General features: G+C 60.2%; 184 protein-coding genes, 1 tRNA gene, 1 other RNA gene, 1 pseudogene and 1 riboswitch (2 of these 188 only partly in view). Of the genes and pseudogenes, 85 read left to right on the forward strand and 102 right to left on the reverse strand.

Features of this window, described 5'->3' with window-relative positions; all coding sequences use genetic code 11:
- The 19 genes from nuoJ to G5182_RS00350 all read right to left on the reverse strand — a co-directional run.
- On the reverse strand, positions 1-216 hold the 5' portion of the coding sequence (nuoJ, locus tag G5182_RS00260) for an NADH-quinone oxidoreductase subunit J (RefSeq protein WP_005359828.1). The gene continues 336 nt to the left of window position 1, outside the view; 216 of the gene's 552 nt are visible here — the first part of the coding sequence; the start codon lies at positions 214-216; its stop codon lies beyond the left edge, outside the window.
- A 10-nt stretch (positions 217-226) separates the two neighbouring features.
- Complete coding sequence (gene nuoI, locus G5182_RS00265; protein ID WP_005337245.1) at positions 227-769, reverse strand: NADH-quinone oxidoreductase subunit NuoI; 543 nt, start codon at positions 767-769, stop codon at positions 227-229.
- Between the two features lie 10 nt (positions 770-779).
- A complete protein-coding gene (nuoH, locus tag G5182_RS00270) occupies positions 780-1,748 on the reverse strand; it encodes an NADH-quinone oxidoreductase subunit NuoH (protein ID WP_421254051.1) in 969 nt (322 codons plus the stop codon).
- Positions 1,745-4,483 carry an NADH-quinone oxidoreductase subunit NuoG gene (nuoG, locus tag G5182_RS00275; RefSeq protein ID WP_421251778.1) on the reverse strand — a complete coding sequence of 913 codons (2,739 nt, stop codon included), beginning with the start codon at positions 4,481-4,483 and terminating at the stop codon, positions 1,745-1,747. Before nuoG ends, nuoH begins: the two co-directional genes overlap by 4 nt.
- Positions 4,484-4,524: 41 nt before the next feature.
- Complete coding sequence (gene nuoF, locus G5182_RS00280; RefSeq protein WP_005359832.1) at positions 4,525-5,910, reverse strand: NADH-quinone oxidoreductase subunit NuoF; 1,386 nt, start codon at positions 5,908-5,910, stop codon at positions 4,525-4,527.
- On the reverse strand, positions 5,907-6,455 hold the full coding sequence (gene nuoE, locus G5182_RS00285) for an NADH-quinone oxidoreductase subunit NuoE (protein WP_421254052.1): 549 nt from the start codon (positions 6,453-6,455) through the stop codon (positions 5,907-5,909). Before nuoE ends, nuoF begins: the two co-directional genes overlap by 4 nt.
- Positions 6,456-6,535: 80 nt before the next feature.
- A complete protein-coding gene (gene nuoC / locus G5182_RS00290) occupies positions 6,536-8,341 on the reverse strand; it encodes an NADH-quinone oxidoreductase subunit C/D (RefSeq protein ID WP_040067274.1) in 1,806 nt (601 codons plus the stop codon).
- 2 nt (positions 8,342-8,343) lie between these two features.
- Positions 8,344-9,018 (reverse strand): NuoB/complex I 20 kDa subunit family protein, encoded by a 675-nt coding sequence (locus tag G5182_RS00295; protein WP_005344917.1) that lies wholly within the window; start codon positions 9,016-9,018, stop codon positions 8,344-8,346.
- Between the two features lie 29 nt (positions 9,019-9,047).
- Complete coding sequence (locus G5182_RS00300; protein ID WP_005344919.1) at positions 9,048-9,452, reverse strand: NADH-quinone oxidoreductase subunit A; 405 nt, start codon at positions 9,450-9,452, stop codon at positions 9,048-9,050.
- A 377-nt stretch (positions 9,453-9,829) separates the two neighbouring features.
- On the reverse strand, positions 9,830-10,399 hold the full coding sequence (locus G5182_RS00305) for a DUF1566 domain-containing protein (RefSeq protein WP_204483749.1): 570 nt from the start codon (positions 10,397-10,399) through the stop codon (positions 9,830-9,832).
- 13 nt (positions 10,400-10,412) lie between these two features.
- Positions 10,413-11,852 carry a DUF1566 domain-containing protein gene (locus G5182_RS00310; RefSeq protein WP_421254053.1) on the reverse strand — a complete coding sequence of 480 codons (1,440 nt, stop codon included), beginning with the start codon at positions 11,850-11,852 and terminating at the stop codon, positions 10,413-10,415.
- Between the two features lie 59 nt (positions 11,853-11,911).
- On the reverse strand, positions 11,912-14,347 hold the full coding sequence (locus tag G5182_RS00315; protein ID WP_421254054.1) for a proprotein convertase P-domain-containing protein: 2,436 nt from the start codon (positions 14,345-14,347) through the stop codon (positions 11,912-11,914).
- Positions 14,344-16,350: a prolyl oligopeptidase family serine peptidase gene (locus G5182_RS00320; protein WP_421254055.1), complete on the reverse strand. Its 2,007-nt coding sequence runs from the start codon at positions 16,348-16,350 to the stop codon at positions 14,344-14,346. Before G5182_RS00320 ends, G5182_RS00315 begins: the two co-directional genes overlap by 4 nt.
- Entirely contained in the window at positions 16,350-18,488 is a 2,139-nt protein-coding gene (locus G5182_RS00325; RefSeq protein WP_236095579.1) for a TonB-dependent hemoglobin/transferrin/lactoferrin family receptor, read from the reverse strand. Before G5182_RS00325 ends, G5182_RS00320 begins: the two co-directional genes overlap by 1 nt.
- 163 nt (positions 18,489-18,651) lie before the next feature.
- Positions 18,652-19,527 carry a flagellar motor protein MotB gene (locus G5182_RS00330; RefSeq protein ID WP_101529948.1) on the reverse strand — a complete coding sequence of 292 codons (876 nt, stop codon included), beginning with the start codon at positions 19,525-19,527 and terminating at the stop codon, positions 18,652-18,654.
- Complete coding sequence (locus G5182_RS00335; protein ID WP_042056089.1) at positions 19,505-20,263, reverse strand: flagellar motor protein; 759 nt, start codon at positions 20,261-20,263, stop codon at positions 19,505-19,507. The genes G5182_RS00330 and G5182_RS00335 overlap by 23 nt, the downstream gene beginning before the upstream one ends.
- A gap of 364 nt (positions 20,264-20,627) precedes the next feature.
- A complete protein-coding gene (locus G5182_RS00340) occupies positions 20,628-21,950 on the reverse strand; it encodes a Na+/H+ antiporter family protein (RefSeq protein ID WP_005344933.1) in 1,323 nt (440 codons plus the stop codon).
- A gap of 273 nt (positions 21,951-22,223) precedes the next feature.
- Positions 22,224-22,901, reverse strand: coding sequence for a ribonuclease T (gene rnt / locus G5182_RS00345; protein ID WP_216953912.1), 678 nt, complete (start codon positions 22,899-22,901; stop codon positions 22,224-22,226).
- Positions 22,902-23,001: 100 nt separating this feature from the next.
- Positions 23,002-23,745 carry a phosphatase PAP2 family protein gene (locus tag G5182_RS00350; protein WP_421231462.1) on the reverse strand — a complete coding sequence of 248 codons (744 nt, stop codon included), beginning with the start codon at positions 23,743-23,745 and terminating at the stop codon, positions 23,002-23,004.
- Positions 23,746-23,993: 248 nt separating this feature from the next.
- Here G5182_RS00350 and G5182_RS00355 point away from each other — a divergent pair, with 248 nt between their 5' ends.
- From G5182_RS00355 to G5182_RS00390, 8 genes are all read left to right on the forward strand, one after another.
- Complete coding sequence (locus tag G5182_RS00355; RefSeq protein WP_421231463.1) at positions 23,994-25,115, forward strand: 4-phosphoerythronate dehydrogenase; 1,122 nt, start codon at positions 23,994-23,996, stop codon at positions 25,113-25,115.
- Positions 25,116-25,308: 193 nt separating this feature from the next.
- The gene (locus tag G5182_RS00360; protein WP_421231464.1) at positions 25,309-26,325 is read left to right on the forward strand and encodes an aspartate-semialdehyde dehydrogenase; all 1,017 of its coding nucleotides are present in this window, start codon (positions 25,309-25,311) and stop codon (positions 26,323-26,325) included.
- Between the two features lie 271 nt (positions 26,326-26,596).
- A complete protein-coding gene (locus tag G5182_RS00365; protein ID WP_421254056.1) occupies positions 26,597-28,789 on the forward strand; it encodes a FimV/HubP family polar landmark protein in 2,193 nt (730 codons plus the stop codon).
- Between the two features lie 188 nt (positions 28,790-28,977).
- On the forward strand, positions 28,978-29,787 hold the full coding sequence (gene truA / locus G5182_RS00370) for a tRNA pseudouridine(38-40) synthase TruA (RefSeq protein WP_227340735.1): 810 nt from the start codon (positions 28,978-28,980) through the stop codon (positions 29,785-29,787).
- A gap of 119 nt (positions 29,788-29,906) precedes the next feature.
- Entirely contained in the window at positions 29,907-30,770 is an 864-nt protein-coding gene (gene accD / locus G5182_RS00375; RefSeq protein ID WP_005344944.1) for an acetyl-CoA carboxylase, carboxyltransferase subunit beta, read from the forward strand.
- Between the two features lie 2 nt (positions 30,771-30,772).
- The gene (folC, locus tag G5182_RS00380) at positions 30,773-32,032 is read left to right on the forward strand and encodes a bifunctional tetrahydrofolate synthase/dihydrofolate synthase (protein ID WP_421254057.1); all 1,260 of its coding nucleotides are present in this window, start codon (positions 30,773-30,775) and stop codon (positions 32,030-32,032) included.
- Between the two features lie 74 nt (positions 32,033-32,106).
- Positions 32,107-32,895 carry a cell division protein DedD gene (gene dedD, locus G5182_RS00385; RefSeq protein WP_421204757.1) on the forward strand — a complete coding sequence of 263 codons (789 nt, stop codon included), beginning with the start codon at positions 32,107-32,109 and terminating at the stop codon, positions 32,893-32,895.
- 171 nt (positions 32,896-33,066) lie between these two features.
- Entirely contained in the window at positions 33,067-33,384 is a 318-nt protein-coding gene (locus tag G5182_RS00390) for a heavy metal-binding domain-containing protein (protein WP_216953896.1), read from the forward strand.
- A gap of 116 nt (positions 33,385-33,500) precedes the next feature.
- Here the strand turns inward: G5182_RS00390 and cysG are convergent, their stop codons facing one another.
- The 5 genes from cysG to G5182_RS00415 form a co-directional block, all read right to left on the reverse strand.
- Entirely contained in the window at positions 33,501-34,880 is a 1,380-nt protein-coding gene (gene cysG / locus G5182_RS00395; protein WP_421254058.1) for a siroheme synthase CysG, read from the reverse strand.
- A gap of 197 nt (positions 34,881-35,077) precedes the next feature.
- Complete coding sequence (gene asrC / locus G5182_RS00400) at positions 35,078-36,088, reverse strand: sulfite reductase subunit C (protein ID WP_421254059.1); 1,011 nt, start codon at positions 36,086-36,088, stop codon at positions 35,078-35,080.
- Positions 36,089-36,099: 11 nt separating this feature from the next.
- A complete protein-coding gene (gene asrB / locus G5182_RS00405) occupies positions 36,100-36,939 on the reverse strand; it encodes an anaerobic sulfite reductase subunit AsrB (RefSeq protein WP_021229668.1) in 840 nt (279 codons plus the stop codon).
- A 1-nt stretch (position 36,940) separates the two neighbouring features.
- Positions 36,941-37,999 (reverse strand): anaerobic sulfite reductase subunit AsrA, encoded by a 1,059-nt coding sequence (asrA, locus tag G5182_RS00410; protein ID WP_421254060.1) that lies wholly within the window; start codon positions 37,997-37,999, stop codon positions 36,941-36,943.
- A gap of 200 nt (positions 38,000-38,199) precedes the next feature.
- Positions 38,200-39,042 (reverse strand): patatin-like phospholipase family protein, encoded by an 843-nt coding sequence (locus tag G5182_RS00415; RefSeq protein ID WP_005333746.1) that lies wholly within the window; start codon positions 39,040-39,042, stop codon positions 38,200-38,202.
- Positions 39,043-39,306: 264 nt separating this feature from the next.
- Here G5182_RS00415 and G5182_RS00420 point away from each other — a divergent pair, with 264 nt between their 5' ends.
- On the forward strand, positions 39,307-40,323 hold the full coding sequence (locus G5182_RS00420) for a S66 family peptidase (RefSeq protein ID WP_421254061.1): 1,017 nt from the start codon (positions 39,307-39,309) through the stop codon (positions 40,321-40,323).
- Between the two features lie 134 nt (positions 40,324-40,457).
- Here the strand turns inward: G5182_RS00420 and G5182_RS00425 are convergent, their stop codons facing one another.
- A complete protein-coding gene (locus G5182_RS00425; RefSeq protein ID WP_421254062.1) occupies positions 40,458-42,053 on the reverse strand; it encodes a methyl-accepting chemotaxis protein in 1,596 nt (531 codons plus the stop codon).
- Between the two features lie 253 nt (positions 42,054-42,306).
- On the opposite strand from G5182_RS00425, the gene hutW reads away from it, so the two are divergent.
- Positions 42,307-43,668 carry a heme anaerobic degradation radical SAM methyltransferase ChuW/HutW gene (gene hutW, locus G5182_RS00430; RefSeq protein ID WP_216953862.1) on the forward strand — a complete coding sequence of 454 codons (1,362 nt, stop codon included), beginning with the start codon at positions 42,307-42,309 and terminating at the stop codon, positions 43,666-43,668.
- A gap of 98 nt (positions 43,669-43,766) precedes the next feature.
- Here hutW and G5182_RS00435 read toward each other — a convergent pair whose 3' ends face one another.
- Positions 43,767-45,167 carry a DEAD/DEAH box helicase gene (locus G5182_RS00435; RefSeq protein ID WP_421254063.1) on the reverse strand — a complete coding sequence of 467 codons (1,401 nt, stop codon included), beginning with the start codon at positions 45,165-45,167 and terminating at the stop codon, positions 43,767-43,769.
- A gap of 161 nt (positions 45,168-45,328) precedes the next feature.
- Positions 45,329-45,805, reverse strand: coding sequence for a glutathione peroxidase (locus G5182_RS00440; RefSeq protein ID WP_040066373.1), 477 nt, complete (start codon positions 45,803-45,805; stop codon positions 45,329-45,331).
- A 338-nt stretch (positions 45,806-46,143) separates the two neighbouring features.
- On the opposite strand from G5182_RS00440, the gene G5182_RS00445 reads away from it, so the two are divergent.
- Positions 46,144-46,752, forward strand: a complete 609-nt coding sequence (locus G5182_RS00445) for a 2OG-Fe(II) oxygenase (RefSeq protein ID WP_040066372.1) — start codon at positions 46,144-46,146, stop codon at positions 46,750-46,752.
- Between the two features lie 204 nt (positions 46,753-46,956).
- Positions 46,957-47,946: a D-alanine--D-alanine ligase gene (locus G5182_RS00450; RefSeq protein ID WP_058057457.1), complete on the forward strand. Its 990-nt coding sequence runs from the start codon at positions 46,957-46,959 to the stop codon at positions 47,944-47,946.
- A gap of 164 nt (positions 47,947-48,110) precedes the next feature.
- Here the strand turns inward: G5182_RS00450 and mngB are convergent, their stop codons facing one another.
- Complete coding sequence (gene mngB, locus G5182_RS00455; protein ID WP_421254064.1) at positions 48,111-50,765, reverse strand: mannosylglycerate hydrolase; 2,655 nt, start codon at positions 50,763-50,765, stop codon at positions 48,111-48,113.
- A gap of 86 nt (positions 50,766-50,851) precedes the next feature.
- The gene (gene mngA / locus G5182_RS00460; protein ID WP_421254065.1) at positions 50,852-52,798 is read right to left on the reverse strand and encodes a PTS 2-O-a-mannosyl-D-glycerate transporter subunit IIABC; all 1,947 of its coding nucleotides are present in this window, start codon (positions 52,796-52,798) and stop codon (positions 50,852-50,854) included.
- Positions 52,799-53,045: 247 nt separating this feature from the next.
- On the opposite strand from mngA, the gene G5182_RS00465 reads away from it, so the two are divergent.
- Entirely contained in the window at positions 53,046-53,765 is a 720-nt protein-coding gene (locus G5182_RS00465) for a GntR family transcriptional regulator (RefSeq protein ID WP_005337027.1), read from the forward strand.
- A 116-nt stretch (positions 53,766-53,881) separates the two neighbouring features.
- Here G5182_RS00465 and xseA read toward each other — a convergent pair whose 3' ends face one another.
- Positions 53,882-55,261: an exodeoxyribonuclease VII large subunit gene (gene xseA / locus G5182_RS00470; protein WP_421254066.1), complete on the reverse strand. Its 1,380-nt coding sequence runs from the start codon at positions 55,259-55,261 to the stop codon at positions 53,882-53,884.
- A gap of 290 nt (positions 55,262-55,551) precedes the next feature.
- Here xseA and G5182_RS00475 point away from each other — a divergent pair, with 290 nt between their 5' ends.
- The 5 genes from G5182_RS00475 to G5182_RS00495 all read left to right on the forward strand — a co-directional run bounded on the left by G5182_RS00475 (position 55,552) and on the right by G5182_RS00495 (position 63,023).
- Positions 55,552-56,103, forward strand: coding sequence for a cytochrome b (locus G5182_RS00475; RefSeq protein ID WP_421254067.1), 552 nt, complete (start codon positions 55,552-55,554; stop codon positions 56,101-56,103).
- A gap of 443 nt (positions 56,104-56,546) precedes the next feature.
- On the forward strand, positions 56,547-58,010 hold the full coding sequence (gene guaB / locus G5182_RS00480; protein WP_317102131.1) for an IMP dehydrogenase: 1,464 nt from the start codon (positions 56,547-56,549) through the stop codon (positions 58,008-58,010).
- An 84-nt stretch (positions 58,011-58,094) separates the two neighbouring features.
- Entirely contained in the window at positions 58,095-59,684 is a 1,590-nt protein-coding gene (guaA, locus tag G5182_RS00485; protein WP_421254068.1) for a glutamine-hydrolyzing GMP synthase, read from the forward strand.
- 379 nt (positions 59,685-60,063) lie between these two features.
- Complete coding sequence (locus tag G5182_RS00490) at positions 60,064-60,336, forward strand: hypothetical protein (RefSeq protein ID WP_005337011.1); 273 nt, start codon at positions 60,064-60,066, stop codon at positions 60,334-60,336.
- A gap of 404 nt (positions 60,337-60,740) precedes the next feature.
- Complete coding sequence (locus tag G5182_RS00495; protein ID WP_124929297.1) at positions 60,741-63,023, forward strand: AAA family ATPase; 2,283 nt, start codon at positions 60,741-60,743, stop codon at positions 63,021-63,023.
- A 349-nt stretch (positions 63,024-63,372) separates the two neighbouring features.
- Here G5182_RS00495 and G5182_RS00500 read toward each other — a convergent pair whose 3' ends face one another.
- From G5182_RS00500 to G5182_RS00520, 5 genes are all read right to left on the reverse strand, one after another.
- Complete coding sequence (locus G5182_RS00500) at positions 63,373-64,200, reverse strand: bifunctional transcriptional activator/DNA repair enzyme AdaA (protein WP_421208327.1); 828 nt, start codon at positions 64,198-64,200, stop codon at positions 63,373-63,375.
- A 51-nt stretch (positions 64,201-64,251) separates the two neighbouring features.
- Positions 64,252-65,016 (reverse strand): SDR family oxidoreductase, encoded by a 765-nt coding sequence (locus tag G5182_RS00505; RefSeq protein ID WP_201988134.1) that lies wholly within the window; start codon positions 65,014-65,016, stop codon positions 64,252-64,254.
- 392 nt (positions 65,017-65,408) lie between these two features.
- Positions 65,409-66,482 (reverse strand): lipocalin-like domain-containing protein, encoded by a 1,074-nt coding sequence (locus G5182_RS00510; RefSeq protein WP_421251766.1) that lies wholly within the window; start codon positions 66,480-66,482, stop codon positions 65,409-65,411.
- On the reverse strand, positions 66,479-68,908 hold the full coding sequence (locus G5182_RS00515) for an FtsX-like permease family protein (RefSeq protein WP_421251765.1): 2,430 nt from the start codon (positions 68,906-68,908) through the stop codon (positions 66,479-66,481). Before G5182_RS00515 ends, G5182_RS00510 begins: the two co-directional genes overlap by 4 nt.
- 30 nt (positions 68,909-68,938) lie before the next feature.
- The gene (locus tag G5182_RS00520) at positions 68,939-69,619 is read right to left on the reverse strand and encodes an ABC transporter ATP-binding protein (protein ID WP_150995785.1); all 681 of its coding nucleotides are present in this window, start codon (positions 69,617-69,619) and stop codon (positions 68,939-68,941) included.
- A 197-nt stretch (positions 69,620-69,816) separates the two neighbouring features.
- On the opposite strand from G5182_RS00520, the gene G5182_RS00525 reads away from it, so the two are divergent.
- Together G5182_RS00525 and nhaD are read left to right on the forward strand one after the other, a co-directional pair.
- On the forward strand, positions 69,817-70,284 hold the full coding sequence (locus G5182_RS00525) for a DUF4357 domain-containing protein (RefSeq protein ID WP_005333716.1): 468 nt from the start codon (positions 69,817-69,819) through the stop codon (positions 70,282-70,284).
- Positions 70,285-70,391: 107 nt separating this feature from the next.
- Positions 70,392-71,816, forward strand: coding sequence for a sodium:proton antiporter NhaD (nhaD, locus tag G5182_RS00530; RefSeq protein ID WP_421208331.1), 1,425 nt, complete (start codon positions 70,392-70,394; stop codon positions 71,814-71,816).
- A gap of 80 nt (positions 71,817-71,896) precedes the next feature.
- On the opposite strand, the gene G5182_RS00535 is transcribed toward nhaD, so the two are convergent.
- The 11 genes from G5182_RS00535 to G5182_RS00585 form a co-directional block, all read right to left on the reverse strand.
- Complete coding sequence (locus G5182_RS00535) at positions 71,897-73,108, reverse strand: Bcr/CflA family multidrug efflux MFS transporter (protein ID WP_421172186.1); 1,212 nt, start codon at positions 73,106-73,108, stop codon at positions 71,897-71,899.
- A 113-nt stretch (positions 73,109-73,221) separates the two neighbouring features.
- Positions 73,222-74,916, reverse strand: coding sequence for a hypothetical protein (locus G5182_RS00540; protein WP_421254069.1), 1,695 nt, complete (start codon positions 74,914-74,916; stop codon positions 73,222-73,224).
- 58 nt (positions 74,917-74,974) lie between these two features.
- Entirely contained in the window at positions 74,975-76,303 is a 1,329-nt protein-coding gene (locus G5182_RS00545; protein WP_227343065.1) for a hypothetical protein, read from the reverse strand.
- A gap of 106 nt (positions 76,304-76,409) precedes the next feature.
- On the reverse strand, positions 76,410-76,970 hold the full coding sequence (locus tag G5182_RS00550; protein ID WP_227340711.1) for a hypothetical protein: 561 nt from the start codon (positions 76,968-76,970) through the stop codon (positions 76,410-76,412).
- A 34-nt stretch (positions 76,971-77,004) separates the two neighbouring features.
- Positions 77,005-78,429: an NAD(P)/FAD-dependent oxidoreductase gene (locus tag G5182_RS00555; protein ID WP_421254070.1), complete on the reverse strand. Its 1,425-nt coding sequence runs from the start codon at positions 78,427-78,429 to the stop codon at positions 77,005-77,007.
- 102 nt (positions 78,430-78,531) lie between these two features.
- A complete protein-coding gene (locus G5182_RS00560) occupies positions 78,532-79,371 on the reverse strand; it encodes an FTR1 family iron permease (RefSeq protein WP_227340709.1) in 840 nt (279 codons plus the stop codon).
- Complete coding sequence (locus tag G5182_RS00565) at positions 79,371-82,361, reverse strand: hypothetical protein (protein ID WP_227340708.1); 2,991 nt, start codon at positions 82,359-82,361, stop codon at positions 79,371-79,373. The genes G5182_RS00560 and G5182_RS00565 overlap by 1 nt, the downstream gene beginning before the upstream one ends.
- A 4-nt stretch (positions 82,362-82,365) precedes the next feature.
- The gene (locus tag G5182_RS00570; protein ID WP_100653541.1) at positions 82,366-82,815 is read right to left on the reverse strand and encodes a hypothetical protein; all 450 of its coding nucleotides are present in this window, start codon (positions 82,813-82,815) and stop codon (positions 82,366-82,368) included.
- Between the two features lie 299 nt (positions 82,816-83,114).
- Entirely contained in the window at positions 83,115-83,591 is a 477-nt protein-coding gene (locus G5182_RS00575) for a DUF2919 domain-containing protein (protein WP_216953818.1), read from the reverse strand.
- Between the two features lie 149 nt (positions 83,592-83,740).
- Entirely contained in the window at positions 83,741-84,688 is a 948-nt protein-coding gene (corA, locus tag G5182_RS00580; RefSeq protein ID WP_005337059.1) for a magnesium/cobalt transporter CorA, read from the reverse strand.
- Between the two features lie 293 nt (positions 84,689-84,981).
- Positions 84,982-86,625 (reverse strand): electron transfer flavoprotein-ubiquinone oxidoreductase, encoded by a 1,644-nt coding sequence (locus G5182_RS00585; protein WP_421254071.1) that lies wholly within the window; start codon positions 86,623-86,625, stop codon positions 84,982-84,984.
- 169 nt (positions 86,626-86,794) lie between these two features.
- Here G5182_RS00585 and G5182_RS00590 point away from each other — a divergent pair, with 169 nt between their 5' ends.
- The 5 genes from G5182_RS00590 (at position 86,795) to aroG (ending at position 92,571) form a co-directional block, all read left to right on the forward strand.
- Positions 86,795-87,547 (forward strand): electron transfer flavoprotein subunit beta/FixA family protein, encoded by a 753-nt coding sequence (locus G5182_RS00590; protein WP_069553891.1) that lies wholly within the window; start codon positions 86,795-86,797, stop codon positions 87,545-87,547.
- A complete protein-coding gene (locus G5182_RS00595; protein ID WP_216978614.1) occupies positions 87,544-88,470 on the forward strand; it encodes an electron transfer flavoprotein subunit alpha/FixB family protein in 927 nt (308 codons plus the stop codon). Before G5182_RS00590 ends, G5182_RS00595 begins: the two co-directional genes overlap by 4 nt.
- 225 nt (positions 88,471-88,695) lie before the next feature.
- On the forward strand, positions 88,696-89,784 hold the full coding sequence (gene serC / locus G5182_RS00600) for a 3-phosphoserine/phosphohydroxythreonine transaminase (protein WP_216978615.1): 1,089 nt from the start codon (positions 88,696-88,698) through the stop codon (positions 89,782-89,784).
- 227 nt (positions 89,785-90,011) lie between these two features.
- Complete coding sequence (gene aroA / locus G5182_RS00605; RefSeq protein WP_227340703.1) at positions 90,012-91,295, forward strand: 3-phosphoshikimate 1-carboxyvinyltransferase; 1,284 nt, start codon at positions 90,012-90,014, stop codon at positions 91,293-91,295.
- Positions 91,296-91,515: 220 nt separating this feature from the next.
- A complete protein-coding gene (aroG, locus tag G5182_RS00610; protein ID WP_144713523.1) occupies positions 91,516-92,571 on the forward strand; it encodes a 3-deoxy-7-phosphoheptulonate synthase AroG in 1,056 nt (351 codons plus the stop codon).
- Positions 92,572-92,663: 92 nt separating this feature from the next.
- On the opposite strand, the gene G5182_RS00615 is transcribed toward aroG, so the two are convergent.
- Positions 92,664-94,919 carry an LTA synthase family protein gene (locus tag G5182_RS00615; protein ID WP_227340702.1) on the reverse strand — a complete coding sequence of 752 codons (2,256 nt, stop codon included), beginning with the start codon at positions 94,917-94,919 and terminating at the stop codon, positions 92,664-92,666.
- Positions 94,920-95,174: 255 nt separating this feature from the next.
- Here G5182_RS00615 and G5182_RS00620 point away from each other — a divergent pair, with 255 nt between their 5' ends.
- Positions 95,175-96,260, forward strand: coding sequence for a hypothetical protein (locus tag G5182_RS00620; protein ID WP_227340701.1), 1,086 nt, complete (start codon positions 95,175-95,177; stop codon positions 96,258-96,260).
- An 82-nt stretch (positions 96,261-96,342) separates the two neighbouring features.
- Here G5182_RS00620 and lysC read toward each other — a convergent pair whose 3' ends face one another.
- Together lysC and argA are read right to left on the reverse strand one after the other, a co-directional pair.
- Complete coding sequence (gene lysC, locus G5182_RS00625; RefSeq protein WP_227340700.1) at positions 96,343-97,695, reverse strand: lysine-sensitive aspartokinase 3; 1,353 nt, start codon at positions 97,693-97,695, stop codon at positions 96,343-96,345.
- A gap of 90 nt (positions 97,696-97,785) precedes the next feature.
- A riboswitch (Lysine riboswitch) is annotated at positions 97,786-98,009 on the reverse strand.
- Between the two features lie 107 nt (positions 98,010-98,116).
- Positions 98,117-99,445 carry an amino-acid N-acetyltransferase gene (gene argA / locus G5182_RS00630; RefSeq protein ID WP_216953805.1) on the reverse strand — a complete coding sequence of 443 codons (1,329 nt, stop codon included), beginning with the start codon at positions 99,443-99,445 and terminating at the stop codon, positions 98,117-98,119.
- Between the two features lie 268 nt (positions 99,446-99,713).
- On the opposite strand from argA, the gene msrA reads away from it, so the two are divergent.
- Entirely contained in the window at positions 99,714-100,346 is a 633-nt protein-coding gene (msrA, locus tag G5182_RS00635) for a peptide-methionine (S)-S-oxide reductase MsrA (RefSeq protein WP_227340699.1), read from the forward strand.
- A gap of 261 nt (positions 100,347-100,607) precedes the next feature.
- On the opposite strand, the gene G5182_RS00640 is transcribed toward msrA, so the two are convergent.
- The 3 genes from G5182_RS00640 to G5182_RS00650 are packed head-to-tail and all read right to left on the reverse strand — an operon-like array spanning position 100,608 to position 101,869.
- Positions 100,608-100,943, reverse strand: a complete 336-nt coding sequence (locus G5182_RS00640) for a DUF3802 family protein (RefSeq protein WP_005333735.1) — start codon at positions 100,941-100,943, stop codon at positions 100,608-100,610.
- 57 nt (positions 100,944-101,000) lie between these two features.
- A complete protein-coding gene (locus G5182_RS00645; protein ID WP_227340698.1) occupies positions 101,001-101,489 on the reverse strand; it encodes a GNAT family N-acetyltransferase in 489 nt (162 codons plus the stop codon).
- On the reverse strand, positions 101,486-101,869 hold the full coding sequence (locus tag G5182_RS00650) for an MmcQ/YjbR family DNA-binding protein (RefSeq protein ID WP_100645628.1): 384 nt from the start codon (positions 101,867-101,869) through the stop codon (positions 101,486-101,488). The genes G5182_RS00645 and G5182_RS00650 overlap by 4 nt, the downstream gene beginning before the upstream one ends.
- Before the next feature lie 118 nt (positions 101,870-101,987).
- Here G5182_RS00650 and G5182_RS00655 point away from each other — a divergent pair, with 118 nt between their 5' ends.
- The 3 genes from G5182_RS00655 to G5182_RS00665 all read left to right on the forward strand — a co-directional run bounded on the left by G5182_RS00655 (position 101,988) and on the right by G5182_RS00665 (position 105,332).
- The gene (locus G5182_RS00655) at positions 101,988-102,779 is read left to right on the forward strand and encodes an alpha/beta fold hydrolase (RefSeq protein WP_040066426.1); all 792 of its coding nucleotides are present in this window, start codon (positions 101,988-101,990) and stop codon (positions 102,777-102,779) included.
- 251 nt (positions 102,780-103,030) lie between these two features.
- Entirely contained in the window at positions 103,031-104,401 is a 1,371-nt protein-coding gene (locus tag G5182_RS00660; protein WP_421254072.1) for a leucine-rich repeat-containing protein kinase family protein, read from the forward strand.
- Between the two features lie 283 nt (positions 104,402-104,684).
- A complete protein-coding gene (locus G5182_RS00665) occupies positions 104,685-105,332 on the forward strand; it encodes a thiopurine S-methyltransferase (protein WP_005337003.1) in 648 nt (215 codons plus the stop codon).
- A 331-nt stretch (positions 105,333-105,663) separates the two neighbouring features.
- On the opposite strand, the gene G5182_RS00670 is transcribed toward G5182_RS00665, so the two are convergent.
- Positions 105,664-108,450 (reverse strand): insulinase family protein, encoded by a 2,787-nt coding sequence (locus tag G5182_RS00670; protein WP_266133915.1) that lies wholly within the window; start codon positions 108,448-108,450, stop codon positions 105,664-105,666.
- A gap of 162 nt (positions 108,451-108,612) precedes the next feature.
- Between G5182_RS00670 and sixA the strand changes: the two genes are divergently transcribed.
- From sixA to G5182_RS00685, 3 genes are all read left to right on the forward strand, one after another.
- Positions 108,613-109,080: a phosphohistidine phosphatase SixA gene (gene sixA / locus G5182_RS00675; protein ID WP_021230584.1), complete on the forward strand. Its 468-nt coding sequence runs from the start codon at positions 108,613-108,615 to the stop codon at positions 109,078-109,080.
- 133 nt (positions 109,081-109,213) lie between these two features.
- Positions 109,214-109,420 carry a DUF1107 domain-containing protein gene (locus tag G5182_RS00680; protein ID WP_005336998.1) on the forward strand — a complete coding sequence of 69 codons (207 nt, stop codon included), beginning with the start codon at positions 109,214-109,216 and terminating at the stop codon, positions 109,418-109,420.
- 164 nt (positions 109,421-109,584) lie between these two features.
- Positions 109,585-110,502: a DMT family transporter gene (locus tag G5182_RS00685; protein ID WP_266133916.1), complete on the forward strand. Its 918-nt coding sequence runs from the start codon at positions 109,585-109,587 to the stop codon at positions 110,500-110,502.
- Between the two features lie 104 nt (positions 110,503-110,606).
- Here the strand turns inward: G5182_RS00685 and G5182_RS00690 are convergent, their stop codons facing one another.
- A complete protein-coding gene (locus G5182_RS00690; RefSeq protein ID WP_124929635.1) occupies positions 110,607-112,223 on the reverse strand; it encodes a peptide ABC transporter substrate-binding protein in 1,617 nt (538 codons plus the stop codon).
- A gap of 382 nt (positions 112,224-112,605) precedes the next feature.
- Between G5182_RS00690 and fbp the strand changes: the two genes are divergently transcribed.
- Positions 112,606-113,640 carry a class 1 fructose-bisphosphatase gene (gene fbp / locus G5182_RS00695; RefSeq protein WP_005336993.1) on the forward strand — a complete coding sequence of 345 codons (1,035 nt, stop codon included), beginning with the start codon at positions 112,606-112,608 and terminating at the stop codon, positions 113,638-113,640.
- Positions 113,641-113,882: 242 nt separating this feature from the next.
- Here fbp and mfd read toward each other — a convergent pair whose 3' ends face one another.
- Positions 113,883-117,365, reverse strand: a complete 3,483-nt coding sequence (gene mfd, locus G5182_RS00700) for a transcription-repair coupling factor (RefSeq protein ID WP_421254137.1) — start codon at positions 117,363-117,365, stop codon at positions 113,883-113,885.
- A gap of 56 nt (positions 117,366-117,421) precedes the next feature.
- Entirely contained in the window at positions 117,422-117,997 is a 576-nt protein-coding gene (locus G5182_RS00705; protein WP_064336238.1) for a hypothetical protein, read from the reverse strand.
- Between the two features lie 76 nt (positions 117,998-118,073).
- Between G5182_RS00705 and G5182_RS00710 the strand changes: the two genes are divergently transcribed.
- The 3 genes from G5182_RS00710 to lolE all read left to right on the forward strand — a co-directional run bounded on the left by G5182_RS00710 (position 118,074) and on the right by lolE (position 121,337).
- A complete protein-coding gene (locus tag G5182_RS00710) occupies positions 118,074-119,309 on the forward strand; it encodes a lipoprotein-releasing ABC transporter permease subunit (protein WP_421254073.1) in 1,236 nt (411 codons plus the stop codon).
- An 88-nt stretch (positions 119,310-119,397) separates the two neighbouring features.
- Positions 119,398-120,096, forward strand: coding sequence for a lipoprotein-releasing ABC transporter ATP-binding protein LolD (lolD, locus tag G5182_RS00715; RefSeq protein WP_005336988.1), 699 nt, complete (start codon positions 119,398-119,400; stop codon positions 120,094-120,096).
- Entirely contained in the window at positions 120,096-121,337 is a 1,242-nt protein-coding gene (gene lolE / locus G5182_RS00720) for a lipoprotein-releasing ABC transporter permease subunit LolE (RefSeq protein WP_421254074.1), read from the forward strand. The genes lolD and lolE overlap by 1 nt, the downstream gene beginning before the upstream one ends.
- A gap of 88 nt (positions 121,338-121,425) precedes the next feature.
- On the opposite strand, the gene yfbR is transcribed toward lolE, so the two are convergent.
- Positions 121,426-122,016: a 5'-deoxynucleotidase gene (gene yfbR / locus G5182_RS00725; protein ID WP_047436789.1), complete on the reverse strand. Its 591-nt coding sequence runs from the start codon at positions 122,014-122,016 to the stop codon at positions 121,426-121,428.
- A gap of 92 nt (positions 122,017-122,108) precedes the next feature.
- Positions 122,109-122,543 (reverse strand): YccF domain-containing protein, encoded by a 435-nt coding sequence (locus G5182_RS00730; protein WP_005336982.1) that lies wholly within the window; start codon positions 122,541-122,543, stop codon positions 122,109-122,111.
- 441 nt (positions 122,544-122,984) lie between these two features.
- Here G5182_RS00730 and tig point away from each other — a divergent pair, with 441 nt between their 5' ends.
- The 6 genes from tig to ppiD all read left to right on the forward strand — a co-directional run bounded on the left by tig (position 122,985) and on the right by ppiD (position 131,423).
- Positions 122,985-124,295, forward strand: a complete 1,311-nt coding sequence (gene tig, locus G5182_RS00735; RefSeq protein ID WP_005345092.1) for a trigger factor — start codon at positions 122,985-122,987, stop codon at positions 124,293-124,295.
- 86 nt (positions 124,296-124,381) lie between these two features.
- A complete protein-coding gene (gene clpP / locus G5182_RS00740; protein ID WP_005336979.1) occupies positions 124,382-125,005 on the forward strand; it encodes an ATP-dependent Clp endopeptidase proteolytic subunit ClpP in 624 nt (207 codons plus the stop codon).
- Positions 125,006-125,075: 70 nt separating this feature from the next.
- On the forward strand, positions 125,076-126,350 hold the full coding sequence (clpX, locus tag G5182_RS00745) for an ATP-dependent protease ATP-binding subunit ClpX (protein ID WP_005336977.1): 1,275 nt from the start codon (positions 125,076-125,078) through the stop codon (positions 126,348-126,350).
- 141 nt (positions 126,351-126,491) lie between these two features.
- A complete protein-coding gene (gene lon, locus G5182_RS00750) occupies positions 126,492-128,846 on the forward strand; it encodes an endopeptidase La (protein ID WP_227340692.1) in 2,355 nt (784 codons plus the stop codon).
- A 240-nt stretch (positions 128,847-129,086) separates the two neighbouring features.
- A complete protein-coding gene (gene hupB, locus G5182_RS00755; RefSeq protein WP_005315375.1) occupies positions 129,087-129,359 on the forward strand; it encodes a nucleoid-associated protein HU-beta in 273 nt (90 codons plus the stop codon).
- 150 nt (positions 129,360-129,509) lie between these two features.
- Positions 129,510-131,423, forward strand: a complete 1,914-nt coding sequence (ppiD, locus tag G5182_RS00760; RefSeq protein ID WP_227340691.1) for a peptidylprolyl isomerase — start codon at positions 129,510-129,512, stop codon at positions 131,421-131,423.
- 193 nt (positions 131,424-131,616) lie between these two features.
- Here ppiD and G5182_RS00765 read toward each other — a convergent pair whose 3' ends face one another.
- The 5 genes from G5182_RS00765 to G5182_RS00785 all read right to left on the reverse strand — a co-directional run bounded on the left by G5182_RS00765 (position 131,617) and on the right by G5182_RS00785 (position 137,857).
- Entirely contained in the window at positions 131,617-133,209 is a 1,593-nt protein-coding gene (locus tag G5182_RS00765; RefSeq protein WP_069527276.1) for an ABC-F family ATPase, read from the reverse strand.
- A 165-nt stretch (positions 133,210-133,374) separates the two neighbouring features.
- Positions 133,375-135,027, reverse strand: a complete 1,653-nt coding sequence (locus tag G5182_RS00770; RefSeq protein WP_040068108.1) for a cation acetate symporter — start codon at positions 135,025-135,027, stop codon at positions 133,375-133,377.
- Positions 135,024-135,335: a DUF485 domain-containing protein gene (locus G5182_RS00775; RefSeq protein ID WP_040068110.1), complete on the reverse strand. Its 312-nt coding sequence runs from the start codon at positions 135,333-135,335 to the stop codon at positions 135,024-135,026. The genes G5182_RS00770 and G5182_RS00775 overlap by 4 nt, the downstream gene beginning before the upstream one ends.
- A gap of 105 nt (positions 135,336-135,440) precedes the next feature.
- The gene (locus G5182_RS00780) at positions 135,441-136,067 is read right to left on the reverse strand and encodes a 3'-5' exonuclease (protein WP_227340689.1); all 627 of its coding nucleotides are present in this window, start codon (positions 136,065-136,067) and stop codon (positions 135,441-135,443) included.
- Between the two features lie 2 nt (positions 136,068-136,069).
- The gene (locus G5182_RS00785; protein WP_227340688.1) at positions 136,070-137,857 is read right to left on the reverse strand and encodes a putative nucleotidyltransferase substrate binding domain-containing protein; all 1,788 of its coding nucleotides are present in this window, start codon (positions 137,855-137,857) and stop codon (positions 136,070-136,072) included.
- Positions 137,858-138,025: 168 nt separating this feature from the next.
- Between G5182_RS00785 and G5182_RS00790 the strand changes: the two genes are divergently transcribed.
- Complete coding sequence (locus G5182_RS00790; RefSeq protein WP_201933353.1) at positions 138,026-138,832, forward strand: crotonase/enoyl-CoA hydratase family protein; 807 nt, start codon at positions 138,026-138,028, stop codon at positions 138,830-138,832.
- Positions 138,833-138,902: 70 nt separating this feature from the next.
- On the opposite strand, the gene G5182_RS00795 is transcribed toward G5182_RS00790, so the two are convergent.
- A complete protein-coding gene (locus tag G5182_RS00795; RefSeq protein WP_421254075.1) occupies positions 138,903-140,402 on the reverse strand; it encodes an alanine/glycine:cation symporter family protein in 1,500 nt (499 codons plus the stop codon).
- Between the two features lie 348 nt (positions 140,403-140,750).
- On the opposite strand from G5182_RS00795, the gene G5182_RS00800 reads away from it, so the two are divergent.
- Both G5182_RS00800 and G5182_RS00805 read left to right on the forward strand, forming a co-directional pair.
- Positions 140,751-141,188, forward strand: a complete 438-nt coding sequence (locus G5182_RS00800) for a GNAT family N-acetyltransferase (protein WP_164536694.1) — start codon at positions 140,751-140,753, stop codon at positions 141,186-141,188.
- 76 nt (positions 141,189-141,264) lie between these two features.
- Positions 141,265-142,029 (forward strand): zinc-dependent peptidase, encoded by a 765-nt coding sequence (locus G5182_RS00805; RefSeq protein WP_421254138.1) that lies wholly within the window; start codon positions 141,265-141,267, stop codon positions 142,027-142,029.
- 81 nt (positions 142,030-142,110) lie between these two features.
- On the opposite strand, the gene G5182_RS00810 is transcribed toward G5182_RS00805, so the two are convergent.
- The 9 genes from G5182_RS00810 to G5182_RS00850 form a co-directional block, all read right to left on the reverse strand.
- A complete protein-coding gene (locus tag G5182_RS00810) occupies positions 142,111-142,707 on the reverse strand; it encodes an acetate uptake transporter (protein ID WP_421254076.1) in 597 nt (198 codons plus the stop codon).
- Positions 142,708-142,931: 224 nt separating this feature from the next.
- Positions 142,932-145,934, reverse strand: coding sequence for a DUF748 domain-containing protein (locus G5182_RS00815; protein WP_421254077.1), 3,003 nt, complete (start codon positions 145,932-145,934; stop codon positions 142,932-142,934).
- 52 nt (positions 145,935-145,986) lie between these two features.
- Positions 145,987-146,748, reverse strand: a complete 762-nt coding sequence (locus G5182_RS00820; RefSeq protein ID WP_421254078.1) for a substrate-binding periplasmic protein — start codon at positions 146,746-146,748, stop codon at positions 145,987-145,989.
- 36 nt (positions 146,749-146,784) lie between these two features.
- On the reverse strand, positions 146,785-147,195 hold the full coding sequence (locus G5182_RS00825) for a MerR family transcriptional regulator (RefSeq protein ID WP_421254079.1): 411 nt from the start codon (positions 147,193-147,195) through the stop codon (positions 146,785-146,787).
- Between the two features lie 2 nt (positions 147,196-147,197).
- Positions 147,198-148,166: a hydroxymethylglutaryl-CoA lyase gene (locus G5182_RS00830; protein WP_421254080.1), complete on the reverse strand. Its 969-nt coding sequence runs from the start codon at positions 148,164-148,166 to the stop codon at positions 147,198-147,200.
- Positions 148,163-150,133 carry a biotin carboxylase N-terminal domain-containing protein gene (locus tag G5182_RS00835; RefSeq protein ID WP_421254081.1) on the reverse strand — a complete coding sequence of 657 codons (1,971 nt, stop codon included), beginning with the start codon at positions 150,131-150,133 and terminating at the stop codon, positions 148,163-148,165. The genes G5182_RS00830 and G5182_RS00835 overlap by 4 nt, the downstream gene beginning before the upstream one ends.
- Positions 150,130-150,966 (reverse strand): enoyl-CoA hydratase-related protein, encoded by an 837-nt coding sequence (locus G5182_RS00840; protein WP_236290234.1) that lies wholly within the window; start codon positions 150,964-150,966, stop codon positions 150,130-150,132. The genes G5182_RS00835 and G5182_RS00840 overlap by 4 nt, the downstream gene beginning before the upstream one ends.
- A gap of 11 nt (positions 150,967-150,977) precedes the next feature.
- Positions 150,978-152,579, reverse strand: coding sequence for a carboxyl transferase domain-containing protein (locus G5182_RS00845; protein WP_216953759.1), 1,602 nt, complete (start codon positions 152,577-152,579; stop codon positions 150,978-150,980).
- Positions 152,576-153,718, reverse strand: a complete 1,143-nt coding sequence (locus G5182_RS00850) for an isovaleryl-CoA dehydrogenase (protein ID WP_421254082.1) — start codon at positions 153,716-153,718, stop codon at positions 152,576-152,578. Before G5182_RS00850 ends, G5182_RS00845 begins: the two co-directional genes overlap by 4 nt.
- Positions 153,719-154,022: 304 nt before the next feature.
- Here G5182_RS00850 and G5182_RS00855 point away from each other — a divergent pair, with 304 nt between their 5' ends.
- The 8 genes from G5182_RS00855 to ffs all read left to right on the forward strand — a co-directional run bounded on the left by G5182_RS00855 (position 154,023) and on the right by ffs (position 161,902).
- Positions 154,023-155,180 (forward strand): acyl-CoA dehydrogenase family protein, encoded by a 1,158-nt coding sequence (locus G5182_RS00855; protein ID WP_421254083.1) that lies wholly within the window; start codon positions 154,023-154,025, stop codon positions 155,178-155,180.
- 134 nt (positions 155,181-155,314) lie between these two features.
- Positions 155,315-156,097 carry an enoyl-CoA hydratase gene (locus G5182_RS00860; protein ID WP_005336930.1) on the forward strand — a complete coding sequence of 261 codons (783 nt, stop codon included), beginning with the start codon at positions 155,315-155,317 and terminating at the stop codon, positions 156,095-156,097.
- 18 nt (positions 156,098-156,115) lie between these two features.
- The gene (locus G5182_RS00865) at positions 156,116-157,228 is read left to right on the forward strand and encodes an enoyl-CoA hydratase/isomerase family protein (RefSeq protein ID WP_421254084.1); all 1,113 of its coding nucleotides are present in this window, start codon (positions 156,116-156,118) and stop codon (positions 157,226-157,228) included.
- Between the two features lie 51 nt (positions 157,229-157,279).
- A complete protein-coding gene (mmsB, locus tag G5182_RS00870; RefSeq protein ID WP_421230765.1) occupies positions 157,280-158,182 on the forward strand; it encodes a 3-hydroxyisobutyrate dehydrogenase in 903 nt (300 codons plus the stop codon).
- A gap of 52 nt (positions 158,183-158,234) precedes the next feature.
- On the forward strand, positions 158,235-159,014 hold the full coding sequence (locus G5182_RS00875; RefSeq protein WP_139429631.1) for an SDR family oxidoreductase: 780 nt from the start codon (positions 158,235-158,237) through the stop codon (positions 159,012-159,014).
- Between the two features lie 358 nt (positions 159,015-159,372).
- Positions 159,373-160,809 carry an arginine-ornithine antiporter gene (gene arcD, locus G5182_RS00880; RefSeq protein WP_005336921.1) on the forward strand — a complete coding sequence of 479 codons (1,437 nt, stop codon included), beginning with the start codon at positions 159,373-159,375 and terminating at the stop codon, positions 160,807-160,809.
- Between the two features lie 105 nt (positions 160,810-160,914).
- A complete protein-coding gene (locus G5182_RS00885) occupies positions 160,915-161,703 on the forward strand; it encodes a sulfite exporter TauE/SafE family protein (RefSeq protein ID WP_270817185.1) in 789 nt (262 codons plus the stop codon).
- Positions 161,704-161,805: 102 nt separating this feature from the next.
- Positions 161,806-161,902: signal recognition particle sRNA small type (gene ffs / locus G5182_RS00890), an RNA gene on the forward strand.
- A 320-nt stretch (positions 161,903-162,222) separates the two neighbouring features.
- Here ffs and G5182_RS00895 read toward each other — a convergent pair.
- Positions 162,223-164,049 (reverse strand): ATP-binding protein, encoded by a 1,827-nt coding sequence (locus G5182_RS00895; protein WP_216953740.1) that lies wholly within the window; start codon positions 164,047-164,049, stop codon positions 162,223-162,225.
- A gap of 8 nt (positions 164,050-164,057) precedes the next feature.
- Positions 164,058-164,549 carry a molybdopterin-dependent oxidoreductase gene (locus G5182_RS00900; protein WP_043819743.1) on the reverse strand — a complete coding sequence of 164 codons (492 nt, stop codon included), beginning with the start codon at positions 164,547-164,549 and terminating at the stop codon, positions 164,058-164,060.
- 338 nt (positions 164,550-164,887) lie between these two features.
- On the opposite strand from G5182_RS00900, the gene G5182_RS00905 reads away from it, so the two are divergent.
- The 6 genes from G5182_RS00905 (at position 164,888) to G5182_RS00930 (ending at position 171,041) form a co-directional block, all read left to right on the forward strand.
- Positions 164,888-165,238 carry an STAS domain-containing protein gene (locus G5182_RS00905; protein ID WP_005333409.1) on the forward strand — a complete coding sequence of 117 codons (351 nt, stop codon included), beginning with the start codon at positions 164,888-164,890 and terminating at the stop codon, positions 165,236-165,238.
- Positions 165,235-165,651, forward strand: coding sequence for a hypothetical protein (locus tag G5182_RS00910; protein WP_019445317.1), 417 nt, complete (start codon positions 165,235-165,237; stop codon positions 165,649-165,651). Before G5182_RS00905 ends, G5182_RS00910 begins: the two co-directional genes overlap by 4 nt.
- Positions 165,652-165,669: 18 nt before the next feature.
- Complete coding sequence (locus G5182_RS00915; protein ID WP_421254085.1) at positions 165,670-167,775, forward strand: SLBB domain-containing protein; 2,106 nt, start codon at positions 165,670-165,672, stop codon at positions 167,773-167,775.
- A gap of 1 nt (position 167,776) precedes the next feature.
- Entirely contained in the window at positions 167,777-168,445 is a 669-nt protein-coding gene (locus tag G5182_RS00920; protein ID WP_194496151.1) for a capsular biosynthesis protein, read from the forward strand.
- 23 nt (positions 168,446-168,468) lie between these two features.
- Positions 168,469-169,959, forward strand: a complete 1,491-nt coding sequence (locus G5182_RS00925; protein WP_421254086.1) for a SpoIIE family protein phosphatase — start codon at positions 168,469-168,471, stop codon at positions 169,957-169,959.
- Between the two features lie 80 nt (positions 169,960-170,039).
- The gene (locus G5182_RS00930) at positions 170,040-171,041 is read left to right on the forward strand and encodes a glycosyltransferase family 4 protein (RefSeq protein ID WP_421254087.1); all 1,002 of its coding nucleotides are present in this window, start codon (positions 170,040-170,042) and stop codon (positions 171,039-171,041) included.
- Between the two features lie 292 nt (positions 171,042-171,333).
- Here the strand turns inward: G5182_RS00930 and G5182_RS00935 are convergent, their stop codons facing one another.
- The 3 genes from G5182_RS00935 to G5182_RS00945 are packed head-to-tail and all read right to left on the reverse strand — an operon-like array spanning position 171,334 to position 174,306.
- The gene (locus G5182_RS00935; RefSeq protein ID WP_042052827.1) at positions 171,334-171,969 is read right to left on the reverse strand and encodes a sugar transferase; all 636 of its coding nucleotides are present in this window, start codon (positions 171,967-171,969) and stop codon (positions 171,334-171,336) included.
- On the reverse strand, positions 171,966-173,159 hold the full coding sequence (locus tag G5182_RS00940) for a glycosyltransferase family 2 protein (protein ID WP_042010803.1): 1,194 nt from the start codon (positions 173,157-173,159) through the stop codon (positions 171,966-171,968). Before G5182_RS00940 ends, G5182_RS00935 begins: the two co-directional genes overlap by 4 nt.
- Before the next feature lie 31 nt (positions 173,160-173,190).
- Entirely contained in the window at positions 173,191-174,306 is a 1,116-nt protein-coding gene (locus G5182_RS00945; protein WP_421254088.1) for a glycosyltransferase, read from the reverse strand.
- A 157-nt stretch (positions 174,307-174,463) separates the two neighbouring features.
- On the opposite strand from G5182_RS00945, the gene G5182_RS00950 reads away from it, so the two are divergent.
- The 3 genes from G5182_RS00950 (at position 174,464) to G5182_RS00960 (ending at position 177,960) form a co-directional block, all read left to right on the forward strand.
- Positions 174,464-175,879 carry a GumC family protein gene (locus tag G5182_RS00950; protein ID WP_368194806.1) on the forward strand — a complete coding sequence of 472 codons (1,416 nt, stop codon included), beginning with the start codon at positions 174,464-174,466 and terminating at the stop codon, positions 175,877-175,879.
- A 378-nt stretch (positions 175,880-176,257) separates the two neighbouring features.
- Positions 176,258-177,088, forward strand: a complete 831-nt coding sequence (locus G5182_RS00955; protein WP_421254089.1) for a hypothetical protein — start codon at positions 176,258-176,260, stop codon at positions 177,086-177,088.
- Between the two features lie 245 nt (positions 177,089-177,333).
- Positions 177,334-177,960 carry a hypothetical protein gene (locus tag G5182_RS00960; protein WP_421254090.1) on the forward strand — a complete coding sequence of 209 codons (627 nt, stop codon included), beginning with the start codon at positions 177,334-177,336 and terminating at the stop codon, positions 177,958-177,960.
- Between the two features lie 103 nt (positions 177,961-178,063).
- Here G5182_RS00960 and G5182_RS00965 read toward each other — a convergent pair whose 3' ends face one another.
- On the reverse strand, positions 178,064-178,909 hold the full coding sequence (locus tag G5182_RS00965) for a DUF1194 domain-containing protein (protein ID WP_421254091.1): 846 nt from the start codon (positions 178,907-178,909) through the stop codon (positions 178,064-178,066).
- Between the two features lie 166 nt (positions 178,910-179,075).
- On the opposite strand from G5182_RS00965, the gene G5182_RS00970 reads away from it, so the two are divergent.
- Together G5182_RS00970 and G5182_RS00975 are read left to right on the forward strand one after the other, a co-directional pair.
- Positions 179,076-179,843, forward strand: a complete 768-nt coding sequence (locus G5182_RS00970; protein ID WP_206901772.1) for a hypothetical protein — start codon at positions 179,076-179,078, stop codon at positions 179,841-179,843.
- 90 nt (positions 179,844-179,933) lie between these two features.
- A complete protein-coding gene (locus G5182_RS00975; RefSeq protein ID WP_236768154.1) occupies positions 179,934-180,380 on the forward strand; it encodes a hypothetical protein in 447 nt (148 codons plus the stop codon).
- On the opposite strand, the gene G5182_RS00980 is transcribed toward G5182_RS00975, so the two are convergent.
- Genes G5182_RS00980 through G5182_RS00995 form a run of 4 tightly spaced genes read right to left on the reverse strand, consistent with a single transcriptional unit; the run spans position 180,358 to position 185,340 of the window.
- Positions 180,358-180,834 carry a hypothetical protein gene (locus G5182_RS00980; protein ID WP_421254092.1) on the reverse strand — a complete coding sequence of 159 codons (477 nt, stop codon included), beginning with the start codon at positions 180,832-180,834 and terminating at the stop codon, positions 180,358-180,360. The two genes, G5182_RS00975 and G5182_RS00980, sit on opposite strands and share 23 nt — an antisense overlap.
- An 11-nt stretch (positions 180,835-180,845) precedes the next feature.
- The gene (locus tag G5182_RS00985; RefSeq protein WP_421254093.1) at positions 180,846-183,392 is read right to left on the reverse strand and encodes a hypothetical protein; all 2,547 of its coding nucleotides are present in this window, start codon (positions 183,390-183,392) and stop codon (positions 180,846-180,848) included.
- Positions 183,389-184,588, reverse strand: a complete 1,200-nt coding sequence (locus tag G5182_RS00990) for a glycosyltransferase (RefSeq protein WP_421254094.1) — start codon at positions 184,586-184,588, stop codon at positions 183,389-183,391. Before G5182_RS00990 ends, G5182_RS00985 begins: the two co-directional genes overlap by 4 nt.
- Entirely contained in the window at positions 184,585-185,340 is a 756-nt protein-coding gene (locus G5182_RS00995; protein ID WP_421254095.1) for an acyltransferase, read from the reverse strand. The genes G5182_RS00990 and G5182_RS00995 overlap by 4 nt, the downstream gene beginning before the upstream one ends.
- 299 nt (positions 185,341-185,639) lie before the next feature.
- Here G5182_RS00995 and G5182_RS01000 point away from each other — a divergent pair, with 299 nt between their 5' ends.
- From G5182_RS01000 to G5182_RS01070, 15 genes are all read left to right on the forward strand, one after another.
- Complete coding sequence (locus G5182_RS01000; RefSeq protein ID WP_337072156.1) at positions 185,640-186,959, forward strand: lipopolysaccharide biosynthesis protein; 1,320 nt, start codon at positions 185,640-185,642, stop codon at positions 186,957-186,959.
- Complete coding sequence (locus tag G5182_RS01005; protein WP_421254096.1) at positions 186,947-188,353, forward strand: O-antigen ligase family protein; 1,407 nt, start codon at positions 186,947-186,949, stop codon at positions 188,351-188,353. Before G5182_RS01000 ends, G5182_RS01005 begins: the two co-directional genes overlap by 13 nt.
- On the forward strand, positions 188,350-189,621 hold the full coding sequence (locus G5182_RS01010; RefSeq protein ID WP_421254097.1) for a glycosyltransferase family 4 protein: 1,272 nt from the start codon (positions 188,350-188,352) through the stop codon (positions 189,619-189,621). The genes G5182_RS01005 and G5182_RS01010 overlap by 4 nt, the downstream gene beginning before the upstream one ends.
- 12 nt (positions 189,622-189,633) lie before the next feature.
- Positions 189,634-190,770, forward strand: a complete 1,137-nt coding sequence (locus tag G5182_RS01015) for a glycosyltransferase family 4 protein (RefSeq protein WP_421254098.1) — start codon at positions 189,634-189,636, stop codon at positions 190,768-190,770.
- A 971-nt stretch (positions 190,771-191,741) separates the two neighbouring features.
- Positions 191,742-192,875, forward strand: coding sequence for a hydrogenase 2 small subunit (gene hybO / locus G5182_RS01020; RefSeq protein WP_421254099.1), 1,134 nt, complete (start codon positions 191,742-191,744; stop codon positions 192,873-192,875).
- Positions 192,876-192,877: 2 nt separating this feature from the next.
- Positions 192,878-193,924, forward strand: coding sequence for a hydrogenase 2 operon protein HybA (gene hybA, locus G5182_RS01025; RefSeq protein WP_421254100.1), 1,047 nt, complete (start codon positions 192,878-192,880; stop codon positions 193,922-193,924).
- On the forward strand, positions 193,917-195,104 hold the full coding sequence (gene hybB / locus G5182_RS01030) for a Ni/Fe-hydrogenase cytochrome b subunit (protein ID WP_421254101.1): 1,188 nt from the start codon (positions 193,917-193,919) through the stop codon (positions 195,102-195,104). The genes hybA and hybB overlap by 8 nt, the downstream gene beginning before the upstream one ends.
- Positions 195,101-196,804 carry a hydrogenase 2 large subunit gene (hybC, locus tag G5182_RS01035; protein ID WP_421254102.1) on the forward strand — a complete coding sequence of 568 codons (1,704 nt, stop codon included), beginning with the start codon at positions 195,101-195,103 and terminating at the stop codon, positions 196,802-196,804. Before hybB ends, hybC begins: the two co-directional genes overlap by 4 nt.
- Positions 196,804-197,334, forward strand: coding sequence for a HyaD/HybD family hydrogenase maturation endopeptidase (locus G5182_RS01040; RefSeq protein WP_421254103.1), 531 nt, complete (start codon positions 196,804-196,806; stop codon positions 197,332-197,334). The genes hybC and G5182_RS01040 overlap by 1 nt, the downstream gene beginning before the upstream one ends.
- Entirely contained in the window at positions 197,316-197,843 is a 528-nt protein-coding gene (gene hybE / locus G5182_RS01045; RefSeq protein ID WP_421254104.1) for a hydrogenase-2 assembly chaperone, read from the forward strand. Before G5182_RS01040 ends, hybE begins: the two co-directional genes overlap by 19 nt.
- Before the next feature lie 131 nt (positions 197,844-197,974).
- Positions 197,975-199,585, forward strand: a complete 1,611-nt coding sequence (locus G5182_RS01050) for an ABC transporter substrate-binding protein (protein WP_421254105.1) — start codon at positions 197,975-197,977, stop codon at positions 199,583-199,585.
- Complete coding sequence (locus G5182_RS01055) at positions 199,570-200,580, forward strand: ABC transporter permease (protein WP_421254106.1); 1,011 nt, start codon at positions 199,570-199,572, stop codon at positions 200,578-200,580. Before G5182_RS01050 ends, G5182_RS01055 begins: the two co-directional genes overlap by 16 nt.
- Positions 200,570-201,385: an ABC transporter permease gene (locus G5182_RS01060; RefSeq protein ID WP_421208423.1), complete on the forward strand. Its 816-nt coding sequence runs from the start codon at positions 200,570-200,572 to the stop codon at positions 201,383-201,385. Before G5182_RS01055 ends, G5182_RS01060 begins: the two co-directional genes overlap by 11 nt.
- Positions 201,379-202,170, forward strand: a complete 792-nt coding sequence (locus tag G5182_RS01065) for an ATP-binding cassette domain-containing protein (protein ID WP_421254107.1) — start codon at positions 201,379-201,381, stop codon at positions 202,168-202,170. Before G5182_RS01060 ends, G5182_RS01065 begins: the two co-directional genes overlap by 7 nt.
- Before the next feature lie 100 nt (positions 202,171-202,270).
- A complete protein-coding gene (locus G5182_RS01070; protein ID WP_227340652.1) occupies positions 202,271-202,912 on the forward strand; it encodes an ATP-binding cassette domain-containing protein in 642 nt (213 codons plus the stop codon).
- 419 nt (positions 202,913-203,331) lie between these two features.
- Here the strand turns inward: G5182_RS01070 and hypB are convergent.
- Positions 203,332-204,096: pseudogene (hypB, locus tag G5182_RS01075) on the reverse strand (hydrogenase nickel incorporation protein HypB); the annotation flags it as partial.
- On the opposite strand from hypB, the gene G5182_RS01080 reads away from it, so the two are divergent.
- The gene (locus G5182_RS01080) at positions 204,019-204,429 is read left to right on the forward strand and encodes a hypothetical protein (RefSeq protein ID WP_421254108.1); all 411 of its coding nucleotides are present in this window, start codon (positions 204,019-204,021) and stop codon (positions 204,427-204,429) included. The pseudogene hypB and the gene G5182_RS01080 overlap by 78 nt on opposite strands.
- Here G5182_RS01080 and hypA read toward each other — a convergent pair.
- The 18 genes from hypA to G5182_RS01170 all read right to left on the reverse strand — a co-directional run bounded on the left by hypA (position 204,407) and on the right by G5182_RS01170 (position 224,915).
- The gene (gene hypA, locus G5182_RS01085) at positions 204,407-204,748 is read right to left on the reverse strand and encodes a hydrogenase maturation nickel metallochaperone HypA (RefSeq protein WP_024944968.1); all 342 of its coding nucleotides are present in this window, start codon (positions 204,746-204,748) and stop codon (positions 204,407-204,409) included. The two genes, G5182_RS01080 and hypA, sit on opposite strands and share 23 nt — an antisense overlap.
- A 69-nt stretch (positions 204,749-204,817) precedes the next feature.
- Positions 204,818-205,822: a hydrogenase expression/formation protein HypE gene (hypE, locus tag G5182_RS01090; RefSeq protein ID WP_421208430.1), complete on the reverse strand. Its 1,005-nt coding sequence runs from the start codon at positions 205,820-205,822 to the stop codon at positions 204,818-204,820.
- On the reverse strand, positions 205,819-206,931 hold the full coding sequence (hypD, locus tag G5182_RS01095; protein WP_421208432.1) for a hydrogenase formation protein HypD: 1,113 nt from the start codon (positions 206,929-206,931) through the stop codon (positions 205,819-205,821). Before hypD ends, hypE begins: the two co-directional genes overlap by 4 nt.
- On the reverse strand, positions 206,925-207,176 hold the full coding sequence (locus G5182_RS01100; RefSeq protein WP_421208434.1) for a HypC/HybG/HupF family hydrogenase formation chaperone: 252 nt from the start codon (positions 207,174-207,176) through the stop codon (positions 206,925-206,927). The genes hypD and G5182_RS01100 overlap by 7 nt, the downstream gene beginning before the upstream one ends.
- A gap of 5 nt (positions 207,177-207,181) precedes the next feature.
- Positions 207,182-209,620 carry a carbamoyltransferase HypF gene (gene hypF, locus G5182_RS01105; RefSeq protein ID WP_421254109.1) on the reverse strand — a complete coding sequence of 813 codons (2,439 nt, stop codon included), beginning with the start codon at positions 209,618-209,620 and terminating at the stop codon, positions 207,182-207,184.
- On the reverse strand, positions 209,617-211,500 hold the full coding sequence (gene selB / locus G5182_RS01110) for a selenocysteine-specific translation elongation factor (protein WP_421254110.1): 1,884 nt from the start codon (positions 211,498-211,500) through the stop codon (positions 209,617-209,619). Before selB ends, hypF begins: the two co-directional genes overlap by 4 nt.
- 4 nt (positions 211,501-211,504) lie before the next feature.
- Positions 211,505-212,974: an L-seryl-tRNA(Sec) selenium transferase gene (gene selA, locus G5182_RS01115; protein ID WP_421254111.1), complete on the reverse strand. Its 1,470-nt coding sequence runs from the start codon at positions 212,972-212,974 to the stop codon at positions 211,505-211,507.
- Positions 212,975-213,289: 315 nt separating this feature from the next.
- A tRNA-Sec gene (locus tag G5182_RS01120) sits at positions 213,290-213,381 on the reverse strand.
- A 213-nt stretch (positions 213,382-213,594) separates the two neighbouring features.
- A complete protein-coding gene (gene hycI / locus G5182_RS01125) occupies positions 213,595-214,086 on the reverse strand; it encodes a hydrogenase maturation peptidase HycI (protein ID WP_421254112.1) in 492 nt (163 codons plus the stop codon).
- On the reverse strand, positions 214,086-214,499 hold the full coding sequence (locus G5182_RS01130) for a formate hydrogenlyase maturation HycH family protein (RefSeq protein WP_421254113.1): 414 nt from the start codon (positions 214,497-214,499) through the stop codon (positions 214,086-214,088). Before G5182_RS01130 ends, hycI begins: the two co-directional genes overlap by 1 nt.
- On the reverse strand, positions 214,492-215,307 hold the full coding sequence (locus G5182_RS01135) for an NADH-quinone oxidoreductase subunit B family protein (protein ID WP_005301886.1): 816 nt from the start codon (positions 215,305-215,307) through the stop codon (positions 214,492-214,494). Before G5182_RS01135 ends, G5182_RS01130 begins: the two co-directional genes overlap by 8 nt.
- Positions 215,307-215,864, reverse strand: coding sequence for a formate hydrogenlyase complex iron-sulfur subunit (locus tag G5182_RS01140; protein ID WP_257725418.1), 558 nt, complete (start codon positions 215,862-215,864; stop codon positions 215,307-215,309). The genes G5182_RS01135 and G5182_RS01140 overlap by 1 nt, the downstream gene beginning before the upstream one ends.
- A 9-nt stretch (positions 215,865-215,873) precedes the next feature.
- Positions 215,874-217,592, reverse strand: a complete 1,719-nt coding sequence (locus G5182_RS01145) for an NADH-quinone oxidoreductase subunit C (RefSeq protein WP_421254114.1) — start codon at positions 217,590-217,592, stop codon at positions 215,874-215,876.
- A gap of 79 nt (positions 217,593-217,671) precedes the next feature.
- Positions 217,672-218,625: a respiratory chain complex I subunit 1 family protein gene (locus G5182_RS01150; RefSeq protein ID WP_069527319.1), complete on the reverse strand. Its 954-nt coding sequence runs from the start codon at positions 218,623-218,625 to the stop codon at positions 217,672-217,674.
- A 1-nt stretch (position 218,626) separates the two neighbouring features.
- Entirely contained in the window at positions 218,627-220,510 is a 1,884-nt protein-coding gene (gene hyfB / locus G5182_RS01155) for a hydrogenase 4 subunit B (protein WP_421254115.1), read from the reverse strand.
- Complete coding sequence (locus G5182_RS01160) at positions 220,510-221,175, reverse strand: 4Fe-4S dicluster domain-containing protein (RefSeq protein WP_270905730.1); 666 nt, start codon at positions 221,173-221,175, stop codon at positions 220,510-220,512. Before G5182_RS01160 ends, hyfB begins: the two co-directional genes overlap by 1 nt.
- A 545-nt stretch (positions 221,176-221,720) precedes the next feature.
- The gene (gene kup, locus G5182_RS01165) at positions 221,721-223,589 is read right to left on the reverse strand and encodes a low affinity potassium transporter Kup (protein ID WP_024944982.1); all 1,869 of its coding nucleotides are present in this window, start codon (positions 223,587-223,589) and stop codon (positions 221,721-221,723) included.
- A 612-nt stretch (positions 223,590-224,201) separates the two neighbouring features.
- On the reverse strand, positions 224,202-224,915 hold the full coding sequence (locus G5182_RS01170; RefSeq protein WP_162184372.1) for a DUF2971 domain-containing protein: 714 nt from the start codon (positions 224,913-224,915) through the stop codon (positions 224,202-224,204).
- A 710-nt stretch (positions 224,916-225,625) separates the two neighbouring features.
- On the opposite strand from G5182_RS01170, the gene G5182_RS01175 reads away from it, so the two are divergent.
- From G5182_RS01175 to G5182_RS01190, 4 genes are all read left to right on the forward strand, one after another.
- Entirely contained in the window at positions 225,626-226,225 is a 600-nt protein-coding gene (locus G5182_RS01175; protein WP_043850912.1) for a 4Fe-4S dicluster domain-containing protein, read from the forward strand.
- Between the two features lie 46 nt (positions 226,226-226,271).
- A complete protein-coding gene (gene fdhF / locus G5182_RS01180; protein WP_227340644.1) occupies positions 226,272-228,416 on the forward strand; it encodes a formate dehydrogenase subunit alpha in 2,145 nt (714 codons plus the stop codon).
- Positions 228,417-228,512: 96 nt separating this feature from the next.
- A complete protein-coding gene (locus tag G5182_RS01185; protein ID WP_123174147.1) occupies positions 228,513-228,911 on the forward strand; it encodes a hypothetical protein in 399 nt (132 codons plus the stop codon).
- A gap of 417 nt (positions 228,912-229,328) precedes the next feature.
- Positions 229,329-230,686, forward strand: the 5' portion of a protein-coding gene (locus G5182_RS01190) for a sigma 54-interacting transcriptional regulator (protein WP_227340642.1). It continues 775 nt past the right edge of the window; the window shows 1,358 of its 2,133 coding nt (coding positions 1-1,358); the start codon lies at positions 229,329-229,331; its stop codon lies beyond the right edge, outside the window.

Consider the following 230,686-nt stretch of genomic DNA (forward strand, 5'->3'; position numbering starts at 1 on the left):
CATCACCACGAACACGAATAGCACCATGATGGCGCCGGCGTAGACGATCACCTGCAGGGCGCCCGCAAAAGCGGCACCCAGGCAGAAGAAGATCATGGCCACGGCGATGAGGGAGATGATGAGATTGAGCAGCGCATGCATGGGATTGCTGGTGCTGATCACCCGCAGCGTGCTGTAAATGGCCACCAGGGCCGAGGCATAAAATGCCAGTTCCATGATTGACTCCTCAGGGCAGCAGGCTCTTGACATCGATGGGCTTGGCTTCGTTTTCGGCATCCCCTTTCGGCTTGCCGTCGATGGCCATCCCGCTCATGCGATAGAAGTTGTAGTCCGGGTATTTGCCGGGCCCGCTGATCAGCAGATCTTCCTTCTCGTACACCAGATCCTGGCGGCGATACTCACCCATCTCGAAATCCGGTGTCAGCTGGATGGCGGTGGTGGGGCAGGCCTCTTCACACAGGCCGCAGAAGATGCAGCGAGAGAAGTTGATGCGAAAGAACTCCGGATACCAGCGACCATCTTCCCGCTCGGATTTTTGCAGCGAGATGCAGCCGACCGGGCAGGCAACTGCGCAGAGGTTGCAGGCCACGCAGCGCTCGTCCCCGTCGGGGTCGCGGGTCAGCACGATGCGACCGCGGTAGCGGGGGGCCGCATAGACTGCCTGCTCCGGATAGTTGAGGGTTTCACGGGGCCGCCAGGCATGGGAGAAGACCATGGCCAGACTGCGTAACTGGGTGCCGACACCCTGAATAATGCTAACAATTTTCATATTGAGTGCCTCACTGCGTACTTATCAGTACAACTGCCGCGGTGACCAGCATATTGATCAGGGTCAGCGGCAAGCAGACTTTCCAGCCAAACGACATCACCTGGTCAAAGCGCGGGCGAGGCAGGGAGGCCCGCAGCAGGATGAAGAACACCATGAAACAGGCGGTCTTCAGGGCAAACCAGATGAAGGGGGGCAGCCAGGGGCCGTGCCAGCCACCGAAGAAGAGGGTCACGATGAGCGAGGAGATCAGCACGATGCCGATATATTCGCCCACGAAGAAGAGACCCCACTTCATCCCCGCATACTCGATGTGATAGCCGTCGGCGAGCTCCTGCTCGGCTTCTGGCTGATCGAACGGGTGACGGTGGGTGACGGCGACACCGGCAAACAGGAAGGTGACAAAGCCCAGGATCTGGGGCGCCACGTTCCACAAGTCTGCCTGTGCCTCGACGATATCCCGCAGGTTGAAACTGCCGGTCTGGATCACGATCCCCATCAGCGACAAGCCCAGAAACACCTCGTAGGAGAGGGTCTGGGCCGAGGCGCGCAAGCTGCCGAGCAATGAGTATTTGTTGTTGCTCGACCAGCCGGCGAACAGCACCGCATAGACCGCCAGCCCCGCGATGGCCAAGATGTAGAGCAGCCCCACATTGAGATCCGCCACGCCCCAGGTGGGGGTGATGGGCACCACCGCAAACGCCAGAATAAAGGCAGTGAAGGCGATGATGGGGGCCAGGATAAAGATCCGCCGATCAGCGAAGGGCGGGATCCAGTCCTCCTTGAAGAACATCTTGATCATGTCGGCGGCCAGCTGGAGCAGGCCAAACGGCCCCACCCGGTTGGGGCCGTAGCGATCCTGCCACAGGGCCAGCAGACGGCGCTCGATGAAGCTCATGAAGGCGCCAGCCCCCACGATCCCCACCAGCACGACCAGTGCCTTGCCCACCTCCAGCAACAGATCGATCAGCGACTCGCTCATGCGATCACCTCCTGCAGGTTAGTGATTGAGGCTTGTTGCAGGGCCGTCGGCAGGCCGTTCACCCCAAGGGGGAGCCCCACCAGACCGGCGCTCAGCTGCTCGCTCAGGCGCAGACGCAGTTGCCAGTGGCTACCGCCCCAGGAGAAGGAGACCTGACTGCCCCCGTGGAGGGCCAGACGTTGCGCATCAAGGGGATTGAGCACCAGCTCGGGTTCGTTCATCCGGGCCTGAATGACCGGGCTGCGAGCGGAGAGCTCCTCGCCGCCAAACAGCTGGGCATAATTGACCACTTGCAGCGCATCCTCTGCCTTGAAGGGGGAGGGGATGGTAGTAAACCAGCCAAGGGTATCTTCGCTTGCTTCCAGCAGACGGCGACCCGGATCGCCAGCACGCAGTTTGCCACCCACTTCATCCTGGAACTTGTTCCAGGCGGAGGGAGAGTTCCAGCCCGGCGCCCAGGCGAACGGTACTTGCGGCAGCGGCTGACGGGCTCCGGCATACCCTTCCATGGAGAAGTTGAAGGGGGAGTCGGGATCTTGCGCTACCCGCGGCTCGCTGACGTTCTGATCCGCCAGCATGGAGGTGCGACCGCTGTAACGATGCGGCTCACGGGCCAGCCGCATGCCACGGATCCGCAAGCCTGCGTTGGGCGCCGCTTCCAGCATGGTAGCGAGCAGCGGATTGCTGGTGGCGCAGTCATGATTGACCTGGTCGAAGTTCTGCCAGCGCAGCGGCTTGCGTTCTATCGCCCCTTGCAGCGCTGCCAGCCAGCGCCACCCTTCACGCACCTGAATATCGGCGTTGTAGAAGGCGGGCGCATAGACCTGGAAAAAGCGCTGGGCGCGTCCTTCCATATTGACCAAGGTGCCATCGGCTTCGGCAAAACTGGCCGCTGGCAGCACCAGATCAGCCTTGTTGGCGGTCGGGGTCGCCTGATGGTCGATGACCAGCAGGTATTGCAGCCCTGCCAGCGCAGCATCCACCCGGTTGCGCGGCGCGCGGCGGTAGAGATCGTTCTCCAGGGTGACCAGCGCCAACCCCTCTTCTGACTCGATACGCGCAAGGGCGGCTTCGAGCGACTTGTCTGACAAGGTTTGAGCGCCCTGCATGGCCAGACCCAGCGAGTTGGCCTCCTGGCCAACCAGCGCGATGCTGGCTTCCTGTCCACGGTCTTTCAGGGCGCGGGCAATGTTGCTGGCCGCCTCAAGCAGCGCCACCTCGCGGGCAGTGGAGCCTGCAATGATAAGCGGCTTCCTGGCGTTGCCGAGCAGTTCGGCCCAGCGAGCCGCTTGTGCCTGCTGTTCGGGGTCGAGATCGGCCACGGCCGGTGCTACTGGGTCGAGCAGATTGGCGATGGCAAAGCCAAGGCGCGCCTGATCAGCATAGGGGGCGTGCAGCTTGTCGGCCGCCACATCATCAAGACGGGTGGTGTCGAGACTGGTGATGAGCAGCGGGTAGCGCTCGTTCTGACCCAGGGTCTGAACGGCGGCGACTTGCCACAGATCGACCTTCATCTTGCGAGCCAGCTCGCGAGCCTTGCCCTTGACCGCTTGGCGCAGCGCCAACGCGATACGGGCGGCGCTCATGGTGACATCTTCGCCGAGCAGCAGAATGGCATCAGCCTCTTCCATGTCCCGCAGGCTCGGAGTCGGCACGCCGCCCTGTTGCAGGATCTGCAGCATCTTCAGCTGACAGGCCCATTCGGCCTGCTCGACGCCTGCGTAGAAGTTGGCTTCACCCACCAGCTCGCGCAGGGCAAAGTTGCTCTCCAGCGAGGCGCGGGGCGAGCCGATGCCGATGAGGTCGCGGGCCGTGCGCAGGGCATCGGCGGCTCGGTTGAGGGCGCCATCGACCGTGATGGTAAGCTGGTCGTTGCCATCTTTGAGCAGCGGTTGGCGCGGGCGGTCGGCCAGATTGACATAGCCATAGCCAAAGCGGCCACGGTCACAAAGGAAGTAGTGGTTGACGCTGCCGTGGAAGCGGTTTTCGATGCGGCGCAGCTCGCCATAACGCTCGCCCGGGCTGATGTTGCAACCCACGGAGCATTGCTGGCAGATGCTGGGGGCAAACTGCATGTCCCACTTGCGGTTGTAACGTTCGGAGTGGGTCTTGTCGGTGAAGACGCCGGTGGGGCAGACCTCCACCAGGTTGCCGGAAAATTCACTCTCCAGGGTGCCATCCTCGACCCGCCCGAAATAGACGTTGTCGTGGGCACCATAGACCCCGAGATCCTCGCCACCGGCATAATCCTTGTAGTAACGGACGCAGCGGTAGCAGGCGATGCAGCGGTTCATCTCGTGACCGATGAAGGGGCCCAGCTCCTGATTCTGGTGGGTGCGTTTGGTGAAGCGGTAGCGACGGCTGTTGTGGCCGGTCATCACCGTCATGTCCTGCAGGTGGCAGGCGCCGCCCTCTTCACACACCGGGCAGTCGTGAGGGTGGTTGGTCATCAGCCACTCCACCACGCTCTTGCGAAATTCTTTAGCCTCTTCATCCTCGATGGCGATGTAGCTGCCATCGGTGGCCGGGGTCATGCAAGACATGACCAGACGACCGCGTTTATCATCGGCATTCTGATACTGTTTGACTGCACACTGGCGGCAGGCGCCAACGCTACCCAGCGCCGGATGCCAGCAGAAATAGGGGACGTCCAGACCCAGCGACAGACAGGCTTGCAGCAGGTTATCTGCTCCGTCTACCTCGTACTCTTTGCCGTCTACATAAATGGTTGCCATACAACTTCCCTGAAACCTGTTTTGTGAAATCTGTGGTGTCGTTACCAGCGCTCGCCCAGCAGATTGGGCTGGATCCCTTTGACCGGCTTGCGGTTATCACCGCTGCCTTTGATCCCGGCCTCGAATTCGGAGCGGAAATATTTGATGGCGCTGGCCAGCGGCTCGACGGCGCCCGGTGCGTGGGCGCAGAAGGTCTTGCCCGGGCCAAGGAAACCGCAGAGTTGTTCCAGAGTCGCCAGATCGCCGGATTGCCCTTCGCCACGTTCCAGTGCCCGTAGCAGCTTGACGCTCCAGGGCAGGCCATCGCGACAGGGCGTGCACCAGCCACACGACTCGCGGGCGAAGAACTCCTCCATGTTGCGCAGCAGGGAGACCATGCTGATGGAGTCATCCACCGCCATGGCGAGGCCAGTCCCCATCCGGGTACCGACCTTGCCGATACCGGCGGTATACATCTGGGCATCGAGGTGCTCCGGCAGCAGGAAGCCGGTGCCTGCGCCGCCCGGTTGCCAGGCTTTCAGGCGATAGCCGCTCTTCATGCCGCCGGCGTAATTTTCAAACAGCTCGCGGGCGGTGATGCCAAACGGCAGCTCCCAGACCCCGGGGTTGTTCACCTTGCCGGAGAAGCCCATCAGCTTGGTGCCGTGATCTTCCGAGCCCGGCAGCGCCAGCCCGTGATACCAGGCGACCCCGTTGCCGATAATGGCGGGGACGTTGCAGAGGGTCTCGACGTTGTTGACGCAGGTGGGTTTGCCCCAGACGCCGGAAACGGCGGGGAAGGGGGGTTTGGCGCGCGGGTTGGCACGGCGCCCTTCCAGCGAGTTGATCAACGCCGTCTCTTCACCACAGATGTAGCGGCCGGCGCCGGTGTGGACGAACAGCTCGAAGTCAAAACCGGATCCCAGAATGTTCTTGCCCAGCAGACCGGCGGCCTTGGCCTCTTCCACCGCACGGCGCAGGTGGATGGCGGCATCAACGTATTCGCCACGCAGGAAGATGTAGCCGCGATAGGCCTTGAGCGCCCGGGCACTGATGATCATCCCCTCGATCAGCAGATGGGGCAGTTGCTCCATCAGCAGGCGATCTTTCCAGGTGTTGGGCTCCATCTCGTCGGCGTTGCAGAGCAGGTAACGAATGTTCATGCTCTCGTCTTTGGGCATCAGCCCCCACTTCACGCCAGTGGGGAAGCCTGCACCGCCGCGCCCCTTGAGACCGGCATCCTTGACGGTACTGACAATCTCGTCCGGGCTCATCTGGCCGAGCGCCTTGCGCACCGCTTCATAGCCCTGTTTGGCCTGATACTCCTCCAGCCACACCGGCTGGCCGTCATCCCGCAGCCGCCAGGTGAGCGGGTGGGTCTCGGGGGCACGCGGGGTGCGATTGGCGGTGCCAAGAGAGGCGAGGATTTTGTTCTGCGGCAGGCTCATGGGTAAGCCTCCAGCGTTTTCAGCAAGGTCACCGGATCGAGGCCGCCATAGGTGTCGTCATCGATCATGATGGCTGGCCCCTTGTCGCAGTTGCCAAGACAGCAGACCGGCAGCAGGGTGAAGCGGCCATCCGGGGTGGTTTGACCGGGGCCGAGGTTCATCACCTCCTTGAGACCGGCCATCAGATCTTCATGGCCATTGATGTAGCAGACCATGCTGTCGCAGACGCGAATGATGTGGCGCCCCACCGGCTGGCGGAAGATCTGGCTATAGAAGGTGGCAACCCCCTCCACGTCGCTGGCGGGAATGCCGAGCTCGGCCGCGATGGCGTGAATGGCGCCGTCGGGGACCCAGCCTCTGGCCTGCTGCACGATCTTGAGCGCTTCGATGCTGGCGGCGCGGGGATCTTCGTAGTGGTGTTTCTCGTGTTCGATGGCATCGCGTTCAGCCTGGCTCAGAACGAAGTCGTCCTGTTTGCTGCTGCATGCCCCTTGCCCCTGTGGGGTCTGATTATTGTGACACTGACACTGACATTGCTGGCTCATGACTTGACCTTTGGTGGCTTGTCCTTTTACTGCTCGTCCGGCGATCCCAATTCCCGGCCATGGCCGGGAGGGCGGATCACTTAACGGTCCACATCCGACATAACAAAATCGATACTGCCCAGATAGACGATGAGGTCCGACACCATGCTGCCCTTGATCACCGAGGGGATCTGCTGCAGGTGAGCAAAGCTCGGGGTGCGGATCCGGGTCCGGTAGCTCATGGTGGAGCCATCGCTGGTCAGGTAGTAACTGTTGACCCCCTTGGTCGCCTCAATCATCTGGAACGATTCGGCTGCCGGCATGACCGGGCCCCAAGACACTTGCAGGAAGTGGTTGATCAGGGTCTCGATGTGCTGCAGCGTGCGCTCTTTGGGCGGCGGAGTGGTGAGGGGGTGATCCGCCTTGAACGGCCCCTCCGGCATGTTCTTCATGCACTGCTCGATGATCGACATGCTCTGGCGGATCTCCTCGATCCGCACGGTGGCTCTGTCGTAGGCATCGCCATTGCTGCCGACCGGCACTTCAAAGTCGAACTGGTCATAGCCCGAATAGGGACGCCACTTGCGCACGTCGAAGTTGAGGCCGGTGGCGCGCAATCCGGCCCCCGTGGTGCCCCAGGACAACGCCTGCTCGGTGGTGTAGGCCGAGACGCCTATGGTTCGACCGCGCAGAATGCTGTTGCGCATCGCCGCTTTTTCGTAATCCATCAAGCGCTTGGGCAACCAGCTCAACAGGTTGTCCTGCACCAGCCGCTGCCATCCCTTCGGCAAGTCGTGGGCCACACCACCGATACGGAACCAGGCCGGATGCATGCGGGCACCGGTGATCGCTTCGATGATGGTGTAGATCTTCTGCCGATCGGTGAAGGTGAAGAAGACCGGGGTCATGGCCCCCACGTCCTGGATATAGGTACCGAGGAACAACAGGTGGCTCTGGATACGGAACAGCTCCGCCATCATCACCCGGATCATGTCGACCCGCTGGGGCACCTTGATGCCGGCCAGCTTCTCGACCGCCAGCACATAAGGGAGGTTGTTCATCACCCCGCCCAGATACTCGACCCGGTCGGTATAGGGGATGTAGCTGTGCCAGGACTGGCGCTCGCCCATCTTCTCGGCACCACGATGGTGGTAGCCGATGTCGGGCACGCAGTTGCGGATCTCCTCGCCATCGAGCTGCAACACCAACCGGAAGGCGCCGTGAGCAGAGGGGTGGTTGGGGCCGAGGTTGAGGAACATGTAGTCCTCGTTCTCGTTGCCGCGGGCCAGGCCCCACTCTTCCGGTTTGAACAGCAGGTTCTCCTGCTCCATGTCCTGTTTGGCGGCATCGAGCATGAAGGGATCGAATTCGGTGGCGCGCGCCGGGTAATCCTTGCGCAGCGGGTGACCCTGCCAGCTCTTGGGCATCATGATCCGGGTCAGATGGGGATGGCCATCGAAGGTGATGCCCATCAGATCCCACACTTCCCGCTCGTACCAGTTGGCATTGGGGAAGTGGTTGGTGATGGTGGGCAGATGCAGGTCACTCTCGGCCAGCGCCACTTTCAACATCACATCGGCGTTACGGTCGATTGAGATGAGGTGATAGAAGACGGTGAAATCGCTCTGGGGCAGACCGTCGCGATGGCTGCGCAGCCGCTCGTCAGTCGCACTCAGATCGAAGAGCATCACGAACGGGGAGGGCACCTTGCGCAAAAAGCCCATCACATCCTGCAGCAGTTCGCGGGGGAGCCAGACCACCGGCACGCCGGTGCGCGTGGTCTGCACGGTGAAGTGCTCTGCCCCGAAGTGGGCAAACAGTTCGCCAATGACTTTGGCATCCTTGTGGTCGCTGGGCTGCCACTGGGCCATGGCGTAATTGCTGGGAAAATCACGAGTCAGTTTCATGGTCAGATCTCATCCGGCGTGCGCAGGTTGGTCACATTGATCCGTTCGCCGCGCTTGCGCTCTTTTTCGGCCTGCATCTGGGGACGGTAGATCCCCTGATCGCCCACCACCCAGGAGAGGGGGCGGCGCTCTTTGCCGATGGAGTCCTGCAGCAGCATCAGGGCTTGCAAAAAGGCTTCGGGACGGGGCGGGCAACCCGGAATGTAGACGTCGACCGGCAGGAACTTGTCCACCCCCTGCACCACGGAATAGATGTCATACATGCCGCCGGAGTTGGCACAGGCCCCCATGGAGATCACCCACTTGGGTTCGAGCAGCTGTTCATACAGGCGCTGGATGACTGGCGCCATCTTGATGAAGGGAGTCCCTGCAATCACCATGAAATCGGCCTGACGGGGCGAAGCGCGGATAACTTCGGCGCCGAAGCGGGCCACATCGTGGGGGGAGGTGAAGGCGGTACACATCTCCACGTAGCAGCAGGAGATGCCGAAGTTGTAAGGCCAGAGGGAGTTTTTGCGGCCCCAGTTGACTGTGTCTTGCAGCACCTCCTCGAGGCGGCCCATCATGATGCCGCGCGTCGCTTCTTGCGCCAGTGGGTCATCGACGGTCTGGCGCTGCTCTTGGGGGTAGCGCTCAACGGGTGCATCCGGGTCAATCCGGGTCAGGGTGTACTTCATGGTGCAACCTCAAGGAAAGGGTCTGTGGTTCAATCACTGTTTTTGTTGTTCAGCTGCGGTTTGCGCGGTGACCAGTCCAGTGCGCCGATGCGCCAGAGGTAGATCAGGCCGATAAGCAGCAGTCCGATGAAAATGGTGGCTTCAATAAAGCCGACCCAGCCGCTCTCCCGCACGGAGACAGACCAGGCAAACAGGTAGAGCGCCTCGACGTCGAAGATGACGAAGAACATGGCGACCAGATAGAACTTGGCGGAAAAACGCAGGCGGGCACTGCCGACCGAGTCGACACCAGATTCAAATGGCTTGTTCTTGGTGCGGCCGTAGGCGCGACCTCCCAGCAGGGCGGCGAGACCTATCATCACCAGACAGATGGTGATGGCACCGATGACATAAATGGCAAAAGCCCAATGTTGAGCAGAAATATCAGCAAACATAGAGGTTTTTCCTAACCAAATTAATCAAGTGACTTAACAATAATGTTACGCATTATGACACTTTCGCACTGATTTACATGTCATTTTTACGGGTTAATTATTAATCGGTTAACCGGTAATTAAATTTTGTTAAGAAGCGCACTTTTTTGTTGGTTATGGTGGGCGAGAAAGGCCTGGAAAGCGCAGAGAGCTGCTCCTCGTCATCACCTGAAAGGGGTATGTCGCGTGCGAAGCAAGATCAGGTCGGTATCGCGGGCAGGGGGCACAGGCGGGAGAAGAGCGTGATGGCGTGTGAGGTAGGGGGACGGCAAGAGCAATAAAAAGAGAGGCTTTCAAGCCTCTCCTGTCATCGCGTTCCGGTTTCGAGCGTGGGGCGGTCAGGGTTTATTGGCGACCAGCAAGACCTGATCCGGGTAGGCGCCAATGGCGCGAAGACCGATATCTCCCGAGGTGATATCCAGATACGCCCGCTGACCATTGGCGGAGGTTACCGTGCTGCTCATCAGATAGACATAGCCCTCATTGACCTCTTTACCGCCCCCCGCCATGGCGCGCGGGAAAATGGCTTCATTGAGAGAGGGCTTGTAGCAGGCATGCTCGACCAGGGTCGCTAACTCCTTGATGTCGGGCAGACGCCACTGGCTGATACCGCCGAAGTGATAGAGAGCATGACTGCTGTCACTGCGGATCCGCTCCGCCACTTGCAGCCCCTGCTGCCAGTAGTAAACGGTCGGTTCCCCCAGGCAACTGCTGCCACTCCATGTCTGTCCCAGTTTGCAGCGCATCCAGGTGAGGCCGGTGTGTTGATCCGTGACGGTGCCGTTGCCATGGTCAAGAAAACGGGCAGAGGGGGCGGTGCGATCCATGGTGTCATCACAGATGGCAGCACCGTGGGCCAGGGGGGCCATCAGTGCCAGCATGGCGAACGAAAAGCGATAAAGGCTCATGATATTCCTCGGATTATTGGGGAGTGGCGACCAGTCGTACCTGCATCAGCTCGATATAGGTATCTTGCTGCACCAGCGCGGGATAGGTGGTGCCCGCATCTTCTCCCAAGAGCAGGACTGTGCGTTTGCTGATGGGGCCACCGGAGAAGCGCTGGGCGGTGTTGCTGGTGGCGCTCCAGTAGTAGCCATGGTAGGTGTCATCTTCCGAGGAGGCGATATCCGGGAAGTAACGGGTATCCACGATGATGCGTTGACCCAGCGGGTCCTTGGCCAGGCTGCCGTAGTGCATCAGTGACATCAGCTCACCCATGGTGGGCAGCCGCCACTGGCTGATGCCGCAGCGTTGCTCGCCATTGAGCCACTGCTGATACGCGCGGGTGGTCAGCATGGTGGTCAGCGCCTGTGCCCGGGCTAGGGCCGCCAGATCTCCTTCGGCGGTGAGCTGTTCGATCCTCTTATGAATATGCTGGTAGGCCGCTTGCTGCTCGCCTGCGGTCGCCTTGAACTGCTCATCCTCATAGGCAAAGGGTCTGCTTTTCCAGGCCGGGCTCAAGGGATCGTCCGATTTGACCTCCCACACCAGACCGGTATTGAGATCCTTGACGCACTGCCAGCTCGGCGCGTTGTCGGGGAGCACCTGACCGCGATCATCGAGTTTGCGATAGGCAAGCTGGGGACGAGTGCGATTCCAGCTGGCATCTTGTCCCGGATAGTCGGCGGGTTCCTGTTCCAGCAGCGGGTCGTTGCCATCGCTGAAGGTGGTGACGCCGGTGACGGTTAGCAGGTTGCGTGGCTGCTGCTGCACCAGCAGGGTCAGTAGCTCTCTTTGTGTCTCTTCAGCAAACTGGCCGTTGCGCTGCCACTCCTGAGCCAATTGCGCCAGCATCAGGCTGATGGCGCGATAGCTGGTGGTGAGCAACTGGGTCTCCTTGGCGGTGGCAAGGCGTGTGCGGGCCTGTTGCTGCAAGCTGATCGCCACCTGCTGTAGCGCCTGATCAAACTGTCCTAGACCTGCGAGGGCTGCGCGGTCGCTGCCCGGTTGCAGCGGCGCGAGATCGGTCAGCAGCTGCGTCAGTGCGCGATCGGCGGCCACCCCTTCGGCAACGCGGCTCTGCCACAGGGTGCTGAGCAGGGTCGGTTGTAGCCGTTGTGGATCCCCTTTGGCGGCCGGATGTGCCAGCAGCAGACCTTCGCTCCTCGGTACGAACAGCAGGGGCGAGTTGACGATGTTGGCCGAACGGCTGACCAGGGCCACAACTCCTTCGCCGCTGACGGCAGGGTCGGCAGGATCACATTGCCAGTTCTGATCCAGATCGGCGCACAGGGTACCGGCGGTTGGCAGGGCGACATCGACCCGGTAGTCCGGGATCGCCAGTGGTGCGTTATCTTCCCCGCCGCCACAGGCGCTGAGCAGGGCTGAGAGGGTTGCAATAACCAGTACGGATGGTTTCACTTCACATTCCTTGATTCGGTCACAGGTTCACGGGGGCGGTAACCCCCGTGGTACAGGATTCAACGGCGCGGGGTGCTCCGGCGCCAGAGGGCCAGCAACAGCAGCAGGGGGGAAGCCGTGCCGCCCCCCCCTTCATCCTGCTCAAGGGGAATGATGCCGGTGTTGGGCAGGGCTTCATCCTTGTCGCAGCGGGCGCCTACTTGCTGGGCGACCCGCCAGTTGCGCAACTGACCGGTGTCACCGGCGCTGGTGTCGTTGATCTCCAGCAGCCAGCGGCCAGCGAGCGGTTCGCCGTGCAGCTTGTCCAGCGATTCGAACGGTACCAGTTCACGGGGAAACTCCCCCTTGAGCCGGGTATGGCTGGCGTAACCCTTGTTCCACAGGCTGATCCGGGTGCCGTAAGGGGAGGTGAGCCAGATCTCCAGCTGCTCCAGTTTGCTGTGCTCCAGATCGAGGGCAACTACGAATCCGCTGTCGATGCGGGCCTTGCTCTCGGGCAGGGTGAGAGTGAAGCGGGACAGGCCGTGCCGTTCATCGCTCACCGCATCCTTGATCTGGCCACCCTGGCCGATGGCCCGCTGCCAGAGCGGTTCACCGATCGGCAGTTGCAGGTCAAGGCGGGTCTGGCGCTCGGTGGGGCTGGGCAGGGTGAGCTGGAACTGCAGCGGCAAGGTGACTGCCTCGCCACAGGTCAGGTTGCTCGCTGCTTCCAGCGGCAGGGTCCAGCGGGCGGTGCCATCGGCGTTGAGCTCTCCTTGCCAGTGACCGTCACCCATGAGCCCCTTGCTCGGGAGCAGGCTGGCGTCAGCCACGGTCAGGGGGCGGCCGCTCTGGTTGGTCAATTCGATGGCGAGGCTCTTTTTCTCCCCGGGCAACAGGTAGCTGTCATCGGCAAGGCGGGCCGCGATGGGCGTGGGCAGCAGGGCGTGATGGCGGAAGGCCTGCTCCAGCAGCTTGCCATAGCTGCGATCCGGATAGAGGCGGTTGGCGGTATCCACGGTGACCCGCGCCAGCTGGGGCATCCGCACCTGCGGGCCGAGGCCGAAGTGGGATTCAATCAGCAGGGTATCGAACTCGTCACGGGCTACCTCGCCATACTGTTCAACGGCCTGGCGCAGCGCGGTGAAGAGCGGGGTGCCCCACAGCTGGTCGCCGTTGCTGCCGTTGATGGTGAGGTGAGCCGGATAGAGGAAGCCCGGATGATAGCGCGCCCGCAGATCATCGAGCTGACGGGGAGTCCGGCCGCTGATCCTGGCATCCCAGTTGAAGACCATGAAAGGCTCGAATTGGCGAGCCTCTGGACTACGCTGGCGCCAGCTGGCGGCCAGATAGTCGCTAAAGCCCTCGCCGATGGCGCCCCAGTCACCCTCTTCTCCCATGTCGGGCAGGATATGGTGCTGCACCGCATGGCCAAACTCGTGCCAGATCACCATGGGATCTTCCGCATCGGGTACCCCTATCCGGCCAATCTCCAACCGGCGCAGGAAGGGGTCATAGAGAGAGTTGTCCTGCTCCCCGGCATCGGTATCGATGGCCAGGGGGCCGCCCATCAGTGTTGGGTAGCCCAGGGATTCCACATGGCGCTGGGCCAGATCCAGATGGTAGTAGCCATTGATATCGAGGAAGGCGGGCTGCTGGTGATCCAGCTGGAAGCCATCGGCATCAGGGCTGCTAAAGGGGGCAGTTTCCGGCGCCGTGCCATCCACGACCCGCGCGCGAGGGCCATTTAGCTGGTAGGTGTCATCCACCTTTTGTACCGTGAGCGGCACGGTGCGATAGGCCCGGTTGTCCAGCACCAGATCGTGGCGCCACAGCAGGTTGCCCTCTTGCAGCTGGGTGCGTGGGTCGAGGGCAAAGATGCGGGCCTGCACCGTAGCCGCTTCCCCTGCCAGCGGGACAGCTTCGGCACGGGTGTTGGCCTCTTGCAGCGTGCGCCCCAGCAGGGCGCTGCCATCGCAGGTGACAAACAGTTGCCAGTGGCTGCTTTTGCTGTTGCCCGGCTGGCTTTCCACCGCCAGCAGGCGCCAGGCCGCAGTCAGTGTGTCGCCATCCTGCCAGTACCAGGGCTGGGCTTCGTCACTGCCAGCGAATTTCCACACCGTACCATCCAGCGTGGCGGTATAGGCATCCACCCCGGCGCGGCTTGCTTCATCACATGGAGCCGCCTGTGCCTGCATCAGCCGGGTATTGTGATAAAGGCGCCACGGGCGACCCTGCTCATCGAGACTGACGGCGGCCATCAGGCCGGCGATCGGTGCGCCATTGAGCTGCTGGCTATAATGCAGATAGTGGCCCAGCTTGCCTTGGCGCTGATAGGCCGGGGCATCACTCAGGGTGACGCCGAGCTGCTGTTCGAGCCAGAGGCGGGTATCGGCCGGGGCGTCCTGTTCGACAAAACGCAGTTCGGCGGCCTGAGTGGAAAAGCCAGCCAGCCCCAGCAAGAGGGCGGGCAACAGGGGTTTCATAGTGGTACTCCCAATCAGCGGCAGGGTCATTGATTGATCCCCGCCAGATGCAACAAGAAGGCAAATTCACGAGCCCGATCGCCACCACCGGCGCGGTGGCCTCCCTCCAGTTCGGTCAGCAGCAGGTAGGGGCCGGAGCCCGTGCTGTGTTCCCGCAGGCGGGCCAGCCACTTGACTGGCTCCCAGTAGGGCACCTGGCTGTCGTGCAGGGCGGTAGTGACCAGCAGGGGCGGGTAGGGGGCGCGGTGCAGGTTGTCGTAGGGGCTGATGCGACGCATCGCCTGATACTCTGCGGGCTTGGCCGGATTGCCCCACTCCTGGTACTCCTGACGGGTCAAGGGGAGGGCCGGATCGCTCATGGTGCCGAGCATATCGACGAAGGGAACCTGCAACACGGCGCCGCTAAAGAGTGTCGGTTGCTGGTTGAGGGCCGCAGCAACCAGCGTGCCCCCCGCGCTGCCCCCCATGGCAAACAGGGGCAGGGGAGCGGCGTCGGGCGACCAGTGGCGCAGGGCGTGACCGGCTGCGATAAAGTCGCTAATGCCGTTCTGCTTGTGGATGCCCCGTCCGTCGCGGGTCCACTGCTCCCCCAGCATGCCGCCGCCGCGCACATGGGCGATGGCGTAGACAAAGCCCCGATCCAGCAGGCTTAACAGCTCTTTCTGGTAGTAGGGGCGCATCGGCGTGCCATAGGCGCCATAGCCGTAGAGCAGTACAGCACGAGGGGCCAGATCTTTGCGCCACACCAGCGAGACAGGCACCCGGGTGCCATCGGCAGAGGTGATCCAGCGCCGCTCGCTCTGATAGGGCAATGCTTTATTGCCTGCGGTGTGCTGGTCGTTGATCCAGTGGCCGCTGTTCAAATCCAGCCAGCGTTGGCCGGGGGGCTGGCTCAAGCCCTGACTGCGCACCAGAATACGGTCGCTGGCCGGGTCATGTTCTCCTTGCAGCCAGCCGGTACCGGCGCCACTGGCCAGCGGCAGGCGCTGGCGTTCATGGCCGTTGCGGTCGAGCAGGGCGAGGCAATCCTCCCCCTGCTGGCGAAACTGCACCACCAGATGGCGATCAAACAGTCGCCACTTCTCGGGATCGCCGAGATCCTCCCCTTTGGCGGGCCACAGGCGCTGCCACTCACCGAGCGGCGTGCTGGCTGAGTAGAGGGCAAACGCCCCCTCCCGGTTGCTCTTAATCACCCAGCCGGATTGACTGTCCAGATAGTATTCCACCCCGCGCTGGCGGGGTTTGACCTGCTGCGGCTTGCCCGAGTCGAGCAGGTACTGCTCCGAACTGTCGTGGTTGTTGCCCTGCAACACCAGATGTTGGCCATCCGTGGTGCGATAGAGGCTGAGCAGCCATGCGGGATCCAGCTCCTCATAGAGAGTCTGCTCCTGGCCATCCTGCCAGCCGCGCAGCTGCCAGGGGCGCAGGGTGTAGCGCTCGTTGGCGATGGTGTAGAGGGTGCGACCATCTTGTGACCAGGCGAGATCAGCGCTGCGCTGTGCCAAACTGGCCAGCACCTTGCCGCTCTGGAGATCGAGCAGGGTGACCTGATAGTCGAGATCGCCGCGCCTGTCTTCGGCGATGGCCAGTGTGAGGTTATCCGGGCTCAGTGCCCAGCCGCCCGCTTCGTAATAGCCCTCACCCGCTCTGGCGGGAAGCCGCTGCTGCACCTTGCCCCCGTGGCGTTGCCAGAGTGAGCCATCCGGGCGCAGCTGCCATGCCTGATCGCCGCGCACAAGCCAGTTGTCTGGCACGGGTTCCCCCGCCGGATGGCTGGCAAACTCGGCGCGCAAGGTTGCTTCCAGCGGCTGCTGCGCGGCGAGTTGCTGCTCGCTCCAGCGATTTTGCTGCTTGAGCAGGGCGAGTATGGCCGGGTTGCTGCGGCTCTCGTCCCGCAACCAGAAGTAGGGATCCTGGCGTACGGGATTGCCTGAAATCAGGTGTGGCTGGGACGGGATCGGCGGTGGCAGGGCCTCTTGCGCCCACGCCAACGGGACGGCCAACAGGGCCGCCATGATTGCATGATGTTTCATCACATCCCCACGAAACGGTAGCTGAGGCTGGCTGACAGGTAGCGGCCGCTCTGGCTGTAGAGGGAGGTATCGCTGCCAGCCGGGAGTCCGGCCACATCCTGATAGCGGACGTAGCGGGTATCGAGCAGGTTGCCGATGGTGGCATTGACCTTGAGCGCCTCGGTGATCTGCCAGTCGCCGGTGAGGTCCAGGCTGAACCAGCCTGCGCTGCTCTGGCAGGCACCGTTGTAGCCAGTCTGCGCATTGGCGCACTGGGGCACCTTGGTCATGGCGGCGGCATAGTTGCCACTGAGCTCAACCCCCCAGTCGAGCTGTTGCCAGCGCAGGGTGGTGTTGCCTTCCAGCGGTGTCTGGGTGCGCAGCGGCTCACCACGGTGATCCTTGCCATCCATCCAGGCCAGATTGGTCGAAAGCTCCCACTCGTCGCTCAGCCAGAGGCTGGCGGCCAGCTCGGCGCCCCAGGTTTCTGCTTTGGCAACGTTGCGATATTGGCGCAGGAAGACACCATCATCGAGGCGAAAACCGGTCTGGCGCCAGTCGATGAAGTTGTAGTAGCGGTTGTAGAAAACGGCCGGTTTGACGCTCCAGTTGTCGCTTTGGCCATTCACTCCCCACTCCAGACTGTGGCTGGTCTCCTCCTTGAGGTTGGGGTTGGCAATGATCTCGAATGGCGGCATGGCAAAGTAGTGGGGAATGTTGCCGTAAACCTGATCGTAAGCGGGGGCGCGGAAGCCGTTGGCATAGCTGAGCCAGCTGCGCCATGTCTCGTTGAAGCGGTAACTGGCCGCGACACTGGGGGAGATGTGGTCGCTGTGGTTCTCGGCCAGATTGCTGTCCGGTGCGCGCAGGCGCTGGCGGTCAAAGCGCAGGGTCGGGGTAAACTGCCAGTTGCCCAGATCGATCACATCGCTCAGCCAGATGCCATCGCGGCGGGTCTCGGCCTTGCTGAAGGGGGCTTTCTGTCCTTGGGTGGTGATGCCATCTTCCAGGGTCAGATTGCTGACCGGTCGCTCGTGGTTGGCCTGCTCCACTTCCACACCGTAGCTGAAGGTGTGATCCAGCGAGCCGGTGCTCAGCTTGCTCTGCAGCTCCAGCTCACTGCCAAGGCGCAGCTCCTCGAATGTGGAGAGGGTGCGCTGGCTGCGATATCTGGGATAGCCGCTCAGGGCATCGTTGCGCAGCAGCTGGCGCTGGTTGGCTTCGTTGCGTGACTGGTTGCCAAACAGGCTCCAGTTGAGGGTATCGATCATGCCCAGATCGTTGGCTTCCCAACTGAACTTGCCGCCCTGGGTGCGCTGATCGCCATCTTCCTGAAAACCGACCACGTCCCAGCTGCCATCGGGTTGGGGCACCGCTTTGGGCCCCATCTGGCGTTTGGCGTGATCCTCGTAGTAGTCCAGCTCCAGCCGCAGAGCGTGATGGGCATTGAGGGGGAGGCGGCTGCTGGTGGAGGCACTCATGCCATCCAAATCAGCCGGAATGCGGTTCTCCTCAAAGTTGGCGGTTTCGTTGCCACGCCAGCCGGAGAGGCGCAACAGATGTTCGCTCTCCAGTGCCCGCACCGCGCTGGTCATGCTGAGCTTCTTCTTATTGCTGTCGCCACCGTAGAGGGTTTTGGCCGCCAGATAGCTATCTTGCTGTTGCAGATAATCTTCCGGCTGCTTGGTATTCATCACCACGGTGCCGCCGATGGCATCGGAGCCATGCAGGGAGGAGCCGGCCCCCTTGGCCACCTCAATCTGCTTGATGTCATCAAGGTCGAAGTTGAAGCGACCCACCTTGTCATTGATGTTGTCGGCGCCAAAGCCGTCGCTGACGCGCACCCCATCCTTGATCAGCAGGATACGGTTGCCACCGATGCCGCGCACGCTGATGTTTTGCGGTCGCCCGGCAGAGCCGGTGACCGAGACACCGGGGATCTTGCGAAACACATGAGTCAGCTCGCTGGCGACCTGACGGTCCAGCTCTTCCTGAGTGATGACGGTGATGGAGCCGGAAACATCGGAGAGTTTCTGTTGTACCCGTTGCCCGGTGACAATGATGGTGTCGTCGCTGCGAGCCTTCTCCACAGGGGGAAGATCGGCCGCGCCAGCGGAGGCACACAGGAGTGCCGGCCATGCCTGAAGCAGTTTGTTCATAATGATAATTGTTTTTATTTAAGCCTGAGGGGCGGCATTATTGCAGAGGCCTGACCACTTGACAATAAATGGCAATCATTATCATTAAGATCTTATGGTGTTGATATTATTGAGTTATTTGTTTTTAAAAAAGAGGCTCCCGCGCGAAGCGGGAGCGGGGGGATCAGGGCTTGAGCAGTTGCAGTGACTCTTCTGCTGCCTTGCCTTGAGAGAGGGTGATATCGACCCGGCGGTTCGCCTGGCGATGTTCGGGGGTGTCATTGGCAAAGCGGGGTTGGGTGTCGGCAACACCCTGAGCGATGACTCGTCTGGCATCGAGCTGGGGATTGGTCAGCATGGTCTGCACGATGGAAGAGGCCCGCAGCACCGAGAGCTCCCAGTTGTTGCGATAGAGCTCCACCGGCGCCTGGGAGTTGTCGGTATGACCGGTGACCACTACCTGCCCCGGGATGTTGGCCAAAATGCCGGCGATCTTGTTGACCAGCGGGATGAACTGGGGCTGAAGGAACGCCGAATCGGCGGGAAACAGCGCCTTCTCGCCGATGCGGATCACCAGCTGGCTGCCAAGCTGCTCGACCTCGAGATCCTTCGATTCGATCTGGGCCTTGAGTTGCTGCTCCAGCTTCTGCTTGGTCACCTGCACCCACTCCTGCTCCTTGGTCTTGTGGGGCCAGGCTTCGGTGGCGCTCGGTTTTTCCGAGGCACCTATGGTCTCGTTGAAGGGGTCCGATGCCGCCATGGGGGCATCTTTTTCCAGTACAGTCTCTTCTTTCGGGCTGCTCGGCGTGGTCTTCGATTCCGGCTCGAGAATCCCTGTTCCCCCCTGCATCAAGGGTGAGCCGGCAGGCGGGGAGATGAGGCCGATTTTACCCAGCGACTCGATAAAGCCCTGGATAAGCACCCGGGTTTCGGACTGCTTGGCCATGGCAAAGGAGTAGAGCACCACAAACAGGGCGAACAGCAGGGTCATGAAGTCGGCATAGGAGACCAGCCAGCGTTCATGGTTCTCCGGTGCTTCAGCCTTTTTCTTTTTGGCCACCGTGACCTCCCAGATAAGGTTCGAGGGTAACTTGCAGGCGCGCTTGGGATTCGCCATCAACGATGCAGAGAATGCCGGTCAGGGTCATCTCCTTGTAGTGGCGGATCTGGTGGGCAAACCCTTTGTAGCGGTTGCCGAACGGCAAGAAGATCAGGTTGGCTGCGGATACCCCGTAGATGGTAGCGATAAAGGCCACCGCGATGGCGCCGCCCAGCTTGTCGGGGGCATCTAGCAGACCCATGGCGTGGATCAGGCCAAATACCGCCCCGACGATCCCCATGGTCGGGCAGTAGCCGCCCATGGCTTCGTAGAATTTGACCGTCTGTTCGAGATCTTCCTGCTCGAACTCGATCTCGTTCTCCAGCACCTCGTGTATCTTGGTCTTTTCGTAACCATCAACCATCATCTGCACCCCTTTCTTCAGGAAAGGATCCTTGATCTCGTCGATCATCCCTTCCAGCGCCAGCATGCCGCTGCGGCGGGCGTTGCCTGCCAGGGTCTCCAGCAACTGGGCCTGTTCATGCATATCGAGCTTGAGGGGGGAGAGCAGCCATTTGAAACGCTTCATGGTGCTGCCGACGACGGAGAAAGGGAACTGGGTCAGCGCAGCACCTATGGTGCCACCGATCACAATGAGGAATGCGGGCAGATCGAGCAGTGCACTGGGGTGCCCCCCCTCGATCATGTTGCCGCCAAGGATGGCGATCAACGCCAGCACCAAGCCAATCAAGCTCATTTTTTACACGTCCCTGTATGGTGATAATCGCTAGTGTAGCTAGTTAAGTATCAGTTTTTCAAAATGATATCCAATCGCTGAGCAATTAATCGGCGTGGTATGTGGCAACGGGTGTGGCGCACAACGCTGGGGGTGCTGAGTGCTGTTATGGCATCTGTGGCTAGAGACTGATCCCATAAGAGCAAGGAGCGAAACAAGCAGTGCGCAATCATCCAGATCCGGGAATCCATGTCGCCCAATAAAGAGCTTCTCCTCTCGGGACCATGTCCTAGTGATTAGGTGAACGTGCTTATAAAGAAGGCGACCATAAGGTCGCCTTCTTGTTTCGTATTTTGCAGAGCATGGTTCGATGCCAGAGTGGCTATCAGAGCACCATGGCGGCAATCCAGCCGAAGATCACCAGCGGGATGTTGTAGTGAATAAAGGTGGGCACCACGCTGTCCCAGATATGGTCATGCTGGCCATCGGCGTTGAGGCCGGAGGTGGGGCCCAGAGTTGAATCAGATGCAGGTGAACCCGCATCCCCCAGCGCGCCTGCGGTACCGACCAGGGCGATGATCGCCATCGGTGAGAAGCCGAGCTGCAGACAGAGCGGCACATAGATGGTAGCGATGATGGGCACGGTGGAGAAGGAGGAGCCGATCCCCATGGTGATGAGCAGGCCAACCAGCAGCATCAGGAAGGCGGCGATCCCCTTGTGCTGACCGATGCCGGAGGCGACCACCTGAACCAGAGAGTCGACCCCGTGGGTCGCCTTCATCACAGCGGCAAAACCGGCGGCGGAGATCATGATGAAGCCGATCAGCGACATCATCCGCACCCCCTGGGTGAAGGCATCCTGGCTTTCGCGAAACTTGATGACGCCGCCGCAGGTGAAGATGACAAAACCGGCTAGCGCACCCAGTACGATGCTGTTGGTCATCAGTTGCAGCCCCAGCGCTACGCCAATGGCCAGCAGGGCCACCCAGATGTGGGTGAGGTTGAGCTCGACCGCTTCGGGCTCGGCATCCAGGATCTTGGCCAGATCGTACTGGCGCGGTTTGCGATAGCTGATGAATACCGCAATCAGCAGGCCCAGTACCATACCGGCAACCGGAATGGCCATCGCCAGCGGGATCTGGCTGGTGGTGATGGGCACGCCGTTATCGATCAGGTTCTTGGCCAGAATGTTATTCAGGAAGATGCCACCAAAGCCGACCGGCAGCACCATATAGGTGGCGGTCAGGCCAAAGGTGATGACACAGGCCACCTGACGACGGTCGATCTGCATCTGCGCCATCACATGCAGCAGCGGCGGGATCAGGATGGGAATAAAAGCGATGTGAACCGGGATCAGGTTCTGGGACGAGATAGCCACGGCCAGCACGGAAGAGAGCAGCAGGGTTTTGACCCACATGATGCGGGTCGAGCTGGCATCCTTGCCCAACTGGCTGATCACCTTGCGGGCCAGCAGGTCGGTGATCCCGGAGCGGGAGATGGCAACTGCAAAGGCGCCCAGCATGGCGTAGGAGAGGGCAATCTCGGCGCCACCGCCCAGGCCACCGCTGAAGGTGGTGAGGGTATCTGTCAACGACAACCCGCCCACCAGACCGCCCGCAATGGCACCCAGCGCCAGCGAGACCACCACATTGATCCGCAGCAGACTGAGCACTAGCATCAGCCCGACCGCGATAACAACTGGATTCATTTGATTTCCTTATAGTTTGTTATTGCTGTCTGTCATGTGAAGGGGAGTTAGTTTGCGAAAAATGTGACAAATGTCGAGAAAAAAATCAGTCAAACCCCTCATATTGCAGCAGCATGTGGCACAAGGTTGCTCAACCTGAGGGTTTGTGACCTACTTGACTCCGTGTGTCCCGTGCGCAGCGGTGGATAGTGACCTTGATAGCGATTTCCGGTGCGCTGTGCAATCAATCACTTCCCCAAAAAGCGAAGGCTGCCAGTGGCAGCCTTCATCCGTTTATTCTTGTCCCTCATCATCGGTAGGGGCATCGGTTGTGTCATCATCCGGATGCGCAGGCGGCCAACCCCCCATGCTCTTCCAGCGGTTAACGATATGACAGAACAGCTCTGTGGTGCGTTCGGTGTCATAGAGGGCAGAGTGCGCCTCTTTATTGTCAAACGGGATGCGGGCGCTCTGGCACGCTTTGGCCAGCACGGTCTGCCCCAGCGCCAATCCGGAGAGAGCAGCGGTGTCGAAGGTGGCAAACGGGTGGAACGGATTGCGCTTGAGGCCAGCGCGCTCGGCGGCAGCCATCACGAAGCCGTGATCAAAGGTGGCGTTGTGGGCCACTATGATGGCGCGGCCGCAATCCTGCTCCTTCATCCCCTTGCGGATCCCCTTGAAGATCTCGGTCAGCGCCTCTTTTTCCGAGACAGCGCCACGCAACGGGTTGTAGGGGTCGATGCCGGTGAACTCCAGCGCGGCCTTTTCCAGGTTGGCCCCTTCGAAGGGCTCGACATGAAAGTGGAATATGTGATCGGGAACGAGCCAGCCCTGCTCATCCATTTTCAGGGTGTAAGCCGCGATTTCGAGCAGGGCATCGGTCTTGGCGTTGAACCCGGCTGTTTCAACATCGATGACGACGGGGTAAAAACCACGAAAACGGCCCTTGAGGGTATGAACTGCGTCGGTCATGGGATCTCGGTCGGGATAAAATGAGGCGGCATTATGGCAAAAAAGCACAGGCTTGTCCTCCCATCCCATTACAGGAAGCCGCTGCAGGATGGCGCAGGCTTCAGTATCTGTGCAGCCACCAGCGAGCGGCAATCAGCGCTGTGACAGTGCCAAGCAGGGCACTGGCCAGCACATCCACCGGCCAGTGCATGCCGAGTACCATGCGCGACAGGCCAACCCCCAAGGCCCACAGTGGTAGCAGCCAGACGCCAGCCGGGGCGCGGGCCAGCCAGATCAGGCCGAAGAACTGGGCCAGACTGATGGCGGCGATGCTGTGGCCGGAGGGGAAGGCGTAATTGACCTCCTTTTGCCAGTGGTGGCCGAGCCATTCTGGAAGGGCCAGCAACTGGCTGGCGGCATGAACCTGTTCACTGCGCACATTGATGCTACTGGCGTAGAAGTGCTTGATGGCCGGGATCAGCGACTGACTCTCAAGCCAGAGCAGATAGGGTCTGGGCTCTTCGGTCAGGTGTTTGATCAGGCTCTTGAGCACCCAGTCGCTGGCGAGCAGGGCTGCCAGCGCACACCCCAGTGCAATGAAGGGGGACAGCTCCAGTTTGAGTTTGTAGCGGGTCAGCAACAGCAAGAGGGCGCCACTGACCCCGATCCCGGGAATATCGACCATGCGGGTGAGGGCGTATGACCACCATAGCCAGCCTGATTGAAGTGAACCGGTCAGAAAAGGCTGCCAGGGCAATGTGGCGAGTAGTAACAGGGGCAGGATTAACAGGGCTGTGAAGCCAAGCACCTGACTGCGGGTGAGTGAGGCGGTTGACATTGGGAGCGGCGGAGCGTGTGGCGGCATGGTGGGTATGGGCGATCGCGAAAAAAGAGGGGCATTGTGCCACCGTGACATGCCCGGACAAAGCCGAGCAGCACGTTTGTTACCTCTGCTTACACATTTGTGGCGATATCCTCTGTTTGAGCGGGCGGATGGAGCGGCTGCCGCGCAATGTGGTCCCGTTTCGCGCCGGATTGCATCACAGGCTGAAATCTCAGGCGGCTTTGCGCTAGAATGGCGCCCCCGTGGCGGTTGTGACCAAAGAGAGCCCGATGAAGATAGTCGTTGATGAGAATATGCCCCATGCCGTGGAGCTGTTTGCCGAATTTGGCGAGGTGATCCCCTTGCCCGGACGGCAGATGCAGGCCCGCGATCTGCTGGATGCCGATGTGCTGCTGGTGCGTTCGGTCACCCGCGTCAATGGCGATTTGCTGGCGACCAGCCCCAAACTCGGGTTTGTCGGCACCGCCACCATAGGCACCGACCATGTGGACAAGGCGTTGCTGGCAAGCCGCAATATTCCCTTCTTCAGCGCCCCCGGTTGCAACAAGTATTCGGTGGGGGATTATGTGCTCTCAGCCCTGCTGGTGCTGGCGGAGCGTTACGAACTCGAGCTCTCGGCCATGACTTTGGCGGTGATTGGCGCGGGCAATACCGGCGAGTGTGTGGCTGGCAAGGCCGAAGCGCTCGGCATGCGGGTACTGCGCTGCGATCCACCCAAGGCGCGTAATACCCCCGATGCGGGCTTTGTCGATTATCAGACCGCTCTTGGCGCCGATATCGTCAGCTTCCATGTGCCCATTACCCGTGAAGGGCAGGATGCCACCTACCATCTGCTGGATGCCGAACAGATTGCCGCGCGCCCTGCCGGGCAGATCCTGATCAACGCATCCCGTGGCGAGGTGTGGGATAACCGGGCCCTGCTGGCGCGTCAGTTGGGCGATGCGCCTTTGCGACTGGTGATGGATGTGTGGGAGAACGAGCCCGAGCCACTGGCAGCGCTGGTGCCCCATACCGAGATTGCCACCCCCCATATCGCCGGTTACAGCCTGGAGGGGAAGGCTCGCGGTACCTGGATGCTCTATCAGGCGCTCTGCCAGCAGCTGGGGCGCCAGCCTCGTCAGGATTTGAGTCGGCTGTTGCCTGCCCCCGATGTGCAGGTGGTGGTGCCGGGCCGCGCACCGGATCAGGCGCTGATCAAGCAGCTGGTGCATCTGGTTTACGACGTGCGTCGCGATGATGCCCGTTTCCGGGCCCGACTCGGCCTGTCCGGCAGCTTTGACGAGCAGCGCAAACATTATCCCGAGCGCCGTGAACTATCCTCCCTGCAGATCGAGGGCGCGTTTGCCAGTCAGGATCTCGGTGCGTTGGGATTTGCGCGGTCACGTCCCTGAATCGGGGATCAAGAGCTGGAAGATAACCGGAAGGGGTGAGCCGAGCTGGCCACACCAATCCCCTTTTTTACTGAGCTGGCGCAGATGCTATTGCGGCGGTTCAGCCATATCTGGCAGCGTCATCTCGCAGCGCGGGAGCCTGTCGACCATGGCGCCAGCCGGCGCCATTGCAGCATTATCAGAGGAGAACAGAATGAGCCAGCAGTTTAACGTAGCGGTATTGGGTGCCAGTGGCGCCGTGGGTCAGGCGATGATCGAGATCCTGGAAGAGCGTGAATTCCCGGTGGCGACCCTCTATCCGCTGGCCTCCAGCCGCAGTGCCGGTGATACCGTGCGTTTTGGCGGCAAGAACCTCGAGATCCTCGATGTGGAGGAGTTTGACTGGAGCCAGGTGCAGATCGCACTCTTCTCCGCCGGTGCCGAGGTTTCTGCCAAGTGGGCGCCAATTGCTGCCGAGCACGGCTGCATCGTCATCGACAACACCTCCTGCTTCCGTTACGACGAAGATATCCCGCTGGTTATCCCGGAAGTGAACCCGAATGCGCTGGCCGATTTTCGCAATCGCAACATCATCGCCAACCCCAACTGCTCCACTATCCAGATGCTGGTGGCGTTGAAGCCGCTGCACGATGAAGTGGGCATTGCCCGTATCAATGTGGCTACCTATCAATCCGTGTCAGGCTCCGGCAAAGAGGGGATCAGCGAGCTGGCAGGCCAGACCGCTCATCTGCTCAACGGTCGTCCGGTAGAGCCCACCCTCTATCCGCAGCAGATCGCCTTTAACCTGATCCCGCAGATCGACAGCTTCACCGACAACGGCTACACCCGTGAAGAGATGAAGATGGTGTGGGAAACCCAGAAGATCCTGGGGGATGCCAGCATAGCCGTGAACCCGACTTGCGTGCGGGTGCCGGTTTTCTACGGCCACGCCGAGGCGGTACACGTCGAACTGCACCAGCCGCTCGATGCCGAACAGGTCAAGGATCTGCTGCGCAGTGCGCCGGGCGTGACCCTGTTTGATGACGAAGGGGATTATCCGACCCCGGTGCGCGACGCAACCGGCAAGGATGAGGTGCTGGTGGGTCGGGTGCGTCAGGATATTTCTCATCCGAGTGGTATCAATATGTGGATCGTGGCCGATAACGTTCGTAAGGGCGCGGCAACCAACAGTGTACAGATTGCCGAGCTGCTGGTTCGCGACTATCTGTAAGGCTAGACATCTGCCACAGATGGGCAGCAGGGAGTGCTGCCCATCCGGACTGTGATAGATCGGGGGTGTGACCCATGCCGCACTCCGCTACATCAAGATTCTGTTGCGATATCAACTGATTAAGTTTTTTCCTACACTCAGAGTCAAGTCGGGTGCTAAATGTGTCGGACTACTGGCTTGCGACGCGAGCCTGATTTATATTGAACCGACTGTTTTGGGGTAACTATCCAGATTTTTCAATGTGATAGGGCCGTCATACGAAGGAACGAATATGGGACATTCCCGCATAACATTGGCAACGCTACTCGCATTGGGTCTGCTGGGCTCCGTCCAGGCTGAAGACGCTGCGCGGGAGCCTTTTTTTGTCGAGCTAAAAGGCCCTGACGAGCCCGCACCTCCCGCCGTCAATTCCCAGCCGCTGGCGCAACCGGTCGCCAGACCCGTTGCGCAACCGGTACGTGCAACCGCCCAGCCTGTGGTACGTCAGGTCACGGCCAATGCCGGTAGTTATGGCCCTGTTCGTCCAACCGATACCCTCTGGAGTCTGGCGAGCAAATATCGTCCCTCCAGTAGTGTCAGCGTCTACCAGACCATGGTGGCGATCTACGAGAAAAACCCCCGCAGTTTTGCCGATGGCAATATCAACCACATTCTGGTGGGGTCACGCATCCTGCTGCCGACCGTGGCTGAAGCGAGCGTCATCACCGATGCCCAGGCGCGAGCCAGATTCCGCAGTGACAACGCCAGCTGGAAGGGGCTGAGTCCCAAGTATCTCGCCGAGAAGCATGCCCATGGCGCCAAACCAGCGGCCAAGCCCGTGAAGGTTGAGACTGCCAAAGCCGAACCGGTGAAAACCGCGCCAGCTCCCTTGCCTGCGGCAAAAGCGGCACCCATTCCTGCTCCTGTCGTAGCACCGCAACCGTCTGCTGAAACCAAAGATGTTGTCAAGGCGAGCGAGCCTGCGCCAAAAGAGGCGGTGGCCCCAGTCCCGGCGACGAGCGCCGCAGCAAGCACCACACCGGCACCTCTGCCTTCCGATCTGGAAAAACCGGTGGGCAAACCGGCCACCGAGATGGCGCTGGCACTGGAAGATGCCAATGCCCAGCTCGGTCAGGTGACCGAGATGAACCACAGGCTCAAGCTGCGTCTGCAATCCCTGACCGAAGAGGTCGAGACCCTAAAGGCCCAGTTGCAGGATCAGACCGCGCTGCAAAAAGAGCTCGCCGAGCTGAAGGCCAGACCTGTCCCCCCCGTGGTGGCAGAGCCTGAACCCAAGCAGCACTGGCTGATGGAGCTGCTCTCCTCACCGCTCAACCTTGCCATGATCATCCTGCTGCCGGTGCTGCTGGTATTGGCGCTGGTGACCCTGTGGCTGCGGGCCCGTGCCCGTCGCGAGCTGGAGGAGCAGGAGAAGAGCCTCTCCGAGTCCACCGCCATGATGATGGATCAGGAGCAGAGCGAGTTTGACGATCTGCTGAGTGTCGATGTGACCGACAACGAGCCGGTACGCCCGGTGCCGGATCTCAATACCCCTGATGGCTTTATGCCGGTCGAGCCAGATGAACCGGCTAAAAAGCCGGATGTTGATCTGGTTTTCAGCGACGATGGTGAGATCGATCTGCAAGGTTTCGAGCCGGAGCGAATGGCTGCCCAGTCAGCCAGTCGTGACCCGGATCTGGTGCCGGATCTCGATCTCTCGCTGGATGAGCCTGTCGCGTTGGCCAATGAACCCGACATGGATCTGGCCAGCGAGTTCAATCCCAAGTCCAGGGATGCTGATGAGCTCATGAGCGAAGAGGAGCTGCAGGCAGCCCTGTTTGCCGAGCTGGATGCGGATCTTTCGGCTGATCTGGAACCGGAGTTGAGTGCAAGCAGCAAGAGTACGGCTGCTGATGATCTGGCCAGTTTTGATCTGGGTGATTTTGAAAATGAGCTGGATAAACCGGCTGCGGGCGAGGGCAATAATGCCATCGACTTGAGCGTGGATGGTTCGGCTGATGATATGTTGGCCGAGTTGGGGCTTGAGCCAACCAAAGGCAAGGAGACCGAGCTCGATCTTGAGTGGGATCCCAACGAACTGGCGCTCTCCGATTTCGAGGATGCCTTTACCGAAGTGGAGTCTCATCCGGCAGAATTGCAGCCAAGGGAACAGGCCCAGGCAAGCGGTTACGTCGAGATCGACAAGCTGCTGGCCGATGCGGATGCCACCGCGCCGGAGCAGGAGCCCTATCAGGGTCTCTCGCTGGACGTGGGGCTCGATGGTTTCCCCGAGGTGTTGCCTGAATCCACCGGCTTTGATGTGGATGCCGATGACGGCGGTGTGGGGGCCAAGCTGGATCTGGCCCGCGCCTACCTCGAGATCGACGACAAGGATAGCGCCCGCGAGCTGCTGCAAGAAGCGGCAGAGCAGGGCACCGAGCATCAGCGTGCCGAGGCAGAAAAACTGCTCAAGCGGTTGGGGTAAAATTGTCCCTGTCGCGGGATCAGCAAGAAGGGGGCAGCCATTGGCTGCCCCCTTCTTCATGGCAATTTGCACAGGGTGAATTCTCCGCCCATGCAAGCCAATCAGGCGGTTTGTGGGACTTTTCGAGTTGAGCGCGTATAATCCGCCCCGTTTCTTTCACTGCGTTTCACAACAAGACAAGTTTATCCATGCGAATTGCCCTAGGTATTGAATATGACGGCAGCCGGTATTTCGGTTGGCAGCGTCAGCGTGAAGTGATCAGCGTGCAGGAGGAGTTGGAGAAGGCCATCAGCCGGATCGCCAACCACCCTGTCTCCATCCAGTGTGCCGGGCGCACCGATGCCGGCGTCCATGCGACCGGCCAGGTGATCCACTTCGATACCGAGGCGAACCGTGCCGAAGGGGCCTGGACCCTGGGGCTCAACTCCAACCTGCCGCCGGATATCGCCGTGCGCTGGGTCAAGGAGGTGGACGAAACGTTCCACGCCCGCTTCAGCGCCACCGCCCGTCGCTACCGCTACGTCATCTACAACCACAACTTCCGTCCGGCGATCCTCGGCAGTGGCGTCAGTCACTACCACGAGACCATCGATGCCGAGTTGATGCACCTGGCGGGCCAGAGCCTGCTGGGGGAGCACGACTTCAGCACCTTCCGTGCCGTTGCCTGCCAATCCAACACCCCGTGGCGCAATGTGACCCATCTGTGCGTCAGCCGCTCCGGCCCCTACATCGTGCTCGACATCAAGGCCAACGCCTTCCTGCACCACATGGTGCGCAATATCACCGGCTCCCTGCTGCTGGTGGGGCAGGGGCTCAAACCGGTGGAGTGGATTGCCGAGGTGCTGGCTGCCAAGGATCGCAATCTGGCCGGGCCGACCGCCAAGGCCGGTGGCCTCTATCTGGTCGACGTGGATTACCCGGCCGAGTTTGCTCTGCCGCAGTTGCCGCTCGGCCCGCTGTGGCTGCCGGACTCGGCACCGGGTACGACCAGTTTTTAGTAACTGCGCCCGAAAAATTGTGGTTTAATGACCCGTCATTTGTTGCCATCGAGCTATTAAGTCATTGAACAATCTAGGCTCGATGCGTTTTGTCAGGCACAAAAGCATTAAGGAATTCCATGAGCTGGCTTGAGAAGATTCTTCCCAAGAGCAAGATCACTGCACCCCGTCGTCACAACATTCCGGAAGGGGTGTGGACCAAGTGCAGTGCTTGTGAACAGGTGCTCTACCGGGCAGAGTTGGAGCGCAACCTCGAAGTGTGCCCCAAGTGTGATCATCATATGCGCATCAGCGCTCGCGCCCGTCTCGAGAGTTTCCTCGACGAGCAGGGTCGTACCGAGATCGGTGCCGAGCTGGAGCCGCAGGATGTACTGAAATTCAAGGATTCCAAGCGCTACAAGGATCGTTTGTCTGCCGCCCAGAAAGCGACAGGAGAAAAAGATGCGCTGGTGGTCATGAAAGGGACCCTCAAAGGGGTGCCGGTTGTCGCCTGTTCCTTTGAGTTCTCCTTTATCGGTGGCTCCATGTCCTCCGTGGTCGGTGCCCGCTTCGTGCGCGCTGTCGAGGAGTGCATCAAGGAGGGCCGCGGTCTGGTCTGTTTCTCCACTTCTGGTGGTGCCCGCATGCAGGAAGCCCTCTTCTCCCTGATGCAGATGGCCAAGACCAGCGCGGCGCTAGACCGACTCTCCAAGGCTGGCCTGCCCTTTATCTCTGTGCTGACCGACCCCACCATGGGGGGCGTTTCCGCCAGTCTGGCGATGCTGGGTGACATCAACGTGGGCGAGCCCAAGGCGCTGATCGGTTTTGCCGGCCCGCGCGTTATCGAGCAGACCGTACGCGAGAAACTGCCGGAAGGCTTCCAGCGCTCCGAATTCCTGCTGGAGAAGGGGGCCATCGACCTGATTATCGATCGTCGCGACATGCGTAACCGTCTGGCCAGCCTGCTCGCCAAAATGCTGAATACTCACGTCATCGAAGAGTGAAGATGAGTTCAAACATGCAACAATCCCAAAGCCGGTCGCTTGTCGACTGGCTTTCTTATTTGGAGCAGATCCATCCGGTCAATATCGACATGGGTCTGGATCGGGTCGGTGCCGTTGCCCGGCGTATGGGGCTGACCCAACTGCCGTTCAAGGTGATCACGGTGGCGGGTACCAACGGCAAGGGCTCCAGCTGTGCCATGGCGGCCAGCATTCTGATGGCCGCAGGCTATAAGGTCGGCGTTTACTCCTCGCCCCATCTGCTGCACTTTACCGAGCGGGTGCGGGTCAACGGGCAGGAGCTGCCCGACAGCGACCACTGCGCCGCCTTTGCCGAGGTGGAAGCGGCTCGCGGCGAGATTGCCCTCACTTTCTTCGAGTTCGCGACACTGGCTGGGCTGTGGCTCTTCTGCCACGCCGCGCCCGATGTGCTGCTGCTGGAGGTGGGGCTGGGTGGTCGGCTCGACGCCACCAATGTGGTGGAGTCCGATGTGGCGATGATCACCTCCATTGCCCTCGATCACTGCGACTGGCTGGGTGATACCCGTGAAGCCGTGGCGGTGGAGAAGGCTGGGGTCTATCGCGCCGGCAAACCCGCCATCAGCGGTGAGCCCAATCCACCTGCGACTATCGCGAGCGAAGCACAGCGTCTTGGCGCCAACCTGCGTCAGGTCGGTCTCGATTTTCGTGGCGATGAGCACGAGAGCGGTTGGGATTATCACGGCCTCAACCAGTGGCGGGATCTGCCAAAACCGGCGCTGCCGCTGATGAACGCGGTGACCGTGCTGGCGGCGCTGGAATCCCTCGGCTTGCCGCTGCCGGAGTCCGCCATTCGTGACGGGCTTGCCAATGCCCGGCTGGCTGGCCGGATGCAGCAGTTGCAAAGTGCGCCGCTGGTGATCGTCGATGTGGCCCATAACCCCCATTCGGCAGCCTATCTGGCCGCGCAATTGCGCAAGATGCCCTGCACGGGTGTGCGCCGCGCCGTGGTCGGCATGCTCAAAGACAAGGACATGGCGGGGTCACTTGCTGAGCTCGACGGTCTGATCGGCGAGTGGTATCTGGCCAGCCTCACCGGCCCGCGCGCCGCCACCGCTGCGCAACTGGCTGCGGCGTTGGGAGAGGGCAAGGGGCCTGCCAGGGAGTTTGATGATGTCAGCGCCGCTTATCAGGCAGCGTTGGCCGCATCGAGTCCGGACGATATGGTCATTGTGTTTGGTTCGTTTTACACTGTCGCCGACATTCTGGCGGGTGTCGCCGTCTAGGCCACACCCCGGCTCCCCAGCCCTTTGGCGGGGAGCCAAATCGCATATTGAGTTACGTAAAGGTAGGATTCAACTTGGCCTCGAAGTTTCAAAACCGTCTGGTGGGCACCGTCATCCTGGTGGCCCTGGTTGTTATTTTCCTGCCGGACTTGCTGGATGGTCACAAGCTGGCACAAAAGGAGGAGGCCTTTGCCAAGATCCCGCTGCGCCCCGAGCTGGAGCCTGCCAAGCCTGCGCTGCAGGTCTCGGCAGCCAGCAGCCTGCCCGCCGATCATCTGGCCAGCCAGCAACAGGCCTCTGCGGCCCAGCAGTGGCAAGTGGAAGAGGTGGCTGACCCCATGACCCTCGCCGGTCAGGGCAACGGCGCGCAGCCGGCGACAACCCCTGCCGCACCGGTCCAGTCGCAACAGAATGCCCAACCCAAGCCACAGCCCAAGCCAGAAGTGGTGGCCAAAAAACCGGTCGAACCGCCCAAGCCAGCACCCAAGCCGACGCCAGCCAAACCGGTTGAAGTGGCCAAGGCACCTGCGCCAGCCAAACCACAGGCGGGTCAGATCAAGTCCCTCGATGATCTGATTGAAAGCAAGATGAATCAGTCGACCACACCTGCACCCGCGGCCGCGCAGGGTAGCTGGATCCTCCAGCTTGGTGCCTTCAAGAACGTCGACAGCGTCAACGCGCTGGTGAGCAAGCTGCGGGCGGCGGGCTACTCTGCCCACACCTCGCCGCGCACACCGGTGCAGGGTCAGCTCAACCGTGTCTTTATCGGGCCGGATGTCTCCAAGGCCAAACTGCAGGGGATGCAGGGACGGATCTCCCAGATGACCGGCCTCAGTGGCTCGGTGGTCTCCTACAACCCGTAATGGCGTTGCCGTTTGCAATGGCCCTCTGAAACAAACACCGCGCCCCGTGCGCGGTGTTTTTTATCTGACCGTCGTGATTTTTAATGACGGCGTCGTACAGGCCACCACCCGGTTGGGATTTGCTGTCAGTTGGGGTAGTCTGGGGCCTTCTGCTACTCACAGGAGTTCAAGATGATCCTCTCGACGACCCCCACGCTGGAAGGCAAAACCATTCGTGAATACCGCGGCATCGTGGTTGGCGAAGCCATTCTCGGCGCCAACATTTTCAAGGATCTCTTTGCCGGGATCCGCGACATCATCGGCGGCCGCTCCGGCGCCTATGAAAAAGAGCTGGCCCGTGCCCGCGACATCGCCTTCGATGAGCTGAAAGAGCGCGCTGCCGCCCTTGGCGCCAATGCGGTGGTCGGTATCGATATCGACTACGAAGTGGTGGGGCAAAACGGCAGCATGCTGATGGTCAGCATCAGTGGTACTGCCGTGCTGGTGTGATGCGCCACGCAAGGGTTGCCGACAACTGCCGTCGCAGGCAGGGTCACGGATAAAGTGGATAACTGCTGGCTGCCCAAGGGCCGACAACCCGGTTGTCGGCCCTTCTCGTTTATTGATCAATTTCTGTCGTTGCTATACCAGTCGAGCTGGTCGGCCAGAGTGACCACCGAGCCGATGATGATGAGGCTCGGGCTCTTCACCTGACGGGCCAGTTCGGCCAACTGCTGCAGCTCGCCGCGCACCACCCGCTGACTGAGCTGGGTGCCTTGCTCCACCAGCGCCACCGGGGTATGACCGGGCATGCCGTGGGTTTGCAGCTCATCCTGAATGCGGGCAGCGTGGGCCAGCCCCATGTAGAAGACCAGAGTCTGGCGGCGGGCCGCCAGCGCCGACCACTCCTGGGCGATATTGCCCTCCTTGTCGTGGCCGGTGATGAACTGCACCCGCTGGGCATGATCGCGGTGGGTGAGGGGAATGCCGCTGTAGGCGGCGCAGCCCGACGCAGCCGTAATGCCCGGTACTACCGAGAAGGGGATGCCCGCCTCGGCCAGGGTTTCCAGCTCCTCGCCACCCCGGCCAAAGATAAAGGGATCGCCCCCCTTGAGCCGCACCACCTGTTTGCCGAGGCGGGCCTGCTCCAGCAATAGCTGGTTGATCGCCTGCTGGGGCACACAGTGGCGGCCCGCCTCCTTGCCAACAAAGATCCGCTCGGCATCCCGGCGCACAAGTGCCAGCACCTCCTGCGACACCAGCCGGTCATAGACCACTACATCCGCCTGCTGCAACTGCTGCAGACCGCTTAGGGTAAGCAGTCCCGCATCGCCAGGGCCGGCGCCCACCAGGGTTACGCTTCCCTTGCTCTGCAGTGGCTCATTCAATAGCTCTGCGACGCTCTGCTCGGCAGCTTGCTGCTGGCCGCGGGCCAGCTGGCATGCCAGTCGCTCATGGCTAAAGAGTCGCTCCCAGAAGCGGCGGCGGGCCAGCTTGTCCGGAATGAGTTTGACCCGCTCGCGCAGCTTGCCCGCCAGCGCCGCGAGCTGGCCGAGGTGTTGCGGCAGCATGGCTTCAAGTTTTTCCCGCAGCTGGCGGCTTAGAACCGGGGCCGCGCCTGCGCTGGAGATGGCCACCATCAGCGGCGAGCGGTCGATGATGGCAGGCATGATGGCGCTGCAGTGGGCCGGAGAGTCCACCACATTGCAGAAGATCTGGCGCAGGCTCGCCTCATGAAAGACCTGATGGTTGACCTCTGGATTATTGGTGGCAGCGATCACCAGCCACTTGCCATCGAGCAGTTCGGGATGAAAATTGGCAGCGCAGATGGTCAGGCGGCCCTGCTCGGCCCAGCTCATCAGCTGGGGTTCCAGATGCGGGGCATTGATGGTGATCTTCGCCTTGGTATCGAGTAGCAGGCGCGCCTTGCGTACCGCCACCTCACCGCCGCCGACGATCAGGACCGGTTTGTTTTGCAGCTGACAAAAGAGAGGGAGAAAGTCCATAACAGGCTCCGGATGCTGGCCCGCTCGCAATGCCGCGCCGGGCGAGATAGCAGGGCGCGCCGTGACGCACCCCGGATGGTCGGGGGAAAGATCCCCCGACGGGAATAAAAAAGGGGAAGGGTGATCTACGCCCGGGCCAACGACAGATCCCCACCGGTGTCGGCCACTTGATCACGCTTCCCCAAACGAGGTTTTTCCTATGGCACTGCTTTGACGTGCATGTTGGCGACGTACTGATCTTCGGCCCAGAAGATGCGGTCAGCGACCATGGCTTCCGGATTGAGGGTGACGCCGCGCAGCACCCGCTCCTTGAACTTGTGATAACCGGCCCGGTCGATAAGGTGACCCATGTGCAGATAGATGGGTTTGCCATCCAGCATCTCGGTCTCGAACTCGAACAGGTTCTTGATCACCGCATGCAGCACCTCTTCGGTGACCCAGTTGAGAAACAGCTTGCCGGTACGGGGAGTCTTTTTGCTGGTGCGTCCTCCCAGCTTGACCATGTAGAGCTGCTTGGGATCCCGCTGCCAGGCCAGGGTCGGGCAGGCCAGTACGCACTCGCCACAGCCGATGCACTTGCTCTCCTCCTTGACCGCCTTGCCATGCTTGATGGCGAGGCAATCCACCGCGTGGTGGCTGCATGCCTTGACGCAGGCGCCGCAGCCGATGCAGCGCTCGGCATTGAAGTGGATTTTGGCGATGCCGAGGATGCCGAAGTCGGCCATGTTGGCCTTGGCGCAGTCGTTGGGACAGCCGGCGATCACCATCTTGAGGTGATAGGGGTTGGGGTAGAGGTGCTTCTCCATCCGCTGGGCCAGCCCGGTGCAGTCGATATTGCCCTTCTGGCAGATGGTATTGCCCTGACAGGCAACGATGTTGCGTCCGCCGATGGTCTGGTAACCGGCTTGGGTGTCCTCCACCTCGATGCCGCAGGTCTCCACCTCGATCTCCTTGATAAAGGGTTCGAGGGCGGCGTTGACCTTGTCCATGTCCTGATACTTGATGCCGGGCATCGCCAGCTTCTGGCGGGTGGTGAGGTGGATCAGGCCGTTGCCGTACTGTTCGGCGATCTGCTGGGCCACTGCCAGCAGGTGGGCGGGCATGATCCCGCCGGGAATGCGTACGCTGATCATCGCTTCGCCGCGCACCTTGGAGAGGCGGTATTCATTCTTGGCGCGGGCCTTGATGATGTCGATATCGAGACTCATGGTGTTCTCCCTCAGTCGATCAGATGCTGGGCCTGGTCAAAACGAAAGACCGGTCCATCCACGCAGATATAGGTGTCGCCCATCCGGCAGTGGCCACACTTGCCCACGGCGCAGGCCATGCGGCGTTCGTAGTCGACCCAGATGCGATCCTTGGGGATGCCCCGCTCGAGGAAGGCGAGCACCACGAAGCGGATCATGATGGGGGGGCCGACCACGATCACCTGGATATCCTCCTTGTCAGCGAGATCCAGCTGGTCGATGTAGTCGGTGACCCGGCCAATGCGAAACTGCTCGCTCTCCTTGCCCTCATCCAGGGTGACGATGAGGTTCTGCTGCTCGGCCCAGAGCGGCATCTCGTGGCGATAGAGCACCGCCTGCTCGTTCTTGAAGCCGAGGATCATGTCGAGGGATTTCACCTCTTCCGGATGTTTGCTGAAGCGGCGCAGCAGCCCCTTGACCGGCGCGACGCCGGTGCCGCCCGCCACCACGATGAGGTGCTGGTTGCGGTAGGTCTCCAGCGGGTAGCCGTTGCCGTGGACGCCGCGCATCCACACCTTGTCGCCCACATCAAGGGCAAACAGCGCATCGGTCACCTTGCCGACCTTGCGGATCAACAGGTCCACATAGCCATCGCCATAGTCGGAGACCGAGATGGGTGCTTCGCCGACGGTGGGCAGGGAGATCTCCACAAACTGGCCGTAGTGAACATCAAAGTCGCGTGATACTCGAAAGTTCCACTCCAGCTCGGTGTGGCGCTCGATGGCCAGAATGGTGTAGGCCTTGGGCAGCAGGCGGTTTTCGACCACGTCCTGCTGCGGTTCTGCTGTTGCGGTTTGCTGGCACTGGCACATATCAGTTCGCCCCCTGCGCGTTGTCGGCTGCGATGGTCTGTTCGACCACATCGGTCATCTTGTTGATGATGTTGCTAAAGGAGATGTAGTGAGGGCAGCGATCGTCGCAGCGGCCACAGCCGACGCACATGTGCTCCTCTCCCTGACGGGCCTTGTAGTCGTTGACCTTGTGCAGGGCGCGATAACGCAGGCGCTCGCCATGTTTGGGGCGAAAACCGTGGCCACCGGCCATGTCGCTGAAGCCATCCACCATGCAGCTGGCCCACTGGCGACGGCGCTCGCCCTGCTTGGGGTTCTCCGCATAGGTGAGGTCATGCACGCTGTAGCAGCTGCAGGTCGGGCAGGAGGTGGTACAGCGGCCGCAGCCGATGCAGCGGCTGTCGTACTCGGCCCAGACCGGATGAGCGGTGAGGACCTGGCGGATCCGCTGGGGGTCGTCACAGACGCTGTCCGGGGTGCGAACCTTGACCGGATTGCTCTGGACAAATTCCGGGGTGAAGTCATCGGATTCACCCAGTTCGGCAAAGTAGCCGAGCAGCTCGGGATCCTTCACCTCAATACGGGCACCCTCATCGCTCAGACGAATGGCGGCGGCGTAGTCCTGGGTCTCGTTGCTGCCCATGGAGACGCAGAAGCAGTTCTCGAAGCTCTCACGGCACTCCAGCAGCACCAGCTTGAGCTTGCTGCGCAGCCGGGCGTAGTAGACGTCGCTGTTCTGGCCATTTTTCAGGTAGACCTGATCCAGCCTGCGCAGAGCGTGGATATCACAGCTGCGCAAGAACAGCAGGGTGGGCTTGGCCTCCACCTTTGATTCGCGCAGCTCCAGATTGTCGAAGTGGAACAAGGTCTGGGTGATGGGGAGCACCACCTCTTTCGGGGAGAAGTGGGACTTCTCCTGCCACACCAGCTCGGCCGGATGGCGGATGCTGTGGTAGGTGACGTTATCGGTGTCGGAGAAGCGGCCGCCCCGATATTCGGCCGCGGGCGCCATGATCCGGTAATCGGGCAGCAGCCGCTCGAACAGCTGCGCCAGCGCGGGATGGGTGAGAAGAAACGACATAAATAAACACCTTGTATGAGGGTGAGATGCCCTGGCATAGGGATGAGGCGCGGGCCGGTCAGGGTGTCTGGCACCGGTTCTGGCCGCGCTTGCCTCGCCACGGTCTGTTTTTATGACTCATGTTGCTCAACTGACCCGATTGTTATTGTGTTGGCGGCGCGAGCGTCGCGGCAGGTCGGGTCATGCCTGTAAAACCCTTATCAATTGAGCAGGGCGGCCTGATAGCCTGCGCACTTGCCCATCACGTATCCCATCTCCAGCTTGTTGATATCGCGGGTAAAACGGGAAACGGGGAAGTAGTCGGCCGGGGCGATCACCTCGATCTGGCAGTCCTCCGGCGGATTGGCGATAAAATCGAGCGCCTCGTTGTAGCTGCGATCCCGCTGCTCCAGCGCCTGTGCCAGCGCGGGGCGGGTCTTGAGCAGGGTACGGATCATCCAGGGGAAGGGCATCGGCTTGAGCCGATAGCCAAGGGGCTCGGAGAGGATCACCGTCAGGTGACGGGCACCGCGGCGGTAGGCCTCGATCACCGGGATGGAGTCGGCCACCCCGCCATCTGTCATCGGTACCCCGTGCACCTCTGGGTATTCGTGGGAGGCGAGGGGAATGGCGCAGCTGGCGGGCAGCACCTCGTTCATGTTCTCCGGCTTGACCCGGATGTACTCCGCCTTGCCGGTCAGGGTATTGGTCACCACCGCATAGAAGGGGATGCCGGTCTCCCGGTAGGCGTGAATGTCGAGGGGATACTTGCGGCAGCTGGTGTTCCACAGCCAGTGGATGTCCACCAGATTGCCCCCCTTGGCAAAGCGCAGGGGGTCCATAAACTGCTGGCTGCACGCCAGTTTGGTCAGGATCTCGTGGCTGCGGCCATGCTGGCTGGCGAGATAAGCCAGCAAGTTGGTGGCCCCCGCCGAGACGCCGATGGCGAAGTCAAAGGGGCGATAGTCATGCTCGATAAACGCATCCAGTACGCCGCTGGCAAATATGCCGCGCATGGCGCCGCCTTCTACAACCAATGCGCTGGGGGATGCGTTTTTGTTCATGACAGGCACCTCATTGATAAGTCAGAGAGAAAAAGTGGGAAAGAGAACGTTCGGGCTGTCAGGCCGACCATTCTGACAACCAACCGGGTTGGCCATCGCAATGAGGTCATTCTAGGAAGGGGATAGTGTTTAGAATATCTGTTAATAATGAATCAAGTGTTTTGTATTTCTAAACGATGGTGATAAACCCGTTGTGATCAAAGGGGTTGTGTAGGAGTCTCAACGACTCTGTGATGGCTGGATATTGGCAAGGATGAGTGTGTCATGACGTTATTGGTTCCCCCGCTGCTTAAACGTGGCGATACCATCGCTTTTTTCTCCCCCTCCAGCGCGGCGACCGCCTGGGCTCCCAACCGTTTTGCCCGCGCAAAAGCCTTTCTTGAAGGGCAGGGCTTTAGGCTCAAGGCGGGCAGCCTCACCGGCCAGCAGGATCACTGGCGATCCGGCTCCATCGCCGCACGGGCCGAAGAGCTCAACGCCCTTATTCGCGACCCCAAAGTACGCTGCATCATGTCGGTGATTGGCGGCAGCAACTCCAACTCTCTGCTCCATTACCTCGATTTTGATGCGCTGAGGCGCGATCCCAAGATCATCGTTGGCTACTCCGATGTGACGGCACTGCTGCTCGGCATCCATGCCCAAACTGGCCTGGTTACCTTTTATGGCCCGGCGCTGGTGGCCTCCTTTGGCGAGTTGCCGCCGCTGGTGGATGAGACGCTGGCCAGTTTTTTACAGATTGCATTGGCCGACGAAGTTGGTGTCCCCTGCACGCTGCCTACGCCAGCGCAGTGGAGCGATGAACGGCTGGATTGGGAGAACCAGACCCGGGCCAAGCAGTGCCAGCCCAATCGGCTGATCTCGGTGGGTTCTGGCCGGGTAGTGGGGCGACTGATGGGCGGCAACCTCAACACCATGGCGGGGATCTGGGGCTCCCCCTATATGCCCGTCATCGAGCACGGCGACATTTTGCTGCTGGAGGACAGCCTGAAATCTGCCGAGACGCTGGAGCGCTCCTTTGCTCACCTCAAGCTGTGCGGGGTGTTTGAGCGGATCGGTGCGCTTATCCTCGGCAAGCACGAGTTGTTCAACGATCAGGGTAGCGGCAAGCGCCCCCTCGATATCCTGCTGGAGGTGGTGGGGGAGCCGAACTTCCCCATTCTGGCGGAGTTTGACTGCGCCCATACCCACCCCATGCTGACGCTGCCGCTGGGTATCGAGGTAGCGCTCGATCTCGACCGCCAGCAGCTCACCTTGCTGGATCCCTGGTGGGATGACTGTTGAGGCTATGTTGCCGAGGGAGATGAAGCACACATGCTATGTGCTGAAGAGGATTGATGAATGCTCGACACCGCCCATCAAGGGTAGTTTGTGGCAACAAGCGCGACTCGGGAGCGCGCTTGTTGCCATTGGCTGGATTACCAGCGGTAGGTTTTCAGCAAGGCCTCCAGTTTTTGACACTGCTCGACCAGCTGGATACTGGCGAGGTTGGCGGCATGGGCCTGACCCAGAGTGTCATTGGACGTATTGCGAATGTCGCTGACCGCGTGATCCACTTCGCTGCAGACCCTGTCCTGCTCTTCTGCTGATTGTGCCATCTGGGCGTTGAGGTCATTGATGCTGGCAATGCGTCCAATGATGTTTTGCATGGCCGCCAGGGTTGCCTCTGTCTTGCTGATGCTCTCACCGGCTTTGCTTTTTGCATCCCCGATCACCACAACGGCGCTTTGGGCCTCGTTTTGCAGGGCGGCGATCATCTGGGAGATCTCCTCGCTGGCGGCGCGGCTACGGTTAGAGAGGGCCCGCACTTCATCGGCTACCACCGCAAAGCCACGGCCCTGCTCGCCGGCCCTGGCCGCTTCAATGGCGGCGTTGAGGGCCAGCAGGTTGGTCTGATCGGCAATCCCCTTGATCACCTCAAGCACACCGTCAACGGCGAGGCAGCGGCTATCGAGTTGCTGGATCACCTGATCCACCCGATCAATTTCTGCCGACATCTCGCCCATATCTATGATGGAGTGCTGGGCGAGGCGGCTGGTATTGGCGGCATCCTGATTGGTGAGGGCGGAGAGCTCGGCGCTCTTGCGGGCATGTTCGCGCACTTCGTGGGAGCTTGCCGCAAGCTCGCTTACAGCGGCGGCAACCTGAGTGGTCATCGACTCTTGCTGACGGGCCGAGTTTTCTGTCTGGGTCGCCACCTGACGGATCTGGCTCGACTCCTGATAGAGCTGATGGGTCGCACCTTCTACTTCCTGCAGGCTGTGCCTGAAGCCCTGCACCATCTCATTGACGGCACGGGTCATCTGGCCCAGCTCATCCTGACTCTGGTTGAGCAGGGGGATAGCGAGGTTACGCTCTTTGGCCATCTGGAGCATGGTACGTTGCAGTTGCCGCAGCGGGTGTTTTACATAGCGTTGCAATACCCACCACAGCAGGCCGAAACCGAGGCTGAAGACAAGGGCCAGACTGCCGCTCAGGATCAGGTTGTTGTGGCGGATCTCGCCGAAGGTATGGCTGAGATCGTAACTGATCCGCACCGCTCCCATGACAGTGCCTTCAGGCACTTGATGGCAGGTGGTGCACTGGGTACCGCGATACTCCTTGTAGGCTTTGAACGGCTTGATCAGGGTGAGCTGGTTACCCTGTTGCTGCAGGATGGTTTCCCCCTGATTGATGGCGCGTTCGTCGAAGCTGTCCTGGGCTTTCTGGTCCGGGAAACCCGGGCCAAACAGGTTGCTGACGGCCGGGGCTCGAACCAGACGAGCCTCGACAATGCCCGCTTCACTCTTGAGTTTGGTCTGCACTATCTGCCGGTTGGCCATGCCACCTGTCATCATCAGCACGTTGACCTGATCCATATAGGTGTTGGCCATGCTCTCAACCTTCTCCTCTGCCAGCCGGATGGCGAGATCCCGTTGCAGCCAGGCAGAGAGCTCGAAGCTGAGGCCAAAGGTGGTGCTGATGACCAGCGCAAGAGGGAGAAAGATTTTCCAGTTCAGGGAGAGGTTATGCATAGTCGGGGCGTTCCATGCGTTGTTGTGTTTTATCTGTTCCAGCTTCATCTGAGCGTAGGCGAGGAGAGCAAGAATGATGGTTCTCTATCGGCACACCATAACCGCTCTTTAGTAAATAATCTGTTAAGCAGATCGGTAATGCTGGTTGCCAAAATGACTTCGACGAGCTGCACGGCTCTGCGGGTTGATCCAGAACAAAATGCCAGTAACGATAATCGTTATCATTGTCATTATTTACTAAATAGTGACCACCATGAATCTGACCCCTTCCATGACCGGTATCTCCTCGCCGGATCCCCTCAAGTTTGCCTTTAGCGCCAAGACCTCGGCCCACGCCAGTCGGGGAGGGATGCGCCCCTTCCCGCTGGATGAGGCTGGCTGGCAGAGCTGGTGGCAGCGAGAGAGTGAAGCTGAGGAGCGCGCCCTCTACATCCATATTCCGTTTTGCCGCAAGCGCTGCAGCTTCTGCAATTTCTTTGAAAATGGCGCCAACCCGGCGCGGATCAACCGCTATGTCAACGCTCTGTGCGCCTCCCTTGCGCAGGCGGCTGACACCCCGCTGGCGCAGAGCATGCCATTTTCAGCCGTCTATGTGGGGGGCGGTACGCCGACCGACATGAGCGCCGACGAGCTGGCCATGCTGGCCGCCGTGATCCGCCGTTTTCCGTTGTCGGCCGATGCCGAGGTGACGCTGGAGGGGCGGCTCAACGGCTTTGATAATGAGAAATGGCAGGTGGCGCTGGCCGGGGGCTTCAACCGCTTCTCATTCGGGGTGCAGAGCTTTGATACCCGGGTTCGTCAGCAGGCGGCCCGTTTCGATGACAGGGAGACGCTGCTGACCCGTCTGGGTGAGCTGACCCGGGATGATGCGGCTGTGATCGTGGCGGATCTCATCTTTGGTCTGCCCGGTCAGGATGATGCCGTGTGGCAGCAGGATATCCGCGATGTGATGGCGAGCGGTGTACACGGGGCCGATCTCTATCAGCTCATCGCCATGCAGGGCACCAATCTGGAGCGGGCGCAGGAGAAGGGCACCCTGGATTGGCTCGCCGATGGCCAGCAGCGGGCGGCCATGTATGCCTATGGCGGGGCGCAACTGGAAGCCCACGGCTGGGAGCGTCTCTCTTGCAGTCACTGGCGGCGCAGTCCGGCCGAGCAGAGTCGTTATAACCAGATGGCCAAGCGCGGTGCGGAGATCCTCCCCTTTGGCGCCGGTGCGGGGGGCAGCATTCTTGGCCACGGCTTGATGTATGGACGGGATCTGGCCCCCTGGCACGACGCGCTGGCCAGTGGCAAGCGGGCGCCCGGGATGGTGATGGGGCGCAATCCCAATGCAAGGATGGACGGTCTGCTGCGCGGTGCCCTCGACAGTGGCGTGCTGGCGCTGGATCGTCTGCCGGTCTCCTTGCGTGCTCATCTGATGCCGCTCTTCTCGGCCTGGCAGCAGCATGGCTTGGCCGAGATAAGCCATGAGCGACTGCAACTCACCCTTGCCGGACGCTTCTGGAACGTCAATATGCAGGCTGGCTTGTTCGAGTTCCTGCAGCTCAATCCGCTCGATGGTTCAGCGCCGCCCAGCCATGGTACCGCCGCGGTGCGCCATTCGCTGGTCTGAGCCCGAGTGGAGCATTTGCACGGCTCCGTGTGATCCACAACGAAAGAGGGAGCCTTGCAGGCTCCCTCTTTTGGCTTGGCAGTTAGCGTCGCGCGAGCTTACTCGTCGCTGCTCTCCTGATAGCTGTCGCGCATTGCTTTGGGCAAGCGGCGCATTGGCGCAAAGCCGATATCCTCGCCCACCACTTCCCGCTTGCGGGACTTGTTTTGAGGAGACTGGGCGGGCTTCTTGGAGGCATCATCCTTGGCTTTGCCCTTGCCTGCGGCAGGTTTGCCTTTGGCATTGCTCTTGGCGTTGGCATGGCCGCGAGCCCGGGGCGGGTTCTGCACCGGCTTGCTGCCCGGCAGAGTCTGGCGACTCGGCTTGCCGCTTGGCTCATACCCTTCCAGGATCTCCACGGTCAGGGATTGGCCGATCAAGGCTTCGATAGCCTTGAGCTGACCCAGCTCGTCCTGGCTGACCAGCGAGATGGCCTCGCCGCCACGACCGGCGCGGCCGGTACGGCCGATACGGTGGATGTAATCCTCCGCCATCTGGGGCAGTTCGAAGTTGATCACATGGGGCAGTTGATCGATATCCAGACCGCGGGCGGCGATATCGGTCGCCACCAGCACCCGCACCTCGCCACTGCGAAAATCGGCCAGCGCCCGGTTGCGGGCACCTTGGCTCTTGTCACCGTGGATCGCCACGGTATTGAGACCATCTTTTTGCATCTGCTGGGCGAGGCGGTCGGCGATCTGCTTGGTGCGAACAAACACCAGCACCCGTTGCCAGTTGCCACGGCCAATCATGTGGGAGAGTAGCTCGCGGCGGCGTTCCCGATCCACCTGAATGATGCGCTGGGTCACCTGCTCGGCGGCAGTATTGCTGGGGTCCACCTCGATCAGGGTGGGGTCGTTCAGCAGGTCATCCGCCAGCGCCTTGATGTCGTTTGAGAAGGTGGCAGAGAAGAGCAGGGTTTGCCGCTCTGCAGGCAGCGCCTTCATGATGCGGCGGATGTCGACGATAAAGCCCATGTCGAGCATGCGATCCGCTTCATCCAGCACCAGCACTTCCAGTTGGCTCAGGGTCAGGGCGCCCTGGGTCAGCAGATCCAGCAGACGGCCCGGGGTGGCGACCAGAATGTCCACACCCAGCTTGATGGCGTCCAGATTGGGCTTGATGCTGACACCGCCATAGGCGATCAGAGTCTTGAACGGCAGGTGGTGGGCATACTTGATGATGCTCTCGCCCACCTGTGCCGCCAGTTCGCGGGTCGGGGTCAGTACCAGGGCGCGCACCTGACGACGGCCACGACCGTGGTTGGCCAGCAGACGCTGCAACATCGGCAGGGTGAAACCGGCCGTTTTGCCTGTGCCTGTCTGGGCACCGCCGAGCACATCCTGACCAGCCAGAATAGCCGGAATGGCTTGCTGCTGGATGGGGGTTGGCTGTTCGTAACCCAGCTCCTTGACGGCCCGCAGGATGTGCGGGGACAGACCCAGTTCGTTGAATGACATGTTCGAGAGAAACTCCTGAGATGAGCCTTTGGCTCAACGGGCAGCCAGCGTATTGGGGCCAGCCACGATATGGAAATGATAACGGGGGCGTAATATAGCAAAAGAGCGGCCGCTGCGCAGTAGCTGTTGTACCGGCCGCTCTTTTGTATCGCGAAAAGCAATCAGAGCAGGTCGCGGATGGGGGTGACCAGACTCTCTGGCTTGGTGGTGGGAGCAAAGCGGTCAACCACCTTGCCATCACGGTCGATCAGGAACTTGGTGAAGTTCCACTTGACGTTTTCGAGCCCCAGCAGCCCCGGTTTCTCTTTCTTGAGCCATTGATAGAGGGGGTGGGCCTGTTCACCGTTGACATCGCACTTGGCCATGATGGGGAAGCTGACCGGATAATCGAGAGAGCAGAAGCGAGCGATCTCGTCCGCATCCCCCGGCTCCTGATTGCCGAACTGGTTGCAGGGGAAGCCCAGGATCACCAACCCCTCTGGCCCCAGCTCGCGATAGAGGGCTTCCAGCCCCTCGTATTGAGGAGTAAAGCCACATCGGCTAGCCACATTGACCACCAGTACCACCTTGCCCGCCAGTTGAGTCAGCGGGTAGGGGCTTCCATCCAGTTGTTGCAAAATAAGGTCGGGCAGAGGCATAAGCAGATCCTTCTCGTGGTTATCCGTGGGGTGTCAGGTCGGTTGTGGCGATGAGCGCCGGCCTAACGACATGATGGTGATGTGGCTACGGTATCGGTTGGCTCTTTTAACGGCAAGGTGAGAGCAAGGATCCGTCCCCTTGATTGCAAGGGCCATCACAGTTTCGACAGCCAATACGCTCCATGGCAGCGCGGGATCACAACTGGCGACAAAAATGCGGGGCGGCGGTCAGCAACTCGCGTATTGATGTTGGGACTTCTCAAGAGAAGCAAACCGGTTTGTGACTTTGCCGGTAAGTCGCTACAAAGCGCCCTCTTTCTACTCATTGTGAGCCAATCTTGGACTATCAAGCTGCCATGGATGCCATTTACACCCGGGGATGGGTGATAGTGGATGATTTTTTGACCGCCACCGAGGTGGATGCCCTCAAAGCCTGTTTGCCAAGCGAATGGCAACCGGCCGGGATCGGCCGTGACGCCCTGCACCAGGGCAATCCCGACATTCGCCGTGACCAGATCCACTGGCTGGAGCCCTCCCTCGGTGCGCCGGTGGCTGACTACCTCGCCCGGATGGAGTCCCTGCGTCTTGCCGCCAACCGGATGCTGATGCTGGGATTGTTCGACTACGAGGCCCACTTCGCCCGCTATCGCAGCGGGGATTTTTACGCCACCCATCGGGATGCCTTTGCCGGTCGCTCCAACCGCCGTCTTACCACCGTGTTTTACCTCAACAACGACTGGCTGCCCGAAGCGGGTGGAGTGCTGCGCATGTATGACGACAAGGAGCAGTTTCTGATGGATGTCAGCCCCAAGGGGGGGCGGCTGGTCATGTTTCTCTCCGAGGAGTTTCCCCACGAGGTACTGCCTGCCAATCGCGAGCGCTACAGTATTGCCGGCTGGTTTCGGGTCAATGGCAACGGCATGGGAAGGGTCGATCCCCCGCGCTGAGGGGCAATGTGTCCCGATTTTGACACAGGGGAGACTTTTCACTGCAAGAAGTGGGGTCATGGGTCTCCCATCAGCTGACAAGGGTTGATCTCCCTTGCTACACTGGCGCGCACTTATGTTCGTATCTGGCTTCGTCCGGTTTTTATGGTGGTTGGCTTATCAAATGGTCATGACGAGGCCGCTTTTCCCAAGGGATCACATCTAATGAAGAACATGCATGTCTTGCTGCTGTGCGGCGGCGGTGGCTCAGAGCACGAAGTTTCTCTGCGCAGCGCCAATTTCCTCGAGCAACAACTGGGCCTTCTGCCCGGTGTCGAAGTGACCCGCGTCGAGATGTTCGCCGATCGCTGGCTAAGTGCCGATGGCCGCGAGTGCAAGCTGGGGCTCGACAAGCTGCTTTCGTTCGACAGCGTGGCCCGTCCGGTGGATTACGTGGTGCCCTGCATCCACGGCTACCCGGGTGAGACCGGCGATCTGCAATCCTTCCTCGAACTGGCCGGATTGCCTTATCTCGGTTGTGATGCCGAGGCGAGCAAGATCTGCTTCAACAAGATCAGCACCAAGCTGTGGCTCTCCGCCATCGGCATTCCCAACACCCCGTACCTGTTCCTGACCGAGCAAAATGAGGCGGCGCTCGCCGAGGCCAAAGCCGCGCTGGCCAAGTGGGGCAAGGTCTTTATCAAGGCGGCCTCCCAGGGCTCTTCCGTTGGCTGCTACTCCGCCAGCAACGAAGCGGATCTGGTAAAAGGCATTGCCGATGCCTTCGGTTACTCCGAACAGGTACTGATCGAGAAAGCGGTCAAGCCGCGCGAGCTGGAAGTGGCGGTTTACCAGTATGGTGACGAGCTGGTGGCGACGTATCCGGGCGAGATCTGCGTGCCGCAGGACAAGTTCTATACCTATGAAGAGAAGTACAGCAGCGCCAGCCATACCGAGACTGCACTGCGTGCCGAGGGGCTGACCCAGGCGCAGGCCGATGCGATCCACGAGTATGCCCTCAAGGCGTTCCGTCAGCTGAAACTGACTCATCTCTCGCGCATCGACTTCTTCCTGACCGAGGAGGGGGAGATCCTGCTGAATGAAATCAATACCTTCCCGGGCATGACCTCCATCTCCATGTTCCCGAAACTGCTGGAGCATCATGGTCACCGCTTCGCCGACTACCTTGAGCAGATCCTGCGCAAGGCCAGCTAAGTGCGCTCTCCCGCTCGCGGGATGAAGCAGGGCCCAATAAAAATCCCCGCCAATCGGCGGGGATTTTTTTATGTCTTTATCAAGCGGGGCAGGCCAGCTTGAAGGGATAAACAGGCGGGGATGACTCTTCCCCGCCTGTTGCTACCTGTGGGTGTTACCGGCGGTTAGCCGCGAGCCACCCGAAAGCGCACGCTGCGGGAGTGGCACGGCGCCAGCTCGCCAAACTCGCCAGCGGCCAGTTCAAGGGGCAGGGGCTGTTCGTCCATCCGCACCGCTTGCCAGTCGCTCAGGGCGTGTTCGCAGCTCACTTTGCCACCCTTCAGCACAGCCTGCTCGCTCGGGTTGTAGACCCGGATCACCAGCGCCTCTTCATCCTCGGCTTTCTTCAGGGCACTCAGCACCGGACCGGAGGGATCCATGGAGAGCAGACTGAAGTGGAGCGGGGTGGTGAAGCTCGCCTTGTTGAGCTTCATGGCATCGAACGGGATCTTGTTGTAGCAGCGCACCGGGGTGAGGTAGCGGCGCGCCGCCTGCATCACGTTGGCGCTGATGTGATCGCCGGCAAACGCCAGTAGGCTGAAACGGCAGCTGAGTTTGCCACGCACCTGGGAGTCCGGGGTGGGCAGCTTGATGCCGGAGGGGCGACCCGGGCGCAGCAGCAGCTCCTCTTTACCGAGTACGCCGACCCCGCGCAGCAGGGTGAGTGCCAGGGTGTCGCACTGCTCACCGATCACTTCAAACTCGCGCAGACCATCGCTCAGTACCGCCAGCCCCTGCTTGCCATCTTGCAGGGCGACGAAGTTCATCAGCTGCCAGACCGGAATGGGGGCCTCTTTCCACCCTTCTGCCTCCCAGTTCGCCATGGCGCGGTCGCGAGTGGGGCGGGTGATGCAGCCAAACTGGTTGTCAGAGACCACGGTGTCGCTCGGGAAGGGGGTGGGGATCAGCACCCGCACCCTGTGGTCATCAGCCTGATTGTCGAGCTCCAGCTCGATATCGATACGCGGGCTCTGATGTGCAAGCGTGATGCGGCAGGTGACATCGAGGTGGCCGCTGCACTGGCGGTTGGCCCGCTCGGCGAGGTTGGCCGGCAAGGCCATACGCAGTTTGAGCGTAGCGATGCTCTGCCACGCCTGATGGGTAACCTCGCGAGTCACCGCAAACTCGGTGGAGTAGCGCAGCCATTCGTCCCGCGATGGTGAGTAGTCATACTCGTCGCCATCATCCGAGCCCTCTTCCAGCGTGAGCACCTGATCAAAGGTGATGCCGCGCAGTTTATCCAGGATCTGCAAAGTGCCGTTGTCATTGAGGGCGATGCGGTAAAAATCGTTCTCCAGCAGCTTGCCGCTGGCCGTCACCGGCTGCTCCAGTCCCAGCTGGTTACCCTCGATATGCAGAGTGCAGTAGCCCATGGCCGGCAGGGGATGGCAGAGCTGGATGTCGTACTCCATAAAGGGGTCGTAGTTGCCGTAGTGCACGATCTGTCTGTCTACCAAACCAGGATCAATCTCGCGTCTGGCGCGGATGAAGTAGGGGACCGGCTGGCCCGCTTCATCGCGCAGGGCAAAGGATTGGGCGCGAATGCGGATGCTGGTGTTGATCACCTCCTGACGGGGGAAGGGCATCAGATTGAACAGGCAGAGCTTGTCGGCCACCTGTACCCCGTCTTTACAGAGCGCCACCGGCATGTTGTCGACAATCTTGCGCATGTAGAAGCGGATCAGGTTCTCGGCCATGTCGTCGGCCAGAATGAAGCGGGTCATCACCTCCTGATGCACCTTGTCGCTGCAGCAGCAGCCGATGCTGTCATGGGCGTGGTTCTTCATGATCTCCTTCCACATCTTCTCGAGCAGCCCTTGGTGGTACTCGAAGCCGAGCGCCCAAGCGATGCTCGCCAGCGGCTCGAGGATGTTGACGATCTTGTTCTCGATGGCGGCGTGGGCCAGTTTGATGTCCATCCGGGTGGAGGAGATGGTGCGGTGCACCCGCATGTATTTGCCGTCGTTGAACTCCCCCTTGAGGGTGGCCAGTTGGTCTCGGCACGCCTCGATGCGCTCGAAAACCTGCTCGAAGCGGCTCATGTGGAATTCACGCTGGGGGTAGATCTCCCGCAGCTTGTCGATGATGGCGAAGATGTTCTGTTGCAGCGGCATCTGGTCGTGGCCGTTGGGCAGCAGGATATCCTTGGTCACCGAGGCCTTCTCCAGCACCTCGAAGTATGATTCGAGCCGCTTGCGCAGCCCCGCTTCATCTTCTGGCAGGTACTTGCCGATGGCGTAGCCGAGCGGCAGCACCTGGGCGGTCACCTCGCTGCCATCGTTGCTCTGCCAGAGGAACTCGGTCTTGTCGGTGCCGTGGCGCTCGGAGCAGCCGCGCCAGAACATGGCCCGATCGATCCCGAAGCCGTTGAAGATGTGGGGCAGTTGGGAGGACATGCCGAACGAGTCGGGCAGGTAACCGATCTTCATCGGCTCGCCAAGGCTAAGGCAGTCGCGCATCCCGTAGAGCAGGTTGCGCAGGATGGACTCGCCGCTCACCTGCATGGTGTCGGTCTGGGTGTACCAGGGGCCGATGATGAGCTTGCCCGCTTCCACCAGCGCCTTCACCCGGGCTTTGTTCTCGGGCTGGATGGCGAAGTAATCCTCCAGCACCGCAGTCTGGCCGTCCAGCACATAGAACTTGTAGTCGGGGTCGGATTCAAGACGCGCCAGGATCTCAGCCATGTTGTTGACCAGCAGGATGCGGGACTCCTCGGTGGTGAAGTACCACTCCCGATCCCAGTGCATGTGCGGCGTGATGTGAACTCGTGAAACAGTCATGACAATGATCCTTTGTTGACGCACGGCGGCCCTTGCCTGCCGTGCGGAAAAATAGTCTGTTGAAAAAGTGGTGGTGAAGATGAGCCTTACTCTGCGGCAACCACCTGATAAGTGCCGCGCTGCATGGCGTGACGGCGCCAGCCGATCAGCACCAGAGTGGAGATAAGGGTGCCCACCAGCGCCGCCCCGAGCCAGACGGCGGCAGCCATCAAGGCGCCGTGGCCGCCATCGTGGAGCAGGAACAGGGAGAAGATGCCGGCCCCCGGGGTGGAGAGACCAATTCCCATGGCACCCACCATGGCGCCGGTGACCACCGATCCTGCGAGGAAGGAGCCGATCACCCGGATCGGATCTTCGATGGCCATCGGAATGGCGCCCTCTGTGATCCCCGCCAGCCCCAGCAGCCAGGTCGATTTGCCGGTCTCGATCTCGAAGGTCTGGAACAGGCGTGGCGCCAGCAGGGTGGAGAAGGTGACGGTAAAGGCCGAGACCATCTTGACCGCGCCGAAGATGGCGTAAGGGCCGTAGACCCCGTTGGCCATGGCGCCGAGGCAGAAGGCGTATGCCGCCTTGTTGACCGGGCCACCCAAGTCAAACGAGCACATAAAGCCGAGCAGGGCACCCAGCACCAGCGCATTGGTGCCGGAGAGGCCGTTGAGCCACTCGGTGAGGCTGTTGTTGAGCCAGGCCACCGGCTGGCCGATGACAAACAGCATCAGGCTGCCCGCCACCAGAGTGCCGATCACCGGATAGAGGTAAAAGGTGAGAAAGCCGTTGAAGTTGGGGCTAAGGCGCACATGCTGCTTGACCCAGCGCATCAGGTAACCGGCGATAAGACCACCGACCACGCCGCCGAGAAAACCGGAGCCAATCATGTTGGCGGCCAGTCCCGCCGCAAAGCCCGGGCCCAGCGCCGGTTTGTCCGCCAGCGAATAGGCGGTATAGGCCGCCAGCACCGGCACCATCAGGGTGCCCAGCATGCCACCGCCCAGCTTGCGGTACATCCAGAGCCAGGAGTTCTCGGTATCAAACAGATGTTGCAGGCCGAAGATCTGGGCCAGCAGCACAGAGACGGCAAGCACGGTACCGCCTGCCACGATGAGCGGTACGGCAAAGGAGATGCCGCTCAGCAGCGCCTGTTTGAGCTCGGTCTTGAGGCTCACCTTCTTGCCAGTCGGCGCGTCGCTCTGGCTGGGGTTTGGCGTCGGGGCGGTGCGACCGGCCTTGGCCGCTTCCAGCGCCTCATTCAGGATCCGCTCGGCATGGCGGATGGGCTCGGCCACCGGCGTCTCGATCCGGGGGATGCCAGCAAAACGTTCCTGCTCCTTGATGGCCACCTCGGCGGCGAAGATGCAGGCCACCGCAGCATCGAGCGCCTCTTGCGGCAGGCGATCCTCGATGCCGTTGGCACCCTGCTTCTCGACCAGCACCCGAATACCCAGCTTGCGCCCCGCCTTTTCCAGATACTCGGCAGCCATATAGGTGTGGGCGATCCCCGCCGGACAGGCAGTGACACAGACCACAGTGGGTTTATTTGTATTTAAGTTGTCTTCTTTTTCTGGTTTCTTGCCACTATCCCCCTCACCATCGAGCAGTGCCATCAGTTGCTCGGCACTCTGGGCCGCCAGCACCGCCTCGCGGGTATCGTCATCCACCAGGGCTGTGGTGAGGGTGGTGAGCAGCTGCATATGGGTCGAGCCCGCCTGATCGGTCGGGATCGCCAGCATGAAGATCAGGTTGACCGGCTCGGGGCCGTCGATCCCCTCCCAGCCCAGCTCCTCGCTCAGGGTAGCGACGGCAAAGGCTGCTTCACGCACCGCATCGCACTTGCCGTGGGGTACCGCCAGCCCTTCGCCAAGGGCGGTGGGGCCCTGTGCCTCGCGGGCCATGACCGCAGCCAGAAAGGCAGCCTTGTCGTGCAGCTTGCCGGCCTGATCGAGCCGATCAGCCAGGGCATGAATGGCCGCATCCCGATCGGCAAACCGGGTTTGCAACGTGATGAGATGGGGGCCGGTAAGACTGGTCAGATTCATGATGATCCTCTGTCAGGTTGGCTTGCCAGCAAGCCGTCATGGTGAAAGTGACAGCGATGCTAACAAACCGGCCGACTGATTTTTGTGAGTGGTATCATACAATTCATTATTTGTATTGTTTTTGTATTGTTTGTTTAAGGTGATTTGTTAGGTCAAATGAGGCCGAGCCGTTTTGTCTGCCGGGCAACTGGGGTAGAATGGCGCCTCTTCCATTTATCATGGCGCAGAGCCGACGAGGTGGCCTTTCGTGTCGAAAAAACCCATGTATCGCCAGATAGCCGACACCATCCAGCAGTGGATTGCGCAAGGGGAGCTGGCCCCCGGCGATGCCCTGCCCACCGAAGCCGAGCTGCGCGAGCAGTTCGGGGTGAGCCGGGTGACGGTGCGCCAGGCCCTCAAGCAGCTGACCGAACTCAACGTCATCGAGAGCATTCAGGGCAGCGGCAGCTATGTGCGGCAGGAGAAGGTGAACTACGACATCTATCAGCTCACCAGCCTCTATGAGAAGGTGACTGATCCGGCGGCCGAGACCCACAGCGACATTCTCGCTTTCGAGGTGATCAAGGCAAGCAGCGAGCTGGCCGAGCGACTTAATCTGCTGGAAGGGGCGCTGGTCTACTACGTCAAGCGGGTGCGTTTTATTCGCCAGATCGCGGTAACGCTGGAGGAGACCTGGATGCCGCTCGCCCTCTTCCCTGACCTCAGCTATGCGGTGATGCAGGGCTCCAAGTACCACTACATCGAAGAGGTGAAGCAGCTGGTGATTGACCGCAGCGAGCAGGAGATAATTCCGGTGCTCCCCTCGGCGCAGGTGGTGGAGGCGCTCGGTATCGATCCTGCCAAGCCCATTATCGAGAAGGTCTCCCGTGGCTTCTTGCAAGATGGCACTGTGTTCGAGTTCAGTCGCAACTTCTTCAAGAGCGATGATTACAAGTTCACCCTGGTCGCCCGCCGCGCCAAGGGGTGAGCAGGCGCAAGCACCCGAGATTAAAAAGGCCACGACCCTGTATGCGGTGGTGGCCTTTGTTTTTGGCTGATTGCCAGGCTGAATAGCAGATTGGCTGGTGGTTTGATGCAGCCGATCTACTGTGCAGAGTCTTTGATAACTTCCTCGACCCGCACCTGCAGGCTACCTTGCGCCAGGGTGGTGAGGAGCTGGTCGCCACTGTTGACCTGATCGGCGCGGCTGATGACTTCGCCACGTGCAGTGCGGGTGATGGAGTAGCCGCGACCCAGAGTGGCAAGCGGGCTCACCCCGTCGAGGCGGGCGGTGAGCATGGCGAGGCGGTGACTGGCAAGGTCTTGCCGCTTGGCAATCAGGGCATGAAGCCGCTCCTCGGCCAGCTGATGGCGGCGCTTGCCAGCGGCCAAGAGGCGCTCCGGGCTCTTGCCCTGCAGGCGCAGCTCAAGGTTGGTGAGGCGCCGCTCACCCTGATGCAGCCGCTGGCGCAATAGCTGCTGCAAACGGGTGGAGAGCTCGTCGAGGCGCTGGGACTGCTGCTCCAGCCGCCGCTTCGGATCCTGATGGTCGAGCCGCTTTTGCAGCAGGATGAAATCGTGGCGGGCGGCGGTCTGCTGGCGACTCATCGCCTGCAGCAGTCGCTGCTTGAGGTGGGCGAGGCGCTGGATGCGGGCCTGATTGTCCGGCGCCACCAGCTCGGCGGCAGCCGATGGGGTTGGGGCGCGCAAGTCGGCGGCAAAGTCGCTGATGGTGACATCCACCTCGTGGCCCACCGCGCTTACCACAGGTATGGCTGAGTGGGCAATGGCACGCGCCACCGCCTCTTCGTTAAAGCACCAGAGATCTTCAAGCGACCCGCCGCCGCGTCCGACGATCAGTACATCCACCTCGGCGCGCTGGTTCGCTTTGGCGATCGCCGCGACGATCTGGCTGATGGCGGCGCTGCCTTGTACCTGAGTCGGGTAGATAAAGACCGGTAGATCCGGCGCACGCCGTTTAAGCACTGTCAGCATATCGTGCAAAGCCGCGCCGGTGGCGGAGGTGATAAGGCCCACCGCCCGCGGTTCGCTGGGCAGCGGCCGCTTGCGGCTTTCGTCAAACAGCCCCTCGGCACCGAGGCGGCGCTTGAGCTCTTCAAAACGCAGGGCCAATACGCCGTCACCCGCCGGCTGCATTGACTCGATGATCAGCTGGTAGTCGCCGCGCGGCTCATAGAGGGAGACCCGCGCCTGCACCAGCACCTGCATGCCATCCTGCGGGCGGAAGGCCACCCGCCGATTGTTGCCCTTGAACATGGCGCAGCGCACTTGCGCCGACATGTCCTTGAGGGAGAAGTACCAGTGGCCGGAGCTTGGCATCGCCAGATTGGAGAGCTCGCCGGTCAGCCACACCAGCCCCAGATCCTGCTCCAGGATCATGCGCACGGCGCTGTTGAGGCGGGTGACGGTAAAGACCTGCTGCTCGCGGCCGTTCGCCGTACTGGATGGAGTAAATCGGTTCAATGGCGTACCTGTGGTCTGCTCCGGCGGGGCCGGGATAAAACGATGGCCGCTATCTTAACCCGAAACAGGGGGAGGGCGTTAAGCAGGAGGCGTCAGCAGCAGAAAAGCAAGATTGGAAACGCTGCCGTTTATCCGGGCAGGCAGTATGGCTCCCGATAAAAGCCCTCGCGCTTGCCCGCATCTGGCCGCGTTGCAGCTTGCCTCGATGCCGTTGATATCTCAGGTGCTGCTGATGTTCACGGCGCCACCATCTTGACCAGCGTTCACTCGCCCCCTGTTTGGAGTAGCTTATGAATCCCTCAACCCACTTAAGTTTGACGACCCGTTTGCTGCACTGGTCGGTTGCCTTGCTGATGATTGGCCTGACCCTTGTAGGTTATCTGATGGTGAAATTTGAAATATGGGATCTCTATGCCCTGCATAAATCTCTGGGGATGATTGCACTGATCTTGATCCTGCCCCGCGCCATTCTCCGCCTTGTTAAAGGGTGGCCTGAGCCTGTGCGTCAATATCCTGTGTACGAGGCATTGGCAGCTAGGGCGATCCACTGGGGTTTGCTGATTTCAACGCTGCTTATTCCGGTGTCCGGTCTCTGTTATTCCGCAGCTGCTGGCCGAGGTGTCGCGATATTTGGCTGGTCTATTATCCCGATGAATCCAGATATCCATGATCCTGCCAATGTGATTCCATTCAGTGAATCCGTTCGGGATATTGCTCACACAGTCCATATATATTTGCCATATGTCATGCTGGCATTTTTGCTGGTGCACATTGTCGGAGCGTTGAAACATCATCTGCTGGATAAAGATAATACCTTGCTGCGGATGGTGGGGCGAAAATAATAAAGAGAGGCAACCCTTGTAGTGCCAGAAAATATATATTGTCAGCGGGTGAAATTTATTATCCAGACCGAGCAAGGGACATTGAGAAGAGAATGATACCGGTGTGAGTGGTCACCGCGAGGGCAAGAGAGAATACAAGGACACAAAACAAGGGGAGGGGGGTCAGAGGCCACTTGCCCCTGAGCCCTTGTCGATCATCCCGTTGCATGGGGGTTGCGCTGCGTCGGCACCTACCGGTTTTGCATAAATCACCGGCTAGCCAACTCTTTTGCCCCGAAATGGCGCTTTTCGTACTGATAATCTTGGTTTTTTGGCGTTTTGGCCGCCTAAAAGAGGGCTATGCCATAAAAAATTCAAAAAACTTCTTTACCAGTGACCAATGCGTGAGTAAACTTCGTCGGCAATATTTTACACCCCCACTTCCTCAACGGTGAGATATTGCCATGCTCAGGATTGCCAAAGAAGCGTTAACCTTCGACGATGTACTGTTGGTTCCCGCCCACTCCGAAGTTCTTCCCAATACTGCCGATCTGCGTACCAAGCTGACCTCCGCCATCAGCTTGAACATCCCGATGATCTCCGCTGCCATGGACACAGTGACCGAAGCCCGTCTGGCTATCGCACTGGCCCAGGAAGGCGGTATCGGCTTTATCCACAAGAACATGTCCATCGAGCAGCAGGCTGCCGAAGTGCGCAAGGTCAAGAAGTACGAGAGCGGCGTGGTCACCGACCCCGTTACCGTGCGCCCTGACATGACCATCGCCCAAATCAAGGAGCTGAGCCACAAGAACGGCTTCGCCGGTTACCCCGTGGTGACTGACGGCAATCAGCTGGTCGGTATCATCACCGGCCGTGACGTGCGCTTCGTGATTGACCTCTCCCAGACCGTTGAACAGATCATGACCCAGAAAGATCGTCTGGTCACCGTGCGTGAAGGGGCCCCTCGCGAAGAGGTGGTTGCCTTGATGCAAAAGCACCGTATCGAAAAAGTGCTGGTGGTGAACGCCGACTTCAAACTCAAGGGCATGATCACCGTTAAAGATTTCCAGAAAGCCGAGCGCAAGCCGCACGCCTGTAAAGATGACAAGGGTCGTCTGCGGGTCGGTGCTGCCGTTGGTGCCGGTGCCGGTAACGAGGAGCGCGTCGCCGCGCTGGTGGAAGCCGGTGTTGACGTGCTGCTGATTGACTCCTCCCACGGCCACTCTCAGGGTGTGCTGGATCGCATCAAAGCTACCCGCGACGCCTATCCTGATCTGCAGATCATCGGTGGCAACGTCGCGACCGCCGCGGGCGCCAAGGCGCTGGTTGCTGCCGGCGTCAACGCCGTCAAGGTCGGTATCGGCCCGGGCTCCATCTGTACTACCCGCATCGTAACCGGCGTGGGCGTGCCCCAGATCACCGCCATCTCCGACGCCGTTGACGCGCTGGAAGGCACCGGTATTCCGGTGATTGCCGATGGCGGTATCCGCTTCTCCGGCGACATCGCCAAGGCCATTGCCGCGGGCGCCAGCTGCGTCATGGTGGGCTCCATGTTCGCCGGTACTGAAGAAGCGCCGGGCGAGATCGAGCTCTATCAGGGTCGCTCCTTCAAATCCTACCGTGGTATGGGCTCTCTGGGCGCCATGTCCAAAGGCTCCAGCGACCGCTACTTCCAGACTGACAACGCCGCCGACAAGCTGGTACCGGAAGGTATCGAAGGTCGCGTGCCGTATAAAGGTCGCCTCAAAGAGATCATCCACCAGCAGATGGGCGGCCTGCGCTCCTCCATGGGCCTGACCGGCAGCGCCACCATCGACGACATGCGCACCAAAGCTGAATTCGTGCGCATCTCCGGCGCCGGGATGAAAGAGTCCCACGTCCACGATGTGACCATTACCAAAGAAGCCCCCAACTATCGGATGGGCTGATAAAACGGGGCCCTGCGCCCCGTTTTTCCACCATTTTTTTATCCCGTGCCCTTTGTGACAACATCAGCCTGATGCAGGAATAAAATGACTAAAGACATTCACCAGCACCGTATCCTTATCCTCGACTTCGGTTCCCAGTACACCCAGCTGATCGCCCGCCGTGTGCGCGAAATCGGCGTCTACTGCGAACTGTGGGCCTGGGACGTAACCGAAGAGCAGATCCGCGAATTCAATCCGAGCGGCATCATCCTCTCCGGCGGCCCCGAGTCCGTCACCGAAGCGGGCAGCCCGCGCGCCCCCGAGTATGTGTTCAACGCCGGTGTCCCTGTGTTCGGTATCTGCTACGGCATGCAGACCATGGCCGAGCAGCTGGGCGGCAAGGTGCAATCCTCTACCGAGCGTGAGTTCGGTTACGCCAAGGTGGAAGTGCTGGGCGAAGCTGGCAAGAGCAGCGCCCTCTTGCGCAATATCGAAGATGCCATCGCCGACAACGGCAATGCCCTGCTGGATGTCTGGATGAGCCACGGTGACAAGGTCACCACCATTCCGGCCGACTTCACCACCATCGCCCAGACCCCGACCTGCCCCCACGCGGCCATGGCGTGTGAGGCCAAGCGCTTCTACGGCGTGCAGTTCCACCCGGAAGTGACCCACACCCGTCAGGGTGCCCGCATGCTGGAGCACTTCGTCAAAGACATCTGCGGCTGCGAATGCCTCTGGACCCCGGCCACCATCATCGACGACGCCGTTGCCCGCATCCGCGAGCAGGTAGGTGACGATGAAGTGATCCTCGGTCTCTCCGGCGGTGTCGACTCCTCCGTGGTTGCCATGCTGGTGCACCGCGCCATCGGCGATCGCCTGACCTGCGTCTTCGTGGACAACGGTCTGCTGCGTCTGAACGAAGGCGAGCAGGTGATGGAGATGTTTGGTGACCACTTTGGTCTGAACATCATCAAGGTTGAAGCCGAACAGCGCTTCCTCTCTGCCCTGGCCGGTGTTGACGAGCCGGAAGCCAAGCGCAAGATCATCGGCCGCGTCTTCGTCGAAGTGTTTGATGATGAAGCGAAAAAGCTGAAAAACGCCAAGTGGCTGGCGCAAGGCACCATCTATCCGGACGTTATCGAATCTGCTGCCAGCAAGACCGGCAAGGCCCACGTCATCAAGTCTCACCACAACGTCGGCGGCCTGCCGGAAGAGATGAAGATGGGTCTGGTCGAGCCGCTGCGCGAGCTGTTCAAAGACGAAGTGCGCCGCGTTGGCCTCGAGCTGGGTCTGCCCTACGACATGCTCTACCGTCACCCGTTCCCGGGCCCGGGTCTGGGCGTGCGCGTCCTTGGCGAAGTGAAGAAAGAGTACTGCGATATTCTGCGCCGCGCCGATGCGGTCTTTATCGAAGAGCTGCGTAAAGCCGACCTCTACAACCAGGTCAGCCAGGCGTTCGCAGTGTTCCTGCCGGTGCGCTCCGTTGGCGTCATGGGCGATGGTCGCAAATATGACTGGGTCATTGCCCTGCGCGCCGTCGAAACCATCGACTTTATGACCGCCCACTGGGCCCATCTGCCGTACGACTTCCTCGGTCACGTATCGAATCGCATCATCAACGAGATCAACGGTATCTCCCGCGTGGTGTACGACGTTTCCGGCAAGCCGCCCGCAACTATCGAATGGGAATAAGCGGCGCTAGCCCTTCTACCCTTCGAGCATAAAAATGCAAAAAAGACGCCCTTGAGGCGTCTTTTCTTTTCTCAATCGTTTGCGCCACATATCTTCTTTTTTCGAGCAGCTTTTTCGCCACCTTGCCCCTGTCATATGTGACAGGGGCATTTTTGCCATCTCGCACTAGGCTCTCTCATGCCAATTGAGCCCGCTGTCAACAGCGGCTTGTGGCTGGGGGGAGGGCTGATCCAGTTGCAGATAGCTGCGCAAACGGGCTCATCGTCATCGCGCCAATCGGCAGTGACGACCCCCGGTGGAGACCGGAAACCACTTGAATCAACGGGGCGCAGCCCGAACGGCCAAACGAGTCGGGATCATAGAGCACGGAGAGTTTGATATGTCAGAACAAGCAGTGTTGGTGGGTGGATGGACCGCATATCACAAGCTGACCGCCGAGGATCAGGCGGTATTTGATCAGGCGCTGAAAGGATTTGTAGGGGTGCAGTACGTACCCTTTGAAGTCTCCACTCAAGTGGTGGCTGGCACCAACTACCGCTTCAAGTGCAAGAGCACTGTGCCGCTTGCCAAACCGATCCATGGCGAAGCCGTGGTACAGATCTTCAAATCACTGGACGGGGATGCCCATATCACCTCCATTACCCCGATCTGATAGGGTTGTGGGCAAGGCGGGGAGGGGGAGATCTCCTAACCGGTTTGCTCCAGACTCCAGCAATAAGAAAGACGCCTTAGGGCGTCTTTTCTTTATCTATGCTCCGGCACTGCTGATATGTGGCCGGTATTTGTACTTATTGATTAATTTATTGATCTTGCTCAGGAAACTGTCATCTCCCTCTTTTCTTGCTTACCTCGTTAGCTAAGATTGCCGTTTGGCAACCGTTTGAGTCATCCATGTGTAAAGCCCGATAAATGACATAGGTAAACTGCAGCAGACTGGAGACTATCGGATTAATACTGCCGTCCATCCAATCACTGGTATGTGCCTTACTGCCAGATACCGGTGCCAAAAGTTCAGAGGGCAAACATTATCCCGTAGAGTCGGGGGAGGGGGAAAGAATGCTAGAACGAATTCACCGAGTTAAGGGAGTTGGCCTTCTTCATGATGCCAATGGTCGTGCTTATAGTCTTAAGAAAGCGAGTCTTATTTACGCCGATAACGGAGTGGGCAAGTCTACTCTCACGTCAATCCTCCGATCATGCGCCTCTAACGAACCCGATCTGATAAGTCGCCGTCGTACAATAGACGGCAGCAATCAGCCTGAAGTCCATTTTCAATTCTCTAACGGCCAGAATTCAAGATTCACAAACTCAGCGTGGGATCACCCACGTCCAGAGTTATTGGTATTCGATGCCGATTTTGTGGAAAAGAACGTATACGCAGGAGGTCAAGTAACAACTGATCAGAGAAGGAATCTTCTGCAGTTTGCCCTAGGCACCAACGCAGTAAATGCTCAGCACGAATATGATCAAGCCGACGCTGACGCCGTTGCGGCAGCACAAGCAGTTAGAGAACTTAATAATCAATTGGCTGAGTTTCATCGAGGCATAACACTTCGTCAGTTCCGCAATTTGGCCGAAGTAGTAGATGCAGATGCCCAGATCGCGAGATTAAATGAACAAATCGTAGAGGCTCAGAACATCGGATTTATCCAAGCCAAAGCTTTGCCTAGGTGCTTGGAAGAACCAACGCTTAATGTTGGTCAAATTTTTGAGACGTTTAGACGCTCTTTATCTGATATCGACTTGGCTGCTGAGCAACGTGTCAGGCAACACTTAGACCTACTTGGTCAGCCGGGCCTTGAAAAATGGATTAGTGATGGTCGTAACTATGGAAACGATGAAAATTGCCCGTATTGCAACCAACCTCTTGACGGTGTCGAGCTAATTGAGGCTTATCGAAGCTATTTTAATCAAGATTATAATCGTCTAAAGGTCTCAGTGGCTGCGTTGGATACGCTCATATCACATGCTACTTCACAATCGATTATCGAAAGACTTGCCGCAAATTTCTCTACCGCTAGCGCAATCATTGATGGGTGGCAGGAGCATCTCGAGATACAAGCCCCGGAGTTTAATTTTGATGCTTCTATGCTTGCACTCTTGGAAATTAGAAGGCGTCTGGATGAATTAAGAATCACCAAGGAGGCTAATTTACTTGAACCAATCGGTTCAATTGAAGCAGAAAACGAACTGAGAGTTATCTGGGATCAAATTCTAGTAATTGTTAGGAATTGCAATAGCAGGATAGACGCTGCGATTAGACAAATTAATGACTACAAGACAAACCTTGCCACGGTGAGCACTGACGATTTGCATCGCCAAATTGCAACTCTTGAACAGGCTAAGACCAGATATCGGCAAGAAGTCGTTGATATGCTTTCTCAACTTGATACAGCGACTTCTGAAGAAGCACTGAAACAGGCTGAAAAGCAACTTAAAAAAGATGCTTTGAACACGATCATGCAAACCACACTTGAGAGTTACAAGGACCGAATTAATCAGTTGCTTCGTGCATTTGGTGCGCAATTCTCTATACCGAATATAGATTTCAACTACCGAGGCGGTCTGCGAAGCAATTACAACCTATACATGCGTGGAGCCAGTATTGAATTAACTGGCGGAGTCCCTGACTTCAAGACCTCGTTGAGTGAGGGGGATAAAAGGACTTTGGCCTTTGCATTTTTTATTGCATCAGTTGAGTCAACTGTTGATCTGGCAAGTAAGGTCGTAGTGATTGATGACCCCATTTGCAGCCTAGACCTTAATCGTAAGCAGCAGACTCGTACCATATTGAAACGGGTTCATGATAATTGCAGACAGCTAATTGTGTTAGTTCACGACATTCATTTTATGAGAAATCTGCGGGACGAAATTTTACGCGGAAGTACACCTCAGCATGTTGTATGTCTGAGATTAAAAACTGTTGAAAATCGCTATAGTGATTTTGCTATGATTGACGTTGATAAAGAATGTGAAGGGGCATACTTCAAATGCCATAGAGTGTTAGGCGAATATTTAGCGGGTGAAGCTCAAAGTAGCATGGAGGTTGCGAGGTCTATTAGACCTATGCTAGAAGGATATTTGCATCGCCGATTCCCTGGCATGGTAGATAGCGGGTTGCTGTTCGGACAGGTAATTCAAGCTATTAATGCTGCTCCACAAAATAGCCCACTTTTTCATGCTCAGAACATTACTGCGGAATTAAATGAAATAAACGGTTACGCTGGGCAATATCATCACGATACGAACCCATCAGCGGATCAAGTGCAAATCATAGATGGTGAGTTACGCCTGTTCGTTGAGAGAGCGATTCGGGTCGTTCATGCTGGCGCCGCTTAGCCTTCAGTTTGAAAGTGAGTCACGCATATAACAACACGTTGCGGTGCCGTAGGGTGCAATGAAATTGCACCTCTACTTTTGTTCCTCATACCTTGCACAAAAGCCACTCTGCAAATGGTGCAATGCTCTGCACTTATTACACCCTACGTGTTTCGTTAATCCGCTGGGGTGGTGTAACTGATCGCCACGCCCTGTAACCAAAGCAACAAAAGGGGCGATCTGCGCCCCGATTCTTCTTATGTCCCCGTTTTATATCGCCGCACGCTTGTCCGGCGTTGCCTGATTGTCTGCTGACTCACTACCAAGATTCCTGTTTTCCTCATCAGGCCGAGCAGAATAAAGGCCACCTTCACTCATACCTCGCCGCTTCCCAGGCGTGGATCGCCTGTTTACGGGTCTCGCCCCAGTGATAGCCGCCGAGTTTGCCGTTTTGCTGGATGACCCGGTGACAGGGGATCATCAAGGCGACGGGGTTGGCGCCCACCGCCAGCCCCACGGCTCGGGCGGCTTTGGGGTTGCCGACTGCGTTCGCCACCTGGGCGTAGCTCACCACCTTGGCGGGCGGGATCTGCAGCAGCGCCCGCCAGACGCTGATCTGAAAGTTGGTGCCGCTCACGTGCAAGGAGATAGGGCGATCCGGCGCCTTGCTGCCATCGAACATGGTGTGGATGACCCCCCGGGTGCGTGATGGCGCTACTTGCAGCCTTGCCGCAGGCCAGCTGTGGGCGAGGGCGGCCAGCGGTGCCTCTGGGGCCTTGTCATCGAGAAACGAGAAGTTGCACACCCCCCGCTGGGTCAGGGCGACAAACGCCTGGCCGAAGGGGGTGTCGTGCACCCCGTGATCGATAACCAGCCCGGCCCCGCGCTGCTTGTACTCGCCCGGCGTTACCGCTTCGAGCTGCACGAAGTGATCGTAGAGCCGCGAGCCGCTGCTAAGGCCCAGGGTATCGGCCACCTCCAGCAGCGGGCGCGACTCCTGCAGCAGCGCCTTGGCCCGCTCCAGGGTCAGCACCTGCAGATAGCGTTTGGGCGTCACTCCGGCCCAGCGGCTGAACAGCCGCTGGAAGTGAAAGGGACTTAAGTGAACGTGCGCCGCTATCTCGTCCAGAGTGGGCTGGCGCTCCACCTGACTTGCGATAAAACGGATGGCATCGGCGATGCGGGCGTAATCAGACATAAGGCGCTCTCACGATAAGGTTGCGGTCGCAGGATCTTGGGGGCGACAACGTCATGTACGACAAATTGATACCCCACCATCGGCCAGCAGGGCAATGCCGGTGGTAAAGCTGGATGCATCGGACGCGAGATAAAGGGCCGAGCGGGCGATCTCCTCCGGTTGGGCCAGCCGTTTGAGGGCATGCATATTCTGCACAAAGGCGAGGCTCTCTGGCGTATTGGCAAAAGCCCGCCCCATGGGAGTGTCGGTGCCCCCCGGCAGCAGGGCGTTGACCCGCACCCCTTGTGCCCCATACTCGGCAGCCAGCACCCGGGTCAGGCCAATGAGGCCCGCCTTGCTCGCCGCATAGGCCGCCATGCCGGGCAGCCCCAGGGTATGGCCGACGAAGGTAGAGGTAAAAATAAGCGAGCCGCCACCACGCGCCAGCATGGCGGGGATCTGGTACTTGGCTCCCACAAAGGCGCTGGTGAGGTTGGTATCCAGAATTTCCTGCCACTGCGCCAGTTCAAGCTCCTCTACGCTGCCCGGCATGCCTGTGGTACCTGCGTTGTTGAAGGCGATATCGAGCCCGCCGAAACGGGTTAGCGCGAGCTCCACCAGATCGCGGGCGTAAGTCTCGTTTTTCACATCTCCCGCCAGACTCACCGCCTGGCCCCCCTCATGGCGGATCTCATCCACCAGCAGATCCAGCTCGGGCTGGCGGCGGGCGCCGACGACAACGCTGGCCCCTTCGCGGGCAAACAGGATGGCGCTGGCGCGACCGATGCCGGAGCTGGCGCCGGTGATGATGGCGACCTTTTTGGACAGTAATGACATGGCAGTTCCCTCGCAGGTGTGTTGTGCGCCAAATCAGTGGGGCACAGGGTTGGCTGTGGGTTGGAACCCCAATAGGTTCCAACCGACTTGGGTTTGGCCCCACTATGGCAACCACTCCTTTCTGGAACGACCCGAATCTTGCTCTCTTTGTTCCCAAGCCGTTTTGCTACATGTCGATACAGGCCTTTGCGGCAACAAAAGGGGCGAACTGCGCCCCGAATTCTTTATCATGCCCCCCTTTAAAATCGCCGGCTCCAGGTGCGGCGCGCCCTGTGTGCCGCAGTGAGGGGCGAGAGCCCCGGCGTCATGGTGGCTGCGTGCATCATCAAATCCGTCTGGCAGGGCATTGACGGCGGCTTATGGCCGTTGCAATCAACAGCCACGCTCCTGGATCAATAGCCCGTCATCTCCAGATAGCCGACACCTTGAGCATCTCCCGAGACAGAGACCGCACCCTCCCAGTAGTCAAAGCGGCCTGTCATGGCCTGATTGGGCTGACGGGCTTTGATGGTGAGGCTCATTCCGGCGGCGTCTAGCTGCCACTCGACGGGGTAATCCTGCCCCTTGGGGCCGCGCCAGGTGTTGCCCGGCGTCAGGTGAATCGCGTCGGGGGTGAGCACCCGGCTGCTGCCATCCCGCTCAATCAAGATGCCGTAGCGATTCTCGGGCTCTGCGCGGCCCGTCTTGGTGCGCAGGCGAAACAGCATCAGCTCGCGGCCATCGTTCAACTGGAGCGAAAACCAGTCCCAGCCCGATTGCCACTCGGCCAATACCGAGCTGCTCCACTCGTGATCAAACCACCCTTGTCCGGTGACGGTGCGGGTCTCGCCATTGCGAGCCAAGGTGCCGCGAAGAGTGAGGCGCGGGTAGGAGTAGTAAAAGGAGGCGTTGCCCGGGCTCTTCTCGCTGTAACCGGCCTTGCCTTGTAGCACCAGCGGCTTGGCGGCGGTGACGGTGAGGTTCAGCTCGCCAATCTTGCTCTGCACCTTGAGGGTGGCGGGAAAGAGCGCCGCCCCTTGCGAGGCAAGCCGCCACTCCCTGAGCCAATATTGGCCGCCGTTGGCCCCCGCCAGTCCCGGCCCCTGCCGACTGGCCCGTTCATCTTGCTGGTGAGTGCCACGGTCGAGATCCGTGATGGCAAACTGGGCCAGCCAGAGCTGGGGGGTGAGCCAGGGGTTGCTGGTGCGGAGTTCTTGCTCGATACCCTGCCTAAACAGGGTCCACTGCATGCCATATTCGCGCCCCTGATCATCCTTGAGGTTGCCGGTGAGATACCACCACTCGGAGCGGTAATCGGGGTGGGCGGCGTGATCCTCCGGCAATTGGATAATTTGCCCCGGCAGCACCTTTTTAAAGCTGTCGCTGCCGCCGCCGAGCAGGGCGCCCAGATCGCTGGCAGCGATAGCCCCGCTATAGAGCGTCCAGAGCATACCCAGCGCCAGCGGCCACCCTTTGATCTGTTTCATACCACTCTCCTTGCCGCATACCAGGATGCCAGTGCGCCACAGACCGGTGCCAGCAACAGGGCGGTGACCGCATGAAGGGGGGCGGCCTCGAAGGCGAGGCGCCAGCCAAAGGCGCGGGGGTTGACCACCTCGATCAGCACCCAGGCAAGGCCATAGCCCACCGGCAGGGCCAGCAGGGCGGTGAGCAGCCCCAATCCAGCCCCTTGCCACACCAGCAGCTGGCGGCAGTGGCGGGGGCTCAAGCCCAGACTCTGCAAGGTCTGCAGCTCACCACGGCGCGCCAGCCCCAGCACCATAAAGGCCGAGCCGATCCCGACAAAGGCGATGCCGAGGATCAGCAGTTTCAATAGCTCGGTCACCACAAAGGTCTGGTCAAACACCTTGAGCGCCGCGCTGTGAATGGCGGGGGCGGAGAGCAGATTGAGCTGCTCGCCAAAGCGCTCGCGCAGGCGGTCGGCCAGCTGTTCGGGGTCGTTGCTAAAGAGGGCGAGGGATTGCACCGCGCCCCCTTCGAAGGCGTGCAGGATCTGCCCCTTGTCACTGCCGTAGTCCTGATAGACGCCGGTGACGGTGAACTGCCGTGGCCCCTGCTCGCCGCTGATCGCCAATGTCTGGCCTACCTTGACCCCGAGGCGCACCGTCAGCGGTTCGCTCGCCAGTACCTCGTCAGGGCGGGTCGGCCAGCGTCCGGCCAGTAGCGGATAGGCCGCTTTAAGCTGGGGGATAAAGTCCATCTGCGCCCACTCGATGGGCTGCCCCTGCCAGCGGGCGGGGTGAACCGAGCGGCGCGAGGCCGCGCTCACCAGCGGATTGGCGAGCAGAGTCTTAAGGGTGGCGTCGCTCAAGGTGCCCTTGTTGCCCGCCACCCCCTTGGGGGCGGTGACATAGAGATCGGCGGCCAGACGCTGGCCGAGCCAGATCTCCACGCTGGAGCGAAAGCTCGACACCATGACCCCGATGCCGATGGCCGCCGCGATGGCCAGCTGCAACGCCATCACCGCGATGGCGGTGCGATCGAGGTGATAGAGGGTCTCGGCCACCCCGAGCCGGGCGGTGAGGGGGCCGCCCGCGCGCCGTCGCAACCAGCCAAGCAGGCCGCGCAGGGCATCGGGCAGCCAGAGTGCCATGGCCAGCAGCCAGCCGCCGGCGATAAAGAGGGCGCCACTCAGACCTGTTTGTGGCAGCCACAGGCAGAGGGCGCACAGCAGCAGGATGGCGATGGCCAGCACGCGCCGTCGCCACGGGTGAGCGGGGGGGCGGCTGCTTCCCGCTCGCAGTTCGAGGGGGGATTGGCGCAGCAGTTGCCACCAGCCGGGCAGGTTGGCGGCCAGCGTGCCGAACAACCCGATCAACAGCGCCTTGAGCAGGCTCACAGGGGAAAGGCGCAACAGATCGATGGGGTTGGGGCCATAGAGATCGGCCAGCGCCTGGGTCAGTTGCCCCATCAAGGCGAGCGCCAACAGGCTGCCGAGCAGCACCCCGAGCAGGGTGCCGAGGGTGGCGAGAATAACGAGCTCCAGAATGAGCCAACGCAGTACCCGACTCGGCCCCATCCCCAGAATGATCAACTGGGCCAGCTGGGGGCGACGCACGCTCTGGACAAATCGCTGGGCGTTGAACACCAGAAACAGTCCCACCGCCATGGCGAGCAATGAGAGCGCCGTCAGATTGAGGGCCAGCGCATCGCCAAGCTGGCTGGCATCGAGCGCCGGGCTTATGGGCTCAAGCCACAAGGGCTGGTTTGGGTAATCGGTTTGCAGGGTAGCCTGCAGGGTGCGAGCCTCGGCGTCGCTTAGCTTGAAGACGATGCGATCGAGCCGACCCGCTTTATCCAGCAACGGCTGGGCGAGGCCGATATCGGTTATCAGCAGCCGCTCCATGGGCACGGCGCCCGGTTCGAACGTGCCCGCCAGCGTCAGGGTCAGGGTGCGGGCGCTGCCGCCATCGCTGCCGCCCAATACAAAGCGGCGGCTCTGGCCCGCTTGCCAGCCAAGGCGAGCTGCCTCAGGGGCCGCCAGCCAGATGCTGTCGGCACGGTTGAGGGAAAAGGCGGGTTCGCTCGCGGGTTGGGCGCCAAGCAGCTGGCGCAGGGGGCCGGGGTTGAAGAGATCCATTCCCAGCAGTTGAAAGCTGCGTCCCTCTTCATCTTTGAGCCAGCCATGGAGCTGGGGCATGGCATCCAAGGCGGGCTGGCTGGTCACCAGCTGCACGTAAAGCTGCTCATCCAGCCCGCCAGCGGGGGCCAGCCGGTAGTTGGCTTCCCCTGCCAGCTGGCTGCGGGCTGCGACAAAATTGGTGCGGGCACTGTGGTTGAGCAGCTCGATGGCCACCACCAGCGATACCCCCAATACCAGCCCGGCCAGACTCATCAGCAGCAACCAGGGGTGGCTGCGATAGAGGCGCAGCAGCGCTTTGAGTGGCAGCATCAGCGTGACTCCGGCTGGCGCAGTCGTTGTTTAGTCATGACGGGGTCCCTTGAGCTCGATAAGTTGCCCCCCTTCGAGGCGCAGCACCCTGTCGGCCTGCGCAGCATAGGCGGGGTTGTGGCTCACCAGCAGCAAGCCTGCGCCTGTGTCGCGCACCGCCGCGATCATTAACGCCATCACCTGTTCGGCATTGTGTTCATCGAGGCTGCCGGTGGGTTCGTCGGCGAGCAGCCAACCGGGTTGATGGATAAGGGCGCGGGCCAGCGCCACTCGCTGTCGCTGGCCGCCGGAGAGCTGCTCCGGCCAGGCATCGCGCTTGTGGCTCATATCGAGCCGTTGCAGCAACTGGTCAATCTTTGCCTCATCCGGTGGCAGCCCGTTGATAGCCAGCGGCAGGGCCAGATTCTCGGCCACGTTCAGGGTCGGCAGCAGGTTGAAATCCTGATAGACGATACCGAAATGGCGGCCCCGCAGGCGCGCCCGCTCGTCGGGGGAGCGGGTGTCGATCCGGGTCTCCCCCAGCCAGATCTCCCCTTCATCCGGTGCAATCAGCCCGGCGATCAGATTGAGCAGGGTCGATTTGCCGCAGCCGCTTTGGCCCAGCAGCAGGGTGATCTCGCCAGCGGGGAGGGCGAGATCGAGATGGTGGAACAGCGGCAGTCGCTCACTGCCGTTATCGAAACTCTTGCAGAGGTTGCGCAGGGTCAGCATGGGATAACCGTTTGATGGTCAATGGCTTTCATCATGCTTGGTACGCTAGCACGGCCAGCATTGATCAACACCCCTTACGGTTGATCAAGAGTGCCAGTTAGTGATCAAGGCGGCAAAAGAGCAGTGGATCCTCGCTGGATCCCGCTTGCCCGAGGTGGTTAGAATAGGGGCTTCCATGGGTCACAGGATGAGCAAGGATGTTACACAAGCAAGTCAGTTTTATCATCGATAGCAAGGGCAACAAGCAGGCTGCCGTCGTCCCCATCGAGATCTACAACGAGCTGATGACCCTGCAAAAGGCACTCTCCGACAACCGGCCGGGGGAGCGCGAGCTCTACCACTTCAACGGCAAGGGGGCCGAGGCCCACGGTTATCCGGTGGGCAAGCGGCAAAATCCGGGCTTTATGGTGCTGGCCGGTTCCACCGCCAATGGCGAGGATGCCGCCTCTTTGCGTGAAGCGGTGATCGAGCTGCGTCACGAGCTGCTGGAAAAGGGGGTCATAGTGCCCCGCAGTCAGGGCGGCTTTGTCTTTACCGCCGATCAGCTGTTCAACAGCCCGAGTTTGGCCGCCAGTCTGGTGGCGGGCAATAACCGCAGCGGTCTGGATGCCTGGCAGAACAGCGCAGGCTATACCCTCAAGCAGTCGGGTTTCGGCAAGAAATAATCCCGCGTTTCGACAGCAAACCAATTAAGCGTTAATTGACCTGGATGAATTTTTCTTTTCATCCAGGTGTTAGCATCATTGCCAGATGGTTCTAAAAGGAAGAGACCATGTCTGCGCTTACCCCAGTTATTTTGCTGCTGTCCCTGTTTATCCCTCCCGCCCATGCCAGTAGTGGCCCTGTTCTGTTGACATCCTCCTCAATCGGTCTTTTTTGTGTCGGATTGTTTGTGTTGGCCTACGCCCTGGTGATGGCTGAAGAGTATCTGCAACTGCGCAAGTCCAAACCCGTGCTGGTGGCCGCCGGGGTGATCTGGATCCTGATTGGTATCGCCTATGCACAGCAAGGGATGAGCCCTGTCGCCGAGCAGGCCTTCCGCCATACCTTGCTGGAATATGCCGAGTTGATGCTGTTCCTGCTGGTGGCGATGACCTATATCAACGCCATGGAGGATCGCAGGTTATTCGATGCCCTGCGCGCCTGGCTGGTGCGATCCGGCTTTCACTTGCGCACCCTGTTCTGGTTGACCGGTGGGCTTGCTTTTTGTATTTCGCCGGTGGCAGACAACCTGACCACTGCGCTCTTGATGTGCGCCGTGGTGTTGAAGGTGGCCAACGGTGATCGGCGTTTTGTCAATCTTGCCTGCATCAACATAGTGATCGCCGCCAACGCCGGAGGGGCGTTCAGTCCCTTTGGCGATATCACCACCCTGATGGTGTGGCAGGCGGGCAAGGTGCAATTTGGCCAGTTCTTCACCCTGCTTATTCCCTCTCTGCTCAATTTTCTGGTTCCGGCCATCCTGATGAGCCTGATGGTGCCGCGTCATGTCCCCGAAGCCGACAACGAGCATATCGAGCTGAAGCGAGGCGCCAGGCGTATCGTGTTGCTCTTCTTGCTCACCATTACCACGGCAGTCATGTGTCACAGCTTTCTTCACCTGCCGCCAGTGCTCGGCATGATGCTGGGACTCGGTTATCTGCAGTTTTTCGGGTTTTATCTGCGCAAGTCGTTACCGCGCTCGCTGGCACGCAAGCGTGCGCTCTACGAACGCAATGGCGACACCGAAAGGTTGCGCAGACTGGGCTCTGTGGTGCCATTCGATGTGTTCAACAAGGTCGCCAAGGCGGAGTGGGATACCTTGCTCTTCTTCTACGGAGTGGTGATGTGTGTAGGGGGGCTGGGCTTTATGGGGTATCTGGAGCTGGTATCACACTGGTTGTATGAGGGTACGGATCCCACCATGGCCAACATCTTCATCGGGGTCTTGTCCTCCGTCATCGACAACATTCCCGTGATGTTTGCCGTGATCTCGATGAGCCCAGACATGGCGCTGGGGCAGTGGCTGCTGGTGACCCTGACCGCCGGGGTGGGCGGCAGCCTGCTCTCCATCGGCTCTGCCGCCGGTGTTGCCCTGATGGGGCAGGCCCATGGCATGTATACCTTCTTTGGCCACCTGAAATGGTCGCCGGCTATCTTGCTCGGCTATCTGGTGAGCATAGGGGCGCACCTCTGGCTCAACAGTGCCCAGTTCTGAACGTCTGCCCGCCAGTACGAAAAGAGGCTTCCGTTGATGGAAGCCTCTTTCGTTTTCCTGGCCGAGGGGGATAGGGGGGGTCAATCGCCCCGCTTGCCCGCCAGCAGCCAGTAACTGAGGGTGGAACCCACGCCACAGCATGCGATGGCGATGGCCATGGGCAGCGGCGATTGGGGCGGATTGAGGTTGACCAGAATCCCGACCAGGGCGCCGATGCCAAAGCGCAGGGTGCCCGCCAGTGCCGAGGCGGTGCCCGCAGATTGCGGGAAGTGGCCCATCAGGCCGGTCATGGCGTTGGCCCCCACCAGACTGATATGGCCGATAAAGAGTACCACCGGAATGACGATGCCCCACAGACCGCCGGTCTGGCTCCAGGCGTTGTAGATCAGCAGGGCGCCAGCGCAGGGCAGCACCAGCAGGCCGTATTGCAGCATCCGCTCGGCACCCACCCCTTTTACCAGTCGGCTATTGACGAAAGTGACCACCATCATCAGCAAAATATTGAGACCAAACAGCCAGCCGTAGTGCTCGGTCTGCACCTTGAAATACTCGATATAGACATAAGGGGAGCCACTCAGGAAGGCGAACATGCCGGAGCTGGAGAGGGAGCCGCACAGCACGTAGCCCATGGCGCCGCGATGGGAGAGTACCCCCCAGTAGTTCTTGAGGATCTGGCCCAGATTAAGGGGCTGACGGTGCTCGGGTTTCAGGGTCTCCTGAATTTTCCACTGCATCACCAGACAGATCAGCAGGCTGATCCCCACCAGCAGCCAGAAGATCACCCGCCAGTCGGCGTGGGCGCTGATATAGCCGCCCACCACAGGGGCCACCAGCGGCGCCAAGGTCATCACCAGAATGACGAACGACATGGCGCGAGAAAACGCATCCTTCTCGAACAGATCGCGCAGCAGGGCATTGACCACCACCGAGCCCGCCGCACCGCCCGCTGCCTGCAACATCCGATAGGCCAGCAATTCGGGCAGGGAGTCCGCCATGGCGCAGCCCACCGAGGCGATGGCAAACATCACCAGCCCCGCCAGGATCACCGGCTTGCGGCCATAGCTGTCGGCCAGCGGGCCGTAGAAGAGTTGGCCGATGGCAAAACCGCCCAGAAAGGCGCTGATGGTGAGCTGGGCACCGTCGATGCTGGTGGCTAGATCCCGAGCGATGGCCGGAATGGCGGGCAGATACATATCCACCGCCAGCGGGGTCAGACCCGCCAGAGCGCCGAGCAGGATAAACAGGAAACGGGGAGAGAGCATGGTGGCCTGGGGGGACTGTGCGTGGGGCATAGGGTATCCGCTGGTGAACCTTGGTTGAAAAAGGGAGAAGGGCGAGTCTATCAGGTTTGCCCCCGCTCGGCATGACGTTCCTACCCCCTCAAAAGGGGGAGGTGTCCGATCGCTCAGGCACCTTGGGGATCAAGCTTTCGGTCATGTCGGCGCGCTGCGCGGATCACTCCCCCCAGCCAGAGCAGCCAGGCCAGCAACGAGATGGCGTAACCGAGCCGCTCCGGCCAGCGGGCGGTGAGGGTGAAGGTGAGGCTGTGTTGTCCGGCGGGCACCCAGACCTGCACCAGCCCGTTGCGGGTGCTGCTGACGCTCAGCGGCAGGCGCTGGTCGAGCCTTGCCTGCCAGCCCGGGTAATCAAACTGGTGCAGGACCAGCTTGGCGGGTGCCGGGGCATCCACCGTCAATTCGATATGACGAGGCTGCCAGCGCTGGATCTGCCAGTTCACCCCCTGATGGTCGCTGGTGATGGCGGGCTGGAATTCCTCTTTCCAGGCCAGCAGGGTGGGGGCAAACATGCCGCGTGGCACCTGCTTTGGTCGGTATTCGCGGGCGCTGCGCTTGCTGTCGAACTCCCCGTCGAGCTGACTCTTTACGGGAGCCTGGGTGAGCGGCGCCTCGCGTACATAGAGTCCCTGCGAGAGCAGGGTGAGGGCAAGCAGTAACCACCAGACCCACTGCCACGGGCGATAGGTGGGGGTACCCAGCGCCACCACGGCGACGGTAGCGATGACCAGCAGCAGATTGAGGCGCCAGGGAAATTGCACCAGTTGCAACGGAGTGAGCAGGCGCCACAGGGGCTCGCTTGGAGGCAGCATCATCAGAAAGCTCAGGATGCCAATGACCCCCCAGAGCAGCAACTCGGGATGGCGCGGCTCGCGGGCGGCAGCCCAAGCTACCAGCAGCAGAGCCAGGGTGAGCAGCGTCAGCCAGGCGAGATGGCCGCGAAAGCGCCAGTCATCACGGCTTTGGGGCAAACGATCGAGAAAGTTGCGCTGAAATTCGAACATGCCGGTGCGCATCTGCTCCATGGAGATCCCCCCCTGATCCAGCAGAGCGGGCAGCAGCAACAGGCTGGCCATCGCCAACCCCCAGAGCTGGCCCAGCAGGGTGCCAATGAGCGGGGAGGCGGTGACAGGGACACTGACAAGCGCTGTGCTCCCCTTGTAGCGCCAGACCAGTAGCAGGCTGCGCAGGGTGAGCAAGCCCAGAATGAGCAGGGTGCTTGGTAGATGGGAAAGCGTCAGCATGGAGACGGCCAGTGCGAGCTGCAGTAGTGCAAAGGGGGCGCCGCGGCAGAGGCGATCCTGCGCCAGCAGAGCCAGCGGCGCCCAGACGAAGGCCCAGCTCTCCGCCAGGGCAAAGCGGGCGTAGATATCGATGGCCAGATGATAGGGCAGCGCCATATAGAGCAGACTGGCCGCCAGCGCCCGTCCGTGGCCGGCAAAGGGACGCAACCAGAGATAGGCAAACAGGCCGGAGAGCCAGAGTGCCACGCTGCTGCTCCAGAGCAGCGGCGTCATCGCCTCGTGGGCCAGTGGGGTGGGGCCGGCGAACAGTGCGCTCACATAGTAGGGCAGGGGGGGATAGAAGAAAAAGACCGGGCTGCCGAAGGCGCCGTTCATCTCCATCAACCAGCGCGGATAGAGTTCACCTTGCCACAGTTGCACGGCAAAGAAGTGACCGGAGAGCAGGTGATGAAACAGATCATGGCCCTGACTGCCGCCGCGCAGCCAGAATGGTAGCAACAGGAGGGCACAGGCCCCGGTCAGCACCGACAAAACCCACAGCCACTCTCTGGTTACACGCATAAGGAGACTCGTCTGTTATGGATGCGCTGTGAGTGTACCCGAGTTGTTCCCCTCTTTTTTAGTTGCCTTGGCGGATTTTTGTGCTCTTTATATGTTTCTTGTCACTTTCCCCATGGGTTGTCTGCAGCGAGGGAATGGCGAGCCAGAGTCCGGGCTCGGCGGCAAAGCGCGGGGCAAACCAGTGCTGGCGCACCGCGCTGGGCATTTCGTTCGCGGCGATGGGGCTGCGACTGAGGCGGCAGGCTCCCTGAGAGAGTGCCAGCGCCGCATCCCCCTTGTACCAGCCGTCCGTTACCGGCAGTGCCGTGGTTTCCCGCAGCAATTTTACCCCCCACTGGGTCACCAGCGCAGGGCACGCTTTCTCTGCCAGCCTTGCTGCCTGCACCATGGCGGGTGGACGGGGCAGGGTAAAGGTTACGCCGAGCAGCAGCAATCCGGCCACCGCGACCACCCCCTCGCCACGGCGCGGCAGCCAACCTGCCAGCAGCACGATACCGAGCAGGGTGACGGGGGCCAGATGGCGGGGATTGTCGGGATTCTGGCCAAACAGGGTCCAGAGCAGCAGGGCGAGCCAGTAGAGCGTCCAGAGCACGGAGGGGGTCGCATTGTGATCCTTTGACCGTTGCCAAAGCGGCAGTACCAGCAGCGCCCCAACAGCCAAGGGCCAAAGCGGGGTGAGCTGATCGTTGAAGGTGCGCGCCCAGCTCAGCAGCCGATCGCCGTGGGCCGCCGCCGTGTTGCCCCACAGGGTAAAGTGGCCGTCGGTAAAGCGGCGTCCCTCGCTGAAATAGGCCCAGCCATCGGCCTGCCAGACAAAGAGCAGGCTGATAAGCCCAACCAGTGCGATGGGGAGCACAAATCTGACGCGTGTTCCCTTTTGCGCCATCCCCAGCCACAGAGGTAGCAACGCCAGTACAAAATAGGAGGGGCGCAGGGCCAGCATAAGGCCCAACAATAGGCCTGCCAGTGCGAATCTGCGCTGCTGCAAGGCCAGCAGCGCCCCAAGCCAGGCGGCGAGCGCGGACCCGTCAGAAAGGCCGGAGAGCGCCAGCGTCGGGGTGAGCGGCAGGGCCAGCACCAGCAGCCAGACGGGGGCGAGCAGGCTTGGCCGTTGCCACAATCTGACCGCCAGCAAGGCGGCGAGCGGCGCCAGCAAACTGCTACCGAGCAGACTTGCCCACTGCACCGCACGGGCTGGATCGTCTACCGCCAGATTGATCAGCCGCGCCAGCCAGATAAAGGCGGGGTAGCCCGGAAAGTGGGGGGAGAACTCCAGCACGCTAAAGCGCGTCACCCCGTGGGCGAAATTGAGGGCATCATCGGAATCGAGTGCTACCGGGAAGGCTAGCAGCCAGCCGAGCCAGGCCAGTTGCAGCAGGATCAGCAAGTAGGGTCGATTAGCGAAGCGTAATCGGCCGTGGTGACGCCCCCCTTCTCCCCTTGCGGGAGAAGGGTTGGGGATGAGGGGGGCTGTCATCATCGATGAGAGGCCATCAAAGCGGCGCCAGCACGGCCATCAGCGCTTTTTCCGCTGCGGCAAAGGCGGCGGCGTCGGCGGGCTTGGCGCCCACCCCGAATACCCCCGGGTTGCCGATGGCATCCAGCACCTTGGCCAGCGCCTGTTCGGCCGCCTTGCGATCCCCTTCATCGAGGGAGGGGAGGATCAAGTCGAGGAAGCGCTTGCTCTTGACCACCAGCACCTTGGCGGTCTGGTAGTCGCCAAGATTCTGGCTGGCCCCTTCGAGGCGGCGTTCGATCTCCGCCTTGTAGGCGCGATTGAGCAGGGCGGCGGTGGCGGCAGCGTCTTTCCCCTTGATGGCGGCGGCCAGCGGCCCTTGCAGCTCCACCTTGTGGTGCTGTTCCAGATAAGTCAGCTCGTCGGCAATCTCGCTCAAGGTGGCGCTGGCATCCTTGCCGTCAGTGGCGGCGCCCAGCAGCGCCTCGCGGGCGTCGATCAGTGGCTCCTTGCCGGCGGCGGCGTAGGAGTATGCCTGCGCCTGCCCGCTCAGGGTCAGCAGCAGGGTGAGGGCGAGTAAACCCGGGCGGATGGTCATCCTGTTCTCCTTACTTATGCCAATGGCGCGGCACTCAGGCCACGCTCTGGGTTTCAATCACGGTATTTTCGTTGCGATGGTTAAAGATGGCGTGGCGTCTGTCCACCCCGTCGATCACCATGTCGGCCGCCATCATCCCCATCTCCATGGCGGTGTCGGTGAAGATATAGCGAAATGTCCCCTGACGGCCGGTCATGATGAGGTTGGTGATGGGCATCAGCGCCTTGATGGCTTCGTTGCGGCGCGCCTGATAGCCCAAATCCATCAGCGGATAGGCGTACTCGCTGCGGGCTTCGAAGGTCTCATCGCCAAGCTTGGCGGTATCGACACCGAGGCTCGCCAGATCGGCGGTGACCCGACCGCGCAGATCAGAGAGCGGCGCCTGCCAGGTGGCATCCCCCGGATTGCAGGGGATCTCCAGCATCACCGAGGTCTGGCCCTGGGGCGCCATAAAGGGGCTGCGGCGGCGCGGCTCCTGCAGACGGGTGGCCAGAATATGGGGGTCGGAGAGGTACTGCCAGGTGTTGTCCGACAGGTTTTCCTGTTTGAGGGGCATATTGACGAAGCGAAGCGACCGGTATTGGAGATCGCACGGCAAGCCCAGATGCTGGCAGGTGAGCGGCAGCGGCAGGGTGGAGATCACCTGATCAAAGCGCTCGCTCTGTTCAACGTCATCTTGTTTCCAATACACCCGTTCAATGCGGCCATCAGCCTGCTCAAGGCGGGTGATGGTGGCGCCGGTTTTGAGCTCGACTCCCTCGGCAACCAGCCGCTCCCCCAGAGTGGTGAAGATCTGGCCGAAGCCATATTTCGGGTAGCGGTATTTGCGGGCATAGGTGCGCACCGAGATACTGCCGTTGCGTCTTGGCAGCAGGCGGCGGGCCACGTCTTTGAGATCGATCAGGCTGATGCGCTGGCCGGCCCAGTCGGCGGAGAGCTTGTCCGGGTTGATGCCCCACAGCTTGCCCGTGTAGCCCTCGAAAAACTGGCGATAGAGGGTGCGGCCGAAGTGGCTCTGGATCCACTCGGCAAAGCTTGCCTTGGCAAAATCATCCGGCTTCTTGGCAAAGGGTAACAGCAGCAAGTCTTTTACCGCACCGGCCATCAGGGCGAGCGGCGCCGTCTTGAGCAGGTTGGGCAGGTTCAATGGGTAGTCATAGGTGCGTCCGCCAAAGCGGATGACGCTCTTGCGCTCGGCGTGGAGCAGATCGTCCCCCATCAGTTCATCGATAAAGGCGAGCAGCTCGGGGTTTTTGGTGATAAAGCGGTGACCGCCGTAGTCGAATCGATACTCCCCATCGCGCCCCTTGAAGGTCTGGGTGGCACACATGCCGCCGACCACCGGCTCCTGCTCGAACAGGGTGACTGCAAAACCGGCGCGGCGCAGGTGCCAGGCCGCCATCAAACCGGCGGGGCCAGCGCCCAGCACTGCAATGCTTTTCTTGTTGTTATCGCTCATGACCTATTCCGAAACTGCTTGATAGATAAGGGAACCGCGCCAAGGCGCGGCTCCCGAATGGTGTTGTTACCCCGTGGCCTTGTTGCCACAGGGCGTGTTGGCTCAGCCCTTGCTGGATGCGGCTCTCACCTGCGGGCGATAGCTGCGCTGCCAGAGGGTAACGAAGATCGCCAGATAGAGGGCCCAGGTCAGCAGCTGCAAGCCAGCGGGTGAGGCATTGTAGCCAAACAGAGCGCGCAGGAAGGTACCAAATACCCCCTGATCGTCGAGAATGTGGCTGATGTCGAATACCGGCGTGGTCCAGAAGGTGATGATATCTGCCGCCTGCAACATGTTGACGGCAGACGAGATCAAGCCTGCGGCGATGATGATGATAAGCAGGCCGGTCCAGCGGAAGAAGGGGGCCAGCGCCACCTTGCGGGTGGAGCGCAGCAGCCCCCACACCAGCGCGATGGAGACCAGCAGCCCCGCCAGCGCGCCCATCAGGCCCGATTGCAGATCCACCCCTTGGCCCGAGTAGAGCAGGGCGGAGAAGAAGAGCACGGTTTCAAACCCTTCGCGCATCACCGCCAGGAAGGCGAGCAGCACCAGACCAAACAGGTTGCCGCCATCGATGGCTGCATCGATGCGCGCCGTCATGGCCCCCACCTGGGATTTGGCCTGTTTTTGCATCCAGATCGCCATATAGGTGAGCACCAGAGTGGCGAAGATGAGGATCCCCGCCATCAACAGGTGGTTGTAGCGCTCGCTCTCGAACTGGCTCACCACCACCTGGAACAGGAAGGCGACCACAAGGGAGGCGACAAGGCCAAGCCCCACCCCCAGATAGATGAACTTGTTGTAGCGGCTCGCCCCCAGCTTGGCGAGGTAGGAGAGGCAGATGCCGACCAGCAGGAAGGCTTCCAGCCCCTCGCGCAGGGTAATCAGAAAACTTGCAAACATCAGGATTGAGGCTCCGTAGCGGGCGTGATGGAGAGAGGCTGCAGGGTCAGTTGCAGCCGATTGAGTTGCACTATGGGTGGCTCCGGCAAGCTCGGCTCGGCGGCGCGCACCGCATCATTGACCCACTTGGGGTAGGTGCGGAAATTGAGTTTGATATCGGCCTTGAAGGGCCCTTGGGCTTCTGCGGGCAGCGACCAGGCTTCATCGCGCCAGCCATCGGCCGGAATGCGGGTATCTTCCAGCAGTTTGGCGTAGCGCCAGAACTTGAGCCCCACCGGCTTGCCCTCGGCATCACCGAACACTTTGCGAAACAGTCGCGCATCTTCAGGGACGGCACCATCCACCGGCTGGCCGCTGGCAAGCACCACCTTGCCGCTGGCGTCGGTGACGGTCAGCTCCAGCCAGAGTTCACGAAAATCGGCCACTCCGGTGGGCAGGGCATGGCCTGCGCCGGTATTGGTGACCCGCACCACCAGCTGTTGGCTATCGGCAGCCTGTTCGATACGGGCGGAGAGGGTAGCGCTGGAGCGCAAGAGCGCCAGGCTCTCCTGTTCAAGTGCAGGATTACGCAGCCCCACCAGCTGGTGCTGGGCGCCGGTAAAGTTGTGGCGATAGAGCCGCGCTTTCATGGTGCCGTTTTCAGTGGATTGACCCGCGACCGGCGCACCGCCGTTACCCGGCTCCGGGTTCATATGGCAGTCGATGCAGGTGCGCCGTTTGGCGGGATCCTCCGCGTTCGCAAAGCTGGATTTTTCCCACTCGTCCCAGGTGTTGACGATATTGGCGCCGGTGCCCGGGGCAAACTCGTTGTGGCACGACTTGCACAGTGCCGCGTCGCGGTAGAAATCCTTCTGATAGGAGGCTTTGTGGGCTGCCGGGCGGGCGTTGATCTGCCGCTCGGCTAGCCAGTGCTGGAGGCTGCCGCCTGCGGCATCCTCGAACACATAGCTCTCGCGGTCTTTCAAATTCACGGTAAAGGCGCTGTTGCCGCCCGCGTCTTCTACCTTGGTGATGCGATGACAGAGCACGCAACCGGTCCCTTCCTCAACCACAGGTTCGCCCGCCTTGTGGGCGGCAATCAGCGAGGCGCCACCCTGCTCGAACATGTGGGAGCCATTGGGCAGATCCAGCAGGCCTGTCATCACCTGCTGGGGCATGTGGCAGCCCTGACACCACTGACCAAACGCTTCCCCTTCGGTTTGGCGGGCCAGCGCCTGCACCACCTTGTAGTAGGGGTGGGAGTTGCCCATCAGCCTGTGGTTGCTCTCGCTCCAATCCTGGAACGCCTGTTGGTGGCAGTTCTGGCAGGAGGCGGAGTTGAGCCACTCCTTCGGATGGGTGGTCGGCGCCTTGGCGGGATCCGTGCGCGGGGCATCGAGCCGCAGCCAGTTGGCAAGATAAGGGAGGTTGCCATCAGCGGTGACGAAGGCGTGCAGATCTTCCATCATCGCTTTCACTTCCGGTTGGGGCCTCGCGGGGTCAACTGTCTCGGCCCCATCGCGGGTGTCATGGCCCATGCCGCCCTGGGTCTGCTGGGTCATGCGCAGATATTCGCCGACAAAATCCCCTGCCACCATGTTGGTGAGGTTGGCGTGGCCGTTGATGGCGTTGTCACCGCTCTTCTGGCGATGGGCCGCCATCAGATAGCGGTTGGTGAAATTGAACCCATCCAGATGGCAGGAGTTGCAGCTCATCCAGTTGTCCCCCGCCATGGGGAAGCGTGAGTTGGACGCTGTGTTACCAAGGTTGAACAGCCGCTCGCCGCGCTGAAGCGGCTCGGGGCGCGGATCCGTCGCTACCAGCTTGGTGAAGTGGGGTACATCCACGTTGACCCGGGCAAACGGGCCGCTGCCGCCGCTATTGAGGCGGGTGAGATCCTGCCCCATGGCGTTGTGCACCAGAATATGGTCGCCATCGATCAGCAGATCTCGCGGATTCTGGCCCGGCAGGTGACGCAAGAGCTGGGTCGCTTTGGCGCCCCCCTGAAACTTCTTGCGGCGGTGGCGGTTGTTGTTGGACTTGCCGCTGCGTGACAGGTCAAACACCAGCAGATCCTCCGAGCCCGCCAGGGTCAGGTAGACCCGCTTGCCATCGGCGGCGAAGCGCGCCGCGAAAGGGTTGGAGACGATCTGGCTGCGGTTGCCGACGCTTGGCAGGTTGATTTGCAAAAAGAGCTGTTTTCTTTCATCGACCCGCTCTTTCTCCTCATCGAGATCGATGATGGAGACCGCCGGAAAGACGGTGCTTTGAAACTGGAAGGGGTGGCTGAAGCTCCAGAGTACATGAGGCAGCCAGGCCTCGCTGCCATCTGGGGAGAGGGCGATGCCATCGAGCAGGCGCGGCAATCCCTGGGAGTCGCTCGGCGTGTCGCTATGGGTCTCGGCCAGGGTAATGAGCTTGGGCTTGGGAAGCGAAGATCCCTTGGCGCCGTGGCCAAGCTTGGCGAGATCATAGATGGCGAGCTGGCCGGTCATGGCGTGGGTGAGCAGCAGGCGATCGTCGTCGGTCAATGCCAGCCCGCGGGGAGTCTCGGCGGTTTCTGCATCCAGCTTGAGGTTGCCCGCGGTGTCATAGGCCTGCAGGCGAGCGGATTCGAACTGCGTGACCCAGAACCACTGCCGCTTGGCATCGAAGATGACCCCGTAGGGGCGATGGCCTGTGGCGATCGCCTTTGCCAGATCGAGATCATCATCCAGCAGCAGCAGGCGATCGCCGCTGTAGTCGGTGACCAGCAGGGTGCCGTCATCGGCGCGGGCAAGCTGGCGCAGATCGCCTCCCAGCTGCACCTCTTTGAGCCGCTTGCCGCTATCGCGCTCAAGCAGGGTGACCGATCCTGTGCTCAGGTTGGCGGTGACGAGGCGCGGGGCGCTCCCTTCCTCATAGGCGATCATCCCGGCACCCATCTGCTGGGCAAACGCGAAGGGGCTGGTCAGCAGCAGGACGAGTGCCAGCAGGGGTGACAAATATGCAGAGAACGATGACTTCAACATGGGATCAGGAGCGCCATTTCAAGATGGTCCAGCGCCAGGCGTGGCGCAGCACCAGAGGAGTTAACGCCAACGCGCTCAGCCAGTGGGCCCAGCTGGCGAGGTTGCCCGTGGCATCGCCCGGAGTGCCGTGCAGCACCAGCAGCAGGCCGCTGGCCAGACAGATCAGCAGCAGGGCTTCAATAATCCGCCCCGTGGTGCGTAAAAAGGGTTTGTTGCTGCGGTTCAACAAGCTGCGATGGGAGAGCCAGAAGGCGCCAAACAGCAGGGGGAACAGGGTGAGCGAGAGCATCACATGGAAAAACAGATTCCAGCGTGCCAGCGACCAGAGCGGGGTCAGCGGCTCCCACAGCAGCAGGCCGGAGAAGAACATCAGATAGAGGGTGCCCTCGGCGGCCTGATGGTGGTAGGCCAGCCACTGCCAGAATTGTCGGGGTGAGAGAGAAAGGCTTGTCATAAAGGCTCCAGCACCCGGGCGGGGCCGCCCGGGGGGAGCAAGTTTATAACGCACTAAGAGTAATGAAAAGTGTTATCAATTCCATTGATAATGAATCAAGCCTGAATGAACGGGGTGACCTAACACGACGATTGATAATTCCTTATCCGCTTGGCCGCCACCTATGGGGCGAGAGTGCGGGCGCAGCCGCTCCTCGACAGCGGGGCAGCTTGCGGCTCGGGGTTATGGCCGCGCGTCGGGCGTTCAACTCACCAAGAGGCTTTTTATATTTATTTCAATTGATTGCAGCTAAAACTTGGCTAGATGTTCGACTCCTGATGAGGATCATCAGCAGCATATTCCCGTAGCTGGCGACTGCGCAGCAGATACCAGAGTGACCAGAGGCTGGCGACCAGCACCAGTGCGGTGGGCCAGCTGAACGACCATTTCTGCAGATTGAGGCTGTGCAGTTGCATCAGCAGGCCGCTGACGGCAGAGCAGAGTAGCAGCAGCGGGCTGTGGCGCCGGAGTCTGGCGCGAATGCTTTGGGTCTGCTGATAGGTGCCGCCGCAGGCGAGCAACGCCAGCATGGCGGGCACGTCGGTCAGCAGGCTGATGTAGAGGGTGATCTTGTCCGGATAAAAGAGGGTCAGGATCTCGCTGCCGCTCTCGCGGGTGACCCCTGCCATCAGAAAGAGCCAGACCGAGCGGGTCAGCAACAGGGCGATGGGCCAGAACCAGAGGGGCGGGCGCAACTGGCCGTGATCGTCATATCGGTGTTCGGGGTAGAGGGTCATGGTTGCCCGTTATCCACTTGAATTGAGTGATGAAGGGGATATGGGGCGACGAAGTGCCCTTTGCAAGGCGTTGGGTGTGGCGCAAATTAATCGGGGGGGCCATGCCCCCCAATCCGTTTCTTCAGATATCGCAGCGCGCGTCTGCGGCGTTACAGCCAGCCTTTGCGCTTGAAGAAGAGGCCGGTGCCGAGCGATGACATCACCATCAGCACCAGTGACATGGGATAACCATACTCCCAGGCGAGCTCCGGCATGCGGCCAAAGTTCATGCCGTAGATACTGGCGATCAGGGTCGGCGGCAGGAAGATCACGGCGGCTACCGAGAAGATCTTGATCACCTTGTTCTGCTCCAGATTGGTCACCCCCATGGAGGCCTCCAGCTGGAAGTTGATCTTGTCGAACAGGAACTGGGTGTGGGGCAACAGGGATTCCACGTCGTGCAGCATCTCGTCGATCCACTTGTTCTGCTCAAGGCTCATGCGCTGGCGCAGGCTGCGTTTGAGGAAACGCAGGGCGCGGCGGGTATCGTGCAGAGAGAGACGGATCTGGCCGTTGGCCTCTTCCTGTGCCATCAACTCTTTCAGCATGGGGTTGATCTGATCCGGCTCGAAGATCTGATCGGCGGTGTTTTCCAAGGTCTTGTAACCATCTTCGATAAGGTCGGAGAGGTACTCCACCTTGAGGTTCTGCACCTCCAGCAGGATGTCGAGGGCATCCTCCACCTCCAGCCGATCCTGGCGCATATAGTGGCGCAGCAGGCGCACCAGCCCGATGTCATCTTCACGAATGCTGATCAGCAGGTTGTTGCGCAGGGTAAAGGAGACGTGGACACCCTTGGTGTCACGACCGATCCGCTGGGGAAACAGGGAGTGAATGTGCAGACCATCGGTATCCCAGTAAAAACGGGCGGATGCTTCGATGTCGTCGAGCTCTTCCTTGTCGGGGACCTCTTCCAGGAACAGGCCCGTCAACCATTCTCGCTCTGCCGTGTCCGGCTTGTAGGCATCCAGCCAGACCGTGTTGTCAGGTACTATGTCGTCAGGCCCGAGCGTGACTATATCCAGCACCTTGTTGTTGAGAATGTAGGCGGTGATCATCTGTCCCCCCTTAAAAAGTCATGGGTAATCAGGGATGGTTGCACAGGTCATGCGGCCTTAGATCGCTGCAGAAGGCGATCCCGTGGATAAGCAGATCGGGCCGATGGAAAACCTGAATGCGGCGAACTATACAGGGGCGGGCCGCGCTTGTCAGGGGCTATTCATTAGGGATTCAGCTTGTTTGTTCAAAAAAACAGCGAGGTCGGATCACCTGAGCGGCTATGCGGGGTAGAACCCAGCCTTTGGCTGGAGGAGGGCTAGCTGGGGCTGCTTGTTGCCGCTGCCCCGCCTCATCACATATTCGGATAGTTGGGCCCGGAGCCTCCCTGTGGTGGCGTCCAGATGATATTTTGACTGGGATCTTTAATGTCACAGGTCTTGCAGTGAATACAGTTGGCTGCGTTGATTTGCAGTTTGGCCGCGCCTTCCATTTCCAGTACTTCAAACACCCCTGCCGGGCAGTAGCGTTGGGCGGGTTCGGCCCAGGTGGGCAGATTGACCTCGACCGGAATGCGCTCGTCCTGCAGCTTGAGGTGGCAAGGTTGATCCTCGTCGTGACTGGTGTTGGCCAGATACACAGACGAGAGCTTGTCAAAGCTCAGTCTGCCATCGGGTTTGGGGTAATGGATGGGCTCGCAGCGGCTGGCCACGCGCAGCTGACGGTAATCGTGAGCCTTATCGAGCAGTTTGAAGGGCGAGTTTGCGCCAAACAGCCGTTGCTCCAGCCAGTTGAAGGCACCGCCCAACCAGGGACCATAGCGATGAAGAGCCGCGCCGAAGTTGCGCGCCGCCTTGAGTTCGCGGGCCAGCCAGCTCTGGTGCAGCTCGTCACCATACTGGGCCAGATCCCGGCCCCCTTCATCGCCCCCCCGCAGGGCCATCGCGACGGTTTTTGCCGCCAGCATGCCGGACTTCATGGCGGTGTGGATCCCCTTGATCCGGGAAAAGTCGAGAGTGCCCGCATTACAACCGATCAGCAGGCCGCCCGGGAAGTGCATGCGGGGCAGGGCGTGCCAGCCCCCCTTGGTGATGGCGCGGGCGCCATAGCTGATGCGCTCCCCATCTTGCAACACGCCGGCGATAAGCGGGTGATGCTTGAGGCGCTGGAATTCGTCGAACGGGCTGAGCCAGGGATTCTGGTAGTTGAGGTCGACAATCAGCCCGACCGCCACCTGATCCCCCTCCATGTGATAGAGATAGAAGCCACCGTGGCTATTGCCGCCCCCCTGCTTGCCAAGGGGCCAGCCACTGCCGTGCAGCACCTGTCCCGCCTTGCCTTGGCCAGCAGGCAGTTGCCACCGCTCCTTGAAGCCGATGGCATAGTGCTGGGGCTGGGCAGGGCTTGCTAGGTTGAAGTCGGCGATCAGCTGCTTGCCGAGATGACCGCGGGCCCCTTCGGCAAAGAGGGTGTAGCGGCCGAGCAGCGCCATGCCGGGCACATGATCTGCTTTCGGATTGCCCACCCGATCCAGCCCCAGATCGCCGGTGATGACCCCCTTGACCCGGCCCGCTTCCATGATAAGTTCGCTGGCGGTAAATCCCGGGTATATTTCGACTCCCAGTTTTTCCGCCTGTTGGCCAAGCCAGCGGCAGAGATTGCCGAGGCTGATGATGTGGCAACCCTCATTGTGCATCCGGGGCGGCACCGCCCAGGCGGGGAGTTGCAGGGAGCGTTGCTCGCTTTGCAGCAGATGAACCTGATCGTCGCTGACCGGCACGCCGAGCGGCGCTTGCTGCCAGCAATCCGGCAGCAGCTCTTGCAAGGCGACGGGATCAAACAGGGCGCCGGAGAGCAGATGGGCGCCAATTTCCGCTCCCTTCTCCAGCAGACAGACAGAGAGAGTGGCATCCTGCTGTTTCAGGGCGATGGCTGCACTGAGCCCCGCCGGACCGCCGCCGACGATGACGACATCAAATTCCATTGCTTCCCGTTCCATCTTGCCTCTGCGCTCTGGTTGGCCTAGGGTAATGCTGGTAGTTTACGTAAACGTAAAGTGGTTGTAAGCAAAACTGAGCAAGAAAAAGCAAAAAATTAGGGAAGAGCGTACTGCAACAAACGCAGAGGCACACTAATGAATTCAATCCAAAGAGACGAGGCATGACCCCATGAAGCTGCTGGTCGCAATCAAACGGGTAGTCGACTACAACGTCAAGATCCGGGTGAAGGGAGACGGCTCCGACGTGGAGCTCGCCAATGTGAAGATGGGGATCAACCCCTTTTGTGAAATTGCGGTGGAGGAGGGAGTTAGGCTGCGGGAAGCCGGGGTTGCCAGCGAGCTGGTGGTGGTGACCTTCGGCCCTGACGCTGCCGCCGAGCAACTGCGCCATGGGCTGGCGCTGGGGGCGGATCGGGCGCTGCATTATGTCACCGATGAGACGCTCACCCCGCTGACTGTCGCCCGCGCCTTGCACAAGGTGTGTGAGCAGGAGCAGCCAGATCTGGTGCTGCTCGGCAAGCAGTCCATCGATTCAGACAACAATCAGGTGGCCCAGATGCTGGCTGCCCTCAATGATTGGCCGCTGGCGACCTGTGCGTCCGCCCTCAAGGTGGAAGCTGGGGAGCTGCTGGTGACCCGCGAAATCGACGGTGGCCTCGAGACCCTCGGCATGCCGTTGCCTGCGGTAGTGAGCGCCGATCTGCGTTTGAATGAACCGCGCTTTGCCTCGCTGCCCAACATCATGAAGGCCAAGCGTAAGCCGCTTGATAGCGCTCCGTTCTCGACACTCGCCGTTGAGGTGGCCAACCAGACCCGTTTGCTCGGGGTGATGGCGCCGCCAGCCCGCAGCGCCGGGATCAAGGTGGGCTCGGTGGACGAGCTGGTGGACAAACTCAAACACGAAGCGAAGGTGCTGCCATGAGCGTGCTGATCATTGCCGAACATCATCAGGGCCATCTGGCCGACAACGTGGCACAACTGGTCACCGCCGCCGGAGCCATCGGCGGTCAGGTTGACCTGCTGTTGCTGGGTCAGGGGCTGACCGAGGCGGGTGAACAGGCGGCAGCCCTCAGCGGCGTCGACAAGGTGTTGCTTGCCGAACATCCCCTGCTGGCCGACGGGCTGCTGGATGGGGTGGACAAGCTGCTGGCCAGCTGGTGCGAAGGTTACAGCCACTGCCTTATGGCGGCGAGTGCCATGGGCAAGGCGCTGCTGCCACAGGTGGCGGCCCGGCTCGGGGTGGAGATGCTCTCCGAGGTGACGGCTATCGAGAGCAGCGACACCTTCCTGCGCCCCATCTATGCGGGCAATGCCATCGCCAGAGTGGCAAGCTCGGCGCCCGTCAAGGTGATGACGGTGCGGGCCACCGCGTTTGCCAAGGCGGCGACGGGCGGGCAGGCTCTCATCGAACGCTTGGCCGTGCCCGAATTCGCTGGTCGTACCCGGTTGGTCGAGCGCCGCGCGGTGCGCTCCAGCAGGCCCGAACTGACCGCCGCCCGGGTGGTGGTCTCCGGTGGCCGGGCACTGGGCTCCAAGGCGCAATTTGCCCTGATTGAGGCGCTGGCCGACAAGCTGGGTGGGGCGGTGGGGGCATCGCGAGCCGCCGTTGATGCAGGATATGTCGCCAACGATCTGCAGGTGGGGCAGACCGGCAAGGTGGTGGCACCCGAGCTCTATATCGCGGTCGGTATTTCGGGCGCCATCCAGCATCTGGCGGGGATGAAGGAGTCGAAGGTGATCGTGGCCATCAACAAGGACAGCGATGCCCCCATCTTTCAGGTGGCGGACTACGGGCTGGTGGGGGATCTCTTCACTCTGCTGCCGGAGCTCACCGCCAAACTGTAAATTTGTCAGAAATGGCTGAGCTGTGGTCGTTTATGCGCTCTGCCCGCCATTTCTGTGCATGTTCCCTGCAAGCCCTGACCCGTTCAGGGCTTTTTCTACTGCAAGGGGGAGGCAGAGTGACGGTAAAAGGTTGAGCCAGCTCCCAAAAAGCCTTTGATCCGCTGGCTGCTCTTGTGTAAAACCTGACAAGTCATCGATTACTCTCATCCACTCACGGAAAGCGTCATGAGCAAACAGATTTACAACTTCTGCGCCGGCCCCGCCATGCTGCCGGTTGAAGTCATGGAGCGCGCCCAGCGCGAATTTTGTAATTTTCAGGGGCTGGGAGCCTCGGTCATGGAGCTTTCCCATCGCGGCAAGCCCTACATGGCGGTGGCCGAGAAGGCCGAAGCGGATCTGCGCGAGCTGCTGGCGGTGCCGGACAACTACAAGGTGCTCTTCATGCATGGTGGCGGCCGCGGTCAGTTCTCCGCCGTGCCCATGAACCTGCTGGGCGGCGCCAACAAGAAGGCGGACTTCCTGCTGACCGGCGTCTGGTCCCAGAGCGCGGTGGATGAAGCCAAAAAGTATGGCGATATCCAGACCTTCCAGGGGGTTGCCAAGAACGAGCAGGGGATCTCTCACCTGCTGCCGACCCCGGCGTTTCGCGCCGATGCGGCTTATGTTCACTACTGTCCGAACGAAACCATTGACGGCATCGAGATGTTTGACATCCCGGCTACCGGCGAGGTGCCGCTGGTGGCGGATCTCTCCTCCACCATTCTCTCCCGTCCTCTCGAGGTGAGCCGCTTTGGCATCATCTATGCCGGTGCCCAGAAAAATATCGGGCCGTCCGGGCTTGCCATTGCCATCGTGCGCGATGACCTGCTGGATCAGGCCAGAGCCGATGTGCCCTCGATTTTTGACTACAAGCTCACCGCCAAGAACGACTCCATGTTCAACACGCCGCCCACCTACGCCTGGTATCTGGCCGGTCTGGTGTTCGAGTGGCTCAAGGAACAGGGTGGCCTCGAGGCGATGGAAGCGCGCAACAAGGAGAAGGCCGACTTCCTCTATGACTATCTCGATCAGTCGAGCTTCTACGGCAATCAGGTGGATGTCAGCTGCCGTTCGCGGATGAACATCCCGTTCCAGCTGAAAAATGCCGAGCTGGACAAGCAGTTCCTGGCCGAATCGGAAGCCGCTGGCCTGCTGGCCCTCAAGGGGCACCGTATTGTCGGTGGCATGCGCGCCAGCATCTACAACGCCATGCCGCTGGAGGGGGTGAAGGCCCTAGTGAGCTTTATGGATGGCTTTGCCAAGCGCCACGGCTGAGAAGATAGTACCCACGTGCTTGCCGGCGGCCTCTCGTGACAACCAGTGAGCCGCTTCCAGCTATTGCAGTGATTCAAGACGCCGGGGATACCCCGGCGTCTTTTTTTCAACAGAACCAGCGCGCTGGCGTTTGCCGTGCGATTTCCCCTGAAAGTGCCCTTGCCGAGCGGGACGCAGGCTGTTAACGTCCGGACAGGCGTTTATTTTTGAGATAGCACAGGAAGTCTATGAATTCGTTGCGTTTGGAACCCATTTCTCGTGTGGCCGGTGAGGTCAATCTGCCCGGCTCCAAGAGTGTCTCTAACCGTGCGCTGCTGCTGGCGGCGCTGGCTCGTGGCACCACCCGTCTGACCAACCTGCTCGACAGCGATGACATTCGTCATATGCTGGCTGCGCTGACCCAGCTCGGGGTCAAGTACAAGCTCTCCGCCGACAAGACCGAGTGTACCGTGCAGGGTCTGGGTCGCAGCTTTGCGGTGAAAGAGCCGGTCAATCTGTTCCTCGGCAACGCCGGTACTGCCATGCGACCGCTGTGCGCCGCGCTATGCCTCGGCTCAGGTGAATATACTCTGGGCGGCGAGCCGCGCATGGAAGAGCGTCCCATCGGCCATCTGGTGGATGCCCTGCGTGAAGCAGGTGCCCATATCCAGTACCTGAAACACGATGGTTATCCGCCGCTGGTGGTGGATGCCAAGGGGCTGTGGGGCGGCGATGTGCACATCGATGGCTCCGTCTCCAGCCAGTTCCTGACCGCGTTTTTGATGGCGGCGCCGATGGCGGCCGGTGATACCCGGATCCACATCAAGGGGGAGCTGGTCTCCAAGCCCTACATCGACATCACCCTGCACATCATGAAGCAGTTCGGGGTGGTCATCGAGCACGACAACTACAAGCTGTTCTACATCAAGGGCAACCAGACCTATATCAGCCCGGGTGATTTTCTGGTGGAAGGGGATGCCTCCAGCGCCTCTTACTTCCTCGCAGCGGGCGCCATCAAGGGCAAGGTGCGGGTCACCGGCATCGGCAAGCACAGCATTCAGGGTGATATCCACTTCGCCGACGTGCTGGAGAAGATGGGCGCGCGCATCACCTGGGGTGATGATTTCATCGAGGCGGAGCAGGCGCCGCTGCACGGAGTGGATATGGATATGAACCATATTCCCGATGCGGCCATGACCATCGCCGTAGCGGCGTTGTTTGCCGAGGGGCCGACCTCCATTCGCAATATCTACAACTGGCGGGTGAAGGAGACCGATCGTCTGCACGCCATGGCGACCGAGCTGCGCAAGCTGGGCGTCGAAGTGGAGGAGGGGCATGACTTCATCACCGTGACCCCGCCGACCCAGCTCAAGCATGCCGAGATCGATACCTACAACGATCACCGTATCGCCATGTGCTTCTCGCTGGTGGCGCTGTCGGATACCCCGGTTACCATCAATGATCCCAAGTGCACCTCGAAGACCTTCCCGGATTACTTCGACAAGCTGGCCAGTATCAGCCAGCGTGGCTGATCACTGACAAAGCGGTCATCTCCAACTCTTAGGGCCCGCGCTGAGCGGGCTTTTTTGCCTTCCTCATCCGCACCTCCATTTCGCCTAGCATCATTTCAATAACTTGCAAGATTGATATATAAAATAGTTTTGTGATTGCTGTAATTTCCTATTTACACATGCCCTGTCGCGGGCTATGTTGAGATTTCCTAATCGCAGTCATCTAGCAGGAAGCCTTGTCATGCAGCATCAAACCGACGACGTTCGTATCAGTGAAATCAAAGAGTTATTACCCCCGGTTGCGGTGCTTGAGAAGTTTCCGGCTACCGAGGTGGCCTCGTCCACCGTTTTTGAATCCCGTCAGGCCATTCACAATATCCTGGCCGGCGAAGATGATCGTCTGCTGGTGGTGATTGGTCCTTGCTCCATCCATGATCCGGTTGCCGCGCTGGAGTATGGCAAGCGCCTCAAGGCGCTGCGCGACGAGCTGAAAGGTCAGCTGGAGATTGTGATGCGGGTCTACTTCGAAAAACCGCGTACCACAGTGGGCTGGAAGGGGCTGATCAACGATCCGTACCTCGACAATAGCTGCAAGATCAACGATGGTCTGCGCATTGGTCGCAAGCTGTTGCTGGATCTCAACGACATGGGGCTGCCGACTGCCTCCGAGTTCCTCGACATGATCACCCCGCAATATGTGGCGGATCTGATGAGCTGGGGCGCGATCGGTGCCCGTACTACCGAATCCCAGGTACACCGCGAGCTGGCCTCCGGTCTCTCCTGTCCGGTGGGCTTCAAGAACGGCACTGACGGCACCATCAAGGTTGCCATCGATGCCATCGGTGCCGCCAGTGCGCCGCACCACTTCCTGTCGGTCACCAAATACGGTCACTCCGCCATCGTGGCGACCCGCGGCAACCCGGACTGTCACATCATTCTGCGTGGTGGTCGTGAGCCGAACTACAGCGCCGCCCACGTGGACGAGGTGGTGAAGGGGCTGGAGAAGGCCGGTCTGCCCCAGAAGGTGATGATCGACTTTAGTCATGCCAACAGCAGCAAGCAGTTCAAGAACCAGATGCTGGTGGCCGAGGATGTGGCCGGCCAACTGCGTGCCGGCAGCAAGGCGGTGTTTGGTGTGATGGTGGAGAGCCATCTGGTGGAAGGCCGTCAGGATCTGGTGGAAGGGTGTGAACTCACCGTCGGCCAGAGCATCACAGATGCCTGCATCGGTTGGGCCGATACCGAAGTGCTGCTACGCAACCTGGCGGATGCCGTTGCAACCCGTAACGCCCGCTAAAGACCGGATTTCGCAGTCGCAGTGACAAAGAGAAAGTGATAACCAGAGGCCGCTATTGCGGCCTCATCTATTCGTGTTGCGGGGCTTAAGGCTCAGGGCAGGGCATCGGGCCGGAAGCTGGCGCGGATCTGCGGCACCAGGCTCGAGGGGTCGAATCCCTTCTCTTCACCCAGCACCGGATGGAGCAGAGGCTTGTCCTCGATGGGGGTGATATCCCCCGCCAGCAGCTGGCGGGTGGCCTGACCCATCTGGTAGAGCTGGCGCACCGGAGCAAATTGTTCCCCGAGGATAAGAGGATCATCGCTGCGGGCAAAGGCCATCATGGGGATCTGGTAGGTGGCATCGCGCGCCGGTTTGTCGCCGTGAATACCCTTGCCGGCGGACATCAAAAACGGCTGGTGATCGCCAAAGGCCACCACCAGATAGCGCTTGCCCGACTGGTCGAGGGTCTTGAGCAGCCGCTCCAGCGAGGCCATGGCATCCACCACCCCTGTGTAATAGGTGTTGAGCAGCTGGGTGTCACTCTCGCTCTGGTTCGGGCAGGCGCCGCTGCGCTCCTGCCCCTGATAGCGGGGGCCATCGAAGGGGCCGTGCCCCTGCATGGTGACCGCATAGGCAAACAGCGGTTTGTCATCCTGTTCGCTGCGCTTGAGCAGGTGGTCGATCAGCGCATCATCTGAGATATAGAGTCCCTTGTGCTCAAGGGTGGTGAAGCGGGTGTCGAACCAGCGCTCCTCATAGCCGAGCGCCGGGATCGCCTTGGCGCGGCCCCAGAATTTTTCCACATAAGGGTGGGCGAACAGGGTCTGGTAGCCGCTCTGTCTGGCGCTCTGGGCCAGCCCCGGCACCTGCTGCGAGAGGTAGTAGTAGGGCACCACCCCTTGCTTGAGCAAGCCCACCGGCAGGCCGGTGTTCATCTCGAACTCCGCCAGCACCGTCATGCCGCCGGTGGTGGGGGAGTGGATGGTTTTTTGCCACTGCTGCACGCTGGCGGGCAGGGAGAGGGTGGGAGCCGGGGCGCAGATCCGCCCCTTCCAGTCGAGCCAGAGCGACTCATATTGCAGCACGATCACCAGATCCCAGCGCGGCGCAATGCCTTGGGGCGGATGGCTCAACTGCGGGGTCAGCTCGTTGATCTGCAAGGGGTAGCGAAACACGCTGCCGCTTTGCAGCATCTCGTCCACCAGATTGAACAGATAGAGGCCGGGGCCGGAGCGGATGATGTCCCTGTGGTAGTTGACTGCGCGATCCACGTAACGAATGTTGGCCCCCAGCAACTTGTTGCCGGTCTGGGTGGCAAAGACACAGAGGGCAAAGAAGGCGACGGTGGCGGCTGCGGTGCGCAGCACCCAGCGTGACAGGGCAAAGCGCCAGCAGAGAAACAGTGCCAGCAAAAGGGTGAAGATGGGGAGGATGGGGTGCTGATCGAGGAGGATCCGCAGCAGCGCCAGCAGGTTGCCAAAATCGTCCCCGCCGAGCGGCACGCCGTAGATGGCGATCTTCATAAAGTTAGCGAGCAGGCCTATTCCCGAAAGTGCGGTAAAGACCAGCCCCATATAGAGGTTGAAGCCCGCCAGCGCACAGAGACTCCAGCCCAGCACCATGCTGCCCCAGGCCAGATAGTAGTGTTCCGGCCGAAAGCCTGACCAGAGCAGAAACTCCCCCAGCTTGAACACCACGAAGCCGTGCAGCAGCACGAAGGTGAGGTTGCCGAGCAGCAGGCTGCCGATGATCCGCCAGCGCAGGCTGCGGCGCAGCGTTGGCAGCACCGTTTTGAGCACGGCGGCGCTCAGAGCCAGTACCAGAGTAAGGCTCACCATCAGATAGGTGAGGTTGAAGCCCTGCTCCGGCAGGGTTTGCAGGATCTGGCTGAAATCGCCGCTCTCGGGGCGATCTTTGAGCAGCAGACCGATGCGTAGCTGATAGCGGCTGGCCAGTGCATCGTCCGGGGCGCGCAAGGTGCTGTTGAGATCCAGCGAGCAGCGGTTATTGCGGCACACCTGACGCTTATCCACCGCCTGACTGAGCTGGTCGATCCGCTCCCCCTTGTCGTTGAGCAGCTCCACTCGCACCTTGTCCCCCGCTTGCAGCGGCCCCCGCAACAGCCACTGGCTGCGCACCACCAGATAGAGGCCGCGGCTGTCGCTTTTATAGAGCAGGGCGTGGCGGGTGAGGGTGGCCAGCGGATTGTCGGCGGGGCCCAGCACCAACGGTTGGGCACGGCCCAGCCAGCTGCCGGGATTGATCAGCGGTAATAACAGCGTCAGCAGCAGCAATCCGCCCAGCAGGGCCAGTAGCCCGGAGGACAGACTCAGGGCACGGGGGCGGCCTGAGGAGGGGCGATTCATATAAGCTCATCCTTTGAGCGAGTAAGGGAGAGATCGTTCATCCGTATAGAGTTTGACCCGATGGTGCGGGCCTTGTTCCAGCTTGTCAATTTAATGACCACTTAATGAATATTTGGTTACAGCTCAACCTTGCAAATTGTGATCCCGATCGAGGGGTTGTTCGGAATATGTGATGAAAGCGTCATCATGGGGTTTTGCCACTGGCTTGGGAGGGGTGTGCTGTTTAGGCTCTCAATAGCGACAGGAGGTACATGTATGAATCCTAAGGTGATGGCGCGTCAGGCCAGATTACTGCGCATGCTGGAGAGCAAGGAAGAGATCCGGATCGGACGCGAGCGCGACTGTCCGCTGCCACTGGCCCAGCTGACCAAACTAAAGGATACTCATCCCGCGGTGGTCAAGGTCTATCGCCACGGTCTTACCGCCGAGGTGTTTCACCTCAAGGTAGAGGGGCATCACTGGTGCCTCAAGCGGCGGCGTCAGGATTCGCTGGTAGCCAACCTCGATGGCAAGACCGCTTTCCTCACCGAGCTGGAACGGCGGCGTGAAATCGAGGCGCTGCGCGAGCTGCATCCCACCATCCTCTCCCATGTGGTCTGCACCAGCTTTGGCTCGGCGCGGGCTGGAGTGCTGGTTTCCCCCTGGTTGCGGGGTGTGCCGGTCCATCAGCTCAACGAGCGCAATCTGGCCCAGATGCTGGAGGTGCAGGGTGAGCTGGCCCGCTGGGGCTGGTTTGACTGGGACCCGAGCCCTGGCAACCTGCTCGATGATGGCGAGCAGATCTGCGTGTTCGACTTTGGCTATATGTGGACCTTCGATCCCCGCTTTGAATACAACTCCAACGGTCTGGTCGATCCGCAGTTCCATGTACCGGAGCGGTTGGAGACCCGCACCCTCTCTGGACTCTGGCTCGATGAGGCCGATCCTCTGCCGCAATTTCGCTACTGGCGTGAACTCTGCCTCAAGTGGGTCAAACGGGAGATCCACCACCTGATCCGCGAAGGGGCCAGCGCGCCCGTGCTGGCCCGCCTGCACGCCCTGCAGGGGGAGTGGAGCGCCGCGCTGGTGAGCGACGAGGCGCTGGTTGCCAACTGGTGGCGGGACATGTATCGCAGCCATCGGCTCGATGTGGCCGATGATCTGAGCGGCCAGAGCTGCGGCCCGCTCACCCTGCGTCGCCTCGACTGGCTGATGCAGGCGGTGACGGATCACTATTCGCTGCTGGTGGACAATCTCTCGCCTCAGGAGACGGAGCTGGGCCAGACCGGGCTGCTGGCCCGCTTGCAGCAGCTGCGCCGGGAAGCCGTCGCCTGTCAGTTGCCAGCCACCAGCCTTGCCTGAGCCAATACCTTTGCGGAGTACAAATGAACAGGGCGCCGTGTTGGCGCCCTGTTGCATGGCCGGAATTGCCTCGGGGTGAGGGTCAGTCCAGCAACTCCTGATGGAGGCGGTTGACGATATTGCCCGCCTCGCTCTCCTTGACCAGGAAGCAGAGGTTGTGGGCGCTGGCGCCGTAGCAGATCATCCGGATGTTGTGCTCGCGCAGGGCGTCAAAGACCTGACTGCCCACCCCGTTCACTTCGCTCATCCGGTTGCCGATGAGCGCCACCAGTGCCAGACCGGTTTCCACCTCCACCTTGCAGAGCTGGCCCAGCTCGGCCAGTACCTTGTCGCTCAGGATCGGTTCGCCGTTACTCTGGCTGCCGGTGTGATCCAGCGTCAATGACACGCTCACTTCCGAGGTGGTGATGAGATCGACCGAGATGCGGTGACGGGCCAGAATGCCGAACACTTCGGCCAGAAAGCCGTAGGCGTGGAACATGTTGAGGCTGTGCAGGGTCACCAGCACCTGCTGGCGGCGCAGGGCGACGGCGCGAAACAGCGGGCTTGAATCTGTGCTGGCGCGGATCCAGGTACCACCGGCGGCAGGATCCTTGGCGGAGCCGACAAACACCGGAATATTCTGGCGCACCGCCGGTTGCAAGGTGGCGGGGTGCAGCACCTTGGCGCCGAAGGTGGCCATCTCGGCCGCTTCGACAAAGCTGATTTCGGGGATCGGGCGGGCGCGGGTGACGAGGCGCGGATCCGTGGTGTAGATGCCGGGCACATCGGTCCAAATCTCGATACTGGCGGCATCGAGCGCTTCGGCCAAGAGGGCTGCGCTGTAGTCAGAGCCGCCGCGCCCCAGCGTGGTGGTGCGGCCATCGCCATCGGCGCCGATAAAGCCCTGGGTGATGATGAGGCTGTCGCCAAGCTGCGGGCCCAGCGTCTGCTGGCAGAGGGTACGGGTGGTGGCCAGATCGACGGTGGCCTTGCCAAAGCGGCTGTCGGTGCGCATCAGCTGGCGCACATCCTGCCAGTGGGCCTTGACGCCGCGCTGGCGCAGCAGCTCGGTAAAGAGGCGGGTAGACATCAGCTCGCCGCAGGCGATGAGGCGATCGGCCAGCTCCGCATCGGTATGCTGGTGGGCTTGCTGGGCCATGAGGCGAATGTCGTCCAGCTGGCCATGAATGAGGGCGCTCACATCAACAGGGTTGCCGAGATCGGTCAGAATGGCCTGCTGGATCCCGGCCAGTTTGGCCAGTTGCTCGTCGCGGCCCGCTTCGTCCAGCTCCCCTTGTGCCAGGGCGACCAGCAGGTTGGTGACACCGGCGCTGGCACTCAGTACCACCACCCGGGTGGCGGGATTGGCCAGCACGATATCGGCGCAGTGGTTCATGGCCGGGAAGTTGGCGACACTGGTTCCGCCAAACTTGGCGACATTGATCGGGCTCATTGCTTACTCCTGTCTTATTTTAAGATTCCGGTTCCATCGGGCAAAAAAGAGAGGAGGAGGCTGAAAATGGCAGGAATGAACGAAGCTATCCCGGCCAGAAGCACTCCACCTGCAGAGCCCATCCCGTACCGCCCCTGACAGGGCGCGGTGGGGGATGATCACTACCGATGACAACCCGGGGGATTCAGCCCCCGCAGCCGACGTTGAGGTTACCAGTCTCCTCACTCGTCTCGGCGCTGCTCCCCCTGACCCAAGTTCACCGGACTCTGGCGTCCTCCCTTGGGCTGCCTGGGCAGCGCTCCTCTTCTGGCTCCACCAGGGTGGTGGAGTGCATTTAGAAATACCCTGCGTTGGATTGCACTGTCAATCGAGTTTGTGAAAAAGTTCAAATTGTCGGCTAACTCAAAGCAGAATCAATAACTTAGGCAATGGTCTTTGACAAAACCTTGGAACGACGCTGCCAATTGTAGAGACGCTGACGCGCCACCGGCAGATCTTCCACTTCCAGCGGATCAAAGCCCCGCTCCCGGAACCAGTGGATGGAGCGGGTGGTGAGCACGAACAGGCGGCGAATGCCGAGCCGCTTGGCCCGCTCGGCCACCTTGGCCACCAGCTGATCCCCCCGGTTGGAGTTGCGATAGTCGGGGTGGATGGCGACGCAGGCCATCTCCGCCATCGCCTCTTCCATAAAGCAGTAGAGGGCCGCGCAGCCGATGATCAGGCCATCGCGTTCTATGATGGTGAACTTGTCGATCTCCATCTCCAGCTGCTCGCGCGAGCGGCGTACCAGAATCCCTTCCTCCTCCAGCGGGCGAATAAGATCCAGAATGCCACCGATATCTTCGATGGTGGCGGCGCGGGCCTGCTCGGCACTTTCCCGCACTATCTGGGTGCCGAGGCCGTCGCGGCTGAACAGCTCCTGCAGCATGGCGCCATCATCCTGATAGCTCACCAGATGGGAGCGGGGCACGCCGCCACGGCAGGAGGCGATCGCTGCGCGCAGATAGCGGGCGGTGCCGGACATCTCTTCTCCCGCCTGCTCCAGCTCAATCAGCAGCTCTTCGGCCTGCTCGGGGAAGAGCTCTGAGATGGCTTCGCCGCGCCTGTCCATTACCCCCTGGGTGCTGCTAAAGCAGATGAGCTTGTCCGCCTTGAGGTCGACCGCCACCCGGCGGGCCACCTCTTCGGAGCTCAGGTTAAAGCTCTCGCCGGTGACCGAGCAGCCGATGGGGGAGATGAGCACCAGACTCTTCTGATCGAGCTGGCGGGTGATCCCCTCCACGTCGATGCGGCGCACCCGGCCGCTATGGCAAAAGTCGATGCCATCATCCACCCCCAGCGGCTGGGCGGTGACGAAGTTGCCGCTCACCACGCTGATCCGCGCCCCCTGCATGGGGGTGTTGGCGAGCCCCATGGAGAGCTGGGCTGTGATGTCGTATTGCAGGCCGCCACACACCTGTTTGATGATGGTGAAACTCTCGTCATCGGTGACCCGGATCCGCTTGTGATACTGGGCCTCGATACCGGCGCGGGCCAGCGCTTCATCGTTTTGCGGACGTGAACCAAACACCAGTACCAGGCGTATGCCCAGTGTCTGCAGCAGGGCGATATCGCTGACGATATTGGCGAAGTTGGGGTGGCAGATGGCTTCTCCCCCCATCATCAGCACAAAGGTGGCACCCCGATGCACATTGACATAGGGGGTGGATTGCCGGAAGGCATTGACCAGACTGGGTTCGCGTTCACGCACTTGATATTTCTTCCATAAAAAAACAGCAATTTGCTCAATATATGAAAATTAATTCACAAATCAAGACTAAATATTGGTTTTGGCTGTTTCTGGTCTACGAGGGGCGGCTTGGCAGTGCGGATCGGGAAAGGGTGACGGACGGTGCAGATGGCCGCCGGGGCGAGCGGGGAGGGGCCCGCCGGTTGATCCGGCGCGATAAACTGCTATCTTCGATGCTCCTTTTCGTCAGCTGTGTGATTTCACAGGGTTTTATACAAGGACAGAATTCATGGAACAGATTATTTCACCGGCAGATGCCCTGCCGGGACGACGCGAAGCGATGGTGATTGGTCAGCAGCATGCGGTGAATGGCAACCCGACCAAGGGGCCCTGGCCCGAGAACATGGAGATCGCCTGGTTTGGCATGGGTTGCTTCTGGGGCGTCGAGCGCCTGTTCTGGCAGCAGCCGGGCGTCTACTCCACCGCGGCAGGTTATCAGGGCGGCGTGACCCAGAATCCCACCTACAAAGAGGTGTGCAGCGGGCTGACCGGCCATGCCGAGACGGTGCAGGTGGTGTTTGATCCGGCGGTGATCAGCTATGGCGATCTGCTCAGACTATTCTGGGAGCAGCACGATCCGGCGCAGGGGATGCGTCAGGGGGGGGACATTGGCACCCAGTATCGCTCGGTGATCTTCTATGGCGACGAGAGCCAGCAGATCATTGCCCAGCAGAGCATGGTGGCCTACCAGCAGGCGATGGCGGCAAGCGGCGACAGCCGTGTCATTACTACCCGCATTTTGCCGCTGGCGCCCTTCTACTACGCCGAGGATTACCATCAGCAATATCTGGAGAAAAATCCGGATGGCTACTGCGGACTGGGTGGCATTGGAGTCTGTTTGCCGCCCAGCCTGAACCGCTGAACAGGTTTGTAGTCGATTTCTTAATAAAAGTGAAAATAAATGGTCGGAGGAGGGAACTTATTGCGACCAGTCGGGACTAACTAGGTAGCGTCCAGGGATCGGATGCAAAGTCCAGACACATTTCTTGCCTTGATAACCGCCTGATGAATGAACGCACTGGCGGGTTGAAAATGATAGCAAGCAGGGCTGCCCACCAAGGCGGCCCTTTTCCTTATCTGCTGCTTTGAAATCTTGCGTTGGGCGGGAGAGCCGGACGGCAGATCAGCCGATGGCGCTGTCGAACAGGTTCTTGATGAGATCGATAAACTCGATGAGGAAGGTTTTCTGTTCCGGGGTCGGGGCGCGCAGCCAGACGGCGGAGAGCACCTCTTCCAGGTCGGCGACCACGGCGTCGGCCTCCTGCATGATGGCAAAACGCACCTTGGGATCTAGCTGGGGGTTTTGCTCGCAAATGGCCATCAGGTTGCTGGCAACACGGCCACTGACCAGATCTTCGATGGTCTCTTCACCATCGTTCTGCTGTTGGGATTCAAACAATCCCAAACTCTCCACCAGATACTCGATCAGCGAGATATAGCCTTCACTTTCTACCACCATGGTTGCTGCCTCAATACAGTAACAATACGAAAATTAAGCGTATTTTAGTGGCTTGCCCTAGCTTGGCAAGCAGCAGTGCATGCGATGGCGAGTAAAACTGACTCCGCCCCGCTCCACGGACTCCAGCCCGGTCAACGTAAAGCCATGTCGTAAAAATAGCTCATAACTGAAGGCGCTGGCCTCGGTGGTGATGAGGGTCATACCGAGCCCTCTGGCCCCCGCGAGCGCCGTGGTGAGCAGCAGATTGCCCAGTCCCTGGCGCTGATGGTCGGCGCTGACATAGAGCAGACTGAGATGGCCATCGGGGCTCAGGGTGACAAAACCGAGGGGCACATTTGCCTGCTCCGCCACCCAGCCGTGGTGCTCGCGCAGCTGGCTGACAAAGCCCGGATGTTGTGAACCGAGGGCCCACTGCTCCACCTGCTCGGCGCTGTAGTGTTCGGGGCCGCAGCGTCGCACCGCCTGCTCAAACAGGGTCACGAGGGCGGGGATATGTGCCTCGCCAAGGGGGACAATACAAAGTGCTGGACTAAGTGCTGGGGTCATAAGGTTGGGCCGTCAGTAGGGGAGAGGGGGCGCGGCGCCTGTGGCCGTTTGGCTTTGGGCAGACCCGCGACAACCCGCTCATAGGAGTGGTGCACCCAGCCCTGCCACAGATCATCTGGCAAGGTGCTGTTCAGGGTCACTGTGTTCCAGTGTTGCTTGTTCATATGCCAGCCCGGTTTGACCTCGGGGTGGATCTCGCGTAGCAGCAACGCCAGCTCGGGCTCGCATTTGAGATTGATGGTGAGCGGCTCGGCCTGCCAATCCACCAGCGCGAACATCTTGCCCGCGATGCGGTAGACCAGGATCTCCGGACCAAACGGGGTATCTTCGGTGGCGCCCGGCAGGGAGAGCAGAAAGTGGCGCAAACGGGTCAAATCCATGGAAAGTTCTCGCGCAAGGGGTGATCCGGGTCATGTCAGGCGCATATCTATCGGCGGGCCTGTTCTGTTAATATGCGCGCAGCCGAGTATACCCCCCATCACCAAGGGAGCCTATTGGATGTTGTATCACAAGACTTTCGAACTGGGTCCCGAGCGGGATTGGGTGGTGTTTGTCCACGGCGCCGGTGGCAGCTCCTCCATCTGGTTCAAGCAGCTGCGCGCCTATCGCGAGCACTTCAACGTACTGCTGCTGGACTTGCGCGGCCACGGCCAGTCCCACCAGCTGCAACAGGTGGTCAAGGGCCACTACAGCTTTCGGGAAGTGACCGAAGATATCGTTCGGCTGCTCGATCATCTCGATATCCGCCGCGCCCACTTTGTCGGCATCTCCCTTGGCACCATCCTTATTCGCCATCTGGCCGAGCTCTGCCCGGAGCGGGTCAAGAGCATGGTACTGGGGGGCGCCATTTTGCGGCTCGATATCCGCTCGCGGGTGCTGGTGCAACTGGGCCGACTCGGCCAGCACTTTCTGCCCTATATGTGGCTCTACCGGCTGTTTGCCTTCATCATCATGCCGCGCCAGCACCATCAGGAGTCGCGCAACCTCTTTGTGCGCGAAGCCCGCAAGCTCTGCCAGAAAGAGTTCAAACGCTGGTTCCGCCTCGCCACCGAGGTTAACCCGCTGATGCGCTATTTCCGCGAACGCTCCCTGCCCATTCCCACTCTTTATGTGATGGGGGAGGAGGATCATATGTTTCTGGCGCCAGTGCGCGAACAGGTGGCCCGCGATGCCAGCTCCTCGCTGGCGGTAATCGAGCAGTGCGGTCATGTCTGCAATGTGGAGCAGCCGGAGCAGTTTAATCGTCGTACGCTGGCATTTATTCAATCGCTGGGGAGCGGACGGAAATAAGGATTCATTACGCTGTGCATTCAGGTCATGCTACAGCGGCATTGCAAGCTGGCCGCGAGCAAAGCGCTGCCAACGTGCAATAGATGCCGCTGTCTTGGCGATCGTATAAGCCGCATACTTTCAAGCTACAAGGGGTGATCTGCCCCCCTGATTCTTTATAATGCCCCCCTTTAAAACCGCCGGACCCCGGTTCGGCGCGCTCTGATGGCTGGCTACGTCATCAGGCAGATTATCAGGATTGAGAAACGGTTATGCATACTCTGGAACAGCTGCGTGCGGGTGAACTGTGCGGTGCCCGCCATCTGAAGCTTTGTGAAAACCTGACGGAGTTCCCCACCGAGATTTTGAGCCTGAAAGAGACGCTGGAGGTGCTGGATTTGACCGGCAACCAGCTAAGCACGCTCCCCGACGAGCTGGCCGAGTTTGGCAAACTGCGCATCATCTTCTGCTCCGAGAACCGCTTTACCGAGCTGCCCGAGGTGCTGGGGCGCTGTCCGGCGCTCACCATGGTGGGTTTTAAGGCCAACCGGATTGCTACCGTCTCGGCCAAGGCGCTGCCCGCCGGTTTGCGCTGGCTGATCCTGACCGATAACGCAATTGAGCAGCTGCCCGATGAGCTGGGCCAGTGCGACGCCCTGCAAAAGCTGATGCTGGCGGGCAACCGCCTGCGCGAGTTGCCCGCCAGCCTTGCCAACTGCCGCAATCTGGAGCTCCTGCGCATCGCCGCCAACCGCATCGAACGTTTCCCCGAGTGGCTGCTCTCACTGCCGCGCCTTTCATGGCTCGCCTACTCCGGCAACCCCTTTAGTGAAGGGGAGGAGGCGCGGGCCATCGATGATGCCCATGTAGAACCCCTTTCCTGGGAGACGCTGGCGCTGGGCGAGTTGCTGGGGCAGGGAGCATCCGGCGTTATCCATCGCGCCACCCTTGTGGGCAATCCTGCTGATGAAGTGACTCAGGCGAGCGACAGAGGTGATGGCTGTCAGGTGGCGGTCAAGCTGTTCAAGGGGGCGGTGACCAGCGACGGGCTGCCCCGCTGCGAGATGGCGGCGTCGCTGGCGGCGGGCACTCATCCCAACCTTATCAAGGTGATAGGCAAGGTGGCGGATCACCCCTCCGGCATTCCGGCGCTGGTAATGGAGCTGATCGATCCGGCCTTTGCCAATCTGGCCGGGCCGCCGAGCCTGGACTCCTGCACCCGGGATGTCTATCCCGAGGGGCTGCACCTGAGTGTGCCGGATGCGCTGGCGATGGCCCACGGCATCGCCTCGGTGGCGGGCCATCTGCACCGCGCGGGCATCATGCACGGGGATCTCTACGGTCACAATATCCTGTTTGCCCGCGGGCCTGACGCCCCGGCTCGCGCCCTGCTGGGGGATTTTGGTGCGGCCTCCTTATATGACCGCAGCAACCGCGAGTGGGCCGTGGGCCTTGAGCGGTTGGAAGTGCGCGCCTTTGGTTGTCTGCTTGAAGAGCTGTTAGCCCATTGCGATACGCAAGACTCATCGCTTGATGGGTTGCATCAGCTCAAAGCGGCCTGCCTCTCGGAACTCCCCGCCGAGCGCCCCGATTTTGCTTATATCGAGCGTCAGCTGGCGGCTGCTCGCGCCACGCTGTCGTGATCTTTCTGGCGTTGGCAGGCACGAGTTGGCCTGCCAACGTCATTCCTTTTATTCCTTCATCGCCATACACCCATGACGTTTTTGTATGGGTTGTTATGCTTCTGCCCGTCATAAACGCACTCAATAGCGCTCATTGCGACTGTGAGGCGCACGGAAAGGTGACGTCCCGCCATTCGCCCGATAACACGCAGAGGCTGCGCGGCAAAAAGGGGAGGGCAGAGGGTTGCGCGGTGCCGGTTAAGTTGTGATATTGAGGCATCTTTAGTACAGAAGGGTAATAACGATGGAAGCTGCGTTTTGGCATCAGCGTTGGGAAGAGAACCGAATTGGCTTTCATCAGGCGGACTTCAACCACTGGCTGCAATCCTGGTGGTCAGCTCAGCAAGCGGACGAGCCGGTGCTGGTTCCCCTGTGTGGCAAGTCTCGCGATATGCTCTGGCTGAGCGCTCAGGGCCATCCGGTCGACGGTTTCGAGCTATCGAGCCTTGCCGTCAGCCAGTTCTTCAGTGAAAACCAGCTCGCCGCGACCGTGAGCGAAGTGGGCCCTTATCAGTGCCATCAGGTGGACAGCCTGCGCATTTTTCAGGGAGATTTTTTCGCTGCCCCCAGTCTGGGTCGCCGTTACCGGCTGGTCTATGACCGCGCGGCGCTGATCGCCCTGCCGACCGCGATGCGCCGCCAGTATGCTGCCCTGATCAGTTCGCTGGTCGAGACCGGTGGCCAGATCCTGCTGGTAACCCTCGAATATCAGCCGGAGCAGCAGAGTCAGCCCCCCTTCTCGGTGGGTGAGATGGAGGTGCGGGCCCTGTTTGAGCGCGATTTTCGTATCGAGGTGCTGGGGCGCGCTGCCGAGGTGGATCACCCGCGGGTGTTGTCGGGCCAGCTCTCCTACTTCGATGAGGTGGCCTACCGGCTGGTTCGCCGGGGTTAACGGGCAGCTAACGGGCGGCCAAAGAGTGATCTGCGCCGACAAATCATCGGGCTACGCGCTCTTCGCTACCTCCTTTGACGTAGATCAACGTGATTGGCGGGGGGAGTGCCTAATATGAGGCTGTTTCTCAATCACTGTTGGCATTGCAAAGCGAGTGTCGGGTCTTTCCCGCTTGCTGATCAGCAACTCAGTGTCTGATTTTCACGCTCATGTTCACTTTTGGCGGCTTTGGTCGCAATTGTTATGGTTTTTCCAGCCGACCCTGATGGGTCGGCTTTTTATTGCCTGCGATTTGCCGTGGGAAGGAAAAACGGGGGATGTCGAGGCCTGATCAGGCTTCGAAGGTGGCGGCATTGAGCCGAAATGCCCGTGGATCGTCGATAAACTGGCCGGTGATCCGCTCGTCATGTTCGTGCCCCTGACCATAGCTGCAGAGGATCAGCCGATCGGAGGTGCGCGAACGCAGTTGGGTGATAAAGCGCACCAGATCGGCGCGGCTCAACTTGCCCACCTCGTCGCAGACCCGCTCCCGCTGATCGAACCCCAGATCCTTGTTGCCGATGCTGACCCACAGCCGCTGGCCGCGACTGCGCAGGTTGGCATCCCGCTCGCTCAGCTGGGCTTGCAGCCCCGCCTTGCTCTCCTGCCACTGCTGTTCGGTAAATTCGAGCATGGCGAGCGGGAAGAGGTCGATAAACTCCTCCACCGCATCGAGCAGGATCTGCGGCCCCGCCACCGGCGACTGGATATAGAAGATCAGCCCCGGGTGGCGATTGAGGGGCAGGTTGCCGGCACCCACCACATACCCCAGTTGTTGGCGGGTGCGCAGCTCGTGGAAGAAAGTAGAGGACATGATGTGGTTCGCCAGAGTGAAGCAGGCGAGATCCCGCGCTCGGGTGGTGCGGGATTGGTAGTAGACCAGGAGCGCCGAGTCTTCGTGATCGCAACCCTGCTCGCGAATAAGGGTGCCCCTGTCCTGAATGGAGATGAGCGGACGACGGGTCTCGCCGCTCGGCTTGCTGCTGGTGCCATTGATATCGCTCAGGTGGCGCTCCATCAGGGCGGCCAGCTCCAGTGCTTCGGCGGCAGTCCAGTCGCCATGCACCAGCGCTTCGACATGCACCTCGCCAAACAGCTGGGCCACGAAGCCGGGCATCTCTTCCAGCTCGACGGTGCGCAGGTGACGCAGCAACTGCTCGAACGGCGGGTTGTTGGGTTGCAACAGGCTGGTGAGCTGGTTAAAGAGCTGGGAGATGGGGCGCGCCTTGGACTGGTTGTCCCAGTTGCGAATGAGCTGCTCCTTGATCTCGGCGAAGCGACCCGGATCCGGATACCCCAGGGTGCGGTTGCCGAGGATCATGTCGAGCAACAGCGGCTGCTTGTCGGCAAAGCCGCTCAGGTTGATGGTAAAGCCCCCCTGATGGGCATAGATCTGGTAACCCAGCCCCGCCAGCTCCGCAGGATAGGTGAGGGCGTTGAGGTGGTCGGCCAACAGCTCCACGGCGAGGCGCGCCATGGCGATATTGCGCGGATTTTTTACCGCATGTTCGCTGTCGATGGAGATGTAGAGATTGCCCTTGGGCACGCTGAACAGGTGCTCATGGAGGTGCCAGAGGCGAAAACCGGGGCGATCGATAAGACAGGCGGGCATGTCGGCGGCAAGCTCGGGCGTACGCGGATCGAGCCTACTGCTGATAAAGGGGTTGGGCTTGGGTAGCGCCAGCGCCGGATCCGGCTCGCTCTGCTGCCAGCGAATTTTCTCGGCCTCGGTAATGGTCGTCACGCTGTAGGGGGTCTGATACCAGCGGGCCAGCCGATCGGTCGCCACTTCCGGCGCAGTGATGGTGATACGCAGGTTGTGCGGGGTGAGCTTGGCGAGGAAGCGGCGGATCAGCCCCTCGTCATATTCGCGCATCATGTAGTCGCCGTAGAGCAGATCCTCAGGCTGGTAGCTAAAGAGGTTGAGCACCAACCCCGACACCGTATCGAGGGGGCGGCCGCGCTCCTGAAAACGGAATGCCGATTCGAGCACGGTCCGTTTTTCGTCATAGCGCCAGCTCTGCAGCCCTTCGCGGCCAATCAGTTTCAGATAGCCAAACAGGGCGGCGAGGATGTCGTCCACATGTTCAAGGCCGAGCGGGGTGAGGCCGAAGTTGACGCCAAAATCCTTGAAGTTGGCGCCGCTGATGCCACCGCCCGCCGAGAGCTGGTTGACCCAGCCTTTCGCTTTAAGCAGGGAGAGCAGGCTGCCATCCCCCTCATAACCGATCAGATGGCTCAGGAAGGTGAGGGGCTTTTTGTCGTAGAACTCGTCCACATTGGGCAAGGGGAAGCTGAGCGACAGCTTGCGGGTCTCCTTGACCGGATTGATGTGGATGCGCACGCCGAGATCATCGAGCCGGTAAAGCGGCATGGTGAGCGTCGGGGTTCCCAAATTGCGATTCAAAATGGGAGCAAAGTAGCGACAGCACCACTGCAACTGGGTATCGATGGATTCCGGCGAGATCATCACCAACGCCATGCGATCCGCGCTGTAGTGGCTTTCGTAAAAACGAATAAGATCGGAGCGCAGATCCCGTCCCGGCAGATCGGCCAGGGTATCGAGGTTGCCCACCGAGAACTTGGAGAAGGGGTGCGCCGGGTTGACCGTCTCTTTATGCACCTGATAGCTGCGGCGCATGTCGTCCTGCAGTTTGAGGCGATACTCGGAGTCGACCGCGTTGCGCTCCTTGTCCACCCACTCCGGATCAAAGGTGGGGCAGATAAAGAACTGGGAGAAGCGATCCAGCCCCGCTTCGAAGAAGCCGTTGTCGATCTCGAAGAAGAAGTTGGTGAATTCGGTGCCAGTCCAGGCGTTGTTGCTGCCGCCATGACGGCTCATAAATTGCTGGTACTCACCAGGCTTGGGGTAGGTGCAGGTGCCGAGAAACAGCATGTGCTCCAGAAAATGTGCCATTCCCTGCCGGTCGGCGGGATCGTCAAAATGGCCGGTATTGACCGCCAGAGAAGCGGCGGATTTGTCGGTGTCGGGATCACAAATCAACAAGACCCTGAGCCGGTTGGCCAGCTCCAGAAAATGGTATTGCCGATGGTCATTGGGACTGGCATATGGGCTCATTGGTGTGTGACTCACGTTGGATTTATTTGAATTTAAACATGATTATCGACCCCGCTATCCCGTCAGGCAAACCCTTTTCTGAGAGGTAGCGCAATTGTTTCCACACCCGTGGCGGGGTAAGATCCCCCGGCTATCAAAACAGGCCCGTTGGGCGAGGTTGTAATGAAGATCTATATCATGCGTCATGGCCAGGCTGGCATGAATGCGAAAACAGATGAACAGCGTCCATTGACCGAGCAGGGTATTGAAGAGTCTATCCAGATGGCCCGCTGGCTGGCGCCTCAGCTGATTGGCCCGCTGGATCGGGTGATCCACAGCAACTATCTGCGGGCACGCCAGACCTGGCAAGCCATATGCAGTGAATTGCCTGACGCAGCAGCCGTTGAAGAGAGTGGCGACATTACCCCTTACGGTGATCCCGCTTTCGTGGCCAGCTACCTTACCACTTTGGCTGAACAACATGACCAGATCCTGATGGTCAGCCATCTGCCGCTGGTGGGTTATCTGGTGCAAAGCCTCTGTCCGGCCGCAGGAGCACCCATGTTTGCCACCTCGGGGATCGCCTGTATCGAGTGGCACGATGGCAAAGGAGCCTTGCTCTGGCTCGAAGGGCCGCATACAATAGGCTAAAAGTTAATAAAAAGTTATAGATTGAATTTTTTGGGAAGAGATGGGCGAGTTTTCCGGATTTTTATAAATATTTTACGGAATTAATTCGCAGAAGCTGCTGTCATACGGATACAACTGCAAGAGGTTGCAAACGATGAGAGTGTTCAAGAAGTACCTGCCACTGATGGTGGCAAAGCATGTCAAAACCTTCTTTAAAGGTCGGATTTACATTCATGGTCGGGGGCGGTTTGATTTCCAATCCGGTTTGTTGCTGATGCCGAATCCGGCGGATATTCCCCATCGCCAGACAGTCACCGAGGTCAACGAGCTGATCTCCAGACTGCACATGGATGCCGCGTGATGCGCTTCTGAACCTGTTTCTGCACTGATATGCCCGCACTTTTGCGGGCATATTTGTTTCTGGCGACTGGCGTTCACTATGTGGCTGTTCAGGCCCACACCTTTGTTTATCTTCCATCGCCCCCTATACTGGCCCGCTGTTGTCTCTTCGGTCTGGATCCTCTCATGCCCTTTGCCTTTCTGTTTCCTTTCTCCTGCATTGCCATCTGGGCTGGCAATGGCATCGTCAGCAAACTGGCGGTTGGTGTGTTGTCCCCGGCAGCCTTGGCCTGGTCGCGCTGGGTGGTGGCTGCGCTGGTATTAAGCCCGTTTCTGGCCCGTCGAGTATGGCGTGCGCGTGCCCGCATTCGTGCCGGCCTTTGGCAGATCGCCATGCTGGCCTCGCTGGGCATGGTGCTTAATCAGACCTTTGGGTACTACGCCGCACAGACCATGGGGGCCACCGAGATGGGATTGATGATGGGGCTGACGCCACTGTTGACCGTGTTACTCAGCATCTGGCTGCTGCGTGAGCGGCCCACCTGGGGCGCCGTGCTGGGGGCGCTGCTCTCCATCTTTGGCTTGTCTATCTTGCTGGGGCAGGGGGATCCGACCCGACTGTTTACCCAGGGTATTCATATCGGCTCTGTCTACATGCTGCTCTCGGCGGGCACTTATGCCCTTTATAGCGTGCTGCTCAAGAAGTGGGATTTGGGGCTCGACAACTGGTCGCTGCTCTACGGTCAGGTGCTCTGCAGTGTGCTGATCCTGACCCCCTTCTTTCTGCTGGTGGATGGTCAGCTGCCAGAGGGGCGTGCGATCTGGCTGATCTTCTATGCGGGGATCCCCGCGTCGGCCCTCTGTCCCTGGCTCTGGATGCAGGGGATCACCCTGCTTGGTGCCAATCGTACCGCCATCTTTATGAATCTGCTGCCAGTGATGACGGCTGGCCTTGCCATCACCCTGCTGGGAGAGCGGCTGACCAGCTATCACCTGATCGGGGGCGGTCTGACTCTGCTGGGGGTTTTGCTGGCTCAGTTGCTGGTGCGTCCGGTGGTGATGGGTCGTCGCCGGGAGGTGTTGGCTCCTTGTCCCGAAGAGTAATCTTGCGTGAAAGCGTAGATGGGCCCAATGGCCCGCTTGGCCGCCAATGAAAAGCGCCTGCAGCAATGCAGGCGCTTTTTTATGGTCACATCTTGCCGAGCCGGTTACTGGGCAACCAGATAGAGCTCCTTGCTGTAGACCACATCCTGCGGGTTAAGGTGGGGATAGCCTTTCACGAAAGGTTTGAGCAACCTTGATTTGACCGAGAAATAGATGGGGGCGATGGGGGCATCCGCATCAATGAGAGCCTCTGCCTGCTGATACAGGGCATTGCGTTCAGCGGGATCCAGCGAGTCGTGGGCCTTGGCCAGCAGGGCGTCGTACTCCTTGTTGAACCACTTGCCGCTGTTGGCGCTGCTGCTGGAGGTCATGATGTCGAGGAAGGTGGAGGCATCGTTATAATCCCCGTTCCAGCCATAGCGGCTAACCCCGAAATCCCCCTCGTTGAGTGCCGAGACCATGGTCTTCCACTCCATGTTGTTGAGGGTGGCAGTGACCCCTAGGTTGTGTTTCCACATGGAGGAGACGGCCAGCGCAATCTTTTTGTGGCTCTCGTTGGTGTTGTAGAGAATGTCCACTGTGAGTGGCTTGTCCGGGCCATATCCCGCTTCGGCCAACAGGGCTTTGGCTTGCTTGATCCGCTCCTCTTTGCTCTGCAGCTGGCTGGCCGGTTTTTTCAATTCAAAACCGTCCACAATGGGGGGCGTGAAGCTATATGCGGCAATTTGTCCCTGTCCCAGGATCTTGTCGGTGATGGTCTCCCGGTCGATGGCGAGCGAGAGCGCCTTGCGTACTTTCGGGTCATCGAACGGTTTGCGCTGGGTATTGAAGACATAGTAATAGCTGGCTAGCGTGGGGACGCTGACCAGTTCTTCCGGGCTCTTGCTCTTGAGCTGCTTGTACTGCTCCAGCGGATAAGTGGTGTAGTGCAGTTCACCGGTGCGATAGCGGTTGTAGGCGGCGGTTTCGGAGACGATCTCCAGATAGATCACCTTGTTCAGGACGGTGTGCTGGTTGTTCCAGTAGTGGGTATTGCGCTCGGCACTCAGCCGCTCGTTTGGGGTCCACTCCTTGAGTACAAAGGCACCGTTGGAGACGATATTGCCCGGTTTGACCCAATCCTTGCCGAATTTTTCAATGGTGGCCTTGGGGGCCGGGAACGTGGTGTAGTGGGCCAGCGTCTTCAGGAAGAAGGGAACCGGATTTTTCAGGGTGACCTGCAGGGTGTGGTCATCGAGCGCCTTGATCCCGAGCTCTGACGGGCTCTTCTTGCCCTGGGTCACCTCGCTTGCATTGACCACTCCGGTCAACTCGATAAACCAGGCGTAGTTGGAGGCCGTCTTGGGATCGGCCGCCCGTTGCCAGCCGTACACATAATCGGCGGCGGTGACAGGTTCACCGTTTGACCACTTGGCCTCGGGTCTCAGCTTGAAGGTGTAGACGGTACCTGTCTTGTCGACCTCGTAGCTGACGGCGCCTGCTGGTTTGATCTTGCCGGTATTATCCAGCTCATAGAGCCCTTCAAACAGATCGTTGACGATGGCACTACCGGCGGTCTCTTCCACCAGCTGGGGGTCGATGGTGGTGGGTTCGGTGCCGATATTGGTCACGTAGATTTGTTGGGCATCCGGCAGCAGCTTGGTACCGGCAGGCACCTGGGCAGCCCAGGCGGGAAGTGCAAACAGTCCGGCTACCATGCCGGCAATGAGAGTCTTGTTCATTGATAATCCTTGAGTTTTATTTGCTTCCAAAGCGAAATCAGTGTGCTGGATTGGCGATCGGATCTCAAGAGGCAATGGCTGAGGGAACGGCAGGCCCACCAGACTCCATTTTTAATGGCTCAAGGCCAGTCAGCTCATGGCTTGTCGCAGGTTATTGCCACGAATTAAGGGTCCGGAAGTTATCGATTGAAACCGAATGAAAAGCCTCTTTTACCATAACGTGAGGCGAAATAGCCTATTTAATAGGCCGCTTAATTCGCTGCAAAAACAAAAAACAGACGTTACATTAGGTTACAAATCAAGGCCGCCGGTGATCGGCATTTTTTTTGCCGATGCCTGCAAACGTTTTCAATGCCAACGGATGCGATCTAAAGGAACAAAAATGCGAAACATGATCACCATGGGTGAGTTCATCGTCAAAAAGCAGGCGGATTATCCTACCGCGACCGGCGAGCTGACCTCGTTGCTCAGCTCGATCCGCCTTGCTGCCAAGGTGGTGAACCGGGAGATCAACAAGGCGGGACTGGCGGATATCATCGGTTCCATGGGCGCTGAAAACGTACAGGGCGAGGTGCAGCAGAAGCTGGATGTCTACGCCAACGAACGCTTCAAGGCGGCGCTGGAAGCGCGCGGCGAGGTGTGCGGCATGGCCTCGGAAGAGGAAGAGGACTTCGTGGCCTTTGACTCGCCGCTCTCCAAAAACTCCAAGTATGTGGTACTGATCGACCCGCTCGATGGCTCCTCCAATATCGACGTCAACGTCTCGGTCGGGACCATCTTCTCCATCTACCGCCGTTTGAGCCCGCAGGGTTCGCCGGTGACCCTGGAGGACTTCCTGCAACCGGGCAACCGTCAGGTCGCCGCCGGTTATGTGGTCTACGGCTCCTCCACCATGCTGGTCTACACCACCGGTTTTGGCGTCAACGGCTTTACCTACGATCCCTCCATCGGCTGCTTCTGCCTCTCCCACGAGAACATCCGCATTCCGGAAGAGGGCAAGATCTACTCCATCAACGAGGGCAACTACATCAAGTTTCCGGACGGGGTGAAGAAGTACCTCAAATATTGCCAGGAGCGCGACGAAGCGACCCACAGACCCTACACCTCCCGCTATATCGGCTCCCTGGTCTCTGATTTCCATCGCAACCTGCTCAAGGGCGGTATCTACATCTATCCGTCCGGCACTAATTCCCCGAACGGCAAGCTGCGCCTGCTCTATGAGTGCAACCCGATGGCGTTTCTGGTGGAGCAGGCAGGCGGCAAGGCTTCCGATGGCTTTGGCCGGATCATGGATATCCAGCCCACCGCGCTGCACCAGCGTACCCCTTACTTTGTTGGCTCGACCAAGATGGTGGAGCGGGCCGAAGCCTTTATGCGCGAGTTCTCCGCCCATGAGGATCCAGCCAACCAGGGCTGATCGTCAGAGGTGTAGGTTGGTGCTGAGCGCAGTGAAGCCCAACATTTACTGGCGCGATTCCCTCTCCCCCTGGGATAGGGCAGGGTGAGGGGAATGGTTTTCACTGCCCCCCCCCTCATCCCCGACCCTTCTCCCACAAGGGGAGATGCTAGTCACCAGCCAACATAAACAAAACGGGAGCCAATGTGGCTCCCGTTTTAGTTGGCATTATCTCTCTGGCTCGCCGCCAGCGTTGCAGATATTCACAGGCTGTTGTTGGCCAGATCAGCCAGCAATCCATCCACCAGTTTCAGGCGCATGGCGCGGTCCTGGGTCGGCACCTGGAAACGCAGCCGGGTTGGCCCGTCCATCTTGTAGACCCGGGGCTGGCTGGAGAGCAGTTTGACCAGATAGGCCGGATTAACCTTGGTCTCCTGAGTGAAGTCGAGATAGCCGCCACGCTCGCTCATCTCCACCCGGCGAATGCCAAGGGCGGTGGCACGCTGGCGGAAAGCGGCCAGCTCCAGCAGAGTTTTGGTCGCCTCCGGCAACAGGCCGAAACGGTCGATCAGCTCCACTTTCAGTTCGCGTAGCTCCTGTTCGTCCGCCGCGCTCGCAATCCGCTTGTACATGGAGAGGCGCATGTTGACGTCCGGGATGTAGTCGTCCGGCAAGAGTGCTGGCAGGCGCAGCTCCACCTCGGTGTGCTGGCTCATCAGCTGCTCCAGCGAGGGCTCCTTGCCATTTTTCAGTGCCTCGACCGCCTGCTCCAGCATCTCCATGTAGAGGGTGAAGCCGACCGATTCGATCTGACCGCTCTGATCGTCGCCGAGCAGCTCGCCTGCGCCACGGATCTCCAGATCGTGGGTCGCCAGCGCAAAGCCAGCGCCGAGATCTTCGAGGGAGGCGATCGCCTCCAGCCGTTTGACCGCATCCTTGGTCATCAGCTTGGGATGGGGGGTGAGCAGGTAGGCATAGGCCTGATGGTGGGAGCGGCCAACCCGGCCCCGCAGCTGGTGCAGCTGGGCCAGACCCAGGTGATCCGCCCGATCCATGATGATGGTGTTGGCGCTCGGCACATCGATGCCGGTCTCGATGATGGTGGTACAAACCAGCAGGTTGAAGCGCTGATGGTAGAAGTCGGACATGATCCGCTCAAGCTCACGTTCGCGCATCTGGCCGTGGGCGATGCCGATGCGGGCCTCGGGTACCAGCTCCGCCAGATCGGTGGCGCACTTCTCGATGCTCTCGACATCGTTGTGCAGGTAGTAGACCTGACCACCACGCTTTAATTCCCGCAGCACAGCCTCGCGTACCACCGCCGGTTCATGCTGACGCACGAAGGTCTTGATGGCGAGCCGCTTGGCGGGTGGAGTCGCTATGATGGAGAGATCCCGCATGCCTGACATCGCCATATTGAGGGTGCGCGGAATAGGGGTGGCGGTGAGAGTGAGGATATCCACATCGGCCCTCAGAGCCTTGATCTTCTCCTTCTGGCGCACCCCGAATCTGTGCTCCTCATCGACGATGAGCAGCCCCAGATCCTTGAAGGTGAGTTCGGAGCCGAGTAGCTTGTGGGTGCCGATGATGATGTCCACCTTGCCTTCAGCCAATTCTTTCATCACAGCGCTCTGCTCCTTGGCGGAGCGGAAGCGGCTCAGCACCTCGACCCGCACCGGCCAGTTGGCAAAGCGGTCGCGGAAGTTGTCGTAGTGCTGTTGCGCCAGCAGGGTGGTGGGCACCAGCACGGCGACCTGTTTGCCGCCATGCACGGCCACAAACGCCGCCCGCATCGCCACCTCGGTCTTGCCAAAGCCTACGTCGCCGCACACCAGCCGATCCATACTCTTGGCCTGGCACATGTCCCCCAGCACCGCATTTATGGCGTTGAGCTGATCGTCGGTCTCCTCGAATGGGAAGCTGGCGGCAAACTGGCGATAGGCCTCTTTGTCGTGCTTGAAGGCAAAGCCGGCGCGAGCGGCGCGATGAGCGTAGACATCCAGCAACTCGGCTGCCACGTCGCGCACCTTCTCCGCCGCCTTGCGCCGCGCCTTGCTCCAAGCTTCGCCGCCGAGCTTGTGGCTGGGCGGGTTATCAGAACCGGTATAGCGGCTGATAAGGTGCAAACTGGTGACCGGCACGAACAGCTTGTCGCCGCCGGCATATTCGAGAGTCAAAAACTCGGTGGGCAGACCACCGGCGTCGATGGTTTCGAGCCCCAGATAGCGGCCGACCCCGTGATCCAGATGGACCACCGGCTGACCCTGGGTCAGCTCGCCCAGGTTTCTGATCACCGCATCGGAGCTTAAGTTTTTGCTCTTCTCTCGCGCCCGTTTGCTGCGCACCTTGCCGCCCAGCAGTTCGGTCTCGGTGATCAGCGCCAATGGATCCTGACCGGCCTCCTGCCACAGGAAGCCGCGCTCAAGAGGGGCAACCAGCAGGCCGTGGCGATCCTGGCTCGCCATAAAGGCGTCGAGGGAGGGGAACTCCTTGGGTTGCAGGGCGATGCGCGCCAGCAGATCGCCGAGCACCTCCCGCCGTCCTTCGGATTCCACCGCAAACAGGGTGCGCCCGGCAAAACCTTGCAGGAACTGGTTGAGCGCCAGCAGGGGTTGCTCATTGCTGTGATCGAGTTGCAGGTCCGGCAGCGCCTCGATGGGCAGATCGTGCTGACCAGCATCGCCCGCAGTTGCGGCCTCTTGCAGCCGTACCGCGCCATATTGGCCCAGAGAGGCAAAGAGCTGCTCCACCGGCAGATAGAGCTGGGCCGGGGGTAGCAGGGGGCGAGTGTTGTCCCAGCGTCTGTCTTCATAGCGCTGGCCGATATCGTTCCAGAAGCGCTGGGCGGCGGGGTAGATATCCCCCACGGTGAGCAGCAGGGTCTCTTCCGGCAGATAGTCAAACAGGCTGGCGGTCTGGTTGAAGAAGAGCGGCAGATAATACTCGATGCCGGCGGGCCAGCGTCCCTTGCTCACCTCCTGATAGACGGAACCCTCGGCCCGCGACAGCTCGAACTGCTCGCGGAACTGGCCGCGAAACAGTTCGATGGCCGCCTCGTCGGTAGGGTATTCCCGGGCGGGCAGCAGGCTGACTGTCTTGACCGGTTCGCTGGAGCGCTGGGTTTCGGGATCGAACGGACGGATGGAGTCCACTTCATCGTCGAAGAAGTCGATGCGATAGGGGCTGCTACTGCCCATGGGGAAGAGATCGAGCAGGGAGCCGCGGGCGGCAAACTCGCCGTGCTCCAGCACCTGATCCACCGCCACGTAACCCGCCTCTGCCAAGCGGCCGCGCAACTGTTGCAGATTGAGGCGCTGGCCGGCCTTCACCATCAGGCTGTATTTGTCGAGATAGACCTGGGGGGCGCAACGTAACATCAGGGTGGAGATGGGGACAATCAATACCCCCTTGCTCATCTGCGGCAGCTTGTAGAGAGTCTCGAGCCGCTGGGAGATGATGTCCTGATGGGGGGAGAAGGTGTCGTAGGGCAGGGTCTCCCAATCGGGGAACAGCAATACGGGGGCGGGCTGATCGGCTAGCTGCTTGTCTGCCAGCAGCTTGTCTGTCAGCAAATACTGCAGCTCCTGCTCCAGGCGCAGGGCGCTCGGGGTATCGGCGGTGATAAGCAGTACCGGCCCCTTGGCTTCACTGGTGAGACGGGCTGCAATCAGCGAGAGGCTACTGCCGACCAGCTGGCCGAGCGTGATCTTTTGGCCCGCTTTGGCGGGCAAGGCGGGGAGTGTCATTGGCATGGTTCGATTCTTTTAACGTTGACGTTATCTATCGCTGACGTTCGCTCTGGTTAGCGCTGACGCTCTTGGGCGCGCAGTTTGAGCTGTTTCGATTGCACGTGGAGGCTGGCACGAACCAGCAGTTCACGGTCATCTTCGCGGATCCGCACATAGTCGAGCTGCACATGGGTGCCATGTTCACCGCCGTCAAGCTGTTTGACCTGGCCATAGCAGTAGATGGCGGCCGCCTCTTCCCGCAGGAAGATCTTGAGGCGCACGATCTGGTGCAGGTGCGGCGCATCCCCGTGACCGTGATAGGGGTGCAGGTAAGTGAGCTGGCCAGCCCCGAAGCGCAAGGTGTGAAAGCGCTGCTCCGGATGGTCCTGCAGGGAGAGCACATAGCCCATGATCATGTCGATCTTGCGGGACTGCTGATTGACGATCTCGATCAGATCGTGCATCGACTCGTTCTGGTTGCGCAGCAAGCGGGTGGTCACCAGATCGATGGAGGTAATGGCCGAAGAGATCCGAAAGGGCTCCGGCAGCTCAGCGTCCAGCTCCTCCAGCGAGGGGAGGTGGAAGTCGGCCGGCATGGGGATCACATTGACCGGCGTGGCATGAGTGACGCTGAAGAACTGTTCCTGCATGGAGGCTATCCCTTGTTGTCATGGACGGTTTCCCTTTATTATCCGGTATCTTATTTTGTTGGCAACGTACATATCCTTGAAGACCGGACTTTTTCAGCCCCTTTCGCTGGCCATCGGCCTGCGTTATGCAGGCTCGAAGCGCAGCAATCGCTTCGTCTCATTTATCTCCCTGTTCTCTACCTTTGGCATCGCCATCGGGGTTGCCGCCCTGATGGTGGTCATTTCGGTAATGAACGGTTTCGAAGGGCAGCTCAAAGGGCGCATCCTCGGGGTGATCCCCCATGTGGTGGTGACCAATCAGGCTGGCCGCATTGATACAGACCCGCAAGGCTTGCCGGATCTGGCCAAATTACCCCATGTGGTTGCCTCGGCCCCCATGCTCGACAGCGAAGGGATGCTGCAAAGCCCCGGTCAGCTGACCGGGGTGAGCGTGCAGGGGATCGACCCTGCAAAGTGGCCCAAGGATGACATCCTCCATAGCCAGATGCTGGGGGGGCGACTCGATACCCTGCAGGCAGGCCACTACCGCATCGTGCTGGGGCAGGGGGTGGCTCGTCGCCTCAATGTCTCCATCGGCGATCAGGTTCGCCTGATCCTGACCGAAGGGACCCGCTTCACCCCGTTTGGCCGGGTACCGGCCCAGCGCCTCTTTACCGTCTCCGGTATCTTCGGGGTCGGCGCCGATGTGGATAACCAGATTGCGCTGATCGCGCTGGGGGATGCCCAGCGGCTGCTGCGTCTGCCGACAGAAACCGTCGGTGGCATTCGCCTCTGGCTCGATGATCCGTTTGCCGCTGACGAGGTGATCAAGACACCGTTGCCGGATGGGCTGCTATGGCAGGATTGGCGCCGCGAGCGGGGCGAGCTGTTCCAGGCGGTCGCCATGGAAAAACGGATGATGGGGCTGATGCTGGTGCTGATCATCGCCGTCGCCACCTTCAACATCCTCTCCGCGCTGGTGATGGTGGTGACGGACAAGGAGGGCGAAGTGGCCATCCTGCGCACCATGGGCATGAGTGAATCAGGGATCGTCAAAATCTTCATGGTGCTTGGCGCCTCCAGCGGGGTGATTGGTGCCCTGTTTGGCGGACTGGCGGGCCTTGCGCTCTCCCTGGGTCTCAACCCTCTGCTCAATGCGGTGGGGCTCAATCTCTATATGGCGGCGGGCGGCAGTGGCCTGCCGGTCATCGTCGAGCCGGCTCAGGTCATCACCATTTTGCTGGGCGCCGTGCTGCTGAGCTTCAGTGCCACGCTCTACCCGGCGGCCCGCGCTGCGCGGGTGAAACCGGCCGAGGCGCTGCGTTATGAGTAATGCCGTGAATAATGCATCTTCTGTTGTGACTGGTGCCCCCGTTGTTGCGGGTGCCAGCGTTGTTACCGAGGCAAGTGGAGCCCCTGTTATGAATGAAGCCGTATCCCGTGAACCTCTGCTGCGCTGTCAGGCGCTCAATCATGTCTATAAAGAGGGGGAGCTGGAGACTCAGGTGCTCAAGGGGATCGATCTCTGTGTCGCGCCCGGTGAAATGCTGGCGGTGGTGGGGAGCTCCGGCTCCGGCAAGACCACTCTGCTGCATCTGATGGGGGCGCTGGACAACCCCTCCAGTGGCGCCGTGCTGTTCAAGGGGGAGGATATCCACCATTGGGATAGCCGCACCCAGGCCCGTTTTCGCAACCGCGAGCTGGGCTTTGTCTACCAGTTCCACCACCTGCTCTCCGAGTTCAGTGCGCTGGAAAATGCGGCCATGCCGCTGCTGATCGCCGGTGAGTCGGTGGCGGTTGCCACCGAAAAGGCGACCAAAATGTTGGGTAGGGTAGGGCTCTCCCATCGCTTGAACCACCGTCCCTCCGAGCTTTCTGGTGGCGAACGTCAACGTGTAGCGATCGCCCGGGCGCTGGTCAACGAACCGAGCTTGGTGCTGGCGGATGAGCCCACCGGTAATCTGGATCACGCCAGTGCCACCGCGGTGTACGAACTGCTGTGTGAACTGAATCGTGAACTGGGCACTGCGTTTGTGGTGGTGACTCACGACTTGAGCCTGGCGGCCAAGCTCCATCGCCGGGTGACCCTGGTGAGCGGCGTGATGGCGGAGGTTGCCTGATGTTCAAACCGCTGCCCCTCTTTCTGGGCCTGCGTTACAGCCGCTCCCGCCGTCGCAACGGGTTTATCGCCTTTATCTCTGCCTCTTCCCTGATCGGTATCGCCCTCGGGGTGATGGCGCTGATCCTGGGCCTCTCTGCCATGAACGGTTTCGAGCGGGAGCTTAAAGACAGGGTGCTCTCGGTCGTGCCGCAAGGTGAGCTGGACGCCGTCGAGCGGCCGCTGCCGGATTGGCCGCGTCTGCGTGACTACCTGCTGGCCCAGCCGGGCGTTGAGGCGGCTGCCCCAGTCATTCGCCTCAATGGCCTGCTGGAGCATGGCTCCGCCCTCAAGGGGGTGCAACTGCGCGCGGTATTGCCGGAGCTGGAAGCCAATTTGTCGGATGCGGGCAAATACATGACGGGCCGCGGCCTGCGTGAGCTGCAACCGGGTGAACGTGGGGTGATTCTTGGCAAGACCATCGCCGACAAGCTGGGGGTCAAGGTGGGGGATTCAGTCGCCCTGCTGCTGCCGCAAGGGGGCGATCAGGCCGGGATCAAGAATCCTCGGCGCGAAGCCCTGACCGTGGTGGGGCTGCTGGAGATCGGCGGTCAGCTCGACGGCCTGCTCGGCTTTATGCATCTGGCCGATGCACAAGCGATCACCGGCATGGGCAGCGATGTGGAGGGTTTCAGCCTGCGGGTGAGCGATGTGCTTAATGCACAAAATATTACGATCGCCGCCGCGCAGCAGTTCCCCCATCACGTCTATATCCGCAGCTGGATGAACAGCCAGGGTTATCTCTATCAGGACATCCAGATGGTGCGTACCGTCATGTATGTGGTGATGCTGATGGTGGTGGCCGTCGCCTGCTTCAACATCGTCTCCACCCTGGTGATGGCGGTGAACGAGAAGCGCAGCGAAATCGCCATCCTGAAAACCATGGGGGCGAGCCCCGGCCAGATCCGGCTCACCTTCGTCATTCAGGGGATGGTCAACGGCATGGCCGGTGCCCTGCTCGGCGCCCTGCTGGGCGGGCTGCTTTCGAGCAAGCTGACCCAGATCCTGAGCGTTGTCGAAAAGCTCATCGGCCATCGCTTCCTCAATCCGGATATCTATTTCATCGACTTTTTGCCAACCGAGTTGCATATGCAGGATCTGCTCATCGTGACGGGTGCCGCCATCCTGATGAGTCTGGTGGCGACCCTCTATCCCGCCTGGCGGGCGAGCGGTCTGGTACCGTCCCGCGAGCTGGGTCACTGATGGGTTGCATCTAATCCGCTGATAAAGACGAAGAGCCCGCCGGTGTTAAACCGGCGGGCTCTTCTGTTTTCAGGTCATGTAGACTGGCTTAGTGAGCGTTGAGCTCATCGAGCGGCAGGGAGAAGCTGGCTACGAAGGTGTCGATAAAGTAGCGCATCTCATCGCTCATCCGCGCTGCCAGCATGGCCTCGAGGCGCTTGCGAGCCGGTTCGAACTCTCGGTTGCCCGCGTTGATCTCCTCCAGACACTTGGTATAGGCGCAGAGAGTGTCGGCATCCTTGACCAGTCTGGCCAGCTCGTCATCCTGGGCTGCCGAATCGAGCAGGGGGCGAAAGTCCTCCACCAGCTCCGGCGGCAGCATGCCAAGCAGACGCTGCTCGGCGGCCAGTTCTATCTTCTTGTACTCGCGGGCGATCTCGGGGTTGAAGTATTTGACCGGGGTGGGCAGATCGCCGGTCAGCACCTCGCTACTGTCGTGGTAGAGGGCCATCACGGCGGCGCGGTCGGCATTCACGCTGCCGCCAAACAGCCGGTTTTTGATGATGCCGAGGGCATGGGCCACCATGGCGACCTGCAGGCTGTGCTCGGCAATGTTTTCCGGCTGGATGTTGCGCATCAGGGGCCAGCGGTAGATGAGTTTCATGCGGGCGAGATTGGCGAAAAAGTGGCTGGGTAACATGATGGCCTCAACAAAAGAGAATAAAAAAGGGCAGACCCTAGTCTGCCCTTTTTTTCGTTGCAGGGCAGCGTCTGCCCGCGTATTTCCCGCAGTTAGCGGATATAGCGGCCCGATTCCGCCTCCTGGTTGGTCACAATCATCTGGCCGATAGGAGCCAGGCTGATCAGCGCCAGCTTGAGGTGCTGGATACCGAATGGAATACCGATAATGGTCACGAAGCAGGCCAGCGCGGAAGCGATGTGGCCGATGGCCAGCCAGACGCCGATCAGCACGAACCAGAGGATATTGCCAATCAGTCCCAGCGTGCCGGTGCCGATATCGCTCTGGCCGGTCATGGTCTTGCGATTGACCGCCTGCTTGCCAAACGGGAAGAAGGTAAAGGTGCCGATCACGAAGCAGGCACGTCCCCAGGGGATGCCGACCAGTGAGATAAAGCAGACAAGACCGGCCAGCCACCAGGCCAGGCCCATAAAGACACCTCCCAGTACAAACCAGAGCAGATTGAACAAGAAGCGGAAAAAGGCCATGTGAGTGACTCCAGATCATCAATTTGGTTGCCACCATAACGAGGGAGGGGGATGGACGCAATGGTTGATTGGCCCAATCGCCATTGGGCTGGTCAAATTGAGTCGCCGCCCGCAACGGTGGGCTGTTTTTCGGCGAAAGATGGGCAATAAAGCGGCGTTCGGATGAAAAAAGGTGAACAAACGCAAAATTGTTTCCATCGGATAGTTGAAGTCGGGCTCCTCTCTCCCCATATAAAGGGCAGTTTTGCACGAATTGTGCTTGCACGCCGCTCAATGTGGGGGATGTGTGGCTCGACTCGACCAAAGTGCGCCGCTATAATGCCGCGTCATATTTTCTCATCACAAAGACATATCGTTGTCTTTATAAACAGGAAGACTCCGGGCTTTGCCCAGGGGCAATAAAGGGTCAGCACACAGTGCTGAGTTGAACGAGGTAGAAGAATGCAAGTTTCTGTAGAGACAACCCAGGGTCTGGAACGCCGTCTTACCATCACTGTACCGGCCGCTACCGTAGACGCCGCTGTGCGTAAAGAATTGAATGGCCTGGCCAAAACTCGTCGCATCGACGGTTTCCGTCCTGGCAAGGCTCCGGTTGCCATCATCAAGAAGATGTTCGGCGCCATGGCTCACGCCCGCGTTGCTGATGAAATGATGCAGAGCAACTTCATCAAAGCCATCATCGAAAACAAACTGAGCCCGGCCGGTGCCCCAACCATGGATCCGAAAGAGATCAAAGAAGGTCAGGATTTCGAATTCACCGCCACTTTCGAAGTGTATCCGGAGTTCGAAGTTGCAGGTCTCGAGACCATCAAGGTCGAGAAGCCGGTTGCGACCGTGAAGGATGAAGATCTGGCCAACATGATCGACACCCTGCGCAAGCAGCACGCTACCTGGGCTGATGCCGATGTTGCCGCTGCCAATGGCATGCGTGTGACCATGGACTTCGTCGGTTCCATCGACGGTGAAGAGTTCGACGGCGGCAAAGCTGAAGGCTTCAACCTGGTGCTGGGCGCTGGCCGCATGATCCCGGGCTTCGAAGACGCCATCCTGGGCAAGAAAGCGGGCGACGAGTTCACCATCGAAGTGACCTTCCCGGCTGACTACCACGCTGAAAACCTGAAAGGCAAAGAGGCCAAGTTCGCTTCCAAGCTGATCAAGGTTGAAGAGCAGATCCTGCCTGAGCTGACCGAAGAGTTCGTGAAGCGTTTCGGTATCGAAAGCGGTTCTGTTGAAGAGCTGAAAGCCGAAGTGCGCAAGAACATGGAGCGCGAACTGGCTCAAGCCCTGAAAAACAGCGTAAAAGAGCAGGTTCTGAACGGTCTGGTTGAAGCCAACCAAATCGACCTGCCGAAAGCTGCCGTTGCTCAAGAGATCGACGCACTGCGTCAGCAGGCTCTGCAGCGTTTCGGTGGCTTCCAGGGCGGCAACGCTCCCGAGCTGCCGGCTGAACTGTTCCAGGCTCAAGCCGAGCGTCGTGTACGCGTAGGCCTGCTGCTGGGTGACGTGATCCGCACCAACGAGATCAAGGCTGACGATGCCCGTGTAAACAGCATCATCGAGTCCATGGCGACTGCCTACGAAGATCCGAAGGAAGTGATCGAGTACTACCAGAAGAACGAACAGATGCTGAACGGCGTTCGTAACCTGGCAGTAGAAGATCAAGCCATCGACCTGATCCTGTCCAAAGCGCAAGTGACCGAAAAAGAAGTTGCCTTTGACGAAGTGATCAACAAGTCTGGCGCCGCTGCCTAAGAACATTTGACTTAAGGTCAAGACTGTTAAGTATAATGGCTCGTGTGATCTCCACTCGGGCCATTTTATTTTAGGGACAATGCCTTATGTACAAGAACTATAACGATATGACCGATTCTCCCAGCAATGCGCTGGTCCCCATCGTGGTCGAACAGACTGCCAAGGGTGAACGTTCCTACGATATTTACTCCCGTCTGCTGAAAGAGCGGGTGATCTTCCTGACTGGTCAGGTTGAAGATCACATGGCCAATCTGGTGGTTGCCCAGTTGCTGTTCCTCGAGTCCGAGAACCCTGACAAGGACATCTATATCTACATCAACTCGCCGGGTGGTTCGGTGACTGCAGGTATGTCCATCTACGACACCATGCAGTTCATCAAGCCGGATGTCAGCACTGTCTGCATGGGGCAGGCCTGCTCCATGGGGGCCTTCCTGCTGGCCGGTGGCGCCAAGGGCAAGCGTTTCTGCCTGCCTAACGCCCGCGTGATGATCCACCAGCCGCTGGGTGGCTTCCAGGGTCAGGCATCTGATATCCAGATCCACGCCCAGGAGATCCTGAAGATCAAAAATACCCTGAACGAGCGCCTGGCGTTCCACACCGGTCAAGACATGGCTACTATCGAGCGTGACACCGATCGTGACAACTTCATGTCCGCCGAGCAGGCCGTGGCCTATGGTCTGGTAGACGGTGTCCTGAGCCAGCGTAGCTGAGCAGGGTGTCCCGGTCTGTTGTAAACTCAACAGGCCGATCCATCCTCTATTGATAAAACGAGGTTGCTGAATGACAGAGAAACGCAAGGGTGAGGGTGATAAGCTGCTCTACTGCTCTTTTTGCGGCAAAAGCCAGCATGAAGTGCGCAAGCTGATCGCTGGCCCTTCCGTCTACATATGTGATGAGTGCGTCGAGCTGTGCAACGACATCATCCGCGAAGAGATCCGCGAGATCTCTCCCAAGCGCGATGGTAACGAGCTGCCGACCCCTCATCAGATCCGCGCTCATCTCGATGACTATGTGATCGGGCAGGAGTACGCCAAGAAGGTGTTGGCCGTTGCCGTCTACAACCACTACAAGCGTCTGCGCAACAGCGGCGAAAACAGTGGTGTGGAGCTCGGCAAATCCAACATCCTGCTGATTGGCCCGACCGGTAGCGGCAAAACGCTGCTGGCCGAGACCTTGGCTCGTCTGCTGGATGTGCCGTTTACCATGGCCGATGCGACCACCCTGACCGAAGCCGGTTATGTGGGCGAGGACGTGGAGAACATCATCCAGAAGCTGCTGCAAAAGTGCGACTACGACGTAGAGAAGGCCCAGCGTGGCATCGTCTATATCGACGAGATCGACAAGATCTCCCGCAAGTCGGACAACCCCTCCATTACCCGCGATGTCTCCGGGGAAGGGGTACAGCAGGCACTGCTCAAGCTGATCGAAGGGACCATCGCTTCCGTGCCGCCGCAAGGTGGTCGCAAGCATCCGCAGCAGGAGTTCTTGCAGGTTGATACCTCCAAGATCCTCTTCATCTGCGGCGGTGCCTTTGCCGGTCTGGACAAGGTGATCGAGCAGCGTTCCGTGAAGGGAACCGGTATCGGTTTTGGCGCCGAGGTGAAATCCAAGGATGCCAAGGCCACCCTGAGCGAGACCTTCGCCAAGGTAGAGCCGGAAGATCTGATCAAGTATGGTCTGATCCCCGAGTTCATCGGCCGTCTGCCGGTGGTCGCGACCCTGACCGAGCTGGACGAGTCTGCCCTTATCCAGATCCTGAAAGAGCCGAAAAACGCGCTGACCAAACAGTACGCTGCGTTGTTCGATCTGGAAGGGGTTGAACTGGAGTTCCGTGACGACGCACTCAACGCCATTGCCCGCAAGGCGATGGAGCGTAAAACCGGTGCTCGTGGTCTGCGTTCCATCGTGGAAGCCGTGCTGCTGGATACCATGTATGACCTGCCTTCTCTGGAAGGGGTCAGCAAGGTGGTGATTGACGAGACCGTGATCAAAGGGGACTCTGCGCCCTTGATGATCTACGAAAATCCCGAAACCCAGGCTGCTGCATCAGAGTAAATGTCTGATTTTTAATCAAATGGAAGGGGCTTTTTGCCCCTTTCATGCTTTTTACGGTTTCGGCGATTGAATCTCATCTCAGCGCCCCCATATACTCAGCCAAGCGCTTTGCCAACGGTATAACAAGCCGAGAGGACATATATGAACCTAGAGCGTTCAGAACGCATCGAGATTCCCGTCCTGCCTCTTCGTGACGTGGTGGTTTATCCCCACATGGTCATTCCACTCTTTGTGGGGCGGGAAAAATCCATTCGCTGTCTGGAAGCGGCCATGGAGCAGGACAAGAAAGTTCTGCTGGTGGCCCAGAAGGATGCGTCAACCGATGAGCCGACTGTGGAGGAGATCTTCACCGTCGGGACAGTGGCCAATATTCTGCAGATGCTCAAGCTGCCGGACGGCACCGTCAAGGTGCTGGTAGAGGGTGGGCAGCGTGCCCGCCTGGAGCGGATGATCGACGACAAGGATTTCTTTGTCTGCGAGGCTCAGTACATCCCCTCCCAAGCTATTGAGGAGAAGGATCAGGAAGTACTGGTTCGCTCAGCCATCGGCCAGTTTGAAGGCTATATCAAGCTCAACAAGAAGATCCCGCCCGAGGTACTGACCTCGATATCGGCGATCGACGATGCTGCGCGTCTGGCTGACACCATGGCGGCCCACATGCCGCTCAAGCTGGAAGACAAGCAGAAGGTGCTGGAGATCGTCTCTGTCTCCGAGCGCATCGAATTCCTGATGGCGATGATGGAGTCGGAAATTGACCTGCTGCAGGTTGAGAAGCGCATCCGTACTCGCGTCAAGAAGCAGATGGAAAAGAGCCAGCGCGAGTATTACCTCAACGAGCAGATGAAGGCCATCCAGAAAGAGCTGGGTGAGCTGGAAGATAGCCCGGATGAGTTTGAAGCCCTCAATCGCAAGATTGAAGAGGCTGGCATGCCGGAAGATGCCCGTGAAAAGGCCCAGGCCGAGCTCGCCAAGCTGAAGATGATGTCTCCCATGTCCGCCGAGGCTACCGTGGTTCGCAGCTATGTGGACTGGATGGTACAGGTGCCGTGGAAGGCGCGCTCCAAAGTCAAAAAAGACCTTGGCAAGGCGCAAGAGGTACTGGATGCCGACCACTATGGCCTCGAGAAGGTCAAGGATCGCATCCTCGAATATCTGGCGGTACAGGCACGGGTGAACAAGCTCAAGGGCCCGATCCTTTGTCTGGTTGGCCCTCCCGGTGTGGGCAAGACCTCGCTGGGCCAATCCATCGCCAAGGCGACAGGCCGCAAATATGTGCGGATGGCCCTCGGTGGGGTGCGTGACGAAGCGGAGATCCGCGGTCACCGCCGTACCTATATTGGTTCCATGCCCGGCAAGCTTATCCAGAAGATGGCGAAAGTCGGCGTGAAGAACCCGCTGTTCCTGCTCGACGAGATCGACAAGATGAGCTCGGACATGCGTGGCGATCCCGCATCCGCCTTGCTGGAAGTGCTTGATCCGGAACAGAACAACAGCTTCAACGATCACTACCTGGAAGTGGATTATGACCTGTCGGACGTCATGTTCGTGGCCACCTCCAACTCCATGAACATCCCGGGCCCCTTGCTGGACCGGATGGAAGTGATCCGCCTCTCCGGTTACACCGAAGATGAGAAGCTCAACATTGCCAAGCAGCATCTGGTTGCCAAGCAGATCCAGCGCAACGGCCTGAAAGCCTCCGAGATCACCATCGAAGATTCTGCCTTGGTCGGAGTGATCCGCTACTACACCCGTGAGGCGGGTGTGCGGAGTCTGGAGCGCGAGATCTCCAAGATTTGTCGCAAGGCGGTCAAGCGTATCCTGCTGGACAAGAGCATCAAGCATGTTCAGGTCAATCAGGAGAACCTCAAGGAGTTCCTCGGGGTGCAGCGTTTTGATTACGGCAAGGCCACCGACCAGAACCAGGTGGGTCAGGTGTGTGGTCTGGCGTGGACCGAAGTGGGGGGCGACCTGCTCACCATCGAGACCACCAACATGCCGGGCAAGGGCAAGCTCACTTATACCGGTTCCCTCGGCGACGTAATGCAGGAGTCCATCCAGGCGGCCATGACGGTGGTACGGGCCCGTGCCGAGAATCTGCGCATCAATGCCGACTTCTACGAGAAGCGCGATATCCATGTGCACGTACCGGAAGGGGCAACCCCGAAAGATGGTCCGAGCGCCGGTATCGCCATGTGTACCGCCCTGGTCTCCAGCTTGACCGGTAATCCGGTTCGTGCTGATGTGGCGATGACAGGGGAGATCACCTTGCGCGGCGAAGTGCTGCCCATCGGTGGTCTCAAGGAGAAGTTGCTGGCAGCCCACCGTGGCGGCATCAAGCGAGTGCTTATTCCGAAAGAGAACGAGCGTGACCTTGAGGAGATCCCGGCAAACGTCAAACAAGACCTTGAAATTTATCCGGTTCGCTGGATTGACGAGGTGCTGGAACTGGCGTTGCAGGACAATCCACAGGGGTTTGAGCGCGTTTCTGTCGTGTAAATGTTGATGCGCCGCAAATTTGGCGCATTCGGCGGGTGGTTAAGGCTTGCATGCGCCCGATAACGGAAGTAGCCTTGACCACCGATCGGGTACTCGTGATGAGTCGCAATGCGTTGTGTGGCGCGGGTTTGCGCCAGATTGTCACTTGCAACTGATCAGGAGGCTTGCTATAAAACCTCCACTTGTTGTGGCCAGGGAAATCAGCGCCGCAGCGGTGTTTGATAAAAGGGGAATATAAGAGTGAATAAATCTCAACTGATTGACAAGATTGCAGACGGTGCCGATATCTCCAAAGCTGCCGCTGGCCGTGCGTTGGATGCCTTCATTGATGCTGTTGGTGAAGCGCTGAAAGAGGGTGACCAGGTTGCTCTGGTTGGTTTTGGTACTTTCGCTGTACGCGAGCGTGCTGCCCGTTCAGGCCGTAACCCGCAGACTGGCGCGACCATCGAAATCGCTGCTGGTAAAGTTCCTGCCTTCAAAGCCGGTAAGGCCCTGAAAGACGCTGTTAACTAAGTCGGTCGCTGATATCCGTCGGCTACCGTCCTTGGTCGCAGACCAGACAAGTTAGAGAGTCTTCTCTCATACTGATTGACCAAGGCGCATCGCAATCGGTGCGCCTTTTTATTGTTTACGCCCATCGAGTTCGGGAGCATAAGTACAAACATGATGTTGGATAAACTACGCGAAGGGGCGCAGGGCAAGGTAGCCAAGGTTATCTTGGGCCTGATCATCCTCTCCTTTGCCTTGGCTGGTGTAGGTAGTTACCTGAACGGCCCGGCCCGTACCGCCCCCGCCACCGTCAATGGCACCGAGATCAGTGCTGCGGCACTGGAAAATGCCTACCGTAACGAGCGCGCCCGCATGGAATCCCAGATGGGAGAGGCATTCAGCCAGCTGGCCGCGAACCCCGATTACATGAAACAGTTCCGCCGCGGCGTGCTGGATCGGCTGATCGATCAGGCGCTGCTGGACAGCAAGGCTCGCGAGCTGGGTCTGCGCGTCAGCGATGAGCAGATCAAGCAAGCCATCGTGGCCATGCCGGAGTTTGCCGAGAACGGCAAGTTCAACAATGACCGCTATCTGCAACTGATCCGTCGTGCTGGCATGACTCCCGAAATGTTCCGTGACTCCCTGCGTCAGGACATGGTGCGTCAACAGTTGATGAGCGCCCTGCTGGGCACCGAATTCTCCCTCAAGGGTGAAGCGGAGCAGCTCGACAAGCTCTACAACCAGACTCGCGATCTGCGTCTGGTGCGTCTGGCTGCTGCCAACTACATGGCTGACGTTCAGGTCTCCGACAACGAGCTGGAGCAGTACTACAAGACCAATGGCGCCCGTTTCATGAACGACGAGCAGGTCAAGGTCGACTATCTGCTGCTGGACGCTGCCAACCTCGCCAAGGATATCAAGGTCACCGAGCAGGATGCCCAGGATTACTACGATCAGCACCAGGATCTGTTCCAGCGTGCCGAGCGTCGCCACGTGGCTCACATCCTGATCCCGTTTGGCAAGGATGAGAAAGCGGCCGAGCAGAAAGCAGAAGCCGTGCTGGCCAAAGCCAAGGGGGGTGATGATTTCGCTGCGCTGGCCAAGGCTGACTCTTCCGATACCTTCTCTGCCAAAAAAGGCGGCGAGCTGGACTGGTTCGAGAAAGGGGTGATGGATCCGGCCTTCGAGAAAGCCGCGTTCGCCCTGAACAAGGCTGGCGATCTCTCCGGCGTGGTGAAGAGCCCGTTCGGTTTCCACATCATCAAGCTGCTGGGGGTTGAAGCAGCCCAGACCAAGCCGTTTGCCGATGTGAAAGAAGAGACCATCACTCGTCTGCAAGCTGACAAGGCCAAGGAGAAGTTCTTCGCCGAGCAGCAGAAGATGGCTGACAACAGCTTCGAAAACCCGGACTCGCTGGATCTGACCGCTGATGCCATGGGGATGAAGGTTCAATCTTCCGATTTCTTCACCCAGGCGACTGCTCCGGCTCCGCTGAACGATCCCAAGGTGCTCTCCGTGGCGTTTTCCGAACAGCTGCGCGATGACAACACCAACTCCGACGTGATCGAGCTGGCTGACGGCAAGGCGCTGGTGCTGCACATCACTGGTCACAAGCCCAAAGCGGTCAAGCCGCTGGCCGAGGTGAAAGAGCAGGTGATTGCCGCCATCAAGCATGACAAGGCTAGCGAAGTAGCCCGTGGCAAGGCCCAGGGCCTGCTGGACAAGCTGAAAGTCGGTGAGAGCATCACCGCCGATCTGACTGCACTCGGTCTGAAAGTGGAGACCCACAAAGGGGTTGCCCGCTTCGATCGCGAGCTGGATCAGAACCTGATTGCCCAGGCGTTCACACTGCCTCATCCGGTCGACGGCAAGCCGAGCGTGGCTCTGGTTGCCGAGACCAATGGTGACCGCGTTGTAGTTGCGCTGGACAAGGTCAACGTCCCTGCCGCCGCATCCGGTATGGCCGCCATGCTGCAAGCTCAGCTGGGTCAGGGCAAAGCCCAGGTGGATTACAAATCTCTGATCGACGAGTTGCGTAAAGCGGCCAAGATCGAGTACTTCACCAGCGTGGAAGCGACCGTCGAGTAATCGTCAGTTCAATTCAGTGAAAACGGCTCCTTGATGGAGCCGTTTTTTTATCTGTGGGCGAGGGGAATAATCAAGCCCAGCTCCCAGTGATCGCTGCGCAGCCGTAAGCCATATCAGTCGCCATAAACATGAGATATAAAAAAACCGGCACATAAGTGCCAGTTTCTCATTGCTAGCTTGTGCTGCGCAGGGGTTACACCACGCCCTGGGTGCGCAGGTAATCCTCGTAGGTGCCGCCGAAGTCGCGGATGCCATCTTCGGTCAGCTCTAGGATACGGGTCGCCAGAGAGGAGACGAATTCGCGGTCGTGAGAGACGAAGATCAGGGTCCCTTGGTAGAGCTCCAGTGCCATGTTCAAGGATTCGATGGATTCCATGTCCAAGTGGTTGGTCGGCTCATCCATGATCAGGATATTGGGGCGCTGCATCATCAGCTTGCCGAACAGCATGCGACCCTGTTCACCACCGGAGAGCACCTTGACCGGCTTCTTGATGTCGTCCTGGGAGAAGAGCAGACGACCCAATACGGAGCGCACAGCCTGCTCGTCTTCGTTATCCTGTTTCCACTGGGCCATCCAGTCGAACACGTTGAGGTCGGTATCGAAATCTTCGGCGTGATCCTGAGCGTAGTAACCGATCTGGGCGTTCTCGGACCACTTGATGGTGCCGGTATCCGGTGCCAGTGCGCCGACCAGGGTCTTGATCAGAGTGGATTTACCGATACCGTTGGTACCCAGAATGGCGACCTTCTCGCCCACTTCCATCATCATGTTGAGGCCCTTAAACAGGGGACCGTCGCCATAACCCTTGGATACACCTTCCACTTCCAGGATGTTGCGATAGAGCTTTTTGTCCTGCTCGAAGCGGATGAATGGGTTCTGGCGGCTGGAGACCTTGACGTCCTCAATCTTGATCTTGTCGATCTGCTTGAGACGAGAGGTCGCCTGACGGGACTTGGAAGCGTTGGCGCTGAAACGGGAGACGAAGGATTGCAGATCGGCGATCTGGGCCTTCTTCTTGGCGTTGTCGGCCAGCAGACGCTCGCGCGCCTGGGTGGCGGCCAGCATGTAGTCGTCGTAGTTGCCCGGGTAAACGCGCAGCTCGCCGTAGTCCAGATCCGCCATGTGGGTACAGACGGAGTTCAGGAAGTGACGGTCGTGAGAGATGATGATCATGGTGCTTTCACGTTCGTTTAGCACCTGCTCCAGCCAGCGAATGGTGTTGATATCCAGGTTGTTGGTCGGTTCGTCCAGCAGCAGGATGTCAGGGTTGGAGAACAGCGCCTGTGCCAGCAGCACCCGCAGTTTCCAGCCTGGGGCCACTTCGCTCATCGGGCCGTTGTGCTGCTCAAGGGGAATGCCGACACCCAGCAGCAGCTCGCCTGCACGCGCTTCAGCGGTGTAGCCGTCATATTCGGCGACCAGACCTTCCAGCTCGGCGGCCTTCATATAGTCTTCGTCGGTGGCTTCGAGGTTGGCGTAGATGGCATCGCGCTCGGCGATGGCCGCCCACAGCTCGGTGTGACCCATCATGACCACGTCCAGTACGCGCATATCTTCGTAGGCGAACTGATCCTGACGTAGCTTACCGATGCGCTCGTTGACGTCCAGGCTCACATTACCGCCAGTGGGCTCCAGATCACCGCCGAGGATCTTCATGAAGGTGGACTTGCCACAGCCGTTGGCGCCGATAAGGCCATAGCGGTTGCCGCCGCCAAACTTGACGTTGATGTTCTCAAACAGCGGCTTGGCGCCGAACTGCATGGTGATGTTGTTGCTACTTAACAAGGTATGTGTCCCGATTGGTCTGTCAAATGGCGCGCATTATGGCACAGATCCCCCGAAAGTTTTAGCGAGAAGTGTGATCTTGATCGGGGCAAGCGGGGCGTGCAGCCGATTGATGGGCAATAAAAAAAGCCGGCATGAAGCCGGCTTTTGCGTGATGGCTGCCCGTTAGTGGGAAGTGGCGCCAGAGGCACCCAGCCCGGTCTGGGAGCGAACGAACTGCGGCAGGAACTTGGCATGTTCGTCGGCGGCGTTCTGGGAGCTGTCGGTGATGGAGAAGAACCAGATCCCGATGAAGGCCAAACCCATGGAGAAGAGGGCAGGGTATTCGTAGGGGAAGATGGCCTGGGCATGGCCCAACACTTTCACCCACACGGTCGGACCCAGGATCATCAGGGTCACTGCGCTCGCCAATCCCAGCCAGCCACCGTAGACGGCGCCACGGGTGGTCAGGCGTGACCAGAACATGGAGAGGAACAGCACCGGGAAGTTGCAGCTGGCGGCGATGGAGAAGGCCAGACCGACCATGAAGGCGATGTTCTGCTTCTCGAACAGGATCCCCAGACCAATGGCAACCACACCCAGCACCAGAGTCGTCATCTTGGAGACGCGCAGTTCATCAGTCTCGTTGGCCTTGCCCTTCTTCAACACGCTGGCATAGAGGTCATGGGAGACCGCAGAGGCACCGGCCAGGGTCAATCCGGCGACTACCGCCAGAATGGTGGCAAATGCCACGGCAGAGATGAAGCCGAGGAACAGACTTCCACCCACTGCATCAGCCAGGTGGACGGCTGCCATGTTGGTGCCGCCCAGCAGGGCGCCGGTGGCATCCTTGAAGGCCGGGTTGGTGCTCACCAGCAGGATGGCGCCAAAACCGATGATGAAGGTGAGAATGTAGAAGTAACCGATAAAGCCAGTGGCGTAGAACACCGATTTACGCGCCTCTTTGGCATCGCTCACGGTGAAGAAGCGCATCAGGATGTGGGGCAGGCCGGCGGTACCGAACATCAATGCCAGACCGAGCGAGATGGCGGAGATGGGGTCGGAGACCAGCCCGCCCGGGCTCATGATTGCGGAGCCTTTCTCGTGCACTTTGACCGCTTCGCTAAACAGGGCGCCGATGTCGAAGTTGACTGACTTCATCACCATGATGGCCATGAAGCTGGCACCGGAGAGCAGCATCACTGCCTTGATGATCTGCACCCAAGTGGTGGCCAGCATGCCGCCAAACAGCACGTAGAGCACCATCAGGATACCGACCAGCACCACGGCCACATGGTATTGCAGGCCAAACAGCAGCTCGATCAGTTTGCCAGCACCGACCATCTGGGCGATCAGGTAGAGGGCGACCACCACCAGCGAGCCGCAGGCGGAGAGGGTACGCACTTCAGTCTGCTTGAGGCGGTAGGAGGCGACATCGGCGAAGGTGTACTTGCCGAGATTGCGCAGCCGTTCGGCGATCAGGAACAGAATGATGGGCCAGCCCACCAGAAAGCCGATGGAGTAGATGAGGCCGTCATAGCCGGAGGTGTAGACCAGCGCGGAGATCCCGAGGAAGGAGGCGGCGGACATATAGTCACCGGCGATGGCCAGACCGTTCTGGAAGCCGGTGATACGGCCACCGGCCGCATAGTAGTCGGAAGCCGAGCGGTTGCGCTTGGAGGCCCAGTAGGTGATGAACAGGGTAGCGGCCACAAACACCAGAAACATCACGATGGCGGCGACATTAAGGGGCTGACGCTCCACGGCGCCAGAGATTGCATCGGCCGCCAGCAGGGGAGAGGAGGCCAGTGAGGTCAACAGCAGCAACTTGCCTTTCATGATTGCACCCCTTTGAGGATCTTCTGGTTCAGTTCATCAAACTCGCCGTTGGCGCGAAAGACATAGACGCCGGTCAACACGAAGGAGGAGAGGATCAATCCTACCCCGACAGGAATGCCGCGAGTAATGGTCGACCCTTCGCTCAAGGGGGTGCCGAGCCAACCGGGGGCAAAGGCGATGAGCAGAATAAACGCCAGGTAGAGTCCCAGCATCAGAGCCGAGAGGGCCCAGGCAAAACGCTGGCGCTTGGCGACCAGCTCCTGGAAGTTGGGATCTTGCTGGATCCTCAGATAGCTTTGCTGTTCCATTGCAGTTCTCCATGACATGAGTGTCAGCGGTGGATGGGGTAACCCCGACGAGCAGGCAATCTGCTCATGTAAGCAAAATGTGAATTAAATGTTATTTCTCGACAATTAGACTTTGGGATAAGTGAGCGGCGAGCCGCAGGTCAGGCGCAGGTAGATGAGCGCGGCCGTGGTGGCATCGGCAAGGGCATCGTGGGCGGGCAGGGATGGGAGTTCAAGGTGGCTGCAGATGGCACTCAAATGGAGGTCAATAGCCGCATCGGGATAGCGGCGATAGAGGTGGTCGTGATAGAGCTGGCTCACCTCGATCCCTCGCTGGGGCAGGGTCAATCCCCACAATTTCTGGCAGGCGAGATTGAGAATACGCAGATCGTAGGCTATATGATAGCCCACCAGTTCACGGGGGCCGATAAAGTGAAGCAGCAGGCGCAGCGCGGCTTCCAGCTCCATCCCCTGTTGCAGATCCTGATGGCGCAGACCGTGGATCACCACAGATTGGCTGGTCAGGCTGGCCGGTGGCTGTACTTTGATGGCGAGGGCCTCGCCGGTCAGCAGCCGGTTACCCTGAATGCGCACCGCCCCGATGGAGACGATCTCCGCCTGCTCGGGATCGAGACTGGTGGTCTCGAAATCGAGGGCGACCTGTTCATCTTTCGGTGGGGTGGCAAAGAGCGGCGCGAACTCGCCCGTTCGGAACGTGCGGCCATACCAGTAGCGTCGAGCGCGGCTCAACATGACTATTGTCTCAGACGAAAGTGCAAGGTGAGCCACTGCTGGAATTTCTTCACCTGATGCAGCGCCTGACGCAACAGATCCCGCTCGCTGTGGCTCAGCTCGCTTGTCTGCACCCGACTATTGCCCCCCTTGAGCTGGCTGCGCAGCCTCAGCCGGATAAAGAGCCGAAACGCCTCTGCCAGATTGCTGCCATAGTCGGCACTGAGCCGATCGGCTGCCACCAGCGCATCGATACGCCCCAGGGTTGAGGTCTCCAGAATGCCAGCCTCAAGGGCCAGCATGCGGATACCGTGCACCAGCGGAAACAGGCCGCCCCGCTTCAGATCCAGCCCTTCCGGTGGCTGCTCCAGCCTGCCAAACAGAGTGAGGGGGGCATGAAAGGCCACCGCCGGTCGCACCATCTCCGCCAGCAGATCCCGCCTGTCCGCCAACTGCTCGCGCAGCGCTCTGGCAACAGGCAGATGCAGCTGTCGATCCCCCGCGATGGGGTGAGCATCGGCCAGGGTGGCGAGCCAGAGCAGCTCCTCCTCACTGGCCGTGGTGCAGGCGCTGGCAATGGCGCTTTGCCACTCATCGCCTGTTTTTACCCAGGCCGGATTGTTCACCATTACCTGCCCGGGGCACAGCGGGTAGCCGAGTCGCTCCAGCAGGCCGCTGAATTCGGCCAGATCGGCTGTCTGGGTGGGCCATGTCAGCCCCTCTGGCAGGATCAGGGCGTTGTCCTGATCGGTTTTGAGGATCTGCTCGCCGCGCCCCTCCGAGCCCAGCATCAACAAGCAGACGTTATCCTGCACCTCGGGGGGGATCACCAGCGCAAAGGCTTTGGCGATCAGCTGTTCGTTGATGGTGGCGATCAGCTTCATCAAAAAGGCGGTGTGGATCCCCTGGGCAAACAGTGAGCGGGTCAGTTGTTGCTGTTCGCGGGCGACCGCCTCCAGCGCCGGCAGGCTGTCGGCGCGGGCAATGCGCAGTGTCAGTACGTGGGAGTGGGTCGAGAAGAGCCCCAGCACCTGAGTCAGTTGCAGGATCCCCGCCACCTCGTTGCCACGCCACACCACCAGTCGCTTGATGCGATGGCGGGTCATCAGCAGCAGGGCATCAAACAGATAGCTCTCCAGCGGCAGACCAATCAGCGGGGTAGGGGTCAGCACCGAGAGGGGGGCCGTCAGCGGCAATCCCTTGAGGGTCAGGGCATGGAGCAAGGTCTTGCGGGTTGCCAGCGTGAGGGAGCCATCATGAGCTGGGTAGAGCAGGCAATCGGTCCCCTTGCTCACCATGGCTTCGGTCGCCGCCAGCAGTGACAGCTTGCTGTCGACGATAAGCGGTGGTTGCAGGTGGCCGGGTTCGATGCGGGTCAGGATAAATTCTGCCAGATTCTTCTGGCCCAATTGTTCGCGTTGCTCCTGTTGGCGCTGGCGCTCGGCCAGATTGGCAGTGAAGTAGCTGGCAAACTGCGGATCCTGCTCACAGAGCGCCAGAAAGGTGTGGCGAGGAATGAGCTGGCAGAGGCTATCTTCCAGCGCGGTGAAGCGGTGGCGGCAGCGGCCATCAAACTGGGCGCGCACATCGAACAGGTCATCGACCCCGTAATCACCAAACTGATGGTGAGGAGCAGACTCTTCCACCGCCCCCTTGATGATGAGATAGAGGCCGGGAGGCTCGTCCCCCTCCTTGAGCAGCAGATCCCCGGCCCGAAAATAGCAGAGCGAGAGGTGACGGGATAGCCGTTCGCGCGCCTCCTCATCCAGTCGGTCGAATGGTGGTCTGGCAAAATTGAACAGGGTTGACATGACAGCGTCCTCTGCTGGCTTGCGGCACTCATGCAGCTCCCAGTGTGACAAAGGGAGGGGGAGGCGACCAGCCGACTTTAGTCTCAGCTGTACCGCCTGTTCACACTCTGATAACGTGGTGGTATGACCAGTGAGTCAGTTTCAGGGATCAAGGAGAGGACAAGGGAGATGGAAAAACCAAGGATCAAGTGCGAGATCCACGACGGGATTGCCGAAGTGATGCTGACGCGGGGGGACAAACTCAATGCGCTGGACCGCGCCATGTTCAGCGCCATCGACGAGACGCTGACGCAGCTCGCCCGGCACAAGGGGCTGCGGGCGGTGATCCTGCATGGCGAGGGGCGTGCCTTCTGCGCCGGGCTGGATGTGAAATCCATGCTGAGACAGCCGGTGGCAGCGCTCGATATTCTAAAGCGTGAGGCGGACGAGGCGACCAATCTGGCCCAGCGGGTTGCTTATGGCTGGCACCAGCTGCCTGTGCCGGTGATTGCGGTGACCCAGGGAGTCTGTTTTGGCGGTGGCTTGCAGATTGCGCTCGGGGCCGATTTTCGCTTCAGCACCCCCGATTGCCGCTTCTCGGTGATGGAGATCAAGTGGGGGATCATCCCCGACATGAGTGGCAGCGTCACTATGCGCAATCTGATGGGAGTGGATACCGCCATGGAGCTGGCCATGAGCGGGCGCGAGCTCGATGCCATCGAGGCCAAATCTCTCGGGATGGTGAGCCGGGTCTGCGCCGATCCACTGGTGGAGGCGCGGGAGTTTGCCCGCACCCTGATCACCAAGTCGCCCGATGCGCTGGCGGGGATCAAGCAGCTCTACAGCCAGGCCTGGGCTCGTAGTGACGAGGCGATGCTCAAAGAGGAGACCCGGTTGCAAAAGCAGATCCTGGGGCGACCCAATCAGTGGCGGGCCACCCTTAACAGCCTGTTTCGCTGGCGGCTGTCCTTCGGGCCGCGCCGCAATCCGCTTTGAGATGAGGTGACAGGAAAAAGAAATGGCAGCCGAGGCTGCCATTTTTATTGATGTCTTATGTCGTTCTGGTTCAGGAGGTCTTGCGATCCTGATCCGGCTCGAACTGATGGCCCGATTTCTCCCGCTCCAGGTTCTCTTCGGAGCGTTTGCCCACCCAGTAATCGGCGTTCTTGATGCCGAGCTTCTCCGGGTGGAATACGGGGTCAATACCTTGTGCCTGCTGCGCTTCATAATCCTTCAGACAGGTGAAGGCGGTCTTTTGCAGCAGCAGGATGGCGATGATGTTGAGCCATGCCATCAGGCCGACCCCGATATCCCCCATACCCCACGCCAGATCCGCCGTCTTGACGGTGCCGTAGACAGTGGCAGCCATCAGCGCAATCTTCAGCAAGAAGGTGAGCCAGGGGCGATTAATCTTGCGGTTGATGTAGGCGATGTTGGTTTCGGCGATGTAGTAGTAGGCAACGATGGTGGTGAATGCGAAGAAGAACAGCGCGATAGCCACGAAAATGCTGCCAAAGCCTGGCATCATGCTCTCCATGGCGGTCTGCACATAGCCCGGGCCTGCTGCGATACCGGCAATACCCGTGTAGATAGCAGCGCCGTCCGGCCCTTGTACGTTATAGAGCCCGGTGATCAGCAGCATAAAGCCGGTAGCGGAGCAGACGAACAGAGTGTCGATATAGACGGAGAACGCCTGCACCAGACCCTGCTTGGCCGGGTGACTCACTGCCGCAGCAGAGGAGGCGTGCGGCCCGGTACCCTGACCCGCTTCGTTGGAGTAGACCCCGCGTTTTACCCCCCACATGATGGCCAGACCCAGAATGGCACCGAAACCGGCATCCAGACCGAAGGCGCTCTTCCAGATCAGCAGGAGCACGCCCGGCAGCTGGCCGATATTGAGGGCGATGATGACGCAAGCCACGATGATGTAGCCCAGCGCCATAAAGGGCACTACGGTACTGGCGAAGTTGGCGATACGCTTGACGCCACCGAAGATAATAAAGCCGAGCAGCAGCGCCAGACCGGCGGCAGTGACGTTCGGATCGATATTAAAGGCGGTCTGCAGGCTTGAACCGATGGAGTTGGCCTGCACGCCCGGCAGCAGCACGCCGCAGGCGAAGACGGTAGCGATGGCGAAGGTCCAGGCGTACCACTTCATGCCAAGCCCTTTCTCGATATAGAAGGCCGGGCCGCCGCGGTATTCACCGTTGATCTTCTCTTTGTAAACCTGACCCAGGGTGGACTCCACGAAGGCAGAGCTGGCGCCGAGGAAGGCGACCATCCACATCCAGAACAGGGCGCCCGGGCCACCGAAGGTGATGGCGGTGGCCACACCTGCGATGTTACCGGTACCCACGCGACCTGCCAGGGTCATGGCCAGCGCCTGGAAGGAGGAGACACCGGCATCGGTGCTCTTGCCATCAAACATCAGGCGCACCATCTCTTTGATATGACGCAGTTGCAAAAAACGGGTACGCAGGGAGAAGTAAAGACCGACCCCCAGACACATGTAGATGAGCGCAGGGCTCCAGATTACACCATTGATGGCATTGACGATTTCATTCATGTACAACAACTCCTTTGTTGTGTTTGTGGCGCTGTCTTGGCGAGATCTTGGCCTCGCTCTCTGTCACTGTTTTCGGCCCTGTTTGTTAACAATCCAGTTAACAAATGAGCGCGAGGTTGAGGGGTTAAGCAGAGCGCAAACACGCGCCATGCATGGCTTGTAACATATCGAGTTGTATCGGTGCTTCCCAGCGAAAAATGTTGCCTTGTTGCAAATTTGTGAATTGACAAGGGTGGGGGGATAATGGCAGGCAGCGTTTTCTATGAGTAAAGATGAGATCCTCCTTGTTGATCTGCGCCAGACAATGTGACGGGCGTAACACAATGGAAAGCAAACATGAGGCCAACAATGAAAAATGATCCTGAGACGTTGACGATCCGTCCCCCTGAGGCCGACGACGGGAGCGCCATCGCCCACCTGTTCACCCAATTGGGGTATCCTGCCGAAGGCGCTGACGTGACGGCGCGCCTGTTGGCGCCGGATCCCGCTAGCGTTGTGCTGCTGGCATCTCTGGCCGACAAGGTGGTCGGCGTGCTGGTGTGGCACAAGCTGGCACCGCTGCATGTTGCACCAGCTTGGGGCCTGATCTCGGCGCTGGTTGTCGATGAAGGGGCAAGAGGGGCGGGAGTGGGCGCAGCCTTGCTCAAGGAAGCAGAAGCGATGGCGCGGGCCGCAGGTTGCGCCCAGCTGGAACTCTCCAGCAGTCTCAAGCGCGAGGCGGCCCACCGTTTCTATCTGGCGCAGGATTATCAGGAGCGGCCGAAACGGTTCGTCAAACTGCTGTGACCTGTTGTTTGCATCAAAAGAAGGAGTAGGCGTGCTGGGATGGTTCAAATGGCTGGGTGGTCGCCCGCAAACGCCCATGAGTGAGGATGAGTTGGCACTGTGGCGTCAGGCGCTGGCGGCTGTGCCCATCTTGCAAGGGCTCAGCGACGCCGAGCAGACGACGCTTATCGGGCTGGGGCAACAGCTGCTCAAACGCAAGACCCTGACCCTGATCGGGGTAGAGCTCAGCCCACGCCAACAGGCGGTGCTGGCGCTGCAGGCGGCGTTGCCCATCTTGCACCTCGGCCTTGACTGGTATCGCGGCTTTCACGAAATCATCATCATTCCCGAACCCGTCACCCGGCGCCAGGAGGTGCAGGATGAGTTCGGGCTGGTGAGCGAATTTGAAGAGGAGAACGCCGGCGAATCCTGGCCGCAAGGGCCGCTGGTGCTGGCCTGGAGCGAGCTGCAGCAGGATGGTGACTGGGACGGCTTTAATCTGGTGATCCACGAGCTGGCCCACAAACTCGATATGCTGGGTGGTGAGGCGGACGGTGCGCCGCCGTTGCCGGGGCAGATGAGCAGCCAGCTGTGGCAACAGGCATTTCAGACTGCCTTCGATGCGCTCTGCCAACAACTCGACCGGGACGAAGTGACCGATATCGATCCCTATGCGGCCGAACATCCCGCCGAATTTTTTGCCGTCAGCTGCGAATGTTTCTTTACCGATCCGCTGCGGCTGCAGCAGGTCTATCCCGCGGTATACCGGCAACTGAGCCAGTTCTTTAGCCAGGATCCCGCCCTGCGTTTCCCCGCGACCCGCTTGCTGGCGGGAGAAGCGGACGCCGGGTCACTTAGCTGATAACCGAGCTGTTAAACGGTTATTCAAGATAGCAAAAAGGCACCCGAGGGTGCCTTTTTCACAATCTGAGTGGCTTGCCTATCAGGCTGCGGCTTTCAGCTGTACGGCGGCGGCTTTCTTGTGATCGCCGATCGGCATCACGGTGCGGCCGAACTGCTCGTTGATCACGGTGGCCATAGCCAGGTAGATGGCGCTGGCGCCACAGATGATGCCTTCGAAACCGGCGATGGTGCCGATCAGGGTGCTGCCGGTGAAGTCACGGGCGGCCAGCAGGAAGAACAGCACGGTCAGGGAGGCGAACACGAACTGCTTGACGCGCGGGTAGTTGATGGTGCCAACCAGCATGAACAGGGTGAACATGCCCCACATCAGCAGATACCAACCCATGTAGGCGTGCGGAGTGGCTTCGGCCAGACCCATGGTCGGCATGATCAGCAGGAACACCAGGCTCAGCCAGAACAGGCCGTAGGAGGTGAACGCGGTCACACCGAAGGTGTTGCCACGCTTGTACTCCATGATGCCAGCGATGATCTGGGCGATGCCGCCGTAGCACAGGCCCATGGCCAGGATCATGGCGCTGATGGGGAAGAAACCTGCGTTATGGATGTTCAGCAGGATGGTGGTCATACCGAAACCCATCAGACCCAGAGGGGCAGGGTTGGCCAATTTTTCGCTCACGTGGCGTTCTCCAAAAATAGAGGTGGGGGTTAACAAAAGACGCGCGATTTTAGGCAGGCTGTGGCGCGCCCGCAAGGGGGCAAGGGGGATAAATCGTAAAAAAACTACGTGATTATTTGCATCAGAGGCCAAATGCTCACCAGAACAGGCTGTTTGGTGAGCAAAGGGTGTCAAAATAGTTGAGGTGTTGTATTTTTATTACGCTTTTACGCAGTGCGGCGGCGTCACTGATCCAGTGTCAGGATCACTTTGGCTTCCTTGTCTTCTTCCTTGACCTGGCTGTCGAGCACGAACAGCCGCTCCGGGGCGATCCCCTGGCTGTCGACCAGAAACTCCTTGGTGTTTTGCGCCCGGCGCATGGCGAGATTACGCAGGGATTTGGCGGTGATGAGCTGCTGATCTCGCAGCAGGATCACCGCCTGGGCCCGCAGTGCCGCGCTCTCTTCATCCAGATGGAGCCGATCGGCCAGATCATCCAGATCTTCGCCAAAGCGCTCTTCATAGGCTTGGGCCAGCGCCTCTTGCAGGGCTGAGTCCTGTTCCAGCAGGTCGAGATCCGCCTGATTGCCGGTGAGCTTGGCCAGTACCCGCTCCAGCTTTTGCCGTTGCAGGATGGGGCGCTCCTCGTTGAAGTTGACCTTGCCACGAATGTTCATGCTGAGCTTGGGTCTATCCTTGAGGGCCTGCGCCAGCTTGACCAGTTTCTCCTGCTGGGTGGGGGTGAGGTCGGGCTCCCCCGGCAGGAAGGGGAGTTCGTCGAGATCTTCGGTGCCATCGGCCAGCGAGGCGAGCAGGGAGAAGGGGGAGGTGATCGCCTTGCTCAGTGTGTTGCCCAGCACATCCCAGAAGATATTGCCGATGCTGAAGTCCGGTTGATCGAGATCCCCCTTCACCTTGAGGTTCATCTGTATCACCCCGTTGGCATCACTCAGCAGGGCGATGGCCAGCCCCAGCGGCAGATCCTTGGCCTGATCGCTCTTGATCTTCTCGCCCAGTTGCAGCTTCTTGATGGTGATGTCGTTATCCCCCTCCAGCCGGTTGCCCTCCAGCTTGTAGTGCAGCTTCATGGAGAGCTGCCCCTTGTCGATGGCATAACCGGCATAGGTGCCCGAATAGGGGGTAAAGGTGGTGAGCTCCAGATTGTGGAAAGCGACCGCGATGTCGAGGATCGGGTTGGCGACCAGCAGGTTGGTACCGCCGCGAATGGTCACTGGCGCATAGCGATCCACCTTGCCGTTGAAGGCGAGATCGGAGCGCTGCCCCGGAATATTGCTGATATGGCGACTCTGGCCGCCCAGCGAGGCGATATCGGCCACAAAATCCTGACTCAGACTGCGATCAGCAAAGCGCAGGTTGCCCTGCTCGGTGCGCAGCTGGTCGATGGTGAAACGAAAGTCGGGAGCCTTGCTGCCTGCCTTTGCTTCAGTACTTTTTGCTGCCGCCGGTTGCGGTAACAGCAGCTGTTGCAGGTTGGTGGTGCCATCTTCGTTGATCTCGATGCGAGCGAAGGGCTTGTTCAGGGTAATGTCCTTGATCCGCATCTGCTGGCTGATGCCGTCGTACGTCAGACCGGTGAGAGCCAGGGTGTTGAACTCCAGCAGCCGCTGATTGTCTGCCCGATCGACCACCTTGAGCCCGTTGACATCGAGCCCTCCCTGCAGGGTCAGCTTGCTCAGATCTCCCTGGGCGGTGGTGGCGAGATCAAGGCGGGTCTTGCTGCTCAGCAGCCCGTTTTGCACCTTGATGCGTACCAGATCGGCCAGATAGGGCTGTGCCAGCGTCAGGGGCAGCCCCTGCTGGTTGATGTCGCCGCTTAAGGTGAAAGGAGTCAGGGTCAGTTGGCCATCAAAGGCGAGGGGGCTGCTCTGGTTGAACTGGGTGGCCAGAGTCAGTTTGCTCGGTTGCTCCCCCTTGCTGCCCATTGGCCCCAGCGCCAGCTTGAGGCCGGAGAGCTGGCGTGCCTGCGGTTTGCCGCTGCTCGATTCGGTGAGGGTGAGATCGCCCTTGTCGATAAGGATCTGCTTGATCTGCCACTGCCAGGGTTTGTCTGGCGTATGTTTCTTGCCGTTACCGTCTGTCTTTGCTTGTTGTGCCGACTTGGGCGCCGCATTGTTGGCCACCTCGTTTGCGGCGTGGGCTCCTTTGACGGGCTTGGCGGGGGCCTGTTCAATCAGCAAGTCAGCCAGATCCAGCTCCTGCTGTGGGTTGAGGGTGGCCTTGAGCAGGGGCTGTTGCAGGGTCACCTTGCCGATCTGGAGCGACTGTTTCTGGCCATCGACAGCCAAATCGCTAAGGGCCAGCTGGCCGAAGCGTGCAAATTCGTCGCCCTGGTGTTTTTTAAGCTGCCAGTTGTCCAGGGTCAGCTTGCCTTTGGACAATTGCCACAGCACCCCTTGCTTGCCCTCTTTAAGCTGGTATTCCACCTCTGCATTGGCGTGGCCCTTGGCCAGATCCAGCTTGAGATAGGGTGCCCAGAGCGGGGCGAAGGGTTTCAGGTCGACCTGTTTGAGGCTCGCTTTGCCCTGACCCATGCCGCTCATCACAGCGAGTTTGCCATGAGCGGCGAGGCTGCTTTTGCCGTTGATGGTGGCGCTCAGCTGATAGGCGGTCGGGTGATTTGCCTCGGTGCGCAGGTTATCGAGCTTGAGGGTCACTTTTTCCAGATTGAGGGGCGGCAACCAGCCGGGTTCGCTCTCCTTGCGCTGATCCTGATAGCGCACATGGCCGTCAGTGACATTGACACTTGCAATATCGACCAGCAGCGGGGCGCTGGCTGTTTCGGGCTTGGGGGAGGGGGCAGGGGCGAGCAGGGTCGCCAGCGCATCGGTCAGATTGAGTCGAACCTCCCCTTTTTTGTCTGCCAGCCGTTGCAGCAGCACCACGGGTTTGGTCAGGGTGACGGCGGAAAGCACGACCTCTTTCTGCTGCCAGCTGGCTTGCAGGTCGGGGGTGATAAAGAGCTGCTCTAAACGGATGATGGGCTGCTGTTTGGTATCGAGCAGGGCGGTCGCGCCGAGGGTGAGAGATGGGTTGCGCAGCCCTACGTCAATCTCCCCCAGCGTCAGTTGCAGGCCATAGTGTTCGGCCAGCCAGCCGGGCAGATAGCGCTGGACCAGACGGGGGGTTTGCCACAGCAGCAGGGTGATCAGGATAAGAAGCAGCAGAAAAGCGTAGGCAAGGTAGCGCAGCAAGCGGAGCTTGGGGGACGCGGGCTCAGTGGTGTTCATTTGGTGCACTCCCATTTGGTTCCCACCATGGTACAGAAAAGCTGGATAGTAATCATGGGGTTGCGTGCTGTTGTACGCCGTACTTTGTCCAAAGGCGATCCAGTTCCCCCTTTTGTTGCAGCGCTGCGAGCCACTGTTCCAGCTGGGCAGGGGTAATGGGGGCCTCAGGGTGAAGGATGGCGCGGTGTTGATACTGTTGATCCCATTTTTGCGAGATCAGCAGCAGGTCGGCGGTGTCGGGATGGGCCAGCAGATACTGGTTAAGGTAGGAAACGTTGAGAATGGCTACCTCGCCACGCCCTTTGAGCAGGGCTTGCAGGGCGCTGATGTTGTCCTTGACCAGGGTGATATTGAGCTTGCGCTGCAGGTAGAGGGGATCAGCATTGAACTGGCCGACGCCGTAGTGGTAGCCGGTCACCCCGATAAGATGATGCCGAGAGGGGTCATCGAAAAAGCGCTGATCCCGGCCCGTTTTGTTCAGGGCCACATAGACCTCACCACCACCGAGAAAGGGGGCTGTCATCTTGAATTTATCTGTGTCCCAGCCCCACTTGGTGTCTTCAAACAGCATCAGCGAGAAACGGCCCAGATCGAGCGCCTTGTAACGGTTGGCGGCCGAGGTGGGAACAAACACGAATCTTACCTCGTGCTGGATCTCGTTTAGCTTGGCGATGAGGTCCAGCGTCAGCCCCTCATAGCGGGAATCGGAGAGTTTGACCACAAAGGGGGCATAGGGGTATCCGCCAACCTTGATGAGGGGATGGCTCCAGCCAGAGAGGCTGAACAAGAGCAAAAACCAGCACCAATATCTCATGGGATCCCCAAGGCAATAGCTTGCTCCCAGATTCGGTTAATCTGCGCCAGTTTTCAAGCTGTTAAGGGAATTAACACAGCGCTGTTCGGCGGCTTCCAGCTCGGCCATCACCATCTGGATATCTTCCAGCTGCTGGTGCAGGGCACGGCGCTTTTCCTCGATCAGCTGGATCATGGAGTAGAGCTGGGTTTTGCTCGATTTGTCAGTGTCGTACATATCGAACAGCTCGCGGATCTCGGCCAGGCTAAACCCCAGCCGTTTGCCGCGCAGGGTCAACTTGAGCCGGATCTTGTCCCGATGGCTGTAGATGCGGGTTTGCCCCTCCCGCTGGGGGGTGAGCAGCCCTTCGTCCTCGTAGTAGCGGATGGTGCGCGGCGTAACATCAAACTCGTGGGCCAGCTCCGAGATGCTGTAGGTGACCTCCTTGCCGGGCAGGGAACGGGACATGGTCATGACTCCTGTTGCTGGGCGTGTGGCTGGCAGAGGCGGGCACGCAGCCGTTCGGCATTGGCGTGCAAGGCCTGACCGACCCGCGAGCCGTTGGGGCGAGCGAGCTGCTCGCTGACCCACTGGCCGGTGGCCGCCAGTTTGTCGAGATCCACTCCGGTCGTCATGCCAAGGCCGTGCAGCAGGTAGACCACCTCTTCTGACGCCACATTGCCGGAGGCGCCCGGCGCATAGGGGCAGCCGCCAAGCCCCGCCACCGAGCAGTCGATGGTGCGAATGCCGCGCTCCAGCGCGGGTAGCAGGTTGGCCAACCCCTGGCCGTAGGTGTCGTGAAAATGGACCGCGAGTCGACCCGCCGGGATCTCGTGCAGCACAGCATCCAGCATGGGCGCCACCGTGCCCGGGGTGCCGATGCCTATGGTGTCCCCCAGCGAAATTTCGTGGCAGCCGAGATCCAGCAACTGTTCGGCCATGGCGGCGACCCGTTTCGGGCGGGTCGGGCCATCGAACGGGCAGGCGATGACGGTGGAGAGGTAGCCGCGCACCTTGATGCCGAGGCGGCGCGCCTCCTGCACCAGCGGGGCGAAGCGCACCAGCGACTCCTCCACACTGATGCCAATATTGGCGCGGGTAAAACCGTCGGAGCAGGCGGTGAAGAGGCCAATCTCATCGGCGCGGGCGGCAATGGCTGCCTGCAAGCCTTGCAGATTGGGCACCAGAGCGCAGTAACGGGTTGAGCCCTTGCGCGGCAGTGCCTCGAACAGCGCTGCGGAGTCCGCCATCTGCGGCACTTTTTTGGCAGAGACAAAGGCACCCACCTCGATGCGTTGCAGGCCGCTGTCGGTAAGGCGCTGGATCAGCTCCAGCCGTTGCACCAGGGAGAGGGGCGCAGCTTCATTTTGCAGGCCATCGCGCGGCCCCATCTCCACCAGACTGACCCTGTCGTCACGGACGTCTTGTGATCGGTTCATGGGTGTTCCTCCTGTGAAGCAGTCTCTTCGGCAAAGCGTACCAGTACGGCCCCCTGGCTTACCTGCTCGCCCTGTTTGCACTGCAGGGCTTCAATTACCCCGTCCCGCTCTGCACGCAGTTGGTGTTCCATCTTCATCGCCTCCAGCACCAGCAGGGGCTGCCCCTTGCTGACCGTTTGCCCCTGCTCGATCAGCACGGCTACCACTATGCCGTGCATGGGCGCGATGGCGCCCTGCGCCTTCTCATTTGCCTGCTCATGGTGGTGGCTGTGCTGCCGAGCATCGGCCGCGAAGCGGATGCGCTGGCCCCCCAGGGTCATGATGAAGGCTGCCTCCGGGCCTGCGACCGTCTGAATGGGGATCTGTTGCCAGCAGCCACCCTGCTGCAGCCGGATATGATCGTCACCTCTCTGGTAGCAATGAGTCTCCCCTTGCCACCCAAACTGGCCGCCATGATCGTTAAGGGTCAATACCCGGCGCTCATCACCGATGCGCACTGCCGCCGTCCAGCTGCGAACCGGCCCCAGCCGAAATCCGCAGGCTTGCTGCCAGGGGGAGGTGCCCGCAGGGCGGCTCGCCAGCCAGAGGGCGGCCAGCGGCCAGGCGAGCTCAGGAATGGGCCGTGCTGTGGTGGGTATGGGCCATTGGGTATGGTGGCCCATGGCCAGGACGTCGGGCTCTTCACACAGGCGCAGCAGCAGCGGGCCGTTGTGCACCAGCGGGCCGAGATCCAGTGCCGCCAGCGCATCGGCCAGTTGAGCGAACGCCTCGGCGCGACTCTGGCCGTAGGCGATCAGCTTGGCGATCATGGGATCGTAATAGGGGCTCACCTCATCGCCAGCGGTAACGCCGGTGTCGATGCGCACGCCAACGGGCCAGTGGAGCCAGTGGATAGGCCCGCTGGCAGGCAGAAAACCGGCCGCCACATCCTCAGCGTATAGGCGCGCCTCCACCGCATGGCCGCGCAGCACCACTTCCTCCTGAGTGAGTGGCAGCGGCTTGCCTTCGGCTACGGCCAACTGCCAGGCCACCAGATCCTGCCCGGTCACCGCTTCGGTGACCGGATGCTCTACCTGCAGCCGGGTGTTCATCTCCATAAAGAAGAACTCATCCTTGCAGAGTAGGAACTCGATGGTGCCAGCCCCCTGATAGTGGATGGCCTTGGCTGCGGCCACGGCTGCCTCCCCCATGGCGCGGCGCAGAGCCGGAGGGATGTCGGGGGCGGGCGCCTCTTCGATCACCTTCTGATGGCGTCGCTGCAAGGAGCAGTCCCTATCCCCCAGATAGATGGCGTTGCCGAGGCTATCGGCAAAGACCTGCACCTCAACATGGCGAGCCTGGGGCAGATAGCGCTCCAGCAGCACCAGATCGTTACCAAAGGCGGCCTTGGCTTCCCGTTTGACTGCCGCCAGCGACTCGTCAAAGTCGGCCAGCTGATCGACCCGGCGCATCCCCTTGCCACCGCCGCCACTGGCCGCCTTGATAAGTAGCGGGAAGCCAATCTGGCTCGCCTGATCGCGTAAAAAGTCCGGCCGCTGATCTGTGCCGTGATAGCCGGGCAGCACAGGTACGCCGGCAGCCTGCATCAGCGCCTTGGCGCCCGATTTGTCGCCCATGGCGAGAATGGCGGCGCCGCTTGGGCCGACAAAGCGCAGGCCGCGCTGTTCGCAGGCGGTGGCAAAATCGCTGTTTTCCGACAGAAAACCGTAACCGGGATGGATGGCATCGGCGTGCGCCTCTTTGGCAATCTTCAGCACCTTGCCGGTGTCGAGATAACTCTCTCTGGCCGGTGCGGGCCCCAGATGCCAGGCCTCATCGGCCAGACGGGTGTGCATGGCGTGAGCGTCGGCATCGGAGTAGAGGGCGATGGTGTGAATGCCGAGGCGTTTCGCCGTTTTGATGATGCGCACCGCAATCTCGCCGCGATTGGCGATCAGCAGACGTTTAATCGGGGTGTGATAGTTCATGTCTCATCCTTGAAACGGGGACGCCAAGCGGGAGGACGTTTGTCGAAGAAGGCCTGCATTCCCTCCTGTGCTTCGAGTCCCACCCGAACCCGGGCGATGGTCTCGACGGTTTTCTCTTCGTGCAGGCGGGAAGGATGGGCTTCTATCGCCGCCAGCAGCCGTTTGGTCTCTTTCATTGCCTCCGGCCCGTTGCGGCACAGACGAAGGGCCTGCGCCCGTCCCTCCGCCAGCAGTTGATCCGGTTGGCAGAGTTGGTGTGCCACATTGAGCCGACAGGCGGTAATGGCATCGAACGGCTCGGCACTGAGCATGTAGCGGCGCGCCTGACGCATTCCCATGGTGCGCACCACGTAGGGGCTGATCACCGCAGGCACTAGCCCGAGGCTGACCTCTGAGAGGCAGAAGCGCGCATCATCGCTGGCCAGCACCAGATCGCAGGCACAGATCAGCCCCAGCGCCCCGCCATAGGCAGCCCCTTGTACCAGTGCCACCGTAGGGAAGGGGAGTTCGTCGAGGGTCTGCATCAGCCGCGCCAATACCCGGGCGTCTTCGCGATTGTGCTCAAAATCGGCGTGAGCCAGATTGCGCATCCAGTTGAGATCGGCACCCGCGCAAAAGTGTTTGCCCTCTGCCCGCAGCAGCAGGGCGTGGGGGCGTTCGGCAAGATCATGACCATGGAGATGGGCCAGATCATCGAGGCAGTCGAGCAGCCCCAGCATCAGGTCGGCATCAAAGGCGTTGTGGCGGGCCGGGCGCGACAGCACCAGCTCGGCCAGCGGGCCGTGCCGCTCCAGCCGAAACGGGTTCTGGGAGGAAGTAAGTGGATCTGACATCGTTTTGCTCCTTACATCCGAAAGATGCCGTACTGCTCGGGTTCAATGCGGGCACCCTGACAGGCGGCGAGCGCCAGCGCCAGCACGGTGCGGCTCTGGGCCGGGTCGATGACGCCATCATCCCAGAGGCGGGCGCTGGCGTAGTAGGGGTGACCCTGGCGCTCATACTGTTCGATCACGGGCGCGCGGATGGCGGCCGCTTCCTGTTCGCTCAAGTCTTTGCCCTCGGTAGCCAGCTTGTCCCGACGCACCTGCACCAGCACCCCGGCAGCTTGCTCGCCCCCCATGACAGAGATACGGCTGTTGGGCCAGCTAAAGAGCAAATCGGGTTCATAAGCGCGGCCACACATGCCGTAGTTGCCGGCACCAAAGCTGCCGCCGACGATCAGGGTGATCTTGGGCACCCGGCTGCAGGCCACGGCGGTGACCAGCTTGGCGCCGTGCTTGGCTATCCCCTCTTTTTCCGCGCTGCTCCCTACCATAAAGCCGGTGATGTTCTGCAAAAAGATCAGCGGGATGGTGCGGCGGTTACAGAGCTGGATAAAGTGGGCCCCCTTCTGGGCGCTGTCGCTGTGCAGCACGCCGTTGTTGGCGAGGATCCCCACCTCCATGCCGCAAATACGGGCAAAGCCGGTCACCAGAGTGGTGCCGAACAGCGCCTTGAATTCGTCAAAGTCAGAGCTATCCACCAGTCGTGCAATCAGTTCACGGGCGTCGTAAGGGCGTTTGAGACTGGTGCCCACCAGACCGTAGAGCTCCTCGATCGGGTAGCAGGGGGGCTCGTAGCCGGGGCTGCTCTCTATCGGCTCGTTACCCAGATGAGTAACCAGCGTGCGGGCGATGGCCAGCGCATGGGCATCGTCACGGGCCATATGATCAGCAACGCCCGAGTGGGCGCAGTGTACCTCGGCGCCGCCCAGGGCCTCGGCGCTGATCTCCTCGCCGGTGGCGGCCTTGACCAGCGGCGGACCCGCCAGAAAGATGGTGGCTTGCTCCCTGACCATGATGGATTCGTCCGCCATGGCGGGCACGTAGGCGCCCCCGGCGGTGCAGAGCCCCATCACCACTGCCAGTTGAGGGATGTTTTGGGCCGACATGCGGGCCTGGTTGTAGAAGATGCGGCCAAAGTGATCCCGGTCGGGGAACACCTCGTCCTGCATCGGCAAGAAGGCGCCACCGGAATCCACCAGATAGAGGCAGGGGAGGCGCAGCCGCTCGGCGATGGCTTGGGCGCGTAGATGTTTTTTCACCGTGAGCGGGTAGTAGGTGCCGCCCTTCACGGTGGCGTCATTCACCACCAGCATGCACAGGCGCCCAGAGACCCGGCCGATGCCGGTGATGATGCCGGCGGCGGGCACTGGCTCGTCATAGACCTGCCAGCCAGCCAGCGCCGAGAGCTCGAGAAACGGGGAGCCCGGGTCCAGCAGCTGATTGATGCGCTCGCGGGGCAGCAGCTTGCCACGGGCCTGATGGCGGGCGTTGTTGGCCGCGCCGCCTCCTTGCGCAATCTCGGCAATGCGGGCGTGGAGATCGTCGACCAGCCCCTGCATGGCGGCCCGATTGGCCGCATATTCCGGGCTCGCCGTGTCGAGGCGGGAGTGGATACGACTCATGCATTTTCTCCCATCAGCTCGCGGCCGATGAGCCAGCGGCGGATCTCCGAGGTGCCGGCGCCGATCTCGTAGAGTTTGGCGTCCCGCAGTAGGCGGCCAGTGGGGTATTCGTTGATGTAACCGTTGCCGCCGAGCAGCTGGATAGCGTCGAGGGCCATCTGGGTGGCGTTTTCGGCGGCAAACAGTATGGCTGCGGCGCAATCTTTACGGCTGGTGCGCCCCTGATCGCAGGCGCTCGCCACCGAGTAGACCAGCGCCCGGCTGCTGGCGAGGCGGGTATACATGTCGGCGAGCTTGCCCTGCACCAGCTGGAACTCGCCGATGGCTTGACCAAACTGCTTGCGCTCACGCACATAGGGCAGCACTACATCCATGCAGGCCTGCATGATGCCAAGGGGGCCCGCAGCCAGCACCACCCGCTCGTAATCGAGCCCGCTCATCAGCACCTTGACCCCGCCGTGCAGGGGGCCCAGCAGGTTTTCCTGCGGCACTCGGCAGTTGTCGAACACCAGCTCGCAGGTGCTGGAGCCGCGCATCCCCAGCTTGTCGAGCTTCTGGGCGGTAGAAAAACCGGGAGTGCCGGCTTCAACGATAAAGGCAGAAATCCCTTTGGGGCCCGCACTGGTATCTGTCTTGGCATAGATGACGAAGGTGTCGGCATCGGGTCCGTTGGTTATCCACATCTTGTTGCCGTTCAGCACGAAGTGATCGCCCTCGCGCTCCGCGGTGAGGCGCATGCTGACCACATCGGAGCCGGCTCCCGGCTCGCTCATGGCCAGCGCCCCCACATGCTCGCCGCTCACCAGCGGCGGCAGGTAGCGCGCTTTCTGTTCTGCCGTGCCGTGGCGGTGGATCTGGTTGATGCAGAGATTGGAGTGGGCGCCGTAGGAGAGGCCGACCGAGGCGCTGGCGCGACTCACCTGTTCCATCACCAGCACGTGGGCCAGATAGCCGAGGTTCACCCCGTCATACTCCTCCGCCACCGTGATGCCGTGCAGCCCCAGCTCACCCATCCGGGGCCAGAGATCACGGGGAAAGGCGTTGCTCTGATCGATCTCGCTGGCGCGCGGGGCGATCACTTTCTGGCAGAAGGCCGCAACCTGTTCGGTCAGGGCATTCAGGGTCTCATCCATCTGCATCCATGCTCTCCTTGCGGATATGACAGTCGGGTAGGAAGGTTGGGTCGACCGGCTGACTCGGCGTTACGGCTGGCAGTGGTCGGTCCATTTTGTACTTCACTTCTGCCACAAGTTTACGTTAGCGTAAACGTAAATCAATTGTTAATCTGTTGTGTGTCGATAAAGCCGTGGTAGTGAGTGCGTCATCAGCTACCACGACAACAGCGCCATAGTGGCAGATCCGAATGACCAGTGTGTGGGCGCCGCGTCATAAAGCGCTAACGCGGGGAAGAAAGCGCGGGGCAACAAGGGAGAGAAAGACGAGATGGATTTTACCCTGACCGATGATCAACAGGCGTATGTGGAGGCGGCCGCCGCCTTTGCCGATGAGGCGCTCAAACCCCATGCCGCGCGCTGGGACAAGGATCATGAGTTTCCGATCCCGACCATCAAGCAGGCGGCCGGGCTAGGTTTTTGCGGTCTCTATACCCCGGAGCAGTTTGGCGGATTGGGGCTGCCGCGCCTCGATGCGAGCCTCATCTTCGAACGCCTCGCCATGGGCTGTACCTCGACCACTGCGTATCTGACCATCCACAACATGGTGAGCTGGATGCTGGGTAACTGGTTGCCCACCGAGGTTGCCAAGGAGTGGGTGCCCAAACTGGCCAGCGGCGAGCTGCTGGGATCCTATTGCCTCACCGAGCCGGGGGCGGGTTCCGATGCGGCGGCACTCAAGACCCGGGCGGTGCGCGAGGGTGACAGCTACCTCATCGAAGGAACCAAGATCTTTATCTCGGGAGCGGGGAGCAGCGATGTGCTGGTGGTGATGACGCGCACCGGTGGTGAAGGTGCGAAGGGGATCTCTGCCTTTATGGTGCCGGCTAATGCCCCCGGCGTGAGCTATGGCAAGGCAGAAGAGAAGATGGGCTGGAACAGCCAGCCGACCCGGGAGGTTGTCTTTAATGGGGTTCGCATTCCTGCCTGCTATCGGTTGGGCGAAGAGGGGGAAGGGTTCAAGTTCGCCATGCAGGCCCTAGATGGTGGTCGCATCAATATTGCCACCTGTTCGGTGGGCACCGCCCAGCAGGCGCTGGACGATGCGCTGGCCTATGTGCAGCAGCGCCAGCAATTTGGTCACCCGATCAGTGAATTCCAGAGCGTGCAGTTTCGCCTGGCCGATATGGCGACCGAGCTGGCTGCCGCCCGCTTGCTGGTACGTCAGGCCGCCGACAAGCTGGATCGCGGGGCTCCGGACAAGAGTGCCTGGTGTGCCATGGCCAAACGGTTTGCCACCGATGTGGGTTATCGAATCTGTGATGAGGCTCTGCAACTCTTTGGCGGCTATGGTTATATCCGCGAGTATCCGCTCGAGCGCTATCTGCGCGATACCCGGGTACACCGCATTCTGGAAGGCACCAACGAGGTGATGCGACTCATCATCGCGCGCCGCCTGCTGGCCGATCCCGGTTTGTCGCTGGGCTAACCGGTGGTCGCATCAAGGGTGTGTTGCCTGCCACCCGATTGCACCATGCCGGTTTCGGCTTTGTGAGCCAGCCACAGGTTGGTGTCATTCAAGCCTGTCATCATGGAGGCAGCTTCATCGACAAGGACAATGCTATGACAAGGATCAGACTCGAATATCATGGCCACGTGGCCTATATCACCCTCGACCATCCCCCTGCCAACACCTGGACCCTCGCCAGCCTGCAGGCCTTTTTGCAGATGATGGTGGAGCTCGACAGTCGTCCCGACGTGGTGGCGCTGGTGATCCGCGGTGCGGGAGACAAATTTTTCTGCGCCGGTGCCGACCTCAATATGTTTGTCGAGGGGAATGTCGAGCTGGCCCGCGAAGTAGCCGAGGCCTTTGGCAAGGCCTTCGAGGCGCTGGCCCGTTTTCACGGTGTCAGTATCGCCGCCATCAATGGTTATGCCATGGGCGGTGGCCTGGAAGTGGCGCTGGCCTGTGATATCCGCATCGCCGAGCAGCAGGCGTTGCTGGGACTGCCGGAAGCCTCGGTGGGCTTGCTTCCCTGTGCCGGTGGCACCCAGCGCCTGACCGAGCTGGTGGGGCCGGGCTGGGCCAAGCGGATGATCCTCTGCGGTGAGAAGGTGAGTGCCTCGCTGGCCTACGAGATGGGGCTGGTGGAGGAGGTGGTGAAAACCGGTCAGGCATGGGAGGCGGCGCACCAGATGGCCCATCTGGTGGAGCGCCAGAGCCCGAGCGCCCTGCGCGCCTGCAAAACCCTGATCAATCAGGGCCGCAGTGGCCCGCGGGATGCCGCCTTGCCCCTTGAGCGGTCGCTGTTTCTCGATCTCTTTAGCGATGCCAATCAGCGTGAAGGGGTGGCCGCCTTCCTGGAGAAACGCTTACCGCGCTGGCAATATGGCCCAACAGAGTAAATCCATACGGAGCCGTTTATGAGTGAGCCGGTCAAGGTTAGCTGTTATCCCACCGAAGATGGCCATCAGATCGGGGTGTTGACCCTCGACAGCCCTGCGTCTCTCAACGCATTGAGCCTGCCGATGATCCAGATCCTGCAACAGACGCTGACCCGTTGGGAGCAGGATCCCGCCATCGTCTGTGTACTGCTGCAGGGGATGGGTGAGAAGGCATTTTGTGCCGGTGGCGATATCCGCTCCTTCTATTACCGCAAGCAGGAGGCAAGCGGATCGGAACTGTTCGAATATGCCCGCGACTTTTTCGAGCAGGAGTACCGGCTCGACCACCACATCCACTCTTACCGCAAGCCCCTGATCTGCGTGGCGGACGGTATCTGCATGGGGGGCGGCATTGGCCTGTTTGCCGGAGCCGATTTTCGGGTTGTCACCGAAAGAAGCCTGTTTGCCATGCCGGAGGTGACCATTGGCCTCTACCCCGACGTGGGAGCGAGCTGGTTTTTAAGCCGGCTGCCGGGGCGGCTGGGGCTCTGGCTCGGTCTGACTGGCGCCCGCTTCAACGGGAGTGATGCCATCGGTCTTGGGCTGGCGGATCACGCCATCGCCAGTGGCGAGCGCAGTGCGCTGTTGTCACGCTTCGCCGTGCTCGACTGGACTGGCAGTGGTGATCCCCGTGAGCAGATCGATCTGTTGCTCAGGGAATTGCACAGTGAGGTGGCGGCCCGCTTGCCAGCGCCTGTGCTGCTGCCCCATCAACAGAGGATCGATGCCCTGCTGGCGGGGCGCACGCTGCAAGGGGTATTGGCGCGGTTGTTCGAGGCTCAGTTCGATGAACAGGAGGCGGTACTCCAGCAGGCGCAGCAGCTCTGCCGCACCGGCAGCCCCATCAGCCGTGCCATTTTGTGGCGCCAATATTGGCAGGCTCGCCGCTACTCCCTGGCCGAGGTACTTGCCGAGGAGCTGACCCTCTCGGTCAACTGCGTGCTCAAGGGCGATTTTGTGGAAGGGGTGCGAGCACTGCTGATCGACAAGGATAAAGGTCCCCGCTGGCAGCAGCTACCACCGGAGGGGGAGTGGCTGGATGAGTTTTATCGCTGGCCGCAGGGGAGCAATCCGTTGGCCTGCAAGGAATAACAGGTTGGCAACCGTCGGACGCCGCCATCAGCAACGCAAGGAGCAAGCGGGATGACAAGGATAGGATTTATCGGGCTCGGCAACATGGGCGGGCCCATGGCGGCCAATCTGGCCAGGGCCGGGCACACGGTGCAGGTGTTTGATCTGGTTGCTCAAAACATTGAGCGCGCCATCGCCGCTGGCTGTATCGCAGCGGGGGATGCCCGAGAGGCGGTGACCTGCTGCGAGGTGGTGATCAGCATGCTACCTGCGGGGGAGCATGTGCGCGACCTTTGGTTGTCTGAGGGGCAGGATCTGCTGGCAGCCCTGCCGGTTGGTGCACTGGTGATCGACTGCTCCACTATCGATGTCGACTCTGCCCGTCAGGTCGGGGAGGCAGCCCGCGCCCGTGGTTTGCGCTTTATCGATGCCCCTGTATCGGGCGGTGTCGTCGGTGCGGCCGCTGGGACGCTCACCTTTATCGTTGGCGGCGACGCGGCAGATTTCGAGTCGGCGAAACCTCTGCTCGCCTGCATGGGGCAGAACCTGTTTCACGCCGGGACGCTGGGTGCCGGGCAGATCGCCAAGATGTGCAACAACATGCTGCTTGCGATCCATATGGCGGGCACTGCCGAGGCGCTGGCCCTCGGGGTGAAGGAGGGACTGGATCCCGCCGTGCTCTCCACCATCATGGGCAAGAGCTCCGGCAACAACTGGAGTCTGGAGCGCTACAACCCCTGGCCCGGGGTGATGGAGAATGTCCCTGCCGCTCGCAACTATCAGGGGGGCTTTATGACCCGTTTGATGGTGAAAGATTTGGGATTGGCCATGGCGCTGGCCGAGCATGGGCACAGCGCTGTGCCCATGGGGGCGCTGGCCCGCAACCTGTTCAACCTGCATGCCGCCCAGGGGCAGGGGAGTCGCGATTTCTCCAGCATCGTCGAACTCTATCTGGATAAACAGGGTCCCGCCTGACGGGCCACCTCTCTTCAAGGCATCTCCCTTCGACCAGCTACAAGGAGCATTGATGGATATCAAAGATAAGGTCATCGTTATTACCGGCGCCGGACGTGGCTTGGGACGGGCCATTGCGTTGGCCCTGGGCGCACAGGGGGCGACGCTGGCACTGCTCGACATCAATCGCGCCGATCTGGAAGCGACCGCCGCCCTGGTGCGCAGTCAGAATGATCAGTGCGATCAAGATAGCCAGTGCGAGCTGTTTGTCTGCAATGTGGCGAGCGAAGCCGAGGTTGAGTCGGTTTTTGCTGGCATCAAGGAGCGTTTTGGCGTGCTGCACGGTCTTATCAACTGCGCCGGCATTTTGCGCGATGGCATGCTGATCAAGGTGAAAGAGGGTGAGCTGGTGGAGAAGATGACGCTGGCCCAGTGGCAGAGCGTGATTGACGTCAACCTCACCGGTACCTTCCTCTGCGGTCGCGAGGGGGCGGCGCTGATGGCGCAAGGGGGGCAGGGGGGCGTCATCATCAACATCTCCTCCATTGCTCGCGCCGGCAATATCGGCCAGAGCAACTATGCCGCCAGCAAGGCGGGAGTTGCCTCGCTGGTGGTGACCTGGGCGCGGGAGCTGGCTCGCCATGGCATTCGGGTCATGGGAATTGCCCCTGGGGTGTTTGCCACCGACATGACGGCGGCGATGAAGCCGGAGGCGATGGCGCGGATGCAGCAGGCCATTCCGGTCGGCACCCTTGGCGAGGCGCAACAGCTGGCCGAGACGGTGAGCTTTATTTTTGCCAACGACTATCTGTCGGGGCGGATGGTAGAACTGGATGGCGGTTTGCGTTTATAGGGATTTACATAATGGGCCCCGGTGTTTCCACCGGGGCTTTTTTATGCAGATTATTTATACAGAGAGCGCCTGAATGGCGATGCATAGGAACCATGCGAGTCAGGTTGTGTTGGCAGAAAAATGAGAAATATCAATGGGTCTTGGTTAATTTGAGCCAGCTCACAGGCCATATGGGTCAGTGCTGTAAAATTGCGCGCGGTCAAGGCGGTGCATGATTGACGGGACGAGGGATTGCGGTCGGAATAGTCATGCAATATAGTTGCCGCCTTTTTCACGGGGTCAGGATTCCCAGCCCCTCCCATATTGCGCGCAGTATGAATACGGACGCTCTGCCGCCGCCTAAATAAACAGGATTGAAATGGACAAGAAACTAGGGCTGGGCGCCCTCATTTCGCTGGTGATCGGCTCCATGGTCGGCGCCGGGGTCTTCAGTCTGCCACAAAACATTGCTGCGCATGCCAGTGCCGGGGCGGTCGCCCTGGGTTGGGCCATCACCGGTCTTGGCATGATCTGTCTCGCGCTGGTCTATCAGAACCTCTCCATGCGCCGCCCCGATCTCGATGGCGGTATCTTCAGCTATGCCAAAGCCGGTTTCGGCGATTTCATCGGTTTCAACGCTGCCTGGGGTTACTGGCTCTGCCAACTGCTGGCCAACGTCTCTTACGCCATCGTAGTGTTCAGCGCCCTGAGCTACTTCTTCGATACGCCGGACAACGTCATCTTCGGTGACGGCAATACGCCGGTCGCCATCACGTTGGCCTCCATCCTGATCTGGTCGGTGCATGCGCTGGTGCTGCGCGGGGTGCAGGTCGCTGCGCTGGTGAATATCGTCACCACCATCGCCAAGATGGTGCCGCTCATCGTCTTCTGTGTTGCGATCCTGCTGGCCTTCAACATGGATACCTTCACTCTGGATATCTGGGGCCAGAACAACATGGAGCTGGGCTCCGTGATGGATCAGGTCAAGTCCACCATGAAGGTGACCCTCTGGGTCTTTATCGGGATTGAAGGGGCCGTGGTAGTCTCTGCCCGTGCCCGTCATCGCAAGGATGTGGGCCGTGCCACCGTGCTGGCGCTGCTCGGCGCCCTGACGCTCTACGTGATGGTGACCCTGTTCTCGCTGGGTGTCATGAGCCAGCCGCAACTGGCGGCGCTCAAGAACCCTTCGACCGCCATGATCCTTGAAGCCGTAGTCGGCCCCTGGGGCGCCTGGCTTATCAACATCGGTCTGGTGGTGTCGGTAATGGGTGCTCTGCTCAGCTGGACCGTGCTGGCCGCTGAAGTGCCCTATATCGCAGGCAAGACCGGCGTCTTCCCGGGCTGGTTTGCCAAGGAGAACAAAAACGGCTCGCCGCAGGTGTCCCTCTGGTGCTCCACCTGTCTGGTGCAGATCTTCCTGATCATCATCTACTTCCAGAGCAGCACCTATCTGGCGCTGGTCAACATCGCCACCTCGGCGGCGCTGGTGCCCTACGTTTTCTCCGGTGCCTATGGCCTGAAGCTGGCATTGAAAGGGGAGACCTATCAGGGTCAACCTCATCAGCGCAAGCGTGACCTGCTGCTGGCCCTGGTGGCGACCGTTTACGGCTGCTGGCTGGTCTACGCTGCCGGTGTGGAGTACCTGTTGCTGGTGGCGCTGCTCTATAGTCCGGGCATCTTCATCTACTGGAAGGCGCGTCAGCATCACGGTCTGCGCGGCCTTAACCGATTGGAGCAGGGGATGACGGCGGCCCTGCTCGGCTGTGCCGTGCTGGCCTTCTACAAGGTGATGGACGGTACCATTCCACTGCACTAACCGGCACAATGAAGAGATGGCCCTCGCGCCATCTCTTTTTTTTCATGCAGATATCCACTGTTGCCCGGCCGTGTTGGCCAGTTTTTGTTTAACACAGGAATTTTTATGCTGTTTATGGGTTACCTCCTGCTGGGCGCCTTTGCCGGCATGCTGGCGGGGCTGTTCGGGATTGGCGGTGGATTGATCATTGTCCCCGTGCTGGTCATGACCTTTCGCGCTCAGGGTATCGACCCTGAAATAATTACCCATCTGGCCCTCGGCACTTCCCTTCCCACCATGATCTTTACCGGATTCAGCTCGCTTAGAGCGCACCAGGAAGCGGGCGCCGTCGACTGGGTGATGATCCGCAGATTGGGGGCTGGTATGTTGGTTGGTGCCTGGCTCGGTGGTATGACGGCCAATCTGCTCAGTACCGGCACCCTCAATATCATTATCGGCTGCTTCGCCTGGACTATGGCGCTGCAGATGGGGCTTAACCTCAAGCCCAAGGCGGAAAGACACCTGCCAGGAGCGTTCGGCACAGGCATCGCCGGTACCATCATTGGCTGGATGTCAGCGCTGTTTGGCATTGGCGGTGGCTCGCTCACCGTCCCTTACCTGAGCTGGAACTCGGTGCCAATGCGCAATGCGGTAGCGGCCTCTGCAGCTTGCAGCATGCCCATCGCGCTGGCGGGGAGCCTCAGCTACCTCTATGCGGGTTGGGGTCATGCCGATCTGCCCGAGTGGAGTGTGGGCTACATCTATCTGCCCGCCCTGCTGGGCATTGTGCTGACCAGTACCCAGTTTGCCCGCCTTGGTGCCAAGCTGGCACACCGATTGTCACCAAGACGCCTCAAGCAGGCATTTGCTCTGCTGATGCTGCTGGTGGGGGCGAAATTTATGCTGTTTAGCTGATTCATTCGGCAGATTGTTGAAAAATAAGGCAAACGATCTGTTGGAGGGTAGAAAGCCGTTGCATTGAACGCCCAGTTTGCCTATTCTCCTCGCCGGTGGTCCTATTGGTCCTCTCGCATTGATAACCCGTCGACCTGGTCAGGACCGGAAGGTAGCAGCCAAGGCGGGGGACTCGAGTGCCGGGATGTGGCTGGTAGGGCCACCACTTGTTTCTGCAATTCAATAAGTTAGCTTCCTAAAGCCCTTGGTCATCCACTTTGTGTGGACGACGAGGAGCTCATCGATGAATCTCTGGCTCAGTCCCCACGGCATCTGGTATTACCGGAAAGTCACCACGCTCCCCTGTGGTCGCCGCAAAGAGATCAAAAAATCCCTGCATACCCGAGACAAGCCGACGGCCCGTGCAGCTGTTGCGAAGCGGCTTGCCTGCGTGGGTTCCAGACCCAAGCCCATTCAGTTGCCTGCAGACGTCAATGTTGCCCCACATGAGCAATCAGTAGCCCGGAATCAGGGGGGGGGTTATTGCTTGGTGACACGCAGGGTGGCGTTGTATTTGAGCCGACCATGGGAAATATGTCTGTTTATCTCGCTTAGCAGCGTCTCTTTATTGATGGGCTTGGTGATATATCCATTCATGCCATGGGAAAGATAGTATTGCTTGGATTCCGGCATCGCATCAGCCGTCAGGGCGATGATGGGGATATCTGCCCAAGGCATCTGGGAGGTGCGGATCCGGGTGGTGGCCACCAGGCCATCCATCACTGGCATCTGGACATCCATCAACACCAGATCAAATTCGGTGTGACCCAGTTTCTCCAGCGCCTCTTCTCCCTGAACGGCCAGTGTGACCTGATGGCCCACGGAGTCGAGCATGGCGCCGATCACCTTGCGGTTGGTGGCATTGTCATCAACCAGCAAGATGCGATAACTCTCCTGATCCAGCGGTTTGGACGGCAGGCAAACAATCGAGGGGGTCGTGGCTCTGGCGGGCCAGATGTAGGTAAAAGTACTGCCATGTCCCTCGCTGCTCTCTACCGAGATATCGCCGCCCATCAGGCGTGCGAGGTTACGGGATATTTCAAGTCCCAGGCCCGATCCGCCATATTGGCGGGTGATCGAGACATCCGCCTGGGCGAAACGTTGAAACAGGTTCTTTAGCTGACTTTTGCTCATGCCGATCCCGGTGTCCTGGATCGAGATGCGTATCGAGTGGCGATCCTGCTCCAACAGGGTGCTATCAACGCGAATATTGACCTCTCCCTGATGGGTGAACTTGATGGCATTGCTCACCAGATTGAAGAGGATCTGGCGCACTCTCAGCGGGTCGATCATCAACCACTCCGGCGTATCGGGGGCAACAGCCAGGGTCAGCTTGATCCCTTTTGCATCGCAGTTGCTCTGCATCAGGGCCCGGATATCCTCCAGCAGCTGGGGCAAGTGATGGGGGGCCAGTTGCAGCTCGATCTTGCCCTCTTCCAGCTTGGATACATCCAGAATGTCGTTGAGCAGACCGAGCAGATGGTTTGCCGATTCCCGCGCCGTCTCCAGATAGTCTCGCTCCCTCGGATCCATATCCCGGTCGGCCAGCAGTGAGAGCATGCCGAGAATGCCATTCATGGGGGTGCGAATTTCATGGCTCATGTTGGCCAAAAAGCTGCTTTTGGCTCTTGTGCCTGCCTCTGCCGCCTGATTTGCCCGCAGCAGTTTGTCATTGAGCTGCTGCATCAGTTTGTGCTGCAGAAACGAGATATTCATTTGCCGCCAGATCAGCAGGGCGAGCACAAAGAGCAGCGCAAATTGCAGGGTTGCGATGAGTGTCGTCGTGATGATCTGCTCCCTCACGCTGTCGCGACGCGCCACATCAAACAGGGTCGCCTGCTGGTTCACCTCCAGAGTCAGCTGATGGAGCAGGGGGAGCAGGGAGGCAAGCTGTTGGCGCAGCTCCTGATGGGCAAGATTGTCGAGCGGCTTGGTGGCTTCCGGGCCGAGCCAGATATCCGCCAGAGAGATGTAGGATCGAATGGCTTTGCTTGCCTGCTGGTAGATCTCTGTTTGCTGAAGCAGGCTGCGATCCTTGCTCTCCAACACCAGATCCATGCGGCTGACCAGAATATCGTATCTGAGCTGGAAGGTCGGTTGCGACTCATGGAGCAGCGAGCTTTGAAAACGCAGCGCTTCGTTATAGAGCTGGAAATAGTTCCACATCACGTTGTCTTCGCCCTGGCTGGTACTGCGCTGCAGATCCTGAAATTGCCGGTACTGGATGGTACCAATACCGGCAAAGGCAAGGAGCAGCACACAAAGCACCACAAACAAGAAACGTTGACTGGCCGCCATGGAACGCATGATGGGATCTACTCCACTTTTATCGCACTGATCTGCCAGATAGCCCGACCGTAATAGAGCTTGTTTTGCAGTTCGGGATATTGATCGAACGGATAGACAAGGAACAGCGGCCCTTTGTCACGCACCGACAGTGGCTTGCCATTGATCGTGCGGGCGAGGATGACCCGATACTGCTCGGCATCGCTTGTCGGCACCTGTACCGAGTAGTCATTGAGCGCGGTAATGGTGAGCTGTTTGCCGGTTGCCCCGACCTTGGCCAATACATCTTGCAGCAGCGGGCCGCGAAAGGTCTTGGCTTCGTCATACCAGGGGGTATGGGTTTTGATTTCGTGTACCGGTAGTTGATCCAGCATGGCGCTGTCCCACAGGGCCAGAGACTGATGAGTGGGGCTGCTGATGGCGCCTTCAACCTTCAACACGGCGCTGTCAGGGGAGGGGGCTGCGTATGCGGTGCCGCAAAGGGCTGCCAACAGTGGTGCGATGTAAAGGCCTGCTTTCATGATCTCTCCTTCCTGGAATATGGCGGCATGGGGGCCGAGCCAACGGTGGCTTGTGAGCTGTGTGCAAAGGCAAGCAATAATCGGGCCCGGTCTAATGGGCTTGAATTATCAGTCATTTAGCCTGTTATCGGGCGATCTCGGCCCAGGTGAATTGCAGTTTGCAACGTGCGGGGGAGGTTAATTGCAATTTGGCAATCAAAACGAGGCGTGGGTGTCGGCGAATAAGGCGCAAAGAGTATCATTTGGAGAACAAGTGCCGTGGCACTGCCCGGCATAACATTTGCAGCGTGCTGAATGCCGTGACAGCAAATAGTCTGAGAATCGACAAGGAGCTAGCGATGGAAAGCATGACTTACACCCTTAATGATATCCAGGTAGTGGTACTGGAAAACGAGTTTGACGCGATGGCCGTCAGTGAGCTCCGCCCGTTGTTTGAAACCCTCTCGACCCACCCGGGAGATATCCTGGCCGATATCAGCGATGTTCATTTTATCGACTCGTCGGGGATCGGAGCCTTGGTATTTCTCTATAAAAGATTGATTATGAACGGGCATCAGATGGCCCTTGTCTGCGGACCCGGTCAACCTCATGACCTGCTGGAGATGCTGCATATCGACCGGGTGATCCCCTGCCATGAGAGCATCAAGGCCTATATGCGCTCCCGTGGCATGATGGCCGCAGCATCATGAAACGCTTTGGTATCCTGCTCTCGTCCATTCTGCTGTCGGGTTGTGCGCAGTGGCCGCCACAGGGGTATGGCGGCATGGCAGAGGCAAGACCCACCCGTATTCCGGTCAATGAGGATGAACGGCGGGTCTGGTCTCGTTATGATGAGCGTCAGAAGGAACTCGACTTGCAGCTGACGGAATTAAAGCAGGCGAGTCTGCAGGGGTGTATGCCTGCCGAGTTGAAACGGCTACAATCTCAACGTATTGATATCGAACGGGATATGCACGGACGGCTCTGGTCGGATGTAGCCTGGCGTCAGACCGTGTTGGCACAATCACTACAACAAGTACGTTTGCGGCTGCAACAGACAACAGCGGATGGCTGTCGTGCTGATTGGTCAGGGCTCCCCTTACGCCAATGGGGGCAGACGTAACAGACGAAAAGGATGTCTATGAAACGGGGCGCTCTCGAAGGATTGATCTGTGTTCTCTTGCTGTTGTTCACCTGCCCGTTACTGGCCTCCGCCTTGTTGGCTCCCGGTGATCGGTTGGCCATAGTGCAACCCGGTGAGCCTGCTTTTGATCAGCCTTTCCAGATCAACAAGCAGGGGGAGATTGCACTGCCTGAAGTTGGCAACGTCGTGGTGGGGGGGAAGACCCTGCAACAGGCGGATGAGCTGATCCGCACCGCCCTCAAACCTGTTTACAACAACCTCTCTCAATTGACCGTCACCTTGCTGGAGAAGCGGCTGCTGATCAGCGTGATGGGCTATGTCAAAAAACCCGGCAGTTATGATCTGGCGCCCGATGGCAACGTGCAGATGGCCCTCGATGCCGCTGGTGGTCTGGTGCCCGGTGCCCAGCTCAACAATATGCAGGTGCGGCGCGGCAGCACGGTCTCTAGCTTCGACTACAAGCGTTATCTCGATACCGGCGATGCCAGCGTGTTGCCGCCATTGCAATCCCTTGATGTGGTGTTCGTACCCGCCTCTCCGCTGATCGGCAACGTGCAGATCGATTTTGATGCGGCAACCCTGGCGGCAGGCGGGGATGGCGATACCGGCAAGGCGATCAAGGTATTTGGCGAGGTCAACAGCCCCGGCGCCTTCAGTTTCAGGAGCGGCAACTCCATTGTGGATCTGCTGATGCGGGCCGGTGGGGTGACCCGTTTTGCCGGGGTGGAGCGGATCCGGGTGATCAATGGTGATGCCCCCGAACTGTTCGATCTCAAAGCCTATCTCGACTCCGGCAACAACAAGTTGCTGCCCAATCTGGCGCCGGGCGCCACCATCTTCGTGCCCAAGGATGAAGAGCAGATAAAACGGGGGGCACGTACCATCTACATCATGGGCGAGGTGTTCAAACCCGGCGCCTATGAGGGGCGGGAAGGGGACTCTTTCCTCGATATTCTGGCCAATGCCGGCGGCCCGACCCGCTATGCCGAGAGTCGCCAGATCCGTTTGCTGCGCACCGATGGCACGATCGAACCCATCGACTTGCAGGCCTATACCGAAGGGATGCAAAAGGCGCTGCCCCAAGTCAAACCCGGTGATGCCATCTTTGTGCCGGAAAAGACCGATATCAACGAGAAGTCCTGGTTGAAGGTGGCACCCGGGCGGGCTGTGATGGTGATGGGGGCGGTGCGGATCCCGGGTCGCTATGAATGGTCTGACGAGATGTCGTTGCTGGATCTGATCGCCCACGCCGGTGGCCCCAACGAGCGGGCCGATATCGCCAAGGTGCAGATCCTGACCGCCGAAGGGGGGCAGGCCACGCCAACCCTGTTTGATCTCGACAAGTTCCTTCATCAGGGCGGGGCGCTGGCCAGCCTGCCGAAGATCCGGGCCGGATTCACCATCATGATCCCCGAGCTGCCCACCGATCCCAGTGATAACAAGTCCCAGTGGGTGCGCCAGTCACCGGATAGCTCCATCTATATCTTCGGTCAGGTCGGGGCCCCCGGTCGCTATGCCTTCAATGAGCAGATGGGCTTTATCGACATCCTGTCGGCCGCCGATGGTCCGACTGCGGCGGCGGATCTGCGCAATGTGCGCATCGCCCATCGTAGTGGCAGCACTGCGCGGGTCAGCAAGCTCGACCTTGCCCTCTACTTTGAAACCGGCGATGAAACCTTGTTGCCCAAGGTGCTGCCCGGCGACTCCATCTACCTGCCGGAGAAGAATCGTCCCTGGCTCGATGAGCCGAAGGAGAACACCATTCGGGTGCTGGGAGCGATAGCCCGCCCGGGTCGCTACCGCTTTGACTCCTCCATGACCCTGCTGGATCTGCTGGCAGAGGCGGGGGGCCCGACCAGCAGCGCCTATATCAAGAAGATTGTGGTGATCAACATGGCTACCAGTGGTCAGGGGGATCAGGCCCGCAGCTTCGATCTCGACGGCTTTGCCAAAGAGCCCGACTTTAGCCAGTTACCGGTGCTGCGCGCAGGGGACACCGTCTTTATCCCTGACAGCAAGAGCAGCAACTGGGCCATCTTCATGGATGGTATGCGCGACATTTTGACTACGATTTCGGTGGTGGCCCTGGTCGGAACGCTTTGATATGAGCATCCCCATTCAATATCTGGAGCTCGAATCCCTCTATGCGGCGACGGTCGCCCGGGGGATCCGCTCGCTGGCGGTCACCTCGTCGGAAGGGGGGGAGGGGGTGAGCTCCATCTGCGATGCGCTGGCAAGGCGCTCGGAGGCGGATGGGCTGCGCACCCTGCTGGTGGATCTCAACCTCTATCATCCCGGCCGCGTCACGGCGGTTGCCTGGGGGCCCAATGATGTGCCCGAGCCGGTGGCCACTGGTCGCTCCTTGTCGCTGCTCCCGGCGCCGGGCAAGGATCTGATGGCCTTTCGCAACAAGGATACCTTGCGCCAATTGCTGGTTCGCTGGCTGGAGCATTACGATGTGGTGATCTTCGATACTTCGCCGCTCACCGCCCTCAATCGGGGCAATATTCCGGCCGATCAGGTGTGTGGTGCCTGTGAAGGGGCGCTGCTGGTGGTGCTGGCGGGGGTGACGCCGACGACCGTGGTACAAAGTGCGGTGGATAAACTGACCCGTGCCGAGGCCAATCTTATTGGCGCTGTCTATAACGACAAGCTCAACCCGGGGCTGGCCAGCGAGATCCTGCGCGAGCTCAACCGGCTGCCCAGCAACCGGGTGACCGAATGGCTCAAGCGCTGGTGCCGGCGCAGCGCCTTGCTCAATTTCCGGATCTGATCGCCCGCTGATGGAGGCCCGATATGGATGACTGGTTGCGATCTGCTCCGGCAACCCTGCAGTCGGTGCGCGAACTGCGCAACCGGCTGGCACAGGGACTCTCCCTGTTTCAGGTCTCCCCAAAGGATCAAGCCAACTGGCTGCTCTGTTTCAGTGAGCTGGCCACCAATAGCGTCAAACACACAGCTCCTCCTGCGACCCGGCTCTGGCTCACGCTGAAAGAAGATGAAACGGGCTTGAGTCTGATACTGGAGGATGATGGCGGCCCGCAACCCGGTCTTGCCAGCGCGCCGTTACCCGATGAGCTGCAGGAGGGGGGATACGGGCTGGCGCTGGTGCACCAGCTGTTTGCCGAGGTGCACTTCTCTCGCGACGGTGAGCGCAATCGCGTGACTCTTCGCCAGCAGGGCCCGGTCAACCAACTGCCGGTGATCGCGGTGATCGACGATGACAAGGTGATGCGTGCCCTGCTCACCGCCTACCTTCATGAGCACTACCGGGTTGAAAGCTATGCCGACTCCCATGCCGCCTTGTTGGCGCTCGGAAAGCAGCCCCCCGCGCTGGTGCTCTCCGATATCGAGATGGAGGGGATCGATGGCTTTGGGCTGCGCCAGCAGTTGATGAAGGATCCCAAGATGAAGGGGGTGCCCTTTATCTTCCTGACCGGTCATCAGGATCAGTGGACCCAGAGTCGGGCGGGGGCGCTGGGGATCGATGACTTTCTGGTCAAGCCCATCACCAAGCAGGACCTGTTGCTGGCGGTTTCGCGGGTGCTGCAACGCTCGGAGCAGCTCAAGTCGCAATGGGGCGAACAGCTGGATCAGCGCATGACCTCGGCGCTGCGCCCGTTATTGCCCGCCACCTCCATTGGGGGATACCAGCTGGCGTTGCAAACCCGCGCGGCCACCGTGGGGGGCGGGGACTTTCTGCTGGTCAAGGATCGGGTGTTGTGGCTCGGGGATGTGATGGGCCACGATGCAGAAGCCAAGTTTTTTGCCCATGCCTATGCCGGTTATCTGCGCGGCTTGCTGACGGCGCACGATCTGGAGCGCGCCCCCGCCCGTTTGCTGACCATCTTGTCCAATGCGGTTCACAGTGATCCGCTCCTCGGGGCTACCCTGCTCACCACCCTCTGCATTGAGCTCGGCAACGAGGGGCGGGTGCAGTGGGCCAGCGCGGGCCACCCTGCGCCCTGGCTGGTTGGGCCCGGCACCATCCGTCAGGTCGGCGTGACCGGCCCCTTGCCCGGTTTGCGCCCGGATCCTCACTTCGTGACCAATGAGCGTCAGCTCAAGCCCGGCGAGATCCTGCTGTTCTGGACCGACGGTCTGCTCGATAGCCGTGATGCCGCAGAGCGCCAGTGCTGGGAGGCGCAGCTCAAGGAGATCTGCCTGACCTCGGGGCCCGGTCTTGAGCAACTGGCTCATCGCATTGCCCGCTGGTTTGATGAGCGCATCAATGATGCCGCCCTCGATGACATGACCCTCCTGCTGGTCGCCTGTCCCGGCGCCTGATCCAGCCCCTCTTTGCCTGACTGGCCCGCTCTATGCAGCGCCTCATTTCAGGTGGCATGGAGCCACGGGAGGAGGTGCCTATGTTACCCATGCAGCAGATCTGGCTGGCCATCGATGCGCGTCAGGTCGGTGGAATAGAAGTTCACATTATCCACTTGGCCAACGATCTGCTGGCCAGGGGATTTCGCCCCACCATAGTGCTGGTGAGCAACCACGGCATGACCCCCTTTACGATCTTACTAAAACAACAGGGCTTGCCCTACGAGGTGTGCCAAAACAGCCGCGATTTTATGCGCCGTCTGGCCCGCCAGCCTGCCTCTGTGCTGATCCATACCCACGGCTACAAGGCCGGGGTGCTGGGGCGGCTGACAGCCTGGTTCACCGATAAATCGGTGGTTTCGACCTTTCACAGTGGGGATGACGGGGAAGGTTTGCTGAAGTTTTACAGCTGGCTGGATCGCACCACAGCGCGTTTTGCGAAGTGTATTGCAGTGAGCGAGCCCATCGCTCGCAAATTGCCTGTGCCAAGCACGGTGATCAGCAACTTTGTCCCCATGCCTGCGACACCGGCTGCGGTAACTGGCAACCGGATTGCCTTTGTCGGCCGCCTCTCGCCGGAAAAGGGGCCGGAGGCGTTCTGCCAGCTGGCTGCCTTCTGCCCGGATGGGGCGTTTCATCTCTACGGGGATGGCCCCATGAAAAGCGGCTTGTTGCAGCAGTATGGTGATCGCGTCCAGCTTCATGGTTTCCAGAACATGGCCAATGAGTGGCACAACATCGACCTGCTCTGCATCACCTCCCGCTTTGAAGGGTTGCCGCTGGTGGCCCTGGAGGCGATGGCTCACGGCATACCGGTCTGTACCTTTGCGGTGGGGGGCCTGGTCAATCTGATCGACCATAAATCCAATGGCTGGCTGGTGGAGCCCGGCCATGTGCGGGATATGGCGGAGCTGGTCAACTACTGGCTGCGCAGCGATGGGGTGGTGCGCAGCAAAATGAGTCAGGCGGCCCGCAACACCATAGCCCGCGGATACAGCGTGAGCAACAGAGTGACCGATATTCTGGCCGTCTACGGCGCCTGAATCACGGAGAAACCTGTCAAAACGAGTGGCCGCTGGCCACTCGTTTTTTTATGTGCCGGTGTTAGGGGTTGCAGGGGGCGGATTGCTTCTGTGATCACGCAACGCTCGGGTTTCTGCGGTTGGTCAAGCGGACATCCGGCCTGTGGATGGATGGGGCCAGATGATGGCGATCAGATCGCTGACTTCTCAGTGATCACTGCGGACGTGCCACAAGGATGCGCCATAAAAAAGGCCATTGCAGTGGCAATGGCCTGATGGGCGTTGAGATATGGTTGAGGTCGGCGCGGCGGAATTAGCGCCCCTTCTTGCCGACCATGATGGCAATCGTCTTGCCGATGATATGCATATCCTGCACCAGCCAGCGCCAGGGGTGGAGCAGGGCAACCGAGTAGGCCAGATCGAACGCCAGCTTGCTGCGCACATCATCCAGCGACTCGTCGTAACCCTGATTGACCTGCGCCAGACCGGTAATGCCGGGGGCCACTTCATAGGTGCGTTCGATAAAGTACGGCACCGCATCTTCCAGCCGGTTGGCGATCCCGGGTCGCTCCGGGCGGGGGCCGATCAGCGACATCTCCCCCTTGAGCACATTGATAAACTGCGGTAGCTCATCGAGCCGGGTTTTGCGCAGGAAGTCGCCGCTGCGGGTGATCCGGCTGTCCCCCTTGCCACACCAGACCGGCCCGGTAGCCGCCTCGGCGTCGGCGCGCATGGTGCGAAACTTGATCATGAAAAAGAGCTCGGTATGGGTGGCGTGGCTGCGCCCGATCCGCAGCTGACGAAAGAACACAGGCCCCGGGCTATCGAGCCGGATGGCCAGCATGATCAGCGGCCACAACGGCAGCGTCAACAGCAGGCCAAGAGTGGCACCGAGCAGATCCATGCTGCGTTTGACCACCAGGGTCAATCTTGGAATGGGGTGTGTCATACGGCTTTCTCCTGTGACATGAAACGTATGGGGGCGCGCAGGCAGTAGCGCAGGGTGCCCATGCCGTTGTACCAGTGTCCGAGTACCAGATAGTGGATCTTGCGAAACAGATTGGGCCAGGGGTGCACAGGGGTCAGCTGGATCAGGATGACCAGCAGATACCCCAGCAGTTGCAGCCCCAGCAGCAACTGAAACAGCAGGGATTGGGTGGCCAGCGGGATGGCGCAGAGCCACAGCAGGGTCAGGCAGAGCGGCATCAACACCCGCAGCCCCTTGCCACTGGCAAAGTTGAAGGCAACCCAGCCGAACTTGGGGTGCAGCAGGGGCAGCAACCGCAGCAGCTGCTGGGTGTTGCCGGCCCCGATCCGCTTGCGCCGTGTCGCCTCCAGCGCGGCATCGGAAACTTCCAGCTCCAGTGCGGCGCAGCGATTGTCATAGACCGCCCGATACCCCTTGGCGATGGCCTGCATCGGCAGGATGAAATCGTCGTTGATGGTATCGGCGGCCAGTGGGGTGAGGCACTCCCGGCGCATCATGTAAAAGGCCCCATGGGCCCCCAGCATGCCGCCAAGGGCCGACTCGCAGAGCTTGATCTGGCTTTGATAGTGCCAGTAACTCTCCTCGCCCTGAGAGCCCGGTTGCCAGAACCGGTATGCTTCCCCGACCACCCCTACCTTGGGATCGGCAAAATGGGCGACCGCCAGCAGCAGGCTGTCGATGGGCAGTAGGGCCGAGACATCGGTGAGGGCCACCAGATCGCTGTGCACCCGGGTCATGGCCTCGTTGAGCACGGCGACCTTGCCGCGATTGCGGGGGTGATCAAACAGCCTGATCTGCAACTGCTGCAGGGCGGGATCACCGAGCTGGCTCAGCGCAATGGGGTAACTGTTGTCGCTGCAGCCGTCGAAATGCACATGTACCCACAGCTTGTCGGCGGGGTAATCGAGGCTGGCGAGGTTTTGCAGCTTGGCCGCGATGGTCGCCGCCTCGTTGTAGACCGGCATCAGCAAAGTGATGGTCGGCAGCGCCTCATCGGTGGCGTCTGCTTTGAACCCTCGATCCAGAGGGCGCGGTGGATTGGCTACCTTGCGCGCCTGCCGACCACCGAATTTGAGCAGCAGGGGATAGCCGACATGGTGGTAGACCACCAGTACAGCGCACAGCCAGAACACGATCATGATCCATTCCATGGGATGCTCCTCTGGTCATCGGGTCGCTTGATCAGCGGCTGTAAAGCTGCTGATAGGCCTGAGCCATCCGGCTCAAGCTGCTTTGCTGGCACACAAACTCACGGGTGACGGCACGCAGGCTATGGCACTGCAGCAACCCTTGTGCCAGAAGCTGGGCAAGGCGGTCGGGATCCCGCTCCGACAGGATATGGCCGCTGGCCTGGCAGACGATCTCTCTGGCCGCCCCCACATCGCTCATCACCACCGGTACCCCGCAGGCCTGTGCTTCCAGCACGCAAAGCGGCATCCCCTCCGCCAGCGAGGGGAGGCAGAAGAGATCCAGCCCCTGATAGAAGCGCGGCATGTTTTCGACCAGCCCCAGAAAATGGACCCGATGGGCGATCCCCAGTTGCTGACACTGTTGTTGCAACGCATTTTGCAAACTGCCGACCCCAGCCAACGCAAGATGCACCTCCTGCGGCAGGGCGCGGATCGCCTCCAGCAGCAGAGTGTGACCCTTGACCGACTCAAGGCGGGCGGCGCAGCCAATCAGTTTGACCTCTTGGGGCAGCCCCATCTGCTGACGGGCGAGGGCGGCGGTGCCTGGGGCAAAGCGCCGCTCATCGATGCCGTTGGGGATCACGGTTGGCGACAGCTGGCCCAGCTTGGCCAGCAGCTGGTTGGCCACTGGCGTGGCATCGGCCACCAGAATGGGTTTGAAGGCGCGCAGTCCCCACAGGGCCAGCGTGCGCTGATGCGGGTTATCGAGATACCAGGCATCGTGCTCGGTGTGTACTAGGGTGGGCACCCGGGCCAGCCGACTGGCCAAGCCGCCATAGAGCATGGGCCCCAGATGGTGGGTATGTACCGCGATGGGCTTGAGTTGGCGCAGCAGCCGGGTGAGCCGCCAGAGGGTCGCCAGCGACCAGCCCGCAGGCTTTTCCAGACAGTGAATATTGCCAGCAAAGGGATGCAGGGCGGGCCAGGCGTTTAGCACATCCGTTTTGCGCCCTTCAAGGGAGATGATATGCACCGGCTGATCGGCCGGGCTTGCCTGAGTGAGGTTGAGCACCATGGTCTCCAGCCCGCCGGGCTGCAGGTGCTGCACGATTTGTACGATGGAGCTTCTGCGAGGATGGGGTCTGTGCGACGGGGTTGATGACAACATGGTTCGCGCTCCGGCAAGGGAAGGGGTGACACCCCGGATAGCGGGAGAATGCGAATCTTGTACCACTCTTGCGATCTGCCCACAGAGGCGATCATCTCCTCTGGTGGCACTGCCTTTGCATCGTGCGGGGGGAGGGCTTTTCTCAGGGAGTGATGCCATGCCTGTCCAGTTCTATTACAACCTCTACATCATTCTCTTTGCCGCCTGGCGCCGTCGTTATCTGCTGGTGATCCCGGTGCTGGTGATGCCGCTGGTGGGCGTGACGGTCGGCCTGCTCACCCCCAAGGAGTATGAGAGCCGCACCACCTTTATGGTGCCGCAAGATGCCAACCAGACCCCGACCCTCAAGGATCTGATCACTCAGGAGAGCCTGAAAGATCGCTTTGCGGTGCTCGAAGCCCTGCTGCGCAGCCGTTATGTGCTGGACGGGGTAGCGCGGGATCGTGGCCTGGTCAATGACGAGACCCCCCCAGCTCAGCGCGATGCCATCATGGACTGGCTCTCGAGTGCCGTCTCGCTGCGGCTGATCGGCGATGAGGTGATCGAGATAAAGGTAAAAGCGGATTCGGCGGCCAACAGCGCCGGTTTGCTCGAAGCCATTTCACGGCGCTTTTTCTTCAACCTGCTCAGCAAGGGGCGCCAGTCGGCGGAATCGTCCGAACGTTTCCTGCAAAGCCAGCTCGACAGCCGCCGCAGCGAACTGCAAGAGGCCGAGCAGCTGCTCGCCGACTTCAAACGGGAGCATGCCAGCGCCTTACCCCAGCAGCAGAGTACCAACGTCGCCCGTCTTTATGGTTTGCAGGAGCGCTATGCCGAGAGCCTGATCACCTTGCAGCAGGCCAAGGCCCGGGTCGATCAGCTATCGCTGGGGCAGGAGAGCCAGCTGGCCCGCCAACTGGATGAGAAGCTGCAACTGATGCGCACCGAGCTGGTGTTGCTGCGAGCCCGCTACAGCGACGAGCATAGCAAGGTGCAGAGTCTGCGCTATCAGATTGATCAGTTGCAGCAGGAGTTCGAGCAGCTCAAATCCCAACCGGATATGGCCCGCGGGCCCGAGTGGCAACTGGCCCAGACGCAGCTGACGGAGGCGGAGCAAAACGCCGCCGGCCTGAAGAACCAGCTCGATGGGCTGGACAAGGTGGTCGACTCCCAGGGCGATACCGAGCGCCAGCTCGCCGAGCTGGAACGGGATCTGGCGGTCAAGCGCACCCTCTATCAGGATTTGCTGCTGCGCTATGAAAAGGCCAAGGTGACCGGCGATCTGGGCAACTTCGAGCAGGGAGAGCGGATCAAGGTGATCGACAAACCCTTTGCCCCCAGCAAGCCGAGCAACTACCCGCTCTGGCTGTTTCTGTTGGCAGGCATTGTTGGCGGGCTGGGGCTCGGCTGCGGTCTGGCACTGGTGGCCGAATTGGCGGATGCCAGCCTGCGCCGCTCCGATCAACTGGCCGCCCTGGTCAAGGCGCCGGTGCTAAGCCGCATTCCCTACTGCGAGCCGGTGCCGGACTATCCATCCCACAGTGATCAGGCGCTCGATGGGCAGGTGCTGCCCTTGTCACCAGAACCGGGTTGATTGCCACAAAAGCTGGCTATCAGCCGGAATCTGAATATTTCTGATTAGGCCTCTTAATGAGGCCTTTTTTATATCATGCAAATAGCGGAGTAAACATCGCGGCAAGCCCCATAAAAGAGGAGATAGACTTCATTTTCTGTTTGCGTTTCTTGACGGTGGTTTTACCCAGTGGTACAAGTGGAGCCGACTCAAATCTATTGATAATGGACTCATAAATTAGTCGCTGGTTGGTAATACAGTGATTTTAATATTATCTATTGGTTGTGATGACGAGTGGTAGAGCGGAGTTAGATGGAAGGCGTTACTAACACATTAATAGCGCTTTCCATCTAATTACTGTTATGTGAATTATTGGAATCCTACGTAAGAGATTGAAATATGATTTCTGAAGACAACTGGCAAGATCACTATTGGAACTATCTGGCTCGCCTCGAAGTCAGTGCAATCGACCGAAGTTTTGAAGACTTAAAGCCTTGGGATTCTTTAGCTGAAGATTGTATGAACTTAGCTATTAAAGCTCCATTTCTCAAAGGTAAAAACTCAGGTTCAAAATCCATCAAACTTTCTGCTGCATTTTTGAAGCGTACCATGAGTGATTTTAGAGGTGCGTGGTTATTGATTAATTGGGGTTATCCTTACCAAGCTGCATGTGTCGCTGCTTCGCTTTATGAAAATGCACTTGTTGTTAATTGCCTTGTTGAGTGTCAAGACTTGGCTGATGAAGTTCTACTTAACAAGAATGGTGATGTTCCTTGGGGGGCTCAAAAACTTTGCAAAATGGCAGCATACAAAGATTTATACGGGAGCGTTCCGGATGAATTTCCAAATAATGATGAATTTAATACGGCTTGGAAAATGTGTTATCACAACTACAAGCTATTGTGCAAAATGAAGCACCCTACGTTACAACAGGTAGCAGATGAGACAAGGTCTGCCTTGAATCATAAAGGAGAGTTTGCAGTTATCCCATTACCGGACACTCGTAACGAAAGCCTCGCTTTGAAGCATATGTTGATGATTATCTGTATTTCCAAGCTGTTCTCTGCCACCAAATGTTTTGCAAAGGCTGTCGATTGTGCTTCTGATGATCCTGAATATGAGCAATTTTACAGTGAAGCACTAAAAGTGTACTCAAATTTAAAAAGATGTATCGGTGAAAGTAAAATTAAGAATGTTTCGATCAAAGCATATGGGTTTAAATTCACATAACAAACTGTTTAAGAGTGGTGAAATTACATGTCAATATGGCAATAACGTCACGACCGGAGCCAGTTCGAGAGTAAGTGTTTTTGGGGAGGGGCGAAGTGGCAACCTGGGAGGGTTTTGATGAGTTTAATAGAAATATTGTAAAAAGACCGCGAACGTCCGATTACGCTTCGCTAATCGAACCTACAGCCCTTGCTTCCGGAAAATATCGAATGCTGCAAGGCAGCTTATTTTAAACGTGAGGATCGATGAATCAACCCATGGCGCTCACTGATGGTTACACGTTTTGCATCGCAGGCACCGGTACGGAATACCGCTTGTGCGCTCCCTATCTGCTCCCCGAAGCGGTAGACCCAATAGCTATGCTGGCAGTTGCCAATCAGTCCCTCGACCAACATCCCTGTGCTGCATTGTCACGAGCTGCTTCAAGAGCTCGGAGCGCTGCTGCCTTTATGTTGCTATGTGTGGGACGAGCCGCGCAGGCAGAAGCCATTCTCCGAGAGGTGATCTCCGCGCAGATGGTTTCAGAGGACGATGTTGCTCGCGTTAGCTCAGAACTACGCCTGGTGCAGGTTTTGCAGCGGCTCGACCGTTTGGACGAAGCTGTCAGCTTGGCCTCCCAAGTAGTTGAACGGTTGCAACCAAACTCCCTTATGCTGCATTTCGCATTGCATCATCTTGGCAAGGCTCTCGTACAGACCGGCGCCTATGATAACGCTCGCGCCGTGCTCTCAGAGGCGCTCTCTCTACGCCGGGCTCTTGGCAAGAGTGAACTTATTGCATCCACTCAGGAGGCGTTATCGTTGTTGCCCTCAGAAGAACAAGCGGCGCAGCATCCATATGGTCAGACTTGGCATATTGGTCAATCGGGCTAATTTCGTCAGGGCGACTAGCCTTTTCGCGCTGTATTCAGGTCATCACCGCCACAAAAAAATCAGGGAGCCATAGCTCCCTAATCGCGACACACGGGGTGATAAATCAGCCGATGGCGGGTGCCAGTTGCCCGTTGACGGGCTGCAGGCGTCCTTGGTTATGGCGCTGATAGCGCCAGGCCAGCAGTAGCGGCATACCGAGCAGCAGCTGGGCGGCCAGCGGGATCTCCTCTATGGGGGCGGCCAGTGCACCTTCCGGAATAATGCCCCCCTCAATTTCGGCAGCCAGTTTGAGCTCCAGCGCATTGCCAAAGTCGGCAAAGGTGGTGGCATTGATGACAAATGCATCCTGACCGCCCGCCACGTTCTCCACATACCACTCTTGCAGCACCCCATCGGCATAGTCCTGACCTATGGTGATGCCGTTGATGGTATCGATGCCGGAGGCGAGCAGTTGATCCCGCACGGTGGCGGTATCCAGCCCTGCGTTCTGGATCCCGTCACCCGACACATCCATCACCTGGCGGGCGGCGGTGTAGTTGTTGGTATCAAACTGCTGGGCACCAAAGGCCATGGCCGAACCGGGGGCCGTCATCCCCGCATAGGGGCGTACCAGGGCATCCAGGGTGGCGGCGAAGTTGTTGATGGAGGTCATGTCGTAGAGGTGGAACCAGTCGGTCATCACGCTCTGCTGGGTCGAGCCGCTCCACATGATCATCTGCACGGCGATGGAGCCCAGCTTACCGCCGCTGGTGTCGAGGATGGCGCTTTGTACCTCCTGACTGTAAAAGGCGTCCACATAGCCCTGTAACTGCAAATTGAATTCCGATGAACTGACGCTGCCCGACACATCCATCAGCAGTTGCAGTTCGGTATCGACTTCGGTCAAGGCGTATGCGGGGGAGGTTACCAACAACATCCCCAGCAGCCCTGCCAACGGTTTGAGTTTCATTGCTCACTCCTTCTCCCTGGCGCTAGTGCCAGCAGGGGGAATGAATAAAGCGTGCCAGCTTGGCTAATCCTCTGACTTGGCTTGGTCCGGGTGAGGCCGGGCAGGCATGGAACTTGCGAGAACTTGCGACAGAGGTCAAAAGCGCTGATAACCGGCAGGAGTTGCGATGGAGATCCGTCCCTGGCAGTGGGCACCCAACTGGCTGCTACTTGGTTTGGCCAATCAGTGGGGCATGGTGTGGCTCAATATGGGCCACTTCAACCTGCTGGTGGTGTTGCTGATTGCTATCTGGTGGCAAATTGCATCGCGGGTTGCACCGAGCTGGCGTCCGCATCCACTGGCGCTCGCCCTCTTTATCCTGCTGATCCTGATCCCCAGCGCCAGTTGCAAGGCGCTGGCCTGTCTGCTGCTGGTGGCCTCGCTATGGCGCCGTCATCAGAGTGGCGATGAGCGGGCGGTGTTGCAGATTGTGCTCGCCTTTACCGTGGCGGTGTTGTGGGGGCAGCAGGTGTTTGCGTTGCTCTCCGGCCCCGTGCTGGCCCTCGATGCCTGGGGGGTAGGCCAATGGTTGCAACTGCTTGGCTGGGAGACTCGCCTTGATGGCAATCGCATCGAGCGGTTGGGGGGCCATGCGCTGATCGTGCTCAAGGGGTGCTCCTCGTTTTCTCAACTCTATCTGGTGGTGCTCTCCTGGCTGGTCTCCTGCTGCTGGCTGGCGCCGGATCGGCCCCTCTACCGGCAGTGGCCCATGTTGCTGCTGGTTTGCCTGCTCTATATCGGGGCCAATCAGCTGCGGCTGGTGCTGATGAGCCTGGATCTGCGCTGGTATGGCTGGCTGCATACCGGCTCGCTGGCCCAGCTCTACCAGTGGGCCATCATGTTGCTGGTGATGACCATCCTGTTTCTAAGGGGGCGCCGTGATGCGTCTGTCTAAGGGGTATTTGCGGTTGGTGGAGTTATTAGAGCTGGGTGGTCAATATGATGCTGCTGGTGATGACCATCCTGTTTCTAAGGGGGCGCCGTGATGCATCTATCTAGGGGATATCTGTTGCTGTTGCTGGTGGCGCTGCTCAGTGCTGCCGCCATGGGCTGGCGTTATCAGAACCGGGCAGTTAACGAGGGAGCCAAGCCGATGCTGCTGGAGCTGGTCCAGATGGGCTGGCGCTTGCGGGTGGCTACGCCGGTATTGGGTGGCACCTATGTCAGCTATCAGCTGGCCCATCCCCGCTGTGACGGCCTGCTGCAGGCCATGCTGGTGGCGCCGGATAGCGAGGCGATGTCAGTGACGCTGGCGGGTGAAGGGATGAGTCAGGGGGTGATGTTTTTAGGCGAGCTGCACCAGAGCCCGCCGTTGCTCTCGTACCGTCTTACCCAGGGTTGGCGCAAATTGTGGGGGCTGACCCCTTATCCCCTCTATCGGGTGGCCTTGCCGACCTCTTGCCTCGGCCTTATTGCGCCGCCGCTGGGGTGACCGACCCCGATTCACCGTTTGGCAGAATGCGGATCAGCAAGGTATTGGGGGCCAGCATTGGGTCATAGCGGGGCTCCAGTTCAATGGCGCGAGCTCCCAGCAAGCGGGTGAGGGCGGTCAGTCGCACGCTCGCCATCCGCGCACTCTCCAGCATGTCAGTTTGCAGCCCGGGGCCGCTTACCAGCGCAATTCGGGCCGGATCCTTGCGTCCTAAAAACTGATGCAGCAGCTGCTCCTGATCCGCTGGCAGTTGTGTCTCCGCTTGCTGGTACTGCAGTTGCAGCTGGGGCTGTTCGGCCAGTTGCTGTTCCCGCAACTGGTTGAGGATCGGCAGGGTCTCATTGACCGGTTCCTGACGGGCGCAACCGGTGAGGATCAGCAGCGGCAGCATCAGAGGCAACAGGCGGCGCAGGGCGCTGTCTTTGGCTGTGGAGCGGGGAGTCTGGTTGGCCATACGCAGTCACTTCAGGAGGATGAGTTGGCACCAGTTTGCAATGTTTTCAATCCCTTGGCCAGTTGTTCAATCTCGCGGCGCCACTGGATCCAGGCGGCAGAGGGCAGTTGCTCTGCCACCTGCCAGCGGGTCGGCAGCTGATCCCGCAGGCGCTCCAGCAGCAGGGCGGCTTCCACCTGATAGCGGGCCTCCTGCTCCAGCCAGGCGAGCCAGCGCAGATCTTCGATGGCTTGCTGCAACAGCAGCAGATCGTGAGAGAGGCGGTGCGCCTCGCAGGCTTGCGGGCCGAGCAGCATAAAGTCGCTCTCCCGCCCATCGGTGGGGTCATAGGGCAGGGCGGTGGGCATGCGGCCATGCCACTGCAAATAGCCCTCGGCGCCGCTTTGCCACAGATAGAACCCGGCGGCTCTCGGGGTGCCCAGATTGTAAAACCAGGGGGTGACCTTGTGTTGGCGCACCCGGGCCACATCGGCCTTGTCGGCGCCAAAACCTGCGTTGATCAGGGCAATCTCCACCTCTGCCAGCAGACCAACCTGACCTGGATGATTGAAGTGGCCCGCGCGGATCACCGCCGGGTCCCGCCGTTTCATCTCCCGCGCAAAAGTGGTGATGGCGGGCAGGGTGGCAAGATCCGGCTCATCAAACAGGCTCCATGCCAGCGGGGGCAAGCCGCTGGTGGTCAGCCCCTGTTGCCGCGCCTGCCACTGATCAAGCTGGCTGGCAGGGTCTCCCCCCCAGCGTTTGAGCGGGGTATAGGCCAGCAGGGGCGGCACAAAGCCGAGCCCGGCCGCCTCTCCCATGATCTCCCGCATCCCCGCTTCATCCTGTGGCAGGGCGGGCGAGAGGCCACTGATCCCGAGCTTGGCGAGCCGCTGCAGATCGCAGCGACTGGCCGCGGCGATCTGCTCTTTTAGCGCCTCGGGGTTGGGGCTCAGCCAATTCAGATAAGGGGGGGCTTCGACATAGATGCCGACCGGCTTGCTGGCCGCGGGCAGGGTCAGCGGTAGCACCTCGATAGTCAGCGGCAATTGCACCAGTTGCTGTTGGCTGAGCAGCTGAATATTGCCGAGATAGCGACCGGCAGGCGCATCGCGGGGGATGGTGATCTGCAACACCAGACGCCGAGGTACCCCTGCCAGCAGGGTGAGTCCGGCGACCCCCTCGACCAGCTCCTGATCCGAGGGCGCCAGCAGGGTGCCACTCGCCTGCGGGCGAACCAGATGCCACTTGCCGTAATAGGGGGTCAGCGCCAGCGGCGATCCTGCCCGCTCGGGGGGCTGGATCACCAGCAAGGGGGCCGGATCGTCGGTGGCGGCGTGGATGGCAAACTCCAGCAACAGCTGGCCGCCACGGGCGGCCAGCACCGGTTGTGAAGCTTGCTGCAACGCATCGGCCGCAGATAGCGGGGCGATCTGCAGGGTGGGGGCGGCATCCGTAATCGGCGTGAGGCTGAGCTGCTGCGAAGCTGGGGTTGGGGCTGGGGTTGGGGAATAGGGGGCCAGAGTCCACTTTTCCAAAAACAGCTGGCGCTGCTTGGTCAGCACGCTTGCGGTAGCGTCGGCCAATACGGCGAGAGCTTTTCCACTATTCGGGAGAGCCTCTTTGCTGGTGGGGGCCGGATAGGGGGCAAGCAGCAGCCCTGCCAGGTATTTGGCATCCGGTGAGTGGCCCACCAGTGTGATAGTGAGCGGGCCGCCGGGGTGGTTCAGAGTGACATGGACCGGGCCGCCCTGTCGTGCCCCGAACAGCTGCCAGGGATCCGGGTTTGGCAGTGCCTCGCGAGATTGTCCCGCCAGATAGCGCTGCGTTAGCCACTCCTGCGGTTGCCACTGCTCGGCCCAGATGGGCTCGCCATTGACTAGCACGCTGCGCTCGAAGGGGTGGGGCAGGTACTCCCACTCGCCGGGGTCATCGAGCCAGAGGGTGAGCTGGTAGCGCCCTTTGGCCAGGTCCAGTCGCACTCCGTCGAGATTGCGCAGCCCATCGCGCACAAGGGCATCGCCGGAGGGGCGCAAGATGGGGGTGGGATGGCCAATCAGCCGGGGATCCCCCGGGCTCAGGGGCTCAAAGCCGGTAAAGCGGGGCGCAGCCGCCGCCCCCAGATCCAGCGCAATGGTGCCCGCAGGCAGGGTCAGACCGGGTTCCCAGTACCAGCGGTGAATGGTCATTGAGGGGGCGTTATCGGCCATAAAGAGATAGAGCTTGGTGAGTTTGTCCAGCGCCAGCGCTCTGGGCTGGCTGGTGCGCCACTCGCTCAAGGCAAAGCGCTGGGTGAAGGGGCCGGGTGCGACAATCCGCTCCAGATTGACTCGGCTGCGGTAGTTGACCGAGGCGTTATCGTCGATACGCAGGATCAGGGTTTGTGGGCGGGCGCTGGGGTTATAGCCCTCGATCACCAGTTCATCATCGCTGCCTATTGGCCAGTTGTGGGTGCTCAGATCGAGCCGCTGGGGTGTCTGGTTACTGGTTAGGGGCAGCGGGGTCTGCCCCTCCAGCCGAGTAGCGCCCATCGCTGCATTGGCGCAGAGCAGGATAACCAGCCAGAGCCCTCTGCTCATCCGGGCAGCCCCTTCAACCAGTTGTTCAGCTCGGCAGCCTTGTGATCCCAGCTTTGCAGGGCCACCTGCTGTTGGCGCGTGTGGCGCCCTTCGCTGCGGGTGAGCCCCTCCCAGCCACTCTCCTGAAACCAGCCCGGATTGGATTGATCAAAGGCGGCCCGGTTGATGGCCTGGGCCAGGCTCTCCCCATCCTGGGGCAGTTGGATCTGATCCCGATAGCCATCGAGGGCCGGAAAATCGGTGCTGACGATGGGGCGCCCTGCGGCCAGATACTCGCGCAATTTCAATGGATTGCAGGCACGGATCTGGGCGTTGTCGACAAAGGGCAGCAGGCTCACCTGCCAGTGCTGGGCATAGGCCGCCAGCGTGTGATGGGGACGGGGCCCCAGCAGATGGATATTGGGGAGCCCCTTGAGGGGGGAGATATCGGTCTGGACCGGGCCAATCAGCACCAGATCCCAATGGGGCAGGGCGGCGGCCGTCTCTGCCAGCAGTGGGATATCAATCCAGTCGCTCAGGCTGCCGTAAAATCCGGCGATGGGGCGGCCGGAGGGGAGATCCGCTGGCCGCTCTCTGGGGGGCATAAACAGCTCGAGATCCACGCCGTGGCTGAGCAGCCGGGTTTTATGGGGGGGAAAGCGGCTGGCCAGCGCGGGGCTGGCGGCCAGAATGAGATCCGCTTTTTCCACCAGTCGGGCTTCGCAGTGGGCAATGGCTTGATGATCCACCCCCGCCAGCGCCGAGAAGTCATCGCCGCAGTAGTAGATCACCGCCCGCTCTTCGAGCTTGCCAATCAGATCGACGGCGCTGGGCAGGGAGATCCAGAGCAAGGGGCGATCCAGCTCGGGCAACTGGCGCCGGATCTGCGCCGCCAGCCAGTGGCCATTGATCTTGCCCGCCAGACGACTGCCCGGCAGCGGCAAGGCGAGCGGCGGCAGTACCCGGGGGCTGCTGACCTCTGATGGCGCAACCGACTGGCCGCCAGCATGGCGCGCGCTGCGCAGCACGGCCCCCAGTTTGCGGACGATACGAGTGAGATCATGAAGGGTAAAGCGGGGGCAGCGCATGCCGATGGAGTTGACCCAGAGCACTTGATAATCGGGCAACAGACGCTTGATCAGGTGTTGGGTGCTGGAGGGGTGCTGGCCCCAATCCTCGCCCAGCACCACCAGTTGCGGCAGTGAGTGTGGTTTCATGCAAAGGTCTCCGAAGCGTGTGCGGGGTCGCTGTGATCCTGTGGCTGCAAGGGACGCAGTACGGTGGCCGGGACACCCGCTGCCAGCACACCTGCGGGCAGATCCCGGGTGACGACGCTGCCTGCGGCGACAATGGTGCCGGCGCCTATGGTGACACCGGCCATCACCATCACCCCGGTGCCAAGCCAGACATCCTGCTCCAGCACAATGGCCCCCACCTGTTCATCGCGATCCGGCAGGCCCCGGGCGCGATCGCGGGCGTTGATCGGGTGCCCCGGGTAGCCCGCCAGAAAGGCACGCCCTGCAATCCGGACGTTATCCCCCAGCACTATCTTGCTGCCCACCGCCAGGGTGGTTTGCCAGCCAATCCCGACATTGCGGCCAATGACCAGCTTTGGCGTCTGGCTCGATGCCCGGCCGCTGATGGTCATGGCGGCGCTGAGACGGCAGTCGGAACCGATTTCGATGGTGACCGGACCGCTGATATAGGGGATGCCGCCATAGAGATAGAGGCGTGGGGCGGGGGCCGTGAGGCGAGATTGAAACAAGGGGGTCCACCAAAGGGTGCGGGTCAGGGTTGCCAGCGCGTTGCTGCCCAGCAGATAGAGCCGATAAAGCAGCCGATGCAGGGGAGGGATCACGGGGAATGACCAGTGGCGGGCACTTTTGGCCAGTTGCCATACCCGGCGGGCCAGTGGCGTTTCCCCCTGTTTGGCCCAGCTTTTCATCCGGTGCAGGTTGATGGTGTTCATGGCGACCTCTCCCTCTGGTACAGTCCGTTGCTCGCTATGCAGAAAGCAGGGATCGGGCCAACAGGACGGCCCCAGCGAGATCGGGCCAAATGGGGCTAATAGGAGAGTCAGATTGCGCCGGTCGGTGCAATTTGCAGCCAGCGTTGTGCAAAACGCAAATGCCAGTCTCATTCTGGGCTTGTGCAGGCCGGTTAAGCCGCACAGAGGGGCTATCGCTTCAGGGCGGGAGTGAGTGGCGTGGGCTTTGCATTAGCGGTAGCTGACCCGGAGCAGGATGCTTCGGGTGGCTGGGAGGCCCTATGAAACTTGGTGTGAACCAGATTGCCATGCTCTATTACGCCGGCGGCTTGCTCCTGATGAAGGGGATCTCCCTGCTGATGCTGCCGGTGCTGACCCATCAGCTGCTGCCTCGTGAATACGGCCAGCTGGAGGTGCTGTTGACCCTCATCAATCTGGGCTCCCTGATCCTTGGCTTCGGGCTGGTGGATGCCCTCTACCGCTTTGCCGGACTGGCGAAAGATGAGCAGGAGCGCCAGCAGGTGGTGGCCCGCATGTTTGGGCTGGTCTGGCTGATCGCCCTGGCCAGTCTGGTGCTGCTCTGGCTGCTGGCGCCTTTGGTGCAAGCCTGGCTGCCGGTTGAAACCCGCCTTGCGGATGTGCGCTGGGTGCTCTGCGCCCTGCCGTTTGAAGGGGTGATCGGCGTGCCGCTGGCATGGCTGAGGATGCGCAATCAGGCGCGGATCTTTTTCGTGGCGACCGCAGGCAAGGCGGTGATCCAGTCGGTGCTGACCGGCTGGTGGCTCTGGCTCGGCTGGGGCGTGAGCGGGGTGCTGGCCTCCGGCACCCTGACCTGCGTTGCACTGGCGTTGCTGCTGAGCCTCTGGCAGTGGCGAGATAGCGGGATCCGCTTTGACTGGCAGCACTATCGGCCGCTGCTGCGCTATGGATTGCCCCTGGTGGTCAGCGGGCTGGCAGGCTTTGCCCTGAGCGGACTGGATCGCTGGCTGCTGGCCGATGTGGTGGGTGAGGCGCTGCTCGCCTACTACGCGGTGGCGGGCAAGCTGGCGCTGGCAGTGGGACTTCTGCTGCAACCCTTTGCCCTCTGGTGGTATCCCCGCCGTTTCATGCTGCTGCGCGAGCCGGATGGACTGCGGCTCAATGCCCACTACAGCGTGATGGGGTCGGTACTGGGGTTTGTTACCGCGGGGATTGTCGGGCTCACCGCCCCCTTGCTCATTCGCTGGCTGACCCCGGAGAGCTATCACGGGGCGATTGCCTATATTCCGCTGCTGGTGCTGGGTATGGCGGTGCGCAATGTTTCGGACTTGCTCAATGTCGGCTGCTTTAGCGGCGAGAAGAGCAATGCCCAGATGGTGATCAATCTGGGCTGCAGCGCCCTTGGGGTCGCAGGCTTTCTGCTCGCCATCCCCCCCTTCGGGGTCGCCGGGGTGATCTGGACTCTGCTGCTGGTCTATCTGGTGCGGGCGCTCGCCTTTTATCTGGTGAGCCAGCGGTTGCTGCCGCTGCCGTATCGCCTCTCGACCCTCTGGGCCAGTTCGCTCGGGGCGCTGGCGATGGTCTGGCTCGGCCAATGGTGGGCAGGATCATGGCTCGTCTAACGCCGGCCATCTGGGCAAGCACCATCTGTCTGGTGCTGGCTCTGCTCTGGTGGCGGTTGCCCCATCCCTTGCTGCTGCCGGTGCTCGGCCTTGCCATTCCCGCCATCTGGTTTGCCCTGCGCTGGCCCTTCTTGATGGTGCTGGGGTTTGTCACCTTCTCCTTTTTTCGGCTGCATGAGGTGTTCCCCCAGCTCTATCCCCTCAAGATCCCGCTGCTCTTCTCGCTGGCCGCCATCGGCGCGCTGGTCTGGCACATTTTGCTGACCGGCCGGATCAAGCCCTACTGGAGCCCAGCCCTGAGCTGGCTGACGGCCTTCTTTGTGATGGTCTCCATCGGTGTGCTGTTTGCCAGCAACCGGGGCGAGGCGATCGCCACCTGGACGGCCAGCTACAGCAAGATCTATCTGATGACCCTGGCGACCGCCTGGCTGGTGCGCACCCCGGGGGATTTTGCGCTGGCGGTGCGCACCTTCGTGGTAGCGGGCTGTCTGGTGGCGCTGGTGGCCCTCTACAACAAGGCGAGCGGGATCGGGCTGGTGGAAGGGACCCGGGTGACCATTGGGCGCGAGCTGGGCTCTGTGCTGGGGGATCCCAACGATCTGGCGCTGGTGCTGCTCTTTCCTGCCGGCTTTTCGCTGAGCTTACTGCTCAATCAGGGCAATGGGGTGGGGGGGCGTTTACTGGGGGGGCTCGGCTTTGCGCTGACTGCGGCCGCCATTATCGCCACCCAGAGCCGGGGTGGTTTGCTGGGTATCTGCGCCGTTGGTGGCCTGTTTGCCTGGCAGCGGGTGAAGTCGAAAACCCTGTTGATCTCGATGGGGATGGTCGCGCTGGTGGTGCTGTTTGCCGCCGCAGGGATCAGTGACCGGGCATCTGGCGGCGCCGCCGAGAGCGGGGTCGATGCCTCGGCCATGGGGCGGATCTACGCCTGGCAAGCGGCCTGGGGCATGGCGCTGGGCCATCCGCTGGTGGGGGTGGGCTTGTCCAATTTTTATTACAACTACTTCTTCTACAGCCCCCATTGGGATGGACTCAATCATGCGGTGCACTCCACCTGGTTCGGGGTGCTGGCTGAAACCGGCTTTGTCGGGTTGGCGCTGTTTATCGGCATGGTGACGGTGACCCTGCGCAGTGGCTGGCGTTGCCAGCTTGCTGGCATGCCTCCTGCAGTGATCACGGCGATGCAGGGGGTGATGGCCAGCATGGTGGGGTTTGTGATTTCGGGATCCTTCCTGACCCAGGGCTTTACCTGGCCCATCTATCTGGAATTGGCGCTGGCCGTCGCCGCCATCAAGTACGTACAGCAGGCGGCCACAGAGGTGAAGGCCACCGCTGAGGATCATCAGGAGGCAACCCGGTTGCCGGCAGTGCCACCCAAGGGAGCAAGAGGATGAACGCAACCCCTGTTTTGCTGGTTCACTACGGAGAGGACTGGATCCGCGGCAGCGAACGCTGCCTGCTGGATCTGCTGGCCCACCTCGATCGCAGCCGGTTTACGCCGTTGCTCTGGTGCAATAGTCCGATGCTGGCGGCAGAGGCGGCCACCCTCGAGGTAGAAACCATGGTCGAGCCGTTCAGCCTGCTGCTGGGATGGCAGGCGCCACGTTTTGATCTTGCGGCCCATCGGCGCCTCTCCCGGCGAGCCAGAGAGCTCATCACCGAGCGGCAGATTGGGCTGGTGCACGCCAACAGCGCGGCCCCTTGTCAGTGGCTGGCGGTGGTCTGTCGGGCGTTGCAGGTGCCGCTGGTGTGCCACCTCCATGCCCGTTACCAGCCAAGAGACAGATTCAGCCTGCGGGTTCATCAGGCAAGTGTGCTGATCGGGGTGAGCGAGCCGGTGTTGACCGGTTGGCGCCAGGATGGCTGCGCGGCCGAGCGGTTGATCCGGGTACCCAACGGGGTGGATACCGCTCGCCTGAATGGCGGTGCTCACTGGCCGGTCGTCGGCATGCTGGGCTTGCCCCCGGGGGATATGATCATCGCAACCGTCGGCTCCCTGATCAAACGCAAGGGGATTGATCTGCTGATCCGCTCGCTGGCTGCCCTGATGGCATCGGGGGAGGAGGCCCAGTTGCTGATCATTGGCAGCGGTCCGGAGCGGGAAGCATTGATGGCGTTGGCTGTCGAGCTCGGGGTGGCTGAGCGGGTCCACTTTTTGGGCGAGCGGCCGGACAGTGCCGCTATCTTGCGGGGCGGGGTGGATCTGCTGGTCTCCGGAGCCCGTGAGGAGGTGTTTGGTCTGACGTTGGCGGAGGCGGGCATGTTGGGGCTCCCGGTCAGTGCCTATCGGGTGGGTGGCATCCCCGAAGTAGTGGAGGAGGGGGTGACCGGCTTGTTGGCAACCCCGGGGGATTGGGCCGAGATGGCTGATCACTGGCGGCAATTGAGCAATCCGCAACGCCGATGTGAAATGGGGCGGGCCGCTCAGCTGCGTGCCGCACAGTTGTTCACGGTGGCGCGCTATGTCGACGGGGTCACGGCGGTGTGGGACGCCGCGTTGGCTGGTCGTTGGCACGCCACGGCCCCCACACCCTTCCGACCACTCATTCACTGGGCGGGGCAACGACTCCTTGCCAGAGGGCGCAATATGCTGGCAAGTGGGATGGCCAAGGTGGCGCAAAAAGTGCAGCTGGGGTTTGGCCGCCGCAAGGTGCCAGAGTAAGGGAGCAGCAAGATGAGCATGCAAACTGAGCCGGTGTTCGGAAAGATCATCGTCGTGGATCCCATCCCGTTTCGCGGTGGCTCCAAGGTTGCGACCGAAGTGCTGCTCGATGAGTTGGCCAAACGGATGCCCGGGCTCACATGCCATGTGTTGACCCAGGATCCCGACTCCTGGTCCCGTTGTCAGCATCATCCTCTTTGGCTGCCCCACATATTGAAGGGGCGGGAGTCCGGCATCGGCTATCTGCTCAAACAGGGGTGGCAGACCCTGCTGATCCTCTGGCTGGTGTTTCGTCTGGGGGAGGTGAAGTGCCTGGTGGCGGCGTCCGGGCCGGGGGTGGATCTCTGCTGTTACTGGGCTACCCGCTGGTTGCGGTGCCGGGTGGTTCAGCTGATCCATGGCCCTGTGGGGTGCTCGGGCCTCTCTGCCAGGGCCTTGCAACGGGCGAGTTTTGTGTTTTATCTCGAATCAACCCGCTGCTCCCTGGCGGCGTTGCTGGCCCGGCTTGGCGAGACCGAGTTCCCGTCACACTGGCAGCCATTTACCAATGGTTTGAGCGAGATTGATTGGCCCAAAGCGACTCTGGGGGGGCCTCGTATTTTGTGGGCGGCCTCGTTGCTGCGCTGGAAGGGGCTGGAGACCATGCTGGCCGCCCATCAACTGATCCCTGACGCTCGCCCCGAGCTGATGGTGTGCTATCTGCAGCCCAAGGGCACGCTGCAACCCTGCAGCCAGCCTCAGCCACAACTGCCAGACACGCACTGGTATGCCAACCCCGCAAATCTTGACGAGATCCGATCTCAATGCGGCATTTTTGTCTCCACCAGCCATCAGGAACCCTTTGGTCTCTCCATTCTGGAGGCCATGGCGGCGGGATTATGCGTAGTGATCCCGGCCGATGGCGCCTGGTGGGATCGACACCTCACCGATGACGTGAATTGCTGCAAATATCAGCCAAACGATCCCGGCGATCTGGCGCGGGTGCTGGCCAGCCTCAATGCCATGCCCGACGTGGTCAAGCGACTTGGCCATCATGCCCGCCTGCATGCCATGGTCCATTACAACGCGGCGGATACCTATCAAAGCACACTGGATCAGTGGGAAGGTATGTTGCGATGGGATGCGTTGAGCCTTGCCGTGAGTGGTTAGCGCTTGCTTGGCCAGCAGGCGTGGCGGTTGCCGGTGCCACTGCTCAACTGAAGGTCCACGGATTTTTCTTGGTTGGCCCGTTTATCCCTCTCTCATTATTGCTGACTATTACTGAACGAGAACAATTATCATCGTTGCTGATGAAGAGGGATATTTACGCTTTGGTTAATTAGTCAAGGTGACGTTAAGGTAAATAGTATGAGTGTGAGCGGTAACATCTGTAACCTGATAAACGAGTTCGCCGCCAATTAAATATTATCACTTTGTTGCAGATGGTCTGCTGATGAACTGTTTATCTTACCGTAAAATTGAATGTGAATTCATGATGATGCGTAAACATATCCACCGTCGCGATATTTTACTCGTCTCGACATCGGATGATAAAGCGTATCTGGATACCCTCCGATATGAATACATCATATGCATCTTCTTACTGCTCAGGTTCAACAGACGGGGATGCAACCAGGGGCGCTGCCGCTAGTGCTTTCCGGCAGAGTCCATCTGCGCGAATTTACGGGAAATGCTGCCATGAAGGCCCTGGCAGCAAGGGTTGAGCGGGTCTCTTGTTCCTGCCATGATTTGGTGTTGCAAACCGTGCTGAGTCAGATATAAAGCCAGTAAAATATGCAATTCAGTGAGTAAAGGTATATTTGATTGAACATTTATTGTCGGGTATCAATATTGTGAAATAAGCGGCATGGCACAGTCATTCCGCATGTTAATTTAACTGGGAACAAAAGGGTATTTGGTCCGGTGATTAATTATTTGCTGTCCAATTAAGTTCATAAAATTTATTTTCTCGCCAAATATCTCTTTGGGGGTAATTAATTCTGTTTGTGATGTGGCTCGCTATGTAAATAGGGGGAAGCCGGTCGAAGTTGATAGAGATCAATACTGTGATGTGGGTGAGTCCTTAGCATTTCTCCTATTAAGCATTTACCAAACAAGTGCTCACTACGGGAATAACTAGAATGGTCGAGGATAATTTTTTATCGGCTCATGGGATTAATCGCCGTGATTTTATGAAATTGTGTGCCGGGATGGCCGCAACCCTGGGATTAAGTCAGCATGCCGTCGCCAAGATGGCCACTGCGCTCACCAGCCCCGAACGGCCGCCGGTGATCTGGATTGGGGCGCAGGAGTGCACTGGTTGTACCGAATCGCTGCTGCGCGCCACGCACCCCACCATCGAAAACCTGATCCTCAATACCATTTCGCTGGAGTACCACGAGGTACTCTCGGCGGCCTTTGGTCATCAGGCGGAAGAGAACAAGCACAACGCCATCAAGCGCTATAAAGGCAAGTATGTGCTGGTGGTGGATGGCTCCATTCCGCTCAAAGATGGCGGCGTCTACTGCATGGTGGCCGGTGAGCCCATCGTCGACCATATTCGCCGTGCCGCCAGTGATGCCGCTGCCGTCATCGCCATCGGCTCCTGCGCCGCCTGGGGCGGTGTGCCTGCCAGCGGCGGAAACCCGACCGGTGCCGTCAGTCTGGAAGAGGCGCTGGGCAATATCGGCACTCCCATCATCAATATCCCGGGCTGCCCGCCCAATCCCCACAACTTCCTCACCACGGTTGCCTACTACATCACCTACGGCAAGCTGCCGGCGCTGGATAGCAAGAAGCGCCCGTTGTTTGCCTATGAGCGGCTGATCCACGAGAACTGCGAGCGTCGTCCGCACTTCGACGCAGGGCGTTTTGCCAAGGAGTTTGGCGATGAGGGCCACCGGCAGGGCTGGTGTCTCTACCATCTGGGCTGCAAGGGGCCGGAGACCTATGGCAACTGCTCGACTCTGGAGTTCTGCGATGTGGGCGGCGGCATCTGGCCGGTCGGGATCGGTCACCCCTGTTATGGCTGCAACGAGCAAGGGGTCGGTTTTAGCAAGGGGATCTTCCAGCTTGCCAAGGTAGAGAACCCGACTCCGAGGGTGGATAAACCCGATGTGAAAATTCAGGAGGGGGGCTATACCTCGCCCACCGCGACCGGCCTTATCGGTGGCGCCCTCGGGGTGCTGGTAGGGGTGAGTCTGATGACGGTGCGTGAACTCGGTCGCCAGCAGAAACGCTACGAAGCCGGGCAGTCCCCATCACGGGAGGAGTAACCGTGAACAGACGCAACTTCCTCAAATTTGCCTCCGTCGGCGCGCTGGCGGCGGGCACCACCGTCTCCGGCAGCGCATTGGCGGCGGCCGAGAACAAGCCGCCCATTCCCGGCGCGCTCGGCATGTTGTATGACTCCACCCTCTGCGTCGGCTGTCAGGCCTGTGTGGCGGAGTGTCAGCGCCTCAACGGCAACCCGGCCAATCCAGCCGGGGCGCAAACCTGGTCCAACAACGACAAGCTGACCCCCTACACCAACAACATCATTCAGGTGTGGAAAAGCGGCACTGGCGAGCACAAGGATCAGCTGGTGGATGGCTATGCCTACATCAAGAAGCAGTGCATGCACTGCGTCGATCCCAACTGCGTCTCTGTCTGTCCGGTGCAGGCTCTTAAAAAAGATCCCAAGACCGGCATCGTTCACTACGACCCGAGCGTCTGCACCGGTTGCCGCTACTGCATGGTGGGTTGCCCGTTCGATGTACCCAAATATGACTATGACAATCCGCTGGGGGCGATCCACAAGTGCGAGCTCTGCAACCAGAAGGGGCTTGAGCGAATTGATCAGGGCAAGTTGCCCGGCTGTGTCGAGGTGTGCCCCACCGGCGCCGTCATCTTCGGCACCCGCGAGGAGCTGATGGCCGAGGCCAAGCGCCGGCTGCTGGCGACTCCGGGCAGTGAATATGCCTATCCGCGCCAGACCCTCAAGGCCAACGACCCCTACCTGCACGAAGTGCCCAATTACCAGCCCTACGTCTATGGCGAGAAGGAGGGGGGCGGCACCCAGGTGCTGGTGCTGGCCGGGGTGCCCTATACCAAGCTCGACATGCCCGACTTGCCGGAGCTCTCCTCCGGTGCCCGCTCCGAGCATATCCAGCACACCCTCTACAAGGGGATGGTGCTGCCCATGGTGGTGCTGACCGGCCTTTCGGTGCTTATCCGTCGCAACACCAAGAATGGTCACGATCACCATCATGATGATGGCCATGATCAGGGGAGTGCGCAGATCAAGGGTCAGGGCACCACAAAGGGAGGCAAGGATCATGAGTAATCACAAGGCGTATCCCCTCGGCGGCAAGCTGGTCAGCTGGCCTGTGCTGGTGCTGGCGCCGTTCGTCATCCTGTGCGGCATGTTGATCCTCAAACGTCTCATCTTCGGATTGGGCTCGGTCACCGACTTGAATGGCGGTTATCCCTGGGGTTTGTGGATTTCGTTCGATCTCTTGATCGGTACCGGTTTCGCCTGCGGTGGCTGGGCGCTGGCCTGGGCTGTCTATGTGTTCAACCGGGGTGAGTATCACCCGCTGGTGCGACCGGCCCTGTTGGCGAGCCTGTTTGGCTACTCGCTCGGTGGTCTCTCCATCACCATCGACGTGGGGCGTTACTGGAACCTGCCGTACTTCTACCTGCCCGGTCACTTCAACACCTCATCGGTGCTGTTCGAGACGGCGGTCTGCATGACCATCTATATCGGGGTGATGGCGCTGGAGTTTGCGCCCGTGCTGCTGGAGAAGTTCGGCTGGAAGGCGTCACTCATTCGCCTCAACAAGATCATGTTCTTCGTGCTGGCGCTGGGGGCTCTGCTGCCCACCATGCACCAATCCTCCATGGGCTCCTTGATGATCGTCGCGGGGGAGAAGATCCATCCGCTCTGGCAAAGCTACGAGCTGCTGCCGGTCTTTTCGCTGCTGACCGCCTTCATCATGGGTTTTTCCATCGTGGTATTTGAGGGCTCTTTGGTGCAGGCGGGACTGGCGGGGCGGGGCCCCAACGAGAAGTCGCTCTTCTACAAACTGACCCAGGTGATCGATATCTTCCTGATCCTGTTTGTGGCGCTGCGCTTTGCCGAGATCGTCATCCACGACAAGTCGGAGTATCTCTCCGAGTTCAATCGCTTCTCCATCATGTTCTGGAGCGAGATTGCGCTGATGATCTTCCCGCTGCTGGTGTTCCACTGGGACAAGAGCCGCCGGGATTCGCGCATGTTGTTCCTGGGGGCCCTCAGCATGCTGCTGGGCGCCGCCCTCTGGCGGCTGGATTACTCCCTGCTCGCCTTCAACCCCGGCAATGGCTACCACTACTTCCCCTCTGCGGAGGAGGTGCTGATCTCTCTGGGCTTTGTTGCCATCGAGGTGTGTGCCTATTTGCTGTTGATCCGGCTCTTGCCGGTACTGCCATCACTTGAACGTGTTCACCAAGATTATCAGGCCCGAGGGAAAGCCAACGTATGAGCCAACGTATCACCATAGACCCCATCACCCGCATTGAGGGGCACCTGCGTATCGACTGCGAAATCGAAGGCGGAAAAGTGACCAAAGCCTGGTCGTCCGGCACCATGTGGCGCGGGATGGAGGAGATCGTCAAGGGCAACGACCCGCGCGATGCCTGGATGATAGTGCAGCGCATCTGCGGGGTATGTACCTCCATTCACGCCATCGCCTCGGTGCGGGCTGTGGAGAACGCCATCGGCGCCAAGGTGCCGGTCAACGCCCAGTTTATCCGCAACCTCATCATCGCGGCCCACAACATCCACGATCACATCGTCCACTTCTACCAGCTCTCCGCGCTGGACTGGGTGGATATCACCGCGGCCCTTGAGGCCAATCCGCAAAAAGCGGCGGACATGCTCAAGGGGGTATCAACCTGGTCCCTCAACAGTGCCGACGAGCTGACCAAGGTGCAGGACAAGATCCGCGCGTTGGTGGCGAGCGGCCAGCTCGGCATCTTTGCCAACGGTTACTGGGGTCACAAGGAGATGAAGCTGAGCCCGGAGGTAAACCTCATCGCCGTGGCCCACTACCTGCAGGCGCTGGAGTGCCAGCGCGATGCCAACCGCATTGTCGCCATCCTCGGTGGCAAGAGCCCGCACATCCAGAATCTGGCGGTGGGCGGCGTGGCCAACCCCATCAATCTGGATGCGCCTAGCGTGCTCAACCTGGAGCGCTTGCTCTACGTGAAGAGCTTTATCGACCGGCTTGGCGAGTTTATCGAGCAGGTCTACAAGGTGGATGCCGCCATCATCGCCGCCCACTACCCCGAGTGGCTGAACCTGGGGCAGGGGGCCAAGCACTACCTGAGCGTGCCGGAGCTCCCCACCGACGCCAACGGCGGCAGCTTCCTGATGCCGGGCGGCTATATCGAGAATGGCAATCTGGCAGGTTATCGCCCCATCGAGAGTCATCAGGATGCTTGGCTGATGGATGGCATCGCCGAGAGTAACAAGCACGCCTGGTACAAGGATGACGAGCCCCTCAAGCCGTGGGAGGGCAAGACCGAGCCTAATTACACCGGCTGGCAGGATGACGGCAAATACTCCTGGGTCAAATCCCCCACCTTCTACGGCAAGGTGGTGGAGGTGGGGCCGCTTGCAGACTTGCTGGTGAAGCTCGCCGCCAAGCACCCGGAGACAGTGGCGCATTTCGATCAGCTGAACGGCATCTACAAGGCGCTCACCGGCTCGGCCATCAAGACTGAACAGCTGCACTCCACCATGGGCCGCATCATCGGCCGCGCGGTGCGCTGCTGTGTGCTCAAAGATACCCTAGCGCACCAGTGGAAGGCGCTGGTGGACAACATCGGCAAGGGGGACACCACCGCCTACATCAAGGCGGAGATCCCGGCGGATAAAGAGTTTCGTGGGGTAGGCTTTGAAGAGGCGCCGCGTGGCATGCTCTCCCACTGGATCGTCATCAAGGGCGGCAAGATCGAGAACTATCAGGCGGTGGTGCCATCGACCTGGAACTCGGGCCCGCGCAACTTCAACGATGAACCCGGCCCCTACGAGCAATCTCTGGTAGGCACCCCGGTAGCCGATCCGGCCAAGCCGCTGGAAGTAGTGCGTACCGTCCACTCGTTCGACCCCTGCATGTCCTGCGCTGTGCATGTGGTGGATACCCAAAATGGTGAAACGACTCAGGTGAAGGTGCTGTGATGAACACCCTGATCCTGGGCGTGGGCAACCTGCTCTTGAGTGACGAGGCCGTCGGCGTGCGCATCGTTGAGGGGTTGGGGCGCAACTACCGTTTCGCCCCCGGCATCGAGCTGCTCGACGGCGGTACCGCCGGTATGGAGCTGCTCGAAGCGATGGCCAGTCGCGATCACATCATTCTGGCGGATGCGGTGCGCAGCGGTAATCCGCCGGGCACCGTCGTGACTCTGAAGGATGAGGAGATCCCGACCCTGTTTGGCCGCAAGATCTCCCCGCACCAGCTGGGGCTGGCGGATGTGCTCTCGGCGCTGCACATGACGGGGGAGTCGCCGAAGCGGCTCACCCTGATCGGGGTTGAGCCCGAATCCCTCGAGCCCCGCATCGGCCTCACCCCCGTGGTGGCGGCTGCCATGGGGGAGGCGACGGATCGGATTTTGACCCTGCTGGCCAGTGTCGATGCGCCCGCCATTGCGCTCTCTGAGCAGGAGAAAGCTGAACAAGAGCAGGAGGGCCTATGGCGCAGTCCCATTTAAGCGAGCTTGATGCTGTGCAGGAATGCGTGCAGGAGTTTTCGGGTTTTGTTAGTAATCCCGCGCCCCTGCTGGTAGCTCAGTACGAGCGGATCGCTCGGGAGGAGATGCAGGCGTTGCCTTTCTATCACCCGGACATGCCTATAGTGGCGGAGTGCACGTTGTTTGAAGGTCAGTGGCTCGGCTGCGTGCTCACCCCCTGGATGTTGAGCGTGGTGGTGCTGCCGGGGCCGGATCAGCTTTGGCCGGTTCGCAGCAGCAGCGATCGACTCGCCCTGCAACTCCCCTGCGGCAACATGACCTTTATGGTGGGTGAATTGCCCGAAAGTGGTCAGCTGTTGTCCTGTTCCCTGATGTCGCCGCTCGATCCCCATCTCGGGGCCGGGGAGGGGCGAGCACTGGTGAGCAGCACCCTCAAGATGCTGCTCTCCTTGCCGGTGCAGCAAGGGGCTGGCGGTGTGGATCTGGGCCGCAGACGGCTATTCGGTGCCCGGCGTGGTCAACCGGCATAGTCGCTAGGTTTCACGCGAAATCAAGTTTAGAATAGGGGGCCATTTTGGCCCCTCACTCCCATGTTCAGACACGCATTCCGCCTCTTTTTTGAGTGATGATCCGTGAGTGGTACAAAACAAGAAGGATCCCCATGACTGTTCCACGCAATTCTCTTCGCTATTACTGTGGCACCAGTGCTGCCGCCCTGTTGACTCTGCTGCTGGGCACCGCCTCTCACGCGGCGCTGGCCGCTGCCCAACCTGTGCCTGCCGAGCTCAAGCTCGCCATCGGAGCCGAACCCACCGAAGGGTTTGACCCTCTGCTCGGCTGGAGCCACGGCAGCTACCTGCTGCTGCACAGTCCGCTGCTCAAGCAGAATGCCGATCTCAGCTGGCAGAATGTGCTCACCCAGGCGGTGACCCCGAGCAAGGATGGCAAAGGGTGGCTCATTACCCTCAAGCCTGACCTGAAATTCTCCAACGGCGCGCCGCTCACCGCCGAGGATGTGGCCTTTACCTACAACAGCGCGGCCAAGGGTGGCGGCAAGATCGACATGGGCAACTTTGTCTCGGCCAAGGTGCTCTCGCCCACCGAGGTTGCCATCACCTTGAGTGCCCCCCAGAGCACCTTCGTCAACGTGCTGGGATCCTTGGGCATAGTGTCGAAGAAGGATTACGACGCAAAAGCATATGCCCAAAAGCCGGTCGGTGCCGGCCCTTACCGGCTGGTGAGCTTCCTGCCCGGTCAACAGCTGGTGGTGGAGGCGAACCCCTATTACGCCGGCGGCAACAACGACTTCAAACGGCTGGTCTTTGTCTTTATCGATGAAGAGAGCGCCTATGCCGCCGCCCAGAGTAGCCAGCTCGATGTGGTGCGCATCGCCCCGTCACTGGCGCCAACCGTGTCTGCTTCCCTCAAGCTCTGGGTGCGGCCGAGCGTGGAGAACCGTGGCATCGTCTTCCCTATTCCGCCTGCGGGTGGCAAGGATGCCAAGGGTTATCCCATCGGCAACGACGTGACCTCGGATGTAGCGGTGCGCCGCGCCATCAACTACGCCATTGACCGCAAGTTGCTGGCCGACCAGCTGCTGGAGGGGCACGCCATCCCCGCCTACAGCGCGGTAGAAGGCCTGCCCTGGCTAAACAAAGCCACCGCCTTCAAGGATGGCGATGCTGCCCACGCCAATGCCCTGCTAGACGAGGCGGGCTGGAAAATGGGCAGTGACGGCGTTCGCCACAAGGGCGACCTGCGCGCCGCCTTTACCCTCTGGTACACCAGTGGCGACAGCACCCGCCGGGATTTGGCGGAAGCGGTGCGCGCCATGCTCAAACCCATTGGCCTTGAGGTGAGCCTCAAGTCCGGCAGCTGGGCGCAGGTGGAGCGGGAGATGCACGCCAATCCGGTGCTGATGGGGTGGGGGAGTCTGGATCCCATGGAGCTCTATCACCACTACCAGAGTGGCTCGGGCGGCGTTGAGTTCTACAACCCGGGCTACTACAGCAACCCTGTGGTGGATGGCCACCTCAAGCAGGCGCTGGATGCCCCCGATTGGCAGGCGGCGCTGCCCTTCTGGCAGCAGGTGGAGTGGGATGGCAAGACAGGCGCCGGAGTGCAGGGGGATGCCGCCTGGGCCTGGCTGCTCAATGTGCAGCACACCTATCTCGCCAACCGTTGCATCGATCTTGGCAAGGGGGCGCCGGAAATCCACGGTAGCTGGTCACTCCTCAACAACCTGCAGGATTGGCGGTGGACGTGCCGTTAAGTTCGCCCTTGAGTCATTCAGGTTATCTGTTGCTAAAAGCCCTGCTGCGTCTGGCAGGGCTGTTATGTCTGGTCTCGGTCGCCACCTTTGTGCTGCTGAGTTACTCCCCCATCGACCCCATCAAGGCCTATATCGGCAACGATCTGCTCCATGTGCCGCCGGAGCAGTACGCCCGCATCGCCGCTCGCTGGGGGCTGGATCAGCCGCTCTGGCTGCGTTACTGGCACTGGTTTACCCAGGTGCTGCGGGGGGATCTCGGTTACTCCATGCTTTATAACGCACCGGTGGGTGAGGTCATAGGCCAGCGCTTTGCTGCCTCCTTCCTGCTGCTGGCGGGCGCCTGGCTGCTCTCCGGCTTTTTTGGCATTCTGCTGGGGCTCTGCGCCGGTCGCTATCTCAACCGCTGGCCTGATCGTCTTATTTGCCGTTTTGCCTACCTGCTAGCCTCCCTGCCCACCTTCTGGGTCGGCCTGTTGCTGCTCGCCCTGTTTGCGGTGCACTGGCCACTACTGCCAGTCTGCTGCGCCTGGACGCCGGGTCTCTCCGCCGATGAGGTGGACTGGGCCATGCGATTGCGCCATCTGTTGCTGCCGGTGACCACGCTCGCCCTGCTCGGGCTGGGCAATATTGCCCTGCATACCCGGGCGCGGGTGGCCGAGGTGCTGGAGAGTGACTTTATCCGCTACGCCCGCGCTCAGGGGGATGGCGGCTGGCCCATGCTGCGTTTTCATGTGCTGCGCCACGCCCTGACCCCGGCGCTCTGCCTGCAGTTTGCCTCGCTCGGTGAACTGATTGGCGGATCGCTCTTGGCCGAGAAGGTCTTCTCCTATCCGGGGCTCGGCCAGGCCACCGTGGATGCGGGGCTCAGGGGCGATATCCCCCTGCTGATGGGAATCGTGCTCTTCTGCACCCTGCTGGTCTTTATTGGCAATACGGTGGCCAGTTTGCTGCTGGCCCGCATCAATCGGGGCTGGGAGGGCGAGCATGCTGTTTAATCCGCTTCCCTCCATACTGCGGCTGGTTTTTGCCCTGCTCGGATTGGCGCTGCTGGCCACTTACGGCTGGAGCCTCTCTCATCAGGATGTGCCGATGGATCTGCTGGCGCGCCAGCAGCCTCCCTCGCTGACCCACTGGTTCGGCACCGATCAGATGGGGCGGGATCTCTGGTTGCGGGCCTTTCAGGGCACCCTCACCAGTCTGGAGCTTGGCATAAGCACGGCTCTCTGCAGTGGCCTGCTGGCCATGGTGGCGGCAAGCGTGTCGCTCATTCACCCCAGATGTGATGCGGCGGTACGAATGGTGATCGACGCCATGCTGGCGTTGCCCCATATGCTGCTCTTGATCCTTATCTGCTTTACCGTGGGCGGCGGCATGCGCGGGGTGATCCTGGCGGTGGCGCTCACCCACTGGCCCAAGCTGGCGCTCATTCTCTGTGCAGAAGCGCGGCGGATCGCCCGCAGCGACTATGTGGTGCTGGCCCGTTGTCAGGGGATGGGGGCGCTGCGTCGGTGGCGCACCCACCTGCTACCGGGCCTGTTGCCCCAGTGGTTTATCGGCACCCTGCTGATGTTTCCCCATGCGGTGCTACACAGCGCGGCCTTGAGCTTTCTCGGCTTTGGTCTGGCGGCCCACGAGGCTTCCCTTGGCCTGTTGCTGGCCGATGCCTTGCGTTATCTGGCCGGTGGCGGCTGGTGGTTGGCCCTCTTCCCCGGTCTGATGTTGTTGCTGCTGGTGTTGCTGTTTGATCAGGCTACCCGCGCCTTGCAACAGCTGTTGTGGCACAGGAGTGAACCATGCTGAGTTTTGACCATGTGACCATAGAGGCGGCCCACTACTCCTGGCTGGGGCGGCGTAGCTGGCAGCCTTTGCTGACCGATATCAGCCTGCAACTGGCGCCAGGGGAGATAGTGGCGCTGGTGGGGGGGAGCGGCGAGGGCAAGAGCCTGCTGCTGCAAAGCGCTCTGACATTGCTGCCGGACAATCTGCGGATGCGCGGCAGCATCTCTCTCGATGGTACTCCTCTGTGCGATGCCAGCCGGGCCCGTCTACGCGGTCACACTCTCTGCTATGTGCCACAGGGAGTAAGCGCCCTCAATCCATTGCTGACGGTGGAGCGCCAGCTGGGCCGTGCGGCACGTCTCTGCGGCCAGAGCTGTTCTCGCGAGCGGCTCGGTGAGCAGCTGCTGCGCTACCAGCTGCCCGCTGCCACTCTGGACCGCTATCCGCGCCAGCTCTCCGGTGGCATGGCCAAGCGCATTCTGGCCTGCACTGCGGCGCTCGGCGGTGCTCGCTACATTCTGGCGGACGAGATCACCGCCTGGCTCGACGAGGGGCTGGCCTGTCTGCTGCTCGGCCAGTTGCGTGAATTGGCCAATCGGGGCAGCGGTATCCTCTGGGTGACCCACGATCTGGCGCTGGCGGCTCGCTTTGCCGATCGCATTGTGGCGCTGCATCAGGGGCAGGTGAGCGATACCTTGAGCTGCCACCATCTGCGCCAGGGGCTGGGGAGCGAGATGCTCCGTGCCCACTGGCAGGCGCTGCCGGAGTTCAATGCGCTCTTTGCTGCTACGTCGGAGATCTCCTGATGATTGAGTTGCAGGAATGGATCGTCTGTCTGGTTGCGGGTGTTCAGTGGCAGGCACTGCCGGAATTCAACGCGATCTTCTCTGTGCCGGAGGTTTCCTGATGTTGGAAGTACGAAATCTCACCATCGCCCAGGGGGAACGCCCCCTTTGGCAGGGATTGTCGCTGACGGTGAAAGCGGGCGAACGGCTCGGTATCTCCGCCCCGAGCGGTTATGGCAAGACCACGCTGGGGCGGGTATTGGCGGGTTGGCAACCGGTTGGGGCCGGCGGGCAGATCCTGCTGGATGGGCAGCCAGTACCTGAACAGGTAAAAGGTTATAACCCCATCCAGCTGGTGCCCCAGCACCCGGAACTCACCTTCAATCCCTATCGCACCACCGGGCAGGCGTTGTGGGATGTATGGCGCCCCGATGACGCCATACTGGCCCGCTTTATGGTCAAGCCCGAATGGCTTGGCCGTAAACCCGGTCAGCTCTCCGGTGGCGAGCTGGCCCGCATCGCGTTGCTGCGCGCCCTCGATCCCCGCACCCGACTGCTGATTGCCGACGAGGTGACTGCCCAGCTGGATCCGCAAATTCAGCGCCAGCTCTGGCGGGAGTTGATGATTGAGTGCGAACAGCGCCGGCTTGGTATGGTGATCTTCAGTCACCAGCAGGCGCTGTTGCGCCAGATCTGCCATCGGGTGCTGCGCTTTGGTGAGGTGCCTGCGGAGCAGGAGGCGATGGCCCGTAGCGTGGCCTGAGGATTGGTGTTTCCCCCCTCATCCCCAGCCCTTCTCCCGCAAGGGGAGAAGGGAGTTGAAGGTGCCATCTCAATACGCTCAGGGTTTAGGGTTTGGAGAACCTTGGGGTTTGAAAATATGGCTGGTTGTTATGCTCGAAGCCTCCCTGAGGGGGTTGAGGGAGTCGTATTGTTGCAGCATATTGCCTGTATCCACGAATAGGTTCCCTTTTCCATGTTGAGACGGGAACGGAATGCGGCATCCACGAACCGGTTCCCTCTCCCTGGGGAGAGGGCCTGGGTGAGGGGACGCGAGTATGAGGCGCGGGCCATTCGGTATAGAGAGAGAACGCCTGATAAGGTTTGTAGATAAAGAGAGGGAGGCATCAGCCTCCCTCTCTTGCTATCCGCCGTTGGTAACGGCATTTAACCGGTTCTGGTTCAGGCTGTAGCCAGCCAGTTGAGCCAGGCATCCATCCCTTCGCCCGTGGTAGCGCTGACCTGGATCACCTGAATATAGGGGTTGACCCGTTTGGCGTTCTCGATGCAGCGGGCCACGTCAAAGCTGACGTAGGGCAGCAGATCGATCTTGTTGATCACCATCAGCTGGGCAGCGGCGAACATATCCGGGTATTTCAGCGGCTTCTCTTCCCCCTCGGTGACCGAGAGGATCGCCACCTTGTATTTCTCGCCGAGATCGAAGCTGGCGGGGCAGACCAGATTGCCCACGTTCTCGATAAAGAGGATGCCCCCTTCATTGGCGGGCAGCTGGTGACAGGCGTCGTGAACCATTTTGGCGTCCAGATGGCAGCCCTTGCCGGTGTTGATCTGCACGGCAGGGACACCGGTGGCACGGATGCGATCCGCATCGGCGCTGGTCTGCTGATCCCCTTCGATCACCGCGCAGGGGCGTTTGTCGGCCAGTTGGCGCAGAGTTTCGCAAAGCAAAGTGGTTTTGCCTGAACCCGGGCTAGAGACCAGGTTAAGCACCAGCTGGTCTGCGGCAGTGAAGTGTTCGCGGTTGTGGGCCGCCAGCGCGTTGTTCTTGGCCAGCACATCCATCTCGATGGCGATCAGCTGGCGCTGCCCCATACCGGGCACCGATAATCCCGCTTCCCCTTTGCCGTAGTGCAGATCACCCTGCTGATGGTCATGGTCATGGTCATGGTCATGGCTGTGATCATGGGGATGCGCGTGGGAATGGCCGTGGTCATGAGAGTGGGCATGATGATGGTCGCAGGGATGATCATGGTGGTGCTCATAGGGCTGATCATGCCCCTCATGGCTTATGGGAGCCCGCACCCCGTGGTAGTGGTGATGGACATCCCCCTGATGGTGATAGTGGTGGTGAATGATCAGGGTGCGCGGCGCACTCTGCTCGTGGTCATGATGGTGATGGGCGTCATGAGCATGATGATGGTCGTGCTCATGACCATGTTCATGTTCGTGATGATGCTCGTGATCGTGCTCATGGCCGGCGATCCGCGCCTGGCCGCATCCGCATACGCTACACATATCAACTTACCTCGATGTCGGTGATGCGCAGGCTATCACCCTGCGCGACTCGTAATTTGTATCCGCCACACTCGGGGCAGGCCTGCCCGCGCTCGGTGAGGGTGACCGTCTGGTTGCAGTCGTAACACCAGGCCTCTGCCGCCTGGTGCTGAAAGTGCAGTTGGGCTCCCTCGACGGCGGTGCCCTTGGCGGCCGCCTCGAAACAGAAGGCAATGGTGTCCGGGTCGACGCAGGAGAAGCTGCCGACCTCGAGCCAGAGGGCGGTCACCTTGGTAAAGCCCCGCTGGGTGGCCTGTTCAGCCGCCAGATCGATGGCGGCCATGGCCAGAGACATTTCGTGCATGGTGGCTCCTTAACCGATATGGGGAGGAGCAGTGACTCCTCCCTGTAATTGACGGAACGGCATGGCCGATCAACAGATCCGCGGCAGCAGCTCCCCTTGCGGTAGCTCCAGATAACGGCGGCTACCCCAGGGGTTGTTGAGGATCACCTTGTGGCGATCGCTTGCCTGCACCACGCCGATCTGGCTGGCGGCGGGGTTGAATTGCCGCAAGATGCCCAGCGCGTCCTGTGCCTGTTCGGCAGGCAGGGCCAGCACCATGGTTCCCTCGTTGGCGAGATCATGGGGCTCGAAGCCATAGAGCTCGCACAGGCCACGCACCGGATCGCACACCGGAATGGCGGACTCCTCCAGCTCGATGGCAACGCCGGAGGCGCTGCTCCATTCGTTGAGCACGGCGGCAAGGCCACCGCGGGTGGCATCGCGCAGGGCGTGAGGGGTAATCCCCGCTTTTAGCAGCGCTTCTACCTGCGGCCAGAGGGTGGTGCAGTCACTCTTGAGATCGGATCCCAGTTGCAGGGCGTCACGGGCCATCAGGATGCAGGCGCCGTGGCTGCCGATATCCCGCGACACCAGAATGGCGTCACCGGCTTTGAGGTTGCGTACCGAGATGCCCCGGCTCTGCTCAGGCCGCGGAAAGGTGCCGACCCCGCTGGTGTTGATAAAGATCTTGTCGGCCGCCCCCTTGGGCACCACCTTGGTGTCGCCGCAGACGATGCGGGCACCGCTCTTGGCAAGTTCGACCGCCATCGACTCGACGATGCGGGCCAGATCGGCGTAGGGGAAGCCTTCCTCGATGATAAAGCTGCAGCTCAGATACTCGGGCTTGGCCCCCATCATGGCGAGATCGTTGACCGTACCGGCGATGGCCAGTTTGCCGATATCGCCCCCCTCGAAGAAGAGCGGCGAGACGGTAAAGCTGTCGGTGGTGAAGGCAACGGGGCCGTTTACCGGCAGCAGGGCGGCATCTTCACCGCGCAGCAGGATCTCGTTGCCAAAGTGGCGAAAGAAGAGCTGATTGATCAGCTGGTTCATCTCCACACCGCCGCCGCCGTGGCTTAACTGAATTTCTCTCATTGGATCCCCATATATCGGTAGTAGGCATTGCAGGCCCCTTCGGAGCTGACCATGCAGCTGCCCATGGGCTGGGTCGGGGTGCAGCCCCGGCCAAAGACTTTGCACTGGTTCGGTTTGGCCAGGCCGCGCAGGATATCGGCGCACTGGCACGCCTTGTGGTCATCGATGGGAGTCTGATTAAGCGCAAAGTGACGCTCCGCATCGCGCTTGGCAAAGGCATCGCGCAGGCGCAGGGCGGAGGCGTTGATATCCCCCAGACCTCGCCAGCGAAAGTGCTCGCGGGTCTCGAAAAAGCGCTCGACCAGCCGCTGGGCGGCTTTATTGCCGCTGGCGGTGACGGCGCGGCTGTACTGCACCTCCAGCGCGTAGCGACCCTCCACCTTCTGGCGCACCATCATCAAGAGCGCCTCCATCACATCCACTGGTTCGAAGCCACTCACCACCACCGGCACCTGATAGCGATCGACGATAGGCAGGTAGATATCGGCGCCGGTGATGACGCTGACGTGGGAGGGGCCGATAAAGGCGTTCACCTTGGCCACCCCGTCGGCCATCACCGCATGAATGGCGGGGGGCACCAGCACATGGTTGATATGAAACAGCAGGTTCTCAATCCCCTCAGCTTCAGCCGCAGCCAGCAAGGCGGCGGTCATGGGGGTGGAGGTCTCGAAACCGATGGCGAAGAAGACCACGGTTTTCTCGGGGTTCTCACGGGCGATACGCAGGGCATCGAGGGGGTCATAGACCGGACGGATATCGCTCCCCTTGGCCCGCTGCTGGGCCAGCGTGCCCTTGGAGCCCGGCACCCGGATCATGTCCCCCAGGGTGACCAGAATGACGTTGGGCTGGCGGGCCAGCTCGATGGCCTGATCGATGCGCTCTTTGGGCATGATGCAAACCGGGCAACCGGGGCCGTGGACAAACTCGATGCTGGCCGGCAGCAACTGGTGCAGGCCGTATTTCATGATGGTGTGGGTATGGCCACCGCACACCTCCATCACCCGCAGCGGTTCGGGCAGATCTTTGGCCAGTTCGGTGATCTGGGCGGCGAGGGCGCGGATCACCTCGGGCTGGCGAAAGCCCTGAAAGAGGTCATTCAAGGTCAGCATGGCAAGATATCCTGCTCTGGCATCAGGGCCACCATCTGGCGGAAGCTCTCGAGGCTGGCCTGCGCCTCCTCTTCGTCAATCTTGCTCATCACAAAGCCGATATGGAGCAGCACATAGTCGTCAATGTTGAGAGGCTCTTCGAGCAGCATGCAGCTGACGCGCCGCTGCACCCCCAGGGTGTCGACGGTGACGCAGTTATCTTCGGGGTGCAGCTGCACCACCTGAGAGGGGATGGATAGACACATGAATTTCAGGACTCCGACAAGGTGGCACAACCGGTTGTGACAGGGTGGTGCGTGGCAAGATGGTGGATGGCAAACCAGAGCTGACCGGCGGCGATGCCACCGTCATTGAGCGGCAGGGTTTCGCTGGTCAATACCTGCCGGCCGGCCGCTTCGAGAGCGGGCACCAGCTGGTCCATCAGCACCCGGTTTTGAAAAACGCCGCCCCCGAATACCACCGGATAGCCGGGGACGCGCTCGGCAAGGGCGATGACCAGATTGCTGATGGCGCGGATAAAACCGGCGGCCAGGCTGGCGGTGGAGATGCCTTTTCTCTGCTCGCTGATAAGGGTATTGATGAGCTCGGCCCACTCGATATGCAGTGGCCCCTCTGTTGATTGGCTGAGATCAAAGGCGAGGGGGAAGGGCTGTTCATCTGGGGTGAGCTGCAAGGCGGCTGCCTCCAGCAAGAGTCCGGTCTCGCCCTCGTAATCAGGGGTATCAATCACCCCCAAGAGCGCCGCCACCGCATCGAACAGCCGACCGATGGAACTGGTGTAAGGGGCGTTGCGACCCAGCTGCCAGAGCTGGTGCAGGTTGCTGATCCGCTCAAGGGTCTGATTGTTGATCAACGGAATATCGAGGGTGCTGATCTGCTCAGGGCTATGCGATTCAAACAGCAGCCCCAGCAGCTGACGTACCGGCTCGCGAATGGCCGCCTCGCCGCCGATCAGCTTGAAGGGGGCAAGGTGGGCAACACGATCGAAGCCCTTAACGTCTGCGATCAGCAGCTCGCCGCCCCAGAGGGTGCCGTCATCACCAAGGCCGGTGCCATCGAAGGCAACCCCCAGCACCGGGCCCGTGATGTTGTGCTCGGCCATCACCCCCAGCAGGTGGGCGTGATGGTGCTGCACCTCGAGGTGAGTTGCACCCTGATCCTGGCAATAGCTTTTGGCCCACTGGTGGCTGAGATAGCCCGGGTGGCGATCCGAGACCAGCAGTTCGGGGTTGAGATCGTAGAGTTCGCGAAAGGTCGCCAGGGTCTGCTCGAAGTGCTCCTGCATCGGCAGGCTGTGCAGATCGCCGATATAGGGGCTGTAGATGCGCTGGCGGCCGAAGGCGAGCGCCAGCTGGTTCTTCTGCTGCGCCCCGACTGCCAAGAGCGGCACCTTGACCGCCTCTTGCAGGCTGGGAGTGCAGGGGGCATAGCCCCGGGCGAGGCGCAACGTCTGGCGTCGCCCGCCTGCCCACTGCACCAGACTGTCGTCGCACGGGTGCAGGATGGGGCGATTGTGATCCAGGATGCCGTCAATCTCGCTGCCGAGTTCCCTTACTACTGCCTCACAGTCGATCAGGATTGGGCTGCCGCGACCATTGGCGCTGGTGGCCACCAGCGGCATGGCGCAGGCGTCCAGCAGCAGCTGATGGAGCGGGGTATAGGGGAGCATGATGCCAAGGTAGGGGATGCCGGGGGCGATCCCCTCGGCCAGCGGCGCGGCTGACGGTCCAGATTCTGAGAGCCGATCATCGTTAATGCGCTTGCGCAGCAAGGTGATGGGTCTGGCCTGAGAGGCGAGCAGCTTCCACTCTGCTTCGCAGCCGGTGACATGTAATTTGGCCTCGGCAAGGGAGCCCATCATCACCGCCAGCGGCTTGCGCGCGCGCCGCTTGAGTGTTCGTAATCTGGCCACACTCTGTTCATTGCGGGCATCACACATCAGGTGATAACCCCCCATCCCCTTGACCGCAATCAGCGCCCCCGCTTGCAGGGCGCTTGCAGCTGCTTGCAGGGCATCCTCGCGCTCGGCCAAGGCATCGCCACGGCCATTTCGCCAACTGAGGTGGGGCCCACACTCGGGGCAGCTCACCGGCTGGGCGTGGTAGCGTCTGTCCAGCGGGTTTTCATAGGCCGCCGCACAGCGCCGGCACATGGCAAAGCCTGCCATGGCGGTATGGGGTCTGTCGTAGGGAAGGCTGCGGATGATGGTGTAGCGCGGGCCGCAGTGGGTGCAGTTGGTAAAGGGGTAGTTGTGGTGGCGATCGTTGGGGTTGGCCACATCCGTGGCACACGCCTCGCACATCCCCTGATCCGGCGAGATGGCGACCGTGGCCGCACTCTGCTGCTGGCTCGCTTTAATTCGAAACTGGCCATGAAATTGGCCATCGAAGTCGGGATCATGAGCAAGGGGCAGTTCCCGCTCGCTGAAATGATCGATGCGGCTAAGTGGCGGCGCCAGTTCCCGCAGTTCGCGGGCAAAGGTGGCGAGCTGCTCGGGCGATCCTTCGGCGCCGATGGTGACGCCGTTGGCATCGTTCAACACATAGCCGGCAAGGCCGTGGCGCAGTGCCAGCCCATAGACGAAGGGGCGAAAGCCGACCCCCTGTACGATGCCGTCGATATGAAATTCGCGGCGCAGCCGGTTGGCCACAGGATTGGCAGAGCCAGAGGGGGCGATGGTGGTGCTCATGCCGGCTCCATCTCATCTTGAGTCTGCGGCAAACGCAGCACCCGGCGCTCGTTCTCCTCGCGCCGCACCCAGCCATCCATCTCCATGCGCAGGCAGAACGGAATGGCGTATTTACGCGACAAGCCGGTGATCTCCTTGAGGGATGCCATGTCGATCAGATCTCCCACCTGCTGGCCCGCCAGCACGGCGGCGACCATCTGGTTGTAAAGCTCGGCGTCGTAGTAGATGGGGCCATCGAGCTGCACCAGATACTTGAGTCGTGCCAGATTGCGCAGCTGCTTTTGCAACGCGCCTTTTTGCTGCAAGCCCTGCTGCAGGGCGGCGGGCAGTTTGCGGGTGATAAAGGGATCCAGCTCCACGCCGCCGGGGCCCAGTTTACCGGGCTCGTAACCCTCCTTGCCTTGATCTCGCACCACCTTGAGCACCAGCTGCGCCTCTTCCCCCAAATCATCTTCCGACTCGCCGCTGCCCGGTTGCCACTTGTCATGGTGCAGGCGAATGAGCTGTTTGCTCTTGAGCTGCTGGAGCAGGGTCTGAGTGACCGGCAGGGCGATGCCAACGCGGGTTGCAAGCTCTGCAGCGCTGAGCGGTTCGCTGGCCAGCGTAGCGAGCAGCTGGTCGCGGCTTTGGGCCAGCCAGCAGTTATCCAGCAGCCACTCACCGAGGGGGGTGACCTGCTCGGGTTGCTGGTCAAAGCGGCTGGTCAGCACATAGCCGTTGAGCCCCAGTTGCAGGGTGGCCGGGTTGTAGTGCTCCAAGTCATCAGGCAGCTCACCTAGCAGGGCGTGCAGCGCCTTGCGTCTGGCGGGATGGATATCACCGCACCAGACGATGCGGGCGCCGTGCAGCAGTTCGCTGCTGCCGTGGCGAATGATGGCGAGCGGCTGGCCAAAGAAGCAGGGGATGGGGCTGGTAAAGATCAGCCGCGCCAGCCGGGTATCCTTGATGGGCACGAAACGGGCCCGGCCATGCCAGCTGCCGAGGGCCACCTCCACCTCGCGGTTGCGCTGCTCCCGAATGCTGCCGCCGACCTCGCAGAGCCGCACGATAAGGTGGGTTGCCGCCTCGCACTGGCCGACAGTGCTGGTAAGACAGTGACCACGTGCCACCTCCTTGTGGGGCACTTTTTTCAGGCCCACCGCCACCCGGCAGACGGCGCCAATCTCATCGACGCTCTGGTGATAGGCCTGCAGGGAGCGCACCTGCACCTCCCGATCGGCAGGGTAGAGGCGCAGCTTGTCCCCCACCTTGAGGCTGCCCTGTTGCAAGGTGCCGGTGAGCACAGTGCCGGTACCATTGGCGGTAAAGACTCTGTCTACATACAGTCGCGGGGCGCTCTGCTCGCGGGCAGCGTGTGAGGCTGGCAGTTCGGCCAGCTGGCGCACGATGGCGGTGTGCAGGGCGGCCATATTGGCGCCGGTCTTGGCACTGACGCTGACGATGTCGGGCACCATGCCGCTCTCGTCCATCACCCGCTCCAGCAGGCTCTCTTCCAACAGCAAAAGCTCGTCGGGGGAGACCAGATCGCACTTGTTGATGCAGACCAAGAGGCGCGGTACCCCCATCGCCTTGAGCAGGCGCAGGTGATCGCCGGTCATCTGCATCCACCCCTCGTCGGCGGCAATGACCAGCAGCACCAGATCCAGACTCCAGAGCCCTGCCACCATATTGCGGATATAGCGCTCGTGGCCGGGCACGTCGATGACGCCTATGGTGTTGCCCTGACCGTCGTCGAAGTGGGCAAAGCCGAGATCCTGGGTCATGCCGATGGCCTGCTCATGGGCGCGGGCGGTGGTGATGCCGGTGAGGGCTTTGATCAGCAGGGTCTTGCCGTGATCCACGTGGCCGGCAAGACCGATAACGGCGCGATAGGGGGTCATGGGATCAGGGCTCCTCGGTCGCAGTGATCGGAGTGGGCAGCAGCAATTCCTTGAGTTGGGCGATCAGCAGTTCCATCTCGGTCGGCAGCAGGGTGGCCATATTGAGCAGCACCTTCTGCTGGCGCACGGTGGCGATGACCGGCACCGGCAGTTCGCGCAAATCATCGAGCAGCTGCTGGGCCGGGCGCGGGTCGGTGCACTCCAGCGCAGGGGCCGGATAGAACTCGTCCGGCAAGGTGCCACCGCCCACCACCAGCTGGGCGGGGACCGGCACAAAACAGCCGGGCAGGGCTTCCATCAGCTGGGAGGCTCTCGCCTGCATGGCGGCCGGGTTGCTCAGGGTGCGCTGGGCAATACCCTCACCGATGTGGGATTTGTTGAGCTTGTGGATGAGCAGGCGTTCGAGCAGGGAGTAGATGATGCGGCTCGGGCGGAAGGTGCGCATCATAGGGTGTTTTTCCAGCCGCTTGATAAGATCGCTGCGGCCACTGATGATGCCCGCTTGCGGGCCACCCAAGAGCTTGTCGCCGGAGTAGCAGACCAGATCCGCCCCCGCCTTGATGTACTGGCGCACCGAGGTTTCATCCGGCGCAAACTCTTCGCTGGTCAAGCCAGAGCCCTGATCCACCGCTAGCACCACCTGCTCGGGCAGGGCGCGGGCCACCTCGCCGATATCGGGGGATTCGGTAAAGCCGCGAATGGCGAAATTGGATCTGTGCACCATCAGCACCAGCGCAGTCTGATCGGTGATGGCATCTAGGTAATCTTTGGCGGTAGTGATATTGGTAGTGCCCACCTCCACCAGTTTGGCGCCAGAGAGGGCCAGAATATCGGGGATGCGAAAGCCGCCACCAATCTGGATCTGTTCACCGCGGGAGACGATCACCTCGCGCCCCTTGGCCACTTCCTGCAGCAGCAAAAAGAGCGAAGCGGCGTTGTTGTTGACCACCAGCGAATCCTCGGCCTGGGTGAGGCAACGGAGCAGGGGGGCGATCAGCCCCTTGCGCCCGCCGCGCTTGCCGGTGGCGAGATCCAGCTCCAGATTGTTGTAGCTGGTGTTGAGGTCACGCACCTCGTCCCACAGATCGGCACTTAACGGCGAACGCCCCAAATTGGTATGCACCAGGGTGCCGGTGGCGTTGATCACCCGGGTTTGACGCTGGCGCAACTGCTGTTGGCAGCGTTTGGCAATCAGCGCCTCGATCTGCTCGGGGGCGACGCCGTGCTGGCGAAAATCTTCGCTCTGGCGCAGCTCGCTCAGGGTGTCGCGCACCGCCTGAGTCACCAGCGGGCGGCTCAGTTCATCGATAAACCTAGCGAGAAAGGGTTGCTGCAGCAGCTGTTCCACTTGCGGCAAACGGCGCGTTGGTTGCTGGCCGGGCTGTTGCTGAGAATCTGGCTGTGAATCGTCGGCAGCCGTACCTGATGCGGGCTGGCGATGGGGGATGGCTGGCGCGTGAGACGAGTTCGGCATGGGATTACCAGTGCAGTGCGTGGGTTCGGGATGCGCACCGGTTTGCCGATAGAGAGGCCGAGCTGACGGGTTATGGCACTACTGGCGATTTGCGGATGACTGCAAACTGGATGCATCAATGATGCGGGTATAAATTAATGCTGCATCGATGTTGATAAATTAATTTTTGGCCAGCGAGATAACCTGAGTTCGGATTATATTGGCAAGCGGCAAGCACCTTTTTTAAGGTATTACTTCAAACATATTGAACAAACAATGGAAATAACATCCAGGCCGACAAATTCAGCGAGAGAGTATTTGTTCAATAGATGAATTTGGCGGAAGAGGCAGGAATCGAACCTGCCAAAGCCTTCTCGGCTCACATCGGTTTTGAAGACCGAGGAGGCCACCAGACCCCATCAACTTCCGTAACGGTCGCCATTTTGTGGCAAATTTCTGTGACTGGCAACGCTTTTTTTGTCATAAAAAAGCGAGAGTTAGCGATTTTTTGAAAAAATCAAAGAACCTTGTTTTATATCAAGTTCAGCACAATTAGCCCGATGTTTTTAATTTAACATCGGGCCTTGATCACATTGCCGTAACCGTCGGTCAATAACGGTCGTTAACAACTCGATAAATAATCACTGCTTGGCGTTGGCAATATTCCACTGATCCAGTTTATCTATTAACAGACCGGTATCCCTGGCTGCATCAAGATGCTGATAAAGATAATCCATCGCCTCGCTCACCATCTCGGTCATCGGGAAGGAGAACGCCACGATGGCCGGTTGTACCCCGACAAAGATCACCTCGGGGACAAAGGTCTTGAGCTCGTCGATCAGGAAGTTAAGCGGCATATTGTGGGTCGAGAAGATAAACATCTCGGCGATGGTCTCGGGGGGGATCACCTGCAGGGTTCCCGCCTTCTCGCCGATCTCGGCGGCATCCACCAGCACCACCCGCTCAGGTTGCAGCTCCCGCACCTTGTAGACCACATTTTCCGGCGCGATGCCGCCGTCGATATGGATCCAGCCGGGCAGGGGGACGGCCTGCAGTTTGTCGGCAAGATAGGGGCCGGCACCGTCGTCCCCCATCATGGCATTGCCCACGGTCAACACGAGATTGCAGCCCATCAGCGGCTCCTTACCATCAGGTACATATGGGGGTCGTTAAAGAGGGCGGTGAGCTGATCCATAAAGGTGTTGGTCCAGCCCAGCTCCTGCTCATCGAGCAGATTGTCGGCTTTGCGCAGTCGGTCGAAGGCGCAGGCCAGCATATGGCAGTGCTCGCGATAGATGGTGATCTCGCCAAATGTGAGAAATCCCTCCATCTTGCGGCGCGCTTCACTTCCCTCTGGCAGCTTGGCTACCCAGTCGCGATAACCGATCAGCGAGCAGACCAGGTCTGCTCGCAGGCAATCGACGATGCCAAGGTGATGGCCGATGGCGAGGCTGTAGTACATCACCTCTTTGGCTTCCTCGGGGATGTCGAACTGCTCGTCGACGAACTTGCGCGAGAGGCGATAGAAGAAAACCTCGTCAGCCATGCACCGCCTCTCCCTTGCCGGCCGCCCGGTTGAGGCAGGCGTTTGCGAGGTTGTTGACGATCTCCGCCAGGCGGGGATCGTCGTGTTGATCGAGGTAGCTCTGGATACGCAGATCCACATCCTGCTGGGTCGCCCCTTCGAGCAGGGCCATAAACTCGTCGGCAATGATCCGCCCCTGCCGATAACCGGCCATGCGGCGCGCCTCGCGTTCGATCATCACCCGGATTTCATTGGGGATGCCGGTGTGGCGCAGCTCGACCCGCTCACCCGGTTGCACCTCGTGGCTGGTGGCTTTGAGTTTCTGCTCAAGCAGACCGAGCGCCACCGCAAAGCCGTAGATGGTAGCCGCCGGTGTCGGAGGGCAGCCGGGGATATAGACATCCACCGGCACGATCTTGTCGGTGCCGCCCCAGACGCAGTAGAGGTCGTGGAAGATGCCGCCGTCACAGCCGCAGGCGCCGTAGGCGATGCAGATCTTGGGATCGGGCGCCGCCTCGTAGGCGCGCAGGGCCGGTACCCGCATCGCCCGGGTCACCGCGCCGGTAAAGAGCAGGATGTCGGCGTGGCGGGGGGAGGCGACCACCTTGATGCCGAAACGCTCGGCATCGAACAGCGGGGTGATGGTGGCGAAGATCTCTATTTCGCAGGCGTTGCAGCCGCCGCAATCGACCCGGTAGACATAGGCCGAGCGGCGAATGTCCTTGAGCAGGGTCTTCTTGAGTTTGGTGATCTCGGGATCCTGTGCCAGCGGCACGGCGCGGGTATGGGCATGGCCGACAACCGGTTCTATGCCTTTGATCTTGCTCATCACATCCACTCCTTTTGTGCGGCCATCGGTGTGGCTATCGGTGTGATCAGGGCCGAGTCAGGCTGGCTCAGCATGCTCTGTTTTCGTTTGCAGTCGGGGCAGTGGTGCAGCCGCTCCGGGGTCGCGAGTGGTGTGCCCGCCTGCTTGAGGGTGTCCTCCACCAGTGCCACCAGCTTGCTCGGGGCAAAGTAGGTGCCGCACAGGGTGCAGCGGGCCAGCGCGAAGCGGGCCTCCTCATAGAGATCCGCCTTGCTGGTTACCGCCAGTTCGAACTCGGGGGAGAGGGCGATGGCGCGGGTCGGGCAGACCTCCTCGCAGCGGCCGCAGAAGATGCAGCGCGCCATGGAGATCTCCCAGCGCCGTTCGCCGGTCTCCATGTCCACTTCCATCACCAGCGCATTGGCCGGGCAGGCCTTGGTGCAGGCGGCGCAGGCGATGCACTGATCCGCCTGATATTTGGGTTTGCCGCGAAAATCCCGGTTCACCTCGTAAGGGGCGAAGGGGTACTTGGCGGTCGGGGTGCCAGCCTTGAGGATGGTCTTGAACAGCTTGATCATGATGACCCCTTATTTCAGCGGAGAGTGTTTGCGATCGATGCCGTAGCGCTCGATCTCCTTGTAGGAGACCACGGTGGATTTGCCCTTCTTGGGGTCGACCAGAGTGACCCGGTCGGTACAGGAGTAGCAGGGATCCAGACTGCCGATGATGAGCGGTGCATCCGCCACGGTATTGCCGCGCAACATGTAGCGCAGAGCAGGCCAGTTGGCGTAGGTGGCGGCGCGGCAGCGCCAGCGGAACAGCTTCTGGTTGTCCCCGGTCATGCTCCAGTGGACGTTCTCGCCGCGGGGCGCCTCGGTAAAGCCCAGCGCAAACTTGCCCGGCTGGTAGGTGAAGCCTTCGGTGAGCAGTGGCCCTTCCGGCAGGTGCTCAAGACCAAACTCGATCATGTCGAGGGAGTCGTAGAGCTCGTGGATACGCACCAGCACCCGGGATTGCACATCGCAACCCGCCTTGGTCTGGATCTCCATCGGCAGCTCGCGGTAGCCGGCAAAGTCGTGGACCCGACGCACATCGCGCTTGAAGCCGCTCGCCCGCACCATGGGGCCGACGCAGCTGAAATCACGGGCAATTTGCGGGTCGAGCTTGCCGATACCGATGAGGCGGGAGGAGATGTTGGCGGTATCCAGCAGCATGGCCACCAGGGGTTTGAGCTCATCACGGAGCTCTCGTACCAGCTGGGCACCCTTGATGCGATCTTCCTTGAAGATGTCGCGGCGCACCCCGCCAATCAGGTTGAGGCCATAGGTCTTGCGGGCACCGGTCAGCAGCTCGGCCAGGGTCATGGATTTTTCCCGCACCCGGAAGAACTGCATAAAGCCGGTGTCGAAACCGGTGAAGTGGCTCGACAGGCCGATGTTGAGAATATGGCTGTGCAGGCGCTCCACCTCCAGCAGTACGGTGCGGATCATCTTGGCCCGCTCCGGCACCGGAATACCCATGGCGTTCTCCACCGAGGTGGTGTAGGCGACGCTATGGGTAAAGCCGCAGATGCCGCAGACCCGGTCGGTCAGGAAGGCCACTTCGTTGTAGCCCATGCGGGTTTCCGCCAGCTTCTCCATGCCGCGATGGACATAGAAGAGGCGGTAGTCGGCATCGATGATGTCTTCCCCATCGACGAACAGACGAAAGTGACCCGGTTCATCCGAGGTGATGTGCAGCGGGCCGACCGGCACGATGCGGTTGGCATCACTGCCCAATTCGTTGACGAAGGGGTAGGTCTCGGTGTCGGTGGTGGGCATCGGGCGCTGGCGATAATCCATGGCGTCCTTGCGCAGGGGATGGATGTCCTCCGGCCAGTCGTCAGGCAGCACCAGACGACGTTCGTCTGGCAGACCGATGGCGCGCAGGCCGTACATGTCGCGGATCTCCCGCTCGCCCCACACCGCCGCCGGAATGGTCGGGGTGATGGAGGGGTACTCCTGGGTATCGGCATCCACCAGCACCTTGACGGTGATCCAGCACTTGGTGTCGCCCTCCATGGAGAAGACGTGGTAGACGGCGAAGTGGCCGTTGAGGCTGCGCTCGTCATTGGCAAAGGAGAGCGGAAGCCAGCCCCCCAGCTGGTGGAAGATCAGGCTGGCGGTCTCGACCAGACTGGTGGGCTTGACGGTGATGGTGGCCTGATCGGCGGTTTGCCACTCCTCGTCGACGATGGCGTGGGGCAGTTGGGCTCGCACTTGCTGGATATAGTCGCAGCCGATGCGATCCGAAATGGCGATGGTCATGCAGTTCTCACTTTAATGTTCGGGAATGAGCATTCGAAAATGATGAAATCGGAAAAAATTGCGTGCTGGCGGGCATGATTCAGATCCCGACCAGATAGGCGAGCAGCGCCAGCAGGGCCAGCCCCAACCCGTAGCGGGTGAGCTTGTGGGTGCGCACGAACTGGGTACGGGCCATGGCGTTTTCGATGATGCCGGCCAGCAAAAAGGCCACCAGCAGCTTGCAGGCGAGGATCAGCGCCGCGCCGATGAGCGCAGGCAGACTCCAGTTGGCCGCCTTGCCGAAGGGCAGGAAAATGACCAGAAAGAGCTGCACCACCACCAGTTGCTTGAGGCCGATGGAGAGCTTGAGCAGGGCAAGACCCGCACCGGAGTACTCGGTGAGCGGTCCCTCCTGCAGCTCCTGCTCGGCTTCGGCGCAGTCAAAGGGCAGCTTGCCCATCTCGACAAACACCGCGAAGGCGCAGGCGGCGCCGGCCAGCAGGGTGGCGATGGGGGCGGCCAGTGGCTGGGTCGCCACATAGTTGCTGATATTGCCCAGATCCGAGCTGCCCACCATCATCGCCATGATGAAGCAGGCGAGCACCAGAATGGGCTCCACCAGAATGCCGAGGGTCAGTTCGCGGCGGGCACCGATCCCTGCAAACATGCTGCCGCTGTCGAGCCCCGCCAGCGAAAAGAAGAAGCGGAAGATGGCGAACAGATAGATGTCGGTGATGAGATCCCCGGCGATGGGGAAGGGGGACTCGTGAGTCAGGGTTGGCAGCGCCATCCCTACCAGCAAGAGGGCGGCGATGAGCAGCGCAGGCATCAGGTTGAAGATGATGCCGGCAGGCTCAGGAGTTACCTCCTGACGGCGCAGGAGCTTGGCGATATCCCGGTAATCCTGCAGCAGGCCCGGCCCCTGACGGGAGTGCATCTTGGCCCGCAGCACCCGGTTGAAACCGGTGGCGAGCGGCGCCAGCGCCAGCATGGCGATGGCCTGGGTCAGGGCGAGGGCAACCATGCCCCAGCTCGGCATTTCAAGAACAGGCATATCAGACTCCTACAGCCATCAGGATAAAGAGCGCCAGCACAAGGCCATTTATTAAAGAGAGCAGCGGCCAGCCGGTGTTGCCGTTGGTATCGCTCACCCCGTGCAGGGCGCTGGCCAGATCGAGCTGCGGCTGTTTGCGATAGAGCGGCGCGCAGAGTTGGCGCAAGGTGTGGGTGACACCGCCCGAGGTGAGGCTCATGCGCTCCTCATAGGCGTAACCACAGGCCCACGGCGTACCAGCGTGACGACGACCCAGCTTGGGCCCCTTGAAGATGGCCAGTACCAGCAGCGGAATGAGGAACAGCCCCAGCAAGGTGATGGCGATAACGGGCGGGGAGAGGATCGCTTGTGAGCTGTCGAGTGGCAGCAGGGTCGCTCCAGTGGCCACGTTCATTTGGCCGCTTACCAAGGCTTGGCCATAGCTGGCGATATGGGGGGCAATCCAGGGGGCGCCCAGACCCAGCACCAGACAGACGGCGGCCAGCAGCAGGGTGCCTGCCACCATGGCGCCCGGCACTTCACGGGCATGGCTCGCATGTTCGCTGCGCGGTGCGCCGCAGAAGCAGATGCCGTACACCTTGACGAAACACATCACCGCCATGGCGCCTGTTACCGCCAGCATCACTACCGCGAGCGGCGCGACGACAGAGGTGCCGAGTTTGGTCATGGAGAGCAGGGATTGATAGATAAACCACTCGCTGACAAAGCCGTTGAGCGGCGGCAGCGCCGAAATGGCCATGGCACCGATGAGGAACGCCAGCGCGGTCCACGGCATCAGTTTGGCCAGCCCCCCCATCTTGTCCATGTCACGGGTGTGCAGGCGGAACATCACAGAGCCGGTGCCCATAAAGAGCAGGCTCTTGAAGATGGCGTGGTTGAGCAGGTGATAGAGGGCGCCGAGCAGCCCCAGCACCACCAGTGCCGGTTGCTGGTTGGCGATGCCGATCATGCCGATGCCCATCCCCATCAGGATGATGCCGATGTTCTCCACCGTGTGGTAGGCGAGCAGCCGCTTGAGATCGTGCTCGGCCAGCGCAAACAGCACCCCGAGCACTGCCGAGCAGGCACCAAAGATCAGCACCACATAGCCCCACCAGAGCTGGCTGGCGCCGAGAAAATCGATACTGACCCGCAAGATGCCAAAGAGACCCAGCTTCACCATCACGCCAGACATCAGCGCCGAGATATGGGAGGGCGCAACGGGCTCGGCCACCGGCAGCCAGCCGTGCAGCGGCACGAAACCGGCGCGCAGGCCAAAGCCGCAGAAGCTGAGCAGGAACACCAGAGAGGCCAGGGCGCCCGCCAGATGGTGCTCGCGTAGCGCAGCGAACTCCAGCGAGCCGCTTTCGCGGCAGAGCAGCCAGAAGGCGATCAGCACCAGTGCCATGCCGATATGGTTCATCACCAGATAGAGACGGCTCTGTTTGGCGGCCTCGGGGTTGGTCTTGACCAGCCAGTAGGTGGTGAGGGTCACCAGCTCGTAGCAGAGCAAGAAACCGAGCGCATTGTCGGCCAGCACCATGCCCACCATGGCAAAGAGGAAGAGGTTCATCAGCGCGCCGATGGCCACATCCCCCTTGCCCTGATATTCGCGGATATAGGCAAAGGAGTAGAGGGCAACGGCGACGCCGACGGTGCTAATCACCAGCAGCATCAGCGCGGCCAGCATGTCGAGGTGCACCGAGCCCAGCAGCCAGAGCTGGCCGTCGACGGGCGCGCCTTTGGCAAAGATCTGGATGGCGGCGACCAGACCCGCGAGCGAGCCCAGCAGGGCAAAGCCGCTATTGAGGCGGTTGGCCAGTGCGGGCAGCTTTTGCAGGAGCAAACCGGCGGCAGCGCCCAGCAAAAAGAGCAGGAGCGTGGCCATTACAAGGGGGGACAACATCAGCGAACTCCCTCTGTGGTGGATAAATCGGATGCAGGGAGCGCCGTGGCGGGCGCCGAGAAGGCAGAGGCCCCTTGCGGGTTGGTGTCGGCTGCTTGCTGGCGACGGATACGGGCGGCGCGTTCGGTGTCGCCGTCATTGACCAGCTTCAGCGCCTGGGAGGGGCAGGCTCCGACACAGGCGGGGCCTTCGGCGCGAAACTCGCACAGGTCACACTTGACCGCGATGCTGCGCACCCCCGGTTCCCAGCTCAGCAGATCCTCGCCAAAGCAACGCAGACCGGCAGAGGTGGAAGGGTTGCTGGAGCGGATAGAGCAGGGGATATAGGTGTCGTAACTGGTGGCCATGGCCACCGGACGGCTGCCGCCGCTCTGGATGGCGCCAAAGGGACAGGCCACGGCGCAGAGATTGCAGCCGATGCAGAGCGACTCGTTGAGTTGCACGCAATCGCCGGTCTGGCGAATGGCCTCGACCGGGCACACCTTGATGCAGGGGGCATCGTCACAGTGACGGCACTGAACCGGCATGGTCGCCTGCTCGTGTCGCATAACGGTTAAACGGGGGGCTTGCTGCAAACCTTGCGCCTTGTGTACCTCGCTGCAGGCCGCCATACAGGTGCCACAGCCGATACAAAGCTTGGGGTCAGCGATAACGAAGCGGTTCATAGCCTACCTTGTCGTGTCGCGAACGGAGAAAGTAGGGGCAGGTTGGCAAGATACGGGCCAGATTGGTTTGTGCCGCGAAATTGGTTTTAAGTGGCTGTTTTTAAATAAATAAAAATCTTCGCGTAGTTGAGTGAATGCGCTGATGTGGCTGTCGAACTGTGACGTTCGTCACTTGTGACGAAGCCGCCAAGAGGGTTCGTCACCTTGGAAAACGCAGCATGGGTAGGGTGCAATGAACGCAGTGAATTGTACCGTTGGCAACATATGGTCGCCGTGGTTTGCTCCCTTCTCCCCTTGCGGGAGAAGGGCCGGGGATGAGGGGGGAGGTCAGCCATATGTTCGCGGTGCACGGCGCTGCGCTTGTTGCACCCTACGGTGGGATGTCTGTGGGGGGCGATGTGGTTTGCCCCCTTCTCCCCTCGCGGGAGAAGGGTTGGGGATGAGGGGGCCGGTAACTGGGTTAACGGAAACAACAGAGGGAGGCCAATGCCTCCCTCTCTATTTGCTGAGGTTTTCTATGCCATCAAGAGGCCATCAACCCGCCATCAGATATCCACCTGCGAGCCCAGCTCGATAACCCGGTTGGGCGGGATCTCGAACTGATCCGGGGCGCGCAGGGCGTTGCGTTGCAGCAGCATAAAGAGCTTGCCGCGCAGATAGAGATACCAGGGGCGGTCTTTCATGATGAGCGACTCGTGCGCCATAAAGAACGAGGTCTCCATCATCCGGCAGCTCAGCCCCTCGGCGTTGCAGCGGTGGAAGATCTCCTCCACGTTCGGGGTCTCGCGCCAGCCGTAGCTTGCCACCACCCGCCAGAAGGTGGGGGAGAGCTGCTCGATGCAGACACGGCGCACATTGTGGACGTAGGGCACATCCTCCACCCGCAGGGTGAGCAGGATGATCCGCTCGTGCAGCACCTTGTTGTGCTTGAGGTTGTGCAGCAGCGCATGGGGGATCACATTGACCACCCGCGACATATAGACAGCAGTACCGGCCACCCGGGTTGGCGGGGATTTTTCCAGCGAGGCGATCATCGGCTCAAGGGAGTTGCCGTGCTCGTTCAGGCGGCGAATAAGCTGGAAACGCTCGCTCTTCCAGCTGGTCATCACGGTGAACATCACCGCGCCCAGAGTGAGTGGCAGCCAGCCGCCGGAGAAGATCTTGGCGAGGTTGGCGGCAAACAGCGGCACGTCGATACAGAGCAGCGCGGCAAACAGGATAGCCACCAGATACTTGTTCCAGTGCCAGCTGTTCTTGGCCACCGAGCAGGAGAGGATGGAGGTGAGCACCATGGTGCCGGTCACCGCAATGCCGTAGGCCGCCGCCAGATTGCTGGAGTGCTCGAAGCTCATGATGACGATCACCACCGAGATATAGAGCATCCAGTTGATGACCGGAATATAGATCTGGCCGGACTCCTGCTCGGAGGTGTGAACGATGCGAATGGGGGAGAGATAACCGAGGCGTACCGCCTGCCGGGTCAGCGAAAAGACCCCGGAGATCACCGCCTGCGAGGCGATCACCGTCGCCATGGTTGCCAGCAGCAGCAGCGGCACCAGCGCCCATTTCGGTGCGAGCAGGAAGAAGGGGTTGGCAATGGCTGCGGGGTTGCTCAGCAGCAGCGCCCCCTGACCGAAGTAGTTGAGCACCAGGGAGGGCAGCACCACGATAAACCAGGCGAGGCGAATTGGATTTTTGCCAAAGTGGCCCATATCCGCGTAGAGCGCCTCCACCCCTGTGATCGCCAGCACCACGGCGCCGAGGGCAAAGAAGGAGGTGGTCTGGTACTGGATAAAGAAGCGCACCGCCCAGATGGGGTTAAGCGCACCCAGCACCTCGGGGTTGTGGATGATGCCGCGCAGCCCCAGCACCGCCAGCGTCATAAACCAGATCAGCATGATGGGGGCAAACAGCTTGCCCACCATGGCGGTGCCATGTTTCTGGATGGCAAACAGCAGGGTCAGCACCAGCACCGAGAGGGTGACGATATAGGGGTCGAGGGCGGGGGTGAGAATGCTCAGACCCTCGATGGCCGACATCACCGACATCGCCGGGGTGATCACCACCTCGCCATAGAAGAAGCTGCCACCAATCAGGCCGAGGATGATCAGCAGCGGCGTCCAGCGGGTGGAAGCGTTGCGGGTCGCCAGCGACATCAGGGTGAGAATGCCCCCCTCGCCGGCGTTGTCGGCCCGCATCACAAAGGAGAGGTACTTGACCGACACAACCAGGATCAGCAGCCAGAAGATCAGCGAGAGAAAGCCGAGAATGGAGGCCGGCTCGACGCCGAACCCGAATTGACCTGACAGGCACTCGCGCAAGGTATAGAGCGGGCTGGTGCCGATATCGCCATAGACTACGCCAATCGCCGCCAGCATGACGCCGGACATGGCTTGTTGTTTATCACAGTTCATGAGTTCATCTTGTCAGTTTGATGTTTACACGTTTGCCACAGCAGATCGCCCCGAACACATCAGGTATGTGTGGATACAACATCGGGGGGAAATCAAAGGATTGCGATGGGAAGGGAGCTAATCGGATATAAAGATGCGTTTCATGGGACACAGTCTGTTCATCTGTCGTTAAGCTTATAATGACACACACTCTGCGGGTTCATGCTCAGGTATAAATAATCAAAACGTCCTTTTGAGTAAGGTTATTAATTGGCCGTTGATTGAAATATTCACCCGCTCTGCGGGCAACCGTTTGTTTTATCTGAGGAAGTGGTTTGGCCACTATTTTTTACCGGATTGAGTGAAAAACAGACGATAAAATAGTGACTAATTAATTGCTGGCAGGATGGCAAAGGGGAGGGGGTTGGGTAGCAATGGAGTCTTTATTTGGAGGAGGAAAATGTAGGGTGCAATAAACGAAGTGAATTGCACCAAATATTGAAAGAAGCAAGAGGTGCAATGCGCTGCGCTTATTGCACCAATAAATGAATGGTGATGTGGTTAATTTATCCTTCTAAGCTAAACTTCCATATATAATCAATTCCAAACAAAAATAAGTTATCTTTACTGCATTTACAATGCTTCTGTATTAAGAGCTAACCTATCCTGATTGATACTGCACTGATATGAATTTATATGGGACAGGTGTTGGTTTTCTTTTATTATCTTTGTTATCTCATTTCTTTTGCTTTCTTCAAAATTAACTCCGTAATATATCGAGCATATGGATTTTGAATTTATTTTTAAGAAAGCATCGAATTTTTTATTAAGTAAAAATAGTTCGGCCTCTTCATTAATAGTAAAGGTACCTCGGTAAGAGTCGTCTTTTTTTGAATCAATGTGCTTTGTTTCAAACCATTGCTTATTTTCAATATATTCCAAGCCCCATAACTGCTCAAAAGATGATATTTGATCGGCATTTAGTTCTTGTATTGATTTAACATAGTTGGCACAGCCAAGTGGTATGATAAATCTACGCTCCTTTTCATATCGCCAGTGATGACTTTTTGTAGTGAGAAGGTATTTGATAATATCGTTTCTAGAAATCTCTGCTCTATTTTTATTTGGTGTACGATCAAATTTTTTATGATTGTAAATAACTTTTTGTGGCGTATTGTGAAAACAGGCATCAATTCCATATGGATTGGTCAAGTGTGATAAAACATCTTTTCTGTACCCTATAACTAAACCCTTGTGGCTATTTGCATAATGTGACCACATAAGCATGTTTTTGGGATTTTCAGTCATAGATATTATACCGGTAGATGATAAGCCACTAATTAACATGGAGTTCATTAACCTTATGTAGTCGATGCGAATCTGGTCTGATATATCGTGTTTTATAAGCATGTCATTAATATGTTTTATTCTTACTTTATAAGGTACGATGCTTTCGAATGGATCATTCAACTTGGATGGAATCGCCAACTTCAATGTTGGATAAAGAAGGTAGTCATTGGGTAAAAAGGAATAATATTTATATATCATATTCTTATTTTCCATGAATTATAAAAGGTTGATGTAATTAAAAGTAATACGTTATTGGTGACAATATAGTTAGTCCATCTATGTTCCAGTACCCAGTCTGAAAATTTTATCTGCAGTGTCGCATTGTTTATCTAAATGGAAATACGCATTGTCAGCTGCATGCTATCCAATCGGATAGGGAGCAAAAAGGACAATCGGTGAAAAATCTGTCGAAGATCAATTAATTATTCATTTATTGTCGAAAGTTTGACCTCAAAGGTAAGGAGGTTGTTAGTGTCGAGTTCGTCACTTTTGTCGTGTCGATCACACTTCCCAGCCCGTCGTCACCCTCGTCAGGGGCGGCAAGTCGCACGTGTTCCTTTCTGATTACTCCTTTATTTTCAGTTGCTTGTGATTTTTTATCGCACCCTTGGCCCGTTTTGGTCTGATAAATGCTTTGTGGGGGGCTGGCCGCCTCTTTGCCTGTCGGCGGGCGGCCCGGTGTAACGAACCATTTAGGATCCCTCTCTATGAACAGCTTCGTGATTGCAGATCCCAGTCTCTGTATTGGGTGTCGTACCTGTGAGGTGGCCTGCGCCGTTTCACACCAGTCAGGGTCTTGCAGCGGGACCCTTGAGCGGGAGGGCGGCCTGCATCTTGCCATCGAGGATGGACATCTGGTCTCCAAGGACAGTTACTTTCAGCCGCGCCTGAAGGTGATCGTGGGCAGCAAGGTGACCACGCCGGTGCTCTGCCGCCAGTGTGAAGACAAGCCGTGCGCCATGGCCTGCCCAAACAATGCCATCGTCAGCGAGGATGGTTGCGTCAAGGTGTTGCAGGAGCGCTGCATCGGCTGCAAGTCCTGCGTGGTGGCCTGTCCTTACGGCGCCATGGCGGTGGTGCTCAAAGAGGTGCCCCCGACTGCCGATTCGCTCTTCAAGCGTCCGCAGACCAAGGCGCAGGCGCTCAAGTGCGATCTCTGCCGTCACCGCGAGGCGGGCCCGGCCTGTGTCGAGGTGTGTCCGACCCAGGCGCTGCGGCTGGTCACGCCGGAGCATCTTGAAAACCTGAACCGGCAGAAACAGCTGGCCAGTGCCGAGGCACTGCTGGCGATGCCGGCGCGGGTGTGAGCGGGCTTGCCGAGCCGTTTTTCGTTAACAAACAAGAGTGTGAGTCATGAAAAAAGTCATTACCGTGTGCCCCTATTGCGGCACCGGTTGCAAAATCAACCTGCTGGTTGAAAACGACAAGGTGGTGGGGGCCGAAGGCGCCAACGGCCGGACCAACGAGGGGCAGCTTTGCCTCAAGGGTTATTACGGTTGGGATTTTTTGAACGACACCAACCTGCTGACCCCCCGTCTCAAGAGCCCGATGATCCGCCGCGAGCGCGGTGGCAAGTTCGAGGCTGTCTCCTGGGATGAAGCGATCGAGTTTGCCAGCAGCCGTCTCTCTGCCATCAAGGCGAAATATGGCCCGGACGCCATCATGACTACCGGCTCTGCCCGTGGCCCGGGCAATGAAGCCAACTATGTGATGCAGAAATTTGCCCGTGCGGTGATTGGGACGAATAACGTCGACCACTGCGCGAGGGTGTGACACGCACCCTCAGTCTCCGGTCTGGAGACAACTGTAGGCAACGGCGCCATGAGCAACGCCATTCCCGAAATTCAAGAGACCAAGTGCCTGCTGGTGTTTGGTTACAACGCTGCTGACTCTCACCCCATCGTCGCCCGCCATATCCTCAAGGCGAAGGCAAACGGGGCCAAGGTGATTGTGTGTGATCCCCGTATGGTGGAGACCGCCCGCATCGCCGATCAGTGGCTGCCGCTCAAAAACGGTTCCAACATGGCGCTGGTTAACGCCTTCGCCAACGTGTTGATCAATGAAGGGCTCTACAACAAGGCCTTTGTCGCCAACTACACCGAAGGGTTCGAGACCTTCAAGGCGACGGTGGCCAAGTACACCCCGGAATATGTCGAGGGGATCACTGGCCTCAAAGCTGCCGATATCCGCGCCGCCATTCGCACCTATGCCGAGTCGCCTGCGTCCATGATCCTGTGGGGCATGGGGGTGACCCAGTACGGTCAGGCGGTGGATGTGGTCAAGGGGCTGGCGGGTCTGGCGCTTCTGACCGGCAACTTTGGTCGCCGTGGCACCGGTTGCGGGCCGGTGCGCGGTCAGAACAACGTGCAGGGCACCTGTGACATGGGGATGCTGCCGCACCAGTTCCCGGGTTATCAGTCGGTGGCCGATCCCGAGATCAGCGCCAAGTTCGCCAAGGCGTGGGGCGTGGCGTCACTCTCCCAGAAACCCGGCTATCGCCTGACGGAGCTTGGCCACAAGGTGGGGGAGGGCAAGTGCAAGGCCTTCTACATCTTCGGTGAAGATCCGGCCCAGACCGAAGCTGACTTGGGTCAGTTCCGCCGCACTCTGGCGGGGATGGAGCTGGTGATCGTGCAGGATATCTTCATGACCCAGACTGCCGAGATGGCCGACGTCATTCTGCCCGCCACCAGCTGGGGCGAGCATGAAGGGGTCTACAGCTCGGCGGATCGCGGCTTCCAGCGCTTCTACAAGGCGGTGACGCCCCCTGAAAACGTGAAACCGGACTGGGCCATCTTCTCGTTGATGGCGACCGCCATGGGGTATCCCATGGAGTACCACAACACCGAAGAGATCTGGGACGAGATGCGTGCGCTCTGCCCGCTCTACGCCGGGGTCAGCTACGACAAGATGGCCGATCTCAAGAGTGTGCAGTGGCCTTGCCCGACCGAGGATCACCCGGGCACCAGCACCCTGTTCGAGGGGAACGTGTTCACCACCCCGAGTGGCAAGGGTCAGCTGATCGCCTCCGAGTGGCGGCCGCCGCTGGAGCAGCCCTGTGCCGAGTACCCGCTGGTGCTCTCCACCGTGCGCGAGGTGGGTCACTACTCCTGCCGCTCCATGACCGGCAACTGCTCGGCGCTGCAGACCCTGGCCGATGAGCCGGGCTATGTGCAGATCCACCCGAGCGATGCCAAAAAGCTCGGGGTGAAGGATCAGGCGCTGGTCTGGATCTCGTCGCGCCGTGGCAAGGTGATCACCCGCGCCAACTACAACGACCGGGTCAACGCCGGGGTGGTCTACATGACCTACCAGTGGTGGATCGGGGCCTGCAACGAGCTCACCATCGAGCACGTCGATCCCGTCTCCCACACGCCGGAGTACAAGTACTGCGCGGTGAAGATCGAGCGCATCGACAATCAGCCTGAGGCGGAAGTGTACGTCCAGACTGAATACAGCGCGCTCAAGGCGAAATTGCGCTGCGCAGCCAAGGGCTGACCGCCCTAAAAAAGAGGTTCTGCACAAATAAGGGAACCCGACTCGGATTTATCGAGTCGGGCACCCTTTTATTACCCAAAAAAAGGGGAGTAAATGATGCAACATGAAATTGGTCGCTTATTCGGACTTTTCTATATTGGCACCTATCTGGCGGCGATATTGCTGGGAATAGGTTGCTATATTTGGCGCGACGAGATGATATTTCTGCTCGGCTTCGGTTTTTTCGGCTGTTTTATGGCGGCACGCCTTGCCATGAGCAGCGTATTTTCTGCCTTGAGTATTTCCAGTGCCTGGCTGATCGGGTTTATCTCCACCACCTTGATCAACGGCCTGCTGCTGGGGGTGATCACCCTGCTGATCTACCTCACTCACCAGAGCGTCACCACCGAGCTTGCCGACAACGCCAGCTGGCTGCTGATGGCCTTCCAGAGCTTGTCGGCCCTCTTTATCTTCGGTGGCCTGAAGTGCTGCCACAGCCGGATCATCACCTCATAAACTGCCGATAAATGGGCTGCAAACGCCATCTTGAAACCCGCAGCCAGCGAAGAGGAAAGGGCAGATCTGACAGTTGACGGCGGCCCACTTTTCGGGCGCCTTAATTGAGATCAAGAACTGATGAAATAACCGGTTAAATATGGCCATCAGATATATTAAATCGGATTGTAATGAAATTTGAGCTCATCTATGATGAGTTGCCATTCCAATATATCCCCCGATAACGATGTTACTTTTTGTTGTCGTTCGTTAATAACAACTCTGGAATTGCAACATGCGACAATTTTCGTCACCGCTTTTCTTATTGGCAGCCGCTTTTACGGGCTGCGGCTATTTATTTTGGTGACGGGTGCTTGTCGTGATGCGATGGCATGGACAGCCTGACTGGTGACTAAATCGATATAACGTGAGGCCGCAATGCTAAATGTGAGTGCCATCCCCCTGGACGAGATCTCTCCCATCTGGGACGACGGTTTCCTCCTGCTCTCCAAATCCCTCCTGTCGGCCGTGACGCTCGATGATTTTATCCACAAACTCAACAAGATAGATGCCAGCTTCGGCGGCGTGACCCGGGTCAACCTGATCCTCAACATGGGTGCGGACGAGGAGGCCATCTTCTACTTCATGGGACATTCCGGCCCAAAGCATCTGGTCTGCCCCAAGGCAGAGCTGCACCTCTCCCCCCGTCCTACCAAAGAGACCCCGGAACAGGCCATCATTCTCGCTGCCGCCCGCTTTGAGAATCGCTGCCCGGCGCTGGATCGCGAAGGGGTCTACGGGGGGCTGCGCTCCTACTGCCAGCTCCCCATCACCACTGCCCGCAGCCACCTTGGCGGGGTCGAGTTTATCAACACCCAGCTCGACAGCTTCACCATGGAGACCCTCGCCAAGCTGACCCAGCTGGCGGCCATTATCGCCATTGCGCTGGAGAACGTGCTCGACAAGGAGCGCACCCTGGAGCAGGCTAACTCCCTGCGCCTTGAGCGCGACAGCTGCAAAATTCTGGTGGATGTGACCAATGCGGTGATCAAACTGGTGCGCATTGCCGAGCTGCCCAAGAGCCTGTTTGCCATCCTGCATCACCACTTTGGCATCAGCAGCTTGTGTCTGGCCGAATACAACGCCACCTCCGACAGCTTCAAAAGCTATCTGGTCAATCAGCACCAGAGCGAGCAGCCGGGCATCATCGATCACTCCTGTTTTGAAAAGAAGTGCCTGCAGGGTGCCCTTGGCCACAGCGAGCCGTTTTTCGTCTATCGCGAACACGGTCACGGCTGCAGCAATCGCTGCCGCTTTACCTCCCAGATCCTGCCGCCAGAGGCCGACAGCTCCTGTATTTTGCCGCTGCGTTATCGGGGCAACCTGCTGGGGGTGTTGATCCTCTCGCACCCCAACGCCGACTTCTTTGCCGATATCGATATCTCCCTGCTGGAGCAGGTGGCGGCGCGCACGGCCATTGCCATGAACAACGTGCAGGCCCAGCAGGAGATCTCCAACACCAACGGCGCCAAAGAGAAGACCATTCGCATCAACGAGCCGCAGATGCAGGGGGAGTTCCCCCACATCATCTACCAGAGCGCCGTGATGGCGAACGTACTGGAGAAGGTGCGGCTGGTGGCCGAGAGCGACAGTACCGTGCTGATCCTCGGCGAGACCGGCACCGGCAAGGAGCTGATCGCCCAAGCCATTCATGCCCTGAGTACCCGCCACAACCACGAGATGGTGAAGGTGAACTGCGCCGCCATCCCCACCGGCCTTATCGAGAGCGATCTCTT

The sequence above is a fragment of the Aeromonas sp. 600948 genome, assembly GCF_049174875.1.
Taxonomy (GTDB): Bacteria; Pseudomonadota; Gammaproteobacteria; order Enterobacterales; family Aeromonadaceae; genus Aeromonas; species Aeromonas veronii_A.

What these genes read in the sequence shown, in the direction of transcription:
- G5182_RS00660 (WP_421254072.1), top strand. Translation starts at nt 103,031, where the DNA reads ATGCATACTCTGGAACAGCTGCGTGCGGGTGAACTGTGCGGTGCCCGC.
- nuoG (WP_421251778.1), bottom strand. Translation starts at nt 4,483, where the DNA reads ATGGCAACCATTTATGTAGACGGCAAAGAGTACGAGGTAGACGGAGCA.
- G5182_RS01050 (WP_421254105.1), top strand. Translation starts at nt 197,975, where the DNA reads ATGACTGTTCCACGCAATTCTCTTCGCTATTACTGTGGCACCAGTGCT.
- G5182_RS00840 (WP_236290234.1), bottom strand. Translation starts at nt 150,966, where the DNA reads ATGTCAGATCCACTTACTTCCTCCCAGAACCCGTTTCGGCTGGAGCGG.
- G5182_RS00845 (WP_216953759.1), bottom strand. Translation starts at nt 152,579, where the DNA reads ATGAGTCGTATCCACTCCCGCCTCGACACGGCGAGCCCGGAATATGCG.
- G5182_RS00565 (WP_227340708.1), bottom strand. Translation starts at nt 82,361, where the DNA reads ATGTTGAAGTCATCGTTCTCTGCATATTTGTCACCCCTGCTGGCACTC.
- G5182_RS00515 (WP_421251765.1), bottom strand. Translation starts at nt 68,908, where the DNA reads ATGCTGCCACTCAAAGCGCTGCTGCGCCTCTATCGCAGCCACCCCTGG.
- lolD (WP_005336988.1), top strand. Translation starts at nt 119,398, where the DNA reads ATGAATGAAGCCGTATCCCGTGAACCTCTGCTGCGCTGTCAGGCGCTC.
- G5182_RS00305 (WP_204483749.1), bottom strand. Translation starts at nt 10,399, where the DNA reads ATGAGCCTTTATCGCTTTTCGTTCGCCATGCTGGCACTGATGGCCCCC.
- G5182_RS00570 (WP_100653541.1), bottom strand. Translation starts at nt 82,815, where the DNA reads ATGACAAGCCTTTCTCTCTCACCCCGACAATTCTGGCAGTGGCTGGCC.
- G5182_RS01135 (WP_005301886.1), bottom strand. Translation starts at nt 215,307, where the DNA reads ATGAGCAAGATCAAAGGCATAGAACCGGTTGTCGGCCATGCCCATACC.
- G5182_RS00680 (WP_005336998.1), top strand. Translation starts at nt 109,214, where the DNA reads ATGAGAGTGTTCAAGAAGTACCTGCCACTGATGGTGGCAAAGCATGTC.
- G5182_RS00975 (WP_236768154.1), top strand. Translation starts at nt 179,934, where the DNA reads ATGCATCTATCTAGGGGATATCTGTTGCTGTTGCTGGTGGCGCTGCTC.
- lolE (WP_421254074.1), top strand. Translation starts at nt 120,096, where the DNA reads ATGTTCAAACCGCTGCCCCTCTTTCTGGGCCTGCGTTACAGCCGCTCC.
- G5182_RS01005 (WP_421254096.1), top strand. Translation starts at nt 186,947, where the DNA reads ATGGCTCGTCTAACGCCGGCCATCTGGGCAAGCACCATCTGTCTGGTG.
- G5182_RS01185 (WP_123174147.1), top strand. Translation starts at nt 228,513, where the DNA reads ATGCAACATGAAATTGGTCGCTTATTCGGACTTTTCTATATTGGCACC.
- G5182_RS00730 (WP_005336982.1), bottom strand. Translation starts at nt 122,543, where the DNA reads ATGGCCTTTTTCCGCTTCTTGTTCAATCTGCTCTGGTTTGTACTGGGA.
- G5182_RS01160 (WP_270905730.1), bottom strand. Translation starts at nt 221,175, where the DNA reads ATGAACCGCTTCGTTATCGCTGACCCCAAGCTTTGTATCGGCTGTGGC.
- G5182_RS00670 (WP_266133915.1), bottom strand. Translation starts at nt 108,450, where the DNA reads ATGAGCCCATATGCCAGTCCCAATGACCATCGGCAATACCATTTTCTG.
- G5182_RS00855 (WP_421254083.1), top strand. Translation starts at nt 154,023, where the DNA reads ATGGATTTTACCCTGACCGATGATCAACAGGCGTATGTGGAGGCGGCC.
- G5182_RS00985 (WP_421254093.1), bottom strand. Translation starts at nt 183,392, where the DNA reads ATGAGCAGAGGGCTCTGGCTGGTTATCCTGCTCTGCGCCAATGCAGCG.
- G5182_RS00540 (WP_421254069.1), bottom strand. Translation starts at nt 74,916, where the DNA reads ATGCGTGTAACCAGAGAGTGGCTGTGGGTTTTGTCGGTGCTGACCGGG.
- G5182_RS00525 (WP_005333716.1), top strand. Translation starts at nt 69,817, where the DNA reads ATGTTACACAAGCAAGTCAGTTTTATCATCGATAGCAAGGGCAACAAG.
- yfbR (WP_047436789.1), bottom strand. Translation starts at nt 122,016, where the DNA reads ATGTTACCCAGCCACTTTTTCGCCAATCTCGCCCGCATGAAACTCATC.
- mngB (WP_421254064.1), bottom strand. Translation starts at nt 50,765, where the DNA reads ATGACTGTTTCACGAGTTCACATCACGCCGCACATGCACTGGGATCGG.
- G5182_RS00980 (WP_421254092.1), bottom strand. Translation starts at nt 180,834, where the DNA reads ATGGCCAACCAGACTCCCCGCTCCACAGCCAAAGACAGCGCCCTGCGC.
- G5182_RS00940 (WP_042010803.1), bottom strand. Translation starts at nt 173,159, where the DNA reads ATGGAATGGATCATGATCGTGTTCTGGCTGTGCGCTGTACTGGTGGTC.
- G5182_RS00900 (WP_043819743.1), bottom strand. Translation starts at nt 164,549, where the DNA reads ATGAAAGCAGGCCTTTACATCGCACCACTGTTGGCAGCCCTTTGCGGC.
- asrA (WP_421254060.1), bottom strand. Translation starts at nt 37,999, where the DNA reads ATGTCGTTTCTTCTCACCCATCCCGCGCTGGCGCAGCTGTTCGAGCGG.
- G5182_RS00620 (WP_227340701.1), top strand. Translation starts at nt 95,175, where the DNA reads ATGAATCCTAAGGTGATGGCGCGTCAGGCCAGATTACTGCGCATGCTG.
- G5182_RS00520 (WP_150995785.1), bottom strand. Translation starts at nt 69,619, where the DNA reads ATGCTGACCCTGCGCAACCTCTGCAAGAGTTTCGATAACGGCAGTGAG.
- G5182_RS00825 (WP_421254079.1), bottom strand. Translation starts at nt 147,195, where the DNA reads ATGTCCCGTTCCCTGCCCGGCAAGGAGGTCACCTACAGCATCTCGGAG.
- G5182_RS00360 (WP_421231464.1), top strand. Translation starts at nt 25,309, where the DNA reads ATGAGCCAGCAGTTTAACGTAGCGGTATTGGGTGCCAGTGGCGCCGTG.
- mngA (WP_421254065.1), bottom strand. Translation starts at nt 52,798, where the DNA reads ATGAATCTGACCAGTCTTACCGGCCCCCATCTCATCACGTTGCAAACC.
- G5182_RS00915 (WP_421254085.1), top strand. Translation starts at nt 165,670, where the DNA reads ATGAAACGGGGCGCTCTCGAAGGATTGATCTGTGTTCTCTTGCTGTTG.
- G5182_RS00995 (WP_421254095.1), bottom strand. Translation starts at nt 185,340, where the DNA reads ATGAACACCATCAACCTGCACCGGATGAAAAGCTGGGCCAAACAGGGG.
- G5182_RS01145 (WP_421254114.1), bottom strand. Translation starts at nt 217,592, where the DNA reads ATGACCATCGCCATTTCGGATCGCATCGGCTGCGACTATATCCAGCAA.
- G5182_RS00420 (WP_421254061.1), top strand. Translation starts at nt 39,307, where the DNA reads ATGACGTTATTGGTTCCCCCGCTGCTTAAACGTGGCGATACCATCGCT.
- G5182_RS00560 (WP_227340709.1), bottom strand. Translation starts at nt 79,371, where the DNA reads ATGTTTGCAAGTTTTCTGATTACCCTGCGCGAGGGGCTGGAAGCCTTC.
- hypE (WP_421208430.1), bottom strand. Translation starts at nt 205,822, where the DNA reads ATGAGAGAAATTCAGTTAAGCCACGGCGGCGGCGGTGTGGAGATGAAC.
- G5182_RS00705 (WP_064336238.1), bottom strand. Translation starts at nt 117,997, where the DNA reads ATGCAGGAACAGTTCTTCAGCGTCACTCATGCCACGCCGGTCAATGTG.
- corA (WP_005337059.1), bottom strand. Translation starts at nt 84,688, where the DNA reads ATGATCACCGCCTACATTCTCAACAACAAGGTGCTGGATATAGTCACG.
- hybO (WP_421254099.1), top strand. Translation starts at nt 191,742, where the DNA reads ATGGTCGAGGATAATTTTTTATCGGCTCATGGGATTAATCGCCGTGAT.
- G5182_RS00650 (WP_100645628.1), bottom strand. Translation starts at nt 101,869, where the DNA reads ATGGATTTGACCCGTTTGCGCCACTTTCTGCTCTCCCTGCCGGGCGCC.
- hybC (WP_421254102.1), top strand. Translation starts at nt 195,101, where the DNA reads ATGAGCCAACGTATCACCATAGACCCCATCACCCGCATTGAGGGGCAC.
- G5182_RS00945 (WP_421254088.1), bottom strand. Translation starts at nt 174,306, where the DNA reads ATGTTGTCATCAACCCCGTCGCACAGACCCCATCCTCGCAGAAGCTCC.
- aroG (WP_144713523.1), top strand. Translation starts at nt 91,516, where the DNA reads ATGCAGCATCAAACCGACGACGTTCGTATCAGTGAAATCAAAGAGTTA.
- G5182_RS00575 (WP_216953818.1), bottom strand. Translation starts at nt 83,591, where the DNA reads ATGACCCTCTACCCCGAACACCGATATGACGATCACGGCCAGTTGCGC.
- G5182_RS00780 (WP_227340689.1), bottom strand. Translation starts at nt 136,067, where the DNA reads ATGTTGAGCCGCGCTCGACGCTACTGGTATGGCCGCACGTTCCGAACG.
- asrB (WP_021229668.1), bottom strand. Translation starts at nt 36,939, where the DNA reads ATGTGCCAGTGCCAGCAAACCGCAACAGCAGAACCGCAGCAGGACGTG.
- G5182_RS01065 (WP_421254107.1), top strand. Translation starts at nt 201,379, where the DNA reads ATGCTGAGTTTTGACCATGTGACCATAGAGGCGGCCCACTACTCCTGG.
- G5182_RS00885 (WP_270817185.1), top strand. Translation starts at nt 160,915, where the DNA reads ATGCTGTTTATGGGTTACCTCCTGCTGGGCGCCTTTGCCGGCATGCTG.
- G5182_RS01100 (WP_421208434.1), bottom strand. Translation starts at nt 207,176, where the DNA reads ATGTGTCTATCCATCCCCTCTCAGGTGGTGCAGCTGCACCCCGAAGAT.
- G5182_RS00865 (WP_421254084.1), top strand. Translation starts at nt 156,116, where the DNA reads ATGAGTGAGCCGGTCAAGGTTAGCTGTTATCCCACCGAAGATGGCCAT.
- G5182_RS00615 (WP_227340702.1), bottom strand. Translation starts at nt 94,919, where the DNA reads ATGAATCGCCCCTCCTCAGGCCGCCCCCGTGCCCTGAGTCTGTCCTCC.
- G5182_RS01010 (WP_421254097.1), top strand. Translation starts at nt 188,350, where the DNA reads ATGAACGCAACCCCTGTTTTGCTGGTTCACTACGGAGAGGACTGGATC.
- aroA (WP_227340703.1), top strand. Translation starts at nt 90,012, where the DNA reads ATGAATTCGTTGCGTTTGGAACCCATTTCTCGTGTGGCCGGTGAGGTC.
- G5182_RS00970 (WP_206901772.1), top strand. Translation starts at nt 179,076, where the DNA reads ATGGAGATCCGTCCCTGGCAGTGGGCACCCAACTGGCTGCTACTTGGT.
- G5182_RS00595 (WP_216978614.1), top strand. Translation starts at nt 87,544, where the DNA reads ATGAGCGTGCTGATCATTGCCGAACATCATCAGGGCCATCTGGCCGAC.
- lysC (WP_227340700.1), bottom strand. Translation starts at nt 97,695, where the DNA reads ATGAGCCCGATCAATGTCGCCAAGTTTGGCGGAACCAGTGTCGCCAAC.
- G5182_RS00335 (WP_042056089.1), bottom strand. Translation starts at nt 20,263, where the DNA reads ATGAGCTTGATTGGCTTGGTGCTGGCGTTGATCGCCATCCTTGGCGGC.
- G5182_RS00820 (WP_421254078.1), bottom strand. Translation starts at nt 146,748, where the DNA reads ATGAGATATTGGTGCTGGTTTTTGCTCTTGTTCAGCCTCTCTGGCTGG.
- G5182_RS00955 (WP_421254089.1), top strand. Translation starts at nt 176,258, where the DNA reads ATGATTTCTGAAGACAACTGGCAAGATCACTATTGGAACTATCTGGCT.
- G5182_RS00665 (WP_005337003.1), top strand. Translation starts at nt 104,685, where the DNA reads ATGGAAGCTGCGTTTTGGCATCAGCGTTGGGAAGAGAACCGAATTGGC.
- G5182_RS00640 (WP_005333735.1), bottom strand. Translation starts at nt 100,943, where the DNA reads ATGGTGGTAGAAAGTGAAGGCTATATCTCGCTGATCGAGTATCTGGTG.
- selB (WP_421254110.1), bottom strand. Translation starts at nt 211,500, where the DNA reads ATGACCCCCTATCGCGCCGTTATCGGTCTTGCCGGCCACGTGGATCAC.
- G5182_RS00990 (WP_421254094.1), bottom strand. Translation starts at nt 184,588, where the DNA reads ATGAAACCACACTCACTGCCGCAACTGGTGGTGCTGGGCGAGGATTGG.
- G5182_RS00935 (WP_042052827.1), bottom strand. Translation starts at nt 171,969, where the DNA reads ATGACACACCCCATTCCAAGATTGACCCTGGTGGTCAAACGCAGCATG.
- hutW (WP_216953862.1), top strand. Translation starts at nt 42,307, where the DNA reads ATGAATCTGACCCCTTCCATGACCGGTATCTCCTCGCCGGATCCCCTC.
- G5182_RS00590 (WP_069553891.1), top strand. Translation starts at nt 86,795, where the DNA reads ATGAAGCTGCTGGTCGCAATCAAACGGGTAGTCGACTACAACGTCAAG.
- G5182_RS00315 (WP_421254054.1), bottom strand. Translation starts at nt 14,347, where the DNA reads ATGACCCTGCCGCTGATTGGGAGTACCACTATGAAACCCCTGTTGCCC.
- G5182_RS00910 (WP_019445317.1), top strand. Translation starts at nt 165,235, where the DNA reads ATGAAACGCTTTGGTATCCTGCTCTCGTCCATTCTGCTGTCGGGTTGT.
- G5182_RS01140 (WP_257725418.1), bottom strand. Translation starts at nt 215,864, where the DNA reads ATGATCAAGCTGTTCAAGACCATCCTCAAGGCTGGCACCCCGACCGCC.
- serC (WP_216978615.1), top strand. Translation starts at nt 88,696, where the DNA reads ATGAGCAAACAGATTTACAACTTCTGCGCCGGCCCCGCCATGCTGCCG.
- truA (WP_227340735.1), top strand. Translation starts at nt 28,978, where the DNA reads ATGCGAATTGCCCTAGGTATTGAATATGACGGCAGCCGGTATTTCGGT.
- G5182_RS00685 (WP_266133916.1), top strand. Translation starts at nt 109,585, where the DNA reads ATGCCCTTTGCCTTTCTGTTTCCTTTCTCCTGCATTGCCATCTGGGCT.
- G5182_RS01070 (WP_227340652.1), top strand. Translation starts at nt 202,271, where the DNA reads ATGTTGGAAGTACGAAATCTCACCATCGCCCAGGGGGAACGCCCCCTT.
- G5182_RS00815 (WP_421254077.1), bottom strand. Translation starts at nt 145,934, where the DNA reads ATGAACACCACTGAGCCCGCGTCCCCCAAGCTCCGCTTGCTGCGCTAC.
- G5182_RS00355 (WP_421231463.1), top strand. Translation starts at nt 23,994, where the DNA reads ATGAAGATAGTCGTTGATGAGAATATGCCCCATGCCGTGGAGCTGTTT.
- mmsB (WP_421230765.1), top strand. Translation starts at nt 157,280, where the DNA reads ATGACAAGGATAGGATTTATCGGGCTCGGCAACATGGGCGGGCCCATG.
- kup (WP_024944982.1), bottom strand. Translation starts at nt 223,589, where the DNA reads ATGAACTGTGATAAACAACAAGCCATGTCCGGCGTCATGCTGGCGGCG.
- lon (WP_227340692.1), top strand. Translation starts at nt 126,492, where the DNA reads ATGAACCTAGAGCGTTCAGAACGCATCGAGATTCCCGTCCTGCCTCTT.
- G5182_RS00340 (WP_005344933.1), bottom strand. Translation starts at nt 21,950, where the DNA reads ATGAATCCAGTTGTTATCGCGGTCGGGCTGATGCTAGTGCTCAGTCTG.
- fbp (WP_005336993.1), top strand. Translation starts at nt 112,606, where the DNA reads ATGCGAAACATGATCACCATGGGTGAGTTCATCGTCAAAAAGCAGGCG.
- G5182_RS01130 (WP_421254113.1), bottom strand. Translation starts at nt 214,499, where the DNA reads ATGGCTGACGAGGTTTTCTTCTATCGCCTCTCGCGCAAGTTCGTCGAC.
- G5182_RS00295 (WP_005344917.1), bottom strand. Translation starts at nt 9,018, where the DNA reads ATGAAGTACACCCTGACCCGGATTGACCCGGATGCACCCGTTGAGCGC.
- G5182_RS00435 (WP_421254063.1), bottom strand. Translation starts at nt 45,167, where the DNA reads ATGTCATTCAACGAACTGGGTCTGTCCCCGCACATCCTGCGGGCCGTC.
- G5182_RS00550 (WP_227340711.1), bottom strand. Translation starts at nt 76,970, where the DNA reads ATGACCATCCGCCCGGGTTTACTCGCCCTCACCCTGCTGCTGACCCTG.
- accD (WP_005344944.1), top strand. Translation starts at nt 29,907, where the DNA reads ATGAGCTGGCTTGAGAAGATTCTTCCCAAGAGCAAGATCACTGCACCC.
- hypA (WP_024944968.1), bottom strand. Translation starts at nt 204,748, where the DNA reads ATGCACGAAATGTCTCTGGCCATGGCCGCCATCGATCTGGCGGCTGAA.
- nuoE (WP_421254052.1), bottom strand. Translation starts at nt 6,455, where the DNA reads ATGAGCCAGCAATGTCAGTGTCAGTGTCACAATAATCAGACCCCACAG.
- G5182_RS00510 (WP_421251766.1), bottom strand. Translation starts at nt 66,482, where the DNA reads ATGAAACAGATCAAAGGGTGGCCGCTGGCGCTGGGTATGCTCTGGACG.
- guaB (WP_317102131.1), top strand. Translation starts at nt 56,547, where the DNA reads ATGCTCAGGATTGCCAAAGAAGCGTTAACCTTCGACGATGTACTGTTG.
- nuoI (WP_005337245.1), bottom strand. Translation starts at nt 769, where the DNA reads ATGAAAATTGTTAGCATTATTCAGGGTGTCGGCACCCAGTTACGCAGT.
- G5182_RS00905 (WP_005333409.1), top strand. Translation starts at nt 164,888, where the DNA reads ATGGAAAGCATGACTTACACCCTTAATGATATCCAGGTAGTGGTACTG.
- G5182_RS00390 (WP_216953896.1), top strand. Translation starts at nt 33,067, where the DNA reads ATGATCCTCTCGACGACCCCCACGCTGGAAGGCAAAACCATTCGTGAA.
- G5182_RS00555 (WP_421254070.1), bottom strand. Translation starts at nt 78,429, where the DNA reads ATGAGCGATAACAACAAGAAAAGCATTGCAGTGCTGGGCGCTGGCCCC.
- G5182_RS00860 (WP_005336930.1), top strand. Translation starts at nt 155,315, where the DNA reads ATGACAAGGATCAGACTCGAATATCATGGCCACGTGGCCTATATCACC.
- G5182_RS00785 (WP_227340688.1), bottom strand. Translation starts at nt 137,857, where the DNA reads ATGTCAACCCTGTTCAATTTTGCCAGACCACCATTCGACCGACTGGAT.
- G5182_RS00645 (WP_227340698.1), bottom strand. Translation starts at nt 101,489, where the DNA reads ATGACCCCAGCACTTAGTCCAGCACTTTGTATTGTCCCCCTTGGCGAG.
- hyfB (WP_421254115.1), bottom strand. Translation starts at nt 220,510, where the DNA reads ATGTTGTCCCCCCTTGTAATGGCCACGCTCCTGCTCTTTTTGCTGGGC.
- G5182_RS00930 (WP_421254087.1), top strand. Translation starts at nt 170,040, where the DNA reads ATGTTACCCATGCAGCAGATCTGGCTGGCCATCGATGCGCGTCAGGTC.
- G5182_RS00365 (WP_421254056.1), top strand. Translation starts at nt 26,597, where the DNA reads ATGGGACATTCCCGCATAACATTGGCAACGCTACTCGCATTGGGTCTG.
- G5182_RS00585 (WP_421254071.1), bottom strand. Translation starts at nt 86,625, where the DNA reads ATGGAACGGGAAGCAATGGAATTTGATGTCGTCATCGTCGGCGGCGGT.
- G5182_RS00920 (WP_194496151.1), top strand. Translation starts at nt 167,777, where the DNA reads ATGAGCATCCCCATTCAATATCTGGAGCTCGAATCCCTCTATGCGGCG.
- G5182_RS00875 (WP_139429631.1), top strand. Translation starts at nt 158,235, where the DNA reads ATGGATATCAAAGATAAGGTCATCGTTATTACCGGCGCCGGACGTGGC.
- hybE (WP_421254104.1), top strand. Translation starts at nt 197,316, where the DNA reads ATGGCGCAGTCCCATTTAAGCGAGCTTGATGCTGTGCAGGAATGCGTG.
- nuoF (WP_005359832.1), bottom strand. Translation starts at nt 5,910, where the DNA reads ATGAGCCTGCCGCAGAACAAAATCCTCGCCTCTCTTGGCACCGCCAAT.
- G5182_RS00475 (WP_421254067.1), top strand. Translation starts at nt 55,552, where the DNA reads ATGAATCCCTCAACCCACTTAAGTTTGACGACCCGTTTGCTGCACTGG.
- nuoC (WP_040067274.1), bottom strand. Translation starts at nt 8,341, where the DNA reads ATGAAACTGACTCGTGATTTTCCCAGCAATTACGCCATGGCCCAGTGG.
- G5182_RS00950 (WP_368194806.1), top strand. Translation starts at nt 174,464, where the DNA reads ATGCCTGTCCAGTTCTATTACAACCTCTACATCATTCTCTTTGCCGCC.
- G5182_RS00775 (WP_040068110.1), bottom strand. Translation starts at nt 135,335, where the DNA reads ATGGAACAGCAAAGCTATCTGAGGATCCAGCAAGATCCCAACTTCCAG.
- hypD (WP_421208432.1), bottom strand. Translation starts at nt 206,931, where the DNA reads ATGCTGACCTTGAATGACCTCTTTCAGGGCTTTCGCCAGCCCGAGGTG.
- nhaD (WP_421208331.1), top strand. Translation starts at nt 70,392, where the DNA reads ATGTCTGCGCTTACCCCAGTTATTTTGCTGCTGTCCCTGTTTATCCCT.
- G5182_RS01150 (WP_069527319.1), bottom strand. Translation starts at nt 218,625, where the DNA reads ATGCCTGTTCTTGAAATGCCGAGCTGGGGCATGGTTGCCCTCGCCCTG.
- G5182_RS00800 (WP_164536694.1), top strand. Translation starts at nt 140,751, where the DNA reads ATGAAAAATGATCCTGAGACGTTGACGATCCGTCCCCCTGAGGCCGAC.
- tig (WP_005345092.1), top strand. Translation starts at nt 122,985, where the DNA reads ATGCAAGTTTCTGTAGAGACAACCCAGGGTCTGGAACGCCGTCTTACC.
- G5182_RS01175 (WP_043850912.1), top strand. Translation starts at nt 225,626, where the DNA reads ATGAACAGCTTCGTGATTGCAGATCCCAGTCTCTGTATTGGGTGTCGT.
- guaA (WP_421254068.1), top strand. Translation starts at nt 58,095, where the DNA reads ATGACTAAAGACATTCACCAGCACCGTATCCTTATCCTCGACTTCGGT.
- G5182_RS00425 (WP_421254062.1), bottom strand. Translation starts at nt 42,053, where the DNA reads ATGCATAACCTCTCCCTGAACTGGAAAATCTTTCTCCCTCTTGCGCTG.
- clpP (WP_005336979.1), top strand. Translation starts at nt 124,382, where the DNA reads ATGTACAAGAACTATAACGATATGACCGATTCTCCCAGCAATGCGCTG.
- G5182_RS00805 (WP_421254138.1), top strand. Translation starts at nt 141,265, where the DNA reads ATGAGTGAGGATGAGTTGGCACTGTGGCGTCAGGCGCTGGCGGCTGTG.
- G5182_RS00440 (WP_040066373.1), bottom strand. Translation starts at nt 45,805, where the DNA reads ATGCCTCTGCCCGACCTTATTTTGCAACAACTGGATGGAAGCCCCTAC.
- selA (WP_421254111.1), bottom strand. Translation starts at nt 212,974, where the DNA reads ATGCCGAACTCGTCTCACGCGCCAGCCATCCCCCATCGCCAGCCCGCA.
- G5182_RS00690 (WP_124929635.1), bottom strand. Translation starts at nt 112,223, where the DNA reads ATGAACAAGACTCTCATTGCCGGCATGGTAGCCGGACTGTTTGCACTT.
- arcD (WP_005336921.1), top strand. Translation starts at nt 159,373, where the DNA reads ATGGACAAGAAACTAGGGCTGGGCGCCCTCATTTCGCTGGTGATCGGC.
- hycI (WP_421254112.1), bottom strand. Translation starts at nt 214,086, where the DNA reads ATGGGCTGCAATCTCGTGTTGACCGTGGGCAATGCCATGATGGGGGAC.
- G5182_RS00325 (WP_236095579.1), bottom strand. Translation starts at nt 18,488, where the DNA reads ATGAACAAACTGCTTCAGGCATGGCCGGCACTCCTGTGTGCCTCCGCT.
- sixA (WP_021230584.1), top strand. Translation starts at nt 108,613, where the DNA reads ATGAAGATCTATATCATGCGTCATGGCCAGGCTGGCATGAATGCGAAA.
- rnt (WP_216953912.1), bottom strand. Translation starts at nt 22,901, where the DNA reads ATGACCGACGCAGTTCATACCCTCAAGGGCCGTTTTCGTGGTTTTTAC.
- G5182_RS00960 (WP_421254090.1), top strand. Translation starts at nt 177,334, where the DNA reads ATGAATCAACCCATGGCGCTCACTGATGGTTACACGTTTTGCATCGCA.
- G5182_RS00795 (WP_421254075.1), bottom strand. Translation starts at nt 140,402, where the DNA reads ATGAATGAAATCGTCAATGCCATCAATGGTGTAATCTGGAGCCCTGCG.
- G5182_RS00500 (WP_421208327.1), bottom strand. Translation starts at nt 64,200, where the DNA reads ATGTCTGATTACGCCCGCATCGCCGATGCCATCCGTTTTATCGCAAGT.
- hybB (WP_421254101.1), top strand. Translation starts at nt 193,917, where the DNA reads ATGAGTAATCACAAGGCGTATCCCCTCGGCGGCAAGCTGGTCAGCTGG.
- asrC (WP_421254059.1), bottom strand. Translation starts at nt 36,088, where the DNA reads ATGAGTCTCGATATCGACATCATCAAGGCCCGCGCCAAGAATGAATAC.
- G5182_RS00850 (WP_421254082.1), bottom strand. Translation starts at nt 153,718, where the DNA reads ATGCAGATGGATGAGACCCTGAATGCCCTGACCGAACAGGTTGCGGCC.
- G5182_RS00320 (WP_421254055.1), bottom strand. Translation starts at nt 16,350, where the DNA reads ATGAAACATCATGCAATCATGGCGGCCCTGTTGGCCGTCCCGTTGGCG.
- cysG (WP_421254058.1), bottom strand. Translation starts at nt 34,880, where the DNA reads ATGGACTTTCTCCCTCTCTTTTGTCAGCTGCAAAACAAACCGGTCCTG.
- hypF (WP_421254109.1), bottom strand. Translation starts at nt 209,620, where the DNA reads ATGAGCACCACCATCGCCCCCTCTGGCTCTGCCAATCCTGTGGCCAAC.
- G5182_RS00300 (WP_005344919.1), bottom strand. Translation starts at nt 9,452, where the DNA reads ATGTTTGCTGATATTTCTGCTCAACATTGGGCTTTTGCCATTTATGTC.
- G5182_RS00535 (WP_421172186.1), bottom strand. Translation starts at nt 73,108, where the DNA reads ATGCCCCACGCACAGTCCCCCCAGGCCACCATGCTCTCTCCCCGTTTC.
- G5182_RS00965 (WP_421254091.1), bottom strand. Translation starts at nt 178,909, where the DNA reads ATGAAACTCAAACCGTTGGCAGGGCTGCTGGGGATGTTGTTGGTAACC.
- folC (WP_421254057.1), top strand. Translation starts at nt 30,773, where the DNA reads ATGAGTTCAAACATGCAACAATCCCAAAGCCGGTCGCTTGTCGACTGG.
- G5182_RS01170 (WP_162184372.1), bottom strand. Translation starts at nt 224,915, where the DNA reads ATGTTAATTAGTGGCTTATCATCTACCGGTATAATATCTATGACTGAA.
- G5182_RS00895 (WP_216953740.1), bottom strand. Translation starts at nt 164,049, where the DNA reads ATGCGTTCCATGGCGGCCAGTCAACGTTTCTTGTTTGTGGTGCTTTGT.
- ppiD (WP_227340691.1), top strand. Translation starts at nt 129,510, where the DNA reads ATGATGTTGGATAAACTACGCGAAGGGGCGCAGGGCAAGGTAGCCAAG.
- clpX (WP_005336977.1), top strand. Translation starts at nt 125,076, where the DNA reads ATGACAGAGAAACGCAAGGGTGAGGGTGATAAGCTGCTCTACTGCTCT.
- G5182_RS00770 (WP_040068108.1), bottom strand. Translation starts at nt 135,027, where the DNA reads ATGAAAGGCAAGTTGCTGCTGTTGACCTCACTGGCCTCCTCTCCCCTG.
- G5182_RS00835 (WP_421254081.1), bottom strand. Translation starts at nt 150,133, where the DNA reads ATGAACTATCACACCCCGATTAAACGTCTGCTGATCGCCAATCGCGGC.
- G5182_RS00655 (WP_040066426.1), top strand. Translation starts at nt 101,988, where the DNA reads ATGTTGTATCACAAGACTTTCGAACTGGGTCCCGAGCGGGATTGGGTG.
- G5182_RS00450 (WP_058057457.1), top strand. Translation starts at nt 46,957, where the DNA reads ATGAAGAACATGCATGTCTTGCTGCTGTGCGGCGGCGGTGGCTCAGAG.
- G5182_RS00495 (WP_124929297.1), top strand. Translation starts at nt 60,741, where the DNA reads ATGCTAGAACGAATTCACCGAGTTAAGGGAGTTGGCCTTCTTCATGAT.
- nuoH (WP_421254051.1), bottom strand. Translation starts at nt 1,748, where the DNA reads ATGAGCGAGTCGCTGATCGATCTGTTGCTGGAGGTGGGCAAGGCACTG.
- G5182_RS01060 (WP_421208423.1), top strand. Translation starts at nt 200,570, where the DNA reads ATGCTGTTTAATCCGCTTCCCTCCATACTGCGGCTGGTTTTTGCCCTG.
- mfd (WP_421254137.1), bottom strand. Translation starts at nt 117,365, where the DNA reads ATGACACTCCCCGCCTTGCCCGCCAAAGCGGGCCAAAAGATCACGCTC.
- G5182_RS00505 (WP_201988134.1), bottom strand. Translation starts at nt 65,016, where the DNA reads ATGTCATTACTGTCCAAAAAGGTCGCCATCATCACCGGCGCCAGCTCC.
- G5182_RS01015 (WP_421254098.1), top strand. Translation starts at nt 189,634, where the DNA reads ATGAGCATGCAAACTGAGCCGGTGTTCGGAAAGATCATCGTCGTGGAT.
- G5182_RS01040 (WP_421254103.1), top strand. Translation starts at nt 196,804, where the DNA reads ATGAACACCCTGATCCTGGGCGTGGGCAACCTGCTCTTGAGTGACGAG.
- G5182_RS01000 (WP_337072156.1), top strand. Translation starts at nt 185,640, where the DNA reads ATGAAACTTGGTGTGAACCAGATTGCCATGCTCTATTACGCCGGCGGC.
- msrA (WP_227340699.1), top strand. Translation starts at nt 99,714, where the DNA reads ATGGAACAGATTATTTCACCGGCAGATGCCCTGCCGGGACGACGCGAA.
- G5182_RS00790 (WP_201933353.1), top strand. Translation starts at nt 138,026, where the DNA reads ATGGAAAAACCAAGGATCAAGTGCGAGATCCACGACGGGATTGCCGAA.
- G5182_RS00490 (WP_005337011.1), top strand. Translation starts at nt 60,064, where the DNA reads ATGTCAGAACAAGCAGTGTTGGTGGGTGGATGGACCGCATATCACAAG.
- G5182_RS00830 (WP_421254080.1), bottom strand. Translation starts at nt 148,166, where the DNA reads ATGAACCGATCACAAGACGTCCGTGACGACAGGGTCAGTCTGGTGGAG.
- G5182_RS00415 (WP_005333746.1), bottom strand. Translation starts at nt 39,042, where the DNA reads ATGAACAAAAACGCATCCCCCAGCGCATTGGTTGTAGAAGGCGGCGCC.
- G5182_RS00925 (WP_421254086.1), top strand. Translation starts at nt 168,469, where the DNA reads ATGGATGACTGGTTGCGATCTGCTCCGGCAACCCTGCAGTCGGTGCGC.
- G5182_RS00350 (WP_421231462.1), bottom strand. Translation starts at nt 23,745, where the DNA reads ATGCCGCCACACGCTCCGCCGCTCCCAATGTCAACCGCCTCACTCACC.